The 230686-nt window shown below is 63.8% G+C and carries 197 protein-coding genes, 2 tRNA genes and 5 pseudogenes (1 of these 204 running past the window's edge); 85 read left to right on the top strand and 119 right to left on the bottom strand.

Features of this window, described 5'->3' with window-relative positions; all coding sequences use genetic code 11:
• The first annotated feature begins 192 nt into the window (after positions 1-192).
• Positions 193-2184: a glycoside hydrolase family 28 protein gene (locus LDZ24_RS15760; protein WP_248323144.1), complete on the top strand. Its 1992-nt coding sequence runs from the start codon at positions 193-195 to the stop codon at positions 2182-2184.
• A 33-nt stretch (positions 2185-2217) separates the two neighbouring features.
• Here LDZ24_RS15760 and LDZ24_RS15755 read toward each other — a convergent pair.
• The 6 genes and pseudogenes from LDZ24_RS15755 to LDZ24_RS15730 form a co-directional block, all read right to left on the bottom strand.
• A pseudogene (locus tag LDZ24_RS15755) lies at positions 2218-2544 on the bottom strand (succinylglutamate desuccinylase); the annotation flags it as partial.
• Between the two features lie 9 nt (positions 2545-2553).
• Positions 2554-3365 (bottom strand): IS5 family transposase gene (locus LDZ24_RS15750; protein ID WP_248323143.1). Its coding sequence is split into 2 segments (ribosomal slippage): positions 2554-3017 and positions 3017-3365, totalling 813 coding nucleotides; the frame shifts between segments, so codons are not numbered across the junction.
• Between the two features lie 66 nt (positions 3366-3431).
• Positions 3432-4247 (bottom strand): succinylglutamate desuccinylase/aspartoacylase family protein, encoded by an 816-nt coding sequence (locus tag LDZ24_RS15745; RefSeq protein WP_248323142.1) that lies wholly within the window; start codon positions 4245-4247, stop codon positions 3432-3434.
• Positions 4248-4427: 180 nt separating this feature from the next.
• The gene (locus tag LDZ24_RS15740) at positions 4428-4931 is read right to left on the bottom strand and encodes a DUF6496 domain-containing protein (RefSeq protein ID WP_175942015.1); all 504 of its coding nucleotides are present in this window, start codon (positions 4929-4931) and stop codon (positions 4428-4430) included.
• Between the two features lie 82 nt (positions 4932-5013).
• A complete protein-coding gene (locus LDZ24_RS15735) occupies positions 5014-6798 on the bottom strand; it encodes a VWA domain-containing protein (protein WP_248323141.1) in 1785 nt (594 codons plus the stop codon).
• Positions 6795-7352: a pilus assembly protein gene (locus LDZ24_RS15730; RefSeq protein WP_248323140.1), complete on the bottom strand. Its 558-nt coding sequence runs from the start codon at positions 7350-7352 to the stop codon at positions 6795-6797. Before LDZ24_RS15730 ends, LDZ24_RS15735 begins: the two co-directional genes overlap by 4 nt.
• On the opposite strand from LDZ24_RS15730, the gene LDZ24_RS15725 reads away from it, so the two are divergent.
• A complete protein-coding gene (locus tag LDZ24_RS15725; protein WP_248323139.1) occupies positions 7342-7524 on the top strand; it encodes a hypothetical protein in 183 nt (60 codons plus the stop codon). The two genes, LDZ24_RS15730 and LDZ24_RS15725, sit on opposite strands and share 11 nt — an antisense overlap.
• Here LDZ24_RS15725 and LDZ24_RS15720 read toward each other — a convergent pair.
• From LDZ24_RS15720 to LDZ24_RS15665, 12 genes are all read right to left on the bottom strand, one after another.
• Positions 7484-7963, bottom strand: a complete 480-nt coding sequence (locus LDZ24_RS15720; protein WP_248323138.1) for a TadE/TadG family type IV pilus assembly protein — start codon at positions 7961-7963, stop codon at positions 7484-7486. The two genes, LDZ24_RS15725 and LDZ24_RS15720, sit on opposite strands and share 41 nt — an antisense overlap.
• Before the next feature lie 38 nt (positions 7964-8001).
• A complete protein-coding gene (locus LDZ24_RS15715) occupies positions 8002-8907 on the bottom strand; it encodes a lipopolysaccharide assembly protein LapB (RefSeq protein WP_248323137.1) in 906 nt (301 codons plus the stop codon).
• Positions 8904-9863, bottom strand: coding sequence for a type II secretion system F family protein (locus LDZ24_RS15710; protein ID WP_248323136.1), 960 nt, complete (start codon positions 9861-9863; stop codon positions 8904-8906). The genes LDZ24_RS15715 and LDZ24_RS15710 overlap by 4 nt, the downstream gene beginning before the upstream one ends.
• Positions 9860-10825, bottom strand: coding sequence for a type II secretion system F family protein (locus LDZ24_RS15705; RefSeq protein ID WP_248323135.1), 966 nt, complete (start codon positions 10823-10825; stop codon positions 9860-9862). Before LDZ24_RS15705 ends, LDZ24_RS15710 begins: the two co-directional genes overlap by 4 nt.
• Positions 10822-12234 carry a CpaF family protein gene (locus tag LDZ24_RS15700; RefSeq protein WP_248323134.1) on the bottom strand — a complete coding sequence of 471 codons (1413 nt, stop codon included), beginning with the start codon at positions 12232-12234 and terminating at the stop codon, positions 10822-10824. The genes LDZ24_RS15705 and LDZ24_RS15700 overlap by 4 nt, the downstream gene beginning before the upstream one ends.
• Entirely contained in the window at positions 12234-13460 is a 1227-nt protein-coding gene (locus LDZ24_RS15695; protein WP_248323133.1) for a CpaE family protein, read from the bottom strand. The genes LDZ24_RS15700 and LDZ24_RS15695 overlap by 1 nt, the downstream gene beginning before the upstream one ends.
• A gap of 25 nt (positions 13461-13485) precedes the next feature.
• Positions 13486-13860 (bottom strand): CpaD family pilus assembly lipoprotein, encoded by a 375-nt coding sequence (locus LDZ24_RS15690; RefSeq protein WP_248323132.1) that lies wholly within the window; start codon positions 13858-13860, stop codon positions 13486-13488.
• A 10-nt stretch (positions 13861-13870) separates the two neighbouring features.
• On the bottom strand, positions 13871-15403 hold the full coding sequence (locus LDZ24_RS15685; RefSeq protein WP_248323131.1) for a type II and III secretion system protein family protein: 1533 nt from the start codon (positions 15401-15403) through the stop codon (positions 13871-13873).
• 43 nt (positions 15404-15446) lie between these two features.
• A complete protein-coding gene (cpaB, locus tag LDZ24_RS15680; protein WP_248323130.1) occupies positions 15447-16424 on the bottom strand; it encodes a Flp pilus assembly protein CpaB in 978 nt (325 codons plus the stop codon).
• A 12-nt stretch (positions 16425-16436) separates the two neighbouring features.
• Complete coding sequence (locus tag LDZ24_RS15675) at positions 16437-16913, bottom strand: prepilin peptidase (protein ID WP_256465409.1); 477 nt, start codon at positions 16911-16913, stop codon at positions 16437-16439.
• A 109-nt stretch (positions 16914-17022) separates the two neighbouring features.
• On the bottom strand, positions 17023-17148 hold the full coding sequence (locus LDZ24_RS15670; protein ID WP_371747449.1) for a hypothetical protein: 126 nt from the start codon (positions 17146-17148) through the stop codon (positions 17023-17025).
• A gap of 488 nt (positions 17149-17636) precedes the next feature.
• A complete protein-coding gene (locus tag LDZ24_RS15665) occupies positions 17637-18083 on the bottom strand; it encodes a low affinity iron permease family protein (protein ID WP_248323128.1) in 447 nt (148 codons plus the stop codon).
• A gap of 34 nt (positions 18084-18117) precedes the next feature.
• Here LDZ24_RS15665 and LDZ24_RS15660 point away from each other — a divergent pair, with 34 nt between their 5' ends.
• Positions 18118-18702 carry a DNA-3-methyladenine glycosylase gene (locus tag LDZ24_RS15660; RefSeq protein ID WP_248323316.1) on the top strand — a complete coding sequence of 195 codons (585 nt, stop codon included), beginning with the start codon at positions 18118-18120 and terminating at the stop codon, positions 18700-18702.
• On the opposite strand, the gene LDZ24_RS15655 is transcribed toward LDZ24_RS15660, so the two are convergent.
• The 5 genes from LDZ24_RS15655 to LDZ24_RS15635 form a co-directional block, all read right to left on the bottom strand.
• Positions 18703-19908 carry an ABC transporter substrate-binding protein gene (locus tag LDZ24_RS15655; RefSeq protein WP_248323127.1) on the bottom strand — a complete coding sequence of 402 codons (1206 nt, stop codon included), beginning with the start codon at positions 19906-19908 and terminating at the stop codon, positions 18703-18705.
• A gap of 32 nt (positions 19909-19940) precedes the next feature.
• Positions 19941-20648 carry an ABC transporter ATP-binding protein gene (locus tag LDZ24_RS15650; protein WP_248323126.1) on the bottom strand — a complete coding sequence of 236 codons (708 nt, stop codon included), beginning with the start codon at positions 20646-20648 and terminating at the stop codon, positions 19941-19943.
• Positions 20645-21430 carry an ABC transporter ATP-binding protein gene (locus LDZ24_RS15645; protein ID WP_248323125.1) on the bottom strand — a complete coding sequence of 262 codons (786 nt, stop codon included), beginning with the start codon at positions 21428-21430 and terminating at the stop codon, positions 20645-20647. Before LDZ24_RS15645 ends, LDZ24_RS15650 begins: the two co-directional genes overlap by 4 nt.
• Positions 21427-23304, bottom strand: a complete 1878-nt coding sequence (locus LDZ24_RS15640) for an ABC transporter permease (RefSeq protein ID WP_248323124.1) — start codon at positions 23302-23304, stop codon at positions 21427-21429. The genes LDZ24_RS15645 and LDZ24_RS15640 overlap by 4 nt, the downstream gene beginning before the upstream one ends.
• A 139-nt stretch (positions 23305-23443) precedes the next feature.
• Complete coding sequence (locus tag LDZ24_RS15635; protein ID WP_248323123.1) at positions 23444-24079, bottom strand: TetR/AcrR family transcriptional regulator; 636 nt, start codon at positions 24077-24079, stop codon at positions 23444-23446.
• A gap of 114 nt (positions 24080-24193) precedes the next feature.
• On the opposite strand from LDZ24_RS15635, the gene LDZ24_RS15630 reads away from it, so the two are divergent.
• The 3 genes from LDZ24_RS15630 to folE all read left to right on the top strand — a co-directional run bounded on the left by LDZ24_RS15630 (position 24194) and on the right by folE (position 25856).
• Positions 24194-24616, top strand: coding sequence for a nuclear transport factor 2 family protein (locus LDZ24_RS15630; RefSeq protein WP_248323122.1), 423 nt, complete (start codon positions 24194-24196; stop codon positions 24614-24616).
• A gap of 23 nt (positions 24617-24639) precedes the next feature.
• Positions 24640-25092: a VOC family protein gene (locus LDZ24_RS15625; RefSeq protein ID WP_248323121.1), complete on the top strand. Its 453-nt coding sequence runs from the start codon at positions 24640-24642 to the stop codon at positions 25090-25092.
• A 113-nt stretch (positions 25093-25205) separates the two neighbouring features.
• Positions 25206-25856, top strand: a complete 651-nt coding sequence (gene folE / locus LDZ24_RS15620; RefSeq protein ID WP_248323120.1) for a GTP cyclohydrolase I FolE — start codon at positions 25206-25208, stop codon at positions 25854-25856.
• Between the two features lie 48 nt (positions 25857-25904).
• Here the strand turns inward: folE and epsC are convergent, their stop codons facing one another.
• Positions 25905-26900 (bottom strand): serine O-acetyltransferase EpsC, encoded by a 996-nt coding sequence (gene epsC / locus LDZ24_RS15615; RefSeq protein WP_248323119.1) that lies wholly within the window; start codon positions 26898-26900, stop codon positions 25905-25907.
• A gap of 165 nt (positions 26901-27065) precedes the next feature.
• Positions 27066-27299 (bottom strand): hypothetical protein, encoded by a 234-nt coding sequence (locus LDZ24_RS15610; RefSeq protein WP_175942044.1) that lies wholly within the window; start codon positions 27297-27299, stop codon positions 27066-27068.
• A 282-nt stretch (positions 27300-27581) separates the two neighbouring features.
• On the opposite strand from LDZ24_RS15610, the gene LDZ24_RS15605 reads away from it, so the two are divergent.
• Positions 27582-28184 carry a DUF3005 domain-containing protein gene (locus LDZ24_RS15605; RefSeq protein ID WP_248323118.1) on the top strand — a complete coding sequence of 201 codons (603 nt, stop codon included), beginning with the start codon at positions 27582-27584 and terminating at the stop codon, positions 28182-28184.
• 52 nt (positions 28185-28236) lie between these two features.
• Here the strand turns inward: LDZ24_RS15605 and LDZ24_RS15600 are convergent, their stop codons facing one another.
• Complete coding sequence (locus LDZ24_RS15600; RefSeq protein WP_248323117.1) at positions 28237-28389, bottom strand: hypothetical protein; 153 nt, start codon at positions 28387-28389, stop codon at positions 28237-28239.
• A gap of 160 nt (positions 28390-28549) precedes the next feature.
• On the opposite strand from LDZ24_RS15600, the gene LDZ24_RS15595 reads away from it, so the two are divergent.
• From LDZ24_RS15595 to LDZ24_RS15585, 3 genes are all read left to right on the top strand, one after another.
• A complete protein-coding gene (locus LDZ24_RS15595; protein WP_248323116.1) occupies positions 28550-29017 on the top strand; it encodes a hypothetical protein in 468 nt (155 codons plus the stop codon).
• 88 nt (positions 29018-29105) lie between these two features.
• A complete protein-coding gene (locus LDZ24_RS15590; RefSeq protein ID WP_248323115.1) occupies positions 29106-29705 on the top strand; it encodes a short chain dehydrogenase in 600 nt (199 codons plus the stop codon).
• A 48-nt stretch (positions 29706-29753) separates the two neighbouring features.
• Complete coding sequence (locus LDZ24_RS15585) at positions 29754-30179, top strand: GNAT family N-acetyltransferase (protein ID WP_248323114.1); 426 nt, start codon at positions 29754-29756, stop codon at positions 30177-30179.
• Here LDZ24_RS15585 and LDZ24_RS15580 read toward each other — a convergent pair.
• The 3 genes from LDZ24_RS15580 to LDZ24_RS15570 all read right to left on the bottom strand — a co-directional run bounded on the left by LDZ24_RS15580 (position 30176) and on the right by LDZ24_RS15570 (position 34347).
• A complete protein-coding gene (locus LDZ24_RS15580; RefSeq protein WP_248323113.1) occupies positions 30176-31114 on the bottom strand; it encodes an SMP-30/gluconolactonase/LRE family protein in 939 nt (312 codons plus the stop codon). The genes LDZ24_RS15585 and LDZ24_RS15580 overlap by 4 nt on opposite strands.
• A gap of 55 nt (positions 31115-31169) precedes the next feature.
• Entirely contained in the window at positions 31170-32747 is a 1578-nt protein-coding gene (locus LDZ24_RS15575; RefSeq protein WP_248323112.1) for an aldehyde dehydrogenase (NADP(+)), read from the bottom strand.
• A gap of 82 nt (positions 32748-32829) precedes the next feature.
• Positions 32830-34347 (bottom strand): MFS transporter, encoded by a 1518-nt coding sequence (locus tag LDZ24_RS15570; RefSeq protein ID WP_248323315.1) that lies wholly within the window; start codon positions 34345-34347, stop codon positions 32830-32832.
• A 259-nt stretch (positions 34348-34606) separates the two neighbouring features.
• On the opposite strand from LDZ24_RS15570, the gene LDZ24_RS15565 reads away from it, so the two are divergent.
• From LDZ24_RS15565 to LDZ24_RS15545, 5 genes are all read left to right on the top strand, one after another.
• Complete coding sequence (locus tag LDZ24_RS15565) at positions 34607-35089, top strand: universal stress protein (protein ID WP_248323111.1); 483 nt, start codon at positions 34607-34609, stop codon at positions 35087-35089.
• A 104-nt stretch (positions 35090-35193) separates the two neighbouring features.
• Positions 35194-35916: a helix-turn-helix domain-containing protein gene (locus tag LDZ24_RS15560; protein WP_248323110.1), complete on the top strand. Its 723-nt coding sequence runs from the start codon at positions 35194-35196 to the stop codon at positions 35914-35916.
• Between the two features lie 171 nt (positions 35917-36087).
• Entirely contained in the window at positions 36088-37407 is a 1320-nt protein-coding gene (locus LDZ24_RS15555; protein WP_248323109.1) for an SUMF1/EgtB/PvdO family nonheme iron enzyme, read from the top strand.
• A gap of 202 nt (positions 37408-37609) precedes the next feature.
• A complete protein-coding gene (locus LDZ24_RS15550) occupies positions 37610-38887 on the top strand; it encodes a glycosyltransferase (RefSeq protein WP_248323108.1) in 1278 nt (425 codons plus the stop codon).
• A gap of 141 nt (positions 38888-39028) precedes the next feature.
• Positions 39029-39889: an ATP-grasp fold amidoligase family protein gene (locus tag LDZ24_RS15545; protein WP_248323107.1), complete on the top strand. Its 861-nt coding sequence runs from the start codon at positions 39029-39031 to the stop codon at positions 39887-39889.
• 15 nt (positions 39890-39904) lie between these two features.
• Here LDZ24_RS15545 and LDZ24_RS15540 read toward each other — a convergent pair whose 3' ends face one another.
• From LDZ24_RS15540 to LDZ24_RS15530, 3 genes are read right to left on the bottom strand one after another with little or no spacing between them, the layout of a single operon-like run.
• Positions 39905-42172, bottom strand: coding sequence for a xanthine dehydrogenase family protein molybdopterin-binding subunit (locus LDZ24_RS15540; RefSeq protein WP_248323106.1), 2268 nt, complete (start codon positions 42170-42172; stop codon positions 39905-39907).
• Complete coding sequence (locus tag LDZ24_RS15535) at positions 42169-43200, bottom strand: xanthine dehydrogenase family protein subunit M (protein WP_248323105.1); 1032 nt, start codon at positions 43198-43200, stop codon at positions 42169-42171. Before LDZ24_RS15535 ends, LDZ24_RS15540 begins: the two co-directional genes overlap by 4 nt.
• The gene (locus LDZ24_RS15530; protein ID WP_248323104.1) at positions 43200-43670 is read right to left on the bottom strand and encodes a (2Fe-2S)-binding protein; all 471 of its coding nucleotides are present in this window, start codon (positions 43668-43670) and stop codon (positions 43200-43202) included. The genes LDZ24_RS15535 and LDZ24_RS15530 overlap by 1 nt, the downstream gene beginning before the upstream one ends.
• Before the next feature lie 489 nt (positions 43671-44159).
• Between LDZ24_RS15530 and bcsD the strand changes: the two genes are divergently transcribed.
• The 7 genes from bcsD to LDZ24_RS15495 all read left to right on the top strand — a co-directional run bounded on the left by bcsD (position 44160) and on the right by LDZ24_RS15495 (position 57054).
• Positions 44160-44615, top strand: a complete 456-nt coding sequence (bcsD, locus tag LDZ24_RS15525; protein ID WP_248323103.1) for a cellulose biosynthesis protein BcsD — start codon at positions 44160-44162, stop codon at positions 44613-44615.
• A 124-nt stretch (positions 44616-44739) separates the two neighbouring features.
• The gene (bcsP, locus tag LDZ24_RS15520) at positions 44740-45408 is read left to right on the top strand and encodes a cellulose biosynthesis protein BcsP (RefSeq protein ID WP_248323102.1); all 669 of its coding nucleotides are present in this window, start codon (positions 44740-44742) and stop codon (positions 45406-45408) included.
• Positions 45405-46193 carry a cellulose biosynthesis protein BcsQ gene (gene bcsQ, locus LDZ24_RS15515; protein WP_248323101.1) on the top strand — a complete coding sequence of 263 codons (789 nt, stop codon included), beginning with the start codon at positions 45405-45407 and terminating at the stop codon, positions 46191-46193. Before bcsP ends, bcsQ begins: the two co-directional genes overlap by 4 nt.
• Entirely contained in the window at positions 46190-48406 is a 2217-nt protein-coding gene (bcsA, locus tag LDZ24_RS15510) for a UDP-forming cellulose synthase catalytic subunit (protein ID WP_248323100.1), read from the top strand. Before bcsQ ends, bcsA begins: the two co-directional genes overlap by 4 nt.
• Positions 48406-50895: a cellulose biosynthesis cyclic di-GMP-binding regulatory protein BcsB gene (gene bcsB / locus LDZ24_RS15505; RefSeq protein ID WP_248323099.1), complete on the top strand. Its 2490-nt coding sequence runs from the start codon at positions 48406-48408 to the stop codon at positions 50893-50895. Before bcsA ends, bcsB begins: the two co-directional genes overlap by 1 nt.
• Before the next feature lies 1 nt (position 50896).
• Entirely contained in the window at positions 50897-52048 is a 1152-nt protein-coding gene (gene bcsZ / locus LDZ24_RS15500; protein ID WP_248323098.1) for a cellulose synthase complex periplasmic endoglucanase BcsZ, read from the top strand.
• The gene (locus LDZ24_RS15495) at positions 52042-57054 is read left to right on the top strand and encodes a cellulose synthase subunit BcsC-related outer membrane protein (protein WP_248323097.1); all 5013 of its coding nucleotides are present in this window, start codon (positions 52042-52044) and stop codon (positions 57052-57054) included. Before bcsZ ends, LDZ24_RS15495 begins: the two co-directional genes overlap by 7 nt.
• 52 nt (positions 57055-57106) lie before the next feature.
• Here LDZ24_RS15495 and arsH read toward each other — a convergent pair whose 3' ends face one another.
• The 4 genes from arsH to LDZ24_RS15475 form a co-directional block, all read right to left on the bottom strand.
• Positions 57107-57871 carry an arsenical resistance protein ArsH gene (gene arsH, locus LDZ24_RS15490; RefSeq protein WP_248323314.1) on the bottom strand — a complete coding sequence of 255 codons (765 nt, stop codon included), beginning with the start codon at positions 57869-57871 and terminating at the stop codon, positions 57107-57109.
• 222 nt (positions 57872-58093) lie between these two features.
• Entirely contained in the window at positions 58094-59365 is a 1272-nt protein-coding gene (locus tag LDZ24_RS15485) for a TRAP transporter large permease (protein ID WP_248323096.1), read from the bottom strand.
• Between the two features lie 10 nt (positions 59366-59375).
• Positions 59376-59909 (bottom strand): TRAP transporter small permease, encoded by a 534-nt coding sequence (locus LDZ24_RS15480; RefSeq protein ID WP_248323095.1) that lies wholly within the window; start codon positions 59907-59909, stop codon positions 59376-59378.
• Positions 59910-59959: 50 nt separating this feature from the next.
• A complete protein-coding gene (locus LDZ24_RS15475) occupies positions 59960-60994 on the bottom strand; it encodes a TRAP transporter substrate-binding protein (protein ID WP_248323094.1) in 1035 nt (344 codons plus the stop codon).
• Positions 60995-61319: 325 nt separating this feature from the next.
• On the opposite strand from LDZ24_RS15475, the gene LDZ24_RS15470 reads away from it, so the two are divergent.
• The 7 genes from LDZ24_RS15470 (at position 61320) to LDZ24_RS15440 (ending at position 67785) form a co-directional block, all read left to right on the top strand.
• The gene (locus tag LDZ24_RS15470; protein ID WP_248323093.1) at positions 61320-61745 is read left to right on the top strand and encodes a MaoC family dehydratase; all 426 of its coding nucleotides are present in this window, start codon (positions 61320-61322) and stop codon (positions 61743-61745) included.
• 4 nt (positions 61746-61749) lie between these two features.
• Positions 61750-62562 carry an enoyl-CoA hydratase/isomerase family protein gene (locus LDZ24_RS15465; protein ID WP_248323092.1) on the top strand — a complete coding sequence of 271 codons (813 nt, stop codon included), beginning with the start codon at positions 61750-61752 and terminating at the stop codon, positions 62560-62562.
• Positions 62559-63722, top strand: coding sequence for an acyl-CoA dehydrogenase family protein (locus LDZ24_RS15460; RefSeq protein WP_248323091.1), 1164 nt, complete (start codon positions 62559-62561; stop codon positions 63720-63722). The genes LDZ24_RS15465 and LDZ24_RS15460 overlap by 4 nt, the downstream gene beginning before the upstream one ends.
• Before the next feature lie 27 nt (positions 63723-63749).
• Complete coding sequence (locus LDZ24_RS15455; protein WP_248323090.1) at positions 63750-64943, top strand: CaiB/BaiF CoA-transferase family protein; 1194 nt, start codon at positions 63750-63752, stop codon at positions 64941-64943.
• Positions 64940-65413, top strand: a complete 474-nt coding sequence (locus LDZ24_RS15450) for a MaoC family dehydratase (protein ID WP_248323089.1) — start codon at positions 64940-64942, stop codon at positions 65411-65413. The genes LDZ24_RS15455 and LDZ24_RS15450 overlap by 4 nt, the downstream gene beginning before the upstream one ends.
• A gap of 138 nt (positions 65414-65551) precedes the next feature.
• The gene (locus tag LDZ24_RS15445; protein WP_248323088.1) at positions 65552-66448 is read left to right on the top strand and encodes a helix-turn-helix domain-containing protein; all 897 of its coding nucleotides are present in this window, start codon (positions 65552-65554) and stop codon (positions 66446-66448) included.
• A gap of 116 nt (positions 66449-66564) precedes the next feature.
• The gene (locus LDZ24_RS15440) at positions 66565-67785 is read left to right on the top strand and encodes a glycoside hydrolase family 88 protein (protein ID WP_248323087.1); all 1221 of its coding nucleotides are present in this window, start codon (positions 66565-66567) and stop codon (positions 67783-67785) included.
• Between the two features lie 168 nt (positions 67786-67953).
• On the opposite strand, the gene LDZ24_RS15435 is transcribed toward LDZ24_RS15440, so the two are convergent.
• Positions 67954-68457, bottom strand: coding sequence for a ribonuclease (locus LDZ24_RS15435; protein WP_248323313.1), 504 nt, complete (start codon positions 68455-68457; stop codon positions 67954-67956).
• Positions 68458-68609: 152 nt separating this feature from the next.
• Between LDZ24_RS15435 and LDZ24_RS15430 the strand changes: the two genes are divergently transcribed.
• Positions 68610-70232, top strand: coding sequence for an acyl-CoA synthetase (locus tag LDZ24_RS15430; protein ID WP_248323086.1), 1623 nt, complete (start codon positions 68610-68612; stop codon positions 70230-70232).
• Between the two features lie 47 nt (positions 70233-70279).
• Here the strand turns inward: LDZ24_RS15430 and LDZ24_RS15425 are convergent, their stop codons facing one another.
• Positions 70280-71230: a LysR family transcriptional regulator gene (locus LDZ24_RS15425; RefSeq protein WP_248323085.1), complete on the bottom strand. Its 951-nt coding sequence runs from the start codon at positions 71228-71230 to the stop codon at positions 70280-70282.
• 102 nt (positions 71231-71332) lie between these two features.
• Between LDZ24_RS15425 and LDZ24_RS15420 the strand changes: the two genes are divergently transcribed.
• A complete protein-coding gene (locus LDZ24_RS15420; protein WP_248323084.1) occupies positions 71333-72085 on the top strand; it encodes an SDR family NAD(P)-dependent oxidoreductase in 753 nt (250 codons plus the stop codon).
• A gap of 60 nt (positions 72086-72145) precedes the next feature.
• Here LDZ24_RS15420 and LDZ24_RS15415 read toward each other — a convergent pair whose 3' ends face one another.
• Positions 72146-72910, bottom strand: coding sequence for a hypothetical protein (locus tag LDZ24_RS15415; RefSeq protein WP_248323083.1), 765 nt, complete (start codon positions 72908-72910; stop codon positions 72146-72148).
• Positions 72911-73621: 711 nt separating this feature from the next.
• Between LDZ24_RS15415 and LDZ24_RS15410 the strand changes: the two genes are divergently transcribed.
• Complete coding sequence (locus tag LDZ24_RS15410) at positions 73622-74386, top strand: ParA family protein (RefSeq protein ID WP_248323082.1); 765 nt, start codon at positions 73622-73624, stop codon at positions 74384-74386.
• A gap of 34 nt (positions 74387-74420) precedes the next feature.
• Here LDZ24_RS15410 and LDZ24_RS15405 read toward each other — a convergent pair whose 3' ends face one another.
• Positions 74421-76814 (bottom strand): bifunctional diguanylate cyclase/phosphodiesterase, encoded by a 2394-nt coding sequence (locus LDZ24_RS15405; RefSeq protein WP_248323081.1) that lies wholly within the window; start codon positions 76812-76814, stop codon positions 74421-74423.
• A 191-nt stretch (positions 76815-77005) separates the two neighbouring features.
• On the opposite strand from LDZ24_RS15405, the gene LDZ24_RS15400 reads away from it, so the two are divergent.
• A tRNA-Val gene (locus LDZ24_RS15400) sits at positions 77006-77082 on the top strand.
• Positions 77083-77170: 88 nt separating this feature from the next.
• On the opposite strand, the gene LDZ24_RS15395 is transcribed toward LDZ24_RS15400, so the two are convergent.
• Both LDZ24_RS15395 and LDZ24_RS15390 read right to left on the bottom strand, forming a co-directional pair.
• Positions 77171-77329, bottom strand: coding sequence for a hypothetical protein (locus tag LDZ24_RS15395; protein ID WP_347879160.1), 159 nt, complete (start codon positions 77327-77329; stop codon positions 77171-77173).
• A 188-nt stretch (positions 77330-77517) separates the two neighbouring features.
• The gene (locus LDZ24_RS15390) at positions 77518-78738 is read right to left on the bottom strand and encodes a PepSY domain-containing protein (RefSeq protein WP_248323080.1); all 1221 of its coding nucleotides are present in this window, start codon (positions 78736-78738) and stop codon (positions 77518-77520) included.
• Between the two features lie 216 nt (positions 78739-78954).
• Between LDZ24_RS15390 and LDZ24_RS15385 the strand changes: the two genes are divergently transcribed.
• On the top strand, positions 78955-79866 hold the full coding sequence (locus tag LDZ24_RS15385; protein WP_248323079.1) for a sterol desaturase family protein: 912 nt from the start codon (positions 78955-78957) through the stop codon (positions 79864-79866).
• Between the two features lie 60 nt (positions 79867-79926).
• On the opposite strand, the gene LDZ24_RS15380 is transcribed toward LDZ24_RS15385, so the two are convergent.
• On the bottom strand, positions 79927-80127 hold the full coding sequence (locus tag LDZ24_RS15380) for a hypothetical protein (RefSeq protein ID WP_248323078.1): 201 nt from the start codon (positions 80125-80127) through the stop codon (positions 79927-79929).
• A gap of 256 nt (positions 80128-80383) precedes the next feature.
• On the opposite strand from LDZ24_RS15380, the gene LDZ24_RS15375 reads away from it, so the two are divergent.
• The gene (locus LDZ24_RS15375) at positions 80384-80698 is read left to right on the top strand and encodes a DUF4148 domain-containing protein (protein ID WP_248323077.1); all 315 of its coding nucleotides are present in this window, start codon (positions 80384-80386) and stop codon (positions 80696-80698) included.
• Between the two features lie 44 nt (positions 80699-80742).
• Here the strand turns inward: LDZ24_RS15375 and LDZ24_RS15370 are convergent, their stop codons facing one another.
• On the bottom strand, positions 80743-81765 hold the full coding sequence (locus LDZ24_RS15370) for a chemotaxis protein CheB (RefSeq protein WP_248323076.1): 1023 nt from the start codon (positions 81763-81765) through the stop codon (positions 80743-80745).
• A 216-nt stretch (positions 81766-81981) separates the two neighbouring features.
• Here LDZ24_RS15370 and LDZ24_RS15365 point away from each other — a divergent pair, with 216 nt between their 5' ends.
• Entirely contained in the window at positions 81982-82668 is a 687-nt protein-coding gene (locus LDZ24_RS15365; protein ID WP_370650736.1) for an NADPH-dependent FMN reductase, read from the top strand.
• A 14-nt stretch (positions 82669-82682) separates the two neighbouring features.
• On the opposite strand, the gene LDZ24_RS15360 is transcribed toward LDZ24_RS15365, so the two are convergent.
• Genes LDZ24_RS15360 through LDZ24_RS15345 form a run of 4 tightly spaced genes read right to left on the bottom strand, consistent with a single transcriptional unit; the run spans position 82683 to position 86460 of the window.
• Positions 82683-83489: an ATP-binding cassette domain-containing protein gene (locus tag LDZ24_RS15360; RefSeq protein WP_371747448.1), complete on the bottom strand. Its 807-nt coding sequence runs from the start codon at positions 83487-83489 to the stop codon at positions 82683-82685.
• A complete protein-coding gene (ssuC, locus tag LDZ24_RS15355; RefSeq protein WP_248323075.1) occupies positions 83486-84280 on the bottom strand; it encodes an aliphatic sulfonate ABC transporter permease SsuC in 795 nt (264 codons plus the stop codon). The genes LDZ24_RS15360 and ssuC overlap by 4 nt, the downstream gene beginning before the upstream one ends.
• An 8-nt stretch (positions 84281-84288) precedes the next feature.
• Complete coding sequence (gene ssuD, locus LDZ24_RS15350) at positions 84289-85437, bottom strand: FMNH2-dependent alkanesulfonate monooxygenase (protein ID WP_248323074.1); 1149 nt, start codon at positions 85435-85437, stop codon at positions 84289-84291.
• Between the two features lie 48 nt (positions 85438-85485).
• Positions 85486-86460 carry a sulfonate ABC transporter substrate-binding protein gene (locus LDZ24_RS15345; protein WP_248323073.1) on the bottom strand — a complete coding sequence of 325 codons (975 nt, stop codon included), beginning with the start codon at positions 86458-86460 and terminating at the stop codon, positions 85486-85488.
• Between the two features lie 203 nt (positions 86461-86663).
• Here LDZ24_RS15345 and LDZ24_RS15340 point away from each other — a divergent pair, with 203 nt between their 5' ends.
• The 3 genes from LDZ24_RS15340 to LDZ24_RS15330 all read left to right on the top strand — a co-directional run bounded on the left by LDZ24_RS15340 (position 86664) and on the right by LDZ24_RS15330 (position 92443).
• Entirely contained in the window at positions 86664-87491 is an 828-nt protein-coding gene (locus LDZ24_RS15340; protein WP_248323072.1) for a MetQ/NlpA family lipoprotein, read from the top strand.
• Positions 87492-87608: 117 nt separating this feature from the next.
• Entirely contained in the window at positions 87609-90008 is a 2400-nt protein-coding gene (locus LDZ24_RS15335) for an ATP-binding protein (protein WP_248323071.1), read from the top strand.
• A 134-nt stretch (positions 90009-90142) separates the two neighbouring features.
• A complete protein-coding gene (locus LDZ24_RS15330; protein WP_248323070.1) occupies positions 90143-92443 on the top strand; it encodes a PAS domain S-box protein in 2301 nt (766 codons plus the stop codon).
• A 14-nt stretch (positions 92444-92457) separates the two neighbouring features.
• Here LDZ24_RS15330 and LDZ24_RS15325 read toward each other — a convergent pair whose 3' ends face one another.
• The 3 genes from LDZ24_RS15325 to LDZ24_RS15315 all read right to left on the bottom strand — a co-directional run bounded on the left by LDZ24_RS15325 (position 92458) and on the right by LDZ24_RS15315 (position 96169).
• Entirely contained in the window at positions 92458-93633 is a 1176-nt protein-coding gene (locus tag LDZ24_RS15325) for a hypothetical protein (protein ID WP_248323069.1), read from the bottom strand.
• A gap of 266 nt (positions 93634-93899) precedes the next feature.
• Positions 93900-95123, bottom strand: coding sequence for a UDP-galactopyranose mutase (gene glf / locus LDZ24_RS15320; protein WP_256465408.1), 1224 nt, complete (start codon positions 95121-95123; stop codon positions 93900-93902).
• Positions 95111-96169, bottom strand: a complete 1059-nt coding sequence (locus LDZ24_RS15315) for a glycosyltransferase family 1 protein (RefSeq protein ID WP_248323068.1) — start codon at positions 96167-96169, stop codon at positions 95111-95113. The genes glf and LDZ24_RS15315 overlap by 13 nt, the downstream gene beginning before the upstream one ends.
• Positions 96170-96651: 482 nt before the next feature.
• Here LDZ24_RS15315 and LDZ24_RS15310 point away from each other — a divergent pair, with 482 nt between their 5' ends.
• Positions 96652-98865 (top strand): family 1 glycosylhydrolase, encoded by a 2214-nt coding sequence (locus LDZ24_RS15310; RefSeq protein WP_248323067.1) that lies wholly within the window; start codon positions 96652-96654, stop codon positions 98863-98865.
• Between the two features lie 9 nt (positions 98866-98874).
• On the opposite strand, the gene LDZ24_RS15305 is transcribed toward LDZ24_RS15310, so the two are convergent.
• Positions 98875-99825 carry a LysR family transcriptional regulator gene (locus LDZ24_RS15305; RefSeq protein ID WP_206468679.1) on the bottom strand — a complete coding sequence of 317 codons (951 nt, stop codon included), beginning with the start codon at positions 99823-99825 and terminating at the stop codon, positions 98875-98877.
• A 135-nt stretch (positions 99826-99960) separates the two neighbouring features.
• On the opposite strand from LDZ24_RS15305, the gene LDZ24_RS15300 reads away from it, so the two are divergent.
• Positions 99961-101025 (top strand): Ldh family oxidoreductase, encoded by a 1065-nt coding sequence (locus LDZ24_RS15300; RefSeq protein WP_248323066.1) that lies wholly within the window; start codon positions 99961-99963, stop codon positions 101023-101025.
• Positions 101026-101070: 45 nt separating this feature from the next.
• On the opposite strand, the gene LDZ24_RS15295 is transcribed toward LDZ24_RS15300, so the two are convergent.
• Positions 101071-102423, bottom strand: a complete 1353-nt coding sequence (locus LDZ24_RS15295; protein WP_248323065.1) for an MFS transporter — start codon at positions 102421-102423, stop codon at positions 101071-101073.
• Between the two features lie 300 nt (positions 102424-102723).
• Here LDZ24_RS15295 and LDZ24_RS15290 point away from each other — a divergent pair, with 300 nt between their 5' ends.
• Positions 102724-103404 carry an MEDS domain-containing protein gene (locus LDZ24_RS15290; RefSeq protein WP_248323064.1) on the top strand — a complete coding sequence of 227 codons (681 nt, stop codon included), beginning with the start codon at positions 102724-102726 and terminating at the stop codon, positions 103402-103404.
• The gene (locus LDZ24_RS15285; protein WP_248323063.1) at positions 103394-105001 is read left to right on the top strand and encodes a hybrid sensor histidine kinase/response regulator; all 1608 of its coding nucleotides are present in this window, start codon (positions 103394-103396) and stop codon (positions 104999-105001) included. The genes LDZ24_RS15290 and LDZ24_RS15285 overlap by 11 nt, the downstream gene beginning before the upstream one ends.
• A 15-nt stretch (positions 105002-105016) precedes the next feature.
• On the opposite strand, the gene LDZ24_RS15280 is transcribed toward LDZ24_RS15285, so the two are convergent.
• Positions 105017-105871: an oxidoreductase gene (locus tag LDZ24_RS15280; RefSeq protein ID WP_248323062.1), complete on the bottom strand. Its 855-nt coding sequence runs from the start codon at positions 105869-105871 to the stop codon at positions 105017-105019.
• A 402-nt stretch (positions 105872-106273) separates the two neighbouring features.
• Between LDZ24_RS15280 and LDZ24_RS15275 the strand changes: the two genes are divergently transcribed.
• Positions 106274-107401 carry an aminotransferase class V-fold PLP-dependent enzyme gene (locus LDZ24_RS15275; RefSeq protein ID WP_248323061.1) on the top strand — a complete coding sequence of 376 codons (1128 nt, stop codon included), beginning with the start codon at positions 106274-106276 and terminating at the stop codon, positions 107399-107401.
• Positions 107402-107485: 84 nt separating this feature from the next.
• Here the strand turns inward: LDZ24_RS15275 and ctaD are convergent, their stop codons facing one another.
• Entirely contained in the window at positions 107486-109093 is a 1608-nt protein-coding gene (gene ctaD, locus LDZ24_RS15270; RefSeq protein ID WP_248323060.1) for a cytochrome c oxidase subunit I, read from the bottom strand.
• 122 nt (positions 109094-109215) lie between these two features.
• On the opposite strand from ctaD, the gene LDZ24_RS15265 reads away from it, so the two are divergent.
• Complete coding sequence (locus LDZ24_RS15265; protein WP_248323059.1) at positions 109216-109689, top strand: DUF2244 domain-containing protein; 474 nt, start codon at positions 109216-109218, stop codon at positions 109687-109689.
• Positions 109690-109762: 73 nt separating this feature from the next.
• Here LDZ24_RS15265 and LDZ24_RS15260 read toward each other — a convergent pair whose 3' ends face one another.
• Positions 109763-109957 carry a hypothetical protein gene (locus LDZ24_RS15260; RefSeq protein ID WP_248323058.1) on the bottom strand — a complete coding sequence of 65 codons (195 nt, stop codon included), beginning with the start codon at positions 109955-109957 and terminating at the stop codon, positions 109763-109765.
• A 181-nt stretch (positions 109958-110138) separates the two neighbouring features.
• Between LDZ24_RS15260 and LDZ24_RS15255 the strand changes: the two genes are divergently transcribed.
• Positions 110139-110303, top strand: a complete 165-nt coding sequence (locus LDZ24_RS15255) for a hypothetical protein (RefSeq protein ID WP_248323057.1) — start codon at positions 110139-110141, stop codon at positions 110301-110303.
• Between the two features lie 57 nt (positions 110304-110360).
• Here the strand turns inward: LDZ24_RS15255 and LDZ24_RS15250 are convergent, their stop codons facing one another.
• Positions 110361-110594, bottom strand: a complete 234-nt coding sequence (locus tag LDZ24_RS15250) for a hypothetical protein (protein WP_371747461.1) — start codon at positions 110592-110594, stop codon at positions 110361-110363.
• 210 nt (positions 110595-110804) lie between these two features.
• Between LDZ24_RS15250 and LDZ24_RS15245 the strand changes: the two genes are divergently transcribed.
• Together LDZ24_RS15245 and LDZ24_RS15240 are read left to right on the top strand one after the other, a co-directional pair.
• The gene (locus tag LDZ24_RS15245) at positions 110805-113510 is read left to right on the top strand and encodes an ATP-dependent Clp protease ATP-binding subunit (protein ID WP_248323055.1); all 2706 of its coding nucleotides are present in this window, start codon (positions 110805-110807) and stop codon (positions 113508-113510) included.
• A 58-nt stretch (positions 113511-113568) separates the two neighbouring features.
• Entirely contained in the window at positions 113569-114240 is a 672-nt protein-coding gene (locus LDZ24_RS15240; RefSeq protein ID WP_248323054.1) for a CPBP family intramembrane glutamic endopeptidase, read from the top strand.
• 28 nt (positions 114241-114268) lie between these two features.
• Here LDZ24_RS15240 and LDZ24_RS15235 read toward each other — a convergent pair whose 3' ends face one another.
• Positions 114269-115210, bottom strand: a complete 942-nt coding sequence (locus tag LDZ24_RS15235; protein WP_248323053.1) for a glycosyl hydrolase — start codon at positions 115208-115210, stop codon at positions 114269-114271.
• Here LDZ24_RS15235 and LDZ24_RS15230 point away from each other — a divergent pair.
• Positions 115200-115475: a hypothetical protein gene (locus LDZ24_RS15230; protein WP_248323052.1), complete on the top strand. Its 276-nt coding sequence runs from the start codon at positions 115200-115202 to the stop codon at positions 115473-115475. The two genes, LDZ24_RS15235 and LDZ24_RS15230, sit on opposite strands and share 11 nt — an antisense overlap.
• Before the next feature lie 114 nt (positions 115476-115589).
• On the opposite strand, the gene LDZ24_RS15225 is transcribed toward LDZ24_RS15230, so the two are convergent.
• From LDZ24_RS15225 to LDZ24_RS15215, 3 genes are read right to left on the bottom strand one after another with little or no spacing between them, the layout of a single operon-like run.
• On the bottom strand, positions 115590-117002 hold the full coding sequence (locus tag LDZ24_RS15225) for an efflux transporter outer membrane subunit (protein WP_371747447.1): 1413 nt from the start codon (positions 117000-117002) through the stop codon (positions 115590-115592).
• A gap of 34 nt (positions 117003-117036) precedes the next feature.
• Complete coding sequence (locus tag LDZ24_RS15220) at positions 117037-118611, bottom strand: DHA2 family efflux MFS transporter permease subunit (RefSeq protein WP_248323050.1); 1575 nt, start codon at positions 118609-118611, stop codon at positions 117037-117039.
• A gap of 10 nt (positions 118612-118621) precedes the next feature.
• Positions 118622-119713, bottom strand: a complete 1092-nt coding sequence (locus LDZ24_RS15215) for an HlyD family secretion protein (protein ID WP_248323049.1) — start codon at positions 119711-119713, stop codon at positions 118622-118624.
• Positions 119714-120086: 373 nt separating this feature from the next.
• On the opposite strand from LDZ24_RS15215, the gene LDZ24_RS15210 reads away from it, so the two are divergent.
• The 5 genes from LDZ24_RS15210 to LDZ24_RS15190 all read left to right on the top strand — a co-directional run bounded on the left by LDZ24_RS15210 (position 120087) and on the right by LDZ24_RS15190 (position 124694).
• The gene (locus LDZ24_RS15210; protein ID WP_248323048.1) at positions 120087-121286 is read left to right on the top strand and encodes a diguanylate cyclase; all 1200 of its coding nucleotides are present in this window, start codon (positions 120087-120089) and stop codon (positions 121284-121286) included.
• Positions 121287-121438: 152 nt separating this feature from the next.
• A complete protein-coding gene (locus LDZ24_RS15205; RefSeq protein WP_248323047.1) occupies positions 121439-122011 on the top strand; it encodes a DUF4142 domain-containing protein in 573 nt (190 codons plus the stop codon).
• Between the two features lie 28 nt (positions 122012-122039).
• A complete protein-coding gene (locus LDZ24_RS15200; RefSeq protein ID WP_248323046.1) occupies positions 122040-122375 on the top strand; it encodes a DUF4148 domain-containing protein in 336 nt (111 codons plus the stop codon).
• A 115-nt stretch (positions 122376-122490) separates the two neighbouring features.
• Complete coding sequence (locus LDZ24_RS15195) at positions 122491-123300, top strand: class II aldolase/adducin family protein (protein WP_248323045.1); 810 nt, start codon at positions 122491-122493, stop codon at positions 123298-123300.
• Between the two features lie 89 nt (positions 123301-123389).
• A complete protein-coding gene (locus LDZ24_RS15190) occupies positions 123390-124694 on the top strand; it encodes an MFS transporter (RefSeq protein WP_248323044.1) in 1305 nt (434 codons plus the stop codon).
• A gap of 7 nt (positions 124695-124701) precedes the next feature.
• On the opposite strand, the gene LDZ24_RS15185 is transcribed toward LDZ24_RS15190, so the two are convergent.
• From LDZ24_RS15185 to LDZ24_RS15165, 5 genes are all read right to left on the bottom strand, one after another.
• On the bottom strand, positions 124702-125613 hold the full coding sequence (locus LDZ24_RS15185; protein WP_248323043.1) for a LysR family transcriptional regulator: 912 nt from the start codon (positions 125611-125613) through the stop codon (positions 124702-124704).
• 121 nt (positions 125614-125734) lie between these two features.
• Entirely contained in the window at positions 125735-126826 is a 1092-nt protein-coding gene (locus LDZ24_RS15180) for a lipopolysaccharide biosynthesis protein (RefSeq protein WP_248323042.1), read from the bottom strand.
• Between the two features lie 538 nt (positions 126827-127364).
• Positions 127365-128060, bottom strand: a complete 696-nt coding sequence (locus tag LDZ24_RS15175) for a phosphatase PAP2 family protein (RefSeq protein ID WP_248323041.1) — start codon at positions 128058-128060, stop codon at positions 127365-127367.
• Between the two features lie 164 nt (positions 128061-128224).
• Complete coding sequence (locus tag LDZ24_RS15170) at positions 128225-130393, bottom strand: hybrid sensor histidine kinase/response regulator (RefSeq protein WP_248323040.1); 2169 nt, start codon at positions 130391-130393, stop codon at positions 128225-128227.
• Positions 130394-130648: 255 nt separating this feature from the next.
• Complete coding sequence (locus LDZ24_RS15165; protein WP_248323039.1) at positions 130649-131683, bottom strand: acetylserotonin O-methyltransferase; 1035 nt, start codon at positions 131681-131683, stop codon at positions 130649-130651.
• Between the two features lie 241 nt (positions 131684-131924).
• Here LDZ24_RS15165 and LDZ24_RS15160 point away from each other — a divergent pair, with 241 nt between their 5' ends.
• Positions 131925-132563 carry a LysE family translocator gene (locus LDZ24_RS15160; protein ID WP_248323038.1) on the top strand — a complete coding sequence of 213 codons (639 nt, stop codon included), beginning with the start codon at positions 131925-131927 and terminating at the stop codon, positions 132561-132563.
• Positions 132564-132575: 12 nt separating this feature from the next.
• Here LDZ24_RS15160 and LDZ24_RS15155 read toward each other — a convergent pair whose 3' ends face one another.
• Positions 132576-133685, bottom strand: coding sequence for a GAF domain-containing protein (locus LDZ24_RS15155; protein WP_248323037.1), 1110 nt, complete (start codon positions 133683-133685; stop codon positions 132576-132578).
• A 318-nt stretch (positions 133686-134003) separates the two neighbouring features.
• On the opposite strand from LDZ24_RS15155, the pseudogene LDZ24_RS15150 reads away from it, so the two are divergent.
• The 3 genes and pseudogenes from LDZ24_RS15150 to hmpA all read left to right on the top strand — a co-directional run.
• Positions 134004-135581 (top strand): annotated as a pseudogene (locus LDZ24_RS15150) (methyl-accepting chemotaxis protein); the annotation flags it as partial.
• A 55-nt stretch (positions 135582-135636) separates the two neighbouring features.
• Positions 135637-137523, top strand: a complete 1887-nt coding sequence (locus LDZ24_RS15145) for a bifunctional diguanylate cyclase/phosphodiesterase (RefSeq protein WP_248323036.1) — start codon at positions 135637-135639, stop codon at positions 137521-137523.
• A 117-nt stretch (positions 137524-137640) separates the two neighbouring features.
• Complete coding sequence (hmpA, locus tag LDZ24_RS15140; RefSeq protein ID WP_248323035.1) at positions 137641-138855, top strand: NO-inducible flavohemoprotein; 1215 nt, start codon at positions 137641-137643, stop codon at positions 138853-138855.
• A gap of 50 nt (positions 138856-138905) precedes the next feature.
• Here hmpA and gudD read toward each other — a convergent pair whose 3' ends face one another.
• The gene (gene gudD, locus LDZ24_RS15135) at positions 138906-140249 is read right to left on the bottom strand and encodes a glucarate dehydratase (protein WP_371747446.1); all 1344 of its coding nucleotides are present in this window, start codon (positions 140247-140249) and stop codon (positions 138906-138908) included.
• A 103-nt stretch (positions 140250-140352) separates the two neighbouring features.
• Positions 140353-141753: an MFS transporter gene (locus LDZ24_RS15130; RefSeq protein ID WP_248323033.1), complete on the bottom strand. Its 1401-nt coding sequence runs from the start codon at positions 141751-141753 to the stop codon at positions 140353-140355.
• Positions 141754-141956: 203 nt separating this feature from the next.
• Here LDZ24_RS15130 and LDZ24_RS15125 point away from each other — a divergent pair, with 203 nt between their 5' ends.
• A complete protein-coding gene (locus LDZ24_RS15125) occupies positions 141957-142994 on the top strand; it encodes a LacI family DNA-binding transcriptional regulator (protein ID WP_248323032.1) in 1038 nt (345 codons plus the stop codon).
• Positions 142995-143033: 39 nt separating this feature from the next.
• Here LDZ24_RS15125 and catA read toward each other — a convergent pair whose 3' ends face one another.
• From catA to andAc, 7 genes are read right to left on the bottom strand one after another with little or no spacing between them, the layout of a single operon-like run.
• The gene (catA, locus tag LDZ24_RS15120) at positions 143034-143969 is read right to left on the bottom strand and encodes a catechol 1,2-dioxygenase (RefSeq protein ID WP_248323031.1); all 936 of its coding nucleotides are present in this window, start codon (positions 143967-143969) and stop codon (positions 143034-143036) included.
• A gap of 40 nt (positions 143970-144009) precedes the next feature.
• Positions 144010-144300 carry a muconolactone Delta-isomerase gene (gene catC, locus LDZ24_RS15115; protein ID WP_175942180.1) on the bottom strand — a complete coding sequence of 97 codons (291 nt, stop codon included), beginning with the start codon at positions 144298-144300 and terminating at the stop codon, positions 144010-144012.
• Positions 144301-144313: 13 nt separating this feature from the next.
• Positions 144314-145444 carry a muconate/chloromuconate family cycloisomerase gene (locus LDZ24_RS15110; RefSeq protein ID WP_248323030.1) on the bottom strand — a complete coding sequence of 377 codons (1131 nt, stop codon included), beginning with the start codon at positions 145442-145444 and terminating at the stop codon, positions 144314-144316.
• A gap of 23 nt (positions 145445-145467) precedes the next feature.
• Positions 145468-146691: an anthranilate 1,2-dioxygenase system ferredoxin--NAD(+) reductase gene (gene andAa / locus LDZ24_RS15105; RefSeq protein WP_248323029.1), complete on the bottom strand. Its 1224-nt coding sequence runs from the start codon at positions 146689-146691 to the stop codon at positions 145468-145470.
• Positions 146681-147004, bottom strand: coding sequence for an anthranilate 1,2-dioxygenase ferredoxin subunit AndAb (andAb, locus tag LDZ24_RS15100; protein WP_248323028.1), 324 nt, complete (start codon positions 147002-147004; stop codon positions 146681-146683). The genes andAa and andAb overlap by 11 nt, the downstream gene beginning before the upstream one ends.
• A gap of 10 nt (positions 147005-147014) precedes the next feature.
• On the bottom strand, positions 147015-147488 hold the full coding sequence (gene andAd, locus LDZ24_RS15095; RefSeq protein WP_248323027.1) for an anthranilate 1,2-dioxygenase small subunit AndAd: 474 nt from the start codon (positions 147486-147488) through the stop codon (positions 147015-147017).
• Positions 147489-147503: 15 nt separating this feature from the next.
• Positions 147504-148775: an anthranilate 1,2-dioxygenase large subunit AndAc gene (gene andAc, locus LDZ24_RS15090; RefSeq protein WP_248323026.1), complete on the bottom strand. Its 1272-nt coding sequence runs from the start codon at positions 148773-148775 to the stop codon at positions 147504-147506.
• A gap of 190 nt (positions 148776-148965) precedes the next feature.
• Between andAc and andR the strand changes: the two genes are divergently transcribed.
• Entirely contained in the window at positions 148966-149943 is a 978-nt protein-coding gene (gene andR / locus LDZ24_RS15085; protein ID WP_248323025.1) for an anthranilate 1,2-dioxygenase regulatory protein AndR, read from the top strand.
• A 76-nt stretch (positions 149944-150019) separates the two neighbouring features.
• Here andR and yjfF read toward each other — a convergent pair whose 3' ends face one another.
• From yjfF to LDZ24_RS15045, 8 genes and pseudogenes are all read right to left on the bottom strand, one after another.
• Positions 150020-151108, bottom strand: a complete 1089-nt coding sequence (yjfF, locus tag LDZ24_RS15080; protein WP_248323024.1) for a galactofuranose ABC transporter, permease protein YjfF — start codon at positions 151106-151108, stop codon at positions 150020-150022.
• Entirely contained in the window at positions 151105-152142 is a 1038-nt protein-coding gene (locus LDZ24_RS15075) for an ABC transporter permease (RefSeq protein ID WP_248323023.1), read from the bottom strand. The genes yjfF and LDZ24_RS15075 overlap by 4 nt, the downstream gene beginning before the upstream one ends.
• Entirely contained in the window at positions 152139-153653 is a 1515-nt protein-coding gene (locus LDZ24_RS15070) for a sugar ABC transporter ATP-binding protein (protein ID WP_248323022.1), read from the bottom strand. Before LDZ24_RS15070 ends, LDZ24_RS15075 begins: the two co-directional genes overlap by 4 nt.
• Positions 153654-153724: 71 nt before the next feature.
• Positions 153725-154660 carry an ABC transporter substrate-binding protein gene (locus LDZ24_RS15065; RefSeq protein ID WP_248323310.1) on the bottom strand — a complete coding sequence of 312 codons (936 nt, stop codon included), beginning with the start codon at positions 154658-154660 and terminating at the stop codon, positions 153725-153727.
• Positions 154661-155558: 898 nt separating this feature from the next.
• The gene (locus LDZ24_RS15060) at positions 155559-155927 is read right to left on the bottom strand and encodes an RHS repeat domain-containing protein (protein ID WP_248323021.1); all 369 of its coding nucleotides are present in this window, start codon (positions 155925-155927) and stop codon (positions 155559-155561) included.
• A gap of 69 nt (positions 155928-155996) precedes the next feature.
• Positions 155997-156224: a hypothetical protein gene (locus LDZ24_RS15055; protein WP_248323020.1), complete on the bottom strand. Its 228-nt coding sequence runs from the start codon at positions 156222-156224 to the stop codon at positions 155997-155999.
• A gap of 241 nt (positions 156225-156465) precedes the next feature.
• Entirely contained in the window at positions 156466-157359 is an 894-nt protein-coding gene (locus LDZ24_RS28135) for an RHS repeat domain-containing protein (RefSeq protein WP_371747460.1), read from the bottom strand.
• A 171-nt stretch (positions 157360-157530) separates the two neighbouring features.
• A pseudogene (locus LDZ24_RS15045) lies at positions 157531-157701 on the bottom strand (DUF6531 domain-containing protein); the annotation flags it as partial.
• 115 nt (positions 157702-157816) lie between these two features.
• Here LDZ24_RS15045 and LDZ24_RS15040 point away from each other — a divergent pair.
• A protein-coding gene (locus LDZ24_RS15040; RefSeq protein WP_248323019.1) for an IS5 family transposase occupies positions 157817-158628 on the top strand; the annotation gives its coding sequence in 2 pieces (ribosomal slippage) (positions 157817-158168 and positions 158168-158628; 813 coding nt in all).
• Here the strand turns inward: LDZ24_RS15040 and LDZ24_RS15035 are convergent.
• The 6 genes and pseudogenes from LDZ24_RS15035 to LDZ24_RS27980 all read right to left on the bottom strand — a co-directional run bounded on the left by LDZ24_RS15035 (position 158625) and on the right by LDZ24_RS27980 (position 164142).
• A complete protein-coding gene (locus LDZ24_RS15035; protein ID WP_248323018.1) occupies positions 158625-159581 on the bottom strand; it encodes a hypothetical protein in 957 nt (318 codons plus the stop codon). The two genes, LDZ24_RS15040 and LDZ24_RS15035, sit on opposite strands and share 4 nt — an antisense overlap.
• An 11-nt stretch (positions 159582-159592) precedes the next feature.
• On the bottom strand, positions 159593-160036 hold the full coding sequence (locus tag LDZ24_RS15030) for a DcrB-related protein (RefSeq protein WP_248323017.1): 444 nt from the start codon (positions 160034-160036) through the stop codon (positions 159593-159595).
• A pseudogene (locus LDZ24_RS15025) lies at positions 159918-160907 on the bottom strand (type VI secretion system Vgr family protein); the annotation flags it as partial. The gene LDZ24_RS15030 and the pseudogene LDZ24_RS15025, both read right to left, overlap by 119 nt.
• Positions 160820-161398 (bottom strand): contractile injection system protein, VgrG/Pvc8 family, encoded by a 579-nt coding sequence (locus LDZ24_RS15020; protein WP_248323016.1) that lies wholly within the window; start codon positions 161396-161398, stop codon positions 160820-160822. The pseudogene LDZ24_RS15025 and the gene LDZ24_RS15020, both read right to left, overlap by 88 nt.
• Positions 161399-161475: 77 nt before the next feature.
• Entirely contained in the window at positions 161476-163389 is a 1914-nt protein-coding gene (tssF, locus tag LDZ24_RS15015; RefSeq protein ID WP_248323015.1) for a type VI secretion system baseplate subunit TssF, read from the bottom strand.
• Positions 163390-164016: 627 nt separating this feature from the next.
• Positions 164017-164142: a hypothetical protein gene (locus LDZ24_RS27980; protein ID WP_256465407.1), complete on the bottom strand. Its 126-nt coding sequence runs from the start codon at positions 164140-164142 to the stop codon at positions 164017-164019.
• Between the two features lie 150 nt (positions 164143-164292).
• Between LDZ24_RS27980 and LDZ24_RS15010 the strand changes: the two are divergent.
• Together LDZ24_RS15010 and LDZ24_RS15005 are read left to right on the top strand one after the other, a co-directional pair.
• Positions 164293-164601, top strand: a pseudogene (locus LDZ24_RS15010) (transposase); the annotation flags it as partial.
• 544 nt (positions 164602-165145) lie between these two features.
• A complete protein-coding gene (locus tag LDZ24_RS15005; protein WP_248323014.1) occupies positions 165146-166114 on the top strand; it encodes a hypothetical protein in 969 nt (322 codons plus the stop codon).
• A 381-nt stretch (positions 166115-166495) separates the two neighbouring features.
• Here LDZ24_RS15005 and LDZ24_RS15000 read toward each other — a convergent pair whose 3' ends face one another.
• The 6 genes from LDZ24_RS15000 to LDZ24_RS14975 all read right to left on the bottom strand — a co-directional run bounded on the left by LDZ24_RS15000 (position 166496) and on the right by LDZ24_RS14975 (position 174669).
• On the bottom strand, positions 166496-167431 hold the full coding sequence (locus tag LDZ24_RS15000; RefSeq protein ID WP_248323013.1) for a hypothetical protein: 936 nt from the start codon (positions 167429-167431) through the stop codon (positions 166496-166498).
• Positions 167432-168168: 737 nt separating this feature from the next.
• Positions 168169-168245 (bottom strand) — tRNA-Ile (locus LDZ24_RS14995).
• A 132-nt stretch (positions 168246-168377) separates the two neighbouring features.
• On the bottom strand, positions 168378-170432 hold the full coding sequence (gene rpoD / locus LDZ24_RS14990) for an RNA polymerase sigma factor RpoD (RefSeq protein WP_248323012.1): 2055 nt from the start codon (positions 170430-170432) through the stop codon (positions 168378-168380).
• Between the two features lie 405 nt (positions 170433-170837).
• Positions 170838-172721, bottom strand: a complete 1884-nt coding sequence (dnaG, locus tag LDZ24_RS14985) for a DNA primase (RefSeq protein ID WP_248323011.1) — start codon at positions 172719-172721, stop codon at positions 170838-170840.
• A 21-nt stretch (positions 172722-172742) separates the two neighbouring features.
• Positions 172743-173189, bottom strand: coding sequence for a GatB/YqeY domain-containing protein (locus tag LDZ24_RS14980; protein WP_248323010.1), 447 nt, complete (start codon positions 173187-173189; stop codon positions 172743-172745).
• A 253-nt stretch (positions 173190-173442) separates the two neighbouring features.
• Positions 173443-174669 carry an NAD(P)/FAD-dependent oxidoreductase gene (locus LDZ24_RS14975; protein WP_248323009.1) on the bottom strand — a complete coding sequence of 409 codons (1227 nt, stop codon included), beginning with the start codon at positions 174667-174669 and terminating at the stop codon, positions 173443-173445.
• Between the two features lie 93 nt (positions 174670-174762).
• On the opposite strand from LDZ24_RS14975, the gene tsaD reads away from it, so the two are divergent.
• Positions 174763-175800, top strand: coding sequence for a tRNA (adenosine(37)-N6)-threonylcarbamoyltransferase complex transferase subunit TsaD (gene tsaD / locus LDZ24_RS14970; RefSeq protein WP_248323308.1), 1038 nt, complete (start codon positions 174763-174765; stop codon positions 175798-175800).
• Between the two features lie 4 nt (positions 175801-175804).
• On the opposite strand, the gene LDZ24_RS14965 is transcribed toward tsaD, so the two are convergent.
• From LDZ24_RS14965 to LDZ24_RS14925, 9 genes are all read right to left on the bottom strand, one after another.
• A complete protein-coding gene (locus LDZ24_RS14965; RefSeq protein WP_256465414.1) occupies positions 175805-176335 on the bottom strand; it encodes a glutathione S-transferase family protein in 531 nt (176 codons plus the stop codon).
• Between the two features lie 41 nt (positions 176336-176376).
• A complete protein-coding gene (locus tag LDZ24_RS14960; RefSeq protein WP_248322013.1) occupies positions 176377-177957 on the bottom strand; it encodes an IS66 family transposase in 1581 nt (526 codons plus the stop codon).
• A gap of 31 nt (positions 177958-177988) precedes the next feature.
• On the bottom strand, positions 177989-178342 hold the full coding sequence (tnpB, locus tag LDZ24_RS14955; protein WP_045463971.1) for an IS66 family insertion sequence element accessory protein TnpB: 354 nt from the start codon (positions 178340-178342) through the stop codon (positions 177989-177991).
• A complete protein-coding gene (locus LDZ24_RS14950) occupies positions 178318-178842 on the bottom strand; it encodes a transposase (RefSeq protein ID WP_248322012.1) in 525 nt (174 codons plus the stop codon). The genes tnpB and LDZ24_RS14950 overlap by 25 nt, the downstream gene beginning before the upstream one ends.
• A 50-nt stretch (positions 178843-178892) precedes the next feature.
• Positions 178893-179057, bottom strand: coding sequence for a glutathione S-transferase N-terminal domain-containing protein (locus LDZ24_RS14945; RefSeq protein ID WP_371747445.1), 165 nt, complete (start codon positions 179055-179057; stop codon positions 178893-178895).
• Between the two features lie 158 nt (positions 179058-179215).
• A complete protein-coding gene (folE2, locus tag LDZ24_RS14940; protein ID WP_175940970.1) occupies positions 179216-180013 on the bottom strand; it encodes a GTP cyclohydrolase FolE2 in 798 nt (265 codons plus the stop codon).
• A gap of 151 nt (positions 180014-180164) precedes the next feature.
• Complete coding sequence (gene dxs / locus LDZ24_RS14935) at positions 180165-182075, bottom strand: 1-deoxy-D-xylulose-5-phosphate synthase (RefSeq protein ID WP_248323007.1); 1911 nt, start codon at positions 182073-182075, stop codon at positions 180165-180167.
• Between the two features lie 90 nt (positions 182076-182165).
• Positions 182166-183053: a polyprenyl synthetase family protein gene (locus LDZ24_RS14930; RefSeq protein ID WP_248323006.1), complete on the bottom strand. Its 888-nt coding sequence runs from the start codon at positions 183051-183053 to the stop codon at positions 182166-182168.
• Positions 183050-183367 carry an exodeoxyribonuclease VII small subunit gene (locus LDZ24_RS14925; RefSeq protein WP_248323004.1) on the bottom strand — a complete coding sequence of 106 codons (318 nt, stop codon included), beginning with the start codon at positions 183365-183367 and terminating at the stop codon, positions 183050-183052. Before LDZ24_RS14925 ends, LDZ24_RS14930 begins: the two co-directional genes overlap by 4 nt.
• A gap of 331 nt (positions 183368-183698) precedes the next feature.
• Here LDZ24_RS14925 and LDZ24_RS14920 point away from each other — a divergent pair, with 331 nt between their 5' ends.
• Together LDZ24_RS14920 and LDZ24_RS14915 are read left to right on the top strand one after the other, a co-directional pair.
• A complete protein-coding gene (locus tag LDZ24_RS14920; protein WP_248323002.1) occupies positions 183699-184805 on the top strand; it encodes an aromatic ring-hydroxylating dioxygenase subunit alpha in 1107 nt (368 codons plus the stop codon).
• Between the two features lie 103 nt (positions 184806-184908).
• Positions 184909-185778 carry a sulfurtransferase gene (locus LDZ24_RS14915; protein WP_248323001.1) on the top strand — a complete coding sequence of 290 codons (870 nt, stop codon included), beginning with the start codon at positions 184909-184911 and terminating at the stop codon, positions 185776-185778.
• Positions 185779-185785: 7 nt separating this feature from the next.
• Here LDZ24_RS14915 and LDZ24_RS14910 read toward each other — a convergent pair whose 3' ends face one another.
• From LDZ24_RS14910 to polA, 3 genes are all read right to left on the bottom strand, one after another.
• Positions 185786-186661 carry a dienelactone hydrolase family protein gene (locus LDZ24_RS14910; protein WP_248323000.1) on the bottom strand — a complete coding sequence of 292 codons (876 nt, stop codon included), beginning with the start codon at positions 186659-186661 and terminating at the stop codon, positions 185786-185788.
• A gap of 238 nt (positions 186662-186899) precedes the next feature.
• On the bottom strand, positions 186900-188279 hold the full coding sequence (locus LDZ24_RS14905; RefSeq protein WP_248322999.1) for an NAD(P)/FAD-dependent oxidoreductase: 1380 nt from the start codon (positions 188277-188279) through the stop codon (positions 186900-186902).
• Between the two features lie 142 nt (positions 188280-188421).
• Positions 188422-191160, bottom strand: coding sequence for a DNA polymerase I (gene polA / locus LDZ24_RS14900; protein ID WP_248323307.1), 2739 nt, complete (start codon positions 191158-191160; stop codon positions 188422-188424).
• 1 nt (position 191161) lies between these two features.
• Between polA and LDZ24_RS14895 the strand changes: the two genes are divergently transcribed.
• Positions 191162-191911, top strand: a complete 750-nt coding sequence (locus LDZ24_RS14895) for a TIGR00730 family Rossman fold protein (RefSeq protein ID WP_175940962.1) — start codon at positions 191162-191164, stop codon at positions 191909-191911.
• A gap of 269 nt (positions 191912-192180) precedes the next feature.
• Positions 192181-193026 (top strand): hypothetical protein, encoded by an 846-nt coding sequence (locus LDZ24_RS14890; protein WP_248322998.1) that lies wholly within the window; start codon positions 192181-192183, stop codon positions 193024-193026.
• Between the two features lie 50 nt (positions 193027-193076).
• Here the strand turns inward: LDZ24_RS14890 and LDZ24_RS14885 are convergent, their stop codons facing one another.
• A complete protein-coding gene (locus LDZ24_RS14885) occupies positions 193077-194603 on the bottom strand; it encodes an AMP nucleosidase (RefSeq protein WP_248322997.1) in 1527 nt (508 codons plus the stop codon).
• Positions 194604-194780: 177 nt separating this feature from the next.
• On the opposite strand from LDZ24_RS14885, the gene LDZ24_RS14880 reads away from it, so the two are divergent.
• The 3 genes from LDZ24_RS14880 to LDZ24_RS14870 all read left to right on the top strand — a co-directional run bounded on the left by LDZ24_RS14880 (position 194781) and on the right by LDZ24_RS14870 (position 197090).
• A complete protein-coding gene (locus LDZ24_RS14880; RefSeq protein WP_248322996.1) occupies positions 194781-195191 on the top strand; it encodes a hypothetical protein in 411 nt (136 codons plus the stop codon).
• A 91-nt stretch (positions 195192-195282) separates the two neighbouring features.
• Positions 195283-196254: a homoserine kinase gene (locus LDZ24_RS14875; RefSeq protein ID WP_248322995.1), complete on the top strand. Its 972-nt coding sequence runs from the start codon at positions 195283-195285 to the stop codon at positions 196252-196254.
• 14 nt (positions 196255-196268) lie between these two features.
• The gene (locus tag LDZ24_RS14870; protein WP_206469188.1) at positions 196269-197090 is read left to right on the top strand and encodes a BPSS1780 family membrane protein; all 822 of its coding nucleotides are present in this window, start codon (positions 196269-196271) and stop codon (positions 197088-197090) included.
• 91 nt (positions 197091-197181) lie between these two features.
• On the opposite strand, the gene LDZ24_RS14865 is transcribed toward LDZ24_RS14870, so the two are convergent.
• Both LDZ24_RS14865 and LDZ24_RS14860 read right to left on the bottom strand, forming a co-directional pair.
• Positions 197182-197355, bottom strand: a complete 174-nt coding sequence (locus LDZ24_RS14865) for a DUF3563 family protein (protein ID WP_175940956.1) — start codon at positions 197353-197355, stop codon at positions 197182-197184.
• Between the two features lie 136 nt (positions 197356-197491).
• Entirely contained in the window at positions 197492-198652 is a 1161-nt protein-coding gene (locus tag LDZ24_RS14860) for a PHB depolymerase family esterase (protein ID WP_248322994.1), read from the bottom strand.
• 287 nt (positions 198653-198939) lie between these two features.
• On the opposite strand from LDZ24_RS14860, the gene LDZ24_RS14855 reads away from it, so the two are divergent.
• Entirely contained in the window at positions 198940-199629 is a 690-nt protein-coding gene (locus LDZ24_RS14855) for a phosphatase PAP2 family protein (RefSeq protein WP_248322992.1), read from the top strand.
• A gap of 16 nt (positions 199630-199645) precedes the next feature.
• On the opposite strand, the gene LDZ24_RS14850 is transcribed toward LDZ24_RS14855, so the two are convergent.
• On the bottom strand, positions 199646-200470 hold the full coding sequence (locus LDZ24_RS14850; RefSeq protein ID WP_248323306.1) for a TOBE domain-containing protein: 825 nt from the start codon (positions 200468-200470) through the stop codon (positions 199646-199648).
• A gap of 226 nt (positions 200471-200696) precedes the next feature.
• Here LDZ24_RS14850 and LDZ24_RS14845 point away from each other — a divergent pair, with 226 nt between their 5' ends.
• Both LDZ24_RS14845 and LDZ24_RS14840 read left to right on the top strand, forming a co-directional pair.
• Entirely contained in the window at positions 200697-202280 is a 1584-nt protein-coding gene (locus tag LDZ24_RS14845) for an inorganic phosphate transporter (RefSeq protein ID WP_248322991.1), read from the top strand.
• A 282-nt stretch (positions 202281-202562) separates the two neighbouring features.
• Complete coding sequence (locus tag LDZ24_RS14840; RefSeq protein ID WP_040050372.1) at positions 202563-202721, top strand: DUF3309 family protein; 159 nt, start codon at positions 202563-202565, stop codon at positions 202719-202721.
• Positions 202722-202811: 90 nt separating this feature from the next.
• Here the strand turns inward: LDZ24_RS14840 and LDZ24_RS14835 are convergent, their stop codons facing one another.
• Both LDZ24_RS14835 and LDZ24_RS14830 read right to left on the bottom strand, forming a co-directional pair.
• A complete protein-coding gene (locus LDZ24_RS14835) occupies positions 202812-203126 on the bottom strand; it encodes a hypothetical protein (RefSeq protein ID WP_248322990.1) in 315 nt (104 codons plus the stop codon).
• A 37-nt stretch (positions 203127-203163) separates the two neighbouring features.
• Entirely contained in the window at positions 203164-203394 is a 231-nt protein-coding gene (locus LDZ24_RS14830) for a hypothetical protein (protein ID WP_248322989.1), read from the bottom strand.
• Positions 203395-203658: 264 nt separating this feature from the next.
• Between LDZ24_RS14830 and LDZ24_RS14825 the strand changes: the two genes are divergently transcribed.
• From LDZ24_RS14825 to LDZ24_RS14815, 3 genes are all read left to right on the top strand, one after another.
• Entirely contained in the window at positions 203659-203928 is a 270-nt protein-coding gene (locus LDZ24_RS14825) for a DUF2866 domain-containing protein (RefSeq protein WP_248322988.1), read from the top strand.
• Positions 203929-204020: 92 nt separating this feature from the next.
• A complete protein-coding gene (locus LDZ24_RS14820) occupies positions 204021-204458 on the top strand; it encodes an MbcA/ParS/Xre antitoxin family protein (RefSeq protein WP_206469176.1) in 438 nt (145 codons plus the stop codon).
• Entirely contained in the window at positions 204455-205180 is a 726-nt protein-coding gene (locus LDZ24_RS14815) for an RES family NAD+ phosphorylase (protein ID WP_248322987.1), read from the top strand. Before LDZ24_RS14820 ends, LDZ24_RS14815 begins: the two co-directional genes overlap by 4 nt.
• A gap of 7 nt (positions 205181-205187) precedes the next feature.
• Here the strand turns inward: LDZ24_RS14815 and LDZ24_RS14810 are convergent, their stop codons facing one another.
• The 5 genes from LDZ24_RS14810 to LDZ24_RS14790 all read right to left on the bottom strand — a co-directional run bounded on the left by LDZ24_RS14810 (position 205188) and on the right by LDZ24_RS14790 (position 211605).
• On the bottom strand, positions 205188-206528 hold the full coding sequence (locus LDZ24_RS14810; RefSeq protein WP_371747459.1) for a DNA topoisomerase IB: 1341 nt from the start codon (positions 206526-206528) through the stop codon (positions 205188-205190).
• A gap of 92 nt (positions 206529-206620) precedes the next feature.
• On the bottom strand, positions 206621-207358 hold the full coding sequence (locus LDZ24_RS14805) for a metallophosphoesterase (RefSeq protein WP_248322985.1): 738 nt from the start codon (positions 207356-207358) through the stop codon (positions 206621-206623).
• A 157-nt stretch (positions 207359-207515) separates the two neighbouring features.
• Positions 207516-209462: a c-type cytochrome gene (locus tag LDZ24_RS14800; RefSeq protein ID WP_248322984.1), complete on the bottom strand. Its 1947-nt coding sequence runs from the start codon at positions 209460-209462 to the stop codon at positions 207516-207518.
• The gene (locus LDZ24_RS14795; RefSeq protein ID WP_248322982.1) at positions 209459-211054 is read right to left on the bottom strand and encodes a GMC family oxidoreductase; all 1596 of its coding nucleotides are present in this window, start codon (positions 211052-211054) and stop codon (positions 209459-209461) included. The genes LDZ24_RS14800 and LDZ24_RS14795 overlap by 4 nt, the downstream gene beginning before the upstream one ends.
• A gap of 53 nt (positions 211055-211107) precedes the next feature.
• The gene (locus LDZ24_RS14790) at positions 211108-211605 is read right to left on the bottom strand and encodes a sorbitol dehydrogenase family protein (RefSeq protein WP_248322981.1); all 498 of its coding nucleotides are present in this window, start codon (positions 211603-211605) and stop codon (positions 211108-211110) included.
• Between the two features lie 75 nt (positions 211606-211680).
• Between LDZ24_RS14790 and LDZ24_RS14785 the strand changes: the two genes are divergently transcribed.
• From LDZ24_RS14785 to malQ, 8 genes are all read left to right on the top strand, one after another.
• Positions 211681-212334 carry a DUF1345 domain-containing protein gene (locus LDZ24_RS14785; RefSeq protein WP_248322980.1) on the top strand — a complete coding sequence of 218 codons (654 nt, stop codon included), beginning with the start codon at positions 211681-211683 and terminating at the stop codon, positions 212332-212334.
• Positions 212335-212750: 416 nt separating this feature from the next.
• A complete protein-coding gene (gene glgA, locus LDZ24_RS14780) occupies positions 212751-214400 on the top strand; it encodes a glycogen synthase GlgA (RefSeq protein ID WP_248322979.1) in 1650 nt (549 codons plus the stop codon).
• A 383-nt stretch (positions 214401-214783) separates the two neighbouring features.
• Complete coding sequence (locus LDZ24_RS14775) at positions 214784-218182, top strand: maltotransferase domain-containing protein (RefSeq protein ID WP_248322978.1); 3399 nt, start codon at positions 214784-214786, stop codon at positions 218180-218182.
• A gap of 105 nt (positions 218183-218287) precedes the next feature.
• Positions 218288-221668, top strand: coding sequence for a maltose alpha-D-glucosyltransferase (treS, locus tag LDZ24_RS14770; RefSeq protein ID WP_371747458.1), 3381 nt, complete (start codon positions 218288-218290; stop codon positions 221666-221668).
• Positions 221661-223889 carry a 1,4-alpha-glucan branching protein GlgB gene (gene glgB, locus LDZ24_RS14765; protein WP_248322976.1) on the top strand — a complete coding sequence of 743 codons (2229 nt, stop codon included), beginning with the start codon at positions 221661-221663 and terminating at the stop codon, positions 223887-223889. The genes treS and glgB overlap by 8 nt, the downstream gene beginning before the upstream one ends.
• Positions 223890-224755: 866 nt before the next feature.
• Positions 224756-226981: a glycogen debranching protein GlgX gene (gene glgX / locus LDZ24_RS14760; protein ID WP_248322975.1), complete on the top strand. Its 2226-nt coding sequence runs from the start codon at positions 224756-224758 to the stop codon at positions 226979-226981.
• An 82-nt stretch (positions 226982-227063) separates the two neighbouring features.
• Positions 227064-228971 carry a malto-oligosyltrehalose trehalohydrolase gene (gene treZ / locus LDZ24_RS14755; RefSeq protein ID WP_248322974.1) on the top strand — a complete coding sequence of 636 codons (1908 nt, stop codon included), beginning with the start codon at positions 227064-227066 and terminating at the stop codon, positions 228969-228971.
• On the top strand, positions 228968-230686 hold the 5' portion of the coding sequence (gene malQ, locus LDZ24_RS14750) for a 4-alpha-glucanotransferase (protein ID WP_248322972.1). 489 nt of this gene lie beyond the right edge of the window; only the first 1719 of its 2208 coding nucleotides appear in the window; its start codon is at positions 228968-228970; its stop codon lies beyond the right edge, outside the window. Before treZ ends, malQ begins: the two co-directional genes overlap by 4 nt.

The raw sequence follows: 230686 nt of genomic DNA, 5'->3' as shown, positions 1-230686 counted from the left end.
GCGGGTAATCGCTTCCCTACGGGAAAGTCCTGAGCGTGACGCTGGTATGCATTCCTTGACGCGTGGTTCCCAGCGTCGTTATCGTCACGACAGGAAAACGGTTTCTTACATGGGCGCTTACGCTTGCGAATGTCATACGACGTCGTTCGAAGCGCCACATCAAAACCGGTCGATACCGGAATGGAGACAAGCATGAAACAGCGCCCCACCGCCCCCGCTTCTGCCCGCCGCCGCTCGCTGCTGAAATTCGCCGGCGCGTCGGCGAGCGCGCCGCTCATGGGCGGCCTCGGCAGTCTGAGCGTGCTCGCCGGCTGCGGAGGCGGCCATCACGATTCGAGCTCCCCGACGACGCCCGAGGACCCGATCTGGGGCCCGTCCGGTGCCGCGACGCAGATCATCAACGCGCTGAAGAACGTGTCGACGTCGATGGTGCCGAGCCGCCAGTTCCTCGTCACCGACTACGGCGCGAAGCCGTGCGCCGTGATCGCCGCGACGAGCCCGTACACCGATCCGTCGAAGTCGCCGCTCAGCACCGGCGCGGACCAGACGCAGGCGCCCGGCTCCTTCGACTCGCGCCCCGCGTTCCTCGCGGCCATCGCGGCGTGCAGCGCGGCGGGCGGCGGACGCGTGGTCGTGCCGGCCGGCAACTGGTATTGCGCGGGGCCGATCATCCTGCAATCCAACGTCGACTTTCACCTGAGCGCGAATTGCGAGATCTTCTTCAGCCCGAATCCGGCGGACTACGCGAAGGACGGCCCGATCGACTGCGGCGCGAACGGCAAGCTCTACTACAGCCGATGGCAGGCCAACGACTGCCTGAACTACGGCCCGCCCGTCTACGCGCGCAACCAGACGAACATCGCGATTACCGGCGAAGGCGATACATCGGTGCTCAACGGTCAGGCCATGACGCCGTTCGCCGGCAGCGGCAATACGTCGACGTGCTGGTGGACGTGGAAAGGCAATAGCGGCGCCTACGGCTACGCGGGCTCGTCGACGCCCTCGCAGGCGTTCGCCAATCCGAACAACGTCGATCTGAAGACCGCCGTGCCCGGCATTTCCGATGCGCTCTACGCCAAGCTCACCGACCCCGCCACGCCGTGGCAACAGGACCAGAACTATCTGCCCGCGCTGTCGGAAGCGGGCGTGGCGATCGAGAAGCGCATCTTCGGCATCGGACATTATCTCCGGCCGAGCATGGTGGAATTCATCGGGTGTACTAACGTTCTGATGCAAGGCTACCGCACCATCAATACGCCGTTCTGGCAGCATCATCCGACCGATTGCAAGAATGTGGTCATCACCGGCGTGACGGTGGACAGCATCGGGCCGAACAACGACGGCTTCGATCCCGACGCCTGCGACATGGTGCTGTGCGACAGCGTCACGTTCAACACCGGCGACGACTGCATCGCGATCAAGTCGGGCAAGGACCTCGATACGCAATACGGTCCTGCGCAGAACCACGTCATCCAGAACTGCACGATGAACAGCGGCCACGGCGGCATCACGCTCGGCAGCGAAATGGGCGGCGGCGTGCAGAACATCTATGCGCGCAACCTTCAGATGCTGAACAAGTTCTGGGCGACGAACTCGCTCAACATCGCGATTCGCGTGAAGACCAACATGAATCGCGGCGGCTTCGTGAAGAACTTCTACGTCGATAACGTGACGCTGCCTAACGGCGTGAGTCTGACGCCTTCGGGCTACGGCAGCAGCCTGCTCGCGGGCAGCCCGATCAACGCGACGGTCCCGCTCGGCGTGGTCACGGCGAGCGCGGCGAATCCGTCGGCGGCGCAAGGCGGCATCATCACGTTCGATTGCGACTACCAGCCGTCGAAGGACGCGATCCGCACGCGCCCGGCGCTGGTGCAGAACGTCAACATCTCGAACGTGAAGGCCAGCAACGTCATGCTGAACGGCGTCACCGGCTCATGCTTTCAGGCGATCGTCGCGCAAGGACCCGTTGCGTTCGACTACAACGGCCCCGCGCCGACGCCCGCGATTCCCGCCATTGCCGGCGTCACGATCACCAATTGCGATTTCGGCACGCCTGTCGCAGCGGGACCGGCCACGGCGACGACGCCCGGACCGATCTACGCGTACAACGTGCATGACATCGTGCTCAACAATACGGTGATCGCGGGGAAGACGTTGAATCAGACCATCACCGACGCGCGGTAAGAACCAGGCACGTGCCGCGGCGTTCGCGCCGCGTCACGCGCCGATCAGCACGCCGGTTCTGAACGCCGTTGCACCGGTGAGCCGCCCGATCGGCGCGCCTGCGTAGACGAAGCGAATAGCGCGTCGCATGTAGAAGACGCCATCGTTCTTCGTGGTGACGGTGGTCACGGCATCCGTCAGCGGATCGATGATGTCGAGCACCGCATCGCCCGCCTTCAGCATCGCGCCGATTGCCGCGCGATACACGACGATGCCGCTCACCGGCGCCGTCAGCTGCTCGCTGCCTGCAAGCGGCGTCGCGGCTTGCGCGAGCGGCGGCAGTTCGCGCGCTTTGCCTTCGATCACGCCGCGCGCGATCAGTAAGAGGCGTTAACAGAATGACTTTTGCAGCTGCCGCCAGCATATGATGCAGCAAGCGATTTTGAGGAAAGCCTCGTGCATGAAAGCGAGCCGTTCGAAGCGGATGCGCAGTCGGCGGAAGTTGTGAAGCCACGAAATGGTCCGCTCCACGACCCAGCGTGTTTTGCCCAGCCCGCTTCCATGAGGCTGACCGCGTCGAGCGATTTCGGTTGCAATGCCGGCGGCATGCAGTGGACGTCGGTATTTGTCGTGGTCGTAGCCTCTGTCGCCCTGAACGACCCGAGGCTTCGATAGCGGTCTGCCACGCTTGCCGCTGATGGGCGGAATAGCCTCGACCAGCGATTGAAGTTGAGTGACGTCGTTTCGGTTGGCGCCGGTCAGTATCACCGCAAGCGGGATACCCTGGGCCTCGGTGATGAGATGGTGCTTTGAACCGGGTCGCGCGCGGTCTGTGGGATTCGGTCCTGTTTTTGACCTGAGCCCACAGCGCGGATTGAGGAGGAATCGACGATGACGCGAGACCAGTCGATTTGGTCGGCTGCGCGCAATCGCGCAAGCAGCACCTTGTGCAACTGCTCCCAGACGCCGGCGGCCTGCCAGTCACGCAAACGACGCCAGCAACTCATGCCACTGCCGCAGCCCATCTCGCGAGGCAATAGGTCCCAACGCAGGCCCGTCTGTAAGACGAAGAGGATGCCCGTGAGCACCGCACGATTATGGAGCGGCCTGCGCCCTGGGTAACGGGTTCGTCGTGGTTTGGGCGGGGGCAGCAGCGGTTCAATGAGTGCCCACAGTTCGTCGTCGAGTATCGGCTTGGCCATGTCCTTTTCGTCGTCGAAACAATGAAAAGGTTAACAGCATTCATCGAGGGTTAACAGCCCCTTCGCTCATTTTGTTAAGGCTTCTAAGTCGACGATGGCTTCTGCATCGTGCTCTGCGTGTTCATAGTTCACGTCCCGCTGGCCGCGATGCTCCAGCGTCGCCGCGACGTTCGGCGCACCGAGCGGCGTGCCTTCGCCCAGCAACGCACGCACTTCGTTCCACAGCAACGCGTGAATCTCGTCGAACGACTGGCCGCCCGAATCGGTCGCGAGCAGCACGCCGTTCGCGCCGAGATAGCGGGCAAGCGGCTCGATGGCGGGCCAGCTCGCGGGACTGGTGTAGAGATGCATCGTCGCTTCCCGCGAGCAATGCAGATCGAGCACGATGTCCGCGTCCGATGCGTGCCTGAGCAACGCGAGCCGCAACGATTCGAACTCGTTGGCGGCGGTCATTTCGCCGAGCATCTCGCGCACGGCCGCGCGCAGAAGCCGTGTGTTGTGCGTGGCATCCGTGGCCGACAAGCGTGGACGAATGCGTTCGACCAATGCGCTCGCAGGCGGCATCGGAAAGTTGCGGTTGAAGTTATGCCCGCTGTTGCTCTCGAAGCGCCCGAGGAATTGACCGAACACATGCTGCGATAAGCCGATGGGATTGGCCACCGGCACGAGCACCACTTCGCCGCGCACGTGCCCGCTCGCTTCGAGTTGCTTGAGGCGCTGCTTCAGCCGCCACGCCGCGAGCATGGCGGGCGTCTCGTCTGCGTGAAGCGATGCTTGCACGTAGACCTTTTCGTGGGCATGCGGTACGCCGAAGTGAAAGCTGACCAGTTCGCGCGTGGTGCCGAGCGTCGTCGTGACGAGCGGCGTGCGTTCAATGCGCATAGTGAGCGGTTCGTATCGATTGCATTCGCTCGGAGTCGGCGTTTGATTACCGCGACGACCGAGGCCGTGTTCGGCGCGATGCACTGCATCGCGCGCACGGATTATCTCGCGCTCGAACCACTGAGGCTAGCGCTGCATGCCTGATTCCGCGGGCACGCTAGCACCCGCGCAAACGCCGCTTCAACGCGATGCGTGACGCGAAGCCGAGTGCGACTTCTTGCCTGCCGCGTTCGCGCGTCGCGTGGCCCAGCCCTTCTTGGCGGCGGCGGAACGGTCGGCGGCCGAGCGGCGGCTTGCACTCGCGTGCGCCTGCTTCGAGAGCGACTTGTGCGACGCGGCCTTCGAGCTTTCGCGCTTGAGCACGCGCGTGGAGGTGGCGGATCGCTTCGCCTTGGACTCGGTGCTCGGGCTCTTCGTCTTGCGATGCGCGGCCTTGGTATCCTGCGCGGCTTTCTTGCGCGTGCCTTCGGAGGCTTCGCCCTTCTTCGGCGTCTTGAGCTTGACGCCCGCGCGCCGCGCCTCGGACAAGCCGATCGCAATGGCCTGCTTGGCCGACTTCGCGCCGTGCTTGCCTTCGCGTACGTGGTCGATCTGCTCCTTCACGAACGCGCCCGCCTGCGTGCTCGGCGACTTCCCTGCGCGCTTGGCTTTCTCGGCGCGTTCGAGGGTTTTCTTCTCGGGCATGTCGGTGCTCCTTGTGGCGTGGAGATACCGATCGAGCGAGCAACGGATGTGCCCGCTTCATTCGCTCGCGTCTTCGCAGACGTCATTGTGTAAGTCGAAGGATGCCCAGCCCGGTCGCAATTTCCTGGAAGATCGTGTCGAGGTCCGCGTTCGACGGAGCATGATAGTAATTGCCCGGCGACGCGCACGACTGCATCGTCTTCACCGCCGCGCTGCTGGTCGCGCCCGTGCCGAACGTGATCCCGTAAATGATGATGCCTTGCGCCTTCATCGCGCTGCATACGCCCAGCTGAAACGCGTTGATGTCCGTGACCGAGCTCATCTTTCCGTCCGTGAGCGCCGTTCCGTTCGAACGCGTGACGGTCGGCGCCCGGAGCGTGCCGTTCGCCACGCCCGACAAGCCGTTGAACGCGGTCAGCGGCATGAGCCCGTCGGTGCTTCCCGGATCGTTTTCGCCGTCAGTCAGCAGAATCGCCACACGCAGCAGGCCCTCGTTCGTCTCCGGACGCGGCAGCGAACTGTCCGTCGAGATCCAGCCGTTGCCTTTCGAGACATCGTTGGACCAGTCCGACGACAGCATCCGCCAGCCCCACAGCAAGCCGGTCGGGATGATCGTGGAGCCGTTCGCCTTCATCGCGTTGATCGAATTCGTGAGCGCAGTCTGATCCTTCGTCAAGAAGATGGCCGGCTGAATGCCGCACGGGCCGTTGCTCGCGCCCGAGGCGTTCGTGTTGCCGTTCTGATAGATCGTCGTGGTGCCGCTCGTCGTGTTCGGCTGAAACCACTGGCTCCAGATGCCGGTGGCCGATCCGCTGCCGCACTGCGTCGAAGTGCCGTTGGTCTGGCGCGTCAGCGGCACGCCCAACACCGTCTTCGTCGATACGACGCTGGTGCAATCGCTCTGGTTATATGTCGTGATCTTGAAGCCGGTCGGCGGCACGTTGTAGTAGAACGGCGTGAATCCCGGCGAATCTTTCGGGGCATACGCCTTCGGATAGAGATTGCCGCTCGCGTCCCGCGGCTCGACGGCGCAGCCCTGCCAACCCGATTGCGTGATGCCCGGATTCGGCGCCATCGACATGTTCGTCGGGTTGTAAGCGAACCTCGGCGTCATCCAGTTGGAACTGCCCGAAAGCGCGCCCGTCAGATTGACGACCGTCGTGAACGGCACCAGACCAATATAGGAATCGCCGTTGGGCTGATTGAAGATGCTCGTCACGAGATGCTGCGACGCGGCCCTCAAGCCCTGGATCTTGCTGCCTTGCGACGAGTCGGTGCTCGCGGGGTCGGCCATCGAACCGGTGTTGTCCAGCACCATCACGAGTTCGAGCGTGGTTTTGGGCGAGTAGATCGCCGCATTGTTCGCGGAAATGGTCATCGTGTCCTGCGGACCCGCGCCGGCCGCATTCGTGCCCGAAATCAGCGCGCCGAAGATATTCGACGCCAGCAACGGCAGTGTGCCCGAGGCGGACAGCTTGACCGTGAAACCGGCGCTCGCGTCGCCGGAAATGTTGGCCGTGAAGCCCGTATCCGGCATCACGAGACCTTCGTAGCCGGTCGGCATGTTGGCGTCGTAATAGGCGCGCGCGTCTCTCTGCCATTGCGCGACGTTCTGCATGTTCGGCTGCGCGTAATGGCGAATGTTCGCCGCGGCCGAAAGCGTGGCGACGTCGAGCGCCATCTGCATGTGCGCCTGCATCAATTCGTACTGGATCATGCCGAGCGACATGCACATCGCGCCGGCCATCACGCTGGAGCACATCGCGAAGAACACGCCGATCGCGCCACGGTCGCCGCTGAAAAGCGCAGCGGCGCGCGCACGCAGAGCGTCGGCCGGTCCGGCGCGGAACATTCTGCTAGTCATCATGATGCCGCCAGTGTCAAAGGCTGCGGCAAGCGCGGACGGACGTAGACGCGCCGCGAGATGATCTGCGTGCCGGGCGCATCGGACCAGAAGTTGGCCGTCATCGTGAACGGGTTGTACGCCAGATAGACCTCGACCACGATCGCGGAATCGCCGTTGCGGAACGGCCAGCCCGACGGCAGCGCGTTGGTCTGCGTGACCGCCGGGTTCTGCGAGGCCATCGTGCTGCCCGACCACGGCGCCTTCGCCTGCCACAGAAGTTTCGGCGTCCCGGCCGCCATCGTCGGCGCGGAGACGGGCGTGCAACCGCTGCTGTTGTCGCAGATCGAGCTGACCACCACCATGCCTTTGCCTTTCAGATCGTACGGCTGCGCGAGCAGAGTTGCCGCGTTGAAGATCGAGCCGAGATTATTGGAGTTCGAGGTGCTCGCATTGTTGATGACGGTCTGCATCTGACCGATCGAATCCGCCAGCGTGAACGCCGTATGCTCGACCACGCTCACGGCGCGAATGTACATATAGACCTCGGCGAACCCGAGCATCATCATGATCATCATGGGCGCGACAATGACGAATTCGATCGACGCCGCCCCGCGCTGCGACCGCAACACGCGGCTGAAGAACCGGCCCATCGCGCGGCGAGGCCACCGCCCGGCCCGGTTCCGCGAAGAAAAACTCGACGCGCTCTTCATTTTTCGTTCTGCACGAGGTAATTGCGTGAATACGTGAACGTGCCCGTCTGCCCGAGCAGTCTGGGGATACCGGTGAAGCTGTTCATCGTCAAGGTGATGTTGTAGGACACGACATCGCCGTAACCGCCCATGTTCGCCTGCGAACTGCTCGTCCCCACGTTGTTGTAAGTACCGTAGTTCAGCGTAGTGACCGTCACTTTGCCGCCCATGTTGGTCCAGGGCTTGAGCACGCCGAGGATCTGCGCCTGCGCCTGCTGCGCGCGCGTGTTGCCGTTGGTCGGCGCGCTCGTCGTCAGGCCGACGCGCGATGCCTGCTGCGCGGCGATCTGCACGGTAGCGTCCACGATCATGTCGAGCGCCAGTTCGATCGTGCCGAGCACGATGAAAATGGCGAACATCATCAGGAACGCCATTTCGATGGCGGCCACACCGCTGTCGTCACGCAGCAACCGCGCGCCGAAACGAGCGGCGGCCATGTCGCCCCGCTCGCGCGATGGCGCAACGCGCGGCGCGGTCATCGCAAGCTCGCGGACTGCACGGTCGCGTCCTGCACGATGCCGACGGTCGCAGCCGCTGCGGCCTGCCGCTCCGACGGCTGCGCGAGACGCGCGCGCTGGATCTCGTAGTAGCGAAGGTTGTCCTGCACCGACGCCTTCGGCAGATCGCGCGAGAGAATCTCGGACGCCGCTTCCGTATTGCCAAGCAGGCCATACGCGAGCGCGAGATCCTGACGAGCCTGCGACGGCGCTTGCGGGTAGCGCGCCACGTCGAGCAGCACGTTCGCGCCCGCGCGCGGGTCGCCGCCGAGAATCAGCGACATGCCGAGATTCACGGAAAGCATCGGGTCGCCGGGATTGGCCTTCAGGGCTTCGCGCAGCACGGCTTGCGCGCCCGCGTGGTCGCCCTTCAGGTCGAGCGCGGCGCCCAGCCCGGCGGACGCGAGCGCATCGCCCGCTTTCATCGCGAGCACGCGGCGGTAAGTGGCGATTGCGTCGTCGAAACGGCGTTGGTGAATCGCCACGCGCGCGGAGCCGATCAGCGGCATTCCCGCGGTCGGATCGATGGCGCTCGCCTTGTCGTAGTACACGCCCGCGCGCGTGTAGTCGCCCACGGCGTAGAGCGTGTTTCCGAGTCCGGTGAGGCCGGGCACCGAACGCGGATCGGCCTTCACGATGCGGTCGTAGAGCGTCGTCGCGAGTTCGACGTTGCCGGATTCGATGGCCGTATCGGCGATGCGCAGTTCGCTCATCGCGCTGGGCGACGTGTTCTGCGTGACGGGCCGCGCCTCCGCCGTCTGATGTACCTTGGAAGTCGTCGTGCAGGCGGACAACCCGCCGGCCAGCGCGATCGCGCAAATGGTGATCACCGCGCGGGTGAGTTCGTGGGCGCGCGCCACGGGGAGAATTTGAGCTGCTTTCATTGCTTGGCCAACGCGTCCATGAGCTGAATGATTGACGGCCCGGCTGAAATCACCATGACCGCGGGAAGAATGAAGATCATCATCGGCACGACCATCTTCGGGGCGAGCTTGGCCGCTTTCTCTTCGAGTGAAACCATGTGCGCGAGGCGTTCGGTGCGCGAGAGCGTGCGCAATGCCTGCGTGATCGGCGTGCCGTATTTCATCGACTGATTGAGCGTGGAGATGAGCGCGCGCACCGACGGCAGATCGATCCGTTCGCCGAGCGCCTGCAACGAGCGCATGTTGTCGCCGGAGAGCGTCAGTTCGTCCGCCGTCAGCGAAAGTTCGTCGGAGAGCGGCGGGCAGATCAGCTTCATCTCGTCCGCCACGCGGCGGATGCTCACGCCCAGGCTGTTACCCGCGTTCGTGCAGATCACGAGCAGATCGAGCGCATCGGGCAGGCAACTCTCGATGGCCTTGCGGCGGCGCATCGAGAGAAAGGCCAGAATGTATTCAGGAACGATCATGCCTGCGACGAACACGCCGAACATCAGCATGCCGCGCACGGCAGGATAGCCGCCGACAACCGGGATGTTCGAACCGAGCATGACCATGGCCGTCGCGCACACCAGACCGGTGAGGAACTTCGCGGCGAGCAGGATCGACACCGCCATCTTGCTGCGATAGCCGCCGCGGATCATTTCCTTTTGCAGCTTCATGCGGTACTTCGCGTCGAACAGCGGAAGGCGGTCGCCGATGCGCGCGAACAGCGCGACCGCGCGGCTGCGGATGCTGGTGTCGAGCACTTCCGTGACGTCGGCGCCACTGACCGGCTGCGTGATCGCCACGTTGCGCACGCGCTCCGCGATGCGGCCGCGCAGGCCGCCGAATTTCGTCGCATACCAGATCGCGATGCCCGCGACGAGCGCGAGCAACATCGACAGGTTGACGATGGCATCGAAGTTTTCCTGGCTCATCGCGAGGTATCCATCTTGGACATCTTGTTGACGATCGAGATTCCGATCACGAGCGAAATCGCCGCGAACGTCAGGCATTTCTGGCCTGCCTGCGTGTCGAACAGCACCATCAGGTATTCCCTGTTCAACAGATAAGTGCTGAGCAGAATGATGACCGGAATGGCCGCGAGAATTTTCGTCGTGATGCGCGCCTCGCCGGTGAGCGCTTTGGTCTTCTGACGAATTTCGCGGCGCGTGCGCACGATGCCCGACAGGTTCTCAAGCGTTTCGCCGAGTTGACCGCCGGTCTCGCGCTGCAACAGCAAACACACGCAGAAAAAGGAGAAGTCCGCAATGCCGATGCGCGCGACCGCGACCGAAAGCACTTCCTCGAGATCGAGGCCGACTTGCAGCGAATCGCCCATGATCTTGAACTCGCTGCGCAGCGGTTCCGGCACTTCGCTCGCCGCCGAATGGATTACATGCGTCACCGGCACGCCCGCGCGCACCGCGCGCACGATCAGGTCGATGAGGTCTGGAAAGCCATCGAGGAAACGCTGGCGGAACCGGTTGACCAGAAAGTTGTAGGTGCGCACGACCAGAAACGCCGGCAGGCCGACGATCAAAAGCGGCGGCACGAACGACGGCAGCGGCGCATAGTCGGACATCAACACCGCGACGATCTCTCCGAAGACGGCGACGGCCACGACGATGCGAATGCCGTTCGCGCCCGCGACCGTGCGCAAGCGCGCGATCTTCGGACTGAGCCAGCGCATCAGCGCGTTCTGTTCGCGCTCGACCTTGAACAGGTCGGTGTCCAGCTTGAGCGTCTTGCGTCCCTCGACGAAGAACGCCTCGGCCATGCGCGACTTGATGCGGGCATCGGGCCGCTGTTTGCGCATGTCCTGCACCACCAGCGCCATAACGCCGAGCAGCAAGGTGACGATAAACGCGCACCCGGTGAAGAGATCGGCGGTGTTCATATGCGCATCGCCTCCAGCAGCGCGTCTTCTAGGCCGTAGTACGCCGCGCGCGCCGAAAACGCCGGGCGCACCGCGGACGACTCGTACACGCCCTTCACTTCCTCGCTATAAGCGCTGGCGTCATAGCGGAACGTGAACAAATCCTGCGTGATGATGACGTCGCCTTCCATGCCCACCAGTTCGGTGATGCGCGTCACGCGCCGCATGCCGTCGCGCATCCGCTCGATCTGCACGATCATGTGCACGGCGCTCGCGATCTGGCGCCGGATGGACATGAGCGGCAGATTGCCGTTCGCCATCATGACCATGCTTTCCAGACGCGTGATGCCGTCGCGCGGCGTGTTCGCGTGGATGGTGGTCATCGAGCCGTCGTGGCCGGTGTTCATGGCCTGCAACACGTCGAAAGCTTCGGGGCCGCGCGTTTCACCGAGGATGATGCGGTCCGGACGCATCCGCAGCGCGTTTCGCACGAGATCGCGCTGCGTGACCGCGCCGAGTCCTTCGGCGTTCTCGGGGCGCGTTTCGAGGCTCACCACGTGCGGCTGCACGAGCTGCAATTCCGCCGCGTCTTCGATGGTGATGGTGCGCTCGCCGAGCCCGATGAAATGCGACAGCGCGTTGAGCAGCGTCGTCTTGCCCGAGCCCGTGCCGCCGGACACGATGATATTCAGCCGGCATGTGCTCGCGAGCTTCAGCACCGTCGCCATTTCAGCGGACATGTTGCCCTGCTGCGCCATGCGATGCAGCGTGATGTTGCGCTTGGAAAACTTACGGATCGAGATCGACGTGCCGTGGATCGCGAGCGGCGGCAATACGACGTTGACCCGGCTGCCATCGGCGAGACGGGCATCGACCATCGGACTGCTTTCGTCGACGCGCCGCCCCACGCCCGCCGCGATCCGCTGCGCGACGTTGACCACGTGCGCGTTGTCGCGAAACTTGTAGGGCGTGAGTTCGAGACGGCCGTGCCGTTCCACGAATACCTGATCGGGACCGTTCACCAGCACGTCGGTAATGGTCTCGTCGGCGAGCAGCGGTTCGATCGGGCCGAGGCCGAACATGTCGTTCAGCAGTTCGCCGACGATCTGCGCCTGCTCCGCGATCGTGATGTTGAGCCGTTCGCGCTCCGCGATTTCGAGCACGAGCGCTTCGACGCCCGGCTTCATCTGCTCGCGCGTCTTGCCGACCGCTGCCGATGCGTTCATCGCGCCGAAGACGCCGGTCCGGATCACCTTGAAGAGATCGGAGCGCACCAGCACTTCGTTGCCTTCGGGCATGCCGGGACGCGCGCGCGTCGGCGCGGGCGCCGGCGTGGGGACCGCAGCCGGCGCGTGTTCGGCGACCGCCACGCCCGCGGCGTTGTCGACCGGATTGACGCTCGGCTTCGCAATCTGCTTCTGCCCGAACATCAGCCTCTCCTCAGCTTGAACTTCTGCAGGAACGAACGCTCCACCATCGTGTGCTGACCGGTCAGATCAGCGGCGATGCGCACCACGCTCTGAGTGAAGCCGTTCTGCGATTTGTCCTTGGGCTTCTCGCCGAGATTTTCCGCGACCGCCACGGCCTTGGACTCGAACGGGATCTCGTGCAGCACGGCGCGGCCGATGGCGCCGACGAAATCCGCCGGCTGCACCTTTCCGGCCGTCGCGGCATTCGGGTTGTTGAGCAGCAACGAAGTCGGCGGATTGTTGTCGCGATCCTCGATATGGCGCAGCAGTTTGATCGTTTCGCGCGCCGAATGCACCGAGCGGTCCGCGACGATATAGCAACGCGACGCGTGATCGAACGCTTCCTGCGCGAGCGCATCGGAGGGGCCCGGAATGTCGATGATGACGTAGTGGAAGCTATCGCACAGCACTTGCAGCACGCGCGCGAGCGATCCGGGTTCGAAGGTCGGCGCCGCGCGGAACGGACGCTCCGCCGTCAGCATGAACAGACGCGTGCCCTTGGCGACGAGCGTGCGGTCCACGTATTGCGGGTCCAGCCGGTGCTGGTTCTCTAGCACGTCGGAGAGACCGTTGTTGCTTTGCAGGCCGAGCATCACGTTGGCGGCGCTGCCGTGCAGATTCAAGTCGACGTAGGCCACCCGGCGATGCGTCTCGTCGGAGAGATAGCGCGCGACGTTCAGCGCCAGCGTGGTCACGCCCACGCCGCCGCGCGAGCCGACGAACGCAATGGTCTTGCCGGCGCGCGACATGACGACATCGCTCACCTTGCCGCCGGCCACGTTGACCGTGCGCTTGAGCAGTTCGACCGTCAGCGGTTTGACCAGATAATCGCGCACGCCGAGCTTCAGCAGGCTGCGGAACAGGCCGACGTCGTTACGCTCGCCGAGCGCCACGACCTGCACCGACGGCTCGCAGACTTCGGCCAGACGTCCCAGATCGGACAGCGGCATCACCGAGTCCTGCAGGTCGATCATCAGAAAGAGCGGCGAGCGCTCGATCCTCTCCAGATACGCAATGGCGTCGTCGACGGTGCCGACTGCGATATGGACGTGCGGCATCGCCTGTTCCAGCACGAAGCTCTTGAGCACCTGCTCAGTCGTGCGGTCCGAGACGAACGCGATGAAGTCCGCGGCGCGCGCGGCCGTCTTGTTCTTGCTCTTCAGGAAAGGAAGGTCTGTCGTGCTCATGGTCGTGCTCGTGAGATGGCATGCATCACTTGGCGTCGCGCGACGTGCTCTTGTCGAGCGGAATCACGTGGTCGGTCTGGTAACGATGCGCGGCGCTCGCGGCAACGGCTGCATCGGCGGGGCCGAGCGTGCGCGGATGAACGATGTCTTCCGGATGCGCGAGCTGGGCCGCGAGATTCGTGTACGTCGCGCAGCCCCACTGCATGCTCGGGCGGCGAATGCCGGCATCGGTCAGCAGCGAGGGGCGGGACAGGCTGTCGCAATCGGGCGGCGTCGCCGAGCGGCCGTCGTAACCGATGACCGTTTCGTTGGGCATGTTGCGCGGCGGCTTGAAGCAGCCCGCTGCGCCGAGCGCGATCGCGCAGGAAAGAGAAAGCGTGAGAATGCGTGCGTGTTTCATGGCAATGCGCTCAATAGACATATCCGGCCGCGCCGACGAGACGCGGTTCGCCGGCCGAAGGCGCGTCGGTGCCGGTGCGGCGCTGGAAGCCGTACTCCACGTCCGAACTCGGCGAGATCAGCGAATCGAGCGGCGAGCGCAGCTTCGCGGGATCGGTCGGCTCGACGATATAAGGCGTCACCATGATCACGAGTTCGGTCTTGTTGTTCTGGTAGTTCGTCGACGAGAACAGCTTGCCCAGCACCGGCAGCGAACCGATACCCGGAACCTGGGAAACGATATCCTGCGTATTGCTTTGCAACAGGCCGCCGATCGCGAAGCTTTGGCCGCTGCCCAGTTCCACGGTGGTATCGGCGCGGCGCACGGAGAGGCCCGGCACCGTGATGCCGTTGGTCGTCACGCTCACCGAGGTATCGATCTGGCTGACTTCCGGCCGCACTTTCAGGCTGATGCGATGCTCGTCGAGCACGGTCGGCGTGAAATCCAGCTTCACGCCGAACTGCTTGAACTCGACCGAGATCGCGCCGTTGACTTGCGAGACCGGAATCGGAAATTCGCCGCCCGCGAGGAAGCTCGCCGTCTGACCGGACAGCGCAACGAGATTCGGCTCCGCGAGCACGGTCAGCAAGCCTTCCTGATTCAGCGCATCGATCATCGCGCGGATGTCGATGTTGTTCGTGCGGAACGCGCCGAACAGCGAATAGGCGTTGTTGCTCGGCAGGTTGACGGGATAGGTCGTCTGACCGGCCGCGTTGGTGAGCGGCTGCGTCAGGTTGTAGATCGAGCGGCCGCTGTAGATGCCGCCGAAGAAATTGCCCGCCGCATTGCCGATCGACTGCCAGTTGATGCCGAGTTGCTGCGTGATGTTGCGGTCTACTTCGGTGATCCGCACGCGCAACTGAACCTGCTGCGGACGATCCACCGTCATGCGGTTGACCAGCACTTCCTTGTCCGCGAGGAACGGCGTGACGGCTTGCACGACGGCATCCGCTTCGAGCGAGGTATGAACCTGCCCGGTCAGGACGAGCGAACCGAGCGTCGTGCCGATCTGGACGTTGAGGTCCGGGAAGCGGCTGGCGATGGTGCTGCGCAGGAGCACCATGTCGCGCGCGACGACGATCGTGCGTTGCAGGATCGGCTTGTTGTTCGCGCCGAGCGCGTAGAGCGTCGTCGTGCCGGACTTCTTGCCGAGCACGAACACCGCTTTCGGCGACGGGACGTGCACATCGGCGACCGTCGGATCGGCGACGAATACGGACGACGCTTCTTCGTTCAGGCGCAGCAACGTGCCCTTGCCTGCATCGATGTTGAGGGGAGCGTAACTATCGGCTGCCGCCGTCGCGTCGGCCGCGACCGGCAGAGCCTGCCGGTTCGCGACGCGCGCCTGTGCCTGATAGGCCTGCTGCGCGGTGGGCGGCGGTTCGGCGGCGTTCGACGTCGCGGGCAGCGTCGCGGCAAGTGCTGCGGACAGCGCGCCCGCGCACGCCACGGCTTTCGCCGCAACGTTTGCATCGACAAGAACCGAACTCGACTGCTTATTCATGACTGTATACCTGGCGATTCACTCTGTACCCGTGCTTACGGCATCAACGCGCGGGGACTATAGGGAGCGGAGGCGCGCCAGAGACGGAATTTGCCGCAACCGACGTGGCTGCGCTCCCCGCCGCACCTGCCGCGTTGTCCGTCTTCTCCGAACCGCGATAGACCGTCACCGTATGCGGAAGCGGCGGCGCGTACGAACCGCCCGTGCTCGCCTCGGCGACGCGGGCATGCGGCAGCGCGCGCACCGCGCGGGAAATGTCGCCGGCCCAGATCGGCGCGCGTTCCGCCGACGAAACCGGGATAGCCGCGGATGCCGCCGGGTCGCGCGTGACCGTCGCGAAACTGCGCAGCGCGAGCGACAAACTGCCCAGACGCGCGGCGACCGCGACGACTTCGCCCATGCGCGGCGTGACTTCCAGCGTGACCGTGCGGGCGGGCGTCACCGTTTCGGGCGCCACGCCGTTGTTCTTCGGACGCTTGATTTCGGAACCGACCGCGAGCACGCGGACGTGCTCCACCACCGTTTCGCTCGATACCGCGAGGTCCGGCGAATCCGTGCGCCGGTCCATTTGCTGTGTCAGCAAGAGATCGACGTAATCGCCCGGCTGAATCAGGCCGGCGTTGCCGGAGACATCGTCCACGGCGACCGACACGGCGCGCATTTCCGGCTTCAGCGTGGCCGCGAGAAAACCCGGCGCGCTCGGCAGAATGACGTCGTCGCCGGTGAGAATCGTGCCGCTCGTCACCGGATGGCGCAGCAGCGCGCCCTTCAGGTCGGCCGAGCCCGGCGCGCCCTGCACGATGGCGTTGGCCGGCACCTCGGTGGCGGGGATCGCTTTCCAGCCGATGTCTTCGTCGCGCAGCAGAAGTCCCTGCGGCAGGTCCGCCGCGCTCACCTGCACCTTGGCGGTGGTGATCTTGACTTCGCTCGGTTTAGACGAGCTGGCGACAACGACGCGCACGATCAGCGCGATGAGAAGTGCGCCGACGAGCAGTACGGCGAATTTGATGATGTTGGACATAGCGACGCCGTCCTATCGCGTCAAGATCAAGGGAAGCACAACCGGCAGCACGATGACAGCGATGCCGCCACAGGCGAGCGCGACGCCGTAAGGCACGCCGCGCGCTCCGGAGAACAACGCCAGCGCGCGCATGGGCATCGCGTGGCGATCGGGATTCATGTTTCGCGTGGCAAGGCTGATCAGCGACACGAACATGCCTGTCACCGAAATGAGGCTGAGTGCCGGCAGCGAAAGACCGACGCCCGCCCAGAGAAAGATCACCGCCGCGAGCTTGGCGTCGCCGCCGCCCAGCATCCGCGCCGCGAACAGCAGCGCGCAGACCAGGAACACGCCGATGGCGACCACGAGGTGGGCGATCATCGTGTCGAGGGGCATCTGGCGCAAAACCGCGTCCACGAAGAACAGTCCTCCGATGACGAGGACGATGTTCGTCGGCAGTCGCCGTGAACGAATGTCGATGACCGCGAGCAAAACGAGCGCGCAGAACACGACGAGACGAATGGCGATGGACAAGGTCAGCACGATGAAGCCGCGAGGTGAGTTAAGAATGGAGCGGAGAACCGGACGAGAAACATCCGGGCCTCCGGAGGTACGGCTATTACTGGCCTGCGTTGTTGACTTTGGTCGTGATCGTCGTCCACAGACCCGTGAACGCGGTCTTGAACGACGTCATCGACGCGGTCAGCGCCACGACGATGATGCCGGCGAGGATTGCGTATTCCATGGCGCTGACGCCACGCTCATCACGCGTAAAAGCTTTCGCAAACTTGAGCATTTTTATTCCCTTGATACGAGTTGAAGTTACGTGTGGTTTTCCGGTGAGAGAGGCGCCGGACACGACACATCCTAGCTACACCTCGATGCTTCGACTTCGTCGTTCAGAGGCCTGAACAACCCTCAATTCGAGGCTTTAGCGGACGTGTGTTCCTTCGCTAACGGCCCGGAGGCGGGAAACTTTAGATTCGTCGTGGAATTCCGTGGAGGGCAACCGGCGGTTTCGTATTTCGACGTTCGGAAACGCGTTTGTACGGCGCCGTGCGACGCGAGCCGCATTGCGCGGCGCGTAGAAAGGTTTAACGTTTGCGCTAATTCAGCGCGTCGAAAGGAAAGAGAGCAAAGCACTGCACATATTCATTCCAAGTACTGGCGAGTCGGAAATTAATACGTAGTGCCGCCGATTCAATGTGCAAAGGCTGCCACCGGCGAGTTGTGCTATGTCAGCGTATGCTTTTTGTCGTCTTCCCGATCGAAGTCCGACAAGTCGATGTCTTGTCCACCGTCTGTCGAGCGCAATTCGCCGCGCGCTCTTTCCGCCAGTTTTTCATAACGCTTGCGGAAACGCGTGAGGTCCTTCTCATCCAACTCCTCCAGATCCAGCAACGCATTATGCGCACGCTCCGTCGCGCGTATGAGTTCATCGAGCTTGATTTGCATGGCCGCCGTGTCGCGGTTCTGCGTGTTCTGAATCAGAAAAACCATCAGAAACGTGACGATGGTCGTCGAGGTATTGATGACGAGTTGCCACGTATCGCTGAAGTGAAAGAGCGGCCCGGAGACCGCCCACGCGATGACCAGCACCACCGCGATGACGAACGTCGACGCCCGGCCCGTGATTTGCGATAGCGCACTGGAGAATCTGAGGAACCAAGACCTTTTCATCGCGCGTCTCCTGTGAGCGTCGTTGATTAGAATGATGCCTGTGAGCCCCAAAATCAAACATCCCTCCATCGACTTCTCCGCCGCATCGGAAGAAGTCGCGCGCCGCCTGATCGGCGCCATCTTCACCGTGGACGGCGTCGGCGGGCGCATCGTCGAAACCGAAGCCTATGACCGCGAAGATCCCGCCTCGCACACGTTCTCCGGCCCCACGCCGCGCAACGCGTCCATGTTCGGGCCGCCCGCGCATGCTTACGTCTATCGGTCGTACGGCATCCACTGGTGCCTGAACTTCGTGTGCCGCGAAGCAGGCCACGGCGCCGGCGTGCTGATCCGCGCCATCGAGCCGCTGACCGGCATCGACGTCATGCGTCAGCGGCGCGGCGTCGAACCGCTCAAGCTGCTCTGTTCGGGGCCGGGGCGGCTCGCGCAGGCGCTGGGCATCACGCATAAGGATAACGGCGCGTCGCTGCTCGAAGCGCCCTTCGACATCCAGCCGCCCGACGAGGCATGCGATGTCGTCACGGGTCCGCGCATCGGCATCAGCAAGGCGATGGATGTGCCTTGGCGCTTCGGGCTTGCCGGATCGAAGTTCGTCAGCAAGCCCTTTCCCAAGGCGTGATCAGTCAGCCGGGCGCAGCTTTCGCACTTCTTCGTCCGAGGGCTGGACGCTCGCGCCGTCGATATAGCGGAACGACGTCATCACGCCCTTGCCGTCCTTCTGCGCCGTGACGCCGACATAAGCGCCCATCGTCGATTGGTTGTCCTGCTTGCGATAGACGATCGGACCGAACGGCGTATTCACCGGCAAGCCCTTGAATGCGGCGGCGAGCTTGTCCGCGTCCGTGCTGCCCGCTTTCCTGAGGCCATTGGCGAGCGACATCATCGCCGCATATCCGACAACCGAGCCCAGGCGCGGATAGTCGTGATACTTCGCTTGATAAGCGGCGACGAACTGCTTGTTAGCCGGGGTGTCGATGGCATACCACGGGTAGCCCGTGACGATCCAGCCGACCGGCGCTTCCGCCCCGAGCGGATCGAGATAGTCGGGCTCGCCGGTCAGCAGCGACACCACCGCGCGATCCTTGAAGAGCCCGCGCGTATTGCCCTCGCGAACGAACTTGCCGAGGTCCGCGCTGAAGAGCACATTGAAGATGGCGTCGGGCTTCGCATCGGCGAGCGCCTGCGTGACGGCGCCTGCATCGACATTGCCGAGCGGCGTCGCCTGTTCCGCGACGAACTCGACATCGGGCTGCGCGGCCTTCAGCAAGCGCTTGAATGTCGCCACGGCCGACTGACCGTACTCGTAGTTCGGATAGACGAGCGCCCAACGTTTCTTTTTGAGCTTGGCCGCTTCGGGGACGAGCATCGCGACCTGCATATACGTCGATGGCCGCAGGCGATACGTGTACTTGTTGCCGTCCTGCCAGACGATCTTGTCGGTGAGCGGCTCGGCGGCGAGGAAGAAAATGCGGCGCTGCTTCGCGTAGTCCGCAAGCGCGAGGCCCGTGTTCGACAGATAGCCGCCGAACAGGAGCTTTACCTGTTCCCGCGAGACGAGTTCCTGCGCGACACGCACGGTATCGCCGGGATTGCCGTTGTCGTCGCGTGAAACGACTTCGAGCTTGTTGCCGTTTATGCCGCCTGCCGCGTTGATCTGTTCGAGCGCGAGATTCCAGCCGTTCCTGTAGGGCATGAGAAACGCGGGTTGCGCCTTATAGCTGTTGATCTCGCCGATCTTGATGCTGTCCGCGTGCGCGGCGCACGCCGCGACGGCCGCAAGCGCTGCCACGCTCGCGCGCAGCACTCTTCCTGCTTGATGAATCATCGATGCTTCTCCTCTAACGATATGCTTCGGGCTCAAACGCCCAGATAAGCGCGGCGAGCGGCATCGTCGCGAACGAACGCCTGCATCGCTCCGGCATGGCGAACCTGGCCTTTTTCCAGCACGACCACGCGGTCGCTGACGAGTTCGGCGAAGTGCAGGTTCTGCTCCGATAACAGAACAGCGAGCCCTTCGCGCTTCAGTCGCAGAATCATATCGGCCATCTGCTCGACGATGACCGGCGCCACGCCTTCCGATGGCTCGTCCAGCAACACGACACGCGGATTGCCCATCAGCGTGCGCGCCACGGTCAGCATCTGTTGCTCGCCGCCGCTCATGCGGCTCGCGCGACGCTCGCGCATCTCGCCGAGATTCGGAAACACGCGAAAGAGCGTGTCCGGCGTCCATCGCGGCGCGCCTTCGCGCGGCGGCTGGCGGCCCGTATCCAGATTCTCCATGACGGTCAGGTCGCCGAAGATGCGGCGATCTTCCGGCACGTAACCGAGCCCGCGACGCGCAATGCGATACGGCGCCATTCCCGATATGTCCTCGCCCATGAACATGACCGTGCCGGTCACGCGCGGCAGCAGGCCCATGATGGCTTTCATGGTCGTGGATTTGCCCGCGCCGTTGCGGCCCATCAACGCGACGACCTCGCCCTGTCCGACTTCGAACGCGACGTCGAACAGAATCTGCGCGCGGCCATAGAACGCATTCAGCGCATCGACACGCAAGAGCGTCATCGCGCGGCTCCGTCGATCGAAACAGCGCGCGGCGCATACGATGCCCCCGTGCCCAGATAGACCTCGCGCACGCGGGCGTCGTTGCGGATCGCATCTGCGTCGCCTTCCGCGATCAACTGGCCTCGCGCCAGCACGACGAGCGTATCGGCATGTTCGAACACCACGTCCATGCTGTGCTCGGTGAAAAGCACGCCCATGTTGCGCTCTTTGGCAAGACGCGCGGTGAGCGCCATCAGCGCGTTGCGTTCCTCGGGCGCCATGCCCGCCGTGGGCTCGTCCATCAGCAGCAGCTTCGGGCGGTTCGATAATGCCATCGCCAGTTCCACGCGCTTGACGTCGCCGTAAGCGAGCACCGCGCAACTGCGCCGCGCGTGCGCCGCCATGCCGACGAGATCGAGCAAGCCCATGGCTTCGTCTTCATTCGACGACGCCACGCGCGAGAAGAAGCCGAACGCGCGCCGCTCGTGCGAGAGCAACGCCATCTGCATGTTTTCGAGCACCGTCATCGAATTGAACGTAGCGGCCACCTGAAACGTCCTGCCGACGCCCAGCCGCCAGATATCGCGCGGGCGTCTTCCCGTGATGTCGTGGCCGTCCAGATGGATGGCGCCCGACGTGGGCTTGAGTTGCCCGTTGATCATGTTGAAACACGTCGACTTTCCGGCTCCGTTAGGGCCGATCAACGCGAGGAGTTGCCCTGCTTCGACGGAGAACGACACGTCGTTGACAGCCTTCACGCCGTCGAAGGACTTGGACAGTTTGTCGATGCGCAGGAGCGTCATTGCGCCTCCGTGAACCGGTCACGCACGAAGCCTGCGATGCCTTGCGGAAACGCCACGACGAGCACGAGAATGGCGGCCCCGAGCAACGCTTGCCAATAGTCGGTCTGCCGGGCCACGGTGTCTTGCAACCACGTGAACACGGCCGCGCCGACGATGGGGCCCGCAAGCGTCTGAATGCCGCCGAGCAGCACCATCACGAGACCGTCCACGGAGCGACCGACGCTAATGGCTTCCGGCGAGATGTTGCCTTTGGAGAACGCGTACAGCGAGCCGGCGAGCCCGCATACGAGCGCAGCCGCGACGAAGGCGATCCATTGCACGCGGGCGACGTCGATGCCGATGGCTTCCGCGCGCAACGGCGAATCGCGGCCCGCGCGCATCGCGAATCCGAGCGGCGCGAAGAGCAGTCGTCGCAAGAGCCATACGCCTGCTATCGCGGCAACGAGCGTGAGGTAGTAGAACGCAACGGGCGATGACAGCCAAGGCGACGGCCACATGCCGAGCAGCCCGTTGCTGCCGCCTGTTACCGCGTCCCATTGATAGACGATCGACCACAAGATCTGCGCGAACGCGAGCGTCAGCATCGCAAGATAAACGCCGGATAACCGCACGCAGAACCATCCGAACACGATTGCACCGATGCCCGCGACGAGCGGCCCGAGCGCGAGCGCCGCTTCCATCGGCAAGGCCAGCGCCTTGAGAAAAAGTGCCGCGCCATAAGCGCCCAATCCGAAATAAGCCGCATGTCCGAACGAATGCATGCCGCCCGGTCCCATGATGAAATGCAGGCTCGCGGCGAACAGAACGGCGATCAGGATTTCGACGAGCAATACGGGCAGATACGGGAACACGCCGGCTGCCAGAGGCGCGAGCGCGAGCACCAAGACCACGATGGCCCAGCCGAGTTTGACGCGGCGCGTTGCGGGAGAAAGCGGCCTGTCGGCGGGCGCGGCGGTTCGCGCGACGGTCTGCGCGCGCCCGAACAAGCCCCACGGACGAAACACCAATACGACGGCCATCAACACGAATTCGGCGACGAGCGTGAACTTCGACAGCGAGAACGCGATACCGAAGACCGATACTTGCCCGATGCCGATGCACAGCGCCTTGATCTCCGCGATCAACAATGCCGCGACGAATGCGCCCGGAATCGAGCCCATGCCGCCGACCACGACGACCACGAACGCATTGCCGATGGTGTCGATATCGAGCGAAAGATTTGCCGGCATCCTCGGTATCTGCAGCGCGCCGCCGAGGCCCGCGAGGCATGCGCCCGCGAAGAAGACACTGGTGAAGAGCCACGCCTGATTCACGCCTAACGCGCCGAGCATTTCGCGATCGGCACTCGCAGCCCGCACCAGCGTGCCCCAGCGCGTCCGAGTGAGCGCGTACCAGAGCACGCCCAGCACGAGCGGACCGGCGACGATCAACACCAGGTCATAGACCGGCAACGCATGCCCGAGCAATGGCACGGCGCCCGCGAGATGCGGCGCGCGCGGCCCGAACAGATCGTCCGGTCCCCATACGTAAAGCGCGGCGTCGCGCAATATCAGCACGAGCGCGAACGTCGCGAGTAGATGGAAAAGCTCGGGCGCGCGATAGATGCGTCTCAGCACGCTGACTTCGATGATCGCGCCCAGCGCGCCGACGATCAGCGCCGCGCCGGCAATCGACGCCCAGAATCCCATGACGCTCGCCCCGAACCGGCTCGTCAGGCTGTAGGCGACATAGACGCCCACCATGTACAGCGAGCCGTGCGCGAAGTTGACGATGCGCGTGACGCCGAAGATCAGCGACAGTCCCGAGGCGACGAGAAAGAGCGCGCAGGCATCGGCCAGGCCATTGACGAGTTGAACGAGCAGGTTGGCGAACATCGGGCGCGTGACGAGCTTGATTGCTGAATGGTTGACGGCTAAGGGGAGCAAGCGGCGACGAGGCGACATTATCGGCGAATTGCGCGCCCTCTTCCTTGTACGACAAAAAGCTGGCGCCGTGATGACTCGCGCAGTCCCGTCACAAGCCGTTCTCCACCATCGACAAGAGCCGCGCGGCAAGCGGCTCGACCGACTCCGCGCCCAGCCCTTGCAGCGGCCCTTCGATCAGCAGCAGCGCAAAGCCGTGCACCGCGCTCCACGCGAGATATTCCGCGTCCGGCCGACGCCGCGCATCGAGCGCGCCTGCTTCCACCATCTCGTCGAGCGCGCGGCTCAAGAGCTGGAACGGGTCCAGACCGCTCGGTCCCGTTCCGTACGGTTCATCGTGCTCTCTCCACTCCGCCTGCGCCGCAGCGAACGCCGTGCGGAACAAGCCCGTTTCCGCCTGAGCGAAGCGCAAATAGCCCGCGCCGATCGCGCGCAGTCCGGCACGGGCGGCATCGGCGCGACGGCGTTTCTTCGGGCGAGCGGCCAGTTCTTCTTCCATCGCCTCGGCCACTGACGACAGCGCCGCCGAGCGCACCGCGGACAACAGCGCGTCCCTGTTCTCGAAGTGCCGGTACGCCGCGTTCGGCACGACGCCCGCACGGCGCGTTGCTTCGCGCAGGACGATCGCATGGGGACCGCCTTCGCGGGCGAGCTGGATGCCCGCGTCGATGAGCGCGCGCCGAAGGTCGCCGTGTCTGTAAGTGTTTCGCGGCTTGGTTTTTGTCATGGGATTGCTTGTTATTTCGACGGTGACGGTCGTATGTGGACACTGTCCATTATCTCTGCTATTTTTTTGTGGACGCTGTACACAAGTCGAATTCTTCCGTCGAAGGGAGCGAACATGAACGACGAGAACGATCGTGCGCGTGACGAAGCGCGTATTCGCGAACTGACGGAAGCCTGGCGGCAAGCCGTGCTGGCAAAAGACGCAGCCGCGCTCGTCGCGCACTACGCGCCCGATGTCGTCGTGTTCGATGTCGTGCCGCCCGCTTGGATGACCGGCGTCGCGCGTTATCGCGATAACTGGCAACGCTGGTTCGACAGCATCAGCGGCCCGCTCGCGTTCGACATCGTGGACATGCGTATCGCGGTCAGCGGCGAGCTGGCGTATGTGCACTCGCTCAACCGCGTGGCGGCGGGCGGGCGCGACGACATCGTGCGCGCGACCGTGTGTTTCCGGAAGATCGACGGCGACTGGCGCGTGGTGCACGAACACGCGTCCGTGCCGCTCATGATGGACATGGACCCCGACGAAGCATCCTGACCGTCCTCATTCAAGGAGCAGACATGACAGTGCAACCGTATCTGTTTTTCGAAGGCCGCTGCGAAGAAGCCGTGTCGTTTTATCGCGAGCATCTGGGCGCGCAGGTGCTGATGACCATGCGTTACCGGGACAATCCCGACGCCGGCAAGCAAGGCGGCAGCGAAGCGGCGAGTGGCTGCAGCTTGCCGCCCGGCTCAGAAGACAAGATCATGCATACCGCGTTCACCTTCGGCGATTCCACGGTGATGGCGTCCGACGGCATGTGCAGCGGCAAGCCGAATTTTCAGGGCGTTTCACTCTCGCTCACGGCAAACGACGAGCAACAGGCCGAGAAGTACTTCAATGCGCTCGCCAACGGCGGACAGGTTCAGATGCCGATGACGCAGACCTTTTTCGCGAAACGCTTCGGCATGGTCCAGGACATGTTCGGCGTGTCGTGGATGGTCTTGGGCGGCGTGGAGCACCAGCCCGCGTGAAGGCTGGCGGGAATGCGGGGCGTAACAGCCTGAAACACCTGACGCGCATAAGGGCATTCGAAAACGTGGAACAATGTCGGCTGATATCCGAACATAGACCGACAGGAGCTTTCATGAGCGCCCCGCACACCCATCATCTCACCGGCTCGGACATGCCCGCTGAATCAGCCGATCGTCCGACGCGCGAGGAAGCCGAAGCCGCCGTGCGCGTGCTCCTGCGCTGGGCCGGCGACGACCCGCGCCGCGAAGGTCTTCTCGACACGCCGGCGCGCGTCGTCCGCTCCTACGAGGAGTTCTTCGCAGGCTACGCCGAGAATCCGCACGAGATTCTCGCGCGCACGTTCTCCGAGGTGCAGGGCTACGACGAGATGATCGTGCTCAAGGACATTCGCTTCGAGAGCTATTGCGAGCATCACATGGTGCCGATCATCGGCCGGGCGCACGTCGCCTATCTGCCGAACAAGCGCGTCGTCGGCATTTCCAAGCTCGCGCGTCTCGTCGACGCTTTCGCCAAGCGCCTGCAGATTCAGGAGAAGATGACCGCGCAGATCGCCGATACGCTCGAAGAAGTGCTGCAACCACTCGGCGTCGGCGTGATTCTCGAAGCCGCGCATCAGTGCATGTCCACGCGCGGCGTGCATAAGGCGGGCGTCTCGATGGTCACCTCGCGCATGCTCGGCTCGTTCCGCGACGACCCTTCCACGCGCCGCGAGTTTCTCGCCATCGTCGGGCAACCGTCCAGCTTCAGCGTGTCGAATACCTGAAGAGGCTAGAGAAAACGTGGAAGGGCCGCGTCGCGGCCCTTTTGCGTTTCATGCGCCGAAGCCGTTGCGCGGCGCATCGGCGCCCGTGCCTTCGCGCACCTTGCCTTGCGACACGTTGCTGCCCGGCGGAACGCTATGCGTCAGCCAGACGTTGCCGCCGATCACCGAACCTTTGCCGATAGTGACGCGCCCGAGAATGGTCGCGCCCGCGTAGATGACGACGTCGTCCTCGACGATAGGATGGCGCGCATTGCCCTTCACCAGCATGCCGTCGCCACCGGCGGGAAAGCTCTTCGCGCCGAGCGTCACGGCCTGATAGACGCGCACGCGCTCGCCGATGATCGCCGTCTCGCCGATCACCACGCCCGTGCCGTGATCGATGAAGAAGCTCGGGCCGATGGTCGCGCCCGGGTGAATGTCGATGCCCGTCAGCGAATGCGCGATCTCGTTGATGAAGCGCGCGAGCAGCGGCACGCCCAGACGATGCAGCGCATGCGCGAGCCGATGATGCATCATGGCCCACACGCCGGGATAGCACAGCAGAATCTCGGTGATGTGCTGCGCGGCCGGATCGCCCGAAAACGCGGCCAGAATGTCCGACACCAGCAGCGCCCGGATTGCGGGCAGTTGCGCGCCGAATTCGCGCGCGGTTTCGAACGCCTTCGCGCTCAGGTCGGCGTCGCTCGTCTCGCGATGTTCCGGCAGAAAGCGCAGGGCGCGGCGAATCTGCTCGTGCAGCAGGCGCAACGTGGTTTCGAGCGTCTGGCCGACGTAGTAATCCACGCTTTCGTCGGTGAGATCGGGCGTGCCGTAATGCGTCGGAAAGAGCGCGGAGCGCAGCCCGTTGACGATCTTCACGATGGCGTCGCGCGACGGCAGCTCGCGGATGCCGAGCGGATGCCGCGTGCGATGCAGTTGCTCGCGCGACTCGCGCAACTCCGCCACGATGCGCGACAAGCCCCATTCGCGCGGTGCGGGAGCGGTGACGGCACCGGATGATTCGGGCGAAGTGCCGGGCGGCACGGATCTGCTGGGCGAAGCCATGTTCTGCGTATCAATCTCTGAGCGATGGTGACAACCGCCGTGGCCGGCGCGGCGGACGAACGCCAAGAGTACCCGGTTTCGACCGACCGTGCCGCAACGCGCGCGCCGCACATCCAGCATACGTTGCGCGCAATCGTTTGCAAGCCATGTGCGCTGCTCCGGGCGCTAGACCGTGACGTGACTCGCGTCGATCCAGCGCACGGCCCAGTCGCGCGCGTGCGCGATGGCCTCGTCCTCGCTGCGAAAGCGCAGGTCCGCGGGAAAGAAGCGGTTCGCGACCAGTTCGCCGTCACTCGATCGCGAGATCACCACGTAAGGTTGGTACGTGCCTTCTGCCGTCCGTGCGGGCGCGCAGTTCAGCAGATAGCCTCTATGCGAAAAGGCGGCATCGTGTTGCATGAGTCACCCGTCTTAAAGTGCCCTGCTCGTTCGAATGGCATTGCTGTCACGCCGGCAGGTGTCCTGAACGCGCCCTCCTGAATTGCTCGCGTTGCGCCTATTGCGCTTTGCCGGCGACAAGCTACAAATAATACTGGTAGTGAAAGCCCTTAGTCTCGAAAATCGCCCGCGAAATTTTGGGCGGCCGGGACCATGTCCATCGGATGAGGGCGGCCGTTCCGTCGCTAAATAACCGGAACGACTCTTGCCGAGGCCCTTCTTTGTTTGCAGGAGGAACGCGCGATGAACAACGCCGAATCCAACGAGCCGCAACACAGGCAAACCGGCCGCGCGGCCGACAGTCCCATCAAGACGCCGTCGACCGAGACGGCGCATATCCGCATGAGCGATGCCCAAGCGGCGGAGTCCGGCCGCGACGCGCGCCCGCAAAGTCCGCAAAGTCCGCAAGCAGAGCCGCCAGCGGCGGCGGTGACGGATGCCGCGCAGCGCCGCCCGCGTGGCGTCGATGTGCTCAACGACGACACGCTCGACGACACCGTCGATACCGACGCGAAGAACATTCACGCGAAACGCGAAGCGGAAATGCTCGCGCGCGAACCCGACGCCGTGATCTTCTCGAATGCCACGCTATCCAATCATGTGCCGGAGGCGAGCGGCGTCCTGGCCGGTTTCGATAGCCGCCCGGGGCAAAAGGGGTTCGCGCTCGCGGTGGCGAACGGCTATCGCGTCATCGATCGGGGAATGGTCGCGCCCGCGGTGCCGGACGTCGAGGAACATCTGCGCTTTGTCGCGCGTGATGCGCACGGCCATACGCTGGAGGGGCGCACGCACTATGCGCTGAACCACTTGCGGCCGTCGCGGCTGATCGTGATCGAACGGTCCTGAACGGCCTCAAAAGTAGTCGGGCGGCCGGGCGCGCGGCCGCCCCTCGCCGCGATTACTTCTTTTCGTCCTTCTCGTCGTCCGTCTCGATGCGGGTCACGCCGCCCGTTGCGGGCGGATCGCTGGCCGGAAACGTGTCTTCCACGGCCTTGTCGACCGTGTCTTCATCGCGCTCGGAAGTCGGGTTCTGCTCTTTCGTGTTGCTCATCGTCGGCTCCTGTTGTCGTGACGTCGATAGCACCGCAGCAAAGATCATTCCGAAGCCGGCGCGAGGCAGGCACAACGATTGCGCTATGCCTTCTGCTCTTTTACGAGCGAACCAAAGACAAGAATCCGGGACCGCATACATTCGAATAAAGGGGAAGGCGATGACCACGAGTCAGACCTACGACGGCCTGAACGCCACGGATGAGACCGGCAACGACGACGCACTGCGCGAAGCGCGTCCGGCCGCACCCGAGCGCAGCGCGGCGCAACAACGCTCCAAGTCGGCGCTTGCGTGCCTCGGGGCGGCATACGCGCTCTCCTGGGCGGAACTCGGACTCGCGCTCGCTATGGGATTCCCGGGCGATGCGGCAAGCCATCCGGTCGCGGCATCGATCGTGTCGCGCGTGCTCGTCGGCTTGCTGTATCTGTGCGTCGCCTCCCGCCTGCAATGGGCGCGCTGGCTGACAGTCGCGCTCGGCTTCGTCACGGTCGTGCTGGTCGCGCCGACGCTCGCGCTGCAATGGCACGTGTTCCCCGCAGCGGCCGTCGTCTCGGGGCTGACGCTCGCGTGCCGTCTCGCCGCGTCGCTGTTCCTGCTCTCGCCGATGCCCGCGCGCCGGGCGGCCTGACGCCACTTCTCGCCGCGGCTTTTCATCGCGCCTTCGCGCGCGCACAATGCGTTGCCGTTCTTCCACTGCAACGCTTGCGAGGCTGCTCATGAAAATCGCTGTCATCGGCGCGACCGGCACGGTCGGCCGGGCCGTCTGCGCCGAATTCCAACCGCGTCACGAAGTCATCGAGATCGGCGCGACGCGTGGCGCGCATCGCGTCGATCTGCTCGATCTGGACAGCATCAAGCGTCTTTTCGATGCCATCGGTCGGGTCGATGCCATCGTCGCCACGGCCGGTCATGTCCACTTCGGCGAGCTCGTCAAGATGACGCCTGCGCAGTTTAGACTCGGCCTCGACGACAAGCTCATGGGCCAGGTGAATCTCGTGCTCACGGCGCGCGACTATCTCAACGATGGCGGCTCGTTCACGCTCACGAGCGGCATCGTCGGCGCTGAGCCGATCCGGCAAGGCGCGAGCGCGGCAGCGGTGAACGGCGCGATCGAAGGCTTCGTGCGCGGCGCCGCGATCGAACTGCCGCGCGGCCTGCGCATCAACGCCGTGAGTCCGACCATGCTGGAAGAAGCGCGCGAGAGCTTCGGGCCGTATTTTCGCGGCTTCGAAGCGGCGAGCGGCGCGCGCGTGGCATTGGCCTATAGCCGCAGCGTGGAAGGCGCGGAAACCGGCCGCGTGTATGCCGTGCATTGAGCGCGTCGTTCGCTTAAGCTCGGCGCTTGCGTAAAGAGGAGCAGCGCGATGGAATGGACTCGTGGCGAATGGCGCGTGACGACGGACATCGCTTCGTTCGACTTCGACATGATTCACCGCTATCTGAGCGAAGTGGCGTACTGGTCGCCGGGCGTCGCGCGGGAAACGGTCGAGCGCGCGGCGCGTCGTTCGCTCGCGTTCGGCCTCTTCGAAGGCGCGCGGCAGATCGGCTATGCACGCATGATTACCGATACCGCGACCTTCGCCTATCTGGCGGACGTATTCGTGCTGCCCGAGCGTCAGGGCGCGGGCCTCGGCAAGTGGATGATCGAATGCGTGATGGCGCATCCCGACTTGCAGGGCTTGCGCCGCATGATGCTCGTCACGTCCGACGCACATGGCCTCTATGCGCGCTTCGGCTTTCGCGCGAGCGCGCATCCGGAGCGGATCATGGAGAAGATCGCGAAGGCTTAACCGCCCTTCGCCCCTTGCGTGTTCACATAAAGCGAATAGAGCCCGTGGCTCGCCGCCATGAAGAGCCGATTGCGATGCCGCCCGCCGAAGCACACGTTCGCGCATCGCTCCGGCAGGTCGATGTGGCCGATCGCCTCGCCTTGCGGCGTGAAGACGCGCACGCCGTCCAGCTCGGCGTCGCCCATGCCCCAGCCGCACCACAGATTGCCGTGAATATCGACGCGAAAGCCATCGGGCGTGCCGGGGCCCGCGTTGATGACTTCGCGCCGCTTGCCGAGCGCGCGGCCGCCGTCGAGCACGTCGAACGCGATGATCTTGCGCGGCGTCGAGCGTGACTCGACCACGTACAGCACCGATTCGTCGGGGGAAAACGCGAGGCCGTTCGGCCCGATGAAGTCGTCGATCATCACGGTGATCTCGCCGCTCTGGCCGTCGACGCGATACACGCACGGCTTCAGTTCCGAGGGCTGCTTCTCGCCTTCGTAGAAGCCGTCGATGCCGAAGGTCGGATCGCTGAACCAGATGGAGCCGTCCGACTTCACGACGACATCGTTCGGCGAATTGAGCGGCTTGCCGTCATAGCCATCCGCGAGCACGGTGATGGAGCCGTCGTACTCGGTGCGCGTCACGCGCCGCGTGAGATGCTCGCAGGTCACGAGCCGGCCTTCGCGGTCGCGCGTGTTGCCGTTCGCGTTGTTCGACGGCTTGCGGAACACGCCGACCTGCCCGCTTTCCTCGTCCCAGCGCAGGATGCGGTTGTTCGGTATGTCGCTCCACAAGAGATACCGCCCGTCGCCGAACCACACGGGCCCTTCCGACCAGCGCGCGCCCTGATAGAGACACTCGACCGACGCCGATGCAATGCGCAGCGCGTTGAAACGCGGATCGAGCACGCGGATGGCGGGGTCGGGATAGCGGCGGTCGGAAAGCGTCATCGGTTTGAGTTTTCGTTGAAGGTTGGACGAAATTCAGCAATAGGATACGGCGGTGTCAGTTCGGCCCCAGTTCGCCATCGCGCAGGCGCCAGAGATTCAGCGGGTTTTCGTCGGCGAGCGCCTCGGGCAAGAGCGCCGCCGGCAAGTCCTGATAGCAGACCGGCCGCAGAAAACGCTCGATCGCCATCGCGCCGACCGATGTCGAGCGGCCATCGGATGTCGCCGGATACGGGCCGCCGTGAACCATCGCGTACGACACCTCGACGCCCGTCGGAAAGCCGTTCGCCAGAATCCGCCCGGCCTTCCGTTCGAGCACCGGCAACAAACGCCGCGCGAAGTCGATATCGTCGTTATCCATCAGCAGCGTCGCCGTCAGCTGGCCTTCGAGCTGATGCGCCACGGCGATCATCTGGTCCTCGTCCTCGCACGCGACGATCACGGACGTCGGCCCGAAAATCTCGTCGGCGAGATGCGGCGTCGCGAGAAACTGCTCCGCGCTCACGCGATACAGCGCCGGCAGCGCGCCGCTCGCCGCCTCTGTCTCCTTTCCCGTCGCGATGCGCTGCGCGCCCGAATCGTCGCGATGCCGGATGCCGTCCTCGTACGCCGCCGCGATGCCCGCGGTGAGCATGGTCTGCGCATCCTTCTTTTCGAGCGCGGCTGTCGCGTGATCCACGAAAGCGTCGAGCTTGGCGTCCGCGAGCGCGAACACGAGGCCCGGGTTCGTGCAGAACTGTCCGACGCCGAGCGTCACCGAGTCGATGTAACCCGCCGCAAGCGACTCGCCGCGCGTGGCGAGCGCGCCCGGCAGCACGAACATCGGGTTGACGCTGCTCATTTCGGCGAAGACCGGGATCGGCTCCGGGCGCTTCGCTGCGATCTCCATGAGCGCCAGCCCGCCGCGCCGCGACCCCGTGAAACCGACCGCCTTGATCGCCGGATGCGCGACGAGCGCCTCGCCGATGGCATTGCCCGCGCCGACGACGAGCGAGAACACGCCTTCATGCAGGCCCGTCTCGGCGACGGCCTTCTGCACCGCGCGCCCGACCATCTCGGAGGTGCCGAGATGCGCCGGATGCGACTTCACGACGACCGGACAGCCCGCCGCCAGCGCCGCCGCCGTGTCGCCGCCCGCCACCGAGAACGCCAGCGGGAAATTGCTCGCACCGAACACGGCGACCGGTCCGACCGGAATCTTCTGCAAGCGCAAGTCCGGGCGCGGCGCGGGCTTGCGCTCCGGCTGCGCGGAATCGAGCGTCGCGGCGAGCCAGCGCCCTTCGCGCACGAGCGACGCAAAGAGCCGCAACTGCGCGACGGTGCGCGCGCGTTCGCCTTCGAGCCGCGCCTTCGCCAGAGCCGACTCGGCCTGCGCGCGCTCGATGAGCGCATCGCCCATTCCGAGGATGTTGTCCGCGATCGCTTCCAGCAGTTGCGCGCGCGTCTCCAGCGGCGCCTGGCGATACGGATCGAACGCGGCGTCGGCCAGTTCGCACGCGCGCGCGACTTCCGCCGCCCCGCCGCCGCCGAACACGGGTTCGAGATCGACGTTGCGCGCCGGGTCGAAGGCGCGCAGCGTGGCGTCCGTGCCCCGCACGGCCGTCGCGCCGATGAGCATTTCTCCGGTGATCATCATGGTGATTTCTCCGTGCTGGTGCTGCCGCCCGTCACGGGCGCCAACGAGTGTGAACGTGCCGCGCACGCATTACGCGTGCCGCTCAGCCCTTGCCCGCCCGCCGGAACGTGATATGCCCGATGCGCCGCACGAGCAGCGCGGCGACGAGCGCGGCCACGCCCGTCAGCATGACGCCGTTGTGCACCGACTGCACGAGCGCATCGCGGGCGGCGTCGAAGAGCGCGGGCGCGTCCAGCCCCGCCGCCGTCAGCTCGCGCAGCACGGTGTCGCGCAACGCTTCGTCGACGAGAATACGCGGGTCCGCGAAACGCGGCTGCCACTGCGCTGCCGCGCCCGCGCCGAGCACGCTGATCGTGCGCGTCACGACGTTCGCGTAATGATGCGCGACGATCGTCCCCACGATGCTCGTGCCGAGCATGCCGCCCACCATGCGCGTGGATTGCAGCAGCGCCGTCGTGATGCCGAAGCGCTCGCGGCCCGCGATCTCCTGGCCGAACACGTTCATGTTGTTGAGCACGAAGCCGAGGCCGATGCCGACCGCGGCCATCGGCAACTCGATCCACACGTGCGGCGTCGTGGCGCGCGCGAACGCCAGCGCAATCGACGCCACCAGCAAGAGCGAAAAGCCGATGGTCAGAATCTTCGTCGGCTTGCGCAGATGGATCACGATGCGCGTGTTCACGAAGCTGCCGATGGCGATGCACGCGGCAATCGGCGTCGCCAGCAGACCTGCCTCCTGCGGCGAAAGCCCGAAGCCGCCCTGCAACAGCAGCGGCGCGAAGAAGATCAGCGAGAACATCACGAAGCCCGCGAGAAACGACAGCGTGAACAGCGTGACCAGATGCGGATCGCGGAAGATGTCGAGCGGCAGGATCGGATGCGTCGCGCGCCGTTCGCAGAACAAGAGCGCCGCCGCGCCCGCCACGACCACGCAGCCGAGCGCGATGTTGCCGCCCGAGAGGCCGCTTTTCGGCACGGACTCGATCAGCGACTGAAACCCGCCGAGCACGAGCGCGACGAGCGCCGCGCCGAGCCAGTCGATCTTCACGGCGCCTTCGCGCGGCCGGTGCAGATTCGGCAGATGCGCCCAGATGAAGTACAGCGCCGCCGCGCCGACCGGCAAATTGACGAGGAAGGTCGAACGCCAGCCCCAGTGCTGGCTCATCCAGCCGCCGAGCGACGGCCCCGCCGCCGTGCCGATGCCGTAGGCCGCCGCGAGCACCACTTGCCAGCGCACGCGCGTGCGCGGATCGGGGAACAGATCAGGAATCGCGGCGAACGCGGTGCCGACCATCATGCCGCCGCCGACGCCTTGCAGCCCGCGAGCCAGCGCGAGAAACAGCATGTTCGGCGCGAGCCCGCACAGCACGGACGCCACGGTGAACGTGATCACCGCCGCGATGACGAAGCGCTTGCGCCCGAAGTAGTCGCCGAGCCGCCCGAACACGGGCACCGTGACGACGGAAGCAAGCAGATAGGCACTCGCGATCCACGCGTAATACTCGAAGCCGTGCAGTTCCGCGACGATGGACGGCAGCGCCGTGCTGACCACGGTCTGATCCAGCGCGACCAGCATGTTGACGAGGCCGATGCCGAGCATCGCGTAAAGAGCCGTGCGGAACGCAAGTGCGTGAGAAGGGGCGTCGGTCGTGCGGGCGTCGGTCATGCGGTCGGGTGTTAAGCGGGCGCTTAGTCGGTGGAAAGACGAATTGTACGGCGTTGCATGCGGCGGATCGACTCATCTTAGAAATGCGCGAGCCGCATGCGGAATGCGCACGCTATCCTGCCGGTGCGTCTAGCCGCGCGCACGCGCCGGGCCAAGCGAGACGCCTTCGACATCGATCCACGGAGCACACGCCATGTTCAAACGCATCCTCGTCGCCATCGACGGCAGCCGCACCTCGCAACGCGCCTTCCAGACGGCGCTCGATCTCGCGGTCAAGCACGAGGCCGTCATGCAGCCGTTCTACGTCATCGAAAGCGGGCCGCTCTACATGGACGTGCCCGGCTACGATCCGTCGCCGCTGCAGGCGGGGCTCGCCGAGCAAGGCGCGACGCTCGCCCGCGAGGCCGGCTACGCGATGAAAGCGCGCGGCATTGCCGGCAACGTCGTGACCGCGGACGCCACCGCGAGCGACGACGTCGCCTCGCTGATTCTCTCGGCTGCCAGCACGTTCAGTGCCGACCTGCTCGTGATGGGCACGCACGGACGCAAGGGCATGCAACGGCTGATTCTCGGCAGCGTGGCCGAGCGTTGTCTGCGGCAGGCCACGCTGCCGGTGCTGTTGATTCCGTCGGCGGCAGGCGTTTCAAACGTTCCGGACGCCGCGGATAACCCATGATGTAAGCATCCGGCAAGGCGCCGGGGCGCGGCATTTTTTCGCGGTGTCGGCAACGTCTGCTATGGGACAATCGTTTTGTCATTTATCAAGAAACGAAGTCCGCCATGTCCGATTCGACTTCCCTGCGGCGCCGGGCCGCGCATTGTTCGAGCTGCGCCATGCGCCATCTGTGCATGCCCGAAGGGCTGTGCGCGAACGATGTCTCGCGGCTGGAGAACATCATCTCGGTCACGCGCAAGATACGGCGCGGCGAGGCGCTGTTCCGCACGGGCGACCCGTTCGATTCGCTCTACGCCGTGCGCTCGGGCTCGCTCAAGACGCTCGTCACGCATGACGGCAGCCGCGACGGCGGGCGGGAGCGCGTCACCGGGCTGCTACTCGCAGGCGACGCCCTGGGCCTCGACGGCATCGGCGACGGGCGGCACACGTGCGACGCGGTGGCGCTGGAAGACAGCACGGTCTGCGTCGTGCCGTACGCGCTTTTCGAGCGCATGTGCCGCGAAACGGACGCGCTTCAGCGGCGCATGCACCGCATGATGAGCCAGGCGATCAACCGCGAATCGGACCATGTCGTGCGACTCGGCATGCTGCGCGCCGACGAACGCGTCGCGCGCCTTTTGCTCGACATGTCGGCGCGGCTCGCGCGGCGCGGGTATGCCGCGACCGAGTTCACCATGCGCATGACGCGCGACGACATCGGCAGTTATCTCGGCATGACACTCGAAACCGTGAGCCGCACGCTGTCGCGCTTCGACAAACTCGGGCTCATCGAGGCGCACGGCAAATCCATCCGCATCCGCGATTTCGAACGCCTGCGCAGTATCTGACCGCTGTATCTGACAATCTGCCTGCCGCCCCGCCCGGCGTGGCTTCACGCCGGATTCTTCGCCACGCCCGAACAAACGCCGGCCATTATCGGCTTGGCACGCGGCTCGCTTCGCATTAGTCTTTTGTGATTTCCAGGGCACAGCCTTGGCCTGCCACGGAGACCGAGCGACATGAATCGCGAACCATCCCTGCGTCATCCGCTGCTCGACCGCCTCGCCGAAGCGCGCCGCGTCACCGACGAACTCTTCGATATCGTCAAGCGCGAGCATTTGTACGACCGGCCGATTGCCGAGCGGCACCGTATCGTGTTCTACATCGGCCATCTCGAGGCGTTCGACCGCAATCTGTTCGACCAGCGCCTCTTCCATCTGCCGAACGCCCAGCCTGCCTACGACCAGCTCTTCGCGTTCGGCATCGACCCGGTGGATGGGGGCCTGCCGACCGATGAGCCCGGCGACTGGCCCTCGCTCGACGAAGTGCACGCGTACCGTGCGCAAGTGCGCGCGGACATCGACGCACGCTTCGATCCCATCACGCTCGTCGCGCAACCCGTTTCCACCGACGACTCGCCCGCGAAGCTGCTCGAAGTCGCGATCGAGCATCGGCTCATGCACGCGGAAACGCTCGCGTACATGTTGCATCAATTACCGGTCGACAGGAAAAAAGCACCGGCCGATGCCGCGTCCGAGCGCACGTCGGACCGCGTCCTTTCGCATGAGACCGTGCACGTGCCGGCCGGCAGCGTGACGCTCGGTCTGTCGCGCGAAAGCCAGCGCTTCGGCTGGGACAACGAATTCGGCGAAATGCGCGTGGACGTGCCTGCATTCGAGATCGACCGCTACATGGTGACGAACGGCGACTATCTGCGCTTCATCGACGCGGGCGGTTACTGGAACCGCGAACTGTGGAACGACGCCGACTGGGCGTGGAAAGAAACGCAGCGCATCGCGCATCCGGCGTTCTGGGTGCGCGGCGACGAAGGCGCCGACAGCCACCATCGGACGGACTCGGGCTGGAAGCTGCGCACGATGTTCGAGGAGATCGCGCTGCCGCTCGACTGGCCAGTCTACGTGAGTTATGCCGAAGCGAACGCCTATGCCCGCTGGGCCGGCAAGCGCCTGCCGACAGAAGCGGAGTGGCAGCGCGCGGCCATCGGCGCGCCGCACGTCGCAGAAGGCAACTTCGACTTCCGCCGCTGGGACCCGACGCCGGTGCAGGCGCATCCGGACAACCGCAGCGACTTCGGCGTGGAAGGGCAATACGGCAACGGCTGGGAGTGGACCTCGACGACCTTCGGCCCGCTCGAAGGCTTCAAGCCGTTTCCGTTCTACCTCGGCTATTCCGCCAACTTCTTCGACGGCAAGCACTTCGTCATCAAGGGCGGCTCTCCGCGCACGGCTGCATGCATGCTGCGCCCGAGCTTTCGCAACTGGTTTCAGGGGCACTATCAGTATGTCTATGCAGGCTTTCGCTGCGTGAACGCGCGCTGAGCCTCAACCGCCAAGCGGTAGAACATTCGTTCGGTGAACGAATCGTTCTACCGCTTCGCCGCATACTGCTCCGGGAATGACGACGCTTCGCGTCGATTCGTGCGACGAATGAATCGATCGCGGCGGCCACGCGGCGAGTGCATTTCCATTTTCGATGGTCTACCATCGGCCCTTGACGCGACCATTTCACCGAGGGTAGCCGATGCGAATTGCATTCATCGTCGACAAGTTGCCGGTTCCTTCCGAAACATTCGTTCTCCGTCAGATGAAAGGCTTCGCAGAGCGCGGTCACGAGGTATTTGCCCTGGCCGCGAAGTACGACGACTCTGCGGTGGATCCCACGCGGGGGCGCGTGCAGTTGCGCGTCTTTCGACAGGACGTCAGCATGCTGCGCCACTCGATGTCGTGCGCGAAACTCGGCGCGCTCGCCTGCATCGACGACAAGCGGCGCAAGCGCCTGTCCGTCGCCCTTCGCGCGGCGGCGACCGGTTGCCGTTCTGCATTCATCGACATCGTGTCGGGCGGCGACACGGAAGGCATCGACTTCGACGTGGTGATCGCGCACTTCGGCCCCATCGGCGTGCGCGCCATGTATCTGAAGGAAGCCGGACTGCTGAGCGGGCCCATCGTCACGGTCTTTCATGGTGCCGACATGAGCGATCAGGCGGTCGTCGAACGGTGGCTGCCGCATTATCGACGCCTCTTTCGCCTGAGCCCGCTGCTCCTTCCGATCAGCAATCTCTGGCGCAACCGGCTTATCGAATGGGGCGCGCCCGAATCGCGAACGAAGGTTCACCATGTGGGCGTCGAGACGCACCGGCTGACTCCGCAGGCGAGCAACCGCCCGCTGCATCGCCCGCTCAAGGTGCTGAGCGTGGCCCGATTCACCGAGAAAAAGGGACTGGCGTACGCGATCGAAGGCGTGCGCAGTTGCCGGCATCCGGTGCAACTCAACCTCATCGGTTTCGGACCGCTCGAAGACGCGCTGCGCCGCGCTGCGTCGTCCAGCACGAACGAGATCAACTTTCTCGGCAAGTGCGCGCACGAGCGCGTATTCGAAGAACTGAAGAGCGCGGACGTGTTCCTGCTGCCCTCCGTCGTGGCCAGCAACGGCGACATGGAAGGCATTCCGGTCTCGATCATGGAGGCCATGGCGACCGGCGTGCTGGTCGTTGCGACCCGGCATAGCGGAATACCGGAACTCGTGACGCACGGCGTGACCGGCCTGCTCGTCGAGGAGCGATCGGCGAGCGGCATTGCCGATGCGCTGTCCGCAATCGTGGAGGGCAAGGTCGACGTCGAGGCGATCCGCAAGAACGCCCGTCGCAAGGTGGAGAACGAGTTCAACGGCCAGACGCTCGATGCGGACCTGGAAAGACTGCTCGTTCGAACGTTCGGATACGCGGCTCCCGCTGGCGCGGAAGACCACGCATATCATGGCGACGAGGTAGCAGTCGGTTGCAACCGTCCACCCAGCTAGCGCCTGCACGCTCGTTTGACCATTCCGGCGTCGGGCTCCCCGTCGAGCCGCGTCGCGTCCAGCATCCGAATCTCGTCACTGTGCGTTCCGATCCTAACTGAGCGAGCGTTTGAATCGACCGCTGACGATGGAGGCAAACGAATGACCGCCAGACAAATGCTCATTCACGGCATCAAGTATTGCTTGCCCGACAAAGTGTTATTGAGCCTCTATCATCGTCGCAGGATCGGGCGCTTTCCGAATCTGCGTAATCCCGCCACGTTCAACGAGAAAGTCTTGCAGCGGTGCCTTGCGCCCGACCCGCGTTACTCCGATCTCTCCGACAAGCTAAAGGTCCGCGCCTATGTCGCGGACAAGATCGGCGAAAAGTATCTGATTCCGTTGTTTGCCGCGCCGTCCTCTTTCAGCCAGCGCGACTTCGACGCGCTTCCTTCTACCTTCGTGATGAAGGCGAATCACGGCTGCGGGTTCGTGAAGCTCGTCAGAGACAAGCGCGAGACCTCGTTCGAGGCGCTAAATACGCTGGCGCAGCGCTGGTTGTCGACGAACTTCTTCACAGTGGCGAGGGAACGGCATTATCAGGCGATCGAGCGCCGCATCCTGTTCGAGAAGCTGCTTCTTGGGCCGGATAACAAGGTGCCGCCCGATATCAAGATCCATGTCTTCAACCGGAACGCCGACGATCCGCAGATCTTCATTCTCGTGATTTCAGATCGCTTCGGCGGGCATCCACGCGGGGATATCTACGACGCGCATTGGAACCGGCTCGACATCAAGATGGGGCATTACACGCGCAGCGACAAGCCCGCTCCCCGTCCACGTAACCTCGATGAAATTTTATGGGTAGCGCGCACCCTGGCAAGCGATTTCGACTTCGTGCGCGTCGACCTGTATAACGTGGACGATCATATTTATTTCGGTGAACTGACTTTCACGCCCGGCGCAGGCCTTTTCCCGTTGACGCCTGACAGCGTCGATTATGAATGGGGTCGCCTGATGTGATCGCGACATCGCGGCTCACAACAGGTCCTCTATACGGATGGGCAATTCGCGCACGCGCCGGCCGGTCGCGTGCCATACCGCGTTGGCAATGGCCGCATTCACGCCCACGATACCGATTTCCCCCAGCCCCTTCACGCCGAGCGGGTTCACTTGCGTATCCGTTTCCGGCAGCATGATGACGTCGATCTCGCCGACATCGGCATTCGCCGCGATCAGATATTCGCTGATGTTGTCGTTCATGTACCGCGCATGCCGGGCGTCGATCTCGGTGGCTTCGAGCAAGGCCGCGCCGATGCCCCAGATCATGCCGCCCATGTACTGACTATGCGCCGTGAGCGGATTGACGATCGTGCCCGACGCGAACGCGCCGACCATGCGCGAGACGCGAATCTCGCGCGTCAGGCGATGCACGCGCACTTCCACGAAGTGCGCGCCGAACGCATACGCGGTGGCGTCGTCGCGCTGATGCCCGCGCATGATCGGCAATTTGCCCGCGCGCAGCGTGTCCATGGCTTCGGCCTTGAGTCCGCGCGGAATATGCTCGCTTTCAGCAATGACGATCTCGCCGCCCGTGCGCAGGACGGCATCGCGCAACGGCTCGGAGGCATCGCCGGCACTCAGGCGGCCGGACGCGAAATGCATCGCCTGCGGATCGCGGCCCATCAGCGGCCCCGCCAGCGACGCGGCCCGCGCGAGCTTGTCGCGCAGCGCCTCGCAGGCGGAGGCGACCGCGTGCGTGACAGTCGCGGTATGGCTCGATCCCGCCGCCAGCGCGGCGGGCGGATAGTCCGTGTCGCCGATGTGCACCTCGACCTGTTCCAGATCGATGCCGAGACAATGCGCCGCCGTCAGCGCGATGACGGTGTACGCGCCGGTGCCGATGTCGTGCGCTGCCATATCGACGCGCGCCCGGCCATTGGCATACAGGCTCACGCGTGCGGCCGTCGCGGCAATGTTCGACGGATACGCCGCGCTCGCGCAGCCCCAGCCGATGAGCCAGTCGCCGTCGGACATCGAGCCGGGCTGCGCGTTGCGTTCGTGCCAGCCGAAGCGTTCGGCGCCCGCATCGAGGCACGCGACGAGCCGGCGGCTCGTGAACGGCTTGCCCGTGACCGGGTCCTGCGCCGTGTCGTTGCGGCGGCGCAGTTCGACCGGGTCCATCGACAACTGCACGGCCAGTTCATCCATCGCCGTTTCCAGCGCGAACATGTACGGCGTTTCCGGCGGCGCGCGCATGAACCCGGGCGTATTGCGGTCGGCGTGCACGACGTTCACCACGGTTTCGATATTCGGACACGCGTAGACGCGCGCCGTTGTTTCGGTTCCCGAAACGTTGTACATGCTGGGTCGGCTCGTGAGTTCCCAGCCTTCGTGCCGCAACGCAACGAGCTTGCCGTCGCGCGTCGCGCCCAACTGGACATGATGGCGCGTCTCCGCGCGATACGTCGCGATGGTGTAGCTCTGGTCCCGTGTCGCCACGAGCTTCACCGGCCGTCCCACGCGCCGCGCGGCGATGGCGATCCATGCGGTGCGCGCCGTCGCGTTGCCCTTGCCGCCGAACGCGCCGCCGACGAAGCGCGAGATCACATGCACCTGTTCGCGCGAGATGCCGAGTTGCTGCGCGACGTTGCCGCGCAGACCGTAGACGAACTGGCTCGGCTCCCAGATGGTCAGCCTGTCGCCTTGCCATGCGCAGGTGGTGGTGTAGAGCTCGATCGGGTTGTGGTGCTGCGTCGGCGTGGCGTAGATGGCTTCGACACGGCATTCCGCGCCCGCGAACGCCCGCTCGAAATCGCCGATGCGGTAGTCCTCGTGCTCGCCCGGCTCGCGCCGTTCACCCGCGACGCCCGCGCTGCCGAACGTGGCCGATGCCGGCGCTTCGTCGTAGTCGATGCGCGTGCGCTGTGCCGCTTCCCGCGCGAACTCATAGCTCGTGGCCACCACGACGCCGATGATCTGCCCGTCATGCCACACGCGATCGCTCTCCAGCGTGCTGGTCGTCGCGCCGCCCGCCTGCTGCTCCGGCGGCTTCGCCTCGCTGCCGACGTTCTCGTGCGTCAGCACGTCGAGCACGCCGTCGAGGGACAAGGCATCGTCGGCATGAATGCGCCGCACGCGGCCATTGGCGATCGTGCTCGTCAACAGGAACGCGTACGCCGCGTTCTCCACCGGCTCGTCGGACGCATAACACGCCCGGCCCGTGACTTTCGCTTCGCCGTCCATGCGGACATGCGGCACGCCGAACGCCGGCTGATGAGAGGCGAGTGAATCGTCGTGGCTCATGACACCTCCGGCAAAGCGGCAACTTCCAGTAGCGCGCGCACCAGCGTGCGGCGCCCGAGTTCGGGCTTGAACGCATTTTCCCCGCTGACGACAGCACTCGCGAAAGCCGCCTCCGCCGCTTCGCGCGCGCTATGCTCGTCGATCGTCTTGCCCACGAGCGCGGCCTCCGCCTCGTGCGCGCGCCACGGCTTCGCAACGCTTCCGCCGATACCGATGCGCGCCTCTCGCACGACGCCCTGCGCATCGAGATCGAGCGCCACGGCCGCGGACGCGAGCGCGAAGTCGTACGACGCGCGATCGCGAATCTTGAGATACAGCGAGCGGCGCGTCCAGGCGCCCGCGGGCACGTGAAACGCGACGATGAGATCGCCCGGGCGCAGATGGGTCTCGACATGCGGCGTGTCGCCCGGCAGGCGATGCAGTTCCTCGAACGGCAAGCGACGCGTCTGCCCGCCCGTTCCGAGGATCTCGACTTGCGCGCCGAGCGCGACGAGCGCGATGGCGAAATCGCCCGGATAGTTCGCGATGCAGTGCTCGCTCACGCCGAGCACCGCGAGCCGCCGGTTCACGCCCTCCTTCGCCGCGCAGCCGCTGCCCGGCGCGCGCTTGTTGCACGCGTGCCAGCTCGTGTCCCTGAAATAAAGGCAGCGCGTGCGTTGCAGGACGTTGCCGCCGAGCGTCGCCATGTTGCGAAGTTGCGGGCTCGCCGCTTTCCACAACGATTGCGCGATGACGGGATAGTCGCGCCGCAGCACCGGATGATCGGCGGCATCGGCCATGCGCGCGAACGCGCCGAGCTTCAGGCTGTCTTCGGTCGCTTCGATAGCCGAATGCGCCGCAGCGAGCGGATTGATGTCGACGAGGCGCTCGGGCGTCATGACGCCGAGCTTCATCAGGTCGAGTAGGTTCGTGCCGCCGGCGAGAAACTGCACGGGCGACTTCACCGTGAGTTCGCTGTTGTGGTCGAACGGCGCGCACTGGGCCACGTCAGCCGCGTGCTCGACGCTCAGTAGCTGGAAGGGCCGCATTATCCGCGCTCCGCGTGCGTGGCGTCGCGCACCTGTTCGATGGCGTCGACGATTTTCGGATACGCGGCGCAGCGGCACAGATTGCCGCTCATGTACTCGCGGATTTCATCGCGCGTATTCGCATGGCCTTCCTCGATGCACGCGATGGCGCTCATGATCTGCCCCGGCGTGCAGTAGCCGCACTGCAAGGCGTCGCACGCGACGAAAGCCTCTTGCATCGGATGCAGCGCGTGGCCGTCGGCGAGACCTTCGATGGTCGTGATCCTGCCGCGCGCGGTGGCGGCGAGCGTGAGACACGAGAGCACGCGGCGTCCGTCGATCAGCACGGTGCACGCGCCGCATTGCCCCTGATCGCAGCCCTTCTTCGCGCCGGTCAGTCCGGCATGTTCGCGCAGCGCATCCAGAAGCGTCACGCGTGCGTCGAGATCGAGCACGAGCACTGCCCCGTTGACGTGCAAATCCACTTTCATCGCGGCTCCTTTGCATGAGGCCGATAAACGGCGTCGATGCGAGCGCAATCGGTGTGCCGTCGCGGGGCACGTGCAAGCGCATGAAGCATCCAACGCAGACGCTGAAGTAATTAGTTCCGCCTAGCGTCGACCGGGATGAAATAAGACCCGACACGCATGTTCCGGCGCATTAACGAGGTGGTACACTGCCGCCGCCGCGAAGGCCGGTGTGCGCTATCGGAGCCCGCAAGCGGGCTTGTCCAGCTTACGTTCAGCGCACGCCCGCGAGATCCCAAAGTCAGCAAGCCGCGAAGCCCAATTCGCCGAATTGACAGAAACAACAGCTAGTCTTTCCACTGGCGAAAATAAGCGCATTGAAGTAAGTTCTGGCGGGTAATAGCGCCTCGACAAACGTCCGGATCGGTGCTCGCACGCTAAAGAAATCTCCCGCGAAGACGAGAACCAGATCGAGCAACCACGCATCGTGCGTCACGCCTGCCTAACAAAAACATGGCCGCTATCTTCGATTATCTGTTGGACAGTCAAATATCCAGGCAATGGCGCGGCATGCTGGCCGCGCTCGCGGATGAGTTCGAGGCGCAGATCGGACATGGCGAGCTGCGCGAGCTGATGCATCGCGTGGGCAGCCGTTTTGCGAAGGCGCATGCGCTGCCGCCCTGCGAGTCGACGTCCGCGCTCGCGGACGCGCTCAACGCGCTGTGGCGAGACACCGACTGGGGCTTCGTCGAACTGTCCGACGAGCGCGACCACCTGAGCATCGTGCATTACTGCGCGCCGTTGCCGGCCTTCGGCGAAAGCGCCCTCGCGTGGACGCCTGCGTTTCTCGAAGGCGCGTATCAGCAGTGGCTCGCCGGCCTGGGCGCGCAAGGGCTCGCTGTCCGGCAGGCAAGCGAATTCGGCGGCGACGCCGCCATCGAGTTCAGGCTCGCGCGCGCCGCAGCCTGAATTCGGCATACTGAATACGGGTGACCGCCGCCTCGACGCGGCGGCATCGACCGCCGGGTTCGGCGGACCACAACGAGCAGTACCGGCCACGCATCAACGTAAGGCACGACGAGGAAGCGGCATCATGAGTACTTCGCGCGATATCCAGAAGCTGTTCGACCATTTCGGCGGCAATGCAGGCGATTACCAGGAAATCGGCCGGGAGAACGAGGCGCAATCGGCGCGCACTCGCTGGCCGCTGCTCGCGACGCTCGACTTCGCGCAGCCCGCCATCCCCGACATCGCGCCGCGCCGCGAAGCGCCGATGCAATCGAGCGAGCCGTCCGACGCGCAGCCCACGGGCATGCCGATCAACCGCGGCAAGCGCCAGCTCTTTATGCGCGCGCATCGCCGCGCGATTCCGCCGGTCACTCCGCCCGCCGCGGAATCGCTAAGCGCATTGCGCTTTTCGGCGATGGGCGAATCGGCGTCGCACGAGACCGGAACGATTCCGGATTCGGCCGTTGCCGCCGTTGCCTCGGCTGCATCGCTTCCGCCCGTGACGAACGTAGCCGCGACGCTGAAGCCGGAACCCGCGCGCCGCGCCCCGGCGCAACAGCCTGAAAGCGTGCCGAGCGCGCCCGAACCTTCCGCGCCCCAGTCCATCCTCGGCAAGCTCTTCAAGCCGCAAGCGCAGCCGGCGACGAACGCACCCGCGGATTCACTCAACGTCCTGTTCGAACGTCTGCGGCACGCCGGCCGCCCGGAGAGCGAACCCACGAACACGCGCGCCGGCCGCCTTCCCCGCTTATGAGAGTCATCACGGTAGTTTCCGCGAAGGGCGGCGTCGGCAAGACGACGCTCGCCGCCAATCTCGCCTCGGTGCTGGCCGCGCGCAACCGCCGCGTGATCGTGCTCGATCTCGATCCGCAGAACGCGCTGCGCCTGCATTTCGGCATTCCGCTCGACAGCATCGACGGCATCTCGCGCGCGACGCTGAGCCGCGAGCCGTGGCAGTCGGTGATGTTCGACGGCGTCGATGGCGTCACCGTGCTGCCCTACGGCGCCGTGACCGAGGACGACCGCCGCCGCTTCGAGGCGCTCGTCGACAGCGATCCGTCGTGGCTTGCGCGCTCGCTCGAAGCGCTCGCGCTGGATGCGAACGACATCGTGATCGTCGACACGCCGCCGGGCTCGTCGGTCTACACGCGCACCGCGCTGACGGCCGCGAACTTCGCGCTGGACGTGGTCCTGGCCGACGCCGCCTCTTACGCCGCGATTCCCGGCATGGAGCGCATGGTCGATGCCTACGCCGCGCCGCGACAGGACTTCGCGGGCCAGGGCTACGTCGTCAATCAGGTGGATCAGTCGCGCCAGTTGAGCAAGGACGTGCTCAAGGTGCTGCGCAACATGCTCGGCGCGAAGCTGTTTCCGGGCGTGATCCATCAGGACGAAGGCGTCTCCGAATCGCTCGCGTGCGACACCACGCTCATTCACTACGATCCGCTCTCGCAAGCCGCCGCCGATCTGCGCGCGTGCGGCGACTGGCTGCTCGCCGCCATCGATGCGATGGCCGCTTCGTCGAGGAAGCTCGCATGAGTTCGGCCAAGATCCCGTCGCCCGAGACGGAGGTCAGCGTCGCGACCTCGCGCCTCGAACGTTTTGTCGATGCCGGCATCTGGGGCAGCCGCATCGTCGTCGTTCTCCTCACGATGTTCGCCGCGTTCGCGCTGTACTTCGTCGTCACGGTGCCGCTCGCGTTCGGCCAGCAGCTTGCGTTCGCGAGCATCTGCTTCGTCTGCGCGCTCGGCTTCCGGCGTCTGCAGGGACAATACGCGACGCTCGTGATGATCATGCTGTCCATCGTCGCGTCGGGCCGCTACATGTTCTGGCGGCTGACTGAGACGACGTACTGGGAACGCCCGCTCGACGCCGCGTGGGGCCTGCTGCTGGTCACGGCGGAAGTCTATGCATCGCTCGTGCTGCTGCTCGGCTACTTCCAGACCGCGTGGCCGCTCAAGCGCAAGCCGTTGCCGCTGCCCGCGGACCGCAGCCAGTGGCCGACCGTTGATGTCTTCATTCCGACCTACAACGAGCCGCTTTCGGTCGTGAAGCCGACGATCTACGCCGCGCTCGCGCTCGACTATCCGACTGACAAGCTCGCCATTCACGTGCTCGACGACGGCCGCCGTCCCGAGTTCAAGGCGTTCTGCGAGGAAGTCGGCGTCAACTGGACGATCCGCACGCACAACCGCCACGCGAAGGCGGGCAACGTCAACGAGGCGCTGAAGGTCACGACGGGCGAATACCTCGCGATCTTCGACTGCGATCACATCCCGACGCGCTCGTTCCTGCAGGTCTGCCTCGGCTGGTTTCTGCGCGACAAGCTGCTTTCGATGCTGCAAACGCCGCACCATTTCTTTTCCCCCGATCCGTTCGAGCGCAATCTCGGCACGTTCCGCAAGGTGCCGAACGAAGGCGAACTGTTCTACGGCCTCGTGCAGGACGGCAACGATCTCTGGAACGCGACGTTCTTCTGCGGCTCGTGCGCGGTGCTGCGCCGGTCGATGGTCGAAGAGATCGGCGGCATCGCGGTCGAAACCGTCACGGAAGACGCGCATACGGCGCTCAAGCTGCATCGGCTCGGCTATACGACCGCGTATCTCGCGATTCCGCAGGCGGCCGGTCTCGCCACCGAAAGCCTGTCGAGCCATATCGGGCAGCGCATCCGCTGGGCGCGCGGCATGACGCAGATTTTCCGCATCGACAATCCGCTCACCGGCAAGGGGCTGAAGATCGGCCAGCGGCTGTGCTATCTCAACGGCATGCTGCACTTCTTCTATGGCGTGCCGCGTCTCGTGTTTCTCACCGCGCCGCTCTCGTTTCTCTTCTTCGGCGCGCACGTGATCGAAGCGGCGGCGAGCACCATCGCGATCTTCGCGCTGCCGCACATGATGCACGCGAGCATCACCAATTCGCGCATGCAGCGCAGCTTCCGCCATTCGTTCTGGGCCGAAGTGTACGAGTCGGTGCTCGCGTCGTACATCACTGCGCCGACGCTGCTCGCGGTCATCAACCCGAAGCTCGGCAAGTTCAACGTGACGGCCAAAGGCGGCCAGATCGCGAAGGACTACTTCGACTGGACCATCTCGCGGCCGTATCTGTTCCTGCTGCTTCTGAACCTGCTCGGCTTCGTCGCGGGCATCGTGCATATCGGCATGTACTGGCACGTGCGCAGCGAAGTGAACACGACGCTGCTCAACCTGTGCTGGACGGTCTACAACATGCTGATTCTCGGCGCGTCGGTGGCGGCGGCGAGCGAGCGCAAGCAGGTGCGCGCGACGCATCGCGTGTCGATGAAGATGCCCGTCATGCTCAAGTTCTCGACCGGGCGCACGCTCGCCTGCGAGACCATCGACTATTCGGAAGGCGGCGTGGGCGTCGCGCTGCCGGGCAAGATCGCCGTGCCGATGCACGAGCGCGTCACCGTCTCGCTCTTTCGCGGCGACGAGGAATACGCGTTCCCCGCGACCGTCGGCTATACCGAGCCGGGCCGCGTCGGCCTGCGCTTCTCCGAGCTCACGCGCGAGCAGGAATACGACTTCGTGAAGACGACGTTCGCGCGCGCCGATGCCTGGACCGGCTGGTCCGAGGGACGCCGCCCGGATACGCCGCTGCGCGGCCTGTCGCATGTGCTGCTGGTGGGCACGCGCGGCATCGCGGGATTGTTCGAGCATTTGTACAGTGACCTTCGTACCTGGATGAACAAGCGCGCGGTCGATGTGAACAAGCTGAAAACCAAAGACCACTAATGGGCATGGGTATGTCGAAGTTGCGCGTTGAACAACAAACGGGCGAGCGCGCGCCGCGTTTTGGCGAACGACCTTTGGCGCGCGCATTGGCCGTCTTCGTGGCCTTGCAGACTGCGTTCGCCGCGCCGTTCGCGTCCATCGCGGCGGCGGCAGAGAGCACGCCAGCGGCAAATGGCACACAGCAGGCGACCGGCGTGGGCGCCGTGCCCGCGCCGGGTCCGGCCGTCGTCTACAACCCCGCCGCGATCCAGCAGCCGGCGCTCGCGATGCCCGTTCCCGCCTTCTCCGGCAAGCCGGACAGGCCGCTCACCTCGCGCATTCCGACGACCGCCGATCCCGGCACGCTGGTGCCCGGCGGCCGCCGCCAGACGCTGACCTTCGCCGATTACGGCGCGCTGGATCCGCTGCAGCTGCGCGGCACCGACGGCCAGAACGGCATCGCGTTCTCGGTGCGCGGCGACGAAGTCGTGACCGGCGCGGTGCTGCATCTGATCTACAGCTATTCGCCGTCGCTGTTGCCGTCCATCTCGCAACTGAAGGTGCTCATCAACGGCGAAGTCGCCGCGACGCTGCCCGTGCCGCGCGATCAGGCGGGCACGCTCGTCGCACGCGACGTGGCGATCGATCCGCGCTTCATCACCGAGTTCAACCACCTCAACGTGCAGTTGATCGGCCATTACACGCAGCAGTGCGAGGACCCGTCCAATTCGACGCTGTGGGCGACCGTCAGCAACGCGAGTTCGCTCGACCTCACGTATGCGTCGATTGCGAGCAAATCCGACCTCGCCGCGTTGCCGCTGCCCTTCTTCGACCGCCGCGACGTGCGCCGCCTCGAACTGCCGTTCGTGTTCGCCGGCAAGCCGAGCCTCGCCGCGCTGGAAGCGGCCGGCACCGTCGCGTCGTATTTCGGCTCGCTCGCGGGCTATCGCGGCGCGATCTTCCCGGCGCAGACCGACAACGTGCCGCTGTCGGGCAATGCCGTGGTGTTCGCCGTCGGCGATGCGAAAGTCGCGGGCGTCGCTATCCCGCCGGTGTCCGGTCCGACGATCGCGCTCGTCGAACGCGATGCGAACGCGCGCGGGCGTCTGTTGCTCGTGCTCGGCCGCGACGACAACGAACTGAAGACCGCCGCGAAGGCGCTGGGCGTCGGCCGCAACGCGCTGTCGGGAACGAGCGCGACCATCACGCAGTTCAACGACCTGCAACCGCGCCGCCCCTACGACGCGCCGAACTGGCTGCCGGCCGACCGCCCCGTGCGCTTCGGCGAGCTGGCCGAAGCGCAGGACCTGACCGCGCACGGCTACGACGCCGACGCGGTGCGCGTGAACCTGCGCGTGCCGCCCGATCTCTTCATGTGGCAGACGAAGGGCGTGCCGGTGGACCTGCGCTATCGCTATACGGTGCGCCCCGCGCCCGACCGGTCGTCGCTCAATATCAGCGTGAACAACGGCTTCGTGCAGTCGCTGCGCATTCCGGCCGTGTCCACCTCGACGTTCGATCTCGGCACGTACTTCAGCCGCGTGCTGCCGGACAAGACGGTCGCCGCGCGCCGCGAGATCTATCTGCCGCCGCTGCTCATCACGCCGCGCGCGCAACTGCGCCTGCACTTCTACTACGACATTCCGAAGACCGGCGAATGTCAGGGCCGCGTGCTGGATAACGTCGTCGGCGCGGTGGATCCGAATTCGACCATCGACCTCTCCGGCTTCCCGCACTACATGGCGCTGCCCGATCTGGCCGCGTTCGCGAACGGCGGCTTTCCGTTCACGCGCATGGCGGACCTTTCGCAGACGGCGGTCGTGCTGCCGAACGAGCCGAATTCGGCCGACTACAGCCTGTATCTGCTGGAAATGGGCCGCATGGGCGCATCGACGGGTTATCCGGTGACGGGCGTGACCGTGACGAGCGCGAACGACGTGGACCGCTTCGCCGACAAGGACCTGCTGATTCTCGGCTCGCCGGGACGCCAGCCCTTGCTGCAACGCTGGGCGAAGCAGATGCCTTTTTCCGGCGATGGCGACGCCCGCACCTTCCAGCTTTCCGATGTGGCGTTCAAGCTCGTCGACTGGTGGCATGGCGAGCAAGGTCCGGAACGCTCGCCTGCGCGCGCGGACCTTTCGCTCGTGAGTTCGAGCGGCGATGCGCTCCTGACCGGCTTCGAGTCGCCGCTCAAGAGCGGACGCAGCGCGGTGGCGCTCATCAGCGCGGCGGGGCAGTCGGACGCCGATCTGTCCGCCGCCCTGCTCGACAACGATCTGCTGCCGTCGATTCAAGGCGCGATGGCCGTGATCCACGGCCGCACGGTGACGGTCACGTCGAACGGCGAAGCGTATTACGTCGGCCATCTCTCGCCGATGCACTACATGCGCTGGGCGCTGTCGTCGCACCCGTTCCTGCTGGTGATCGCGGGCGTGCTCGCCTCGCTCATCATCGCTGCCCTGTTCTATCGCGCGCTGCGTTCCATCGCCGCGCGGCGTCTGAGGGACTGACATGCGGCTATCGACCGCCACACTCTTCGCCGGCGCGATGCTCGCGGCGGCCGCCCCCGGCGCGCACGCCGCGCAGCAATGCGACTGGCCCGCGTATCGCCTTTTCGTCGAGCGTGTCGTGCAGGCCGACGGCCGCGTGATCGACCGCTCGACCGAGACGCAGCAAACCACGTCCGAAGGCCAGTCGTATGCGATGTTCTTCGCGCTCGTCGCGAACGACCGCGCGACCTTCGACCGCGTGCTCAACTGGACGCGCACGAATCTCTCGGCCAACCAGTTCGACGCGGCGAGCCTGCGCCTGCCCGCGTGGCTATGGGGCAAGCGGCAGGACGGATCGTTCGGCGTGATGGACGCGAACTCGGCTTCGGACTCCGATGTGTGGATCGCCTACGACTTGTTTCAGGCCGGGCGTCTCTGGAAAGAGCCGGCGTACACGAAGCTCGCCTACGCGCTCGCGACGCAGATCGTGAAGCAGGAAGTCGCCGATCTGCCGGGACTCGGACCCATGTTGCTGCCCGGTCCGCAAGGCTTTCGCACCGGCCAGGTCACGCGTCTGAATCCGAGCTATCTGCCGTTGCCGGTCTTGCGCGGCCTCGCGCAGGAGATGCCGGACGGGCCGTGGACGAAGCTCGCGCAGAACGCCGCGAAGATGATCCGGATCACGTCGCCGCGCGGCTACGCGCCGGACTGGGCCGCCTACCAGGCAAGCGCCAACGGTCAGTTCGTCGTCGATCCGAAGAACGGCGATGTCGGCAGCTACGACGCGATCCGCGTCTATCTCTGGGCCGGCATGGCGTCGCCGGGCGACCCGCTCGCGCGTCCGTGGCTCGACGCGCTCGGCGGCATGCGCGCGAGCGTCGCGCAAACGGGCTTTCCGCCCGAGAAGGTCTCGACCATGAGCGGCGCGGCGAGCGGCGAAGGCCCGCTCTCGTACTGGGGCGCGCTCGCGCCGTACTTCAAGGCGCTGAACGACGAACGCGGCCTCGGGCTCGCGCGCGCGCGTCTCGAAGCGCTGGCCGCGCCGCCGGTCGCGGGCCGCGAGCCGGTCTACTACGACCGCGTGCTCGGGCTCTTCGGCGGCGGTTTCATCGACGGGCGGTTTCGCTTCGATGACTCGGGCCGCCTCGTGCCGACGTGGAGAAGCGCATGCTGATCCCGACTCGCAAACGCGTGATCGCGGCGCTCCTGTGCGCCGCGCCGGCGATGGCCTGGGCGCAGGCCGCGACGACCGATCCGCTCACGGTGCTCATCGATCAGGGCAAGTACTGGCAGTCGCACCGGCGCGGCGACCTCGCGGAACAGGCGTGGCAGAAAGTGCTGCGCGTGAATCCCAAGCAGCCGGACGCGCTTTTCGGCATGGGCATGGTGCTCGCGGATCGCAAGGACGGCAGCGGCGCGCAGCAGTATCTCGCGCAGTTGCGTCAGGTCGCGCCGAACTATCCGAATATCGACGAACTCGGCCGGCGTCTCGGCGAAACCAGTTCGCGCGATCAGACCGTGAACGACGCGCGGCGTCTCGCGCAAAGCGGACAGAGCGCGTCGGCGGTGCAGGAATACAAGCGCGCGATCGACGGCAAGCCCGCGACGCCCGCGCTGCAACTCGAGTATTACCAGGCGCTCGCCGCCACGCCGCAAGGCTGGGACGAAGCGCGCCGCGGCCTCGAACAACTGGCCCGCCAGAATCCGGACGATCCGCGCTATCAGCTCGCGTATGCGCAGCATCTGACGTATCGCGATGCCACGCGGCGCGACGGCATCGCGCGGCTCGCGAAGCTGTCGGGCGACAGCGCGGTCGGCGCGGACGCGAGGAAAAGCTGGCGGCAGGCGCTCCTGTGGCTCGGCGCGCGGGCATCGGATGCGCCGCTTTATCAGGCGTATCTGCAAGCCTCGCCGGACGACGCCGCCGTGAAGGCCCGCTTCGATTCGATGGTGCAGCAGGACAAGGCCGCGCGCGAACGCTCGCAGGCCGACGCCGCCGTCGATGCGCGCGGCCGCACCGTCGCGGAAGGTTTCGCCGCGCTGGATCACGGCGATCTCGCGGCGGCGCGCGCGCGCTTTTCGTCGGTGCTCGCGAGCAATCCTAACGACGCCGACGCGCTCGGCGGCATGGGCGTCGCGGCGCTGAAGCAGGAGCGTTTCGCGGAGGCCCGCACGTATCTCGAACGCGCGTCGCGGGCCGGCAACCCGGCGCGCTGGAAAGACGCGCTCACGAGCGCGACGTACTGGACTTATACGAGCGATGCCATCGGCGCGCGCAGCAACGGCCAGATCGCGCAGGCCAAGGCGCTGTTCGAACGCGCCATCGCGATCGATCCGTCCGATGTCACGGCGCAAGTGCTGCTCGGCGAAATGCTGCTTGCGAACGGCGATCCGCGCGGCGCGGAAGCCGCGTATCGCATGGCGCTGCGCCGACAGGCCGACAATCCCGATGCGATCCGCGGGCTCGTCGGCGCGCTGGCCGCGCAAGGCCGCGGCGACGAGGCGCTCGCGTTCGCCAACAAGCTCAACACGGAGCAGCAGGCGAAAGCCGGCGGCATCAACACGCTGCGCGGCCAGGCGCAGGCCGCTCAGGCGCGCGCCGCCGAAGCGCGGGGCGATCTCGGCGCGGCGCGCAGTCTCTTCGAAGACGCGCTGCTCAACATGCCGGACGATCCGTGGCTGCGGCTGGACCTCGCGCGCATCTACGTCCGTCAGGGCGCGGTCGGCAATGCGCGCAGCATGATGGACGGACTGCTCGCCACGCACCCCGACATGACCGACGCGCTCTACGCGAGCGCGCTCCTTTCCGCCGAGACGCAGGACTGGTCGGCCGGTCTCGCGCAACTGGACCGCGTTGCCCAGGCGAAACGCACGTCCGCGATGACGGCGTTGCAGCATCGCTTGTGGGTGCATCAGCAGGCGGAACTCGCGACGCGCGCCGCCGCTGCCGGCCAGAACCCGCAGGCGTTCGCGATCCTGCGCCGCGCCGAGCCGGTCGCGGCGGGCAACGCGGAACTCATGGGCGCGATCGCCTCGGCGTATGTGAATGCGGGCGATCCGGCGCGCGCGCTGTCGCTGATTCGTGGCGCGATTGCCAATGCGCCGAACGATGTCGGCTTGCAACTGCAATACGCGGGCATTCTCTCCGCGACGCATCAGGATGCCGAACTCGGCTCCGTCATGCGGCGTCTTTCCTCGACGCAGCTCACCACGCAGCAGCGTCGCGACTTCGACAATCTGAACGTGGGAATCGTGATCGCGCAGGCGGATGCGGTGCGCAAGCAGGGCGACCTCGCCGCCGCTTACGACGTGATCTCGCCGTGGCTCGCCGCGATGCCCGACAACGCCGACCTGCAGGCGGCGCTCGGCCGCATGTACACCTCGGCGGGCGATGACCGCAACGCGTTGTCGTGTTACCGCGCGGCGCTCTCGCGCCGTCCCGACGACGTGGGCTTGCAGACGGCGGCGATGTCGGCGGCAAGCGGCGTGCGCGATTTCAAGCTGGCCGAATCGCTCGCGAAGCAGGCCTACGAGGCCGCGCCGAATGATCCGGGCGTGCTCGCGGGCATCGGCCGGATGTATCGCGCAGAAGGCAAGCTGGACCTCGCCGCGCAGTTCCTGCAACGCTCGCTCGTCGCCGCGAACACGCCTGCGATGGCGAACGCGTCCGGGCAAAGCAACCGCGTGCCGCGCGACTGGCAGACCGCGATGCAACGCATCGCTTCGATGCCGCTGCCGGGCACCAATCCGTTCGAAGGCAAGACCGCGGTCGATACGGCCGCGGCGTCGCCTTTATCGTCGAGCGCGAATAACGCGGGCGCGTATCGGCCCGTCACCCTACCGAACAATCAGCAAGCCGTGCCGTCCTATCCGCCACCTAGTCTGCCTGGTGCAGCGCCTTATTCTGTGCCTTATTCCGCTCCCTCGATGACACCGCGCGCGGCCGCAAGCGGCGGCTATGGCGGTGCAGCGGATGGGACGGCGCAAGCGGGCGGTCGCGCGGTGCGCGGCGGCTTTGGTCCCGATGCTTATGAATCGGTGCAGACGGGCGGCCACGGCGGCGCTTCGGATGGCACGGGGCAACCAGGCAGTCGACGCGAACTTGGCGGCTATAGTGGCGATGCTTTTGGGTCGGCGCAGTCCGGCGGTTATGGCGGCGCTGCCGATGCAACCGGGGAAGCGGGTGGTCGGCGCGAGTTCGGCGATTATGGCGGCGATGGTTATGGGTCGGCGCAAGCGGGCGCTTATGGCGAGCTGCCGGCACGAGCCGATGGCGCAGCGCCATCCGCCGCTTACTCCGCGCCGGCTCGTGCCTATAGCTACGGATCGGACAGCTACCGTCCGGCGCAACGCGGCGCTTATGCCCCGTCGCTGGCACCGGCTTACGCCAGCGGCTACGGTCCGGACACTTACGGCGCGGCGCAATCGGGCGCGCCGCTTCAGCCGTATCCCGGACAGGATGCGAACGGTTATCCCGCGCAGGGATATCAGCCGTATCCGCAACAGCAGCCGTATGCGCAGCAGGCTCCGGCTTACCCGCCGGCATCCGATGGGTACGACAGCTCGCCCTGGCCAATGTCGCCCGCCGCCCGCGATGCTCAAGTCAACGCCTACGCACCGCAACCCGCGGCGAGCGTGCCGGCCGGGAAACGTACGGCAACGCGCAAGAGCACCGCGCAGAGGACGCGTCCGGCTGATTCGTATGCGTACGGGCAGCAGGCTTATCAGCAGCCCTACCAGCAGCAGCCGTATCAGCAGCAAGCGTACGCGCCGCAGCCGTATTCGCAGCAGCCGTATCCGCAACAACAATACGCGCCGCAGCCCTACGCCCAGCAGCCCTACGCCCAGCAGCCGTACATCCCGCAGCCGCCCGCCGGCTATGCGCAGCCGTACTACCCGGCGCAGCCGCGAGGCGCGCAGCGCGCGGAGACGGCGGCATCGATGAGCGCAACGGGCCTGCCGGCGCCGGCCGCAAATCCTCAAATCGTTGGCGTCGCGGAAGAACTGGCGGCGATCAACCGCGAGCAGGCCAGCACCATCACGGGTGGCGTGCTGTTCCGCAATCGCGATGGCGAGAACGGCCTGTCCAACCTGACCGACATCGAAGCGCCGATCGAAGGCCGCATCAAGGCGGGCAACGGCCATATCGTGCTGCGCGCCACGCCCGTCACGCTCGATGCCGGCACCGCGAGCGGCAGCAACAACACGCTCGCGCGATTCGGCGCGGGCGCGAGCAACAATCCGACAAGCCTGACCAACGACTTCGGTTCGCAGACGGCGACGGGCGTCGGCCTGTCCGTCGGCTATGAAAACCGCAACATCCAGGCCGATGTCGGCACGACGCCGCTCGGCTTCCGCGAAACGAACGTCGTCGGCGGACTGCAATATCAGAACGCCATCACGGACAAGGTGTCGTACTCGCTCGCCGTCGCACGGCGCGCCGTCACCGACAGCCTGCTGTCCTACGCCGGCGCGCGCGATGCAGGCGCGGGCCTCGAATGGGGCGGCGTCACTTCGAGCGGCGCGCGCGCCGCGCTCGGCTGGGACGACAGCACGAACGGCGTCTACGTGAACGCGGCATACCAGTTCCTCGACGGCAAGCACGTCGCGACGAACAGCGCGGTGAAGGGCGGCGGCGGCATCTATACGCGTCTCATCAAGGATGCGGACCAGACGCTCACCGTGGGGGCGAACACCACGCTGATGCACTACGACAAGAACCTCTCGTACTTCACGTACGGCCAGGGCGGTTACTTCAGTCCGCAGCAGTACGTGATCCTGAATTTTCCGGTCGAATACATGGGGCGGCTCGGGATGTTCAGCTACGACGTGAAGGGATCGATCGGCGTGCAGCATTACCGGCAGGATGCGTCGAACTACTTCCCGACCGACAGCACGCGTCAGTCCGCAGCCGCGAGTTCCCCGCTCAGTCCGGACGCGGGCGCGGTCTACCCGGGGTCGAGCAAGACGGGCGTTTCATACTCGCTCAACGCGACCGGCGAATACCAACTCGCGCCGCAGCTCGCGTTCGGCGCGACGGCATCGTTCGGCAACGCGTATCAGTATCGCGAATGGCTCGCCGCCGTGTATGTGCGTTATAGCTTCACGCGTCAGGGCAGCGTGCAGGCTGTGTTTCCGCCGCAGGCGTTCAGTTCGCCGTATTTGTCGCTGGCGAATTGAGGGGCTGCAGCGACGTGCGGGAGAGCGGTTGACGCGCGTGCTGCCCGCCCCGCTATTCCACTTCCCCGTCGTCGCTGTCCGCGGTCTTCGCATCGCGCTCGTGGCTCATCGCAGCGTTCGCGAGCGTCGCCGCTACGGCCGGCGCTTTTTCCTTCCGCTCGCTATAGCGGTCCGTCAGGTAATCGGAGCGGTCGCGCACGAGCAGCGTGAACTTGTACAACTCCTCCATGACATCCACGACGCGGTCATAGTACGACGACGGCTTCATGCGCCCGTTCGCATCGAATTCCTGATACGCCTTCGCCACCGACGACTGGTTCGGGATCGTCACCATGCGCATCCAGCGGCCGAGCACGCGCAGCGCGTTGACCGCATTGAAGGACTGCGATCCGCCGCAGACCTGCATCACGGCGAGCGTGCGGCCCTGCGTCGGACGAACGCCGCCGAGTTCGAGCGGCAGCCAGTCGATCTGATTCTTGAACACGGCGGTCAGCGTGCCGTGGCGCTCGGGACTGCACCAGACTTGTCCCTCCGACCACTCCGACAGCTTGCGAAGCTCGACGACCTTCGGATGATCGGCCGGAACGCTGTCGGCGATCGGCAGGTCATGCGGATCGAAGACCTTCGTTTCGGCGCCGAAGTGCCGGAGAATGCGTTCGGCTTCGAGCGTCAACAAGCGGCTGTACGACGTGGGACGCAGCGAGCCATAGAGCAGCAGGATGCGCGGCGCGTGCGTCGAGACGGCGCGCGGCGCGAGCTTGTCGAGGTCCGGCGTGTCGAGTAAGGGCAGTGTGACGTTGGGCAAGTCGGAAGGCATCAGCGGGGGCTCTGGCCGTTGGTTAGCGTCGCTCATCGATTGTTGTCCTCAGCCTGAGCGCGCATCATAACAGCGCTGCCTCGGCTGACGACGCCTACGACGAACACCACGACCGGCACTTCGCCAGCGCAGCGCCGGACTCAGAGCCGAAGAGGCTTACCCCCGCCGAGGTAAGCCGCGCTCAGGCCTTATTGCTGCGAAGCGGACGCCATGCCCATACGTTCACTTCGCGCCCAGCAGATGCGGAAGGAACTGCGGGATATGCGGAAAGAAGATGATCAGCAGAAGGTCGACGACCAGCGCGAAGATAAACGGGAGAATCGCGCGCGTCGCCTTCTCCACCGACACGCCGCCTATGGACGCCGCCGTAAACAGGCAGAAACCGATCGGCGGCAGATTGATGCCGATGGCCGAGTTGATGAGCACGATCACGCCGAACACGATCGGATCGATATGCATCTGCACGACGAGCGGCAAGAATACCGGAATCACGACCGCGATGCTCGAAATGGTTTCAAGCACGGTATGCGCCGCGATGAGGAACAGGTTGATCAGGATCAGCAGCACGATGGCGCTCGTGGTGATCGCGAGGAAACTGTTCGCCACGTGCAGCGGAATCTGCGCTTCGATCAGATATCGCCCGAGCACGAACGCAAGTCCGAGGAGAAAAGATACGCGCGTGGTGTTCACCGACGTGCGCACCAGTATGTCCTTGAAATGCGAGAGCTTGAGCGTACGGAAAATGAACGCGCTCACCAACGTCACATAGACCGCTGCGACGACGCCCGCCTCGACCGGCGTGAAAATGCCACCGAGGATGCCGCCCAGAATGATGACCGGCGTGAGCAGCGCCCAGAATGCCTCGCGGAACGTCGTCCAGAGCTTCCGCGCATCGAACGGCTCGACCGCGCTGTAGTCGTTCTTAACGGCCGTCACGTAATTGACGATCATGAACGACGCGACCACGAGCAGCATCGGCAAGATGCCCGCGATGAACATGGTGCCCACCGAAACGTTCGCCGTGTACGCATAGACCAGCATGCTCATCGACACGGGCGACAGCAGCCCGAGCGATCCCGCCGCCGATTGCAGCGCCACCGCGAATGCACGGTTATAGCCCTTCTTGACCATGCCGGGAATCATCACGGAGCCGATCGCGGCAGTGTCCGCCGTCGCCGAGCCGGACAAGTCCGCGAAGAACATGCTCGCGACGATCGTCACCTGACCGATGCCGCCGCGCATGAAGCCCACGAGCGCTTGCGAGAACTCGATGATGCGCTTCGACACGCCACCCGCGTCCATGATCGCACCCGTCAACATGAAGAACGGTATGGCGAGCAGGCCCACGTTGTTGAGGTTCGAGAACAGTTGCTGCGGAATGACGAGCAGCGGCGTGCCGTTGATCGACAGCGCAATGGTCGCCGCTATGCCGATGCAGATGGCCACCGGCACGCCCAACCCCAGTAGCCCTGCTCCAAAAGCGATTGCCCACATGATGTTTATCCTAGAGATGTTCGGACACGCCTTCGATCAGCGCGGCATCGGTCTGCGCCTGTGGCGCGAGATGCGAGACGACGATGCGCACGAGCGAGTGAAACGCGAGCAGCGCGCCGCACACGGGGATCGAAAGATACGGATACACCATCGAAATCGGAATGGACGCGGCGGTTTCGGTGCCCATCAGCGCGAGCATGTCGGTGCCGTACAGCACGAACACCGCGCCGAGCGCGAGAATCGCGCAGTCCGTGAAGTCCTTGAGCAGCGGCGCGATGGCAGCAGGCATGCGGTCCGCCAGCACGCGCACTTCCGGATGCGCGCGCAACTTCACGCCGGCTGCGGCGCCCAGACACGTCAGCCACACGAACAGATAAGCCGACACTTCGTCCGACCACGACAGTGAATCGTGCAGCACGAAGCGAAAGAACACCCCGAGTCCGGCCACGATCACCGCCGCGAGCAGCAGGCAGCTACAGACAAACAGATTGATCTTGAGCACGATGTCGTCGACGAACATCAAGCCGCGAGCGAGCTTTTCCATGCGTGTCACCTCCGATGCCGGGTTGGAACCACGGCCGTCGTTCGCATCGTTCATTTCGACGCGACCGCCGACGCTTGCTTGGCCGTATTGATTTCCTGATACAGCGCCGGGCCGTCCGGAATCTTCGCGATCAGTTCTTCGCGCGCAGACTTCGTCGCTTGTGCCCACGGTGCCGTATCGACGGTCGTGACCTGAATGCCCTTCGACTTCATCGCGGCGATAGCGGCGTCATATTCGCGCTTGTATTCCTTCAAGTCGTAGTCGGCCGCGATCTTCGCAGACTCCTGAAACGCCTTTTGGTCCGCGGGCGAGAGCTTGTCCCATGACGCCTTGCTCATCGCCAGCACAACGGGCAGATAGTTCACGTGCGTCACATAGAAATGCTTGGCGACATCCGAGAACTTGTCTTGTACGAACTGTTCGGGCGAAGTGTCGGCGCCATCGACGAGACCCTGCGAAAGTGCGAGGAACAACTGGTTGTAGGCGAGCGGTGTCGGATTGGCGCCGAGCGCCTTGTAGCCCGCGATATAGCCGGGGCTCTGCATCACGCGCACCTTGAGGTCCTTCATGTCCGCAAGCGAATTGACGGGGCGCTTGGTGGTGAACAGATTGCGTTCGCCCACCGCGAGCCACGTGAGGCCGATCATGTTCACGGGCTTCATCATGTCGAGATACTTGCGGCCGACCGGACCTTGCAGCACGGCGTTCGCTTCGTCCATGCTGGAGAAGAGGTACGGCATGTCGAATATCTGCCACTGCTTGATCGTGTTGTCGATGGGCGCCTGCGCGGAAATCATCAGGTCTTGCGTACCGGTGCGCAACGCCTGCGTCATCTGTACTTCGCCGCCCAACTGCGATTGCGGGAACAGCTGTATTTCGACATGCCCATGCGTGCGCGCCGCGACTTCCTTGGCGAACACCTGCGCCGTGAGTTGATAGTGATTGTCGGGCGCAAGCGTGTGGCCCAGTTTCATCACGACCTTGTCTTGCGCGATAGCGCCCGTCGATGCAGATACGCACACTGCGGCAAGCACCGCGCTCATCGCCACGCGCAGCATGCTCTGCGCTCTGGAAAGCGAACTCATGTTGTCTCCTTGCTCGATATGGACACCGCCTTGCCCCATGCCTCGCATCGGCAGATTGCCGTCTTGCGACGTGCTTGTAGGCCAGCGGGTTGACGCAAGTATTTGTGATCGCAGCGATGGTGCGTTAGGACCAGTTTTCGAATTTCTTGGACTTTTTTACGGTGCTGTCCTGCGTGATCCCGCGCGCTGCAAAAAAGTCCAAAAGATTGCGCGAACCGTCCTACCGGTCGCAGGCGGGCTCTCATTAAAGTGGGTTCCACGCTAAAGGCACGGTGTCAGAACGCATCGCACCGTATTCACGCAACCGACCACGACCCATCACGACATGGCCAAACGTCCTCATATGGATTGCTATGCAATCGGCGACACAGCCGATTTTGCGAAAACCGTTTCGGAATACGACATCTACGGCTTTGCCGGCATCGTCGGCGACTTTTACGCCGTGCATCTGAACGAGGAATATGCGAAAGGCACGCGCTTCGAGCGGCGCATCGCGCAAGGCTGCTTGTCGGTCGGGTTTCTCTCGACCGTCATGGGCCATATGGCGCAAAAGGCGCCTAGCCCCGGCGCGGTGTCGTATCGCTATGACATCACGTTCAATGCACCCGTATTCATTGGCGATACCGTGACTGCTCGTCTGACGCTCGAAGAGAAGGACGAGGAACGCAACGTCTGCGTGTTCGCTGCCGATGTGACGCGCCAGGACGGCGTCGTCGTGGCCTCCGGCAAGACCTATCTCAAAGTGCTGTGAAACCATGCAGAAAAGCCCGCTTCCCGTCCTTTCCACGCAGCACGGCAGCCTGCGTCTTTTGACACTCAACCGCGCCGACAAGCTCAACGCATTCACGCCCGAGATGCTGGAGTCGCTTTCTGCCAGCATCCAAGAAGCCCTCGCCGACGAAGCGACGCGCGTTATCGCGATCACAGGCAGCGGCGGCAAAGCCTTCGCCGCGGGCAACGATATCGAGCGCCTCGTCTCTCTCGATGGCGTCGCCGCCTATCGCGACATGGTGGCCGGCCAGCGCACCCTTCTGCGCCTGCACGATTGCGCGAAGCCGACCATCGCGATGGTCAACGGCTATGCGCTCGGCGGCGGCTTCGAACTGGCGCTTGCGTGCGACTTCATCGTAGCCTCGACGAACGCGAGCTTCGCGTTCCCGGAAATCACGCTCAACACGATGCCCGGCTGGGGCGGCACGCAACTCGCGGTTGCCAAGATGGGGCTCGCGTGCGCCAAACGCTTCGTCATGAGCGGCAGGCGCTTCTCCGCGCAGGAATGCGAGGCGTTCGGCTTCATTCACGGGCTCGCGGCTCCTGACGATCTCTTCGATGCCGTGCAGTCCTTGGCCGCGACGCTCGCATCCTACGATCCGTTCGCAATCGAAATGTCCAAACGGGCCCTGAACCGCGCGAACGAGTTGCCCTTGTCGGCGGGGCTCGATTTCGAAGCCGCGCAATACGCGGTGAACTTTTCGAGCGAAGGCGCGCGGGCTGGGCTGCGGCAATTCCTGGAACGCCAGTCCGCGCGACGCACGGCCCGAACCCACCTTGCACCGGTCACGCCATGACGACAACGCTCAATCAACCTCACTGGCTCGGCGAACAGCACACGATGATTCGCGAAGCCGTGCGACGCTTCGCGGAAAACGAAGTCGCACCGCAATCGGAATCGCTATGGGAGCACGAGGCGTTTCCGTATGCGCTCTGGCGACATGCATGCGAACTCGGCTTCACCGGTTTGCCGTATCCGGACGCGTTCGGCGGCGGCGGTGGCGACTGGCTCTCCTTCGTGATCGTGCTCGAAGAACTCGCCCGCGTGGATTGCGCCGTCGCCAATGCGCTGATGGCGAATTCGACGGTCGCGAGCCTGCTGAACAACTACGGCACGACCGAACAGAAAGCCCGCTATTTGCGGCCCATTCTCGACGGCACGCAGATCGGTTCCATCGGTCTTTCCGAGCCGGACGCAGGTTCCGATGCGGCGAACATCGGCACGCGGGCGGTCTTCGACGGCGAGCAGTGGATCATCGACGGGGCGAAGACCTTCATCAGCAATTCGGGCACGGAGATAGGCGGGCCGACGGTGATCGCGGCCGCGACGGGCACGCGACCCGACGGCCGCAAGGAGATTTCCAATTTCATCGTGCCTCAGGGGACGCCGGGCTTCAGCAAGGGACGTAAGCTGCGCAAGATCGGCTGGCGCGCATCCATCACGCATGAACTGTTCTTCGACCGCTGCGCCATTCCGGCGAATCAGCTTCTAGGCGAACGCGGCGCGGGGCTGCGTCAGACATTGGCGCAGATTAGCACCGGGCGCATTCTCATCGGCGCGCTTGCACTCGGCATCTTGCAAGGGTCGCTGGAACGTTCGATGGTGTACATGAAAGAGCGGCGCGCGTTCGGGCGCGCCATCGCCGAGTTTCAGGGCCTTCAATTCAAGGTTGCCGACATGGCCACCGATGCCCATGCCGCACGTCTCATGCTCTACGACGCCGCCACGCTCAAGGATGCGGGCTTACCGTTCGACGCGCAGGCTTCGCAGGCCAAGCTCTTTGCCACCGAACACGCAATGAAGGCCGCGCATCAGGCGGTGCAGATTCATGGCGGATACGGCGTGATGGCCGAGTTCGCGGTGGCCCGCGCATTCGGCGATGCCAAGGTGCTAGAGATCGTGGAAGGCACATCGGAAATACAACGCATGATCATCGCGCGCACGCTGCTCGCGTGAACGCGCTTCCGAACCGAGGGGAACGTTATGCTGGAAGGCATCAAGGTACTGAGCTTCACGCACTTCTTGCAAGGGCCCGCCGCCGTGCAGATGCTGGCCGACGTGGGTGCAGATGTCATCAAGATCGAGCCGCCGGGCGGCGCGTTCGAACGCGGCTGGACCGGCGCGGATGCCTTCGTCGAAGGCGTGAGCGTGTTCTTTCTGCTCGGCAACCGCAATCAACGGAGCATCTCGCTCGATCTACGGGAGGAATCCGCACGCGAGATCGTATGGCGTCTGATCCGCGAAGCGGATGTGCTCATCGAAAACTATCGGCCCGGCGTGCTGGACAAGATGGGCTTCGGCTACGCACAGGTGCATGAGGTCAATCCTCGCCTCGTCTACTGCTCATGCACGGGATATGGTTCGTCCGGCCCGTATCTGAAGCGTCCGGGGCAGGACTTGCTGCTTCAGGCGATGAGCGGCATGACCATGCTCTCCGGCGATGCCGAGTCGCCACCGACGCCGGTCGGCTCGGCGATCGTCGATCAGCATGCCGCCGCGCTGGCCGCATTCGGCGTGGTGGCCGCGTTGCAGGCGCGCGAGCGTACCGGCGTGGGCACGCGAGTGGAGAGTAATCTGCTCAACGCCGCGCTTGATCTGCAGATCGAGCCCTTCACGTACTACATGAACAAGGGGCCGCTCTGGGCGCGCACGCATCCGCCGACCGGCAGCCGGTTTCATCCGGCGCCCTATGGCGTGTACCAGACGCGCGACGGCTACATCGCGATGTCGCTCACGCCTGTACAGAAACTCGCGGGCGCGTTGGCGTGTCCCGCCCTTGCGGAGTTCACGCATCCGAAGGATAACGTCCGGCGCCGCGAGGAAATCAATGGCCTTGTCTACGACACGCTCAAGACGCGCACTACGGCAGAGTGGATGCATACCTTCGAGGAACACGACATCTGGTTCGCGCCCGTCAACGACTACGAACAGGTCGAGCACGACCCGCAGGTTCTGCATAATCAGATGATCGTATCGTTCGAGCATGAGCAGGCGGGGCCCGTGCGCGTGCTCGCGCATCCTGTCCGCTATGACGGCGAGACGCCGCCCTTGCGCCGTCATCCGCCGAAACAGGGACAACATACCCGCGAAGTGCTCGCGGAACTGGGTTACACACCGCAAGAGATCGACGCCTATGTCGAGGGCGGTATTGCGTTGACATCGAGGAGAGAAGCATGAGCGCACAACCGAACAACTGGCCGGCGCTCCTGCGCTTCGAGGATGTCGACATCGGCCGCACGCAGGTGATCGTGCATACGGTGACAGAAGCTGAAGTGAACGCATTCGGACGTCTGTCCGGCGACCTGAACCCGCTGCACATGGAAGATGCGTTCGCCGAGTGCTCGCCCTTCGGACGGCGCGTGGTGCATGGGCTTCTGACGGCGGCGCTCGTGTCCGCGGCTCATACGGAACTCACGGGCCCAGGCTTCGCTTATGTCGGGCAGGAACTGCGCTTTCTCGGACCGGTTTATATCGGCGACACGGTGACGATCAACGTGTGCGTCGTCGAGAAGAAGCCGGCAAAGCGTATCCTCGTTATGGATACGACCGTTCGAAACCAGCAAGGACGTGTCGTGCTGAGCGGGCTATCCGCGCTGAAAGAACTGCGCTTCGACCAGGCGTTGATGGCCCGCAATCTCGCCGCATGACCTCCGCACCGCGCCTTGCATGGTGTGCATGCCAGTAACGTCGACGGTCACTGCACCGCTACACTTCGTGCAGTGGCCCGCGATTCTCGGGCAGGCTGGCAGGCGCGAGACATAGCGCCGCCAACAGGGAGGAGACAGTTGGATACCGCTTGTTGTTGTCACGTTCCGGTCATCAGGATCGAGGACTACGAATACGGCGCGCACGTCAAGACGCCGGACTTTCACCTCGCGCCAATCGAGGCGCTGAAATCGACGCTCGTCTATCCGCATCGCCACGACTTCTATCACGTGATGTGGGTAATCGCCGGCAGTGGCTCGCACGTGATCGATTCCGTGCGCTACGAAGTCCGTCCCAATACGCTGTACTTCATGACGCCGGGGCAGATTCACGATCTGGATCTCTCCGCGGATACGCTCGGTTATTCGATCAGCTTCTCGTCCGAGTTCTTCGCGTTTCGCGTACAGAACCGCCACACCGAAACCGAGGTACCTGTCTACAACTTCGAACAGCTCGGGGCGTGCCTGCATCTGAATGATGCGCAGGTCCGCGAACTCTCGCGCGTGATGGACGGAATCCGCGAAGAGTACCGCGATGAGCAAGTCGGCTACACCGACGCGATATGGGCCTGGCTGCATGTGTTCCTGATCAAGGTGGCGCGCATGTGCGACGCCGCCGCCATGCGCGACGCCGCCGCCTCGCGCAGCGTGTTGCTCTCGCGCCGCTTCAAGAGTTTGCTAGAGAAGCATTTTCGTTCGGTGAACGAAGCGTCCGACTATGCGCGCCTTCTGAACGTGACCGAACGGGCTCTCAACGAGGCAACGCGGCAAGCACTAGGGAGCACCGCGCCCAAACTCATTCGGGAACGCGTGATGCTCGAGGCCAAGCGTTTGCTGCTTCATTCCGAAGTGAATGTGGCAGAGATCGCCTCCATGCTGTCTTTCGACGATCCTGCCTATTTCAGCCGCTGTTTTCGCAAGCACACAGGCCGCTCACCGATAGACTACCGGCGCAGCCTCGACAAGCTGCATATCTGATTCGTCATGCGCCGCCTGAGTGCGGAAATGTCCAACAGTTCACGCGTTTCATCCTAACGTCATCGCGCAGGCTCTTTTTAGAATCATCCTGCGCATGACGAACTCAAGGAGACACCGTGTCGAACGCAAAGAATCCGATGGCGCTATCCGAAGAACAGATCAGGCTGTTTCGCGAAACGCTAGATAAGACTGCAAAGAAAGTGGCCGCCGACGAACTCACGTTCGGCGTCGAATTTCCGCAAGTCACCGGTCCCGACGGCCAATGGGTGCGTCTGCCCGCCTCGCTTTCCGCCGGCTATGACGGTGACGCGTGGAGCCACGGCAACTGGTTCTGCGGCTTCTGGGTCGGGCTTCTGCTGACGTCGTATCTGCATACCGGCGAGGCGCGGTTCCTTGAATGGGCGCGTGCCCGGATGCTGCTGGTCGGGCAGCGAGCGCAAGACCCGAATACGCACGACATCGGCTTCATTTTCGATAGCAGCGCCGTGCCGGGGCATCACATCACCGGTGACGAATGGTTCGCGGACTTGGCGCTCGAAGCCGCCGACAAGCTGCGCGCGCGCCTCGTGACGACTCGCGACGGCGCTTATCTCGCGTCATGGGGACCGCTGTCGGATCCGCGTGGCCGAAGCGCATCCGCAATCGACACAATGGCGAATTTGTCGCTGCTCTACTGGGCCGCGAATCATGCCGACGACGGCAGCTACCGGCAAGCGGCCGATGCGCACGCCGAGATGACTGCGCGCGCCTTCGTGCGCGATGACGACTCGACATACCACGCCGTCGAATACGACGTGGAAAGCGGCACCCGCAAACGCGGCTATACGTTTCAGGGCGCGTTCGACGAATCCGCGTGGAGCCGTGGTCAGGCATGGGCGATTTACGGTTACGTCAACTCTGCGCGCGAAACCGGCAAGCGCAAGTACCTGGATCTCGCAGAACGTCTCGCCGACTACTATCTGCGTCGCCTGGAAGGGCGTCAGGTGCCGCCGTGGGACTTCGACGCCAAAGGCCGCGATGCCGAAATCAAGGATACGGCGGCCGCTGCGGTGGTCGCATCGGCGTTGCTGGAAATGGCGCGTCTGCATCCGGATACGCAGGTCGGCGCAAAGTGGCATCGCCACGGCACCGCGATGCTCGAAGCATTATGTCGCGAAGAATTCACGAAGGACGGCCAACACGGCTTGCTACACAACTCGTGCTATTCGAAGCCTCATAACATCGGCGTGGATGGCGCGACCATGTTTGGCGATTTCTTCTTCGTGGAGGCGCTCTGCCGTGCCGTGCATCCGGGTAAGCTGCGGTCGCTCGGTGACGCGCGCATTCCGCTCGCTTGAGCTTCACGCGCTTCGCTTCAGAAGGCCGGCATGAAGCTGAGCGCGTACGCATCGAAGACGATCAGTCGAGCATGCATCATCACACGGCCTTGTTCCCACGACGTGTACACGGCTTTGCATACGCTGAACCAGTGTTAGTAACAACAAGGCTCTTGCAACTTGCTTGCGTCACTCCGCAATACGCCTAAAGCTCGCGTAATAATCGTCGGTGTAATAACACTCGCTGGTCTGTCTGCGCGCGCCGCCGCATACGATGCGGCGCTGCCCGCGATCCGTCGAACCCGGCGTGCGGACAGTGTAAGTGTGGTAATACCCGCGAGGCTGCTGGGGCAGCAATGCGGCGCTATTGCGAAACACCACGCCGTCGTCGCGATACGGGAACGGGCCGCCCGCCTTGATCAGACGCAGCGTGTCGGCAGCTTCGCCCGGCAGTTGCGCCCGGCCGACAGATGGCAACGCACCGCGCTCTTGCGCGCCCGATGCGGCCGCTATGCCGCTCGCCGCGCTGGCCTGTGCCGGCGCCTGACTCGCGGCCGCGCCCGGCTCCTGACTGGCGTTCTGGGAGCCGCTCTTGTTGCATCCGCCCAGCACCGCGCTCAAGGCGAACAAGCAGGGGTAGATCCATGCGCACTTGACCAAGCCGTTGTCTCCGGTTGACTTGCATTCGACCATCGCGAACGGTTCAAGCATATCGCTAGTGGCGAGGGGCATCAATGCGAGGCGCGGATTTGTTTCGACGCTCATCGTCCTGCGGAATCGTCGCGGCATACGAAGAAATTCGCGATACGCTGGCACAATCGACGAGACTACAAAGGAGCGAGACGATGCTGTCGAAACAAACCACTTACGAAGCCGCGGTCGATAGCTTTCGCTGGGCCATTCCCGAGCATTACAACATCGGCGTGGACGTCTGCGACAAGTGGGCAGCCTCCCGTCCCGACGACGCCGCGTTGATCCACGAACATCGCGACGGTAGCATCGAACGGATGACCTTCGCGGAGTTGCGAAGCCAGAGCAATCGGGCCGCGAACTGCTTTCGGGCGCATGGCATCGTGCAAGGCAGTAGGGTCGCGATCCTGATCGCGCAATCGCCGCAGACGGCCATCGCGCATATCGCCGCGTTCAAACTCGGCGCGATCTCGGTGCCGCTCTTTGCGCTCTTCGGCGAGGAAGCGCTCGAGTTCCGCCTGCGCGACAGCGGAGCCAGCGTGCTCGTGACCGATGCCGCGGGCGCGCGAAAGATCGCAGGCATCCGTGACCGGTTGCCCGCGCTGCGCACGGTCTTCGTGACAGGCGCGCAGCCCGAAGCGGGCGGCGCAGTCGAGAACTTCGACACCGCGCTCGCCGCGCAGATCGACACGTTCGAGCCTGTGGCGACAAGAGCCGATGACCCCGCCGTCATCATTTATACGTCCGGCACCACCGGCAAGCCGAAGGGCGCGTTGCATGCGCAGCGCGTGCTGCTCGGCCATTTGCCGGGCGTGGAGATGTCGCATGGCGGGTCGATCAGCCAGACCGACACGTTCTGGACGCCCGCGGACTGGGCATGGATCGGCGGCCTGCTCGATGTTCTGCTGCCCGCGCTGCACCACGGCGCGACCGTTGTCTCTCATCGCTTCGACAAGTTCAGTGCAAGCGCGGCGTTCGATTTGATGAGCCGTCACAACGTGACGCACGTGTTCCTGCCGCCGACGGCGCTCAAGATGCTGCGCACCGAAAAGTCGCCGCGCGAGCGATGGAATCTGCGGCTGCGCTCCGTCGCAAGCGGGGGCGAATCCTTAGGCACCGAGCTTCTGACCTGGGGCCGCGAAGCACTCGGCATCACCATCAACGAGTTCTACGGTCAGACCGAATGCAACATGGTCGTGTCCTCATGCGGCAACTGGTTTCCGGCCCGGCCCGGCGCAATCGGACGCGCGGCGCCGGGGCACGACGTGCGCGTGGTGAACGACCAAGGCGTCGTGCAGCCGGTCGATGACATCGGCAACATCGCGATCAGGGCGCCGGACCCCGTCATGTTTCTGGGCTACTGGAACAATCCTGCGGCGACAGCCGAGAAGTTCGCGGGCGATTACCTGCTCACGGGCGATCTGGGCCGCATGGACAGCGACGGCTTCATCCACTACGTGGGCCGCAACGACGACGTCATCACGAGCGCGGGGTATCGCATCGGGCCGGGACCGATCGAAGATTGCCTGCTGGGGCATCCCGCCGTTCGGCTCGTGGCGGTCGTCGGCGTGCCGGATGCCGACCGGACCGAGATCGTCAAAGCGTGCGTCGTCCTCAGCGACGGCTTCTCACCCAGCGACGAACTGACTCGCGAACTGCAGGACCATGTGCGCACGCGTCTCGCGGCGCACGAATATCCGCGCTTGATCGAATATCGTGAATCGCTCCCGATGACGTCGACCGGAAAGCTCATCCGGCGTGAGTTGAGAAGCAGCTAGCGGTTGACGCGACGAGGACGGCACGATGCATCGGCGTCGGCGCTCCGCTAAGCGCGCCGCTTGCCGCGCGCAGCCGCCTTGGCTTGCGGCGAAAGCCAGGCCGGTTCCGCGAGATGCGCAGCCAGAAAATCGGCCAGCGCCGTCACTCGCGCCGGACGCGCCCGCGCCGATGGCGTGACGAAGTACAGCCCGCCTCGGGTCAGGTGCCAGTCGGTCAGAATCGCTTCCAGCCGCCCGTCGGCGAGGTATTCTCCCGCGATGAACTCGGGCAGTTCCGCAATGGCGAGTCCATCGAGCAAAGTGGGCAGTAGCGCATCTGAATTCGTGACGCGCAACGGGCCGACGGGCGTCACCGGTTCCTCGTCGCCCGCGTCATTCACGAAGCGCCAGACTTCGGTGCCCGCGCGGTAGGCATACGAGAGGCACGGCCGGCCGATCAGCTCGCGCGGATGCGTCGGCCGGCCGAATCGTTCGAGATATTCCGGCGAAGCGACGAGCAACTGCGAGACCGCGCACAGCCGCCTCGCCACGAGCGAGGAATCGGGCAACGCGGCGATTCTGAGCGCCGCATCGAAGCCCTGCGCGACGATATCGACCGTCGCATCCGACAAATGCAGGTCCAGCGATATGTCCGGAAAGGCGCGCAGAAACGTGGGCAGCAACGGCGCGATCCAGCGCACGCCGAACGACATGGGCACGGCCACGCGAATGAGCCCGCGCGGCTGCACCGACATCTCTCTCGCGGCGTTCTCGGCCTCCTCGGCTTGCCGATAAATGTCGCCGGCCTTCTCCGCGATGGTGCCGCCGAATTCCGTCAGCGCGAGCTGGCGCGACGTTCGATTGAAAAGTCGCGCGCCGAGCCGCTCCTCCAGCCTCGCCACGCCGCGCGAGACCGTCGCGACGGACACGCCCATCGTCCGCGCCGCCGCCGCGAACGAGCCCTCCTCGGCCACCTTCGCGAACATCGCCAGCCCTTCGAAATCGGGGAGCTTCGTCATTTCATTCCTGCAATGATGGTTTGCAGGCCAGTCTATTTCGAAACGACGCGGGCGTCGATATTCTCCTCACATCGTTCAACGTAAATGGATAGGGAAAAAATCATGGCACGCAAGCTCGAAGGCAAGATCGCTCTCGTTACCGGTGCAACCAGCGGCATCGGCCTCGCCACCGCCAAACGCTTCGCCGCCGAAGGCGCTCACGTCTATATCACCGGCCGCCGTCAGGCCGAGCTCGACGCGGCAGTGGCTTCGATCGACAACGCCACGGGCGTTCGCGTCGATTCGTCGAAGCTGGACCAACTCGACGCGCTGTATGAGCAGATTCGCGGCGAAAAAGGCCGGCTCGACGTCCTGTTCGCCAACGCAGGCGGCGGCTCGATGGTGCCGCTCCGCGAGATCACCGAGGAGCACTATCAGGACACGTTCGACCGCAATGTGAAGGGCACGCTCTTCACGGTGCAAAAGGCGCTGCCGTTGTTGTCGAAAGGCGCATCGGTGATTCTGACCGGCTCGACCGCAGGCAGCGAAGGCACGGCGGCATTCAGCGTGTATTCGGCGTCGAAGGCGGCGATCCGCAACTTCGCCCGCAGCTGGATTCTCGACCTGAAGGACCGCGGCATCCGCGTGAACACCATCAGCCCCGGCGCGACGAAGACGCCCGGCCTCGTCGAGCTCGCGGGCCCGGATGCCACGCAGCAGCAAGGCTTGCTGGACTATCTGGCGTCGCGCATCCCGATGGGCCGCGTCGGCGATCCGAACGAAATCGCTGCGGCTGCGCTCTTCCTCGCGTCGGACGATTCGAGCTTCGTCAACGGCGCCGAACTCTTCGTCGATGGCGGACAGGCGCAAGTGTGAGTGTGAGTGTGAGCGGGCGCGACGGCGCCGCCGTCGCGCTTCGCTCTCCACGATCCGCTATCACTTCTCCAGCGCGTGAAGCAGCCGCGTCAGGTTTTGCGGCTGAATGCGTATGATCCCGCCACGAGGACTGTCGATGTCGGCAATCAACGTGAGGGACAAGGAAATGGTCACGGGAAGAATCGTCATGAGCAGCACCGTGCGGCGCTTGCCTTTCGCGCCGTAGCCCTGAACGGCGCATCCGAGGAGCGCGATCAGGATCATCAGGACCCATACGCCTAGCGGAATATGATTGATTCTGGCGGCTTCCGAATAGTCTTGCGAGTTGAGCGCGTCGTTCATGCCCGCCACCACGAGCGACCCGATAGGCGTCGGCTGAGCCTTCGCCACCTGCGCTGCCAATTGCCACAACTCGGACTGAACCGCCGCCGTTTCGGCATCGAGGCGGCTTCGCGCGTCCCGGTCACGCGTCTGGAATTCGGTCAGGCGCAAGCGTGCATAACGGATTAATGCAGCCTTCATCATGGCGCCGATATGCGGATCGGCCAAATCGGCCCGCACGTATTCAGTGCCGATCGCATTCGCCTCGGCTTCTTCGAGCGTCTTTCGCTGGTCATAGCGGCTGACCGCCATCGACATGCTAAAACCGATCAGCAAGGCCAATAGAGTGAGCGTCGCTCCCTGTACGACATTGAAATCATCGCGTTCATCATCGCGCAGCGGCGCAATGCGGCGAAGAACGAATACACCTAACGCGATCGAGACGATAAATACGGCCAGCAAAACGACAAAGAGTATTGCGGGGTGATCGACGAGCGACGCCATGCAATCTCTCCGTTCGGTCTTTATCCTGTCACTCGACATCGCGTGAAGACCGCGATGCGCCGGCTCATAGGCTCGCTTGCCTCATTTCGCTTGAAAGCTAGTTATAGGCGTGAATTCGCGTGCATGCCAGAAGACGCTCGCGGAGAACGGCGCCCTTTTTATGGTTTGGAATTTGCGTATCGCGAACAGCGCGCGATGCTTGCGGCGCTGCCGAAACGGCGGCGTTGATCAGCGTCTAAAGACGAACGACCGCATCGCCTGATGAACGGACAAACGCCGGCATCGCCTCGGGCAATCTGGCGACACCGGCGCATGGACGCTAATGCCACTTCGCGTTCTTATGACGCCTGCGGCCGACCGCGTCCCATAGCTTCCTGGCTTGTTTCTGCACGGAGCCTGAATGATCCTCGTGATGAGGCTCCGCGTCTCCGGCGTGGCCGACCGTGACGCCCCGCCTGGCGCGCCTGAACAGTTCGACGAATTTCATCGCGACCTCCTTTTGCGGTAAAGACACCGCAAATAAAGTGTACTCGGCTGCGAATGGCTTTGAAATGCGTGAACACGCGGTATCGGCCGACCGTGACTTTAAGTCAAAAAGAGCGATGCGCTACTATCACGCGTGGCGCATGACGTTGCGCCTCACGCTCGCGCATGCAGCGCCCGATGCTGTCCTTTCACGAACGCCCGTACACATTCAGGGGAAGCCAGTCGATGCGACGTGTCGTCTTCAATCAAAAGGGTGGCGTAGGCAAGTCCACTATCGTCTGTAATCTGGCGGCCATCAGCGCGTCGCGCGGTTTGCGCACGCTCGTCGTCGATCTGGATCCGCAAGGCAACGCGAGTCAGTATCTGCTCGGCGCCGCGGCGCACGACGCGCATCCGAACCTCGCGAGCTTCTTCGAATCGGCGCTGAGTTACAGCTTTCGCGAGCCCGCGTTCGACTCGTTCATCCATGCCACGCCATTCGCGAATCTGGATATCGTGCCGTCGCATCCCAGCCTCGACACGCTGCAAAGCAAGCTGGAATCGCGCTACAAAATCTACAAGCTGCGTGACGCGCTAAAGGGTCTCTCGAATTACGACGCCGTTTATATCGACACGCCGCCCGCGCTCAATTTCTTCACGCGCTCGGCGCTGATTGCAGTCGAACGCTGTCTCGTTCCGTTCGATTGCGACGACTTCTCGCGTCGCGCGCTGTATTCGGTGCTGGAGAACGTGCAGGAAATCCGCCACGACCACAATCCCGATCTGAAGGTCGAAGGCATCGTCATCAACCAGTTTCAGCCGCGCGCCAGTCTGCCGCAAAAGCTCGTCGATGAACTGCGCGCCGAAGATCTGCCCGTGCTCGCGTCGCACATTTCGTCGTCGGTGAAGATTCGCGAGAGCCATCAGCACGCGCGTCCGATGATCTATCTCGAACCGCGCCACAAGCTCGCGCAGGAATACGTCGCGCTGCACGACGAACTGAACGGCTGACGCAAGACGCCAGCACCCGCCGGCAGCCGGCCGCTCACGCCGTATGCGGCACCGCGCCGGCGGCTTGCGCGGCGACCGATCCTGCATTCCCTTCCGCACCGCTTCCCACGATAGAGAGCCCGAAAACCTGCTCGGGCGCGACGGGCTTGCTCAACAGATAGCCCTGCACGAAGTCGCATTGCGCGTCGCGCAGCAGCCGCAACTGCGGCGGATACTCCACGCCCTCGGCCGTCGCGGTCAGGCCGAGCGCATGCGAAAGCTGAATGATGCCGCGCACGATCTTGTGAATCGCGAAGTCGCTCTCCAGCCGCGCGATGAACGAGCGGTCGATCTTGAGCGTATCGGGCGAGAAATCCGCGAGGTAACGCAAGCTCGAATAGCCGGTTCCGAAATCGTCGATGGCGATGCGCACGCCCAGTTCCTTCAGCGCCCGCAGCGTGCGTTGCGCGAGCTCGGGATTCTCCATCAAAGCGCTCTCGGTCAGTTCGAGTTGAAGACTCGACGCCGGCAGCCCATGCCGTCGCAGCGCGGTATTGACGACATCCACGATCGCCGCGTCGCGCAACTGACGCGCGGACACGTTGACCGACACGCCGAGCCCCTGCGCGCCGCTCTGGCGCCACTGCGCAAGCTGCCGCAACGCCTCGTCCATCACCCACGCGCCGACCTCGTTGATAAAGCCGCTTTCTTCGAGGATCGGAATGAACACGTCGGGCGGCACGAGCCCGTGCGCGGGATGCCGCCAGCGGATCAGCGCCTCGACGCTGCACATTTCGAGCGAATGCGGCTGATAAATCGGCTGGTAATGCAGCACGAACTGCTTGGCGGCGAGCGCAGCGGGCACGTCGCGCTCCAGCCTGAAATCGACGATCCGCCCCGTCGCGACCTGATCGGCAAAGCGGAAACCGTTGCGCCCGGCTTTCTTGGCCGCATACATCGCAATGTCGGCGCTCGTCAGCAGCGTTTCGTGGTCCGCGCCGTTCTCCGGGAACACCGAAATGCCGATGGATGCCGTGACGAAGGTGCCCGCGGGCGTCGGCTCGCCCGTTTGACGCAACGCGCCGAGAATGCTTTTCGCGATGCCGGCGAGATGATCCTTGTCCTGCGCGTCGTCGATCAGCACGGCGAACTCATCGCCGCCCAGCCGCGCGAGGAAAGCGCCCGCTGGCAACGACGCCTGAATGTCCTCGCTCAGCGATTTGAGCAGCCGGTCGGCCGCCGTATGACCGAGCGTATCGTTGAGCACCTTGAAGCGGTCGAGATCCACGAACATCAACGCGAACGTCGTGTCCTGCCGGCAGCGTTCCTCGATGCCGCGCACCAGCGCGCCGCGGTTGGCGAACCCGGTGAGCGAATCGGTGTAGGCGAGCCGGTCCAGTTCGACGAGCCGTTCCTGCTCCGCGGTCACGTCCTCCGTCACGCCGATCACGCGCGCGACGTTTCCGGCGGCGTCGAGAATCGGGTAGGCGGTGCTCTGCACCCAGCGGATCTCGCCCCCGTTCGCGCGAATGCGGTACTGCGTGCGTCCACCGACCGACGTCTCGGCGATCCGCTGCATCGCCGCCTGAACGATCGGCCGGTCCTCGGGCAGCACGACGTCCATCCAGGCTTCCGGGCGCTCGCGCAACGTCGACGCCGAGAGGCCGAACACGGACGCGCAGCCCGCGCTGATGTGATGGAAATAGCTGAAGTCCGCGCTGTACGAGTAGAAACAGAGCCCGATATGCGCTTCCATTTCGGACATGAGAGCTTCTTTCGCCCGCAGGTCAGCGGCGAGTTCGGCTTCCTTCGTCACGTCGAGCGACGCGCACAGCACGCCGTAGATGCCGCCGCCGCTCTTTTCGACCGGTATGAGCCGCGATTGCCAGACCTTCGGCTCGCCGGCGGTCGTCGGGCACGTTCCCGTGAACGATGTCCGCGATCCTTGCAGCGCGCCGTCGAAGGCGTCGCGCGCGGCGATTGCCTCGCTGCCGCTCCAGAAGTCGAGCCAATCGGCGCCCGCGAGTTGATCGGGGCCGGCCGCGCGCATGAGTTCGGCGCCGTACTCGGAGATGCGAAGCAGTCGGCCATTCGTGTCGAGCAGCTTCAGACATTCGCGATTGGCATCGAGCAGCGCCTTGACGAGCGCCACAGTCGCGTCATGGCGCGCGGTCGTACCGAGCGCGCGGCGCAACGCAAGCGTGCCGACGACGACGGCGGCCACCGCGCCGACGCACATCGCGGCGAGCGGCGAAACGGACGCAAGCGCCATATGCACGAGCGCATACGCGCCCACGGCCGCAAGGAGAGGCGCGACGGCGTCACGCCAGGAGACGCCCGCGTGCTTCGCGCAGGCATGCAGGAAGAACGACAGGAAACCCTGGTTCTGCGCGGAACCTTGGTTCGTTCGCGGCGCGCCGGTGGAGCCAGGGGCAGTTTGATGAGACATTGGCGTCACGAAGCGAGGGCGTGAATGTACGAGCGGCTGACGAGGCCGCGATAGAGAGGACTTAGCTCTTGTTTACGTCTGGCCGCGAAAATGCTTTAGCGCGGTGCGCCGCGCTCGTTCACGGCGCGAGAAGAATTCGAAGCGCCGGGCTTGTGCATCGCGGCGAGGGTCTCTATAATGCGCGGCTTCACAGGCTCGTAGCTCAGCTGGTTAGAGCACCACCTTGACATGGTGGGGGTCGTTGGTTCGAGTCCAATCGAGCCTACCAACGCATCTGCATCAAACGAAAACGCCGCGTTCATCGCGGCGTTTTTGTTTTCTCGCTTCGTTCGGCCATTCTGCCGTCGGTCGGAACGCTAGTCCCACATGTTCCGGAACGCCACCGCGGCGATCACGGGCACCGTGAGCACGAGCGGAATCGCGAAGTACGGCACTTCCAGATCCACCGTCCAGCTATAAACCAGCCAGCCGACGCCGAGCACGAGCGTGGCAATCCCGACCAATGCAGACAGCACATTGAGCGATCGCTTTGACAGGCGCCTGCGAGGCGCTTCCTTACTCGAAGTCGGTTCCATGATTCACAGGCTGCTATGCGCGCGAGGCGGGTACTTCTGATTTTATACCGTCCACAGACGCGCGGCGGTGGCATGGAACGGCCTCGAAGCGATCGAGCCGGGACGAAGCTTGTCCGCCGCAACGGACATCAAGAAGCGACCGACTGACCGCGCCCTGCCCGCGCGTTGGCTGCGGCCGAATGCCGGCGCGCCGCGCGCTTGCGCATCCAGATGATGAGGCCCGTGGCGCTCAACACCGCCACCGCGATCCCGACCGCGCTGATCGCGATGCGTCCCGCGACGCCGATGATGCGCCCCGAATGCAGCGGAAACTGCGCCTGCATGAAGATGTCGCCTGCAGAGCCGCGCCCCGGTATCGACGAGCCCGCGAGCGTGCCCGTGTGGCCGTTGTAGTAGAGCCAGGCATTGCCGAGCCCGCCGTCGCCGTGGTCCTGTCCCGGCGCGAAGAAGCCGACGCCGTACGCTTCGAGCGTCGGCACGTAGTACAGCGCGCCCATCGGCGCGGCGATGCGCTCGCGCTTCGCATCGCTCGCGGCGGCGGCCAGAATCTGCTCGCGCGTCGCGGGGGCACGTCCCGCCGGACCCGCGCGCACGAGCGCGGCGTTCTCGGTGAACGACGGCGAGAGCGTCGAGAACAGCGAGACCACCGGACGAACGACCGGATCGCTCAGATTCATCGAAACGGACGTCAGCGCCACCATCACTAGCAGTGCCCAGATCCACACGCCGCCGGAGCGATGCAGGTCGAACGTGAGCGCGTATCCGCCGCGCCTGAAACGAAACGCGAGCGACTTGCGCCACGCCTTCACGCTCGGAAACGACAGCACGAGCGCAATGCCGCTATCGAAGAACCACACGATGCCGACGATGCCGAGCAGCCACGTTCCGATATCGAAGCCGCCCACGACCGGCAAATGCAGCGTGTAGTGCAGCTTGTAGAGGAACGGCATCAGGTCGATGCGCGCCAGCGACACCGCGCCCCACATCCGGCGCCCTTGCACCGCGCCCGTCGCGGGATCGACGGCGATCTGATTGAAGTCGGTCGCAAACGGCGCAGCGGTCGACGGATTCGTGCGCGGCACGACCATCAGTTGCGCCGTGCGGCCCGGCTCGACGCCGAGCGGCAGATACGTCACCTGGATGCGCGGATCGGCGGCCTCGACGCGCCGCGCCAGTTCGAGCGGCGCAAGCGGCGCGGCCCGGCTCTGCGCATGGAAGAAGGCGGGGTTGAGCCAAGCGTCGATTTCGTGATCCCACGCGATGATGGCGCCGGTTAACCCCGAGACGAACAGAAACAGCGCGGTCGCGACGCCGAACCAGCGATGCAGCCGCACGAGCACGCGCCTCATGCGGACGGCGCCTCGATAACGGATGAGCGTGCGGCTTCGGGCATGGATCGCGCGTGCGTAAATAGGAATTGTTCGCAATTGTAGCGGCGATGCGATGGCCGGGCAAGCCTTCAACGTCACGACAGCGCATGACATTCCGCGACACAAGTTGCGCGTGGTTTTTAACGAGGCCGATCGCTACAGTGCGCACATGCCTAACCACCCACGGCGGAAACCATGGAAGCGATCGGAAAGTTATCGGTGTATGTGCTCGTCATCGTTCTTGCGGCGTCGATGATCGAAGCAGTCTGGCTCAGCCGCAAACATAAGGGCACCGACAAGGCGTTCGCCTGGCACGAGGTGTGGATCTCGCTCGCGGATCTGGTCGGCCGCAAGCTGCTCGCCTTCGTGCCGCTGTCGCTCGCCACGCCGTTCTTCGCGTTCGCGTGGCAGCACCGCATTCACACGGTCACGAGCAATACGCCGCTGACCGTCTTCCTGCTCTTTATCGGCATGGAGTTCTGTTACTACTGGTATCACCGCGCGTCGCACACGGTGCGCTTTTTCTGGGCGACGCATGCGGTCCATCATTCGCCGAACCAGTTGACGCTTTCATCGGCGTATCGGCTCGGCTGGACGTCGAAGATCACCGGCGCGGCGCTGTTTTTCACGCCGCTCGTGTGGTTCGGACTCAAGCCGGAAGTGGTCCTCGCCGCGCTGTCGATCAACCTGCTTTACCAGTTCTGGCTGCACGCCACCTGGATCCCGAAGCTCGGCTGGCTGGAATACGTGTTCAACACGCCGTCTGCGCACCGCGTGCACCATGCATCGAACGCGGCGTATCTCGATGCGAACTTCGGAGGCGTGCTGGTCATCTTCGACCGGCTGTTCGGCACGTATGTCGAAGAACGCGCCGATGAGCCGTGCCGCTACGGTCTCACGACGCCCACCACGTCGCGCAATCCGGTCGTCGTTCAGATGGAGCACTGGGTGAGCCTCGCGAAAGACGTGTTTCACGCGAAGAGCGTGTCTCACGCGATCGGCTTTCTGCTTCGCCCGCCCGGCTGGCGTCCCGACGGCGAAGGGGAAACGACCGAAGCATTGCAGAAGCGCGCGAGAAACGCCGGCAAAGCGATGGAGGCATCCTGATTCCGCGACGCTGTAGAAGCACGAAGGCGAACCCACGGTGCGCCTTCATGCTTCGTGCAATCAGAACGTGACGGTCTGATTGATGACTTGCTGGCCGTTCACCGTGATGACGGACGTGGCCGTGCCGGTCTGCGTGCTGGTGCCGCCGGACGGCAGCGTCGAGCCGCCGGCCGGGCAGGTTGCGCCGCTGCCGCCGGTGGTTTTTGCGGCGCCGCCGGCAAGCTGTGCGCGAGCGAGTGCGTCGCGGTCGATTGTGTACATGTTGGCTATCCTCTTTCGATTGAGATGCACCGGTCACCGTGCGCAGGACGCGAGAGATTTCGCGTATGCCGATTGCGCGGAGCCGGTGCTTGTCATCATATGTCGGTCGAGGTCTTGCGCGCTTCGTCAAAGGTCCTAATTATATTTTCCGAAAGGCATCCATTGGTCGAGCAAACACTCGTATGGCCGCAATGGCTGACTTGAGGCATCTGCCTTGCTCCTGCCTGTCAGCGCACTCAACCAAGGAACTATCGCCATGAAACTCTTGCCGCCAAAATGGCCGATGCTCCCGGCACTCGCCTGCCTGCTCGCGGGCTGCGCCGCCAGCGGGCCGCCGACTAACGCCACGCACTTAAGTCCGACGCAATGCCGCGACCTCGCCGCGCTCCGGAGCAATGCGCCTCCGACCCGCCAGCGCAACGCAAGCGAACTGACGGCGTTGAGGCAAGCGGGCTACGACCCGTCGAGATGGTACGACCCGTACTATCCGGAGGATCTGCAAGCGGCGCAGCGTCAGGTGGATATCTGGTTCCGGGCGGACTGCCTTAGGAACCCGCAGCAAGCCGAGTGACCTGCATCCCGCGATGGCCGAACGCAAGCGCACAGCCGCCGCGATCACCCGGCTGGCGCATGCCCGAGCGAATCGGGGTCCAGCACGAGTTGACGCAGCGGCGCGAGGCGCTTCTCGGCTTCGTCGGCCTGCTCGCGATACGCGGCGGCGTCGAGCGCGGAGCCGGCCCGTTCAGCGAGATCGGCCATCTGGCGCAGCAGCATGATTCTCTCTTCGATGGCGCGCAGCGTGGTCCATAAGCCGCCGTCGATGGCCTCGTCGATTTCCGCGATCAGCGTCTGGATCGAGAACGCGTGGCCCGTGTGGCATCTGAACCGGACAATCGGCCCTTCTTCTATCTGCATGAGCACGCCGTTGCAGTCCGGACATGTGTATCGCGAAATGTTGCCGAGCTTCATGAAACTCGCCTCCCCGCCATCTCCGGTCTCCGAAATTTTGTTCTCGATGGCAGCGTACGCGCGCGCGGACACGCGATGCGTCGGGCTGCCAGCGGGCGTGACCGCCGTACTCAGGATCTTGTCCGCCAGTGCGTCGAGGTCGCCGACGAAATCCACCTCGACGTGCGCGATCGCGCTCTCCGGCATCGACGGATGGTCGGCTGTCAGCGGGTCCTGCACGAACGCCAGTCCGCCGTGGTCCTTGACCGCCCAGAGCCCGGCGGTGCCGTCGTCGAGCGCGCCGGTCAGTATCACGCCGATCACGCGCTCGCCGTATGTCACCGCCGCCGAGCGGAACAGCACGTCCACGGCCGGGCGCGCGCGACATTCCTTCGGGCCGCGCGTGATTCGCACGCCCTCTTTCGAGAGCATGAGATGCCGGTCCGTGGTCGCGACGAAGACGGTGCCGTGCGCGAGAGGCGCGTTGTCGGTCGCCGCGACAACCCGTAGGTTCGTCGTGCGCGCCAGAATGGTGTGCAGCGCGCTCGGTCCGTAGGGCAACAGATGCATGACGATGAGGAGCGTCGCCGGCAACTGTGCCGGCAGACGGGCGAGCAGTCCGCCGAGCGCGGGCACGCCGCCCGCGGACGCCCCGATGACCACGATGTCCCGCTGAATTCGCGCGTCCATTGTTGTCCCCTGTGACAGGATCGGCGGCCGTCGCGGTTGCGACAAGACGTCGACCATTACGTCCATTGGGTACAGTCTACGCGCTTACGCCGCGCGGCCCGCATCCCGCGCGGCAGCCGCTCGCCCAGCGCTCGAGAACAGCGCACCGAGCCTCGCACAACCGCGCATATCCTTAGCGAAAATGATGCGTTCCAGAGCGCCCGACCGCTGGCTATGATGATCGGTCCGACGGTTCGCACCGTTCACATTGAAGGAGCATCGAACTTGACCCGAACCGAAACATCGCGCCGTCCGCTCGTGGTCGGAATCGGCGGCACGACGCGGCCTGCGTCATCGACAGAACGCGCGCTCGCTTTCGCGCTCAAGGGCGCGCAAGAATCCGGCGCGAGCGTGCAGTTGTTCGGCGGCGCGTTCCTGCATAGCTTGCCGCACTATGCGCCCGAATCGCGCGTGCTCACCGACGAGCAGCACGAACTCATCGAAGCCGTGCGCGCCGCCGATGCGCTCGTCATCGCCACGCCCGGCTATCACGGCGGCATTTCGGGTCTCGTGAAAAACGCGCTCGATACGCTCGAAGAACTGCGCTCCGACGAGCGTCCGTATCTCGACGGCCGCGCGGTCGGCAGCATCGTCACCGCGTATGGCTGGCAGGCGGCGGGCACCGTGCTGACGTCGTTGCGCTCGATCGTGCATGCGCTGCGCGGATGGCCGACGCCGTTCGGCGCGGCGGTCAACACGCTGGAGACGCGCTTCGAATCGGCCGATACCTGCTCGGACCCGAAGGTCGTCGCGCAGCTTCGCACGGTCGGTCAGCAGGCCGCGAGTTTCGCGCACGCGTTCGGCGCGCATCGGCCGGACGCATGGCATGTCGTGGAGAACAAGGTGGCGGTGGCGCAGAGCTAGCGCCACGCTGCGACTCAAGCCGGACGCAGCACGCGCGACAGCACGCGTTCTTCGAGTTCGGCGAACTCTTTCGCGGTCCGCGAACGCGGCCGCGGCAACGACACCGGCGTATCCAGCGTGATACGCCCCTGCTCGATCAGCACGATGCGATCGCCGAGCGAGACGGCTTCCTGCACGTCATGCGTGACGAGCAGCGCGGTGAACCCGTGCTCGCGCCGCAACCGCTCGATCAAGCCCTGCATCTCGATGCGCGTCAACGCGTCGAGCGCGCCGAGCGGTTCATCGAGCAACAGCACATCCGGGCGATGCACCAGCGCGCGCGCCAGCGCCACGCGTTGCCGCTGACCACCCGAGAGTCGCGTCGGCCACTCCTTCTCGCGTTCGGACAAACCCACTTCGGCGAGCGTCGCGCGAGCTTCTTCGCGCCGATTGCGTCTGTCACGCGGCAGGCCGATCATCACGTTGTCGAGCACGCTTTTCCACGGCAAGAGCCGCGCATCCTGAAACATGATGCGAACCTGCAACTCGCCGCCGGGCGTCGCGGCATGGCGCGCGACCACGCCGCCCGAGGCTTCGTCGAGCCCTGCAATGAGCCGCAGCAAGGTGGACTTGCCGCAGCCGCTGCGACCGACGATCGACACGAAACTGCCGCGCTCGATCGCGAAGTCGAGGTCAGCCAGCACGCGACGCTCGCCGAAGCGCTTCTCGATGCCGCGCAGCGACACGGCGACATCGCGGCTCGCAGGCGTTCGGGCGAGCGGCTCCGCGGCGCGCGATGCCGGCCTTTGAAGATCCAGGGTATCGAGAGAAATCAGGGTCACGACTGCGCCTCGTGTTGATAAGCGGGATGCCAGCGCAGGCTGGCGCGTTCGATGGCGCGGGCGGCCATGTCCGCGAGCTTGCCGAGCGCTGCGTACAGCAGGATGCCGAGCACGACCACGTCCGTTTGCATGAACTCGCGCGCGTTCATCGTCATGTAGCCGATGCCCGATTGCGCCGAGATGGTCTCCGCGACGATCAGCATCACCCACATCAGGCCGAGCGCGAAGCGCACGCCGACGAGAATGGACGGCAGCGCGCCGGGCAAAATCACATGTCGATACAGCGCGAAGCCCGAGAGGCCATAGCTGCGAGACATCTCGATCAGATCGCGGTCCACGGAACGAATGCCGTGATACGTGTTCACGTACACCGGGAAAAACACGCCGAGCGCGACGAGCACGAGCTTCGCCTCTTCACCGATGCCGAACCAGAGAATCAGAAGCGGAATCATCGCGAGCGCGGGGATGTTGCGGATCATTTGCACGGTCGAATCGAGCAGAATCTCGGCGGGTCGAAAGAGCCCCGTCGCGAGCCCGAGCACGAAGCCGATGCCGCCGCCGACCGCGAAGCCGGCGAACGCGCGCCACGCGCTGATTCTCACGTCGGCCCACAATTCGCCCGACTGCCACACGGACCACGCGGCCTTCGCGACCGCGAGCGGTTCGGGCAACACGCGCGCCGACAGGCCGCCCGAGCGCGCGGCGGCCTCCCACGCGAGCAGAATCAGCAACGGGACGATCCAGGGCAAGACGCGCGCGCCGGCACGTCGCAGCGTTTCGTTTCGCTTCATGGCGGACCTCACCCCTGCGCGGCCTTCGGCAACTCCGACGTGCCGATCACTTCGCCGAACGGCCCCGACAGCGGCCCTGATGCGGACGCCTTCTGCGTGCGCGGCAGCAGCGGGAAGACGAGCTCCGCGAAGCGATACGACTCCTCCAGATGCGGGTAACCGGACAGAATGAACGTCTCGATCCCGAGTTCGGCGTATTGCTTCATCAGCCCGGCGACCTGCTGCGGATTGCCGACGAGCGCGGTGCCCGCGCCGCCGCGCACGAGCCCGACGCCCGCCCACAGATGCGGATAGACCTCCAGCTTGTCGCGCTTGCCGCCATGCAGCGCGGCCATGCGCCGCTGCCCTTCGGAGTCCATCTTCGAGAACTGCGCCTGCGCGCGCTGGATGGTCTCGTCGTCGAGCTTGCTGATGAGCTTGTCCGCATCGGCCCACGCTTCGGCTTCCGTTTCGCGCACGATCACATGCAGGCGAATGCCGAAGCGGATGCTGCGCCCTTGCGCCTCGGCGCGGCGGCGAATGTCGGCGAGCTTCTTCTCGACTTCTGCGGGCGGCTCGCCCCACGTGAGATACGTGTCGATATGCTTCGCCGCGATCTCGTGCGCCGCCGCCGACGATCCGCCGAACCACAACGGCGGATGCGGCCGCTGCACAGGCGGATACAGCACCTTGCCGCCTTCCGTGCGCAAATGCTTGCCCGCGAAGTCGTAACTACCGTTCTCGTGCGAGCTTTCCAGCAGGCCGCGCCAGATGCTCAGAAACTCATCGGTGATTTCATAGCGCGTGTCGTGGCTTTCGAAGACGCCGTCGCCGGCGAGTTCGTTCGGATCGCCGCCTGTGACGACGTTGATGAGCAGGCGCCCGTTCGAAAGCCGGTCGAACGTGGACGCCATGCGCGCGGAGAGTCCCGGCGAACTGAGGCCCGGCCGGATCGCGACCAGGAACTTGAGGCGGCGCGTCGCGGGAATGAGGCTCGATGCGACCACCCACGCGTCCTCGCACGAGCGGCCGGTCGGCAATAGCACGCCTTCGTAGCCGAGCGTGTCGGCGGCGACGGCGATCTGGCGGAAGTAATCGTAGTCGGCGGCACGCGCGCCTTGCGACGTGCCCAGATAGCGGCTGTCGCCGTGAGTCGGAATGAACCAGAAGACATTCATGCTAGGGCGTTTCTCGTATTGGGAGGTTCGTTAGTACGGCGAATCGTATTACGCGACGTTCCAGCGCGCCTCGGTCACGTCGAGCTTCTTCGGGATCAGCCGAAGATTGGTGAACGTATCGGCAATCTGCTGCTGATACGCGAGCGTCGCGGGCGATATGGCTTCGATGCCGTACGCGGTGCGCTGCAACGCGTGCTCGATCGTCGCTGCGTCCAGCCCGACGAGCGGCGATAGTTGCGCCGCGACGGCCGGTACGTTGTCGCGCGCCCAGCGATCGACATGATCGAGTTCTTCCAGCACTGCGCGCACGATCTGCGGCTGGCCGGCCGCGAACTTGCGCGTCGCGACGTAGTACTGGATGTTGCGCACGAGCCCGGTGCCGTCTGCGAGTTGACGGGCGTTCGCCTGGCGCTCGATAGCGGCGAGATACGGATCCCAGATCACCCACGCATCGACGCTGCCCTGCACGAAGGCCGCGCGCGCATCGGCGGGCGCGAGATAGACCGGCTGAACGTCCGCGTACGAAAGCCCCGCTTTCTTGAGCGCCTCGACGAAGAGGTAATGCACATTCGAGCCCTTGTTCAGCGCGATTTTCTTGCCGCGCAGCTGCGCGACCGCGCGGATGTTCGAATCTTTCGGCACGACGATGGCTTCGGCGCGCGGCGCGGGCGGCTCGCTGCCGACATAGACGAAATCGACGCCTGCGGCCTGCGCGAAGATGGGCGGCGTCTCGCCGACCGTGCCGATATCGACGGCGCCGGCATTGAGTCCTTCCAGCAGTTGCGGCCCGGCCGGAAACTCGAGCCATTGCACCGTGACGCCTTGCGGCGCGAGGCGCTTCTCTAGCGTGCCGCGCGCTCTAAGCACGACGAAGTTGCCGTATTTCTGATAGCCGATTCGCAGGGTCTTGCTGGCATCGTCGGCACGGGCGGCATTCGATGCAAGCGCGCTCGCGCCCAGCGCGGCAAGCGTTAGGAGCGCACGTCTGCGAGTCGATGACGGCGGCGCGTTTTCATATGACATTCGTGGTTCCTCGGGCGATGAGCGATGGCATCGTCGATGCCGCATTCCCGGTCATCGTAACAACGCTCGCCGCGCGGCCTAAGCGAGAAATCGTGATAAGCATTGCAGCGTGCGCGCGCAATATGCATAGCGTTCGATATTGTTTGCGGCGACGTATGCGCGCCCCTAGCATCACGTCTCTTTCCACTGACGACGTCGCTTATATGAAGACTTTCACGCCATTCAAATCCGCTCTCTTCTCGGTTCTGCTCGCATGGGGCGTGGCAGGGTTGCAACCGGTTCAGGCTGCTGGCCAGACGGTCCGCGTCGGCATCATGTCGGGCGAGGACGAGGATGTCTGGCGCACGGTCGCGGCCAACGCAGCGAAGCACGGCATCACGGTGAAGGTCACGACCTTCTCCGACTACACGCAGCCCAACGAGGCGCTCGCGCAACACGATCTCGACGCCAACTCATTCCAGCACAAGCCGTATCTCGACGCGCAGATTCAGGCGCGTCACTATGCGATCGTGCCTGTCGGCTTCACGTATGTGCAGCCCATCGGTCTCTATTCGCGCAAGGTGAAGTCAGTCGCGGATCTGCCGCAGAACGCGGCGATCGCCGTGCCCAACGATCCGAGCAACGAAGGCCGCGCGCTTCTGCTGTTGCAGGCGAACGGCGTCATCAAGCTGCGCGATAACGTCGGTCTCTTGCCGACCGCTCGCGACATTGCGGACAACCCGAAGCACGTGCAGATCAAGGAACTCGATGCGGGCATCGTCGGGCGCGCCATCGGCGATCTGGATGCCGCGGTCGTCAACACCGACTGGGCGATCAAGGCGGGCATTCAGATTCCGAAGGAGCGCATTGCGCAGGAGAAAGTGCCGGGCAATCCGTATCGCAACTTCATCGCGGTGAATGCGAAGGACGCGCAGGCGCCGTGGGCGAAGACGCTCGTCGAGAGCTATCAGCAGGCAAATGTCGCGTCGACCATTCTCGCCGTGTATCACGGGGCGACACTGCCGGCATGGGAGGGCGCGCCGCAGCATTGATCGCATGCGCGGCCGCTCCGCCCGCGGCCGCGCATATTAGGGGCCGGCACGGACGTTGCGAGGACTAAGGTTCGTCCAAGCAAAAAGCGACGCAGCTTATCGTGCGTCACCCTGCCTATGGCTTCGCCATCATTATTCGAAGAAATATTTAACACGGCCCCTGTCGGCAGCTACCTGCTCTCTCCCACGCCCGAGGCTATCGTTCTCGCGGTCAACGATGCCTTCCTGAAGGTCTCGACGCTGCGTCGCGAGGACATGGTGGGCAAGAGTCTCTTCGACATCTTTCCTCATAACGAATCCGATCCGAACGATACGGGTGTCGAAGCGTTGCGCCAATCCATCGCGCGTGCAAGAGAAAGCGGCCACGCCGATCACATGCCGCTACAGCGCTTTCCGCTGTGGGTCAGCACCGAAGACGGCAGCATGCGCTATGAGGAACGATTCTGGAGCGCGGTCAACACGCCGATCTTCAACGCGGAAGGCACGCTGATCTGCGTCTCGCACACGACCACGGATGTCACGGCCGCGCATCTGACACAAAGAGCGCTGGCCGCAAGCGAACAGCGGTTCCGCACTCTGTTCGACGCGATCAATCAGGGCTTCTGCGTCGTGGAGATGGCATTCGATGATCGAGGCGAACCCGTCGACTACCGGTTCCTCGCGACGAACCCCGCATTCGAAGCGCAGACCAGCGTGGTGAACGCCGTGGGAAGGAACATGTCGGAACTCGTGCCGGGACACGACCGGCATTTTTTCGAAATCTATGGCTCGGTGGCGAAGAACGGCGTGCCGATTCACGTTCAGGTGAGGGCGTCGAAGCTGGACCGCTGGTTCGACATCTATGCGTTCCGCCCCGACGCGTCGATGCCGAATCAGGTCGGCGTGCTCTTCTCCAATATCACCGAGCAGCGCAAGAGCGAGGAGCGTCTTCTCGCGAGCGAGCAAAGCGCGCGCGCCGCGGCGCGCGAGGCACTGGACGCCACGCGCCGCCTCGACGCCGTGCTGGAAGCGGCGCCTATCGGCATCGTCGTCTGCGATCAGCATGGCGGCATCGAGCGCGTGAATCGCTCTTTCGTGCAGCTATGGGGCGAAGCGCATCCGCGTCCGGCGACCATCGACGATTTCGCGCAATGGAAAGGACGCTGGGCCGATCATTCCGACAAGCACGGGCAGATGCTGAACGCGCATGACTGGACGATTGCGCGCGTGCTCAAGGGCATCGGACCGACGACGGACATCGTGTCGATCGAGAGCTTCGACGATCCACCGAATCGGCGCACGCTACTGAGCACCGGCGCGCCGATCCGGGACGAGCATGGCGCCGTGGTCGGCGCGGTCGTCGCTCAACTCGACATCACGGACCGTATCAACGCGGAAGAGGAACTGCGCCTTGCAGACAAGCGCAAGGATGAGTTTCTCGCGATGCTGTCGCATGAACTGCGCAATCCGCTTTCTCCGATTGCGAGCGCCGCGCAACTGATGCGCGCCGCGCCCAGCGATGCGCGGCGCGTCAGTAAATCGTGCGAGATCATCTCGCGGCAAGTGAAGCACATGACCGGCCTGATCGACGATCTGCTCGACGTGTCGCGCGTGACGCAGGGGCTCATCAAGCTCGACATGGAAGTGCTCGATGCCAACCGCATAGCGGCCGACGCCATCGAACAGGTGAGGCCGATCATCGATCGGAAAAGGCATCGGCTGTCGCTGCTCACGCTGTCTTCCGCTGCGCTGGTTCGCGCCGACGAGAAGCGGCTGACGCAGATCTTCGTCAACCTGCTCAACAACGCCGCGAAATATACGCCCGAGAAAGGGGATATCCAGTTCTCCGTCGCGGCCGAAGGCAAGTTCATCAAGGTAACGGTCACGGACAACGGCATCGGCATGACGCCCGACGTCGCCGCGCACGCGTTCGATCTCTTCACGCAAGCCGAGCGCAGTTCCGACCGCACGCAGGGAGGACTCGGCATAGGGCTCGCGCTCGTCCGAAGCCTCGTCGCGCTGCATGGCGGCACGGTCAGGGCGTATAGCGCCGGACCCGGCGAGGGCAGCACCTTCGTCGTGTGTATTCCTCATGCCGAAATGATGAAGACGCTCAGAAAGATCGAACCCGACGACACGCGCGAAGCGCCCTTCCTGACGCGGCTGCGAGTGCTGATCGTCGACGACAATGTCGACGCCTCGGAGACGCTCGCCATGTTGATGGAGACGCTCGGCAACGAGGTGCGGGTGGCCGCGAACGGCATCACCGCCTTGCAGGAAACCGAGCAGTGGATACCGCACGTGTGTCTTCTCGATATCGGCTTGCCGGACATGGACGGCTATCAGTTGGCATCGCTGTTGAGGAATCAGCCGCGCACGGAAGATGCCGTTCTCGTGGCCGTGACCGGATACGGCTTGCAGCAAGACAGAGAAAAGGCGCTGTCGGCCGGGTTCGATCACCACTTCGTCAAACCGCTCGACGTCGGCAAGCTGTTCTCGCTCCTTGGCGAAATCGCGTCGCGGCAGCGGCAGGAGTGAAGGTTCACGTTGGCCCGGGCAGCCTATGCTGTCCTTGGGCTGTCCTTGGGCTGTCCTTGGGCCGGACAGCGCGCCCCGCGGCACCCGTTAGAATGAACCGTACTGTACGCGTTCATGCTTCAAAAGCGCCCTTCATGCAAGTAGCTCCCCTGCCCGACGACGAAACCGAACGCCTGCGCGTATTACGCGGCCTGCACATTCTGGACACGCCCGCCGAAGAAGCATTCGATCGCGTGACGCGCGTGCTGGCGCGCGTGCTCGGCGTGCCGATCGCGCTCGTGTCGCTCGTCGACGCGCATCGGCAATGGTTCAAGTCGCGGCTCGGCATCGAAGCGTGCGAGACATCGCGCGATGTGTCCTTCTGCTCGCACGCGCTGCACGAAGTGGATATGTTAGTCATAGAGGATGCGCGCAACGATCCGCGTTTCGCCGATAACCCGTTCGTCGCGGGTTCGCCGTCCGTGCGTTTTTACGCGGGCGTGCCGCTGCGTTCGAGCGACGGCCATGCCATCGGCACGCTTTGCGCAATCGATACGGCGCCGCGCGCGCTGTCGCCCGAAGATGCCGCGGTCATGCGCGACCTTGCTGCCATCGTCGAGCGCGAACTGCTGTCGCGCGAAAGCACGTATTCGGCGCGCGTGCTGCATCACGCGGACACGCAGGCCATACGCCTCTCGGAAACGCGATTCCGCACGATCTTCGAACAGACGCCGACGGGCGCCGCGATCGTCGCGCCGGATGGGCGCTTCGTCGAAGTGAACGCGCGCCTCTGCGAGATGCTCGGCTACAGCGCCGACGAACTCGTGACGCTGACGTTCCAGCAGATCACGTTCGTCGAAGATCTCGAAAGCGATCTGCAGAATCTGCGTGAGCTGCTCGCAGGACACATCCCGACCTACGCGATGGAAAAGCGGTATCTGCGCAGCGACGGCTCGCACCTGTGGGTTCAGCTTCACGTTGCGCTCGTGCGGCAGGCCAATGGCGAGCCGCTTCATTTCATCGCAATCGTCGAGGACATCGCGGCGCGCAAGGAAAACGAGCGGCTACAGCGCGAGCATCGCGCGGCACTGGAAGAGCAAGTGAACGAGCGCACGGCCGAACTGCGCGCGACCAACATGCGGCTGCGCGGCGAAGTGGCGCGGCGCGAGACGATCGAAGCGACGCTGCGCACGCAGAACGAGCATCTTCAGGCGGTGATCGACAACGCGCAGGACGCGTATGTCGCGATAGACCGCGAAGGCCGGATCACCGAATGGAACGACGCGGCCGAACACATGTTCGGCTGGGGCCGCCACGAGGTCATGGGCCTGCCGATGGCCGAGACCATCGTTCCGCCCGCGTGGCGCACCGCGCACGACGCGGGCATGCGCCGCTTCATTCGCACCGGCGTGGCCACGATCCTTTCGAAAGCGACGGAAGTCACCGCACAGCGCCGCTCGGGAGAGTTCTTCCCGGCCGAGTTGCGCATTTCGACCGCCGCGACGCCGGACGGCGAGACGCTCTTCGCTTTCATCACGGACGTCAGCGAGCGCAAGCGCGTGGAGGCGGAAATCATCGAAAGCCGGGAAGCGATCCAGAAGGTCACGGACAGCTTGCCCGTGCTGATCGCATACGTCGACCGGGACCTGCGCTATCAGTTCAACAACGACGGCTACCGGCGGCTGCTCGGGCGCGACACCGCGTCCATGCGCGGCATGCCGGTCGAATCGGCGATGCCCGCTGCGATGTATCGAACGCTCGCGCCTTCGTTTCAGCGCGCGCTCGCGGGCGAGCGGCTGCACCACGACGTGGAGGATCAGGAAGCCGATCCTCGCACGTGGAGCGTGTCGCTCGTGCCCGACATGCGCGGGCGCGAAGTGATCGGTTTCTACATGATGGCGCAGGACGTGACGTCGCGCAGGCAGGCCGAGCGAACGCTACGCGCGCAGGCCATGCGCGACGCACTTACCGGCCTGCCGAACCGGCGCGCGCTGCTGCTGCATCTCTCGCAGAACATCGCGTCCGACAGCGCCACGCGGCAGGCGCTCGCGGTGTTCTTCCTCGACCTTGACGAATTCAAGCCGGTGAACGACGCATACGGTCACGAAGCGGGCGACGAGCTGTTGCGGCTGGTCGGCGCCCGGCTCACGGAGACGGTACGGCATAGCGATTTCACGAGCCGTCTGGCGGGCGACGAGTTCGTGATCGTGAGTCACGGCGTGGCGGATGAAGCCACCGCGGCGCGCATCGCCGATGCCATTTGCGGCGCCATGAACCGCCCGTTCACGCTGGCAGGGATCGAGGTGAGGATCGCGACGAGCGTGGGCGTCGTCGTCTGCAACGCGCGGGCGCGAACGACGCCGGATGCGCTGCTCGCAGCCGCCGACAGCGCCATGTACGAAGCAAAGCGCGGAGGCAGGAACCGCTACCGGCTGGCGGCGCGCATCGTGGAATAGCGCGTAAAGGCGCGTTAATTGAGCGAGCCGTCCAGCGCCCCGGCGGTCCGGCCGCGCGTGGCGGCGCCGAACCACGTTTGTCCGACGCGGTATTCGGCGATCGCGCCGAGCGCGAGCACGGCCGAGCCGAGTTCGAGCAGATGCGCCGGAGACATCGCGCTCGACAGCCACCAGAACGCGAGCAGCGAGCCCATGCGCATGACGAGCATCACGAGGTCTCGCGCGACGATGCGGTCCACGAGTTCGCCGCGTATGTCGAGCGCGCGCTGATTGAGCACATGCTCGCTCGCGTTGAGGAACGGCCCCGCCGCCGCGCGAAGGATCGAATGCGCGACGAACAGCGCCGGAAGCCACGCGCTGAACCCGAGCAGGACGAACGAAATGGCGACGGCGAGGCACGACCAGCCGAGCCAGCCCGCGCGGTTATGCACGCCGCGGCTCTTGCGCGTCATGTACAGCGCGACCGCGCCCGCCAGTCCCGCGACGGTGGACACCCAGCCGAGGTCGCTGGCCGAACCGAGCGACATGGCCGCGCCGACCGACCCGACCGCGCCGCCGACGCCGAGCAGTCCCGACTCGACGAAAAAGAGCGGCAAACACGCGCGGAATTCCGGTTGCGCGATGACGCCGAGCGGATTCGTCGCGGGGACCATCGGCGCTTCGGACACGTGACGGCCGAGTGCAAGACCGGCGATCACGCACACGACGCCATACGCCACGTACAGCACGTGACTGCTGTTGTCCGTCTTTGCAAGGCAAAGCGTGGCGATGAGCGTCGCGATGATGCCGCCCGCGACGGCGAGCGCGCCGGAGCGCGAGGCATAGCTATCGCGTTCGGTGTCGGTCAGCACGCTCATTTCGAGCCAGTAGCGCGCGCTCCACGTGAGTCCGAGAAAGAAGCCGTAGACGGCTGCCATCACCGGAATCGAGTCGCCGCCACAGAGCAGAAGTGCGCCGGGCACGAGAAAACTGAGGCGCATCAGGCGCCGCCCGGTGAGTCCCAGGCGCGGGCCGAGCAGATAGACGAAGAGCGCTGCGCCGCTCGCGTCGCACAGCATGTAGGCGGTAAAGCGAAACATTGCGTCGGTATCATCGACACCGACGACGAAATAGCCGATAAAACCGGCCAGCGTCCCGATTGCTCCTTGCAGGGAGACAAAGAGGAGCATTTCCTGCTCGTGCTTCGACATGGTCTTGCGTTGAATGATCGATGCCCGGCACCGCGCATTGCAGTGTCGGACTGGCACCGGGCCAGACAGTGATGCTCGGTGCATCGTCGCTGTTCGAGGCGACGATTCGATCGTCCTCGGTAAGGAATGCCGATTTCACTTCCATCGCGATGGCTATACCCGGAAATTCCATCGCGGCGAAAGTGTAGTGTTAATCGACGCTTACCTGCAAGACAAAACCACCCTAATAACCACGGTAAAACATACCTTCCTGATGCGTGAAAGAATCAGACGGTAGCGACCTCGGCGCGAGTCCGGAATCCTTCCGCCGTGGCGATGCGCTCGACGAGGCTCAACGCCTGAGCCACCACCTGATCCATGTTGTAGTAGCGGTAGCTTCCGAGCCGGCCCGCGAAGATGACTTCCGGATGCGCCTCCGCGAGCGCTTCGTAGCGTTTGAACAACTCCGCGTTCGCGGGCCGTGGAATCGGATAATAAGGGTCGCCTTCGTCGCTCGGGTACTCGTACGTGATGCTCGTTTTCGCGTGCTGTTGGCCCGTCAGATACTTGTACTCCGTGATGCGCGTGAAAGGCACTTTCTCGGCCGGATAGTTCACCACGGCGAGCGACTGAAAGTGCTCCTGATTGAGCGTCTCGTGCCGGAATGCGAGCGAACGATAAGGCAGTTTCCCGAGACAGTGATCGAAGTACTCGTCAATAGGCCCCGTATAAACGAGCTTGCGATAAGTCACCTCGTCGCGAACCTCGCGATAGTCCGTATTGAGCATGACCTTGATGTTCGGATGCGCCAGCATCTTCTGGAACATCCGTGTATATCCTTCGAGCGGCATGCACTGATACTCGTCGTTGAAGTAGCCGTCATCGGCCGTCGTGCGCACCGGCACGCGAGACGTCACCGAGCGATCCAGTTCCGACGGGTCCATGCCCCATTGCTTGCGGGTGTATCCACGAAAGAACTTCTCGTACAGTTCGCGGCCGATCTTGCTCACTACCACATCTTCAGACGTCCTTATTTCTGCCAGCGGCTCCGCGCGCGCCGCGAGAAACGCCTCGGCCTGCTGCGGCGAAAGGTCGAGCGAATAGAGGCGATTGAGCGTGGTCAGATTGATCGGCACCGGCACGAGCATGCCGTCGACCGACGCGAGCACGCGATGCCGGTACGGGCGCCATGACGTGAATCGCGATAAATAATCCAGTACGCGCCGCGCGTTCGTGTGAAAGATATGCGGCCCATAACGATGAATCAGAATGCCGTCCGCGTTGTACTCGTCATAGGCATTGCCTGCGATATGCGGGCGCCGGTCGATGAGCAGCACGCGCTGGCCGTACTCGCTCGCGAGCCGCTCGGCCATCACGCTGCCCGCGAACCCCGCGCCGACGATCAGATAATCGAAGCCTTTGCGTTGCTGTGGGCGCGCATCGGTCTGTGACGGATGACCGCTCGATCCGGAATTGGACGATCCGTTTGCTGTCGTTTCTACGATGCGCATTTTTTCACCTCGGCGACCATTGCGGCGCACGTGTTGTCCCACGAAGTTCCGGCCAGCACCGCTTCGACGCGGCCGATGAATGCTGCACGGTCCTGTCCGTCCTCGAGCGCGCTTTCGATCGCGCGTTCGAACGAGACCGCGTCATCGGCGATGCGAACCACGCCGCTCTCGCCGTAGCGCGACACCACGTCCGCAATGGGCGTCGATACCACGGGGCGGCCTGCCGCGAGATATTCCGGCGTCTTCGTCGGGCTGATGAAGCGCGTGGCCTCGTTGATCGCGAAAGGCATCAGCGCGACGTCCCAGCCGGCGAGATAGCGCGGCAGGTCGTCGTAGGACTTCTGGCCGAGATAATGAATGTTCGGTGCATGCGGCAGATCAGCGTGCTGGATCTTCGCCACGGGGCCGAGCGTGACGAACTGCCAGTCCGGTCTCGCAGCGGCGAGCGCGCCGATCAGCGCAGCGTCGAAGCGCTCGTCGAGCACGCCATAGAAGCCGAGACGCGGGCGCGGTATCGAGATCTGGTCATCAGGCTCGGACAGCGGCGCGCGCGCCTTCTCGAAGTGCGCGACATCGACACTGCTCGGAAACGCATGCACGTTATGGTGAAAACGCCGCTTCGACTCATAGAGGCTCTGGCCGCCCGTGAAGACGACATCGGCCTTGCGCATGAGCCGCGTTTCGCGCTCTGTGAGTTGCGGCGGCGCGTTCTTGAACGCCGAGAGCTCGTCCATGCAGTCATACACGATGAGCCTCGCGTCGAGGTGATCGGTAAAAGCGAGCGTCATCGGCGAGTAGTACCAGAGACCGAGGTCCCATGTGCCCGTGTCCGCCAGATACGCGTCGAGCAGCGCGCGTTGCGCGCGCTCGTCCTCTTCCTGCGCGAAGCCGGACGGCAGGCACGGCGTCAGCACGCGAATGCCGTCATCAGTAGTCCGAACGTCGAGGAATGGCGTGGCGGTATCTGTTCGTCGAGGCTCTTCGAAGAAGAGCACTTCCGCCTGCTTCGCGATGCGCGACAGCAAGTGCTGCGGTCGCTGGTACACGAAGTTCCAGCGAAGGTGCGAGAGGCATAGGAACGTCCGTGGCAGGCCCGATCGCGCGATGGACATGCTCGGGCGAGCGTGCGTCGACGGACTGTCTGCGGACCCGGCCGCGCTGGCGGCTGCGGGTTCTGATCGGGCTTGGGTCTCGCGCAAGGGAGTGCCTCCGGAAGTCACTGCCGGGCGGACATCCGCCCGGAATTCATCCATTGCGTCGGTGAGATCCGAAGCTCGGCTGTTTTCGCCTCGCGTTGAAGCCGGGTGACGCTACGCATCGCGCACGCGGCGGCCCGCACGCAGAGTCCGGCAAGGCACTCATGCGCGTGTCGTCGCGCTTGCTGACAAATCTGCGACATGAGCGGCAATCGTTGTTCCAGCGCGAGCGTGCTCGGGGCAAACACTGATCGCGCAGGGCGACGGCATACCGAGTGCTTGAATGCGTCGTGGAACGCTGTCACGTCGTACTAATTTTCAGGATGCTGGACATGGATGATCGGCTGGTGCTGTGGGGAGGACTGGAATGCACGGTCAACCGGGTGCGGGATACGTTCTTCAGCCAGTTAGACCGTAACGGACATGCGACGCGGGAGAACGATCTTCAGCGCTTCGCGTCGCTCGGCATACGGGCGCTGCGCTATCCGGTGCTGTGGGAAAGAACGGCGCCGTCGAGTATCGACGAAGCCGACTGGTCATGGCTCGATGCGCGCTTGCCGACGCTTCGCGCATTGGGCGTGGAGCCGATAGCGGGCCTCCTGCATCATGGAAGCGGGCCGCTCCCCGGCGGACTGCTCGACCCGCACTTTGCGAGCAGGCTCGCGGAATTCGCACGAGCGGTCGCTGAGCGCTATCCGTGGCTTTCGTACTACACGCCGGTCAACGAGCCGAACACCACCGCGCGATTCAGCGGGCTGTACGGCGTGTGGCATCCGCACGGCACGAGTGACCGGACCTATCTCGAAGCGCTGATCAATCAGTGCAAGGCGACGGTGCATGCGATGCGCGAAGTGCGGAAGGTCAACCCGCAGGCGAAGCTCGTGCAAACCGACGATCTCGGCAAGACGCAAGGCACGCCGGCGATGGCCGGGCTCGTCAACTTTTACAACGAACGGCGCTGGCTTTCGTGGGACCTGCTGTGCGGCAAGGTGACGCCGCAACATGCGCTGTGGCAATACTTCATGGATGCGGGCGTCGCGGAAGAAGACGTGCTGTGGTTCGTCGACAATCCGTGTCCGCCGGATATCGTCGGCATCAACTACTACATCACGAGCGAGCGCTGGCTCGATCACCGGACGCATCAGTATCCGCAGGCGTACCGGTGCGAATGGTACGGCCAGCGCCTCGCCGACATCGAAGCGGCGCGCGCGCTCGCGCATCCGCCGCAGGGCATACGGACCGTGATCGACGAAGCGTGGCAGCGGTATCGCTTGCCGCTCGCGGTCACGGAAGCACATATCGACTCGACGCGTCAGGACCAGTTGCGCTGGCTGCACGAGATATGGACCGCCGCGAGCGAAGCACGCGAAGAAGGCGCTGACGTGCGCGCCGTGACGGTGTGGGCGCTGCTCGGCTCGTACGACTGGAACTGCCTCGTCACGGAAGAACGCGGCTACTACGAATCGGGCGCATTCGACGTGCGCGGACACGAGCCGCGCGAAACGGCCGTTGCCGCGCTGATGCGCGATCTCGCCGCAGGCCGTCCGCACGATCATCCTGTCCTGCATGGCACAGGATGGTGGCGCCGTCCGGGCCGCTTTCTCTGCGAGCCGGTCGTGCTCGACGCATCCGGCACGCTGGCCGCACCGGCGCGTCAAAATCATCTGACGCACTCGCCTGCGCCGATTCTCGTCGTCGGCGACGGCGCGCTGGCGCAACTTTTCGCCACCACGTGCGCACAGCGCGATTTGCGATACGCCGCCGTGTCGCCGGACGATGTGCTTGGCAATGATGCGATCGGCACGTTCGAGCCTTGGGCCGTCGTCAATGCAATCGATCCTCCCGATGCCGATGATGCCGGACGCAGTCCGGGCGATCGCCCTCGCGCGATGACGACGACAGCCGCCGCGCTGGCCGACGCTTGCGCCGCAGCCGGAATCGAATATCTCGCCTTCTCGTCCGATGCCGTGTTCGACGGCCGCGCGACGCACCCGTACGTCGAAACGGACGACGTGAGCCCGCTCGATCGTCTCGGCCGTTGCATGGTCGAGACCGAACGAGAGGTGTTGAGGCGTTTTCCGGAGGCGCTGGTCGTACGCACGGGCCCGATCTTCGGTCTATGGGACAGCGAAGACTTTCTCGACCGGGCTTTGCGCGCACTCGCTGAAGACCGCGCGTTCGTCGCCGCAAAGGACGTGACGATGTCGCCAACTTATGCGCCCGACCTCGTGCACGCGTGCCTCGATCTGTTGATCGACCGCGAGTCGGGCATCGTGCATCTGAGCAGTCGCGGCGCCCTTACGTGCTTCGAATTTGCGGTTCAGGCAGCGAGCCTGGCCGGTCTCGATACGAGCCTCATCGAGGCGCGCAACGCCGAGTCGATGCATCCGCCCGCGCCGCAGCCTCTTTATCGCGCGCTTGCAAGCCGAAGGGCCGCCGTGCTGCCGACGCTCCAGGATGCGCTTCGACGCTGGGTCGAACACTGGCGCGCGCAGGTGCGCGAGCGCGAGCCGGGGCTCGCCATGCAGACGAGAAGCGACGCATGACGCGACATATCAACGCGAGTGCTGCGCCGCGATCGCCAACAAGATGCCGACGAACTCGTCCATCGCTTGCGAAGTCGTCTCGTCTTTTCGCGTGATGACGCTGTAGTTCGACATCGTCCGGCGTATCGGCACATTGAGGTAACCGAGCAGGCCGTGCTTCACGTACTTGTCCATCGCGGCCTGCGGCTGAAGCGAGATCATGTCGGTGGCTTGCAGCAACTCCAGCGTCGAAAAAATGGAAGGCGTTTCCACGATGCCCACCGGGGCGACCATGCCGGCCGCCGCGAACGTCTCCTCGAATAGCTGCCGCATCGCGGTGCCTTGCGGATACAGAATCCACGGCCATTGGCCGAGGCTCGTCATCTCCACGCGCCGATCTTTCAACAACGGATGATGCTGCCCGACGACCGCGCGCACCGGTTCCGCCAATAGATCGACCACATGGAACAGCGCTTCGTGCCGCGCCTCGGTCGGGCGTCCGACCATGACATCGATGCGCCTTTCTTCGAGCCAAGCCGCGAGCTGATCGCTGCTCTGCTCCACCAGCTTGATGATGAGCCGCGGGCGTCGGCGCTGTATCTCCTTGATCGCCGCGGTGACGAGTTGCGCGGCCGAAGCGGGAATGAACCCGACCGTGAGATGGCCATAGCCGCCGTTCTTCAGCGTCGCGAATTCGCCCGAAAACTTGCCGAGGTTCGAAAGCGTCGTGCTGGCATAGCGCACGGAGAGCGTGCCGAGATCGGTCGGCCGCATTTCGCGCGGCAGTCGTTCGAAGAGCGGCGCATCGAACATCGCTTCAAGGTCGCTCAGGATCTTCGTCGCGGCCGGTTGCGTGATGTGCATCTGTTCGGCCGCGATGCGCAGGTTGCGCGTGCGTCCCAGCAGTTCGAGCAACTGGAGATGCCGAAAGCGTAGCTTCGTGAGCACCTGGGCAGCGGAGAGCGTGGAATCTTGCGACATAGGGTAAACGTGCGCCGACTCATAACCGAATGGAATTGATTCTACTCAATTCGCGATTGGACGCTTATCGAAAGCGCATCGGAAAATTTGAGGCTCTCCGCATACACGAACTCTTACCTGACCGAACCCATCACGATGAACACACCAGTCCGATACTCCGCCGATGAACTGCAAGCCTTCGCCCGGCGTCTCCTCACGAAAGCCGGCATGGAAGACGTGAAAGCGCAGGCCGTGGCCCGCACGCTCGTCGACGGCGACTTGATGGGACACGACACGCATGGCCTCGCGTTGCTGCCCGGCTATATCCGCGAGATCGAAAACGGCGCGATGACCTGCGCCGGGGAACCGGAGGTCGTGTCGGACCGCGGCGCCAGCGTGTTGTGGGATGGCCGGCGTCTTCCCGGGCCGTGGCTCGTGCTGAGCGGCATCGACACGCTCGCGCCGAGAGCGAAGGAATATGGCAGCGCGACGCTCGTGATCCGGCGCAGCCACCACATCGCCTGTCTTGCGAGCTATCTGGAGAAAGCCACGGCGGACGGATTCATGATCGTGCTCGCGAGTTCCGATCCGGCGGTGCAGAGCGTCGCGCCTCACGGCGGCACGCGCTCGGTGTTCACGCCGAACCCGATCGCAGCGGGCATCCCCACGTCGGGCACGCCGTTTCTGATCGACATCTCGGCATCCACCGTGACGAACGGCATGACCGCGCGCCGCCATAAAGCAGGCGAACTGTTCGACGAAGCCTGCTTTCTCGATGCGGAAGGACACCCGAGCCGCGATCCCGCCGTGCTCTCAGCCGAGCCGCCGGGGTCCATCCTGCCGGTCGGCGGCATGACATGGGGACATAAGGGCTTCGGGCTGGCGCTCATGATCGAGGCGCTGACGGGCGGTCTCGCCGGTCATGGCCGGGCCGATCCGCCGGATGGCTGGGGCGCGACCGTGTTTCTTTCGCTGTACGATCCCGCGGCTTTCGGCAGTCCGGCCGCGTTCGAGCGGCAAATGGACTGGATCGGCCACGCCTGCCGGGAAAATCCGCCGCGCCCGGGAACGTCGAGCGTGCGGATGCCGGGCGATCGCGGATTGAGTTTGAAGCGCGACCAGTTGCGCGACGGCGTGGTGCTGCATCCGACCATCGCGCCGGCGCTGGAAGCCTGCGCCGAGCGCTATGAGATTGCGTTTCCCGCCGCGCTCGCCGGCTAACGAATCAACGAGAGCGGGCGTCGCGGCGGTGTGCTGGGTGTGCCGTTACGCGTGCTCGTCGAGCGCGGCCGGCGGAATCGGGCCGCGCACCAGCACCCAGTAGCCGATCACCGCGACGGCCGCCACGCCGGCTCCAACGAAAAGCGCGGGCTGGAACGAGTGCGACTGCTGCACGATGAAGCCCGTCACCACCGGCGCCAGCGCGCCGCCGAAGTAGCCGCCGAAGTTCTGCATCGCGCCGATCGACGCCGTGCAGTTCGCCGGCGCGGCCACCGAAGCCGTCGCCCAGGCCGCGCTGCTCGACACGTAGAGCAGCAGCATCGAGATGGAGATGAACACGACCGCGAGCGTCGCGCTGTGCGTGAGGCCGGTCAGCACCGTGAACACGGCGACGCCGAAGAGCGAAGCCGCCATCGGATATTTGCGGCTATTGACCGCCGATACGCCGCGCCGGGCGAGCACGTCGCAGATCTTGCCGCCGGAGAGCGAGCCGATCACGCCGAAGAGATACGGCACCGCAGCCACCCATCCGGACTTCGAGATGGTCAGATGGAACTCCATCTGCAGATACGTCGGCAACCACGCGTTGTAGAGCCACAAGACGTAGATCGTGCCGAAGAAGCCGAGCAGCATGCCCCACGTCGTGCCGAATTCGAAGAGGCGCCGCCATTCGCGCCACGTCGGACGGCTCTGCACTTCGCCATCGACATCCGTGAGGTAGGCGCGCTCGCGTTGCGTCAGCTCGACCTGACGCGGGTCGCGATGCACGAGGAAGAAGCACAGCGCCACGACGAGCCCGGCAATGCCCATGATGCCGAACATCCAGCGCCATCCCACGGCCAACATCACCACCGTCAGCAAAGGCGCGGAAATCGCGGTGCCGAGCGTGGACGAACTGTTCCAGATGCCGGTTGCGGCGCCCCGCTCTTTCTTGCCGAACCAGTCGCGCACGACCTTCGCGCTCGTCGGAAACTGCGGCGCCTCGCCGATGCCGAGCACCATGCGCGCGGCGAAGAACTGGCCGAAGCTCGTCACCACGCCGCCGAACGCTTGCGCCACCGACCACGTCGCGAGACTGACGGCCAGCATGATGCGCGCGCCGAAGCGGTCGACGAGCGCGCCGGCCGGCAGTTGCGCGAACGCATACGCCCACAGGAACGCCGAAAGCAGCAGGCCCATTTCGGCGACCGACAGCCCGAGGTCGTGGCGGATCAACGGATTCGCGATGGAGAGCGTGGCGCGGTCGATATAGTTGATGACGCCGCTCAAAAGGAGCAAACCCAGCGCGGTACGCTGGATTCGCCGGACTCGCGGCGAAGCGCGGTCGTCGGACGCGACGTACTGGGCGGCGCTCGCGTCCGTTTCCGGCACGCGCGGCGCGGTGGAGGATTGCTCCATGGGTATGTCTCCTGGATATTTGTTTTGTCGGCGAAGCCGTGTGTCGATTCCGACGCGCGCAAGGCGGCATTGGACTGAGGCACGATAAGTCGGCCTCCGTCAGAAATCCAATCACAATTCCTCGGGAACCGATTCCATTTGTTTATCGCGCGCTAGGGGCAAACCCGCGCATGGCAAGCGTCATTGCCTGCGTTTGCGCCGTTACAACGGTCGCAAGCGCGCGACGAATTACCGGACTGGTGCCGCTTGTCTAGCGTATCATTGCCGCGCCCCCCTCCTATTCCCCACCAGAAGGACTTCATGCATCCGCCAACTTTGGCCGGTACGCCGCTCGACGCGTATCACGTCTGCGCGTTCTTCGACAGCCGCGACGAAGAGTACGCAACGCTCAATCCCTTCTTCAAGGAGGCGGTCGAAAATGGCGAGAAGGTCATGCATATCATCGATCCCGCCTTGTTCGCCGACCATCGCGCGCGGCTCACTGCATCGGGCATCGATGTGGCGCACTGCGAGGCATGCGGCCAGCTGGAACTCGTGCCCTGGGGCGACGCGTATCTGAATGACGAAGGCGTGTTCGACAAAGACCAGATGTTGGCCGCCGTCGAGCATCTGACGGGGACGGGCCGCGACGCGGGCTTCTCGCGTCTGCGCATCATGGGGAACATGGACTGGATATTCTCGGGTATCGAGACTGCGCCCAAGTTGATCGAATACGAAGCCGAGGTCAACGAGGTGCTCGCTCGCAACCGCCAGCCCGCCATCTGCGTCTACGACATGGCGAAGCTCTCGGGCGCGATGCTGATGGACCTGCTGCGCACGCACCCGATGACGCTTATCAACGGCGTGGTGCAGGAGAATCCCTTCTTCACGCCGCCTTCGCAGATGATTCGCGAACTCAAGCAGCGCCGGTCCGCCGAATCCGCGCCGCGCAACGAGCCGGCCGGCCGCTCCCGCGCCTCTCTGGAACAGCATGACCGCTGACGCGGCTATCGAGGCGCTGTCGCGGGAAGCCGCCGAGCGCAGCCTGCGCGATCTCATGGGCCTGCTGGCGCTGCCCGCGCTATGGGCCGGGCGCGACGGCCGCACGGTCATCGAACTGATGACGGAGGCCGTCGAGCGAATCGTGCGTCTGGACATTTGCTACGCGCACGTGCCGTTGCTGCCCGACGCTCCTGCTTTCGACAGCCTGCGTCTGTCCGAAGCCGACGCGACCGCCGATACGCGTCTTGCGTGGGAGCCCGCGATCGAAGCGTGGCGGCGCATGCCCATCAGCCCGCGCGCCGTGCTTCAGGCGACGCCGGCGGGCGCGCAACGGCTCGTGCGCATGAGCATGGGCTACACGGCCGCGCAGGGCAGCGTCTGGTTCGGCTCGGCCGATCCGTCGTTTCCCTCCGTGACGGACCTCGCGTTTCTCCGCGCGGCGACCTCGCTCGCGGCCACGGGTTTGCAGGCGGCGCGCGCCGCTCATGAACGCGAGACGGCAAGCCGCGCAAAAGACGAATTCCTCGCCATGCTCGGCCACGAGCTGCGCAATCCGCTCGCGCCGATCACGACCGCGCTCGGCCTCATCCGCAAACATCGCGGCGGCACGCCGGACAAGTACCACGACATCATCGAGCGGCAGGTATCGCATCTGTCGCGGCTCGTCGAGGATCTGCTGGACGTAAGCCGCATCACGCGCGGGTCCATCGAACTGCATCTGGAACCCGTGCGAATCGGGTCGGTGCTGACGCGGGCGATCGAGGCCGCGAGTCCGCTGATTGAGCAGCGCGGCCAAACGTTGTCGCTCTCCGTGACGGACGACGGCGCATTGATCTCCGCGGACCTCACGCGGCTCACGCAGGTCTTCGGCAATCTGCTCAACAACGCGGCGAAATACACGGATGCGGGCGGCGCCATCCGTGTCGAAGCCGTGACGCGCGCGACGGAGATCGTCGTGTCGGTTTCCGATAACGGCGCCGGCATCAGCGACGAACTGATGCCTCGCCTTTTCACTATCTTCGAGCAGGGGCGAACCACCATCGACCGCGCGAAAGGCGGGTTGGGCATCGGCCTCGCGCTCGTGAAGAATCTCGTCGAGCTGCATGGCGGCACCGTGACCGCGACGAGCGAAGGGCCGGGCAAGGGTTCTATTTTCACCGTGACGCTGCCGACCGCACCGCATGCGCTCGCGCCGGTGGACGCGTTGCCGTATGGGCATTCGCTTCCCGACGGCAACGGCGTGCGCGTGCTGCTCGTCGACGACAACGAGGACGGTCTTCTCGCGATGGAAGCGTTTCTCACCGAACTCGGATTCGACGTGGCGACGGCGAGCCTGCCGGAGACCGGACTCCGAGTCGCGGCGGAATTTCGCCCGGCGTTCGCCGTGCTCGATATCGGCTTGCCGGGCATGGACGGCTACGAACTCGCCAGGGCGCTGCAACGTCAATATGGCGCTGACGCGCCCCGACTCTTCGCGTTGACCGGCTATGGCCAGCCAGAAGACCGCAAGCGCTCGGCGGACGCCGGCTTCGAGCGTCACTTCGTGAAGCCGGTGCCGCTCATGGATCTCGCGGAGGCGCTGCGCGTCATCGACTGACGCACTCGCGGCCCGTTACGCTTCGTTCTCGGGGAAATCCGCGCCCACCGTCGTCTTTTCCCACGTGTCGAAGTCGCGCTTGAGCATGTCGAGCTTCTTGCGCGCCAGTTCCAGCGCGGTCTTGCCGAGCAGCAGACGCAGCGGCGGCGTGTCGGCAGTCGCGGCTTCGATGATGGCGTGCGCCGCGCGCACCGGATCGCCCGCCTGATTGCCGCTGCGAGCCGCTGTCTGCTTGCGGCGCTCGCCCGCGGTCGCCGCATAGTCGGCGATTTCGGTCGCCGAAGACTTGATCGACGGCCCCGCCCAGTTGGTCCGGAACGGTCCCGGCTCGACGATCATCACGTCGATGCCGAGCGGCTTCAGTTCCGTCGCGAGCGATTCGGATATGCCTTCCACCGCGTACTTCGTGCCGTGGTAGTAGCCTGTCGCGGCAAAGCTGGCGAGCCCGCCGATGGACGATACGTTGATGACGATGCCGCTCTTCTGCGCCCGCATGACGGGGAGAACCGCTTTGGTCATATCGACGAGACCGAACACGTTGGTTTCGAACATGTCGCGCACCACGTCGTCTTCGCCTTCTTCGATGGCCGCAAGGTAGCCGTAACCCGCGTTATTCACGAGCGCGTCGATGCGGCCGAAGCGTTGCATCGTCTGCTCGACGGCGTTCTTGATCTGTTCGCGGTTCTGTACGTCGAGCGGCAGGACGATCGCGCGATCTTCGTGTCCCTTGACGATGTCCTGCACCTTCGACGGATCGCGAGCAGTCACGACCGCGCGCCAGCCGCCTTCGAGCACCGCGTTCGCCAATTCACGGCCGAAGCCCGTTGAACAGCCGGTAATCAGCCAGACGGGATTGTCCCGGTTCATCATGTCCAGACTCCTTTCAGATGGAAAGTTTCGATGGAAGCGTTCGTGGCGACAGCAGAAGAGTCGAGCATGCGACGGAAGTTCATCGCCGCGCATGTCGGGTAAGAGCCGAATTCATTCTAGCGGCGGTCGCGGTTTGTCGCAGGGATCGTGCCGGGCGGGAAACGTTGTCTGTCTTACGATAGTTGGTACATCTATCTATATCCGGTCGATCTATCGCTCGCATCGAACCTGAACAAAGTCTTCGATGGATGTATCCTCGACAGGTTGAACTTACGGCTTTGCGCAGAGGCATCCGTCTTGCGATCATGCCCGCCAGCAGCGCCATCAACCGCCGTGCATGCCGCACGCGGCTTTCGTTAGAATGAATTGAATCCCCTATTTCTGCCATTGCAGGAGGCAAGCGTGTCAGGTTTACTCCCCGATGTGGACCCCGAGGGGCTCCTCGAATACTCAGTCGTTTTCACCGACCGGTCACTCAATCATATGTCGCAGCGCTTTCAGGGCGTCATGCGCGACATCTCGGCCTTGCTCAAACAGGTCTATCACGCGCATTCGGCCGTCGTGGTTCCCGGTAGCGGGACCTTCGGCATGGAAGCCGTCGCGCGTCAGTTCGGGACGAATAGAAAGTGTCTCGTCATTCGCAACGGCTGGTTCAGTTACCGCTGGACGCAGATATTCGACATGGGCAGCATTCCGTCCGAGTCCGTCGTGCTGAAGGCGCGTCCCGTGCAGCAAGGCAGGCAGGTCCCGTATGCGCCGCCTCCCGTGGATGAAGTCGTCGCGGCGATCGCCGAGCACAAGCCGGATCTGGTCTTTGCCCCGCATGTCGAAACGGCATCGGGCGTGATGCTTCCCGACAGCTACTTGCGCGCCGTGTCGGATGCGGTGCATGCGGTCGGAGGCATGTTCGTGCTGGATTGCATCGCCTCCGGCACTGTGTGGGTCGATATGGAGACAAGCGGCATCGACGTCCTGCTTAGCGCGCCGCAGAAAGGGTGGAGCGCGTCGCCGTGCTGCGCGCTCGTGATGCTCAGTCCCCTCGCGCGCGAACGGATCGAAGCGACGACGAGCACCAGCTTCGCCTGCGATCTGCGCAAATGGCTGCAGATCATGGAAGCCTACGAAAAAGGTGGCTTTGCCTATCACGCCACGATGCCCACGGACAGTCTCGAAACGCTGCGCGACGCGATGAAGGAAGCGGAGTCGTACGGCTTCGACAAGGTACGGGCGGAGCAACTCGAACTGGGCCAGCGCGTGCGCGCGCTATTGGCCGAGAAGGGCTTCAAAAGCGTGGCACCGGAAGGTTTCGAGGCTACCGGGGTCGTCGTCAGCTACACGGACGACGACGGCATCCGCTCCGGCCAGAAGTTCGCCGATGCCGGCTTGCAAGTGGCGGCAGGCGTTCCGCTCATGTGCGACGAGCCCGACGATTTCAAGACCTTCCGCATCGGGCTATTCGGACTCGACAAACTGAACGGTATCGATGCTGCCGTGGCCCGAGTGGCCCGCGCGCTGGAACAGATCGTCTGACCTACCTCTAACGTCATTGCGGCGAACTCATGTTTCTTCATGAGTTCGCCGCTTTCGTTTACAACTGCGCCTGCGCGCCCCGCATCACACCACGGTGGGCGGCGTCTCGAACGTGTGATACGGCGCGGGACTCGGCACCGTCCATTCCAGGCCCTGCGCCCCATCCCAGGGCGACTCGGCGACGGGCTGCGTACTACTGCTTCGCATATAGGTCGGCAACGCGACGAAGAACAGGAAGTAGACCTGCGCCAGTCCGAACGTGAAGGCGCCGATGGTCGCGATCTGATTGAAGTCGGTGAATTGCGCCGGATAATCGGCATAGCGACGCGGCATGCCGGCCAGCCCGAGAAAATGCATCGGGAAGAACGTCACGTTGAACGAAATCATCGTGACCCAGAAGTGAATCTTTCCGCGTGTCTCGTTGTAAAGACGGCCGGTCCATTTGCTCGACCAGTAATACCAGCCGGCAAAGAGCGCGAATAGCGACCCCGCTACCAATACGTAATGGAAGTGCGCGACGACGTAATACGTGCCGTGCAGCGGGATATCGAGCGGTGCCATGGACAGGATCACACCGGTAAAGCCGCCGATCGTAAAGACGAAAATGAATCCGATGGCAAAGAGCATCGGCGTCTCGAACGTAAGCGAGCCGCGCCACATGGTGGCGGTCCAGTTGAACACCTTCACGCCTGTTGGAACCGCAATGATCATCGTCGCGTACATGAAGAACAGCTGACCGGACACCGGCATGCCTGTCGTGAACATGTGATGCGCCCAGACGAGAAACGACAGCACCGCGATGGACGACCCCGCATAGACCATCGAGCTATAGCCGAATAGCGGCTTGCGCGAGAACGCCGGCACGACTTGCGAGATGATGCCGAAGGCCGGCAAGATCATGATGTACACCTCCGGATGCCCGAAGAACCAGAACAGGTGGATGTACATGACAGGATCGCCGCCGCCTGCCGCATTGAAGAATGTGGTCCCGAAGTGCCGGTCGAACAGCACCATCGTGATGACGCCCGCGAGCACCGGCATCACCGCGATCAGCAAGTACGCAGTGATGAGCCACATCCATGCGAAGAGCGGCATCTTCATTATCGTCATGCCCGGCGCGCGCATGTTCAGGATAGTGACGATGATGTTGATCGCGCCCATGATCGACGACGCGCCCATGATGTGAATCGCGAAGATGGTCAGGTCCATGCCCGCGCTCTGTTGCACCGACAACGGCGCATACATGGTCCATCCCGCCTGCATCGCGCCGCCCGGCAAAAAGTACTGCCCGATCAGCAGCACCGCCGCCACCGGCAGGAGCCAGAACGAGAAGTTGTTCATGCGGGCGAACGCCATGTCGCTTGCGCCGATCTGAAGCGGAATCATCCAGTTCGCGAAGCCGACGAACGCGGGCATGATCGCGCCGAAGATCATCACGAGACCGTGCGAGCTGACCAGCTGATTGAAGAACTCGGGCCGGAAAAATTGCAAGCCAGGCTGAAAGAGCTCGGCGCGAATGGCGAGCGCCATGGTTCCGCCCACCAGAAACATAAAGAACGAGAACGCGAGGTAGAGCGTGCCGATGTCCTTGTGATTCGTGGTGAACAGCCATCGCCGCAGGCCATGAGGGACGTGGTGCGAGTCGGCATGCGGAACTGCGGGATCTGCGATCGAGTGATGAATGTCGGTCATGGCGCTCTCCAGTGGCACTCAGAACGAGCATTCGGCATGCCGTTACATCGCGTTTTATCGCACTGCATGGGACTGCCGATTGCTTTTCAATCGCCGACATGCCGACATCTCGTGGAGCGCGTATGGCCGACACCCAGTCCCCGCGGCAATGGCTTCTTTACCGCCGTTCGTCGTGCAGCCCGGCGTCGTTCGCTATCGCGTGCGCGGGCCTTTCTGTCATTCCGGTCGGCTTTGCTTCGACCATGCATGCATTGAACGGCTGCGTTTTCTTTTACGCTGCCGCGCTCGTGCACGCTTGCGCGATCTGGTGCTGCTTCTTCGTTTATGCGCGGCATGCCGTGGATGGCGAACTCGTGACCTTGCAGGACGATGTCCTCGTCGTCGAGTCGATATATGGCAGGCGCAAGCGCACGCATCAATTCAATACGCAGTGGGTCACGTTGCTTGTCGCGCAGAACCGCGCAGGCGTACGACTGTTCGTTCGCAGCGCGGGCGAAACGGTGGAACTGGGGCGATTCGCGACACAGGGGCATCGCTTGCAATTCGCTTCGGACTTTCAACACATCGCGCGATGCGAGCGCGGCGCGCATCCATAACCAGACGGCAACGCGTCGCACTCGCGTGCGTGTGACCACGTCAAAGAGCGGCCACACGCGCATCTAACACGCGTCATTCGCCTTTCACGGACGCCGCGCCGTCTTCGTTACTGCCGCCTTCCCGACGCTGCACGCCGGCACCTTCGGTCCCGCCTATCGTGTCTTCCTTGCTGGACAATTCGACGAGCCCTTCTTCCTCTTTGATATCCGACGTCTCGACGGCTCTCGGGTTGCCGGGTCCCGACGGGCTATTCGCGTGTCTGGCCATGACTGACTCCGTTTGGTTGATGGCAGGGCCGCCGCCTGGCAAAGCGCCCTCCTTCCTATTTCAAGTGGTATCGCACAGGCTACCGCAATGCTTGCAATGCCTATGCCCAGCTTCTGGCGATCTCGGCTTCGACGGGCATGACGCATGCGGCGCTATCACTCTCAATCAACGGAGCGTGACGATGAACCAGCAAACTTCTGGAGAGCAAAACAAGCAGCCAAGCGAGACGGAGCGCGAACGGGCTCGCGAAGAACGACAGCAGAGCGAAGTGGACGGGGCGTCGGATAGAAGCGGAAGCGGCAACACGCTCGGCGATGGCAGCAGCAACAAGCAGGGACAAGCATAGTCTGTCGCAGCGGCGCGAGACGCACGATATTCACTCGCACGTTCTCGCGTAAGTCTCTTAATGTGTCTTTGCAGCGTCACTACCCGCGCACGTGTCTACGCCTTCCAGCCCTTGCGCGCGCTTCTTCGCTGCAAGCCGGGCCTGCGCGAGTTGCAAGTTTCGCGGGTAGTAAAAGTCTTCCTGCCACGGCTGATAACCGACGCTCTCCAGTTCCCGAAGCTCGCACTGCGCACGCGCGCGAGTCATGGGTACTTGCTGAGTCGACGTTTGCGCGAAGACGGTCATGGACATTGCGATCGACAAGCCACCAACGAACCCTAGAAAACCAGCATTGAAACGCTTCATCGGACTACTCCCGCATGAATTGCTTCGTCGAGCAATCGGCGGACCGCGTTCGCGTTGCGCGTTATCACCACGCTGTCAGCGGGTACGAACGTTGCGCGCCCTCGGAGTCTGCGCGCATGCGCGTCCTTCACTTGTTCAGAGACAGGGAAACGAACCATGCCTCATATGTGCGATGTATGCGGCGCCCGACCGGCGACCGTTCGATTGGCGGTCCTGCGCGATGGTCGCCGGCACGTTCTGAATGTCTGCGACTTTCACTATGCACAGTTGACGCGACACCAACGCGCGCTATCTCCTTTCGAAGCGCTCTTCATGAGCGACACGCCCGGCCAACCGGAGGCGGCGCAGCGCCTGTCGCCCGAGCGCGAGACGAGCGCCGAAGGCGTCGGCCTGGAGCGCTATCTCAGCGACAGCGCGAAAGAGATGCTCATGCGGGCCGCCGAGCGCGCCGTGCAATTCGGACGTCCGGAAGTCGATACCGAACACCTTCTGTACGAGCTTGCCGATAACGGCGTCGTGCAATCGATGCTGAAAAACATCGGCATCGACGCGAACGAATTACGCCGGTTCATCGACGCCAACGTGCAACGCCGTGAAGGCGTGCCACCGCCCGCAGGCGGCGCTATTGGCGTGTCGCCTCGCCTGAAAAGCGCGCTGGACCGCGCGTTCGTGGCCTCGCGCCAGTTGCGGCACAGCTACATCGGGCCTGAGCACTTGTTGATCGGCCTGTCCGAAGTGCCGGATAGCTTCGCCGGGCAGTTGCTCGGCAAGATGAGCGTCGACGCGCAGGCGCTGCGGCGGCTGACCACGCAAACGGTCGGCGCGGGCGGCCCGCCGAACCGCGATGGCCCACCTTCGCGCACGCCGAACCTCGACAAGTTCAGCCGCGACCTGACCGCGCTCGCACGCGAAGGTCATCTGGATCCCGTGATCGGCAGAGCAAGCGAAATCGAAACCATGGTGGAAGTTCTCGCCCGTCGGCGCAAGAACAACCCGGTGCTCATCGGCGAGCCGGGCGTCGGAAAGACCGCGGTCGTGGAAGGTCTCGCGCAACGCATGATCGGCGGCGATGTGCCCGAGTCGGTGCGCGATAAGCGACTCATCGAGTTGAATGTGAATTCGATGGTCGCGGGCGCCAAGTATCGCGGCGAGTTCGAAGAGCGCGTGAAGCAGGTCATCGACGAAATCACGGCTAACCGCGAGACGCTGCTGCTGTTCGTGGACGAGGTGCATACAATCGTCGGCGCTGGACAAGGCGGCGGCGAAGGTGGACTCGATATCGCCAACGTATTCAAGCCCGCGATGGCGCGTGGCGAACTGAACCTGATCGGCGCGACGACTCTCGCCGAATATCAAAAGCACATCGAAAAAGACGCGGCGCTGGAACGACGCTTTCAACCCGTGCTGATTCCCGAGCCGAGCGTCGCGCAAACCATCAACATTCTTCGCGGCCTGCGCGACCGCCTCGAAGCGCATCACAAGGTGACGATTCAGGACGACGCCATTGTCGCCGCTGCCGAGTTGTCGGATCGCTATATCAGCGGGCGCTTTCTGCCGGACAAGGCGATCGATCTGGTCGATCAGGCGGCGGCGCGCGTCAATCTCTCGGCCACGTCTCGGCCCGCGGCCATTCTCGAACTCGAGTCCGAACTCGCGCAACTGCGCCGCGAACAGGACTACGCGGCGTCGCGCAAGCAGTACGATCGGGCGCATGCGCTCGATGCCGAGATCGCCGGCAAGCAGAAAGCCTTCAACGATGCGACGGACGAATGGAAGAAGCGCATCGGCACGAATACGTCGAATGTGACGGTGACGCAGATCGCCGAGATCGTCGCGACGCTCACGGGCATTCCGGTCACACAGTTGACCGAGCAGGAGCGCGAGCGGCTGCTGAACATGGAGGCGCGCCTGCACGAGCGCGTGATCGGCCAGGAGGAAGCGGTGCGAGCGGTAAGCGATGCGGTGCGCCGCGCGCGAACGGGCCTTCAGGGACGCAATCGGCCCATTGCCGTCTTCCTCTTTCTCGGCTCGACGGGCGTGGGCAAGACCGAACTCGCGAAGGCATTGGCCGAAGTCGTGTTCGGCGATGAAGACGCCATGCTGCGTGTCGACATGAGCGAGTACATGGAACGTCATGCCGTGTCGCGGCTGATCGGTTCGCCGCCGGGCTACGTCGGCTATGAAGAAGGCGGACAACTGACCGAGCGCGTGCGCCGGCGTCCGTATAGCGTGATTCTTCTCGACGAGATAGAGAAGGCGCACGCCGATGTGTACAACGTGCTGCTGCAAGTCTTCGACGACGGACGCCTCACCGACGGAAAAGGCCGGGTCGTCGATTTCAGCAACACGCTCATTATCGCGACCAGCAACCTCGCGTCGGACGTGATCGCGGGACAAAGGCGCGCGACCCTCGGCTTCACGAGTTCGGACAGCGATGCGGACAACTCCGTGAGAAGCGGCGTGATGAACGTACTGCGTCAGCACTTCCGGCCCGAGTTCCTGAATCGCATCGACGACATCATCTTGTTCAAGTCGCTCGGACGCGAGGAAATCCGGCAGATCGTGCAATTGCAACTGGAGCACGTCAAGCGCATGGCGCACAGTCAGGACATCGACCTGGAGTTCGACGAATCGGTCGTCGAATACCTTGGCGAAGCCGGATACCGGCCGGAATTCGGCGCGCGGGAATTGCGCCGGCAGATTCGTCAACTCATTGAAAACGAACTGGCGAAAGAGATGCTCAAGGGCGATATCGTCGAAGGCGCGCGCGTGCGCTGCGCGTACGATCGGGAAGCGCGGCGTATCGTCTTCGATGCGGAGCGCAAGACCGCCGCCGATCTCGGCACGCCGCCTACGCCGTGAGTCAGTTCAGTGTGGGTGAGCGCGGTAGTCGTCGCCTATAGCGGATCCTCGCTCGCCCATGCATCGCAACGCCGACGATACGAAACCCGCATCGGGGCCGCTCGCCTTATGGGCCGAATTCATCGCGCTTTATGCGGGCTTGCCCATCTTCATTCTGATCACCCGGCGAACCGCCGTGCTTATCGCCGTGATCTGGCTCGCGCCTCTTTTCATTCACTATTTCCAGCGACGTCGAAGACCGTCGGTCTATGAGAACGACTGGAACTGGCGCGGCTTTCGGGCCGGACTGAGGGCCGTGGGGCTGCGCTTCGCCGTCCTTGCCTCTCTCGTCGTCTTGGCCGTGTGGCACTTCACGCCACATGCATTGCTGTCTTTGCCGCGAGCGCATCCCGGTATGTGGCTGCTCGTGATACTGCTCTACCCCGTGTTGTCTGTATGGCCCCAGGAACTGATCTTCCGCAGCTTCCTGCTGCACCGCTATAAGCCGCTATTCGGCGTAAATCGAGGCTATATCGCCGCGTCCGCCTTGGCTTTCGGCTATGCGCATCTGATCTTCCTGAACTGGGTCGCGCCCGCGATGACGGCTGTCGGCGGCGCGTTATTCGCCGCCACGTATCGAGACCGCCGATCCCTCGCGCTCGCTTGCTTCGAACATGCGTTGTATGGCTGTCTGGTATTCACCGTCGGGTTGGGACAGTATTTCTATTCGGGTTCGGCCTGGCAGCACTAGTTAGTTGCCCGATGCAAAACCCGAAGCGTCACACGGGGTTGGCCGCGACAAAATCCTTGAAGACCGAGTAAGCCGGATTCCTCGTGACGCCGTCGTCCTGAATGAGACCGAAATCTGAATCGATCACTGCGTACATCATGATGGACTGAATGTTGTACTTGTCCTTGATCGAACGATATTGCGCCAGTGCACGGCCGGTATAGGCGGCGGCTTGCTGCGGCGTGTCCTTCGCACCGGCCCAGCCCCACTCCGTGAGCCAGATAGGCACATTGAACGAGTCTTTCAGGACTTGCAGCACGTCGACGCACGCGTGATAGCGGCCGCCGCATTGAATGTCGCCGGAGCTTTCGTACCAGTGATAGGTCGTGAAGTCCCATCGCAGCGAAGCCGCGCCGCTCACGCCTTGCGCCGAGCCATCGGGCGAGATGCCGTTCCACAGCATTTGCAGCGCGCGGTAAGCCATTGGAATGCCGACGTTCACGCCGCACTGAATGGCCGGGTCCACCGAGCGCACGCCGTCGACCATGCCGCGCAGCACGCCGCGAAACGAAGGCCAGCACGCCGGGTCCCAATCCGCCGAGGAGCTGCCGTCGCCGCCGATCTTCAACGGCACGTCGAGCTCGTTGCCGCATTCGATGTATTTGACGAGACCCTTCAGCGGTTTCGTGCAACGCACGGCCATGTCATAGCCGAGCGAATAGGCAGCCGCTTCCGTGCTGTGCGGGTCCCACTGCGCGGAGAGCGTGTTCAACACCGGAAGTATCGACACGCCGCTATTCGCGAACGGCCCCTGCAACGCTTCAGCGATGATGGTCGCCATGCCGCCGTCCGCCACGTCGCAGCGATAGTTCGTCACGCCGAGGTCTTGCAAAATGGCGAGTTGCGCAGCCGGCGACATCGTCCGATAGATGCCGCCGCCCCAGGCCATATGGCCGTTGATGCCGTAGAAAAGTCCGCTCGTGGTCGACATTGCGGACCGCGTCGCCGGAGTGCTGGTCGAATCTGCGGCAGACGCACTGCCGGTCGATGTCGACGTAGCCGGATTCGTCGCCGCGCTCGTGGTGCCGGCGACCGGGGCACTGCTGGCCGCGCCGCCTCCGCCTCCGCCGCCGCAGCCCGCGAGCACGGCGCCGCCGGCCGAAGCCAGCATCATCGCGAGAAACGAGCGGCGATCGAGAGTGGGAGTGGAAGCCTTCGAAAGCGCGAAGGGCGCGGAGCGGGTAGCGTCGTCGTGATCGGGCATGGCCGTAAAAGGTGGCGTTGATGCCCGCGTTTACGGCGATGCCCGGCGCCCTCTTTAGGCGTCTTTCGCGCTTTGTGCCCAAAAATTTCGACGACGCGTGACGGTTTTACCGACGCATCGCGGTCTCTATCAGACCATCGTCGTTCGTCACGCTCCACCCACCGCCCAGCGAGCGATACATCGCCACGGCCGCCAGCGCGTATTCGCGGCGCGACTGATTGAGCGCGTCGGCATCGCGCAAATACGCTTGCTGCGCGTCGAGGACGTCGAGAAAACTCGCGGCGCCGCCTTTATACAACTGCGTGGAAAGCGTGAGCGATTTGCCGGACGCGGCGAGCGCATCGCTTAGACGCGCCGTTTGATCCGTGCTGCTGACAAGATCGCTGCGCGTGTCTTCGACGTCCTTCAACGCCTGCAGCAGCGTCTGCCGCAGGTTCAGTTCCGACTCGCGCATCCGGCTTTCGTTTTGCTCGATTTCCGCGGTAATGCGGCCTGCGTTGAAAATCGGGCTGGTGGCGTTCAGCGCCGCCGAAAACAGATTATCGGTAAGCGTCGGCAAGCCGAGATAGGACGAAGCGAGCAAGCCGTCGGTCAGCCGCAGCGAGAACTTCGGATAACGCTCCGCGCGCGCGACGCCCACTTCGGCGGCACGCTGCTGAACCTGCGCATAAGCGATGAGCACATCCGGGCGATGCAACAGCGCGTCCGACGGCACCATCTGCGGCGCGCCTTGCGCAGGCACCGGTATGACGGGCGTCGTCCCCGCATCGGCGAGCAGCAACGTATCGACGGATTCCGGCGTGCGGCCCGCATACACCGCGATCAGGCTCAACTGATGTTGAATGGTCGCGTTCGTGCGCGGAATACGCGCTTGCAGGTCGCTCAACTGATTCTGCGCGCGCGCGACATCGAGTTGCGTCGAAAGACCGTATTGCAAGCGCCGCTGCGTGAGTTTCAACGCGCGTTCGCGGATGACCAGATTATCCTGAAGGATTTTGAGCTCCGCTTGCGCCCACCGAAGATCCACATACGCAGATGCCGTATCCGCCGCAAGCGCGAGCCTGATCTGATCGGCCGCATGCTCGCGCCCGACGAGTTGCGCCTGCGACGCAAGCAGTTCGAGCCGCTCGCCGCCGAATACATCAGGCGTCCAACTGAGTGTGAGACCGAACCCCGCCTGACGAACGTAGCCCAACGGCGGCGGCGTGTTCTGCCGCGTATACGAAGCGCCTGCGTTGGCATCGAGTTGCGGCAAGAGCGCGGCCCGGCGCTGCGTCGTCAACGCTTGCGCCTGCTTCACGCGCTCGACTGCGGCTTGCAGATCCAGATTGCTGTCGAGCACGGAAGCGACGAGTTCGTGCATGACGGGATCGTTGAATCGACTCCACCACGTCGCGGCATCCGTGTCGGCCTTCGGCACGTTCACGCTCCAGTCGGCCGGCGCGGTGGTTCGCACCGTGGCGGGCAAGTCCGCGTGGCTGGCGGGCCGCACCGCGCAGGCGGCGAGTGCAAATGTCATTAGTATCGCTAAGTAACTTGTTCTCATCATTGCCTCAATGCGCTTCCGACGACGGCGGCGCGCTGCCGATAGGCCGCGCAAACAATACGCTGACGATCCCCACGAGAAAGCACAGCGCCAGCACGTAAAAGCAGTCGGCGAAGGTCAGCACGAGCGCCTCGCGCAACACCATCGCGTTGAGCGATGCGAGACCGGCCTGGGTCGCGTCGAGGGCATCGCCTGCAACGGCCGCGAGATGCGCGGAACTGCGCGCGAGCACGTCTTCGATGGCGGGCCGTCCGATGGTCACGTTCTCGGCCAGTCGCAGGTAATGCAGATTCAAGCGGTCATTGAGCATGGTCGCGCTCACCGCAATACCGATCGCGCCGCCGAGATTGCGCATCAGATTGAACAACCCGCTAGCCGACTTCAGACGCGATGGCGGCAGCGAACCGAGCGCCATCGTCACGATGGGCGGCACCGCGAATTGCTGCCCGATGCCTCGCAACGCCTGAGGCAGGAGCAGTTGCTGCCAGCCCCATTCGTTCGTCAACGGCGTGTAGAAGTAGCAGCCAAGCCCGAAGCAAATCAGGCCGAATACGAGCAGCACACGCATGTCGACGAGCCGCGAAGCGTAGCCGTAGACGCCGATCGATGCGAGCTGAAAGCATCCGACGGACAACAAGGCAATGCCGATCTGCAACGAATCGAAGCCGCGCACTCGGCCGAGGAACACCGGTGTGAGAAAGACCGAGGTGAAGATGCCGATGCCGGTCACGAACGAAAGCAGACTGCCGATACCGAAGTTGCGCACGGACAACGCCCGCAAATCGACGATCGCATCCTTCGCCGTCAATGCATGCACGATGAACAGGAAACCGCAGATGCTCGAGATCCACGCGCACGCGATGATGGCGCTGTCGCCGAACCAGTTCTTGCGCGGGCCCTCTTCCAGCACGTATTCGAGACATCCGAGAAACCCTGACATGAGCAGGATGCCTAGATAGTCGCCTCTCTTGAGCAGTGAAAGATCGGGCTTGTCGATATGCACGTATTTCGGCACGAGCACGGCGACGACCAGACCGGGCACGAGATTCAGATAGAACAGCCAGTGCCACGACCATTGGTCGGTGATCCATCCGCCGATGACCGGGCCGATGGCTGGTGCCAAGGAAGCCAGCGCGCCGATGGTCGTCGAGGCAATGAGCCGCTGCTTGCCCGGGAACAACACGAACGCGGTAGTAAAGACGGTTGGAATCATCGCTGCGCCAAGCGCGCCCTGCATGCCGCGAAAGAGAATCATTGAGTTGATGTCCCATGCGAGACCGCACAGCATGCTCGTCACGGTGAAGCCGATGGCCGACGCCGCGAAGAGCCACCGCGTCGAGAAGACTTTGGACAGCCAGCCGGACATGGGAATAACGAGGATTTCCGCAATCAGATACGACGTCTGAACCCACGACAGTTCGTCCTGGCTAGCGGACAGTCCGCCGCCAATATCCTTGATCGATGACGCGACGATCTGGATATCCAGCGTCGCCATGAAAAAGCCGAGGCACATGAGCGCGAACGCAAAGACGCGCTCCCTCACGGGCGCTTCGGCCGGATTGTCGAGCACGGTTCGATTCATGATGCGCGCCTCAACCGTTGTGCTTGCGAAGGTGGACCTTCACCGTCGCGGACAAGCCGGGACGCAGCACCGACTCGGCGCCTTTCGGCACGTCGAGCCGAATGCGCACGGGCACGCGCTGGACGATCTTCGTGAAGTTGCCGGTCGCGTTCTCGGCGGGCAGCACGCTGAACGTGGCCCCGGTCGCGGGCGCGAGACTTTCGACGTGGCCTGTGAACGGAATGTTCGATGCATCCAGTTCCACATCGGCGGCGTCACCGGCACGCATCTTCTTCAGCTGGTCTTCCTTGAAGTTCGCATCGACCCAGAGGCCGGTCGCGGGCACGATGGTGAGCAGCGATGTGCCGACGTTCGCCAGCACGCCCACGCGCGCCGTGCGATTGCCGACATAGCCGTCCACAGGCGAGCGGATGGTCGTATATTCGACGTTCAGTTGCGCCACGCGCCGCGCGGCTTCGGCGGTCGCCACGCGAGCTTGCGCATCGGCGATCTGCGCGTCGATCACGGACAACTGACGCTTCGCCGCGACGAGCGATGCCCCGCTCCTGTCAACCGACGCCTGCGCCTTGCTGTAGTCGGCGTCCGCGCGTTCGACGAGCTGGTTCGACACCGCGTCGTCCTTCACGAGTTCGCGGTAACGCACGCGGTCCTGCCCGCTACGCGTGAGTTCGGCCGAGGACGCGCGCACTTCCGCCTGTGCCTGATTGATCAACGCGGCCTGCAAGGCGTCTTTTGCGCGCAGTTCCTCGACGGCTGCGCGAGCACTCGATACTTCCGCGTTCGCCTGAGCGAGACGTGCGTCGTAATCGCGCGCGTCGAGACGGATGAGCACCTGGCCCGCGGTCACGCGCTGGTTGTCCTGAACGAGCACGTCCGTCACGAAGCCGTTGACCTTCGTCGGCGCGAGCACGGTGACATCGCCGCCGACGTAGGCGTCGTCGGTCGTCTGCACGAACCGCAGAACGAGCGCCCAGTACGTGAGCGCCGCGATTACGACGGCCGCGACCAGGCCGAGCGCGAGCAGCATCCAGGGAATGCGACGCGCGGGCCGGCTGAGCGCCGGAGCGGTCGTCGATGGGAGTTGCGTGGAGGGCGTCGTCATTTCGTTTTTAGTGCATATGCACTTCTGATCGTATGAAAGGCAGCTGTGGCTGCTTCAATAGCCTGAGAGAGTATCTGTGCATATGCACGACGTCAAGCCGCGCCGGCGGCACGAGACAAATGTCATGACGACAATAATCCTGCGTCGGCAACTCTGTAGGTGTCGCTAAGAGTTTGCTAACTAAAGTTTCCCAATCCAGCGCCGATAACTGACGTTGACCGACGCATCAGTCATGCGCGCAAATAGTCCACCGCCCGTTGCAGTCCAGGACGGTTGCCTTGCCCACGCTTGTCTGCGCTTGCAAGCCGTAAGGCTTCAATGCGGCAGCACCACACTTAGAAAACTACGTTAATCGCGCACCGACAAGCCCATCATGCCCACGTTCGACTTGCGTACCGTCCTGCTGATGGCATCCGTGATGCCGGGGCTGATGGCTCTGGTCGTGTTCTCCATCGCCAGGACATTCCCGAGAACCATTCCAGGTGTCGCGCAATGGGCGCAGGGCTCGCTGCTCTTTTCTGCCGCCGCTTTCGTGATGGCGCTGCGCGGTGCGCTGCCCGACTGGTTGTCCGTCGTCGTCGGCAATGCGTGTATCGTCGGCAGCATCGGACTCTGGCTTATCGGTAGTCAACGCTATCTGGGTCGTCCACCATTCATTCGACTCGTTGCAGCGTTGGCTGTCGTGGACGCAGTCAGTCTCAGCTGGATGACGTGGGTGCATTTCACGCCTCACGGGCGCGCGCTGTGCACGAATGTCATTCTCACGCTGCTTTTCGCGCGTCTCGCGTATGAGTTGTTGCGATTCGGCCGGGACGATAGCGGGGCGAAGGTCGTCGGCACTCTGTTCGCGTTCGAGACAGTCATCGCATCGGCGAGAGTGCTGACGTCCATGCAACCGGGCGCGTTGCAAGAAGGCTTGTATGCGCACGACCGGATGCAAATGGTCTACTTGAGCAGTGGCGCATTCATGTCGTTGAGCATTACGGTCGGCTTCATGCTCACCGCAGTCAACCGGCTCAGAGTCCATCTCGAAGGACTGTCGCGCATCGATCCTCTCACTGGATTACTTAATCGCCGCGCTCTGCTGGGCGCTCACACGATGTCGCGAGAGGCACCTCGCAAGGCGAGGCGCTACCTGTCGTTATTGCTGATCGATCTGGATCACTTCAAGAAGATCAACGACACGTACGGTCACTCGATGGGCGACGACATTCTCGTGGATTTCGCGCGACGTGCGAGTCTCTCCCTTCCCGCGGAAGCGCAGTTCGCACGCTGGGGCGGAGAGGAGTTCGCCGTGCTGTTTCCGTGCGACAGTATCCACGAGCCATTGCGGCTCGGACGCGCATTGCAGACACGCATTGCAAGCATGAGCGATTCGTCCCTGCCTTCCTATACGTGCAGCATCGGTGTCGCTTACGTGGGCTCGGCCGATGCAAGCATCGAGCAGTTGCTGAAGCAAGCGGACGAGGCGCTGTATCGTGCCAAGGACAATGGCCGCAATCGCGTCGAGCTCGCGCAGGAAATACTGCCGGTTACCGGCTCACGCATGCCCGATGCGGCAGTGAAGCTCTAGCCTCGACGTCGCCGCAACGGACATGGCATAGGGCCGAAGCCGCGCCCGTGGACCGCGCTTTGCTCCGGACACTGTCACCAACGCTAACCCGAACGGAGAGCGCGATGTGTCAGGATTCCAAGGCGCCGGTGCACCCGGCTATTAAGCGCGATATGAATGCGAAGGCGGCGGGCTCGATCGTGTCGCTGCTACACAGTCGAGCGGTTCTCGCGTCCCTCGTTTGCGCGACTGCATTCTCCGCATCAGGTTGCCGTCTGATGCAGTCCGGCGCCCAGGTCAGCCCCTCCGATCAGCAATTCATGCTCACTGCGGCGAGCGTCGGCAAGGCCGAGATCGATCTCGGCAAGCTCGCGTCCGAGCGCGGCGGTTCACCGGCGGTCCGCGAATTCGGGCAGAAGATGGTAGCCGAGCATACGCGCATCAACGGCGAGTTGTCCCAGATCGCCGATGAGAAGCACGTCCGCTTGTTACAGGCAATGGACCCGGCGAACCGCACGCTATACGACGAGCTCGGAGCCATGACGGGGGCCGCGTTCGACCACGAATATGCGATCGCGCAAGTGCATATCCATCAGATGGGCAATGCGCTCTATGCCAGCGAGGCGCAACACGGCGAAGACCCTCAGGTGAAAGCGTTCGCGGCACGAGGAGTGCCGATCGGACAGAATCATCTACAGCATGCTTCTCAGCTTCTGCAAGACTTGCCGATCTCATCGGCGCAATAGTCGGTGCGCGACGGCGCGGAGAACTCGAATGGCTCGCAATGAAACGGCTCCATGCCGGGCGCTTTTGCTACGCGACTGGCACTGCAATGGCAAACGCACGACGGCTGGCCTCGCTGTCGTCTTCGCTTTGTCGCTCGGACTGATACTGCCCTTAGAGGCACACGCCGATCCCAACGATTCCACCCGCGAGCAAGTCCGCTCCGATCTCGCCCGTTATCGATGCGCCGGATACAACCCGGTCGCCGACGAGATCACCTACCCCAACGATGTCGATGCGGCCCGAGCGCGATTGCAGGACCCCGGCTGCTCGAAGCCCGACGCCGCCTCGAAACCCGCGCCGCGCCCGGGCAAGCCATCGAAGTAGCCGGCGGCGCGCATTTGACCTCGCACATGCATAAAACCTATTCCTGACGGCCCCTGAATCGTCGAAGAATCCGCTTCTATACTGGCGCCTCGAACATCAACGAGGAGACGCTTGCATGTTAATGGACGCCAAGGAATCGATTTATAGCCCGACGCAGGAAGGCCTCATTTTTCCGCAAGAGCCGACGTTTTCGAGTTCCGCCGAGGAGCGAAGGTATCGCAAGGAGCATCTCGCGGCAGCGTGCCGAATCTTCGCGCGCCACGGTTTCAGCTTCGGTTTCGGCGGACATTTGACGGTGCGCGACCCAGAGCATCCGGAGCTCTTCTGGACCAATCCGATGTGCGTGCCGTGGTCGCGCACCAAGACTTCGCAACTAGTGCTGGTCGATCATTCGGGCACGGTGATCGAAGGAAAATACGCAGTCAATCGCGCGGGCTATGTGCTGCATTCGGCGATTCATGCCGAGAATCCCGACATCATCGGCTCATGTCACGCGCATACCGTGCACGGCGACGCGTGGGCCGCCATGGGCAAGCCGCTCGATTACGTGACGCAGGACGCGTGCATGTTCTACGGCAGCCATACCGTCGTGCGCGACGGCGCCGGCAAAGTGCCGGTGGCGAACGAGTCGGGCAATCCGATTGCGCGCGCCTTCAACGAGCACAAGGCGATCATTCATCAGAATCACGGTCTGCTCACGGCGAGCCGGCACAGCATCGACGACGCGGTGTGGACCTTCATCGCTCTCGACCACTGCTGCAGGATGCAATTGCTGATGGATGCAACCGAGTCGCGCCCCATTCCTATCGATCCCAAGTTCGCCGAATACTCGCACGAGCATCTCGGTAACTCTTTCATCAGCTGGCTGCACTTCCAGACCATGCTCTACGAGATCGCGGAACAGGAGCCCGATTACCTCGACTGATGCAACGAGGCGTCCCCGCAGGGCCGGCATGCGCGAACGTTCGAATGCGCATGCCGCAAGCAGCGCAAAAAACTATACCGGAGACAAGCATGGAAGCGCTATATGGCGAAGAAGCCGTCACGCCGGCCGACACGAGCCGCACCTATTACCGGGCTTACTGGCGGCTGTTGCCGCTCTTGTTGATCTGCTATCTGGTCGCGTATCTGGATCGCGTGAATGTTGGCTTCGCCAAGTTGCAGATGCTCGATGCATTGCATTTCGACGACGCCATCTACGGCCTCGGCTCGGGCATCTTCTTCGCGGGCTATTTCTTCTTCGAAGTGCCCAGCAATCTCGTCATGCGAAAGGTCGGCGCGCGCAAGTGGATCGCGCGGATCATGCTGACGTGGGGCGTGATTTCGGCGGCAATGATCTTCGTGAAGACGCCGACCATGTTCTACATCGCGCGCTTTCTGCTCGGTGCCGCCGAAGCCGGTTTCGCGCCGGCCATCATGTATCTGCTCACGCTGTGGTTCCCGGCACGTTATCGCGGCCGCGCCATGTCCATCTACGTGATGGGCGCGCCGCTGGCCTTCGTCGTCGGCGGCCCGATTTCCGGCTATATCCTGCATGCGTTCTCCGGCAATGCGCATCTGGCCGCGTGGCAATGGCTCTTTCTGATCGAAGCGATTCCCGCTGTCGTGCTCGCCTTTATCGTCCTCGCGTTTCTCGACGACGATCCTGCCCGCTCGCGCTGGATCAGCGAAGACGAGCGCAAAGACGTGCTCGCGGAAATCCGCGCGGAAAACGCAGGCAAGATCGATCATTCGAGCGCCGGTGCGTTCCTCGCGAACCGGAAGTTGTGGCAGTTCTGCGCGATCTTCTTCTGCCTCATCATGGGCCTCTATGCACTCGGCTTCTGGATGCCATCGCTCATCAAGCGAAGCGGCGTTATCGATCCGTTTGCCATCGGCCTCTATTCCGCGATTCCGAATATCGTCGCGGCGATCGCGCTTTACGTCTCCAATCGCAGCGCCGATCGCACCGGCGGCCGCCGCGCGCACTTCGCGCTCTTCATGTTGATCGGCGCGGTGGGGCTCGCCACCAGCATGTGGTTGTCGGCCGGGCCTGTCGTGACCACTGTCTGTCTTTCCATCGCTGCGGCCGGCGTGTACTCGTGTGTCGCGCTCTTCTGGGCGTTGCCGACGAGTCTGTTCGTCGGCGCATCGGTGGCTGCGGCGCTCGCGTTCATCAACTCGGTCGGCAATATTGCCGGGTTCGTGTCGCCTTACCTCGTCGGCATGCTGAACGTGACCGTCGGCAAGTCGGACGTCGGCATGTATGTGATCTCCGCATTCCTCGTGCTTGGCGCAGCCATGACGATGCGACTGCCGAAGACGCTGGACGACAAATAACGATTGCTCACGCGGCCCACGGCGGCCGCTCGAGCTTCTCGCCGATGTAGTCGATGAACGCCCGGACTCGCGGATGAAGCGACGAATCACGCGGATAGAGTGCGTAGATCGCGGTTTCGTCGCTCGGCTGAAAGTCCGTGAGAAGCGGCACGAGCATGTTGCTGCGAATGGACGGAAGCACCATATGTTCCGCCATACGGGTGATGCCGACGCCCGCGAGACACATGTACACCGAACTCACGCCGCTGCTCGTCTGGAAGTTTCCGTTGATGAGCATGGAGGTGCGCTCGCCGTCGATCACGAAGGGCCAATGATTCAGATGGTCCATCGGCGGCTCCCACATCAGGCAGTTGTGGTGCGCGAGATCTGCCGGCGTCAACGGTACGCCGTGACGCGCGATATAAGAAGGCGACGCCGTCACCACGCGTTGCAGATGACACAGCTTGCGGCTCACCAGATTCGAATCCTGAAGACTGCCCATGCGGATCGCGACATCGAACCCTTCGCCGATGACATCTGCGAGCGTATCCGAGAGCGATAGCCGAACACGCAGGCCCGGATAGCGTTCGAGAAAACCGGGAATGAGCGGCACGATCTGGTCCATGCCGAACGATGTCGCCACGGTCACGCGGATACCACCCGTCATGTGCTGTCCGGCGCGCGACAACTGCGCTTCGGCGACATCGATCTCATCGAGAATGCGCTTGCAGAGCGCAAGATACTGATGCCCTTCCTGCGTGACTTGCAGACGGCGTGTCGAGCGCCTGAGCAACGCGACGCCGAGGCGCTTTTCCAGCGTGGACACGGCGCGACTGACATACGGCTGTTGCAGGTCCAGCATGAGCGCCGCTGCTGTGAAGCCGCCGGTCTCCGCGACGGCCTTGAATATCCTCATTTCGACGAGGCGTTCGTCCTTCATGTTGCGATGCCAGTCTGAGCGGGATGGGAAGCCAGCATCATAACCAGCGGCAAGGACTTGAGATACCGGGACTTGCACGAAACAACGTGAAAAAAGGGCCCGGAGGCCCTTTTTCGACTGCTTACTTCGGGTGAGTTGCAATGAAGTTCTTGACCGCCGTGAAAGCCGGCTTCTGCGTCTTGCCGTCGCTCTGCATCAAGCCGTACGCGCCTTCGCTGTCGTCATACATCTCGAAAGCCTGAATCGATTGAATGTTGTACTTGGCTGCGTTGTTGTAGAACTGCTGCATCATCAGGTTGCCGGTCATGTACGACGCAATCGACGAATAGGTGCCGTAGGTGGGACGAACGCCGTATTCGTTGATCCAGATCGGCTTGCCCATCGACTGAAGTACGCCGAGCACGTCGTGACAGCCCGTATTGCCGCAGGCGCGAGTCATGTCGCCCTGGTCCGAGTACCAGTGCCACGCCGTGATGTCCCAGCTGACGGTCGGGTGACCATGCGTGCCGTCCGGCTGCGAGCCGTCTGCCAGCATCTGGAAGAACGCGGTGTGCTTCCACGTACCGTCGACGATGATCTTCGCCGAACTGTTGACCGACTTCACGCCGGCGATCATGCCGCGGATCGCGCCGCGAGCGATGGTGAACGGCTGATTGCTGTAGTGGTTCCAGACGTTGCCGTCATAGTTGCCGGCGAGCGTGCGGGCTTCCATCTCATTGCCCACTTCGTAGTACGTGTAGTTGTACGTTTGCGCCGTCTGCTGGCCGAGCGTGTAGCCGGCGTTGTAGGCCGCCTGCTCGCTGTTGTAGTTCAGGCCAAGCATGATCACCGGATAAACCTGCACGCCGCCTGCGGCGAACGTCTTCGCGACCGTAGCGACAACCTTCGCCGAAGCCTGGCTGTAGACGTCGTTGCGGTAGATCTTCACGCCGAGGTTCTGAAGCTGGGCGAGCTGCGTTGCGTACGCGGTGCTGTCATACGCGCCGCCGTTCGTGATGTGGCCGTTCACGCCATAGAAGATCGAGCCGGTGGTCGCTGCCTTATCGGTCGCCTCGGGCAGATCGGCGGACTTGTTGATTGCGGCATCGACAGCAGCTTCACCGCCGCCGCCGCAGGCCGCGAGCATCGCGCTCAGGACCACTGCGGCTGCGAACGTTGCAGCTTTGGATTTGGCGAGGAAGTTCAGGGATTGCGTAGCTTGATTGTTGTTCATGATCACTTGGCAGTACTAAGGAGCGAGCATTCGCTCGCAGAGTTTATGTAGGTTGCCGACATGTCATGCCGACGACCAAGAACGTATTTCGCTTAACTGGGGAACCGGTTCGGTCGCACTGCGTTGAACCGGCCGTCGAGCTGTGCCTGGTTCCTATCGCGCTGGCGTTAATGCCAGCAAACGATTGCCTGCCGAGGAAGGCCGATGACCGTGCTGCGGATGGTCACCGATGCAAAACTGGTTCAGGGTATTACTTACCGACTCATGCTGTGAACCGCTTCGTTTAAGGCATCCTTTTCCGAATCGGTCAGCACGGAAGCAAGGTTATCGTCTAATGAGATGGCTGTAAACATACATTTCAGAAAAAAATTCGTCTGAAATCATTCAGCAGGAAGAAACTTCCGAAACGGGTATTTTTGCCAGCGGGACACGGCTTGTCGCTTTGATGGTCTATGCAGCCGCGGCTATTAGGGTTATTGAGTATTCGTATGAATAGATGTCCGACGCTATAGCAGACCTAAGGACGTTCGCCGATGCCCTAAAGCATTCTGTGCAAAGCGATCGCAAGCAGTCGCGGCTCATCGAACATCGTGGCGAGTTCGAAGAAGAAAAGGAAAGCGAGCATAGCCGCCGTGCCCGGTCGTCGCTGCATCCAGTTCACGATACGCGGGGCGAATCGCGTCCTGATCGGATCGCGGGTCATCAGAATGACGGCAGCCGTACCGATCAGCGCGCCTGCAACGACATCGGAGGGATAGTGAAGGCCGACATAAACGCGAGGCAGGCAGATCAACAGGAGGCATTGCAGAACGGCCAGCACACCGATCCATTTCCACACGAGGAAGATGCCCACCGCAACTGACATCCACAGTGCTGCGTGGTCGCTAGGAAATGAACTCCATAGTCGCAGATGATTGCTCGCGTGGCTCGCATCCGGAAAGATGGAAACAAAGCTCGGGATATACATCGGCCGGAGCCGGAACGGCAGAATGAGTGCGAGAAGGCGTCCGACGGCGAAGGCAAGCAGCGCGGACAACACGATCGCGACCACCATCTCCCGACGGTAGCTCAACGTACTGCCCTCTTTGAACCAGATCGCCCACAGAATAGCGAGCGGAACGAGCCCCTTGAACAAATAGAATTCCGCCACCACGCCGGCCGCGTGAACGAACAGGCCCGACGAAGGAAGGATATGCAGCAGCCAGATTTGAATCGATGAGTCGAAAGCGTTCACGCAGTTCCGTCTCCGTACGTTCTAATAGTTATTCGACATGAGCGTCAACGCATGCTCCGACGCTGGAGCTTATGAAGCGCTTATCGCCGTCATGCGTGGACGGCAGAGACCCTGTGTCTTATGCGTTGATTTACCCCGCGTTCCTCCACGACGCATGGCTCAAATCAACTGCGCACGCAGTTCTTCACAACCGATCGCAATTCGTTGATGTCGAATGGTTTGGCAAGGATAACAACATCCGCTTCGGATGCGCGCCTCAATTCCTGCGCATAGCCGGTCATGAGCGCGATCATCTGATCCGGCCAACGGTCCCGCACGTACTCGGCGAGGTCGAGTCCGTCCAGCTTGCCGGGCATCTGAACATCGGAGAGCACGAGGTCAGCGTGATATCCGCTTTCCAGCAGTGCGATCGCACTGTCGGCCGTCAACTCATGGCGCACGTTGCAGCCGAACACATCGAGCACCGCGGCAATGCCATCGGCGACGCTCTGGTTGTCTTCCACTAGAAGCACGCTCACGCCCGAAGCCAGTACGTCAGCCGGCTCCTCTTGAACCGGCTCGGCAGCGGCCTCCGCGCAGCCTTCTTCGCCCTCGATACGCGGAAGGTAAATGCTGATCGTCGTCCCGCGATCCGGCGCGCTCTCTATGCGCGCGGTGCCGCCCGACTGCTCGCATGTCGCCATGACTTGCGCCAGTCCCAGCCCGGTGCCGGCTCCTTTCGCCTTCGTGGTGAAGAGCGGCTCGAATGCGCGGCGCAGCACGGCATCGGTCATGCCTTTGCCGGTATCGGTGAAGCGGAGGAGAACATAATCGCCGGGCGGCATGTCGAATGTCTGTTCCGATAGCGTGATGGATTCGCATCGCACAGTGAATTTGCCACCGTCGGGCATGGCGTCTTTCGCGTTGACGCAGAGATTGATGACGGCCGCTTCGAGCTCCACAGGATCGACCATCACGCCGTCTCTTCGACTCGTCAGTTGAAGGTCCAACTCGACCTGTTCGCCCAACGACGTCTCGATGAGATCACGCATGGACTCGAGCCATTCGCAAACATTCAGGCACTCGAGCTTTACCGGCTGCTTGCGCGCCACGCTCATCAGGCGACGCGCGAGTCCTTGCGCGCCTTTCGCCGCATGCTGCACCGCCAACACTTCCTTCTCGAGATTCGTGTAGTGCTTGCGTCGCGCGAGCTCCACGTTCGCGTTCACGACCATCAAGAGATTGTTGAAGTCATGCGCGACATTGGCGACGAGATTACCGAGCGCGCCCATGCGCCGCAGTTGCCGGTTCGATTCTTCGGCGGACACGCGCCGGCTGACTTCGGCATGCCACTTGTGCCACGCTATTTCTTCTTCGCCGAGCCTTCGTAACGACATCCAGAGCAGCACCCATACGACGACGCAAGGAACCAGCAATATGGTGGTGATGGCGAGCAGATTGGCGCGCCATTTCGCGGCAATGGAAGCGGTCTCGATGCCCGCCAGGACATACATCGGATAGCCGCCCACGCGCCGGTAAGCGAGCACTCGTTCGCGCCCATCGACCGGGGAAACCGAAAGCAGATGCCCGAACCGCGCGTTCTCTTTCATCGCATGCTTGATGCCGGAATCCGCCGCCGACGTCGCTTGAGGCCGCGAATTCGGGAAGCGGGCCAAGATTCCGCCATCAGCGCGATACAGGCCGATCAGGACGAAAGGCTCATCACCAGTCAGTTCGCGGTAGAAGTCGAGAAAGTACTGTTGTCGTAGCGCGATAGACAATACGCCGAGCGACCTGCCCTCTTTATCGACCCATGAAGTGCTTACCGTGAACACGTTGCTACCGGTGAGGAAGCCGGGTTGCGCCAGCGAGATATGAGGTTCCCCTCGCGCATGCGATGCCGCCTGTAGCGTTTCGCTTCCGCTGATCGACACATTGGGAACCGGGTAGAAGCGGCTACTCGCAAGCAACTGTCCGGTTGCGCTGTAGACCGCGGCGCTCGCAATCTGTGGAAAGCGGCCGACTATCGCGTTGAGCGATTCATGAACAGTCTTTTCCTCGCGGGCGATCCAGTCCGGTCTCTGGTCGTCCATGAGTTCGTCGATACGGTCGAGCACTTCCGCGTTGAGACCTTGCACGGTCGCGGCCTGCTCTTCGGCGACTCGCGTCAGGCGGTCCACTTGGTCGAATGCTTCGGATAGCCTGCGATGGTAATCGAACCAGGCGTAGCCGCTCACGCAAACAAGAGGGCCGAGTACCGACATGACCGCGAGAAGGACGATGATCGCACGCGTCGCCGCAAAGTTCCGATGCGGAGGCGGTAGCTCCAGAGAGACTTCGTCTTCTTCGTCCATTGTGCAATCCGTCCTTGCACAGACGCGCGTGAGTTCGGGTCACGCACGTCACAGGATACCGTCGAGAGAAAACGCCTCGATGTTCCGACTATATAGCGATTTCAGCAGTCGGACCTTATCTGCGAGCAAGAGCGATGCAGCGGCGGATGGCTGCCTGGCGAGCACTGAATTGCGCGGGAAGCGCGTGTAACGCGCTGAAGGCGCCGGATGGGAAGTCGCGGTGCGAGCGACCGCCCGCCCGACGGTGCGATGGCGTCATTTATAGCCGATAACCATGGAATCGGGCCCGACGAGATGCTCGACGCGTATGTTGCTAAAGCCGGTCTGCTCCATCCACTCGCGGCATTGCGCGCCGGTGTAATCGAAGCCGCCCGGCGTCTCGATCAGCATGTTGAGGCTCATCAGCAAGCCGAACGCATTCTCGCGGCGCTCGTCGTCGATGACCGCGTCGTAGACGATAAGCGCGCCGCCCGGCGGCAACGCCGCATGGCATTTGCCGAGGAGTTCGAGCTTTTGCGGCAGCGCCCAGTCGTGCAGGATGTGCCCCATGACGAGCACATCCGCCGACGGGCAATCGTCCTTGAAGAAGTCGCCCGGATAGAAGCGTAGCCGGTCGCTCAGGCCGTGCGCAGCGACGTACTCCTCGAATACCGGACCAACGGCCGGCAAGTCGAAGCCGCCACCCGTCAGATGCGGATGCGCCATCGCCACTTGCACGGGCAGCGCGCCCTGCGCCGCGCCGATATCGATGAACGTGCTGTAATCGCCCCAGGAAAACTTTTGGGCAATGGCGCGAGCGGTACCGAGGCTCACGCCGGTCATGCCCTGAAGGAAGCCGCGCAACGACGCCTGATCGTGATAGATCGCGTCGAACGGATTGCCGCCGCGCTTCGCTTCGTTCTGCGGCAGACCGGTCACGAGCGCTTCGGTCAGCGCGCCCCAGAACGGATAGAGCCGCGCGTTCGCCATCTCCAGCAATCCGCCGACATAACAAGGCTTGGACCTGTCGAGAAAGAGATCCGTGTCGGCCTTGTTGCTGTAGAGGGTGCCTTCGCGGTCGAGCAAGCCTAGCGCGACGAGAGCATCGAGGAAGTCGCTCGCTGCCCGTGGATGCAGTCCGAGGGCTTTCGCCAGTTGCGCCCCTTCTCGCGGACCGGACGCCAGTTGCGTGAAGACACCGAGTTCGACCGCGGACAGCAGCGTCTTCGACGCCCAGAAGCCCATGCCTATTTGTAGAAGCCTCTCGGGAGAAGGCTGATCGGTGGTGACGGGCGACGGCGCCTTGTTCATATCGCATCCTTCGTTCAATGAGGAATAACGTAAGGGGTGCTAAGGCCGGCTGAAAGCACAGCGTCCACTGTAGGCGCTGCGTCGTCCCGGATCAAGCGACGTATGTGGGCCGCCGCGCAGAGCGCGCAGGCATCGCAGCCCGACTGCCCCGAACTGGCCCGTGCCGGCCGCAACGGATTGTCTCTGTTCAGACAGGTACCGCCTGCGGAACACTCGGGCGGACCGACGAGAGACATTCGCCATGACCACACAGACCTTCATCGACGCCAACCTTTTGCTCGCCTGGTCGGCCTACTTCGTAGGAACGGCCAGCCCCGGGCCGAGCAATCTGGCGATCATGTCCATCGCGAGCACGTCCGGCAGGCGCGCAGCGCTGGCGTTCGCGGCGGGCGTCATGTCCGGCTCGTTGACGTGGGCGGTGCTCGCCGCGCTCGGGCTGTCGGCGGCGCTCGCCGCCTATTCCGGCTTCCTTATCGCACTGAAGATGTGCGGCGGGGCGTATCTGCTGTGGCTCGCGTCGAAGTCGGCTCGCGCGGCATGGCGTCCGCCCCTGCGCGCCGCTTCGCGACATGCTTCGGTATCCGACGCGCGACGGCTCTATGCGCGCGGCGCGCTGTTGCATCTCACGAACCCGAAAGCCATTCTCGTGTGGATGTCCGTCGCCGCGCTCGGCTCATCCACCGCAACGCCGCCGACGCACACGCTGACTGTGGTCGCGGGGTGCCTGTGCATCGGCATGAGCGTCTTCGGCGGCTATGCGGTCTTGTTCTCGATGCCAGCGCCGCGCCGCCTGTACGCGCGCATGCAGCGCTATCTCGATGCGTGCCTCGCGTTGGTCTTCGGCGCAGCGGGCATCCGCTTGCTGATGTCGCGCGTCTGAACTACCGCGAGCTCACGCGCCCCTGTTCCAGCGATCCAGCCGTTTGCGCGTGACGAGCGCAATGCGGTTCGATGCAAGCGCCGCCAGATTGACGAGGCGCCGCTTCTGCGTGGCGTCCATGACGCGCGGCTGCCGGTCGATGGCGCATAGCGCGCCGAGCGCGTTGCCCTCCGCGTCGCGCAACGGTGCTCCGGCGTAGAAGCGAATGCGCGGCTCGTCAGTGACGAGCGGATTCGCTTCGAAGCGCGGATCGGCCGTCGCGTCTTCCACCACGAACGCATCGTTCTGCATGACCGTGAAGTTGCAGAACGCCCACGAGCGCGGCGTCTCATGCGCGTTGAGCCCCCAGCGCGCCTTGAACCATTGGCGGTCCGGCGTCAGCAGCGTGATGAGGCTGATCGGCACGCGCAGGGTTTCCGCTGTGAGTTGCACGACCTCGTCGAACTCCGAGTCGTTCGCCGAATCGACGAGTCCCGTGCGCTCGACCGCCCGCAGGCGCGCGGCTTCGTTCGCCGCGACCGGATACGGCAACGCGTCCTGTTCGCGCGCAGGCGCGAGCGACAGACACGCGACGAGCGCAGCGGCAAAAGCGGGCTTGTCGGCGGGCGCCGGCAGCAACGCAATGCGCGACAGGCCGCCCAGGTCCGCTTCGAGTCGCGCGGCGGGCATGTCGGTGACGAGAAGCATGCGCATATGCGCCAAATCGCGCGAATGCAGCAGCCGCCGGCACATCGACAGGCGCTCCCAGTCCCCGCGCATCAGTTCGACCGCGATCACGCCGGGCATGGCGATGCCCGCGTCGAGCATCGCGTTGAGCGGGTCGCTCTGGCCGATGGCGCGCAGCCCCGCGGCCGCGGCCGCTTCCATGTACGACGGCAACGCGGCTTCCGACGCGACGACGAGCGCCACGGCGCTCTCCGTTTGATTCGATGCGGGCCGCCGGTTGCCGAGTTGCTCGCGCAACGCGTGGACCGCGCTCGCGCGCACGCGCCGATGTCCGCCCGGCGTTTTCCACGATTCGATTTGCCCCTGCTCGATCCACGTTTGCGCTGTCTTCACCGAAACGCCGAGCCGGGCCGCGACGTCGCGCGTGGTGAGAATGGGATCGTCTTCCTTTGTCATGCGGTCCTTACGGTAAAGCGCGAACGAGGCGCAAACGATAGCTACCTTCAGATGAAAGCACAATCGCCGAAATCGATAGAAATGGAAGTTTTCGCTTGCGCGATTTGTCCGTTAAATCTACGCTTAATACGCCATTTCGCTGTCTTTTTCGGTCTTCGGTCGCAATTACCACGCCTTTCTTCTTCACATGGTAATTATGGCTGGCATCGTTGGCTTTGACAAGACGTCGACAACTGGTAAAAACGGAAGTCTCTATAAATGACGTAGGCGCACAACGCCTGCGGCGCCGAAGACCACGGCGAACACACAAAACACGCTATGAACCTCAAAACCATGTCGGTCAAGGCAAAACTGGCCTTGTCATTCTCGCTGCTAACGGCTGTCGTCCTGATCGTATCAGCGGTGTCCATCACCGCGCTCGGCGACGCGAATCAACGCTTCTTCGGCTTTGTCGAAGGCATCAACACCCGCGCGGCGCTGGGCGAACAGGTGCGTCAGGCAGTGGACCGGCGCGCGATCGCCGCGCGCAACATGGCGCTGGTCACGACGCCTGCCGATTTCGAGCTGGAAAAGGCCGCCGAAGCGCAGGCGCAAGCCGATGTCTCCGCGCGCCTCGCCAAACTCGACGCGATGATCGCGTCGGCGACCGACACGACCGAGAAGGCGCGCTCGCTCGTCGCCGAGATCAATCGCATCGAAGCGCTGTATGCGCCGGTCGCCCAGGCGATCGTCAATCTCGCGACCGAGCACCGTCAAGAGGAAGCCGTGCGCAAGATCAACGAGGACTGCCGCCCGTTGCTGGCCGCGCTCGTGAACGCCACCAACGCCTATTCCGCTTACACGCACGAGCGCGCCGAGACGCTCGTGGCCGAGGCTCATGAACACTTCGCGACGCAGCGGGCCATCCTCATCGCCATTTGCCTCGCGGCGGTAGCGGCTGCGGTGGCAGCGGGCGTCATCATCACGCGCGGCCTGACGCGCGCGCTCGGCACCGAGCCGGCGACGCTCAAGGAAATCACACAGCGCGTGGCGTCGGGCGATCTGAGCCCCGTCGCGATGACTCGCGCGGTGCCGGCGGGCAGCGTGCTTTCGTCGATGGACGCGATGCAGAAGAGCCTCGTCACGTTGATTGCCGAAGTGCGGACCGCCGCCGACAGCATCGCGACCGGTTCCATGCAGATTGCCTCGGGCAATGCCGACTTGTCGGCGCGCACGGAAGAGCAGGCGTCGTCGCTGCAGGAGACGGCGGCCAGCATGGAAGAGCTGACTTCGACGGTCCGCCAGAACGCCGACAACGCACAGCAGGCGAGCACGCTGTCGAGCAACGCGTCGCATGTGGCGCAACAAGGCAATGCCGTGGTGACGCGCGTCGTCGAAACCATGACGGCGATCAGCGAGAGCTCGACGAAGATCGCGGACATCATCGGCATCATCGAAGGCATTGCGTTCCAGACCAACATTCTTGCGCTGAACGCGGCAGTCGAAGCCGCGCGCGCGGGCGAACAGGGGCGCGGCTTTGCAGTGGTGGCGTCGGAAGTGCGCTCGCTCGCGCAACGCTCGTCGCATGCGGCGAAGGAGATCAAGGAACTGATCGGCGCGTCGGTGGCGAAGGTGGAAGCGGGCTTCGCGCTGGCGCAGGACGCAGGCACGACGATGAGCGACGTGATGACCGCGGTGCGCCGCGTGTCGGACATCATGGACGAGATCGCGGCGGCGACGGGCGAACAGAGCCGCGGCATCGAGCAGGTCAATCAGGCGATCTCGCAGATGGACCGCGTGACGCAGCAGAACGCCGCGCTCGTCGAGCAAGCGGCTGCGGCGTCGCAGGCGCTGGATCATCAGGGGCGTCATCTTTCGCAGACGGTGTCGCAGTTCCGCATCGAACACGCTGCGGCATGACCAACGCGCGGCGCGCGAAGACAGCCACTGAGAGGAAGTCGTGCCCCATGAGATGAAGACTTTGCCCGGCGTCGCCACCGCGCAGTTCCGGTCGTTTGCAGCGAAGATTCCGCCGTTCTATGCATCGCTCGTCGTCACGATGCTGTCGGTGATGGTCGTGTTCGGTCAGCGCGCGCCGGCGTGGCTTGCGCTCGGCATGCCGTCGATCTTCGTCGTGCTGCTCGTCTGGCGCGGCTGGTGGTGGGTCGTGCATCGCCATGACGACGTGACCGACGCCGAAGCGAGCCGCCATCTCGCCCGCGCGACGACCGTGCTGATCGTGAGCGCCCTCTTCGCAATGGGCGTGGACGTGATGCTGTTCGAATACGCCGACGTTCACGCGAAGTACTTCATCCTGATGCAGATCGTGGCATCGACGATGGCGGGCTTCTTCTGCCTGATGCATCTGCGCGCGGCGGCGGCGCTCGTCGCCTTCGCGATGATGCTGCCGTTCCTCGGCTTCATGCTGAGCATGGACGATATCGGCGCGACGGCATCGGCGGTCGACATCGCGATCACCGTCGCGCTAATGAGCTATGTCATGTTCGGCTATCAGCGCGACTTCGCGAGCCTGATTCGTTCGGAGGCCGAAACAGCGGCATTGAGCAAGGAGAACGTGCGGCTCGCGAACCTCGACATGCTCACGGGTCTGCCGAACCGCCGGCAGTTCTTCGAGGAGCTGCAGTCGTCCATTGCGAATGCCGCCGCGACGAAGCGCACGGTGGCGGTGGGCGTCGTGGATCTCGACGGCTTCAAGCCCGTCAACGACACGCACGGACACCGCGTCGGCGACCACGTGCTCGCGCAAATCGCGAGGCGCATCGAACGCATGACGACCGACGCCGCGTTGCTAGCACGCGTGGGCGGCGACGAGTTCGCATTCATCGTCGTGGATGCGGACGAAGCCTCGCTGCAGGCAGCCGCCGATGCGATCATTCAGGCGGTGGGCAGGCCCATCGCGGTCGGCAGCCTCGTGACATCGGTCGGATGCTCGATCGGCTTCGCGATGTATCCGCGCGCCGCGGCGACGGCCGATCTGCTCTACGAACGCGCGGACTACGCGCTCTATCATGCGAAGCGTTCGGGCCGTTCGCGCTCGGTCATGTTCTCGCTGGAACACGAGCGACTGTTGAAAGAGCAAGGCGCGGTCGAGCAGGCGTTGCGCAGCGCGAACCTTGCCGACGAGTTCTATCCGGTGTTCCAGCCTATCGTGGATGCATCGACGAACCGCACGCTCGCGCTCGAAAGCCTCGCGCGCTGGCAGAGTCCCGTGCTGGGCGCGGTGCCGCCGGGCACGTTCATTTCGGTGGCGGAGCAGGCGGGCATCATCGCGGATCTCACGCCCATTCTGTTGCAAAAGTCGCTTGCCGCTGCCGAGCTTTGGCCGGAGGACGTGGACCTTTCCTTCAACGTCTCGCCGTACGATATCGCGAGCGAAGCGCGTACGCGCCGGCTCATCGAGATCATTCAGGCAAGCCGCGTGTCGCCGCAACGCATCGCGATCGAACTGACGGAGACCGCGCTGATGCATAGCTTCGCGCAGACGAACGCGAACATGGCGCTGCTTCAGGGCGTCGGCGTTCGCATCTCGCTCGACGACTTCGGCACCGGCTATTCGAGCCTCAGCTATGTGCACGCATTGCCCATCAACAAGCTGAAGATCGACAAGAGCTTTATCAGCGATATCGGGGCGAATCCGCGAAGCAGAAACATCGTGCGATCGCTCATCACGTTGTGTCACGACCTCGGCGTGACATGCATCATCGAAGGCGTCGAGACGACGGACCAGTTGCGGATCGTGCGCGAACTGGGCGGCGCGGCCATTCAGGGCTATTACTTCGCCAGGCCGATGCCGGCGGCCAGCGTGGATGCGTATTTGCGCGATTGCACCGCCGTTTAATGTGGTGGTGGCGCCGACGTCACTCCCACGCCAAACCTACCGGACGTCTTCCCTTCCCTCTTGCGGTACGACGGTTGCTCACGCTAAGTGGACGAACGATCGACAGGAGGTACCGCGATGCTCAGTCAAGAGACGAAGGACATCGTCAAGGCGACCGCGCCTGTGCTCGCCGAGCACGGATTGCCCATCATCAAACGCTTCTATATCCGGCTATTCGAAGCGCACCCGGAACTGAAGAACGTTTTCAACATGGCGCACCAGGAGCAAGGCGAGCAGCAGACGGCGCTGGCGCGCGCCGTCTATGCGTATGCGGAGAACATCGAGAATCCTGAAAGCCTCGCGGCCGTGCTTCGCAACATATCGAACAAGCATGCGAGCCTCGACGTGCGGCCCGAGCACTATCCGATCGTCGGCGAACATCTGCTCGGCGCGATCAAGGACGTGTTGGGCGATGCCGCGACCGACGAGATCATCGGCGCGTGGGCACAGGCTTATCAGAACCTTGCCGATGTGCTGATCGCCATGGAGAAGGCGCTGCGCGAAAAGTCGTCCGAGGCCGCGGGCGGCTGGACAGGCTGGCGGCCGTTCATCGTGAAAGAGAAGCGCCCCGACAGCAGCGTGATTACTTCATTCGTTCTCGAACCCGCCGACGGTCAGCCCGTCATGAATTTCGAGCCCGGGCAATATGTCAGCGTCGCGGTCGACGTGCCCGCGCTCAAGCTGCGTCAGATACGCCAGTACAGTCTCTCCGACATGCCGAACGGGCGGACGTATCGCATTTCCGTGAAGCGCGAAGACGGCGACGCCGCGCGGCCACCCGGCTATGTGTCGTCGCTGCTGCATCGTCATGTGGAAGTGGGCGACGAGATATTGATCGCCGCGCCATACGGCACGTTCCATATCGACGTCGATGCAACGACGCCGATCGTGCTGATCAGCGGCGGCGTAGGTCTCACGCCGATGGTCAGCATGCTCAAGCGTGCGATTCAGAACCCGCACAGGCAAGTGGTATTCGTGCACGGCGCGCGCAATAGCGCGGTGCATGCCATGCGCGACCGGCTGAAGCAAACGGCTGCGACCCAGCCGAACTTCAAGGCAGTGATCTATTACGACGACCCCTTGCCTACCGATGTCGAAGGCGAAGACTACGACCGGCGCGGTTTCATCGACCTAGATGGCCTGAAGGACGAGATCCTGCTTCCCGAAGCCGATTACTACATCTGCGGCCCGATCCCGTTCATGCGCTTGCAGCACGACGCGCTGCGCAGGCTAGGCATCGACGAGGCGCGAATCCACTATGAAGTCTTCGGCCCCGATCTCTTTGCGGAGTGACGCACGGCGCGCGCGCCGTGCGCTTCATTGGTACGCTTCGATGACTCGCTTCAACGCACGAGGCAGGGCCGCTTGTTGTCGAACTTCCAGTTCGGGATGAGATATTGCATGGCGATGCCGTCATCGCGCGCGCCGAGGCCGTGCTGCTGATACAGCGCGTGGGCCTTCTCGATCTCGTCTATATCCAGTTCGACGCCGAGGCCTGGCGTGCTCGGCACCTTCACCTTGCCGCCGACGATTTGCAGCGGATCGCGCGTCAGACGCTGGCCGTCCTGCCAGATCCAGTGCGTGTCGATCGCCGTGATCTTGCCCGGCGCGGCGGCCGCGACATGCGTGAACATCGCGAGCGAAACGTCGAAGTGATTATTCGAATGCGAGCCCCATGTGAGGCCCCAGTCGTTGCACATCTGCGCCACGCGCACGGAGCCTTGCATCGTCCAGAAGTGCGGATCGGCGAGCGGAATATCCACCGATTGCAGTTGAATGGCGTGGCCCATCTGACGCCAGTCCGTCGCGATCATGTTCGTCGCAGTCGGCAGGCCCGTCGCGCGGCGGAACTCGGCCATCACTTCGCGGCCCGAATAGCCGTTCTCCGCGCCGCACGGGTCTTCCGCGTAGGCCAGCACGTCGTGCTGATCGCGGCACAGGCGAATGGCTTCCGCGAGCGACCATGCGCCGTTGGGATCGAGCGTCACGCGCGCATCCGGGAAACGTTCGGCGAGCGCCGTCACGGCCTCGATCTCCGCATCGCCGGCGAGCACGCCGCCTTTCAGCTTGAAGTCGTTGAACCCGTAACGCGCCTGCGCCGCTTCCGCAAGACGCACCACCGCTTCCGGCGTCAGCGCGACTTCGGTGCGCAAGCGCTCCCAGTCGTCCTTGCCGTCCTCGCCGGATGCGTAAGGCAGATCAGTGCGATTGCGATCGCCGATATAGAACAGATAGCCGAGCATCTCCACTTCGTCGCGTTGCTGGCCTTCGCCGAGCAGCGCCGCGACCGGCACGCCGAGATGCTGTCCGAGCAGATCGAGCAATGCCGCTTCCAGCGCAGTGACAGCGTGGATGGTCGTGCGCAGATCGAAGGTTTGCAGGCCGCGACCGCCCGCATCGCGGTCGGCGAACTGCGTGCGCACGCGATTGAGCACTGCCTGCATGTTGCCGATGGACTGGCCCACGACAAGCGCACGCGCGTCGTCGATGGTCTTGCGGATGTTCTCGCCGCCCGGCACTTCGCCGACGCCCGTATTGCCCGCGCTGTCCGTGAGAATCACGATATTGCGCGTGAAAAACGGCGCATGCGCGCCCGACAGGTTCATCAGCATGCTGTCGCGCCCCGCAACGGGAATCACGCGCAATTCTGTAACGGTGGGCGTCGCGTTGACGCGAGTCGAAGTCATGGACATATGCAAAATTCCATCGGTTGATTTGAACACTGCGCGCGTCGTGTGAATCCGACGGCGGCTTGCTTCGGTTTCCTAACTTTATGCCTATTCCATGCGTTCATTCGGCGAGCTGGAAGCGTTCGATCTTGCCGACGACGAACACGTAGCAGACGATCGCAATCAACGCATTCGCGCTCACGAAGACGAGCGCCGCCGCGAACGAGCCGGTTCCCTGCACGAGATAGCCGATAACGATAGGTGTCGTGATGCCCGCCGTATTGCCGAAGGTGTTGAAGAGCGCCGCGCACAGGCCGCTCGCCTGCTTCGGCGCGGTGTCGGATACGACGGCCCAGCCGAGCGCGCCGATGCCCTTGCCGAAAAACGCCGCCGCCATGATGCCGATCACGAGCCACTGATTATCGACGTAGTTGCACGCGATCATGCAGGTCGAAAGCAGCAGGCCGACGACGATCGGCACCTTGCGCGCGGTGCTCGTCGAGAAGCCGTGCTTCATCAGCCGGTCCGACACCACGCCGCCCAGCAGACCGCCGAGAAAACCGGCGATGGCCGGAATGGATGCGACCACGCCCGCTTTCAGAATCGACATATGCCGTTCCTGCACGAGATAGATCGGGAACCAGGTCAGGAAGAAATACGTGAGCGTGGTGATGCAGTACTGCGCGATGAACACGCCGAGCATCATGCGGCTCTTCAGCAATTGCGCGAGCGCATGACGGCTATGCGTGCTGCCGTTCTGCGTATGCGTATGGCTTTGCGCGGCGCGGCGCTCCTTCGCCACTTGCCGGTCTTCGAGATCGACCATCGCGCCGTTGTCGGCGATATAGCGAATCTCGGCCTCGTTCGCGAGCGGATGCTGACGCGGCGCGTAGATGGTCTTCAACCACAGGCCGGCGACGAGCATGCCGAGCGCGCCCATCGCATAGAAGACATGCGGCCAGCCGTAAGCGTGCGTGATCCAGCCCATGATCGGCGAGAAGAGCACGGTCGCGAAGTACTGCGCCGAATTGAACATGGCCGATGCCGTGCCGCGCTCGGCCGTCGGGAACCACGTCGCCGTCAGGCGCGCGTTGCCCGGAAACGCGGGCGCTTCCGCCGCGCCGACGAGAAAGCGCATCAGGAAAAGCGTGGCGAACGCGACGCCGACCGGCAATGCGGCAACGAAGCCCTGAACTGCCGTGAGCAACGACCAGAAGAAAATGCTGAATGCGTAGACGCGCTTTGACCCGAAGCGGTCCAGCAGCCAGCCGCTCGGAATCTGCGCGATCACATAGGCCCACGCGAACGACGAGAAGATATAGCCCATCTCGACCGGCGAGATGTGCAGCGCTTTCTGGATGGACGAACCGGTGATGGAGATGGTCGCGCGGTCCGCGTAGTTGATCGTCGTGACGAGAAAGAGCATGAAGACGATCAGGAACCGCGCCTTGCTGCGCCCCGCGTAGCTCGAAGCCTGACTGTCCACGCTGGCCGCTCGTTCGCCCAGTTCGTCCGCGGCCATCGAAGTCGCAGTCCGTTGTATGCCTCGCTCCATCGTCGTCTCCGGCTAAGTTGTGCGATGACTCATCGTTATCGAAGCATATGTTAGCGCAAACATCGCCGAAATCCGGGTTTTCCCGTTGCGTGGAGATACGACGTCTTATTTCGACGATCGTTCGGACGTGTGCCTCTGAGGCTACAATCGAGCGAAACTAGGGGACTCGAATGGAAGAGAGCTACGCGCCGGCGACGCTCGGTTCGACAGAAGCCAACGACAGCGTGACGCTGGAAGACGTCGCGCGTCTGGCGGGCGTCACCGCAATGACCGTCTCGCGCGCGCTCAAGCGCCCCGAACTCGTTCGCGAGGAAACCCGCCAGCGCGTGATGGATGCCGTGCGCGCCACCGGCTACGTGCCGAACCTGCTGGCGGGCGCGCTCGCGACGAACAAGAGCCATCTGATCGCCCTGCTGTTGCCGACCATTGCCACGTCGATCTTCACGGACATGGTTCAGAGCCTGATGGCGACGCTCGCGCCTGCCGGCTATCAAACGTTGCTCGGCCTTACCGACTATCTTCCGGAGCGCGAGGAGCAGCTTGTCGAAACCCTGCTCGGGCGACGGCCCGACGCCATCGTTCTAACCGGCACCGAGCATTCGCCGCTCACGCGAGAACGGCTGCGCAGGACGAAGGTGCCGATCATCGAAATATGGGACCTGACCGACGACCCTATCGACATGCTGATCGGCTTCTCGCACGAGGCAGTCGGCGTCGAAGTCGCGCGCCATCTGCTGGCGAAGGGCTATCGGCGGTTCGCGGTGTTGTCTGCTGACGATCCGCGCGGCGTGCGGCGAAGCATGAGCCTAATCGATGAACTGAAGCGCCACGGAACCGACGACGTACCGATCGAGGTGCTGCCCGCTCCGGCCACGCTTCAGACCGGGCGCGAAGGGTTCGCTCGACTGCTGGACCGCGGCTTGCCCGAGGTCATCGTGTGCAGCACGGATACGCTCGCGCAGGGCATTCTCGCCGAGGCGGCGAAGCGCGGCATCGCCATTCCTCGCGACGTAGCCGTGATGGGCTTCGGCGATCTCAGCACCGCGGCGCATGTCCATCCTTCGCTGTCGACGGTGCGCATCGACGGCGCGTCGATCGGCAGACTGGCGGCCGACGCGCTCGTGAACAGGCTGGACGGAAGGCACCCCGCGCAACCGGCACTGAGGGTCGACACGGGGTTCACGATCATCGACCGCGAGAGCGCTTGACGTTCAGGCCGCAAGCACTCATTGGCGAACCGGCCAGCGTCAGGCCTCGACCGATGCGCGGCTTCGCTGCACGATCTGATTGTCCTTGCCGTGAACGAGCGGCGTCAGCCTGAAGTCGAACTCGATTTCCTTATAGTCGTCGGCCTTCAGGCCCAGCTCTTTGCCGCCCGTTTTTTCGACGACATGCGGAATCAGGTCTTCGCGCGTGGCATAGGCGAAGTCGTCCCATATCAACGGATCGCCTTCGATATTGATCTGCGTCGTCAGCTTGCGGCAGTTGTCCGCAGTCACGAAGAAGTGAACATGCGCGGGGCGATTGCCATGTCGGCCGAGCGCGTTGAGCAAATGCTGCGTGGAACCTTGCGGCGGGCAGCCGTATCCCACTGGCATCAGCGTGCGGAATTCGTACTTGCCCTCGCTATCCGTCTTTACCGCGCCGCGCAGATTGAAGTCGCTCTGTGCGCCAGTCGGATCGAAGTGCGAATAGAAGCCCTTCGAATTGGCATGCCAGCATTCGACCAGAGCGTTCGCGAGCGGCTTGCCATCCGGTCCCGTGACCGTGCCGCGAATGACGAGCGGACCCGCGTTCTCATCCGCGTCGAGGTCGATCTTCGCCACGCCATCGCGCACCGGCGCGCCGGCCACGTACAGCGGACCTTCGATGGTGCGCGGCGTGCCGCCGTTCAGGTCCGCCTCGCGGTCTTCGGCATCCATGCGAATGTCGAGGTACTTCTCGAGTCCGAGGCCCGCCGCCAGCAGCGCCGCCTCCCCGTCCTGACCGAGCTTGTTCAGATAATTGACGCCGGCCCAGATCTCATCGGGCGTCATGTCGAGATCGTCGATCGCCTTGAACAAATCACTCAGCAAGCGATGCGTGATTTGCTTCGCACGCGCATTGCCGCCCTCGCCCGCGAGATTCGCCGCCGCCTTCAGCAAGCCTTGCACTTCCTCGCTCTGAAATACCTTGACGCTCATGATTCATGTCTCCGTTCGTATGGGAATTTGGCTTTGATGCTCAAGCGTCGTCGTCTCTCACGGACGACGGATGGCGACACAACGGCGTCACCGAAATCTTCATGTAGGGGAAGAGCGGCAACGCAGTGAGAATGTCGTGCAGCTCGGCATTGCTTTCGACATCGAAGATGCTGAAATTGGCGTACTCTCCGGCAAGACGCCAGATGTGACGCCACTTGCCGCTGCGCTGAAGCCCCTGCGAATAGGCCTTTTCTCGCGCCTTGATCTCGTCGGCGACATGCGCGGGCATGTCAGCCGGAATATTCACATCCATTCGAACATGGAACAGCATCGCTCTCGTCCTCTCAACGGGTGACTTTCATGAGGCCATCGCGCGTGAAGCGCTCGACCACGGCTTCGTTCAGTTCAATGCCGAGGCCCGGGCCGTCGGGTACGGTCAGTTCGAAATCGCGGTATTCCAGCGGTTTCGTCAAGATTTCCTCGGTCATGAGCAAGGGGCCGAATAGCTCGGTGCCCCACTGCAAGTTTGCAAAGGTCGAGAACACATGCGCCGATGCGACCGTGCTGAACGCGCCTTCGAGCATCGTGCCGCCATACAGTTCGATGCCGGCGGCATCGGCAATAGCGGCCACGCGCTGCGCCGCGAAGAGGCCGCCGCTCTGCTCGATCTTGATGGCGAATACGTCAGCGCCATCGTTCTTCGCAATCTCGAACGCGGTGTCCGGGCCTTGAAGTATTTCATCCGCCATCAATGCAACCGGGAAACGGCGCGTGAGGCGTGCCATCGCTGCGGGCGATGCAACGGGTTGCTCGACGAGCTCGCAGCCTGCATCCGCGAGCGCGGGAATGGCGCGCGCCGCCTGCGTCTCGCTCCACGCCATGTTGACGTCGACGCGCACGGCCGCGGCATCGCCCAGTTCGCGCTTGATTGCCGCGACGTGCGCGATGTCGTCCTCGATCGCCTTGGCGCCGATCTTCAGCTTGAAGATATTGTGGCGTCGCGTTTCGAGCATCGTGTGGGCTTCCGCGATATCGCGCGCCGTATCGCCCGAAGCCAGCGTCCATGCGACCGGCAGACGATCACGGCGGCGGCCGCCGAGCAGTTCGCTCACCGGCACGCCGAGGCGCTTGCCGTGCGCATCGAGCAACGCCGTTTCCAGCGCGCTCTTGGCGAAGTGATTCAGCTTCACGAGCTTGCCGAGATGCGCCATCAACGCCTGTATGCGCGTCGCGTCGCGGCCGATAGCAGCCGGCGCGAGGTAAGCATCGACTGCCAGTTTCATGGACTCGGGACTTTCCGGCCCATAGGCCATGCCCGCGATGGTCGCGCCTTCGCCGATGCCGACGACGCCATCGCTGCAAAACACTTTGACGAGCATCAGCGTCTGCCCGTGCATCGTGGCGACGGAGAGCTTGTGCGGGCGTATCGTCGGTAAGTCGACCAGGCGCGTTTCTATGCGTTCGATGTTAGTCATACGAATCATTCTGTGATCTCTGTCTATGCATTGAGCAACGCACGCAGTGAAACAGCCGTGTCGCGCAGGGCAGCGATGTCGAGCCGCGTGCCTGCGGCAAGCAGCCGCTTGCACGCGCCCATGTCGCGGCCCGCGTTGACGGCGGCGACGGCGGCAAGGGCGCCCGCCTCATTCAGCGCAAGCACGCAGAACGAACCCGCCGACGGATCGCCGCGCAGAATCATCGTATGCGTCGCATCGAAGATGCCGAGCGTTTGCACGTTGCAGTCGTACTGATCCGACCACAGCCACGGCGTTTCCGCGTAGCACTCCTCTGCGCCCAGCATGTTGGCCGCCGCGATGGCGGGCTGATTCTCTGCGACCTGCCACGATTCGACGCGCACGTGCCGCTCCAAAAGCGGATTGAAGTGCATCGTGACCTCGCCCGCCGCGAAGATCGAAGGATCATCGGTCCGGCATTGCTCGTCCACGACGATACCGTTGTTCACCACGAGCCCCGCCGCTTGCGCGAGTTCCACGTTCGGCACCACGCCTATACCCACCACCACGATATCCGCATCAATATCGCCGCGACCGGTCTCGACGATTGCGTGCTCTGCGCCGCGTCTTACGGCGAGAGGCTTCGTGCGCAGTCGCATGTCCACGCCTTTCGCGCGATGCAGCGCATGCAGGAAGTCGGCCACTTCGCGCGGCATCGAGCGCATCAGCAAGCGCTCCGCAGGCTCGACGAGCGTGACCGCGCAACCGGCCTTGATCGCAGAAGCCGCGACTTCGAGTCCGATAAAGCCGCCGCCGAGCACCGCCACGCGTGTGCCCGGCTGCAGCGCCGCCCGCAACGCGCGCGCATCATCGACGGTGCGAACATAATGCAGCTTGACGCCCTCATCGACATGACCGGGAAACGGCCGCACGCGCGAGCCCGTCGCCAGCAGCAAGCGCTCGTATTCGATGCGCGCGCCATCGCTCAGAACGACGCATTGGGCCTCACGATCGATCGCCTCCACGCGCATGCCGAGCCGCATATCGACGCGTTGCGCGTCGTACGATGCGGCATCGCGAATGAAAATGCGGCGCTCGCCTTCTTCCGACAGCAGCGCGGCTTTCGAGAGTTCGGGGCGGTCATAGGGCAAGGCACGCTCATCGCCGATCATCACGATGTGCGCATCCGCATCGCGCGCTCGCAGCGTTTCGGCCGCACGGCGCGCGGCGTGTCCGCCGCCGACGATCACATAGGGCTTACTCGACATGGATCTCGACCTGTCCATCGACGATGCGAATCGGATAGCTGCGCACGGCTTCGGTGACCGGCGCGCAACGCGGCGCGCCGCTGCGGATATCGAATAGCCCCTGATGCAGCGGACATTCCACGCAACCATCTTCGACGAAGCCTTCCGACAGCCGCGCGTGACCATGCGTGCAGAGGTCGTGCAGCGCGAAGACCTCATCGCCGATACGAAAAACGGCCACCGGCTTGTCGTTCGCGACGACCGCCGCGGGCTCGCCCTCTATGAAGTCGTCGAGCGTGCCGATGGCGTGCCATGCATTCGTCAGTTGTTCCATGTTGCGCTCCTCAAATCGGCGTGGCGAGCAGCGTCTGCACGCGCGACGTGTCGTAGATCACGCGCTTGGCCCGATAGCGCAGGCCATCCGCCGTGCGCACGACCTTGTCGAAATACCGGCCCGCCTGATAGACGTTCGACTCGCCGTTGCTGCGGGTCTGGATCACCACGTAGTTGCTTTCCGTTTCGATCACGCCGTCTTCGTCGCGCGTGACGGTAAGCCCGGACGTCATGTGCCGGTAGCTATGCTCCTCGTAGATATTCGCGTGACGCAGCGACACCACGCGGTCGCGCAGCATCCTCTGATTCGTGCAGTGGATGATGCCCACGGGCAAGCCCATGTCCGCGTTCTCTTTCGGCACGATCTCGTAGAGACAGTCCTCCGTGAAGAGCATCGGCCACGCTTCGAGCCTGTCGTTATCGAGCGCGTTGATGTATTGGTCCTGCAACATGTGCAGTTCGAACCACAGCTTCATCTGTTCCATGCGTCGCCTCGCCGCTCAATAGCCCATGAGTTTCTGATAACCGACCCAGAACTTGCGGATCAGACTTTCGGTGATGACCGTGTCCTGCTGATCGGGATTGCCGCGCGACATCTCGATCACCGACGTCGCATCCGCATCGCGCACGGTGCCGCGCTGCACGAGCTCGGTCGCCTCGGTGTCTTCCATCGAGATATAGCCGGCAGGACCCACGAGGTTGGCCTGCTTGATACGCAGCGCGCGCAGCTCGGGCGTATCGTCCGCATAGCCGAAGAAGTGGAAGATCAGCTCGAAGCTGTTCGGCCCTTTCGGCAGCAACTGACGCGCGACCAGCGTGTTGTGAATCTGCTGGATGACGAGTTGCGGGAAGATCGGCTGAATGTGGTTCGTCGTGTCTTCTTCGTATTCGGAGACGAGGCCGAGAATGGAGTCGTCTTCGAGCGCGAAGCCCTCGTCGAACGAGCGGATGTTCTGCTGCTTGTATGCCGACGAGGTGTCCTCGCCGGTCTTCGTCACGGTGATGATGCTATGCAGGCCATGCGTCGCGTCCGGGATCGAACGCGCCTTCATGCCGACGCGAAAGATGTTGAACGTGGTATGAAAGAGATGCAGCATGCTCGCGTGATACGGGTCCTTCACGTTCTCGAAATACAGCTTCCAGTTCGACTTCGAATACTGACGCGTGCAGCCGAGATACTCGATCGGCTTGTGAAAGATGCGGTCGATCCACGGGCGCATCTCTGCGCCGAGATAGTCGGGTAGCGGCGCGACGTCGTCGCTGAACGAGGCGAACACAAGGCCCTTGTAGCTATCGACGCGCAGTTTGCGCAAGCTGTGGTTCTTCGGGTCGAAGTCGGCGGGCATGCCCGTCATGCCCTTCTGGCCGCGCCTGAACGGCACGCCGAGCAAGTTGCCGCTGTTGTCGAAGCTCCACTGGTGATAGACGCAGGTGTGCGATGTCGCGTTGCCGCGCGCTTTGCGGCACACAGATGCGCCGCGATGCGCGCAGCGGTTCACCCATGCGGCGAGCCCGCCGTCTTCGAGCCGCGTCACGACGACGGGCGTATCGCCCACGAACGTGCTCTTGTAATCGCCGGCATTTGGGATCTCGGCTTCCAGCGCCACGAAGTTCCAGGTCGGACCGCGAAAGATGCGTTCCTGCTCGCGGTCGTACACCGCTTGCGAACTGAAGACCTTGTAGGGCACGCGCGAGCCGTCGTCGCGCGGAAAGTGAACATGGTCCGATTCGGTCGGACCTTGAGGGCGAAAAACCAGTTCAGCCGTTTCCACGGATGTTCTCCTGTGCGGGGGCGCCGTAATCGATACGTCACGGTGTCAGCGCATTTTTGGAGAGACAAAATGGCGGGTCTATCCACCAAAAGCGTCGCTCTTTCACGTACTATCCAAAAACGGCGGCTTTATTCATCGGGTCTCGCAGGATGCGAACGGCCCGGTGCGGACCTGCGTTTACCCGTATCCCATGACCCCGACTGTGCTCACGCCCGACGCCCTACGCAGCTATCGGCTCTTCGAATCGAGCGATCTCGACGAGACGCGCGACCTCATCTCGCGCGTGATGCAGCCGCATGTGCTGGTGCCATCGGGGAAGGATTGCGGGCCCGCGTACATGGATTTCGTGAAGCTGGGGCGGCTCGGTCTCGGCGCTATTTCGTTCGGCGCGTCCATGCGCGTGGACGTCGAATCCGTCGACGGCTACTATCTTCTGATGTTCTGCCTGCGCGGGCGTGCGCAGGTGCGCACGCTGAACGCGACGCTCGACGTCGATCATCACAATGCGGTGCTGTGCGCGCCGGGTCAGCCGTTCGACGCGTGGTTATCGCCCGATTGCGAGCAGTTCGTGCTTCGCATGGATGCCGACGTGTTCGAGAAAGCGAGTCACGATGCCGGCGCGCTGTTGTCGCCGCGCCTGTCCATCGACAGTCCAGCCCTTCGCGGATGGATGCAGCAGTTGCGCGCGCTGACGGGGTCATCGGCGCTGCTCGAGAGCGCCCGCTCGAACGGGCAGATCGCCGGACATATGGAAGCGCTGCTCATCGATCTGCTGACGTGCTCGTTGCCGAGTGCGCCGGTTTCTCCGGTTGCTCCGGTTACGCACCCGGCCCTCGCGCCTGCGTTCGTGAAGCGCGCCGAAGAGTTCGTCCGCGCGCATGCAGGCGAGCCGTTGCAACTGGAAGACATCGCGCGCGCGGCCGGCGTATCGCCGCGTACGTTGCGCGAGCGGTTTCAGATTGCGCGCGGCATGAGCCCGATGCAGTTCGTGCGCAAGGTCCGCATGGAACAGGCGCGCGCTGCGCTGCTGGCGGCCGGCCCGCGCGCGCGTATCGCGGATATCGCGCTTGCGTGCGGGTTTCTGCATCTGGGCCGCTTCTCGATGGCGTATGCGGAGGCTTTCGGGGAATCGCCCTCCGAGACGCTGCGCAAGCGCGCTGCTCGCTGAAGGGCCTAAAGAGCGGCGCGAGACTCGCCGCGTAGTTAAGGACGACGAACGATCTGCCGCCGCGATCAACGCGGCCTCAACTCCGCGGCACCAATCCGAGCGGCTTCGCTTCGCCGTGCGCATCGGACGTCAACGGCTCCGGGGCCTTTTTCCGCTTCAGTCCTTCGCCGAGCGTCGTGCCGTTCGATTTGCGACGCGCCGCGTGCCGCTCGATCACGCGTTGCAGCAAGCAGAACGCGCACAGCAACGCGCCGATGACAATGCGCGTCCACCACGAACTGAGCGTGCCATCGAACGTAATCAGCGTCTGAATGGTGCCGAGAATGCCGACGCCGAACACTGAGCCGATCACATAACCCACGCCGCCCGTTAGCAGCGTTCCGCCGATCACTGTCGCGGCGATCGCGTCGAGTTCCATGCCCTGCCCTTGCAGTCCATAACCGGACAGCACATAGAGCGTGAAGACCACGCCGCCGAGCGCCGAACAGAAGCCGCTCAGCGCATACACGCCGACCTTGGTGCGCGCGACCGGCAAGCCCATCAGCAACGCCGAGCGTTCGTTGCCGCCGACCGCATACACGTTGCGGCCGAAGCGCGTGAAGTGCGCGACGAAGATCGCCACCAGCAGCGTCGCGACCGCGACGAGCGCGCCCGCCGTGACCGACGCCCCGCCGACATCCACATGAAAACCTGAGAGCGCGTGGAAAGTGGGATCGTTGATCGTGATGGATTGCGTCGTGATCAGGAAGCAGGCGCCGCGCGCGAGAAACATGCCCGCCAGTGTCACGATGAACGGCTGCAACTTGAAGAAGTGAATGAGCGCGCCCATGGCGGCGCCGTAGAGCGCGCCCGCCGCGAGCACCAGCGGCACGATCACCCACACGGGCCAATGCAGCTTCTCGGCGAAGACGGCGCAGAGAATGGTGGTCAGTGCGACGACCGAGCCGACCGACAGGTCGATGCCGCCCGACACGATGACGAACGTCATGCCGATGGCGACGATCAGCAGGAACGCGTTGTCGATCAAAAGGCCGAGCAAGACTTGCAGCGAGAAGAAGCCGGTGTACATCACCGAACCGAAGCCGAAAAGCGCGGCGAACAGCACGATGGTGATGACGATGGGCAATACGCGCGGGTCCGTCACGCGGTCGAACACATTTCTCATTTCGATGACTCCGCGAGCGGCTGTTTCGATGCGACCGGGAACACGCGCTTCAACTGACGCATGAGCACAGTGCGCGCAGTGGCCGATTGAATGACGCTTACCACCAGCACGACCGCCGCTTTCACGACGAGCGTCGCTTCGGGCGGCACGCCGATGGAATACGTTGTGTAAGTGAGCGTCTGGATGATGAGCGCGCCGAGCACGGTGCCGGCGAGACTGAAGCGCCCGCCGAGCAACGACGTGCCGCCGAGCGTAACGGCGAGGATCGCATCGAGTTCGAGCAGCAGACCGGCGTTGTTGCCGTCGGCGCTGCGCACGTTCGAACTGGCGAGCACGCCTGCCATCGCGGCCGCAAGCCCCGAGAACGCATACACGCCGAACACGATCATGCTCGACCGCAAGCCGACGAGCCTCGTCGCGACCGGATTGACGCCGATAGCCCGAATGAACAAGCCGAGCGCCGTGCGGTTGACCAGCAGCGCGGTCAGCACCAGCGCGCCGCATGCGACCCACACGGAACACGGCACGCTCGCGAGATAGCCGCCACCGACGAGCAGATAGCCCTTCGCGCCGATGGGGATGATCTGCCCGCCCGTCAGCAACTGCGCGACGCCGCGTCCTGCGACCATCAGAATGAGCGTCGCGATGATCGGCTGCATGCCGATGAACGCCACCAGCAAGCCGTTCCACATGCCGCCGAGCACGCCGACTCCGAGCGCCGCCGCGATGGCGAGCGGCACGCGCGACGGATCGTCGGCGAGAATCGTGGCGGCGGTCGCGCCCGCAATGGCGACGATCGCGCCTACGGAGATGTCGATGCCTCGCGTCGCGATCACGAGCGTCATGCCGAGCGACACGAGCACCAACGGCGCCGCGCGATTCAAGATGTCGATCGGCGCGCCGAACAGATGACCGTCGAGCATCGTGATGGAGAGGAAGTTCGCGTTGTGCGAAAGATCGAGCAAGCACAGCGCGATCAGCGTCAGGCACGGCCACACGAGCGGATGTTGAGACATTGCCTTGATCGTGTTCATTCCGAGCCTCCGGCGATGAGCCGGTACACGTCATCTTCGGACGCGGTATGGCCCGCGACTTCGGCGACCTTGCGTCGATCGCGCAGCACCGCGATCCGGTGACTCACGCGCACCACCTCGCTCACTTCAGACGAGATGAAGAGAATGGAAAGGCCCTTTGCGCAGAGCGCGAGCACGCGGTCCATGATTTCGAATTTGGCGGCCACGTCGATGCCGCGCGTCGGTTCGTCGAGAATCAGCATCTTCGGTTCGGTCGCGAGCCAGCGCGCAAGCAGCACCTTCTGCTGATTGCCGCCCGATAACAGGCCGATGGGCTGCTCCGCGTCGCGCGCCTTGATGCCGAACTGCTGGATATAGCGGTTGGCGATCTCGCGCTGCTTCGCCTTGCCGATGCAGCGCCACAGTCCGCGCCGCGCCTGCACCGCGAGGATGATGTTCTCGCGTATGGAAAGATCCGCGACGATGCCTTCCTTCTTGCGGTCTTCGGGACAGTAGCCCATGCCGTGACGCACCGCATCGCGCGGCGAATGCAGCTTCACGGTCTTGCCGCCGATACGCGTCGCGCCCGCATCCGACCGTTCGGCGCCGAACAGCAACCGCGCCGTTTCCGTGCGGCCCGAGCCCAGCAGACCGGCGAGCCCGAGTATCTGTCCGGGCTGAACGTCGATATCGACGGGATTCATCACGCCTCGCCGGGCCACGCCGCGCATCTCCAGAAACGGCGCCACGCTGCTCTGCTCAGCGGGCGCTTCCGTCGCCGCGCGTTCCAGCCGCTCGGTCATGCGCTCATGGCCGACCATCTTCGAGACGAGCAGTTCGACGGGCAGATCCTTGGCGAGATACTCCCCTTCGCGCTCGCCGTTGCGCATGACCGTGATGCGGTCGGATATCGCGTAGGTCTGTTCGAGAAAGTGCGTGACGAAAAGAATCGCGAGACCGGAATCGCGCAGTTTGCGCAGCACGTCGAAGAGCCGCGTGACTTCGCCATCGTCGAGACTGGATGTGGGTTCGTCGAGAATGAGCACGCGCGCATCGACCGACAGCGCCCGCGCGATCGCCACCATCTGCTGCACGGCGATGGGATACGTATCGAGCGACTTGGTGACGTCCACCGTGACGTTGAGTGCGGCGAGCGCTGCCTGCGCGCGCGCGTGGATCGTTCGCCAGTCGATTGCGCCGCGCCGCTTCGGTTGTCGGCCCGCGAACATGTTTTCGGCCACCGACAAGTTCGGGCACAGATTCACTTCCTGATACAGCGTCTGAATGCCGGCCGCTTCCGCTTCGAGCGGCGCGGTGAAGTGCACCGGTTCGCCGCCGAGCCGGATCTCGCCAGCGTCGGGCTCGTGCACGCCGGTGAGCACGTTGATGAGCGTCGATTTGCCGGCGCCGTTCTGCCCCATGAGCGTGTGAACCTCGCCGGGAAACAAACGGAAGCGCACGTCATGCAACGCCCGCACGCCGGGAAAAGACTTCGACAGGCCGATCGTTTCGAGCACGGGAGCGTCGGTCATGGAGAGCGCCGGCTAGAGGGAAGGATGGTCCATCGCGCGGCCGAACGCCTGCGCGATGGACGCGCACGCTTTTAGTACTTGCGCTGCGGGAGCGTCTGCGCGGCCACGCTCATCGGGAAGATGGTTTCTTCCGTCACGATGCGCTTGGGCAATTGCTTGCCCGCGACGATATCCTTCACGGCGGTCATCAACTGCGGCCCGAGAAGCGGACTGCATTCGACGTCCACATTGATTTTGCCGGCGATCATCGCCTCGAAGCCGCCCTTGGTGGCGTCGAACGAAACGACGGTCACGTCCTTGCCGGGCTTCATGCCGGCCTCTTCCATCGCCTGAATCGCGCCGAGCGCCATATCGTCGTTATGCGCGTAGACCACGTTGATTTGCTTGCCGTAGGTCTTCACGAACGCTTCCATGACCTGCTTGCCGCCCGCGAGCGTGAAGTCGCCGCTTTGCGAAGCGATGACCTTGAACTTCGGGTCGTTCTTGATGACTTCGAGCAGACCCGCGCGCCGGTCGTTGGCCGGGGCCGAGCCAACCGTGCCCTGCAATTCCACGATATTGATCGGCCCTTTCTCGTTCTTATAGTGATCTTCCAGCCACTTGCCGCCACGACGACCTTCTTCGAGGAAGTCCGAGCCGATCATCGTCACATAGAGCGACTTGTCTTTCACATCGATATTGCGGTCCGTGAGTATGACCGGGATCTTGGCGTTCTTGGCTTCGACGAGAATAGGCTCCCATCCGGATTCGACGACCGGAGAGAACGCGATGACATCCACTTTCTGGGCGATATACGAGCGGATCGCCTTGATCTGATTTTCCTGCTTCTGCTGGGCATCGGAGAATTTGAGGTTGATGCCCGCGTCCTTGGCGGCCGTTTTCACGGAGACGGTATTGGCGGTCCGCCATGCGCTTTCCGCGCCGACCTGCGCGAAGCCCAGCGTGATCTGCTTGCCCTCGGCGTGTGCGCTCATGCCCGCGGCAAACAACAGGACCGAACCAAGCATTGCGCTCAGCACCGTGCGTCGGGTCTGTTTCATTATCGTCTCCTGATGGATCATTTTTGCCGCGGCTCTAGGTCCGGGGTCCTGGACTCAGGATTGAGTCCTGCGCAAGATTAGTCTGACGACGCATGCGGGTCCAATCACTTATTCGGCGTCGAGGATACCAAGACTGATATCAGGGAAAACACGGTTATTAGTTAATAGGCTTCGTGTATTGCTTATTGATTGCGAAGCTTCTAAGTAAATGCTGGCTTCGTCGGCGAGTTTTATCCCACGTTTTGGAATTCGCTATTTGCCTGCGCCAGCGGAGGGAATGCACGTTAGCACGAGGACGCCGCCGCTCTTCTCGACGGCGCTTACCGACGCCTCGTGAGTCTCTCCGTTTCCGCATGACCATTTGGCGACGAAATCGGTTTTGCAATGTCGTCTAGCTCGGAGGGGTGCGGGCAGTGCGACAGGGTACTGGCATGATTCGGTCGAGTTGCAGTGAGATGCGAGGTCGGAGGTTGCGTCTAAAGCTCCACACGTTCCGTTATATGAGCCGGATTCGATTTGTATCGAGGCAGCCGACGAGCTTGTGCTTGCTGCGAGTAGGAGGCAGAGGGGAACGGATGTGCTTTTTGCTGGGGTCATGGGGGTTCGACTACGAGGTCGGTGTTTGGCTACGCCGGATCTCTACCCAATGACTGTAGGCTAGGAACGAGCATCGCAAAAGGCGGACAGGTTCCGATACTCGGACACATCATCGGGGCTGTCGCGGCGGACGAGTCGACCCCCTGCATCGCGCAGTAGCGATGCTCGATCTGCGCCGACGTGCCCGCCGTCCAGCGCGTGCCCGTCACACTGCCGCGTGCGTCGTAGTCCGTCTGCTGTCGCTGACAGTCCTGACTGATTTGCTCGATCAAGCGGTCGCCCGCATGTAGCCGAAGCGGTATCGATCGCCGTTCTCGTTGACCAGCGCCGTGAGCCGGCCGTAGGCGTCATATTCGAACGCGACTCTGCGGCCCGCCGCATCGAGTCGCTCCACCACGCGGCCGTGGGCATCGAGGATGTAGCGCGTGCTCTGGTTGAGCGCGTCGATGCGCGCGATGAGTTGCCCCGATGCGTCGAGTTTGAAGTGCTCTTGCGCGCCGTCCGGGCGAATCACACCCGTCAAACGCCCCAGCGCGTCATAGCGGTAGCGCGTGCTGTTGCCTTCGGCACCGGTCACGCATTCGAGCCGCCCGCGGGCGTCATAGTACGGCAGCGCGTCAACATCAATGTCGAACACGGACGGCTGACTGGCTCCGCCGAGTAGACGATCGAAGGGCTGCACCGTGAACTGCGGCCCTTTCATTGTCTACCTGTCTATCTTCCATTCGACGTTCCAATTGGACTCCGCGAAGAAGCGTTCTACCGCGTCTTTTGTTTCAACCCAGTTATCAAATCCGGCCGACAGATCAGGGTGACCGGAGGTCAGAATTAGAAATCCGCCTGTGCTCGCACTATCATCTTCGACCTTGACATAGGAACCAGCGTTATCTCCAGCAATAATTTTTCCAACTATCCCATATAGAATCTTTTCCATAGTACTACTCTTTCAATAAATGGTATGTGATTGTTTGCGGTTGGCTTCGTGGCCCCTGGGGAATATGTTTCCAAATGTCCATGAGGAACATTGGGTGCATGATTTCCATGAATCGAATTATTGTCTATTCTAAACTGCCGTGTTCCATCTGCGCTCCGAAAGACACCGCTACCCGGCTTACCGATTTCCGCATATCCTTCGCCTAAAAATTTGGCTCCGGCACTGAGAAGTTCGTCTGCAGTTAGACATGTTGACTGGTTATATTTCCCTTGCCGTTGACCTTTTCCGCAATGACTGAATCTACGGGAGAATTCTTCGAAGGCTTGGAATTTCCAGGGCACAACCCCCACGGGTCAATCCAGCTTATCGGATTGGGCGCATACCGATACAGATTAAGCCCGCCCGTCAACCCGATCGGATCCGGCGTAACAAACCGCCCCACCTCCGGATCGTAATACCGGAACAGGTTGTAGTGCAGCCCCGTTTCCCGATCCAGATACTGCCCTTGATATCGCAAGTTCTGCTGCGGTCGATACTCCTCGACCGCCGTCTCAACGACCGTGTTGCCCCACACCTGATAGTGCGTGCGCCACACGATTTCGCCGCTCGCATCCGTCAACTCTTCAGGCGCGCCGTTGATGTCCGTATGGTAGTACAGCGTACGGGATGCTTGCGCCCCACTCGGGGCATCCAATCGCGCCACCGGCTCGTAACTGCCCGCGCCCTTGTACAGGTACACGCTGTTGCCCTGCGCTTGCGTCTCACGCACCATGCGCAAGCCGTCCCACAAGAACTGCACGTGCGAATGCCGCTGACCATCGCTATCGATCTGATACTTCGCCGTGCGACGCCCCAGCGCGTCATAGTCATAACCATACCGGCGCTCCGGCATCCCGGGACGCTCGACGCGCGCTTCCACCAGCCGATGATGCGCATCGTACCGATACTGCACAAGCACTTCGCTCGCGTGCAGCGCTTCGCCATAGCGGCGCTCGATGCGGGACACACGGCTCGCATGGGAACGCTCGTCGTAATGCAGGAGCACGTGCAAGGTCTGAACACTATCCGTGATCCGGACAAGGCGTCCAGCATCGTCATAGTGCAACCGTAGCGCGTTGTCGTTGCGATCGCCCATCAGCGCCAGACGCTGGCGAGCGTCGTCGTGCGGGTCGGGCTCGAAGACGCGATACACGCCATCGTCGCTTTCCACCAGCCATTGCCCTGACTCGCTGCGACGCACGCCCAAACCTTCGCCTGGACTGCGAAAGCCCTCGCCCGGGCGCACCGACTGCATGTCCAACCGACGACCCGTCTCGTCAATGTACGTCCAGCTGTCGGCCCCCACAGCGCCCGGCGTGCGCTCCACCGAGACCTCCAGCGGCACGCTCCAGCCCGCACCAAACATACCCTGCGTGCGCGTGTCATGGCTGTTATATATGCGCTGCCAGACAAGCGGAAAACGGCCCGGCACAGTGAAATCCCGATCTTCATCGCCAGCGAGGTACTTAGAAGCCTTAACAAAATGAGCGAAGGGGCTGTTAACTCTCGATGAATGCTGTTAACCTTTTCATTGTTTCGACGACGAAAAGGACATGGCCAAGCCGATACTCGACGACGAACTGTGGGCACTCATTGAACCGCTGCTGCCCCCGCCCAACCCACGACGAACCCGTTACCCAGGGCGCAGGCCGCTCCATAATCGTGCGGTGCTCACGGGCATCCTCTTCGTCTTACAGACGGGCCTGCGTTGGGACCTATTGCCTCGCGAGATGGGCTGCGGCAGTGGCATGAGTTGCTGGCGTCGTTTGCGTGACTGGCAGGCCGCCGGCGTCTGGGAGCAGTTGCACGAGGTGCTGCTTGCGCGATTGCGCGCAGCCGACCAAATCGACTGGTCTCGCGTCATCGTCGATTCCTCCTCAATCCGCGCTGTGGGCTCAGGTCAACAACAGGACCGAATCCCACAGACCGCGCGCGACCCGGTTCAAAGCACCATCTCATCACCGAGGCCCAGGGTATCCCGCTTGCGGTGATACTGACCGGCGCCAACCGAAACGACGTCACTCAACTTCAATCGCTGGTCGAGGCTATTCCGCCCATCAGCGGCAAGCGTGGCAGACCGCTATCGAAGCCTCGGGTCGTTCAGGGCGACAGAGGCTACGACCACGACAAATACCGACGTCCACTGCATGCCGCCGGCATTGCAACCGAAATCGCTCGACGCGGTCAGCCTCATGGAAGCGGGCTGGGCAAAACACGCTGGGTCGTGGAGCGGACCATTTCGTGGCTTCACAACTTCCGCCGACTGCGCATCCGCTTCGAACGGCTCGCTTTCATACACGAGGCTTTCCTCAAAATCGCTTGCTGCATCATATGCTGGCGGCAGCTGCAAAAGTCATTCTGTTAACGCCTCTTAGCGCCACTTGCCGCGTTGACCGGCTGACTCACAGCATTTGACGCACGCTGCCAGGTCGATCGCAGGGCTTCCCCCGCTTTCTGCGTGAGCACGTTCATGCCCAGCCCAAACAGGAAGCAGCCTAGTTTGGAAGCCATGCTTCCCTTGCCCATGAACGCCATGACGATGCCGATTACCAATGCAACCGGCGCCTTGCCGCTGCGAATCTCGCGAACCACGGCAAGCGGCCCACCAATGCGAACGTCGGGCGAGACATCGGCGCCCTTGGCCGGTGCATCCGCGATCTTCGCCTCGCATGTGCTACGCGCGCCGCTTCTCCCAGCCGGCTGGCCGTTGATCGTCACGTGCTTCACGCCTTCGGCCAGAAACTCCTTGGGCTCGGGCGACGGATGCTTGTCGCAGCGGATCTTGTCCTCGTCGCAGGGAATCGCGGGCTCCGGGCTCGCCACCGTCGGCTGAACCATCTGCGAGAAGAATTGACCGGCCGCGTGCAGCCAGTTGCCCGCGATATCGAGGATCGACTCGTCCTTCTTCGGCGCATCTTTCGCGGCTTTTTCTAGCGCGGCCATCTGCTCCGCGGTGAGCAAAATGCCTGCGGCGCGCGCAGCGGGTTTGCCATTGATATGCGTATCCTTCGACCCGGTCGCGATGTGCGCTTGGATAGTCGGCGGAAACAGGGCATTGCCGATATCCTCGCAAGCCTTCGATAGCTTGTCGCTTAAGCCCGTAGCCACCATGACCGCGCCCACCACGAGGCCGATGGCCAAGACCGTGCCACAGCCGAGCGAGCCGACTTCTACGCCGACCGCAGCGGCAACCAGCGCCTCAGCCGCCATCTGAATGACCGCGTTGGCCGCGACCTCCAATACTCCACCAACCAGATCGGCCCAAGGCGAGGTGTGCAGCAGTGCATCGCCCTCGCGGGCGGCCCAGAAATCTCCCATGTTTGCCCCCGTTACGAACTTTGCCGGGGCATAAGCCCATTCTTAATGGCTTCCCAGTGTGCGGCGTCGGCCTGCGTGAGCTCGCTCGCGCGCGAATACGTAAGCACCATCAGAAGCCGCGTATCGGGCACGACGAACGCCAATTGATATTGGCGAACGGTTTCGTTGCCTCGGGTGAAACGGCTCTGCATCTCAAGTGCGCGCAGGCTTTGATTCCTGCCGGCTTTCACCGATTGACGCATGGTGTACTGAAGATCGCGCACCTGTGTGCCGAGCTTGTGAACCTGCTCGTCGATGATCGATTCGAGCGTCGCACCCTCAGGCATCAGGCCACGGCTAATGACGAGTCCGGCATCCAGCGACGGAAGGCGAATTGCATTGAACGTGCTGTCGACGAACTCCGATACCGGTAGCGTGAGCACGATTTCGTTGGTCTGGTATTGCGTAGTATTCATGAAACCAAGCTTCTTTCGCTATTTTTTTGGCGGGAAAGACGGCGTCGACGGCTGACTTGATCGCGGCTTTCTCGCCCGATCCGTGTGCGTCAACGCCCGACTCCTTGCCACCCATGTTCAAATCCAGCGTGCCGCTTTGCGAATTGATCTTGCCGCTCTGCGTCGCCGTGATATTGAAGTTCTTGCACGTCAGGTTGATATCGCCGTTGCTCTTGAGCTCGATGATGCTGTCGCCGCACGAAAGCGTGATGCTGTCGCCCACTGCGCACACCAAATTGTTCAGCACCTGGACCACCCGGTTAGCGCCGACGAGGGAAACGTCGTCCGACTTGATCGAGTGATTGCGCTGCTCGCCCACCGTTGCGACTTCGTTCTTGCCGATTGCTTTCACGCGGTTGTTACCGACGGTATGAAGCTCGCTGTCCTCCACCTCCGTGCGCATGTCCTTTTCGGCCTGCAACCAAAGCTCCTCCGCTCCCTGCTTATCCTCAAACCGAATCGCATTGGCATTGCCTTTACCACCCTTCATCGAGCGCGAGATCATCCCGGTCTGCGTCGCCGCGCCCGGCAAGTCCCACGGCGGCATCGATCCGGCGTTATAAAGCCGGCCCACCACCATCGGCCGGTCCGGATCGCCGTTCTCGAAATCCACGATCACTTCCGTGCCGATGCGCGGTATGTTCACTCCGCCATACCCACCGCCTGCCCATGGGTAGGACACGCGCACCCAGCACGACGAGTTATCGTCCTTCACACCCGAGCGATCCCAGTGGAAACTCAACTTCACGCGCCCGTACTTGTCGGTCCAGATCTCCTGCCCTTTGGGTCCGGTGACGATCGCCGTTTGCGGCCCGCTCGTGCGCGGCTTAGGATATAGTTTCCGCTCTTCAGAACGCTCTCAGTTACGTCCAAGACGCTCATGTCCTGGAACACCCGGCTATCTCGATTTTGCGTGGCAAGCCACAGCCACGGCCTTACCGTGAACCGGTAGTACACACGCCGATCGTCGCTGCCGGTCTGCTGCACTTCGGTGATGATGCCGTTGATCGTGCGCACGCCCGCGCCGACGTTGCCCGCGCCCAGATCGCCGGGTAGCCCGGGAATGAACGTTCCCTTGCCCTCGAATTCGATTTGGATGGCGATCGTTTTACCAATCAGATCATCCGGTTTGAGCAGCTTGCGCGCGTCCCAGATACGGAACGTCGGACTATCGACGGACGCGAAGTCCACCTCATATCGAAAAAGCTCGCCGAGCGCTTCGACGCCCCGCACCCGCTGAGGGATGAGGATCTCGTTGCCGCCCCAAGTGGGCAGCGCGTCACACTCGATCTTCAGCGTGCGGCTTTGCAGCGGGTTGAACATCGGATACTTCTCCCTGGTTCTTTTGATTGAGTCACGGCTGAGCCGTGCGGGATTCGATTTGGGCCGTTACCTGCGGATCACGCGACGCTGCGGGTGCCCGGCCGAGGCGCCCACTCGGCGATAGGCCCGCGCTGCTTCGAAAACAGCAGCGTCTTGGTGTATGAGTGCCCCGAAGCATGCCGCGCGAGGTAGTGCTCCAGAACAAGCCCTAGCGCATAAGGACTCGTGCCATCGAAGCCGTCTTCGTCGAAGGTCACAGCGCATTCGAGCGCGCGCACCATCGGGGGAACCGCATGAGGCACGACGCAATTGACCGGCGCGAGCGTCGCGGACGACAGGCTGTCCACTTGCCGCCGCAACGCAGGCATATCGGCCGATAGATACAGTCGCAACAAACTGCGCAAGCCTTCGCCGGGATTCGGCTCGTCGTAGCGGTCATCGAAGACGGCATGTTCGATCGCGAGTTGCGCGACCAATTGCCATGCTTTCATTCCGATGCCCAGCGGCGGACGAGAGCGGCTCGGCGCGCGTACGAGCCCGATGCTAGCGAGCGGCGCTGAACCGGGCAGCTTCAGATCGCTGACGCCGTCGCAGTCGAGCAGACCTGGCAGGTCGCGGTTGGTGAGCCACACGTCGAAGGACAGATAGTTGACTTGCTCTTCGTCTTCGACCGGCGCGTAGGGCAGTCCGTTGCGCCCCACCAACGACAGGTAAGATTCAGTGCTGACGTACGGCGCGCGCGTGCCGTATGAGCGGCCCTTGGCTTTGGACAACCGCTGCTCGCGGCGCACCGTGAAGTAGCGTCCGGGGCCTTCTTCATCGTGCAGCAGCGCGGCATGCAGCGGATAGAACGGCAGTTCCTCGGACCCTTCTTCCTGGCTGACCTGACCGATGGCCATGTCGACGGAATGCACTTCGTGATCGAGCGTCGGCTTGTCGAACGGCGTCAGGTGCAGCACACGACCGACATCTTCGGTGCGCACAGCCGCCGTGCGCATCTTGAAGAGATTGACGACGGGCGTGCAAAAGAGGGCGAACATCGACGCGTTCACACGTTCGGCGAGCGCGTTGGTGGACCGGTCCAGCAGCACGACGATCTCGGCTTCACTACCCTGGATGCGCGCAAGCCCCGCTTGCAATCCTCTGAGTGTGAAGAAGTAGAACCGGCTCGGGCAGGAGAAATACTCGTGCACGAGGTTGTGGCCGAGCAGGCTTGGCGCGGCGAGCGGCAGCACCGTTTCCTCGGCTGTCAGCCCATCTTGGGTGACGGGCGCCGAGGCAACGACATGCGGCGCGTAGCCCGCGTCGCTGAAACGCCCCGGTTCGCCGACGACCGAGACGACCGCCCCCGTGTGAATCAACTCGTGCAAGTGAGACGCGACGCGTTCATCTCCACTGAGATAAATCTGCAAGCGGTCCAGTCCCTGCAGCGAAGAGAACGGCACGCCTTCTAGCGTGCGCAGGCGCAGGCGCAACGCGCCACGCACCCGCCGATGCGGCGGCACATAGCGGTCCAGCCCCTGGATGTCGGGCGGAACGTGCGTGAGTCTGGCGTCGACCAGATCGATGGGATAAAGCGAAACGTCCTGCGTCGTGCGGAAGGTGCAGGCAGTCTTCTCGCCCTCGGGCAAGCGCAGCGACGTGAGTTCCACGCCGCGCGGAATCGTGTGCCCCGACATAAAGCCCGCCGCTTTGCCGCCGGGATACAGTCGCGCAACGGCAATGGAAGGCGTGGGCGACAAGTAGTTGGGATAGACCGACGACAGTAGCGCCTGCGTGATCAGCGGAAACTCGTCGTCGAAGCGCATCTGCATACGCGCGTTCACGAACGCAGACGTTTCGAGCAGGCGATTGACGTAAGGATCGGCGATGCTTCCGGCGACCATGCCGAGTCGCGCCGCGATCTTGGGATGGTCGCTGGCGAACTCGTCCCCCAGTGCTTGCATGAAGCGCAGTTCGCTGAGATAGGTGTCGAGGAGGCGCGGGTCCATGCGACTCACTTCACGCAAAACGAGCGAGACGGCGCGCGCAATTGGGCCTCGTGCTTATGCACGCATACAGAAAGCGTAGGGGTCCGACGGATAACCGGCATTGCAAGCTCGCCATGAAAAGTGGCTGCGAAATTACCAGTCCGACCCCAATACAGATATACGACTTCTCTTAAATTGGTCAGCGTGGCATAGACGCACGGTCACAGCGCGATCCCTGCTGACGTTCGCCAACAAACGCCGCGATCGGCATTGGATTCGGGACGCGGCCTAACCTCTCATCGCCGGGGCACGAGCCGAGGCAAAGCATCCGATGATTCGGTGCGGGCTGGAAGTGTCACACCGCCACCGTGCCCGCCGACATCGCTCGCGGCGTTATGGTCGCCTTCGACGTAGACGAAGGTGCACGCGCCGAACACAGGCGATACGACCAGCGCGCCGAGCAGCCCCGTCTGAAGCAGGCGGGGTATTTGCGGGAGTCTTACGTCGAGCCCGGTGCCAAGTCGCGCCCAGGAACGCGGCCCGCCGCGCAGACGATTCATCTTGCTCACACACCCGCCAAATAGTGCGCCGTCACGCGGTCGGCACTGAGCGCATGATCGTAGAGCGCTACCTCGCCGATCACCTCGTTCATCGGGCCGACGATCCAGCCATCGTGCCGATCTGCAGCACGCCCTGGATCGTTGGCGCGCCGAGTCCTCCGCTCGATAACAGCACGCCGTCCTGGTAGAGCGCGCCGGTCTGAGCGCTCGTCACGATCACGACGAAATGATGCGCAGTCCCGATGACCGGCGCACTGTCCTGTGGCGCATTCATGCTTTGATAGTCGCGCAGCCACAGGTTCTGCCATCGGGTGTTCTTACCGGAATCGCTGTTGGAGATGCCCCATTCGAGTCCCGGCTGGCGTTCGCTGGTAAGGTGCTGGATACTTGGGCCTACGAAGCCGGTGTCACGCTGTCGTTCATTCGGCCTGGCAAGCCGGTGCAGAGTGCCTATATCGAGAGCTTCAACGGGCGCCTCCGCGATGAATGCCTGAACGAGCACTGGTTCGTCTCCATGCGTCATGCCAAGCAGCTGATTGAACAATGGCGTATCGAGTACAACGCCGACCGGCCTCATAGTTCCCTCGGCTATCTGACGCCAGCGCAGTTCGCCCGGGCCCACGATGCGAAGCAGCAGTTTTTAACCTCGGACTCTAACTGCAGCTCGGACTAAAACCGGGGGCAGGTCACGCGCGCTTTAGCTCGGCGTCGATCGCCGCAATCTTGTCGCTCTCGCTCTTGTCGTCATCACCGGTGCCATGCAGCCGGATCCACTTACGCGTCATCTCTATGGCGAGAATCTCGGCGGCGCGTCGATATTCGGCCGCTGCGTGAGTTCAGCCAGATACGGGCAGCCGAGAAATCCGAGCCCCTCGCTAAACGCACGGCAAACCGTGCTCAAAGCCCAGCGGAAGTTCGCATCGCACGCAGAGTCGCAGGGCGAGCTTGGCGTCCTGGGCGATGACGCCGGGCACGGCCTGCTGGAGTGCATCGACGCGCGGGATTGAGGCACCGAGTACGCCAAGCGCGCCGTCGTGAATGTGGAGGATCTCCGAACCATCGTGGGAAGGCGGCTCCGCGTGCTTGGGCGACTCATACAAGCGACGTCGCCAGAAGTTCAAACTTAGCATGCTTGTTCGACCTCTTAGCGGTAACCCTTATCGGGCTGATGCCGAAGGGTATGATGCGAAAATTCGCCGATGTTTCTGGAGATTTGAATGGATAAAGCTACGGACGAACGGTTTACTGTGTTTCTCCGAGAAAAGGCGGCAGAAGCAAAGCGCGAGTTGAAGTACGACCCTCGGCAATTTCTCGCGATGCTGGGTGCTGATGGCGGCTACGCGACTGTGTCAAAGTTGGTCGGCGGCAGAAATCCCTCCGACGGCTTCGTCAAACTCTGGGAGAGTGGCCGCTTGGACCTTTCCGTAGAAGCGCTTGTTCTTGAGACCGAATGGATCCGATTCTTTGACGAACAGTTGCTTAAAGAAGCTGAGCGAAAATTAAAAGCGGCCAACTATCCTTTCGTGCGTCATGCTGCAAACGCGGGCAGCGAGCGGCTTCCAGCGGACACGTTGAAGAAGGCGACGCCCGAGTACATTTGGAGGGCCGTCCAGCTGTTCCGAAGCGGCAACGTAAGCCACCCCTTCGGCTCTTCCACGAAGTACGACCTGATAGCCGAGAACGGTGATCGATTTCCACCGAAAGCCATCTTCGGCGTTGCCCTGTCAATGGCGCTGGACGGCGCGGTGATCGAGCCGAAGCATTTTTCGGGAGACGAAACGTCGCTTTGCTTTGCGCTTCTACGTGACGCTGGCTATCAAATCGTTCCAAAAGGCTTTAACGCTCCTTCGCTCGATCCGGCGTCATTGCCGGAACAGGGATGGGCGGAAGGTGATCGGAAACTCGTCTCGCATCTCAAGCGCGAGCGGGCTGCCGGACTGGCAAAAGCAAAGAAGGCGCAATATAAACGTCTGCACGGAAAACTCACTTGCGAGCGATGTAGACTGGATCCTGTGACGGCATTTGGCACTGAGCTTGCGGAAGCTTGTATCGAAGTCCACCATTCGACGACTCACGTCAGTCAGATGGGCGCTCAGCACATGACAACACTGGATGATCTGCAGTGTCTGTGTGCGAACTGTCACCGACTTGTACATCGACTTCTGCGAGAGGAAGCCGGCGCCTAGCCCCAACCGAATGGGCGAGAACACTTCCAGCTACTCTCCGCGGAGCAGCGCGTCAACCTGATTGTTGTGCGTGCCGAACGGCAAGCCACGCACTTCGGACACTCGATGCACGACAGCACGCCGATCAAGCAATACCGCAGCAACGACGGGCACACGGTCTGGATCGACCCGACGAACCGCGTGCACGCCGACTCGCTCGACTGGGCGCGCCGCTGCCGCGCCGAGGCCATCGCGACAAGGCGCTTGCAAGGTGGCGGCGAAGCGCGTGCACCGCGTCGAGCAAACTCGCCTGAAGGTCGGCGACGCGCTGTACGACGCGCAAGCCCGGCACGTCGAGGAAGTGCTGTAAGTCACCTACGGCCTGCATGCAGCACACTGACGTCACCGTCTACACGCGCGCTCGCCACGCAGGGCGGCTACTTGCTCGGCCTCTCCAACCGCAAGCCCGGATAAGCCGCTGCCGTTTCTCTCACCGCGCCGGACTCGTGCCGGCGCTTCTGTCTTCATCGGCAAGCAGCCGCAAGCGGTACGCTCGTTCCGAAGCTTGTGAAGCAGCGTCCGGACGTTATGCCGATAGCGAACGAATGGCCTGACAGCATCTATCAAGGCCATGAGAGTGTGTTTTCCGTTCGATTGGGAGAGCAGGGCACCAAAGCGGATTTTCGAGACCTTGGCCTCGAAGTGGTCGACCCGTCTGAGACCGATGAGATTAAGTTCGGAGTTGTGAGCGAGTCGATGGAAATCATCCTGCGTCTGGAAATCACGCAAGTTGCCGATGAATCCATTTTCATGTGTCGCTTCTTGCCAGAAGGAGAGACGGGAACAATAGGCCGCCGACAAAAGAGTTGGACCCTGTCCGACTTCTTCGAAGAAAACCCGCCACAGATCTTCTTCGCTGACGGTTCGTATTTTGAGGGCAACCTGTTCGTAACGTTGCCTGACACGTACGCACCTTTCGACGCCGCAAAGATCGGTGTTTGGGACTGGTCGACGGTAAACATCAAGAAGGAAGCGCAGGGCGCGACTCGTGAGCCCGACTCCATTCAATAAAAGGTCATTGAGGACCTGAAAGCTACTAACCAGTACGACATCATCTATGACGATGACGGTTTGGGCGAGTCCGCCGATGTCGTCGGTATCAAGGTAATCGAAGAGGACGTTCGCACAACCATCGCGGTTGACTTCTATCACCTCAAGTATTCGACGGAAGATGACGCGGGTAATCGGCTGGCTGACCTCTACGAGGTCTGTGGTCAAGCGCAGAAGAGCGTTAGCTGGCTGCAGCATCAGCTTCCGCATACCGAACTCTTCAATCACCTGTTGCGTCGCGACCCTAAGGAGTCGCTTTGTCTCGGTACCAAACGGGTTACAGGGAAATGCTCGCCGGCATAAGAAATCAGAGTCGAACGGCGGCATTAAAGCTCCGCGTAATCGTTGTGCAGCCTGGACTATCTCGTTCGAAAGTTAGCCCCGAACAACTTTCATTGCTGAGCGTGACCGAGAACTTCCTCCTCGAAGCCTATGGCGTGCCGTTCTGCGTCATCGGAAGCGCTTCACGATCGGGAACCTTGCTTCGATCCAGAGAAGGGCTATGCAGCGATACCTCGGTCGCCCATCTGCGCTTGGACTTGCGTTTGAATTAGCGCGGCTGGTCCACGCCCGAATTGTCGACGCATATGGCAAACGTCCACTGGTCCGGCGTTCAGAAGCGAGACCAGAGCTTTAGGTGCTTCGCGACAGGAGCGGTCGCTCGCGACTTATTCACCGAACGACTGCTCCGGGTCTTCAACGGTCTGTAACAGGCTACCGTTCGAGCGGTCTAACGCCCGCAATCGCGCGCTCGGGGTCAGACTAGCTGTTCACCGCTGACAAAGTACGCGACGCACCACCACGTGCATTCTCATCTGCAAGTTCGGTCCGACGAGGAGACGACGGTCAAAGGCCCAGTGGGCCACGTAACCCACCAGCGTCCCCGAATTGTCCCCAGAGTGTCCCTGAAGGCGCCCGTCAGGGACCAAACCCCCGCCAACCCTTTGATATCTTGAACGAACCACTGGTGGGCCGGGTGGGACTCGAACCCACTGTCGGTCGATTATGAGTCGACAGCTTATACCAGTTAAGCTTCCGGCCCCTCTCGAAAACGGAGGGCAAAAAGAAAGCGCCGTGCGGCGCTTTCTGATGCTTCAGAAGGATGCCAAAGGCGACTCTCGAAGGTCTGCGAGTTTGCCTGACAACGCCTCTCAATACAAGCCCGACACGCGCATCAATTGCCCTCGAGGAACGACTTCAACTTGTCGGACCGGCTCGGGTGACGCAGCTTGCGCAGCGCCTTCGCCTCGATCTGGCGAATGCGCTCACGCGTCACGTCGAACTGCTTGCCCACTTCCTCCAGCGTGTGATCCGTGCTCATCTCGATGCCGAAGCGCATCCGCAGCACCTTCGCCTCGCGCGGCGTCAGCGAGTCGAGCACGTCCTTCACCACGTCCCGCATGCTCGCATGCAGCGCGGCGTCGGAAGGCGCCACCGTATTCGTATCCTCGATGAAATCGCCAAGATGCGAGTCGTCGTCGTCGCCGATCGGCGTTTCCATGGAGATCGGCTCCTTCGCGATCTTCATGATCTTGCGGATCTTGTCCTCGGGCATTTCCATCTTCTCGGCAAGCGTCGCCGGATCCGGTTCCAGACCGGTTTCCTGCAAAATCTGCCGCGAGATACGGTTCATCTTGTTGATCGTCTCGATCATGTGAACCGGAATACGAATGGTGCGCGCCTGATCCGCAATCGACCGCGTAATGGCCTGGCGAATCCACCACGTCGCGTAAGTCGAAAACTTGTAGCCGCGACGATATTCGAACTTGTCCACCGCCTTCATCAGACCGATATTGCCTTCCTGAATGAGGTCGAGAAACTGCAATCCGCGGTTCGTGTATTTCTTCGCGATCGAAATCACGAGGCGCAGATTGGCCTCGGTCATTTCGCGCTTCGCCTGACGCGCCTTCAGTTCGCCCGCCGCCATCTGGCGATTGGTTTCCTTCAGGTCCTTCAGCGGCAACACCACGCGCGCCTGCAAGTCCAGCAGACGCTGCTGCTGTTCGCGAATCGCCGGAATGTTGCGCTCAAGCACCGCGCTGTACTCGTGCCCTTCCGCGACGACCTTGTCGGCCCAGTCGAGGTCCGTCTCATTGCCCGGAAAGCGGGCGATGAACTCGGCGCGCGGCATGCCGCACTTGTCGACCACCGTATGCAGGATCTGACGCTCGACCTGGCGCACTTCATCGACTTGCGCGCGCAGCGTGTCGCACAGGCGCTCGACGGTGCGCGCCGTGAAGCGGATCGACATGAGTTCGGTCTGAATGGCTTCCTGCGCCTTCAGGTATGCCTTCGACTTGTAGCCTTCCTTCTCGTAGGCGCGGCGCATCTTGTCGAACCACTCGCTGATCAGCGAGAACTTTTCGAGCGACTGGCGCTTCAGCGCTTCCAGTTGGGCGGCGTTGGCGCTCGCCTGCGCGGCGCCGTCGTCGTCGTCCTCTTCTTCGTCGCTTTCCTCGTCGGCTTCCTCGTCCTCCGATTCGATCGCCTCGGCTTCCTGTTCGGAGAAGCCGTCGGTGTCTTCCGCGTTCGGATCGATCAGGCCATCGACGAGTTCATCGACGCGCGTTTCCTCGTTCTGCACGCGCTCGGCCATCGCGAGAATGTCGGCGATGGTCGTCGGGCAGGCGGAAATCGCCATGACCATGTGCTTGAGGCCGTCCTCGATGCGCTTCGCGATCTCGATTTCGCCTTCGCGCGTCAGCAGCTCGACCGTGCCCATTTCGCGCATGTACATGCGCACGGGGTCCGTCGTGCGGCCGAACTCGGAATCGACCGTGGACAGCGCGACTTCGGCTTCTTCCTCGACTTCGTCGTCGGCCGAGGCGTTCGGCGCGTTGTCGTTCAGGAGCAGCGTCTCGGCATCGGGCGCCTGCTCGTACACCGCCACGCCCATGTCGTTGAACGTGCTGATGATGCCTTCGATCGCCTCGGTTTCCGTGAAGTTGTCCGGAAGGTGATCGTTGATTTCGGCGTACGTGAGGAACCCGCGCTCCTTGCCGAGCTTGATGAGCGCGCGCAGTTTCGAACGGCGCTCTTCCAGCTCTTCGACCGTGCCGGGCGCGCTCGACGCGAACGCGTCTTTCAGAAGCGCCTTCTCCTTGGCGCGGCGGTCGCGTGCCTTGGCCTTTTCGACCTTCGCCGCGGGTGCGGCGGCCGGCTCTGCAGTTTGCGGTGCGTCGTCTTCGACGGGTACATCGTTCAGCTTTTTCGTCATGGAGTTCGCCATACAGGCTCTAGTCTCGACTCGCGGCTGCCGGACGGCAACCGATGGAACCGTGAATACCCAATGCGCACGTGCCTCGCCCTGCCTGGCTGCGTGCCCTGCCCGGGGCGCTACCGCGGTTCGAGCGATGCGCTCGAACGCGAATCGCTCCTACCCGCAATAGCAGCCGCTTCCCTTGCGCCCGTCTGTTCGTCGGCGTGCTTATCCGCCTGTTTTGTGTGTCGCGCCCCGCTCGAGGCAAACGCCGCTTTCGCGCGCCGCGACAGCCGATTCAGCCAGCGCCCTTGCAACTCTCGCAAATTTCCTCAAAGCTTCCGTACGTCTCGCCGCTCCAGACTGACTAAGCCAGCGAAATCGTACAAATCGTTGAAAAAAAGCAACGAATTTTCAACTTTTTATTATAGCAGTTCACTTTTCGCGATCCGGGCTTGCGGCCCGTCCCGCCTTGATCTGCGCCACTTTCGCCGACAGATCCGAGAACTCCGCCACCTCCTCTGCCGAGAGGCTCGCCTGCCGCGCCAGTTGATCGAGCCGCGCGCGATAGCTGTCGTGCCGCAGCTTGACGACTGTCGCGAGCAACTCTTCCGTCAACAAGCGCTTCTGCTCGTCGACGCGTTGCGCGGCGTCTTCGTCGGACGGGTCGCGTAGCAGCAAATCCCGAACGTTTTCATCATAGGCGAGAATTTCCTGGAAGATATCCTCGTAGGTCGGTGCATTTGCTGCATTTCTCAAAACGTCCGACAACATCTGAAATTCCGCCGCGCCGCCCAGTTCGCGGACGTGACCGAGTACTTCGCTGAACAACTCGCCGTGCTCGGTCATGGTCACGAGCGTGCGTTCGCTCTCTTCGTCGAGCGATGCCGCGATGCCCGGATACATCACCAGATTGCGCAGCGCCCGCTGCTCCTGGCCCGTCACGCGACGCCGCTCGCTCTTCGGCACCGACGCGCGGGCGACGGCCGCCGCCCGGGAATCGATATCGCAAAGCGCCGCAATTTCCGTGAACGGCGTCGCGAGCCGGTCTGCCAGCATATGCAGGATCTGCACCCGCAGCGCGTTGGCCGGAAGCGCCTGCAGGAGCGGCTTGGCGTCGAAGAGCGCCTTCGCGCGGCCTTCGGGCTGCTCCAGCTCCTTGTCGTTCAGCACTTCGTTCAGCAGGAACTGCGACAACGGCATGGCGCGGTCGACCTGCTCGCCGAAGCCGTCCGTGCCGAACTCGCGCACGTAGCTGTCCGGGTCATGCTCTTTCGGCAGAAAGAGAAACTTGATGGTCCGGTTGTCCGCCGCGTGCGGCAGCGCCGCCTCGAGCGCGCGACGCGCGGCGCGTCGGCCGGCCGAATCGCCGTCGAAGCTGAACACCACGGTGTCGGTCTGGCGGAAGAGCTTCTGCACATGGATGGGCGTGCAGGCCGTGCCCAACGTGGCGACCGCGTTCGCGAAGCCGAGCTGCGCGAGCGCGACGACATCCATATACCCTTCGACGACGAGCGCGTAGCCCAATTCCCGGATCGCGAGACGCGCTTCGAACAGGCCGTAAAGCTCGCTGCCCTTGCTAAATAGCGGCGTTTCGGGCGAATTCAAATACTTCGGCTCGCCGCCGTCCAGCACGCGCCCGCCGAAGCCGATGACATTGCCCTTCACGTTGCGGATGGGGAACATCACGCGCTCGCGAAAGCGGTCGTAGCGGCGCGGCTGGCCTTGCGCGTCGGTCTTCTCGCTGACGATCACGAGGCCCGCTTCGACGAGATTGTCGTTGCGGTAATCGGGAAACGCGGCTTCCAGATTCTGCCAGCCGTCCGGGGCGTAGCCGAGGCCGAAGCGCGCCGCGATCTCGCCGGTCAGTCCGCGCTTCTTGAGATACGCGATGGCGTTCGGCGCCGCGCGCAACTGCTTCCTGTAGAAATCGCAGGCGGTCTGCATGACTTCCGTGAGCGCGACGCTCACCGCCTTGCTCGGCGCGCTTTCGCTGCCATAACCGCCGCCACGGAACGCATTCGACGGCTCCTGCGGCACCGTCAATCCCGCGCCTTGCGCCAGATCCTTGACGGCTTCGGGAAACGTGAGCCCTGTGTGCTCCATCAGAAAGCCGATGGCCGTGCCGTGCGCGCCACAGCCGAAGCAGTGATAGAACTGCTTCGTCGGACTGACGGTGAACGACGGGCTCTTCTCGTTGTGAAACGGGCACAGGCCCATGAAGTTCGCGCCGCCCTTCTTCAACTGGACGTAGCGGCCCACCACGTCGACGATATCGACGCGGTTGAGCAAATCCTGCAGAAATGCGTGAGGAATCACCGGATGCGAGCGCGGGGTCGGTTACTTCGCGAGCGCCGTTTTCACCTGCGCGGAAACGGCGGTCATGTCCGCCTTGCCCGCGAGCTTCGGCTTGAGCACGCCCATCACCTTGCCCATGTCCTGCGGACCGGCCGCGCCCGTCGCGGCGACGGCGGCCTGCACTTCGGCGGCGATGGCATCGGCGGAAAGCTGCTCGGGCATGTACGCGGCGAGCACGGCGAGTTCGGCGTTTTCCTTCGCGACGAGATCGTCGCGGCCCGCGGCCTGGAACTGGCTCACCGAGTCCTTGCGCTGCTTGATCATCTTGTCGATGACGGCGGTCACGCCCGCGTCGTCGAGGGTCACGCGATCATCGACTTCGCGCTGCTTGATGGCTGCGAGCAGCAGGCGAATGGTGCCGAGACGCTCGGTTTCGCGCGCGCGCATGGCCGTCTTCATGTCGTCGTTGATCTGGTCCTTGAGGCTCATCTTTCACCCGGTGCAATTGCAAAAAGAATTTCGGCTGACTTCCTGCGCTGCGAAAGCAAAAGCCCGCTTGGGGACGTTCCTCAAGCGGGACTGTAAGCGGGCCTTCTGGAGCTTGCAGCGATGCGCGCCGCGGGTCGCGTCAGCCAGAGCGAAGAAGCGCGGCAAAAGGCGCGCGAACTCCTTCGATGACCGTCCGAGTATAGCAAACGGGTTTGCGATCCGAGACCGGTGAAACACCTGCCGCGAGGACGGCTCAGGCGACCTTCGCGGCGCCGTGCGCGTACTCCGACGCCGCCTTTCCCGCCGCCACGCCGGATGCCCACGCCCACTGGAAGTTGTAGCCGCCGAGCCAGCCGGTGACGTCCACCGCCTCGCCGACGAAGAAGAGGCCAGGCACGCGTTCGCTCATCATCGTGGCCGACGAAAGCTCGCGCGTATCGACGCCGCCGCGCGTGACTTCCGCCTTGCGGTAGCCCTCGGTGCCGCTCGGCGTCAGCGTCCAGCCGGACAGCGACGCGCCGATGCCTTTAAGCGTGCGGTCGGGGAGATCGGCGAGGCGCGCATCGACGGGCACGCGCTGCGCGTCGAGCCACGCGTGCGCGAGGCGCGCCGGCACGTGTTCGGCGAGAAAGTTGCCGATCTGTTTGCGCGATCCGGCTTTCGCTTCCAGAAGCAGTTCGGTGGCGTCGAGTTCGGGCAGCAGATCGACGCGAATCGGCTCGGATGGATTCCAATAGCTCGAAATCTGCAGCACGCCCGGACCCGAGAGCCCGCGATGCGTGAGCAGCAGGTCTTCGTCGAACTCGCCGCGCGTCTTGCCGCTTCCCGTGCTGATGCGCACCGGCAGCGAAAGCCCCGACAGCGCGGCGAATGGCGCCCAGTCGGCGGAGGTGAACGTGAGCGGCACAAGCGCGGGCCGCGTATCGACGAGCTTGTGGCCGAACTGCTTCGCGATGCGGTAGCCGAAGTCCGTCGCGCCGATCTTCGGGATCGACAGCCCGCCCGTCGCGATCACGAGCGCGGCCGCGCCGATCGCGCCGGCGGTCGTATCGAGCGCAAAGCGCGCGCCGTCGTGACGGATCGCGTGCACGCTCACCGGACGCCGCCACGCGACGCCGCCCGCGTCGCACTCGCTGCGCAAGACGCCGATGATCGTCTCGCTGGAGTCGTCGCAAAAGAGCTGGCCCTTGTGCTTCTCGTGCCACTTCACGCGATACTGCTTCAGGAGCGCGAGGAAATCGCGCGGCGTGTAGCGGGCGAGCGCAGAACGGCAAAAATGCGGATTCGCGGACAGAAAATTGGCCGGCTGCGCGTTCACGTTCGTGAAGTTGCAGCGCCCACCGCCGGAGATGCGGATTTTTTCGGCGAGACGCTCGGCGTGGTCGATGAGCACGACGCGCCGGCCGGTCTGAGCCGCGACGGCCGCGCACATCATGCCGGCCGCGCCCGCGCCGATGACGGCGATATCGAAGGATTCCATGCCGCGCATTGTAACTGCCGCCGGGAAACGCGCCGTGCGGGCCGCTGCTATACTTTTCGGTTCGCTTTGATGCACCCAATGGATGTCACCCACATGCTCGTTCTCGGCATCGAAAGTTCCTGCGACGAAACCGGCCTCGCGCTCTACGACACCGAGCGCGGCCTGCTTTCGCACGCCCTTCACTCGCAGATCGCCATGCATCGCGAGTACGGCGGCGTCGTGCCGGAACTCGCGTCGCGCGATCACATTCGCCGCGCGCTGCCGCTCCTCGAACAGGTGATGAGCGAGGCGCGCGTCGAGCGCGAGAGCATCGACGCTATCGCCTTCACGCAAGGGCCGGGGCTCGCGGGCGCGCTGCTGGTCGGCGCGAGCATCGCCAATGCGCTCGCGATGGCGTGGGACAAGCCGACGGTCGGCATTCACCATCTCGAAGGGCATCTGCTCTCGCCGCTTTTGGTCGATTCGCCGCCGCCGTTTCCGTTCGTCGCGCTTCTCGTGTCGGGCGGCCATACGCAACTGATGCGCGTCACGGACGTGGGCGTGTACGAGACGCTCGGCGAAACGCTGGACGATGCCGCTGGCGAAGCGTTCGACAAGACCGCGAAGCTGCTCGGGCTCGGCTATCCGGGCGGCCCGGAAGTCTCGCGCCTGGCCGAATTCGGCACGCCGGGCGCCGTCGCGCTGCCGCGCCCGATGCTGCATTCCGGCGATCTCGACTTCAGCTTCAGCGGCCTTAAAACCGCGGTGCTGACGCACAGCCGCAAGCTCGACGCATCCGGCGGCAATGTCTGCGAGCAGGCGAAGGCGGATCTGGCGCGCGGTTTCGTCGATGCCGCCGTCGATGTCCTTGTCGCGAAATCGCTCGCGGCGCTGAAGAAGACGGGCCTCAAGCGGCTCGTCGTGGCGGGCGGCGTCGGCGCCAACCGGCAGTTGCGCGAGGCGCTGTCGGCGGCGGCGAAGAAGCGGCGCTTCGACGTTCACTATCCGGACTTGTCGCTCTGCACCGACAACGGCGCGATGATCGCGCTGGCGGGCGCGCTGCGGCTCGCGCGATGGCCGGAGCAGGCCGTGCGCGACTACGCGTTCACGGTAAAGCCGCGCTGGGATCTCACCGCGCTCGCGCGAGCCTGACTGCCTATTTCGGCGGATTGAACGGCTGCACGATGGCTGCGAACACCGGCAGCGTCTCGCAACGATGCGCGTGACCGATCAGCGATGGCCAGCGCGCTTGCGCGAAAACCTGCGGATGCGCTTCGCGCGCAAAGCGCAGCGCGCACGCCACGGCGATGTCCGCATGACCGATCGAATCGCCGAACCAGTACGGCGTCGGGCGCGCGGCGCGGTCGGCTTCGAGCACGTCCAGCACGCGCTCGACCTGCCCCGTGCAGCGATCCACCCACGCCTGCGATTTCTCCCTGTGCAGCACACGCTCGTAGACGAGCGCGACGGCTTTGTCGGCGAGGCCCGTTGCGAGCGCGCAGACCTTCAGCGCCTCGCGCCGCGCTGCGCCCGCTGACGCGATCAACGCGCGTCCCGGGCCCGCCTGCTCGTCGAGATAATCGAGAATCATCGCGCTTTCGATCAGCACGTCGCCCGAATCGAGCACGAGCGTAGGCACCCGAATCAGCGGATTGAACGTAAGCGATCCACGAACGACGCCCCTCAGAGTAAGGTGGTAGAGCGCGTGATGTGTGATAGCGAAGTGGGTCAGCGGAGATCTGCGGGCATCTTCCAGGGAAGCAGCGCGTCGTAGTCGTCGACGGTCTTCGCCAGAGGTAGGCGCTGGAATAACCAGTGGAGATAACGATAAGGATCGATGCCGCCGGCTTTGCACGTTTCGATCAGGCTGTAGAGGTTTGCACTTGCGTTTGCCCCCGCAACCGTGTCGCTAAAAAGCCATGAACGGCGCCCAACGACGAAGGGGCGAATCGCGTTTTCACAAGAGTTGTTCGAGATAGGCCAACTGCCGTTCTCGACATAGCGGATCAGCTTCGGCCACTGCTCGCGTAGATAGGTCAGTGCCTTTCCAAGCAGACTTTTTGGCACGATGCCGGGCGACTGCGCGAGCGCCAAGGCGTAGATGGTGTCGAGGATGCGCGTGCTGTATCGCCGTCGCAATCGCTGTCGTCGCTCAGGCTTCCATTTCTTAGAGCGGGCCTCCGCAGCGAACAGCTTGCCGATCAGCGTGATGAAGCGTGTCGCGAGCAGGTCGGGGGAACGCGCGACTTTCGGCACGTTGTCCTCCGCTTTGATGAAGTACCGCCTCAGGTGCGCCCAACATCCGAGGTGCACGAGGTCGTAGCGTTGAGCGATGTCGTTGTAGGGCTCGTAGCCGTCAGTTACGAGAACCGCGCCTTTGCGGACGCCCGTGAACAGCTTGTCGGCCAGCTTGGCGCCGCGTCCAGGTGTATAGCTGAAGCAGCGGATAGGGACGCCCGAGCCGGTCATCTGCGCCCAGAGGTAGCTCTTCGTTTGTGGTTTTCTCCCTTTCTCTTTCAGTACCTGGAACGTTGTTTCGTCGCAGTAGATCAGCTCTGCCTCGAGCAACGCATCGCGCATCAAGTTAATCACGGGCTGGGTCGCGAGGCCAACGCGAACCATGCTGGCGGCGATCGTGTTCGACGAGATGTCGCCGCCGAAGCGACACAGCAAACCAGCCTGACGATACAGCGGCATGCCGAACTGATACTTGCCGGTCGTGATCCATGCAAGCGCCGATTCGCTCAACAGTCCGCGCGCGATGATGCGCGGCGGCGCCGGCGTGACCTTGATCCCGAGGTCACAGCAAGGGCACGCATATTTGACGCGCTGGTGTTGGATCACCCGAAGCTGCTCGGGGACCACATCGAGCTGCTCACTGATCTCCGCACCAATCTCGACGAGCGCGTGCCCATCGTTCGTGCAGAAGCGTTCGGCTTCGGGCAGTTCGTGTCGCACGACCTCGCGCGGCAGATTCGGATCTAGCGGCTTGCGATGACCGCGCTTCTTGCGCTTGTGCGCGGCGACCGTCGTCTCCGGCGTGTCTTCATGCGCGGGCGCGCTGTTCGCGCCGAGCGTCTCGGCTTCGTTGAACAGGCTAGGTTGATCAGAATCTCGTGCTTCACTCTTGGCGCCGAACAGTTCGCGACGATAGGCTCGGAGGCGCTCCTCGGCGAGATCGCGCTCGGCCGTCACGAGCCGCAAGGCGCCGCGTAATGCCTCCTGTTCTTCTCGCAATGCACGCGCAGCATCGCGCTCGGCAAGCAACGCCTTCAGTTCCTCGGCGGTGATCGTGACGTTGATCGGCATGGCGGGTTAGACCTGCACGCCGCCTCACTGTTCAGCTCACGCGATGATATTCCTGCTTCGGATGCCGTCGAATCGCGGTGATGTCATCGCCGTCGAGTAGCGCGTGCAGCACGTTGGTGGTCATCGTCACGATCTCAGCCTTGTTGTCGGGCCAGATGAAGTGGCTTCTCTCCAATCGCTTTATGAGAAGCCAGAAACCACTGCCATCCCAGCCAAGGATTTTTATGCGATCGCGACGCCGGTTTCCGAAGATGTATAGCGAAGTGTCCATCGGATTCAGGCGCATCGACTGCTCGACGAGAATCGACAGGCTATTCATGCCGTAGCGGAAATCAACGGGATCGCGGTGCAGATAGACCTTCAGATCGTCGTCGAACCGGAACACGGCATCCTCCCCAGAATCTGAACCATGGTCGTCAATTCGTCGATGGTCGCGATTGCCCCGCCGAGTTCAAGCTCGACGCCGTTCGACAGACGCACATGCAAGGCAAGTGTCATCGATGGTGGTGTGGACGGCTGTGGCGGCGCCGCTGAAACGACCGACACGAACGCAGACGGCTTTACCGCGACGGGGCCGCGTTGGTGCGACCCGGGCAGATCGACGGCCACCTCATTAATCGACTCGTCGGGCTGAGACGGGTTGTATTCGTCGTTGCCATTATGCTGCGACGCTGGCGAAATGGCTTTCTCGCGCTCCACCAGGTACTTCGCGATCCACTTGCGCAGCAGATTGGCGTTGATGCCGTGCTGCTGAGCCAGACCGGCGACTGATACTCCGGGACGAAGTGCTGCCTCAATCAAGGCGCGCTTACTTTTTTCGTCATAGCGGCGACGGCCATCGCTGCTGCGACGCACTACTGCCAACTCTGAGTCCATGCCAGTCATAGGTGTCCACCTCAAGATAGGTGGACACCTATGCTCCTCGCTACTGTCGCTCACTGCCAGACGTCGAAGATGGACCGCTTACGATTGAACGGCGCGATCTTGTCGGCGTCGCCGAACACGGACCACGGGCGATGCTCGAACGCCATGTCGTACAGCGTCAGCGCGATGGCGACGCGCCGCACGTACGGAGAATCGTATTGGCCGATCAGGATCAAGATGCCCTCCGTATGCTCGTGAAGGTCGGGAGAGCATTCTACGGGCGGGCGCGTTCCGGAGACAACGGCGGCGAGCCGGACGACAGCACGCGCCAGGTGCGCATGAAAAAAGCCGGTCGCTCGGACCGGCTTTCGCTCGACTAAACCACCTCACGCAATCAGCGTTTGTCGCGCTCGATCACCGCATACGCGCTGTGATTGTGGATCGACTCGAAGTTCTCCGCTTCGAGCACGTAGGCGACGATGCGCTCGTCCGCGTTCAGCCGCGTCGCGATGTCGCGCACGAGGTCTTCGACGAACTTGGGATTCTCATACGCGCGCTCGGTCACGAACTTCTCGTCGGGGCGCTTGAGCAGTCCCCACAGTTCGCACGACGCCTCTTCTTCCGCGATGCGCACCAGTTCTTCCACCGCGACCTCGCCCGCCAGTTCCGCGGTGATGGTCACGTGCGACCGCTGATTGTGTGCGCCGTACTGCGAGATCTTCTTCGAGCACGGGCACAGGCTCGTAACCGGTACGAGCACTTTCAGCGTCAGCCGCGTTTGGCCGTCGCGCTTCTCGGCGATGAATGTCGCCTCGTAATCGAGCAGGCTCTGCACGCCGGACACCGGCGCGGTTTTCATCACGAAGTACGGCAGCGTCACTTCGATACGGCCCGAATGCGCTTCGAGTTTCGCGAGCATCGACGCGAGCATGGCGCAGAGCGCAGCCTGATCAAGCGGCTCGCGATGTTCTTCCAGCAGCGCGACAAAGCGCGACATGTGCGTGCCCTTCTGTTCGGCCGGCAAGTGCACGTCGAGATTCCATACGCCGACGCTCGGCTGAACGCCGCTTTCCGTGCGCACCGACAACGGATGCCGCACGCCTTTCACGCCCACGCGCTGAATCGCGATCTGGCGCGTGTCGGGCGTGCTTTGGACGTCCGGCATCACGAAGGCGGGATTCATCTGATTCATGTTTTTATGTCCTATCTGCGCCGACGCTTCACGCGCGTGGCGCTAAACGGTGAAACGCATACGGCGCGGGACGAAGCCCGCGCCGTATGCAAACACACTGCGGCCATTGCCGATGAACGGCGCGCCCCGAGCGCCCGTGGCCGATTCCGCGTCAGGCGACGCGCTTGGTCAGCTTGCCCGCCGCTTCGACTGCGGACAGGAAACGCTCGCGGATGGAATGCGCAATGCCGGCCGCATCCAGCCCGACGCTCGCGAGCAGCTTGGCCGGATCGCCGTGGTCGATGAACACGTCCGGCAGGCCCAATTGCAGCACCGGCTTCACGACGCCGCTTGCCAGAAGCGCCTCGACGCACGCGGAACCCGCGCCGCCCATGATCGTGCCTTCCTCGACGGTCACGAGCGCGTCATGCGTTGCAGCCAGTTCGCGCAGCAGGTCGGCGTCAATCGGCTTCACGAAACGCATGTTCGCCACGGTCGCGTCGAGCTCCTCGGCGGCGGCCAGCGACGGCGCGACCATCGTGCCGAACGCGAGAATCGCGATGCGCTTGCCGGAACCCATCTTCTGCGACGACTGACGGCGGATTTCGCCCTTGCCGAGCGGAATCGCGGTCATCTGCTTGACGGTGGCGACGCCCGTGCCCGCGCCGCGCGGATAGCGCACGGCCGTCGGATTCGGCTGCTGAAGCGCCGTGTAGAGCATCTGGCGGCATTCGTTTTCGTCGGATGCGGCCATCACCGTCATGTTCGGGATGCAGCGCAGGAACGCGAGATCGTAATTGCCCGCGTGCGTCGCGCCGTCGGCACCGACCAGGCCCGCGCGGTCGATTGCAAAAACGACCGGCAGATTCTGCAACGCGACGTCGTGGATCAACTGGTCGTACGCGCGTTGCAGGAACGTCGAGTAAATGGCGACGACCGGCTTCATGCCGTCCGCGGCCAGACCGCCCGCGAACGTGACGGCGTGCTGCTCCGCGATGCCGACGTCGAAGTAACGGTCCGGGAAACGCTTTTCGAACTCGACCATGCCCGAGCCTTCGCGCATGGCCGGCGTGATGCCGACCACGCGCGAATCCTGCGCGGCGGCGTCGCAGAGCCATTCGCCGAAGACCTGCGTGTAGGTCTTCTTCGACGGCGCGGTCGAGGGCTTGATGCCTTCGGCCGGATTGAACTTGCCCGGGCCGTGATACAGCACGGGATCGGCTTCCGCGAGCTTGTAGCCCTGGCCCTTCTTCGTGACGACGTGCAGGAATTGCGGACCGCGCAGTTCCTTAATGTTTTGCAGCGTCGGGATCAGCGAGTCGAGATCGTGGCCGTCGATCGGGCCGATGTAGTTGAAGCCGAACTCTTCGAAGAGCGTGGCCGGCACGATCATGCCTTTCGCGTGCTCCTCGAGCTTGCGGGCGAGGTCGAGCACCGGAGGCGCGGCGCGCAGCACGCGCTCCACGCCCGCGCGGGCGGCGGCATAGAAGCGGCCCGACATCAGACGCGCGAGATGGCGGTTCAGCGCGCCGACAGGCGGCGAGATCGACATGTCGTTGTCGTTGAGGATGACGAGCAGCGGCAGGTCGTCGGCGACGCCCGCGTTGTTCATCGCCTCGAACGCCATGCCGGCGGTCATCGCGCCGTCGCCGATCACGGCGATGGAATAGCGATTGTCGCCCTGCAGCTTGTTCGCGATGGCCATGCCGAGCGCCGCCGAAATCGACGTGCTCGAATGCGCCGTGCCGAACGTGTCGTACTCGGATTCGCTACGGCGCGGAAAGCCCGAAATACCGTTGAGCTGACGCAGCGTCGACATCCGGTCGCGGCGTCCGGTCAGAATCTTGTGAGGATACGTCTGATGGCCGACGTCCCAGACGATACGATCGTTCGGCGTATCGAACACATAATGCAGCGCGATCGTCAGCTCGACCGTGCCGAGGTTGGACGACAGATGGCCACCCGTTTGCGACACGCTGTCGAGCACGTAGGCCCGCAGTTCGTCGGCAAGCGGCTGCAGTTGGCGTCGATCGAGGGCACGCAAATCGGCCGGATCGTCGATGGTTTTCAGCAAGTCGTACATCGTCGTCCCATTTTAGGAAAACTGGCGTGATTCGTTCAGCGCGAGTGACTTCTACGTTTCGCGCCGTGGGCTTCGTCACGCGTTCAACAATTAATGCGCCCGGTTCACGACCAGGTCGGCGAGTTCGGCGAGGCGCTGCGCGCGAGCGCCGAACGGCTGGATAGCGGCGTGCGCGTCGCGGCCGAGCTGCGCCGCGAGTTCGCGCGACGCGTCGAGTCCGATGATCGACACGTAAGTCGGCTTGTCATGTTGCGCGTCTTTGCCTGCGGTCTTGCCGAGCGTCGCGGAATCGGCCGTGACGTCGAGAATGTCGTCGACGACCTGGAACGCGAGCCCGACCGCGGCGGCGTATTGATCGAGCGCGGCAAGCACGTCCGCGCCCGGCTCGTCGCCTGCAAGCGCGCCCATGCGCACCGACGCGCGCAGCAACGCGCCCGTCTTCTTGCGATGCATGGTTTCGAGCTCCGGCCGCGACAGCTTGCGCCCGACGCTTTCGAGGTCGATGGCCTGCCCGCCCGCCATGCCGACGGAGCCGCTCGCGACCGCCAGTTCGCGCACGAGCGCGGCCTGCTGGCGGTCCGACAGACCATTGCCCTCAGCCGTCAGCGCGATGAACGCCTGCGACTGAAGCGCGTCGCCGACGAGCAGCGCCGTCGCTTCGTCATATTGAATGTGTACCGTGGGCTTGCCGCGACGCAGCGCGTCGTCGTCCATCGCGGGCATGTCGTCGTGCACGAGCGAATAGACGTGGATCATCTCCAGTGCGGCGCTCGCGGCTTCGACCGCCTGCGCGCTCGCGCCCGTCAGTTCGCCGGCCGCGTGAACCAGAAGCGGACGCACGCGCTTGCCGCCGCCGAGCACGGCATAGCGCATGGCCTCATGCAGACGCGCCGGCGCGACGTCCGTGCCGGGAAGATAGTGCTCGAGCGCGGTTTCGACGCGGTCGAGCGTGGCGCGCATCCAGTGTTCGAAGGTCATAGATCGTCGTCCCCGTTGTCGTTCGTCGCGCGTTCTGCGTCGCCGGGCAGCGGCTTGAGCGTCTCGCCGTCGAGCACGCGAACCTGCTGCTCGACTTTTTCGAGCTGTTGTTGGCAAAAGCCGACAAGCGCCGCGCCTCGGCGGTACGCGGCAAGCGATTCTTCGAGGCTCAACGCGCCCTCTTCCATGCGCGCGACGAGCGATTCGAGTTCGGCCAGCGCCGCTTCGTAATTCTGCGGAAGCGGCGAGCTGTCCGCGCCCGGCGCATCGGCGCGGCCTTCTTCGCTTGTTGCGTCTTCTGCGGTCTTCGCCATGAATCGTGGATGTGCGGTGAAAATTGGAACCAAGTCGCACATTCTACGGCAAAAGCCGATTTTTCGACCCGCATCCCGTGCGCGCGCGACGACGGCGACCCATGCGTCCGGCGACGCCACGTCGCGCGGCATGCGGAGAACATGCGCGCGGAACGACTCTTGCGCAAAATCAGCTAAATGCGCATTTGTAGGAACTCTCGCGACAATTTATACCCAAATCAAGACCTTATGCGCCCCGGCGAGGCGGATTTCGGTATAATCGCGGGCTCCCTAAATCGAATCTTCGATGGTTGGGTTGTTCACTGCTTTCACGTCTTCATCGGGAGTGGGAATGTCCAATCTGAGCAATGCATTGCAGTTGAAGGCTGTTCATAGTCAACTGCCAGTCACGGCTTACTTTGACGAAGCGCTTCTTACGCGCGAACTCGACGTACTTTTCAAGCAAGGTCCACGCTATATCGGGCACGAACTCATGGTCCCCGAAGCGGGGAACTATTTCGCGCTTCCCGGCGAAGGCGAAGGGCGCGTGCTCGTCCGCAATCAGCAGAACAACATCGAACTGCTGTCCAACGTGTGCCGTCACCGTCAGGCCATCATGCTGAACGGGCGCGGCAGCGCGGAGAACATCGTCTGTCCGCTGCATCGCTGGACCTATGATCTGAGCGGCCAGTTGCTGGGCGCGCCGCATTTCGCCGACAAACCGTGCCTGAATCTCGGCGCCACGCCGCTACAGAACTGGCAAGGCCTGCTCTTCGAGGCCGAGGGCCGCAACGTCGCGGCCGATCTCGCCAAACTCGGCACGGCGCGTCACTTCGACTTCTCGGGCTTCATGTTCGATCACGTCGAAGTGCACGAGTGCAACTACAACTGGAAGACCTTCATCGAGGTCTATCTGGAGGACTACCACGTCGCGCCTTTCCATCCGGGCCTCGGCAGTTTCGTGTCCTGCGACAACCTCGAATGGGAATTCGGCGACTGGTATAGCGTGCAGACGGTGGGCGTCCACAAGAAACTGGAAAAACCGGGCAGCCCGACGTATCGCAAGTGGCACGACCAGGTCCTGCGCTTCCGTAACGGCGCGCCGCCGGAGTTCGGCGCCATCTGGATGGTGTACTACCCCGGTCTCATGATCGAGTGGTATCCGCACGTGCTCGTCGTGTCATGGCTCATTCCGCGCGGCACGCAGAAGACGACGAACATCGTCGAGTTCTATTACCCCGAGGAAATCGCGCTGTTCGAGCGCGAGTTCATCGAGGCCGAGCGCGCCGCGTACATGGAAACGGCGCGCGAGGACGATGAAATCGGCGAGCGCATGGACGCGGGCCGTCGCGCGCTCATGTCGCGCGGCGAGAACCAGGTCGGGCCGTATCAAAGTCCGATGGAATCCGGCATGCAGCACTTCCACGAGTTCCTGCGGCATCAGCTCGGCAGCATCTGAGCGCAGCGCATCATCGCAAGAGACGGGCTTTCGGGCCCGTTTTCTTGTTTACACTAGGCGTTCATCCACTTCGAAGTCCGTGCCGAAGATATCAGGAGCCGCCATGCCGCACACTCACTACACCACGCTCATTTCAGCGGCCAATCTCGCCCAATGGCTCGCCGACGCGCCCGGCAGCGTGCTCGTCTTTGACTGCCGCTTCGATCTGGCCGCGCCGGAAGCAGGAGAAACGGCCTACGCCGCCGGCCACATTCCCGGCGCGCATTACCTGCATCTCGACCGCGACCTGTCCGGCGCGAAAACCGGCACGAACGGCCGGCATCCGTTGCCGGAGCGCGCGGCGCTCGTCGAGAAGCTGGCGAGTTTCGGCTTGAACGAAGGGCAGCAAGTCGTCGCTTACGACGCGCAAGGCGGCATGTACGCCGCGCGTCTGTGGTGGCTGCTGCGCTGGCTCGGGCACGATTCCGTCGCCTTGCTCGATGGCGGCCTGCAAGCGTGGGAGGCCGCGGGCAAGCCGCTCGACACCGCCGTGCCGCCGAAAACGCAGGGCACGTTCAAGGCTGGCCAGCCGCTGCAAGTGACCGTGGATGCGCGAGCGATCGAACGCAGTATCGGCACGCGCGATCATCTGCTGATCGATGCGCGCGCCGCCGACCGTTATCGCGGCGAGAACGAAACGATCGATCCGGTCGGCGGCCACATTCCCGGCGCGCTGAACCACTTCTTCAAGAACAATCTGACGCAGGAAGGCCGCTTCAAGACGGCACACGAACTGCGCGAAACGTTCGCCTCGCTCATCGGCGAGACGCCCGCGGATCGCGTGGTGCTGCAATGCGGATCCGGCGTGACGGCGTGCCATAACGCGCTCGCAATGGAAATCGCCGGGCTGCACGGCGCCGCGCTGTATCCCGGCTCGTGGAGCGAATGGAGCGCCGATCCGGCCCGCCCCGTCGCGACGGGCGCGAATCCCTGACGCCTTCTTACTTGACGCCGTGCTCGCGGAACCACGCGAGCGCGCGCTTCCAGCCGTCTTCCGCGTCGGCTTTGCGGTAGCTCGGACGATAATCCGCGAAAAACGCGTGCGGCGCGTCGTCGTAGACCACGAACTGCGAGCCGCGCGCGCTCGGCGGGCCGTTCGCGATGGCCTGTTTCATCTGCTCGATGGTGTCCTGCGGAATGCTCGGGTCCTGTCGTCCATAGAGGCCGAGTACGGGCACCTTGAGTTCACCAGCGTTGTCGATCGGATTGCTCGGCGAATTCGCCGTCTTGTTGCCGGCGAGGCGCCCGTACCACGCGACCGCCGCCTTCACGCGCGGATTGTGCTCCGCGTACAGCCACGTGATGCGCCCGCCCCAGCAGAACCCAGTGATGCCGAGCCGCTTCAGATCGCCGCCGTGCTCGCCCGCCCATTTGACCGTCTCGTCGATATCGGAGAGCACCTGCGCATCCGGCACCTTTGAGACGATCTGATCGTTGAGTTGCTGAATCGACGGATACACCGACGCATCGCCTTGCCGCGTATAAAGATCCGGCGCGATGGCCAGATAGCCGAGCTTGGCGAAGCGGCGGCAGACATCGGCGATATGCTCGTGCACCCCGAAAATCTCGTGAATCACGATGATGACCGGCAGATGCGTCTTGCCGAGCGGCTGCGCGCGATACGCCGGAATCAGCGTGCCGTCCGCGCCGCGCACGCCGATCGCGCCGGCTTCGAGGCCGTCGGCATCGGTATGAATGGTCTGCGCGGAAACCGGCAGCACGGCAGCCGCGAAGCCGGTGCCGAAAGCGGCTTTGATGAAAGTGCGTCGATCGAACGGAACGTGCGGGATGAGGCTGTCGACTTCGGGACTCAGCATACGAAGCTCCTGCGGCAAGCGCCGCCAACGCGCCGCCGATGCGGCTCGCTCGCGTCGTCGAGCCACAGCCGCACCGATGGCACTGAACTGGAAACCGCGCTAAGAACGTCGGAACATCGGAACGACGCAGCGCGGCGCTACACGACTGTTTCGGGCGGCAAGCCGCATCGCCCGGGCGCGCACGACACCGCGCGTGCCGCTCATTCTAAACAGCTTTGTTCCGCAAGCGCTTAAGCCGTCAGTGCAGCTTCACGCGGGGCGCGGTGGACCGGCGCAGCCAGTGCGCAAAGGTATCGAGCACCATGCGCGCGTAGCCATGCAGCGCGGCGACGTGCAGCCGGTACAGCGACATGTACATGAAGCGTGCGAAAAGCCCTTCGATCAGCATGTTTCCGCCGATCAGCCCGCCCATCAGATTGCCGACCGCGCTGTAATGTCCGAGCGAAACGAGCGATCCGAAATCGCGATAGGTGTATTCGGGCAGCGGCTTGCCGTCCATGCGCCGCGCGAACGCCTTGAACAGAAAGCTCGCCTGCTGATGCGCCGCCTGCGCGCGCGGCGGCACGTTGCGCTCGTTGCCGGGCCACGGACAGGCCGCGCAATCGCCGAGCGCGAATACGTTGTCGTCGATCTCGGTTTGCAGTGTGCGGCGCACGATCAACTGGCCGAGGCGATTGGTCGGCAGGCCGTCGAGTTGCGACAGGACCGCGGGCGCCTTGATGCCCGCCGCCCACACCGTCAGGTCCGCGCGAATGATCTTGCCGCTCGCCGTGCGGATCGAGTCGCGCGAGACCTGCGCGACGGTCTCGCCCGTCATCAGCTTCACGCCGAGCTTCGTGAGCAGTTCCGCCGTCGCGGTCGACACGCGCTCCTGCAACGCCGGCAGAATGCGCGGCCCCGCTTCGATCAGCACGATGCCGATGTCGTTCTTCGGATCGAGCTTGTGCAGGCCGTACGCCGACAGCACTTGCGCGGTGTTGCGCAGTTCCGCCGACAATTCGACGCCCGTCGCGCCCGCGCCGACAATCGCGATCTGAATGCGGGGCGCGGCTTCGACGACGACCGGCTCCTGCGCCGGCCCTTCGACGGCCAGTTCGGGCACGACGTGCTCGGCGCGCATGCACGCGGCGATCAGCCGTTTGCGAAAAAGCTCCGCCTGACCGACCGTATCGAGCGCAATCGAATACTGCTGCGCGCCCTCGACGCCGAAGAAATGCGTCGTGCTGCCGATCGCGATCACGAGCGTGTCGTATTCCAGTTCGCGCTGGGGCAACAGTTCGCCGGCTTCGTCGTCGCGCAGCGCGCCTATCGTGATGCGCCTTGCCGCGCGGTTCAGGCCGATCATCTCGCCCTGCTGGAACTCGAAGCCGTGCCACAGCGCCTGCGCCGCGTATTCGAGTTCCTGCGTGAACGGGTCCATGCTGCCCGCCGCGACTTCGTGCAAGAGCGGCTTCCAGATGTGCGTCGGATTGCGGTCCACGAGCGTGATCTGCGCGCGCGGCGCTTTGGCGTCCGTTTTCGCGTCGGCCTTGCCTGCGCCCGAACCGAAGCGGTCACCGAGACGCGTCGCGAGTTCGAGACCGCCCGCCCCGCCGCCGACGATAATGAAGCGATGCATGAAGAGCTCTCCCTTTGCCTGATGGATTGCACGGCGCTGTCCGCTCGCCTCGTTGCCTCATTGTGCGTGATGCGACGCGGCATTCACAAGCGCCGCCGTCGCATGGAGGGCATATGCTCGATGCTAACCGCTCAGTGCGCCCTCAGTGTGCTTCTTCCCAGTTGTTGCCGACGCCCACTTCCGCGACGAGTGGCACCTTGAGTTCGGCGACGCCGCACATCAGTTCGGGCAGGCGCTTGCGCACATCCGGCAGTTCTTCTTCGGGCACTTCGAGCACGAGTTCGTCGTGGACCTGCATGATCATCTTCGTGCGCATGCCCGCTTGTTCGATCCAGTCCTGCACCGCGATCATCGACATCTTGATGAGATCGGCGGCGGTGCCCTGCATCGGCGCGTTGATCGCGGCGCGCTCGGCGGCCTGACGGCGCGGGCCGCTGCCGCCATTGATCTCGGGCAGCCACAGGCGCCGCCCGAAGACGGTCTCGACGAAGCCGTTCATTTTCGCCGTGACGCGCGTGTTTTCCATGTACGCGGCCACGCCCGGATAGCGCGCGAAATAGCGGTCGATATAGAGCTTCGCCGCGTCGCGCGTGATGCCGAGATTCGACGCGAGACCGAACGAGCTCATGCCGTAAATCAGGCCGAAGTTGATGACCTTCGCGATGCGCCGCTGGTCGTTGTCCACTTCGAGCGGCGTCACGCTGAACACTTCGGATGCCGTCGCGCGGTGCACGTCCTCGCCTGCCGTGAACGCGCGCATGAGCGATGCATCGCCCGAAATGTGCGCCATGATGCGCAGTTCGATCTGCGAATAATCCGCCGACACGATCTTGCTGCCCGGCGGCGCGATGAACGCCTCGCGAATGCGCCGGCCTTCGCCCGTTCGCACCGGGATGTTTTGCAGATTCGGTTCGTTCGACGACAAGCGGCCCGTCACCGCGACGGCCTGCGCGTAGTTGGTATGCACGCGGCCCGTAGCCGGATTGACCATGCGCGGCAGCTTGTCCGTGTACGTCGACTTGAGCTTCGACAGCGCGCGATGTTCGAGCAGCACCTTCGGCAGCGGATAGTCTTCGGCGAGCTTTTGCAGCACTTCTTCGTCGGTGGAAGGCGCGCCGCTCGGCGTCTTTTTCACGACGGGCAATTGCAGCTTCTCGAAGAAAATCTGGCCGATCTGCTTCGGCGATCCGAGATTGAATTCGCCGCCCGCATGCTCGTAGGCTTCCGTCTGTAATTCGATCAGGCGCTTGGCGATCTCGTTGCTTTGCGCGTCGAGTTTCTCGCGGTCGATCAGCACGCCGTTGCGCTCCATCTTGCGCAACACGCGCGCGGTCGGCATTTCGATATCGCGATACACGCGCAGCAGTCCTTCTTCTTCCGCGACCTGCGGATAAAGCGTCTGATGTAGGCGCAAGGTCACGTCGGCGTCTTCGGCTGCGTATTCGGCGGCCTTCTCCAGCGCCACTTCGTCGAAGCCGATCTGCGCCGCGCCCTTGCCCGCCACGTCTTCGTACTTGATGGTCTTCACGCCCAGATGCCGCAGCGCGAGGTTATCCATGTCGTGCGGACGATGCGACTCCAGCACGTACGATTGCAGCAGCGTGTCGTGCTCGACGCCGTTCAGTTCGATGCCGTGATTGGCCAGCACTTGCTCGTCGTACTTCAGATGCTGGCCGACCTTCTTCTTCGATGCGTCTTCGAGCCAGGGCTTGAGCTTCGCGAGCACTTCGTCGCGCGGCAACTGCACGGGCGCGTCCGGCCCGCGATGCGCGACCGGAATGTACGCGGCATGTCCCGGCTCGACGGCCACGGACAGCCCGACGATCTGCGCGACCATCGGATCGAGCGAGGTGGTTTCCGTATCGAACGAGGTGATCTCGGCGGCTTCGATGCGCGCGAGCCATGCATCGAACTGCTCCCACGTCTGCACGGTCTCGTAGTGATGGACGATCTCGGTGACTTCGGCGGGCGGCGTATCGGTCGGCCCTTCGACGGCATCCGCGATTTCGATTTCGCGCAGCCACGTCTTGAAGCCATGACGCAGGAACACGTCGCGCAACTCGTCGCGCGATTCAGGGCGCGTTTGCAGCGTCTCTTCGATAGAGTCGATCTGCGAAGTGAGGTCGCATGCCGTGTGCACGGTGACGAGCTTTCTCGCCATCGGCAAGAAGTCCAGAGCCTTGCGCAGATTGTCTCCTACCGCACCTTTGATCTCGCTCGCGTGTGCGACGATGCCATCGAGCGTTTCGTATGCGGTAAGCCATTTGATCGCGGTTTTGGGTCCGCACTTTTCGACGCCCGGCACGTTGTCGACCGTATCGCCGATGAGCGACAGATAGTCGACGATGCGCTCCGGAGGCACGCCGAACTTGTTCACGACGCCTGCGCGATCGAGCGTTTCGTTGGTCATCGTATTGATGAGGGTGACATGATCCGTCACGAGCTGAGCCAGATCCTTGTCGCCCGTCGACACGATTACCTTCATGCCGCGCTTTTCGGCCTGCACGGCGAGCGTGCCGATGACGTCATCGGCCTCGACGCCTTCGATCATCACGAGCGGCCAGCCGAGCGCGCGCACCGCGACATGGATGGGCTCGATCTGCTTGCTCAGGTCTTCGGGCATCGAAGGACGGTTGGCTTTGTAGTCGGCGTACCAGTCGTCGCGGAAAGTCTTACCCTTGGCGTCGAAGATGCACGCGCTATACTCTGCATTGATTTCGCGGCGAAGGCGCCGCAGCATGTTCACCATCCCATACAGTGCGCCGGTGGGACCGCCGTCGGGACCACGCAGGTCAGGCATCGCATGGTAAGCCCGGTACAAGTAGCTAGAACCGTCGACCAATAGCAGGGTCTTACCTTCAAGACTGAGTTCTTCAGGCATTATGAACAAGAGAAAAGTGATTCCGAGTCTGCGATCACTCGCAGATCAAGAGCGCGCGACAGCCAAGAAGGCCCGCGCGTCGTGGCAGATGTTCACGATTATGGCAGAGTTTATCGAGGCGACCGAGTACCTCTCGGAGATCCGCCCTGCCATCAGCATCTATGGTTCGGCCCGTCTGAAACCGGAGTCGCCGTACTATCAGCGCACCATCGAAATCGCGCAAAAGTTCTCCGATGCAGGCTTCGCCGTCATTTCGGGCGGCGGTCCGGGCATCATGGAAGCGGCCAACAAGGGCGCGCACGCGGGCAAGTCGCCGTCGGTGGGATTGAACATCGAATTGCCGCATGAACAGTCGGGCAATCAGTGGCAGGACATCTCGCTGCGCTTCCGTCACTTCTTCACGCGCAAGGTCACGTTCGTGAAGAATTCGGATGCGGTCGTGGTGATGCCGGGCGGCTTCGGCACGCTCGACGAACTCGCGGAAGTGCTCACGCTCATTCAGACGAAGAAGTCGCGTCACGTGCCGATCGTGCTGGTCGGCGCGGAGTTCTGGGCGGGGCTGCTCGACTGGTTCAAGAAGACGCTGTTGACCAATGGCGTGATCAGCGAGAAGGACCTCGATCTGATGCAGGTCATCGACGAGCCGGATCAGGTGCTGGATGCCGTGCTGCGGTTCTATGAAGACCGCGAAGAGAAGGTCGAAGAACCGGCTGAGGGTAAGTCGGACGAGGATCGGATGTTTTATTTGTAAGGCTGTCGTTTCATCAAGGGAAGGGCCGCGCCTGGTCCTTCCTTTTCTTCTTCCCGGCAAGGCCTTGCCGCGGCTTCACACTTTTCCATAAACGACCGCGTTGTGAACGGTATGCTCGCGCCCGCGCCGCATTGGGAACGCGCATACAGGCCGCACGAGCGGTACTTCGCGTCGATTCCACGGCTTCCATTAATAGTCTCGGCTCCTCGGGATGGCGTCTGATCGAAGAGCCGCCGTCATTTGCCCCCAGTGGCAAGCCTGGAGCAAGCATGAAGCAAGCGCTGTATCGAACACTTCAACTGACCGTCGCGACGGCAATGGCCGTCTCGCTAATCGCTGGTTGCGATAAGGAGACGAATACGCCGGCCGTCACTGCGTCCGCGACCGCGCAGGACGCGAAACTCGCTCTCTTGAAGGACATATCTGGCGTCTGGAGTTCGTCGTCCGCAATCGGACTCACGACAATTCAATACGCCGACAACCGCTTGCAGATCCTCCAGGGCGACACACCGTTAGCGGTCACGCTGGGTGACGTCGATCCTGGCGAGGAAACGGTGAACGTCAACACTGTCGTCAATCGCAAGGAAGAGATCCTCACGCTCCGCAAGAAGTGGAACGCGGATCACACGGCTTACAACCTGACGATGACGGGCAGTGACGGACAACAGGACGTGCTCGGCTTCGTGCGCCGCATCAGCAACGACGATCTCAACAGAATCAGCCGGCTGAGCGTGGCGCGGGCGTCGTCCCCGGCGCCGAGTCAGCCGACCGAATCGGCACCCGCGCCGGTCGCTTCGAGCGACCGCGGCATCATCGACATGTGGCTTGGCGGCATCGACATGAACATGCGTTCGTGTCCCGGCTCGACGTGCGCAGCGCTGCTGATCGTTCCAAAGGACTCGAAGATTAGTGCCGATACATCCACGATCCGGAACGTCACCGAGTCGTCGGGAGCCAACACGCCGTGGGTTCGGGTGACGTATGAAGGCGCGTATTGCACGCCAGAAGAACTGGATCAGCAAACCGGCTGCACGCCCTCCCACGGCACGGACGCACCCGTCACCGGCTGGATGAACTACACGCGCTTGTTGAGCGCGCCGCGCCCGCAACAATAAACAACTGCATCGCGGGCGGCGACCCTGCACCGCCCGCGCGCATGCGTTCGTTACTGAAACGCCACCTCCGCAAAACTGCGCAACTTGCGCGAGTGCAGCCTCGACAAGCCGTTCATCCGCAACAGTTCCATCGCCTTCACGCCGATCTGCAAGTGCTGATCCACCTGCGCGCGATAGAACTGGTCCGCCATCCCGGGCAGCTTCAGTTCACCGTGCAGCGGCTTGTCCGATACACATAGCAAGGTCCCGTACGGCACGCGAAAACGGAATCCGTTCGCGGCGATGGTCGCGCTTTCCATGTCGAGCGCAATTGCGCGGCTTTGCGACAAGCGCTGCACCGGCTCGCGATGATCGCGCAGTTCCCAGTTGCGGTTATCGACACTCGCGACCGTCCCCGTTCGCATGACGCGCTTCAGCTCGACACCTTCGAGCTGCGTCACCTGTGCCACCGCTTTTTCGAGCGCGACCTGCACTTCGGCGAGCGCCGGCACGGGCACCCAGAGCGGCAGATCGGCATCGAGCACATGGTCTTCGCGCACATAACCATGCGCGAGCACATAGTCGCCGAGACGCTGCGTGTTGCGCAGGCCCGCGCAATGGCCGAGCATGACCCACGCATGCGGACGCAGCACCGCGATGTGATCCGTGATCGTCTTTGCGTTCGACGGCCCCACGCCGATATTGACCATCGTGATGCCGCTGCCGTCCGCGCGCTTCAGGTGATACGCGGGCATCTGCGGCAAACGCGCCAGCGCCGTGCCTTCGTCGGGCTGCTCGCCGAGATTCGCGTTGTACGTGATGACATCGCCCGGCTCGACGAACGACGAATATTCGCTGCGATACGCGCGCGTCTCTTCGTCGTCGGCGCGCGACATCAGCGTGCGGCCGAGCTTCACGAACTCGTCGATATAGAACTGATAGTTCGTGTAGAGCACGTAGTTCTGAAAATGCGTCGGCGACGTCGCCGTGTAATGGCGCAGCCGATGCAGCGAAAAATCGACGCGCGCCGCCGTGAACAGCGCAAGCGGATGCGGCTCGCCCGGTCCCGGCTCGTACGTGCCGTTGACGATGCGGTCGTCGAGCAGCGCGAGGTCCGGCGTATCGAACACGTTGCGCATCGCGAGCAGGCGGTCGCGGTCGAGATCGCCTTCGAGATGAATGCCTTCCGCAAACGCGAAGTGGATCGGAATGGGCTGCGCCGACACGCCCACTTCGATGCCCACGTGATGATTCTTCGTGAGCAGGCGCAACTGTTCACGATAGTAGTCGCCGAACAGATCAGGCCGCGTGAGCGTCGTCTCGAAGATGCCCGGCCCTGCGACGAAGCCGTACGAGCGGCGCGAGTCGATGTGCGTGTTCAGCTCCGTTCGCACTCGCACGAACGGATAGCACGCGCGCACCCGATGCGTGAACTGCTCGTTGCGCCGGTATCGCCCGAAGGCGTCGCGCAGAAATGCGGTGTTCGCCTCGTAGATGGCGGAAAGGCGCGTGACGGCGGCGACCGGGTCATCGAAGGATTCGGTCGGGAAATCGTTGGCCGGCGTGCCTTGCGTGGTTTGAGTGCGGTCGTTTGTCATGATTTTGTGTGCGTGTGCTTCAATGCCCTGTCGATGAATCGACATTAACACGGAAGAAAGTGCGGACCATGAAGCCCCTACCGCGCGCCTTCCGATAAGCCGGACACGCGCGAAGCAACGCGGGCCGTTACGCTTCGATAGGGTTTGTTAGAATCCGGCCATCCCTGGAGAATTATCATGAAGCCGCTTCTTTCTGTCGCCGCAGCGGCAGTCCTCGCCGCCGCAAGCGTTGGCGCCTTCGCGCAGCCGATATCCGACGCGAACCCGCCGGCGGCGCAACCGGCTCAGCACACCATGTCGGCGGAAGAAGCCGCGGGCCTTCCGGATCTCAAGGCCATCAACCGGCCGCCCGCCAATGTCAGCTCCAAGGTCGAGATTTCGCCGCCGCGCACGCCGAGCTTTCACGAACTGAGCCCGAACGGAACCGAGATCACCGAGTACCGCGACAAGGGCAAGCCTGTCGAGATCAACGTCCATTCGAATTTCGGCACGCATTATCAGATGAGCGCGCCTGCGGATACGTCGCCGCAAGTGCGCGACAACGGCCGCGCGAGCACGCGCCTGCCGTCCGTGAATCTGCGTTATTGAGTCAAGTAAGATAGCTTCGAGCCCGCTCTCCGTGAGCGGGCTTCGTCATTCGGCCCCGCGCGGGCCAATCAACCAGACCGACGTTTCCTGCATGGCCGTATTCACCCCCGTCTCTGACGCCGAGCTCGGCGACTGGCTGCAACACTACGATCTCGGCGATGTCGTCGAATTTCGCGGCATCCAGTCGGGCATCGAAAACAGCAACTTCTTCCTCACGACCACGCACGGCGAATACGTGCTGACGATCTTCGAGAATCTCACGGCCACGCAGCTTCCGTTTTATCTGGATCTGATGCGCCATCTCGCCTCGCATCGCGTGCCGGTTCCCGATCCGATGCCGCGCTCCGACGGCTCGCTCTTCGGCATGCTGCGCGGCAAACCGGCCGCCATCGTCACCAAGCTCGAAGGCGCGCCCGAACTGGCGCCGACGCCCGCGCACTGCATCGAGGTCGGCAACATGCTCGCGCGCATGCATCTCGCGGGACGCGACTTCGCGCGACATCAGCCGAATCTGCGCAGCCTGCCGTGGTGGCAGGAGAATGTGCCGGCCATCATCGATTTCCTGAGCGACAGCCAGCGCGAACTGATCGAATCGGAGCTCGCGCATCAGACCGCTTTTTTCGCCTCGGCCGATTACGCCGCGCTGCCCGCCGGCCCGTGCCATTGCGACCTCTTTCGCGACAACGTGCTGTTCGCGCATGGCCGCGAGCACGCGCGACTCGGCGGCTTCTTCGATTTCTATTTCGCGGGCGTCGACAAGTGGCTCTTCGACGTGGCCGTGACCGTGAACGACTGGTGCGTCGACCTGGCGACCGGCGCGCTCGATTCCGCCCGCGTCGATGCGCTGTTGCGCGCCTATCAAACCGTGCGTCCTTTCACGCCGGCCGAGGAACGCCACTGGAACGACATGCTGCGCGCGGGCGCCATGCGTTTCTGGGTGTCGCGGCTCTATGACTTTCATCGTCCGCGCGAAGCGCAGATGCTGAAGGCGCACGATCCCGGCCATTTCGAGCGCATTCTGCGCGAGCGCGTCCAAGCCGCGTCCTCTTCTGCCCAACGGTAATTCAGCGACTCCTCATGCGACTCATCGAAGTTCCCGCCAAAACCGGCTACGTGTGGTTTCGCCAGGGCATCTGGCTCTTCCGCCGCAACCCGTTTGCGTTCCTCACGGTGTTCTTCGCCTATTTGTTCGTGATGACGCTGATTTCGCGCGTGCCGCTCGTCGGTCCGTTGCTGCCGCTCTTGTTCATTCCTGGCGTCGCCGTGGGTTTCATGGCGGCGTGCCGGAACACCATCGCGGGCAAGCCCGTCTGGCCGACCATCCTCGTCGACGGATTTCGCTCGTACGGAAGCGTGGTCGCGCGCCGCTTGCTGGTGCTGGGCGCGCTGTATGTCGTCGCGATGGCGGGTATTTTCGGCATCTCCGCCCTGGTGGATGGCGGCGCGCTCCTCAACCTGATGATGGGCAACGCGCCGTCCGGCGACCCGGAGACCGTCGCGGCCGGCTTCAGCCCGCTGGCCGTGCTGGTGGCCATGGCGTGTTATCTGCCGGTCGCCATGCTTTTCTGGTTTTCGCCGATTCTGATCGCATGGCACGAGGTTCCGACCGCGAAGGCGCTGTTCTTCAGCCTCGTTTCCTGCTGGCGCAATCGCGGCGCGTTCATCCTGTACGGCGTCCTATGGATCGCGGTGGCGCTCGCTATTTCCTTCGGCCTGACCGCGCTGATGCAGGCGCTGGGCGTCGGACAGGAGATGGCGTTCGCGGTGCTGATGCCGGCGTCGATTCTCGTGACCACCGCGCTGTACTGCTCGTTCTACGCGACGTATCGCGGCTGCTTCGGCGTGCAGACGCCGGATGCGCCCGACCTGCCGAACACGTCCGGCGCCTCGGGACGCTGACGGCGCCGCGCGCATGCGGCGATCAGACAACAAAAAAGCCGGCTGACTGCCGGCTTTTTCACATCGACTCAAGCTCGCGCCGAGGGACGACTCAGTTCGCCATCCACGACGGATGACGTGCTGCGGCACGCTGGTCCAACTTCTTCATGCGATATTCGAGATCGTAGATGTCGGTGGCTTCAGCGAGGTACGCGTCGTCACGCTCGCGGTCACGCTCTTCAGCGGTCTTGGTCAGGAACAGGAAAATACGGGAAAGCAGGAACATGATTGGCCTCGCTGGATACTGGGGTAACTACCTATAAGCGTGATTATAGGGTAATCCCTGAGCCAGCGCCAGCATTTACCGCTAGAACGCTGATACTAAAGACGAAATTGCAACACCTGAAACAAAGCCGCCGCGTTTAAGCGACGAACGCCGCGCGCGCGGCCTCGCTGGAGCGGCGCTGATGCTTGAAGAACTCCCACAGCACCGCAGACGAATCCGGCCCTTTTGAAGAATGGAAGGCAACGGTGTCGTCGCCGCCCGCCCACGCATGCCCGAGCCCGCGCACGATCGACGTCTTCACGACGCGCCGCCCGTTCTTGAAAAAGTCGCGCACGACGCCGTCGGCATGCGTTTCCTCGCGCACTTCGCCGGCGCGTGGCTTGCCCGCTGCGTCGATAAAGCCGTTCAGCCGAAGGAACTGCTGCGTCAATTGCTCGGCGTTGTCGGCGGACACCACCGAATCGAGCTCGCCGTGGATGATGACTGCCGGCATGCCCGGATAGTCGCGCACGTCGAGCGCGGCGTCGATCAGCGTCACCGGGTCGGTGCGGCTTGCGCGGCGCATGACGTCCATCGCGCCGATCGCCGAGTTCGCCTCGCCGAAAACGACGCCTGAATGCAGCCCGACCGCCGCGAACAAATCCGGATAGCGGACGGCGAGCAGCGCCGCGAGTCCCGCGCCCGCCGACATGCCCGCGAGATAGACGCGTTCGGGATCGAAATGGTGCTCGGCGACCGTCGCGCGAATCAGCGATACGATCGACGCCGCCTCGCCGCCGCCGCCGCTGTCGGAATCGTCGTACCAGCGCCAGCAGCGATGCGGATGGTCATGCTTCGACTGCTCCGGGTACAGCACCGCGAAGCCGTATTTGTCCGCGAGGAGATTCATTCGCGTGCCTTGCGCGAAGTCGTCGGCGCTTTGCTTGCAGCCGTGGAGCATCACCACGACGGGCATGCGGCCGAGGCCGGTTCTCGGCGGCACGTACAACGCGTAGGAAAGGTGGTTGACGAACCGGCCGGCGGTCGGCGGGGCCGAGTGATACGAGCGATCCCACTTGCCGCGCGCCCATGCTGACGCACGCGGCCGCACGCGAGACTCGCGCGTTTCGGGGCGACGGGCAGCGGGGGCGAAAGCCGCGGCCTTCGAGGCGGCGCCCGACTTGAGTTTCGATCGTACGGTTTTCGAACGCGCAGGCTTCGCAGTCGGGCGCGACTTGGGCGGGCGAATACTTTCGACTTGGACAGCGACCAGGCGTCTCAAGCCACGCAACCAGAGTTTGGTAAGGCTCTTCGACATTCGGCTGGTTCTCCTAAAGCGTGTTTCAGATGACGCGCGTTTGCCGCGTCGTGTTGCAGTGCACAATACCATTAAATGGATGGACTCGCTGACTCGCGCGCCGCGACCCGTCCGAACGTTTGTGAGATTTAGCGTCAAAAGCCAGAGGATAGCGCTAGATAGACCGCGTTTAGGACGAAGTGTGCACCAAAATTTCGTCTTCTTCCCAACCGGTATACTGCTGCTCGCAACGGCTTTCTGTTCTCGTCCCTGCCGCAACGCAGCAACTGCTATTCCTATTGCTCCTGATGAACGTCGAAATCCCCGTTTCGCTCTGGTTGAGCATCACCGCCCTCGGCAGCGTCGGCGTCATGCTGCCCGTCGGGCTCGCCGCTGCGGCGTGGCTCGCGCTAGGTTATCGCTGGAAGTACACGCTGGAATGGCTCGCGCTGCTCGGCGCGGGCAGCGCATGCGTCGCGCTGAGCAAGATCGCGTTCATCGGCTGGGGAATCGGCGTGCGCAATATCGACTTCACGGGCATTAGCGGCCACGCTTACATGGCAACCGCGGTGCTTCCCGTGGCGCTTTTTGTCGCGCTGCTGCCGGCACGCGGCCCGTTGCGCGCGGGCGGCGTCGGCGTCGGTCTGCTGCTGGGCGCGCTGATCGGCGGGTCGCGCGTGGTGGTCAACGCGCATTCGGTATCGGAAGTCGTCGCGGGCTGCGCGCTCGGCGGCGCGGTGGCAATCGCGTTCGTGAGCATCGCGTGGAAAGCGGAAGCCGGCAAGCTATCGCCCACGCCCGTGGTGGCGAGCCTCGGCGCGGTCGTCGTGGCGCTGCATGGCGTGCCGGTGCCGACGCAGCACTGGATCACCGAGATTGCGCTCGGATTATCGGGCCACGAGCGCCCGTACGTTCGGGCGCGCTGGAAGGCGAAGATCTATCGCGTGCCGGACCGGCGCGCCGACTCGCACGCGCCACGCGAGTCCGCCGCCGCGTAAAGCAACGGAAAACGCGTCAGTCGTTCACGCCGATGATGACGCTCGACGCCTTGACGACGGCGACAGCCTTCTGGCCCTCGGCCAGCCCGAGCGCCTCCGCGCTCTGATTCGTGATGATCGCGGTGACGGTCGTCGACTCGTCGAGCGCGAGCGTCACTTCGGCGTTGACCGCGCCGCGCGTCACGCTGGCAATGGTCCCACGCAACTGGTTGCGCGCCGACAGCTTCGCGGGCCCGTCCTCCATCAGCATCACCCACGACGCCTTGATGAGCGCGAACGCGTCGCTGCCCTGCTGCAGGCCGAGCGCCTCCGTGCTCTCATGCGTCACGACCGCGACGATGGTCTGACCGCCCGGTAAGCCGAGTTCCACTTCGTCGTTTACCGCGCCGCGCGTGATTTTCGTGATCTTCCCGGCCAGGTGGTTCCGCGCACTCGTTCTCATCCCCAATCTCCCGATAAGTCGCCAGTCGCGGTCGAAACCTTCGATGGCCTCGCCCACGTGTTCAAGAAACTTGCGATGCTCGCGCTCGACCGCGTGATAGGTGTCGATGAGCCGCAGCGCCGACGCGGTCAGTCTCGTTCCGCCGCCGCCCCGCCCGCCGGTCGCGCTGGCCACGAGCGGCTCGCCCGCGAGGTTGTTCATCGTATCCACGGCGTCCCACGCCGCTTTGTAGCTCATGCCGACGCGTTTCGCGGCCGAGGTGATCGATCCGGTATCGCGAATGGCTGCCAGCAGCGCGATGCGCCCCGCGCCGCCGAGCGTCTCGCCACCGCTTTTCACCCAGACCGAGCCGCCGAACTCGAGCGGTTCGGGGACGGCGGGCGGTGTTTCCTTGGTCATCGGTCGCCTCTCGAGTGACGGAATACGCGAAACGTGCCGCCGAATTATATCGACGCCCTTCGCGGCCAAGCGGGTGCTCATAGACGTTCCCGAAGCGACACATCAGAGGAAATAGGAATTGTTCCGAGAGTCATGAAAACGACACACGCGCCATGAAACATGACCTTTTCCCTTCGCCGGCCTATTGCTTCGACATTGCCGGAGTTCCTCGCCTCAAGGACGCGCCATGAACCAGGTTGTCTTTCCGCAAGCGCAAGGCCGCACGCCAGGGCAACGCTTCGCGTTTCTGTTGTTCCTGCTCGCCATCGGAGCAGGCGTCGTGTATTGCATCCTGCACCTGTTCGAGGATCTCGCGCCGGTGCGCGAATCGTCGGTGTTTCCCTACCTTCTGCTCGGCGTCGCGCTCGTCATCGCGCTCGGCTTCGAGTTCGTGAACGGCTTCCACGATACGGCCAACGCCGTCGCGACCGTCATCTACACACATTCGTTGACGCCCAATCTGGCGGTCGTGTGGTCCGGCGCGTGGAACTTCATCGGCGTGCTGATTTCGAGCGGCGCAGTGGCGTTCGGCATCCTTCAGTTGCTGCCGGTGGAACTGATCATCGGCGTCGGCAGTTCGCAAGGCTTTGCGATGGTCTTCGCGCTGCTGATCGCGGCGATCATCTGGAATCTCGGCACGTGGGCGCTCGGGCTGCCGTCGTCGAGTTCGCATACGCTGATCGGCTCCGTCATCGGCGTCGGCCTCATGAATCAGATGCTGCACGGTAGCAACGGCACGTCGGGCGTCGACTGGAGCCAGGCGGTGTCGGTCGGCAAGTCGCTGCTGTTCTCGCCGCTCGTCGGTTTCGTGCTCGCGGGCTTTCTGCTGTACGTGCTGAAGCTCGTCGTGCGCGTGCCGGAGCTCTATCAGGAGCCGAAGAAGAACACGCCGCCGCCGTTCTGGATTCGCTGCCTGCTGATCCTGACGTGTACCGGCGTGTCGTTCGCCCACGGCTCCAACGACGGCCAGAAAGGCATGGGCCTCATCATGCTGATCCTGATCGGCACGGTGCCCACGGCCTACGCGCTCAACAAGGCAGTCACGCCTGCCGAGACGCAGACGTTCCTCGCGGTGAGCCACAGCGCGACCGAAACGCTCCAGCGATACAGCGGTGGCGCGTCGGCGGCGCCGGACGCGCGCGCGCAGGTCGAGAAGTTCGTGCAGACGAAGACGCTCGCGCCCGGCACCATCGCGTCGTTGCAGGCGCTGGTCGGCTCGATCGAATCGCAGATCCGCCCCAGCGAGACGATCGCCTCGGTGCCGCAAGGCAACGTCCGCAACGTGCGAAACGAGATGTACATCGCGTCCGAAGCCCTGCGCGTGATGGAGAAGCAGAAGTCGCCCGCGTTCGCGCCTGCCGACGTCGCCGTGCTCGACAACTACAAGCATCAGCTCGATCACGCGACGAAGTTCATTCCGACGTGGGTGAAAGTGGCGGTCGCCGTGGCGCTCGGGCTCGGGACGATGGTCGGCTGGAAGCGCATCGTCGTGACGGTGGGCGAACGCATCGGCAAGACGCACCTGACGTATGGGCAAGGCGCGTCGGCGGAACTGGTCGCGATGCTGACCATCGGCGCCGCCGACGTCTACGGCCTGCCCGTCAGCACGACGCATGTGCTGTCGTCCGGCGTCGCGGGCACGATGGCCGCCAACGGCTCCGGCCTGCAATGGCGAACGGTCCGCAGTCTGGCGCTCGCGTGGCTGCTCACGCTGCCCGTTTCGATCGCGCTGGCCGGCGCGCTCTTCTGGGCGTTCCGCGGACTGTTCTGACGCACAGTCGGGCGCGCGCGTTTCGCTTTGCAAATTTTGCGCGCGCCGATACCCCGTCTTTCATTTTGACAATCGGCACCGCTCGCACGCCGCCTCGCGCACGCGTGCGGCGCCTTGCTGCCGCGCCCGCGCCGACGTCGGCACGGGCTTTGCTTTTTGCTCCTTGTCGATCGCAACGCCGGACGGCCAGCGGCTTGAATGCCGCTGCGCTAAGACGTGTAGCGGGTTGGGAGGTGCACGTCGAGCCGGATGGTCGCGCGGTCTTTTATAAGGAGAAGTCAAATGACGATCGGAACCATCCTGCTCATCATCCTGATTCTGCTGTTGATCGGCGCCATTCCGTCCTGGCCGCACAGCCGAAGCTGGGGCTACGGACCCAGCGGAATTCTCGGCGTCGTGTTGATCGTGGTGATCGTTTTGTTGTTGATGGGCCGTATATGACATCGGGCGGGCGCCGCAAGCGTCCGCCGCCTCGCTGCAAAAAAGAAGGGCGCTCGACCGAGCGCCCTTCTTCGTTTAATGCAGTGTGGTTCAAACCTGCATGACCTGGCCGTTCGGCTCGATCTTGCGGGGAATGACAGGCTCCGTCTGTCGGGGCGACGCCGCCTTCGCGCGCGGCGCGACCGTCGGTGCCTCGATGGAAGCTTTGTCGGCGATCTGCTTGACCGCCGCCACGCTTCGGGCCTTCTTCTTCGCGACCGTCCGCGATGCCGCGTGCGTCTTGGCCTTGCTCTTAGCCGATTGCGACTTCGCTTCCGGCGGATTCCAGACCTCCGTGTACCGCTGCGCCGCCATGACCGGCGACGTTCCGAGCACGAAAGCCATCGTCAGGAATGCGAGTTTCAATTCGTTGCGCTCCATCGGTTGAGTATTGGGTTGCCACTCAGTGACCCTGACGCGCGCTGCGCGACAGGATTGCGTCGAGCGTGCGTTCGGAGGTTTCCAGTTCGCGTAGCGCGGCATCGAGGCGTGCGAGCGACCGCGCGACGGATTGCGTGCCCTGCTCGAACTGCGGCTCGCCTCGCGTGGCGTCGAAGGCGGCATTCACCGCGCGGCTTGCGCGCATGAAGCGTTCGAGCGCGGCAGCTTCGAGCGAATCGTTGCGAGAGATCATCGGCAAGCTCCTTGTTGCAGACAAGCTGTACGAATATACAGTAATGCGGCGGGCCGGCAAACAGCCGATGCGCCCCGTGGCAAAAATGCCGAAGGGACTATTGACCGGAGCCGCGGCGCATTGCAGAACGCGCGAGGCGCGGCGTTTTGCCGCATATCGCACGCAGCGGATACGGATTAAGCCGGGCTTAATTGTCAGCGCACACACTCGATCCGCGATCACGCCCGGCCGCCCACAGCCGGGCATCCACGTGAGGAATGTGCCATGTCCGCCAACCCCGCCGCGCGCCCTTTCGCCAACCTCGCCCGCGCCATGCGCCGTCACACGGCGCTCAAGTTGAACCGCTGCCGCCTGTCCGCGCCCATCGAGCCGCCTTGGGGTGAGCCGTATCGTACCGTCGAATGGACGCTCAAGAGCGATCCGCGCGTGCAGCGGCGCGTGTTGCGGGCCGATTGCACGCCGTCCGATATCGCGGATGCGCTTCAATCTCACACGCCGGGCCGTTGCTACGGTCCCGCCGATGACGATGACTGACCGCACGAACGGCGCGTGAAAGCTAGATTTAGCTTGTATAAATCCATATTTGGACTAACATGCGTTAAAGGTTCCTTTGGAGACTTAACGACATGCCCCATGCCGCACGCGCCGCATCGTCGGCGGCCGGCCATCCGGCGCCGCGTCCCGCGCCGGATCTCGGCGACCTGTCCGCTGCCGGCCTGCGCGCCTTTTTCAAGATCGCGGAAGCCTGGTCACTCTCGGCCGACGAGCAAATCGTGCTGCTGGGCAAACCCGGGCGGTCGACCTTCTTCAAGTGGAAGAATGCGCCGCAAGCCGCGCGCGTCGGGCGCGACACGCTCGAACGCCTTTCGCTGATTCTCGGCATCTACAAGGCGCTGCAAATCCTTCTGCCCGATCCTCAAGCCGCCGACACCTGGGTCAAGCGCCCGAACACGGCGCCCGCATTCGGCGGACGACCGGCGCTCGAACGCATGCTCGCGGGCAATGTCAGCGATCTCGTCGCCGTCCGGCAATATCTCGACGCAATGCGAGGCGGCTGGGCGTGACGGGCAAACAGGCTGTATCGAACTGGCGGAACCGCTGGCCGCACGCCGAGTTGGACTGGTCGCCGGCGTTTCGCGTGATTCCGACTCGCTTTCCCGCCGTGAATCTCTTCGACCGGGTGGCATCGCCGCAAGATTTCGACGCCCTGTACGCGCTCGAAGCCATGACCAACGACCGCCTGCGCACCGAAGTCGGCGAACTCGACCTCGTACCGCCGGAAGAACGTTGTTTTGGGCCCGGCTGCGGCCCGATCATGGCGGCCTTCACGCATCTGAACCCGAACGGCAGCCGTTTTTCGGACGGCAGCTACGGCGTGTTCTATTGCGCCCGCGACCGGCAGACCGCGATTGCCGAGACGCGCTATCACGCCGGCCTCTTTCTCGCCGCGACGAAGGAAGCGCCGCTGCGTCAGCAGATGCGGCTGTATCGCGTGACGGCGCGCGGCGAAGTCGTTGATGTGAGGGGCGATCGCCTGGCGCAGGCGGGGCTGAATCCGCAGATCCTCGCGCCTGACGACTACGCGCCCGGCATGGCGCTCGGCCGGGCGGTGCGGGCAGCGGGCGCGCCGGGCATCGTCTATCCGTCAGTGCGCGATCCGCAAGGCGAGTGTCTTGCCGCGTTGCGCACGACGCTCTTGCGCGACTGTCATCACGCCGCGTATCTCGAATACAACTGGAACGGTCACGCAATCGATTGCGTGTTCGAACTGAACCAGGTCGGCTAGCTTCGGGCTAGTTGATCGCGACGGCCGTCGAACTGCGCGTGCGCGACAGCTTCTTCGTCGCGGGCCGCGCGGCTTTCGGCGACGTCTTGCGCGCCACCGTCTGCAGCGCCTGCGCCGCCGCGCCCTTCGCGCTCCCCTTCAGCGCCCCTGCGCGCGCCTTCTTGCTCGATTCCGCGAGCAGGCCGGTGAGCCGCGCGTCGCTCGCCGCTGCGCCCTTGCGGTTCGCGCGGGCCGCCTCGCGGGCGCGGCGCTTCGCGTCCTTCTCCAGAAAGATGACGAGCGCGGCCTCATCCGTCTTGAGCCCGTGCCGCCGCGACGCCGGCAGCGCCTCGGCGAGTTCGCCTGCCTCGAACGCCTCGATCACGGCCGGATGCACGTAACACTTGCGGCACACCGCCGGCGTATTGCGCAGCAGTTGCGACACTTCCTTGATCGTGCCGACCACATGCTTGCGCGCTTCCGTCACCGTCTCCCATTGCAGCTTGCGCAGCGCCGCCAGCGCGAACACGCTGCCCGCCCACGTGCGGTAATCCTTCGCGGTGAAATCGGCGCCGGTGATCTCGCGCAGATAATCGTTGATGTCGGACGAACTGACCGAGTGCCGCTCGCCGTCGGCATCGAGATACTGAAAGAGGTCCTGTCCCGGCAAATCCATGCAGCGCTTGACGATCCGGGCAACGCGCGCATCGCTCACGGCCACGTCGTGCTCGATGCCGCTCTTGCCGCGAAACTTGAAGCGCAGCGTCCCCGACGACACCTTCAGATGGCGCTTTCTCAGCGTCGTCAGTCCGTACGAGCGGTTTTCCCGCGCATATTCCTCGCTGCCGATGCGAATGAGCGTCGTGTCGAGCAAGCGGACGACCGTGGCGAGCACCTTGTCGCGCGGCATGCCGTCGAGCGCGAGATCGCGCGACACCCGGGCGCGCAGTTTCGGCAGCACCGCGCCGAACGCGAGCATGCGTTCGTACTTGTTGGCGTCGCGCGTTTCGCGCCATTGCGGGTGATAGCGATACTGCTTGCGGCCGCGCGCGTCGCGGCCCGTCGCCTGCAAATGGCCGCGCGAGTCCGGGCAGATCCAGACATCGACGTAAGCGGGCGGAATGGCGAGCGCGTTGATGCGCCGGATTTCGGCTTCGTCTTCGATGCGCTTGCCTTGCGTGTTGAAGTAGACGAACGCGCCGTCGATCCATTCGCGCGTGTAGCCGCGGCGCGAATCGTCCACGTAACGCAGGCCGGGCGGAAGCTCTTCCGCGAGCGACTGCGCAAGAACGTTCTGCGCGCCGCGCGGTTCTTCCGCGGCCCCATTGCCGCCGCTGCGTGCGGCGTTTTGTCCAGCGTTGCGTCCGATTCTCGCCACTGCGTGCCTCGACTCGTTGCTTTTGGTTCGTGGCGAGACTGCGAGCAACGGCCGTGCCGCGCGCTACTTTCCGAGCGCGACGCTCAAGGCAACGCGAGTTCGCGCGCTCCTTCCGACGCCGCCCAGCGTTCCTTGACCGACCAGATCTGGTCGCTGCCGACTTCCACGATGGTCAGCCGTCCTTCCGCAGCGAACGCGCCGGTGTCGATATAGATCTGCGAGCCGATTTGCCGCACCGCGCGCATCGGCGTGTGGCCGCAATAGGTCGGCGACAGCCCGCGCTGGCGCGACGGGTCCGCGTTGCCGAGCGCGAGGCTGCGGCCCCAGAGCATCTGGCTGCGCGTGTCGTCGGAGAACTCGGCGGCATCCAGATCGGCGTCGCTGCCGAAGAATTCCGCGTGCAGCACGTTGAAGCGCCGCGCGCCTTCGCCCACGACGCGCACGAGCGGCAGCGTCGAGAGCTTGGTGGCGAGCGCGGCGAGTTGGTCGTCGGGAAGCGTCTCGGCCCACGCGCCGCCGATGGCGTACCACGATTGACGGCGCATCTGGCCCGCCGCCACCGCGACCAGCGAATCTTCGTGATTGCCGAGCACCGGATAGAACCACGGCTTGTCGATGAGCTCGACGGCCGCGAGCGAATCCGTGCCGCGGTCGACCAGATCGCCGACCGAAAAGAGGCGGTCGCGCGAGCCGTCGAAGCCGATCTCGCTCAAAAGATAGCGCAGCGCATCGACGCAGCCATGCAAGTCGCCCACGACGAAATCGCGGCCGATATCGTTGGCGGGATGCCTGCAGACGGCGGAATAGGTCGGATCATTCATGCGTCGATCTTAGCGCCGGGACAATGGAACGTGTGCGTGTTGGGTCGCTTTCGCTGCGGATTTCGTAGCGTCGGCGGGCGGCGTTTCGCAAGCCGGTCCGATGCCTGATTCCTTGCTGGTTCATCGTCTCGACAGGAAGCGAACTGAGCGAGCCCTATTATTGCGCGATCGAGCGCAGCCGCGCGACATCTTCGGGCTGCGTCGTCGCGCGAGGGTCGCCGAATTGGTGCGTCACATAGTTGGCGAGCGCGGCGACGTCCTCGTCCGATAAGGACGCGCCGAACGCCGGCATCAGCGCGGGGGCAGCGTGGGTCTCGCGGTTCACGCCGTGCAGGATCACGAGGACGAGGTTGCTCGTATCCATCGAGCCGAACGCGGCAGTCACAGCGTCGTGGACGAGCGACGGAAACGCACCGCCCGCGCCCTCGCCCGAGACGCCATGGCAACTTGCGCAGGCGGCGGCATAGAGCCGCGCGCCTTGGGGATGGGTGGCGTTGGCTGCGCCGGGGTCGGCTTGGGTCGCGTGTTGCGGGCTTTTTTGGGCGTCTGCGCTGGCGTGAGCGGAGTCCGTTGAGGCGGTCGGCGTCTTCGCGGTGCTTGCGCTGTCGTGGCCGACTTTCGTCTCGGTGGCTGGCGGTTTCGCGGTGCTCGCGCTGTCGCGGGAGATCTCAGTCGAGGTGGCTGGCGCTTCTCCGGTGCTCGCGCTGGCGCGTCCAAATTCCGTCGCGGTGGCTCGGGTTTTCGCAGTGCTCGCGCTGTCGCGGCCAGCTTCGCCCGCGGTGGCCGGCGTTTCTGCGGTGCTCGCGCTGTCGCGGATGGAACTGGTCTCGGTAGTCGGCGTCCGGGCAGTGCTCGCGGTGTCGCGAGCGATCTCGGTCGAGGTGGCCGGCGCTTTTGCAATGCTCGCGCTGGCGCGGCCAAGTTCCGTCGCGGTGCCCGGCGTTCCCGCAGTGCTCGCGCTGGCGCGGCCATTCTCGGCCGCGGCGGTCGGCGTCTTCGCGGTGCTCGCGCTGTCCCCGCCAGAATCCGTCGCGGTGCTCGCCGTTTTCCCGATGCTCGTGCTGTCGCTTTTCAATTGCGTCGCCGCAGCCCGCCCTCTCCCGCCGTTCCCGCCATCGCCCTCGAACGCGCCCACCGCATCCAGCGTCGTGATATCAGCCTGCCCCGCCGCGCCGAAGCTCCATCGCGAACGCGTGCCGCTCTGCCCAGCGACAACCGGCATCGAGCGAAGATAGGCAACCATCGCCCGACGATCCTCGTCAGTCAGAAACTGCGTGCCGTTCGCGACGACTTCCGCCATCGGTCCGATCGCGTACGCGCGCCCCGGCGCGGCGCCGCTCGCCAGATAGCGCAGCAAGTCGTCGTCGCGCCATGCGCCGATGCCCGCCGCCCGATCGGGCGTCAGATTGCCCGCCCGCCACCCCGCCACCGACGCGCCGCCGAGCCGCTCGCTCTCCTTCAACCCGCCCAGCACGTTGCGCGGCGTGTGGCACTGTCCGCAATGCGCGAGGGCTTCGACGAGATACGCGCCGCGATTCCACTGCGCGCGCTTGCCCGGGTCCGGCACGAACCGGCCCGGCGTGAAGTTGAACGCGTTCCATGCGGCCATCAGCCAGCGCCAGCCGAACGGAAACCGCAGCGCGTGCGGCGGCGGCGTGTAGCGCACCGGCGGCACCGTCGCGAGATAGGCGCGCATGGCGAGCACGTCGGCGTCGGAAAGCCGCGTGTAGGCCGTGTACGGGAACGCGGGATAAAGATGCTCGCCGTTCCTGCCGATGCCCTCGCGCGTCGCGCGGACGAACTGCGCGTCGGTCCATGCGCCGATGCCGGTCGCGCGGTCGCTCGTGATGTTCGGCGTATAGAAGGTGCCGAAGCGCGTCTGCATGGCGCGGCCGCCCGCGAACGGCCGCGCCGGGTCCGCCGTGTGGCACGCCATGCAGCCGCCCGCGCGCACCAGATATTCGCCGCGCGCAACGCTCTCGGCGCGCGCGGGCGCGGCGGTCTCGCCGTGCTGCGGTTGCGCCGACAGATGGCCGAACGCGACCGCGAGCGCAACCGCAAGCGCAAGCATCGCGGTCACGACGAGCGAACGCCGCCGCGTCATCGCAGCGACGCTTCGATGGTGCCCGCGAGCCGCAGCGCGAGCGCCGCGATCGTCAGCGTGCAGTTGACCGAGCCGCCCGCCGGCATCACGGCGCTTCCCGCGACGAAGAGATTCGGGTGATCGTGCGCGCGGCAGTCGGCGTCGACGACCGAATCGCTCGCGTCGCGGCCCATGATCGCCGTGCCCATGATGTGGCTGCTCGGTTCCAGACCGTCGTCGTGCTCGATCTGCTCGCCGCCGAACCATCCGGCAATGCGCTCGAAGACCGCCCGCGTATCAGCGGCGCTGCGGCGCACGTAATCGTCGATGGTGTAGCGAATTTCCGGGCGCGGCAAACCGAGCGCGTCTTTCTGCGCGGACAGCGTCACGCGGTTGTCCGGCGACGCCAGTTGTTCGTGGAAGCTGCCGAGCGTCAGCCGTCGCGCGGATTGCTCGCGGATTTGCCGGTCGAGCTCGCCGCCAGTCAGCCCGGCTTCGATCAGTTTCGACGTGACGACGAGCGTCGGCGACGCATTCGACAGATGCAGCTTCTTCGCCGCCTGCCGCGCGCGAAACGGGCCGTCGCGGAAATCGACGACCGAACTCATTTCCACCGGCCCGCGCCCCGGCCAGAGCGCCTCGTTCGCAAGAAAGCTCACGGCCACGCCCGGATGGTCCATCAGATTGCGTCCGACCTGATCCGACGCATTCGCGATGCCCTTCGGGAAACGCGCCGACGCCGACATCAGCAAGAGCTTCGGCGTTTCGATGCCGTTCGCCGCGATCACGAAGCGCCTGCCGGTGACGCGCGTGCTCGCGCCGTTCGGGTCTTTGTAGTGAATGGCGATGATCTCGCCTTTGTCGTTCGCTTCGATGCGATACGCGACCGCCTGCGCAATCAGCGTCGCGCCGGCGCGTTCGGCCTTGTCGGCGTGCGTGCCGCCGTGATAGAGCGCGCCGATCGGGCACACGGGCATGCAACTGTTCGCGCCGCAGCACGGCGGCCGGGCGTCGTACGCGCGGCTGTTGCGCGCCATCGGCTCCGGCACCGCGCGCATCGACTGCGCCGCGAGCACCTGCGCGAACCGCTGATCCAGATACGAGAGCGGCAACGGCGGCATCGGATACGGCGTCGAGCGCGGCGAGCCGAGATCGACGTCCGGCCCCGCGACGCCCAGCTCGCGTTCGGCCTGTCCGTACCACGGTTCCAGCGTTTCATAGGGAAACGGCCAGTCACGGCCGACGCCGTGCAGCGTGCGCAGCCGAAAGTCCGCCGGCAACAGACGCCACGCCGCGCCTGCCCAATGCCACGTCGTGCCGCCGACGAGTCGCAGAAATTGCGGCTCGTACGCCTTCTCCCCGCGATTCACGAGATAGCTGCCCGGATTCGCCGGATCGGAGCGCGGCGCGTGGCGAACGAGCGGATACGGCGCGCACAGATCGCGCTTCTCGGGCGCGCGGCGGAAGCTCTCGACAATCTGCCAGCGCGCGAGACGCGGCCCCGCTTCGAGCAGGATCACCGACGCGCCGGCCTTCGCCAGCCGGTACGCGACGAGACTGCCCGCCACCCCCGACCCGACGATGACCACGTCCGCCGCTGTCGATCCCGCCATGCGCTTCGCCTTTGTTCGTCGTTGTCGTTGTCGTCGGGGAGTCGGGATGTCCGCTACGGCTTGTTCGCCCAGTCGGCGGGCGCGCCGCGGCAGTACGAGGGAACCGTGAGCATGTCGCGGACGGGATCGAACATCAGTGCGCGTTCGAACGCAACGACCTCCGCCTGCTCGCCCTCGCCGACGACGCCCAGATACCACGCGCGGACCACGCTGCCGACGGCCTTCGCGAGATCGGGCTGCGTCGCCCGCAGCGCGGCGGTCACGACGTCGCTCGGCGTGCCGCCGTGCGTCGCGAGCCAGTGATCGAGCCGCTTCATGTTGTCGGCGAAATTCGCATCGGCGCGAAGGACGGCCGCGTGAACGCGCGCGGCGACGAGCGGATCGAAGGCGGCGCGGCCGGTCAGCTTCATTGACACCGCGATGAACGTGTCGAAGTCTTCGCCGACCGCGGGCGCCGCGCGCAAAGGCGCGAACGCCAAGGCAGCCGACGCCCCCGCGCCCGCCAGCATGCCTCGACGCATCGCGAAGGACACGCGCTTACGTTCAGCCATCGGTCGTCCTCATGTCTATGTAAGGCGCGTCAGTGATAATCGCTGGCGTCGAGCGAACCGAGCCGTTGCCACGCGATGAACCTTATCCCGTCCGTTTTGCGCAGTCGTCCGCGAGCCATGATCGGCCTGCTGGTTGGTTTCGTCATCGCGGCTTTGGTTCCGGCGCACGTTCGGCCGGCCGCCCGCGCGCTGATCGGCTGGGACTCGGCTGTCTGGCTCTATCTCGCGCTGATCTGGCTACAGATGGGCACCGCGCGCCAGAGCAACGTGCAGGCGCTCGCCGAACGCGAAGACGAAAACGCCGCCGCCGTGCTCGTGATCGTGAGCCTCGCGGCCATCGCGAGCCTCGTGGCGATCGTCGTCGAACTCGCTGCAGCGAAGAGCCTCGGCTTCCGCGCGTTTCCCAACTATCTGCTGACCGGCGCGACCATGCTCGGCGCCTGGTTCCTCATTCCCACGATGTTCACGCTGCACTACGCCCGGCACTACTATCGTTCGCCGCGAGGCGATGCGGCGCTGAGATTTCCCGACCGGCATCTGAAACCCGATTATTGGGATTTCCTCTACTTCTCGTTCACCATCGCGGTCGCTTCGCAGACTTCCGACGTCGTGCTCTGCTCGACGAGCGCGCGACGCACTGCGCTCGCGCAGTCCGTCCTCTCGTTCTTCTTCAATCTCGCGGTGCTCGGTCTGTCTGTGAACATCGCCGCGAGCCTCGTCGGCGGCTGACGCCGGGCATTCGTCTCCGCTCTTTCTCCGACGCGGCGCGCAACGCGCTTGTCACACGTCGTCCTTAATCTATCCTGCAAGCGCTCGACGAAACGCGTCATGTAAAAACGCGGCGCGCGCGGCTGTCAGTTTTACATGCGCGACGGCTTCGCGCGTTTCGGGTTTTCGCGTGCGCGCGAGCAGACCCTCGTCGAGCATCAGTCCGAAATGATCGTGGTCCAGCGCACATACCGCATCGACCAGTGGCACGTAGATTGCTGCACTGCGCCAGCACTACGAATTAACCCCGATCAGCACCAGGATCGCGCGGCCCGGCCTTTTCCTCGTCACCCGATTACGCACGTCGATGACGCACGTGGATGCACGTGAACGAGGCGCATGGTCATCGTCCGCGTCTGCCCGCACAGGAGCCCATTTTGCCTTTGAACGTACTGCTGGTCGCCTCCGAGGCCGTTCCGCTCGCCAAGACGGGCGGCCTCGGCGATATGGTCAGCGCCTACGCCGCCGCCCTGCGCGCAGCAGGCGTCGATGCCACCATCCTTCTTCCCGCCTACCCGAAAGCGCTCGCGCAGGCCGAAGGCGTGAGCAAGCTCTGCACCTTGCGCGGCCTGCCGGGCGGCGACGCCGCGCTCTTGCGCGCCCGCATGCCGGACACCGGCGTCCCGGTTCTTTTGCTGCGCTGCGATGCACTCTACGCGCGCACCGGGCTCTATCAGGATGCGCAGGGCCGCGACTATCCGGACAACGCCGTGCGTTTCGCGACGCTTTCGGCCGCCGCCGTGCGCATCGCGCAGGGCGTGCGCGGCGTGAAAAAGCCCGACCTCGTTCATGCGCACGACTGGCATACCGGCCTCACGCCGCTTCTGATGAAAGACGCGGGCGTGCAGGCGAAAAGCGTCTACACGATTCACAACCTCGCGTTCCAGGGCAACTACGCGCTGTCGCTGGGCGCATCGCTCGGCGTGCCGGCGAAGTGGCTGGTTCATGCGTTCAGCAATCCGGAAAGCATCGAATTCTATGGCGCGCTGAGCCTCATGAAAGCCGGCATCGTCCATAGCGACCGCGTGACGACCGTCAGTGAAACGTATGCGCGCGAGATCCTGACGCCGCGCTTCGGGCACCTGATGGAAGGCGTGCTGCAAAGCTGCGCGGACAAGCTCTCGGGCGTCGTGAACGGCATCGACGAAGACGCGTGGAATCCGGCGACGGACCCGCTGATCGAGCGCGCCTATTCCTTCGACGACATGCGCGGCAAGCACGCGTGCAAGCGCCGTCTTCAGCGCATGTTCGGGCTGCCGGCCGATCCGTTCGCGCCGCTCATGGCGATCGGCAGCCGCATGACCGGCCAGAAGCTCGCGGACGTCGTGATCGACGCCTTGCCGCGTCTCTTGGAGAAGCATCTGCGTCTGCAGCTGGCCGTGATCGGCCAGGGCGAGGCGTACATCGAGCGCGGTTTCCGGCAGCTCGCGCAGCAATGGCCGGATCGCGTTGGCGTTCATATAGGCTACGACGAGCGCCGCGCGCACGCGCTGCACGCGGGCGCCGACATTCTTCTGCACGGCAGCCGCTTCGAGCCGTGCGGCCTCACGCAGATGTACGCCATGCGCTACGGCACACTGCCCGTGGCCTCGCGCGTGGGCGGGCTCGCGGATACCATCGTCGATGCCGGACACCATGCCGAACTGGCCTCGCGCGAGACCCTCTATGTCCGCGACGGCACGCATGACGCGCCCATCGCGATGCATGACACGCACGACACGACGCCCGCGCCCACGGGCTTTCTCTTCGACGGCGAAGCGCCCGACGACGTGATCGCCGCCGCGAGCCGCGCCATCGACGCCTACATGCGCCCGCCGGTCTGGCGCGCGATGCAGCGCAACGCGATGTCCAGCGATTTCGGCTGGGGCGAAACCGTCGCGAAGATGGTCGCGCTCTACAGCGATCTCACCGGCCTGCGCCCGAGCCGCACCGCCGTCCGTCTGCGCCGCGCTGCCGACAGCGACGCGCACGCGCTCGGCCACCGCACGCACGAGAGCGGCAAGCCGTTCGTCGCGAAGACCGCCTGACCACCGCGTGAGCCCATGCCGCGCGCGCCCGCCCGCCTGAGCGCACAGCAGCGATGCAGCGAATGCGTCGCTGTTGCGCCGGGCGCGGCACGTAACGTGCTCCCAAGCCCGTGCAATGCCCGCAGGACATCCCTTTTGGGACCGTGGCGCCCACCGGCGAGCGCGACCAGGCGGCAGCTGCGCTCGATGCATGGTGCAAACGAGACGCGACCGGGACTTGCGCCGCTCGACGGCGCGGCGGTGTCCCACGGTTCGCGACGCGCGATGCGCGCCATGCGGCGTAACGTGCGGACCGGCTCTTCAGCCAGTTTGACCCGTGAGCGTGATCGCGATTGGTTGCCCGCATCCCCGCCACCGCAGGACGACTCTGGAAAAGACGAACGATGGAAAACCATCAAGCTCATCATGCGTACGCACCCCGTATTTATTTCATCGATCCCCTGCTCGTCGGCCCGCTGTCCAACTGGCCTGCCCAGTTCGAACACGCGGCGGCGCTCGGTTTCGACCATGTCCTGATCGGCTCTCCGTTCGTGCCCGGCAGCAACGGGCATCGCGAGGCCGTCGCCGATCATCATCGCCTGCACCCTGTCTTCGAATGCGACGCGAGCGCCGCAGACGGCCTGCGCCAGCTCGCCGACGCCGCGAAAACGCATGGCTTGACGCTGCTCGTCGATATCGTGATCAACCGCGTGAGCGCGGAAGGCGGTCTGTATCAGGACAACAAGCACTGGTTTCAGCCGTTCGAGAGCGCGGATGCGCGGCTCGATCCGCGCCGTCCGCCGCAACAGCGCGACGTGGCCTACGCCAATTTCGCCGATGGCGAAGCCGCGCATCAACTGACGCAGTGGTGGGCGCGCGAGTTGAGCGTGATCGCGGATGCGGGCATCGGCGGCTTTCGCTTCGACTCGCCGCACGCGGTGCCGGCGCATGTGTGGCGGCGGCTCGGGGCCGCGGTGCGGGAAAAGCATCCGCAGACGCGCTGGCTCGCGTGGACCGTCGGCGTATCGCGCGATGACTTGCGCGCGCTCGCCGATGCCGAGTTCGATGCCGTCTTCGCCTCGACGCGCTGGTGGGACTTCAGGGGCGCCTGGCTCGTGGACGAGCACGCGGCGCTCTCGCGCATCGCGCCGCCGATCTCGTTCCCCGAGGAGCCGTTCGGCAAGCGCCTGATCGCGGACCTGAGCGATACGAGCGATACCGCGCTCGTCGAACGCGCGTATTGCCGCGCGCTCTATACGGCCACCGCGCTCGGCACGGGCATCCTCGTGCCGATGGGCTTCGAATTCGGCGTCGGCTTGCCGATGTCGCAGCAGTACGGCGTCGCAGCCGAGTATCAGCGCGCAAAGAGCGAGGCGCGCATCGACCTGTGCGAGCAGATCAAGCGCGCGAACGGATTGCAGCGCGATACCGCGACGCTTTCCGATGTCGGCGAACTGCGCTCGCTGACAGGCGCGGGCACGCCCTACGCCGCGCTGATCCGCGCCGCCGGCGGCGACTTGCGCGACAGCGATTCTGCGGTGCTCGTGCTCGTCAATCCCGATCTCGTCGCGCCGGTGCAGGTGGACACGCGGCATCTGCTGGAAGGCGTGCCCGGCAACTACACGCGCTTCGCGCCGCTCGGCGACGCGAACGCCCCGGCGGAGCGCCTCGCGGCGTTGTCGCTGAAGGCCGGCGAAGTGCGCCTCTTCCGCGCGGAAGCCGAGCCGTTCATTCTGCTCGCGCAGCCGCAAGTGAAGCGCGGCGCGAAGACCGCCGACAAGAAGTCCGTGAACGAAGCGATCGCCGCGCCGCGCGTGTCGATCGAAAGCGTCACGCCTTCGGTGGATCACGGGCGCTTTCCGGCCAAGCGCATCGTCGGCGAGGCAGTCGAGATCCAGGCCGCGATCTTCGCGGAAGGCCACGACAAGATCGCCGCAGCGGTGCAATGGCGCGCCGCCGACGAAACCGAGTGGCACGAAACGCCGATGTCGCTCGTGCTTCCGCTCGGCAACGACTTGTGGACGGCGCGCATTCCGCTCGAACGCGTGGGGCGTCACGAATTCGTGGTGATGGCGTGGCGCGACGACTTCGCGTCGCTCGTCGATCACATGCAGAAGAAGCTGAAGGCCGGGCAAACGGTCGAGCTTGAACTCGAAGAAGCCAAGCACCTGTTCGCGCTGATCCTCGCGGAAGTGAAGACCGTCGAGGGCTCCGACAGCGCGCCGCTCGAAGCCATCGTCAAGGAGTTCACGAAGGCCGAGTCCGAGCGCAAGCTCGAACTCGTGCTGTCGGCCGCGACGGCGAAGGCGGTCGCGGCGGCGCGGCACCGGCCATTCCTGTCGCGCGATCCGGTCGTGTATCGCATCGACTCCGAACGCGCGGCGGCGCGCTTCGCGAGCTGGTACGAGATCTTCCCGCGCTCGATGAGCGACGACGAGAACCGTCACGGCACGTTCATCGACGTGATCGGCAAGATGCCGCGCATTCGCGAGATGGGCTTCGACGTGCTGTATTTCCCGCCGATCCATCCTATCGGCATGGCGAACCGCAAGGGCAAGAACAATTCGCTGACGGCCGAGCCGGGCGACGTGGGCAGCCCGTACGCGATCGGCGCGAAGGAAGGCGGCCATGATGCGGTGCATCCGGAGCTCGGCAACTTCGACGACTTCAAGCGCATGCTCGAAGCCGCGCATGAGCACGGGCTTGAGATTGCGCTCGACTTCGCGGTGCAGTGCTCGCCGGATCACCCGTGGCTGAAGGAGCATCCGACATGGTTCGCGTGGCGGCCCGACGGCACGCTGCGTTATGCCGAGAACCCGCCGAAGAAGTATCAGGACATCGTGAATCCGGACTTCTACGCGCAGGACGCGAAGCCCGATTTGTGGATCGCCTTGCGCGACGTGTTCCTGCACTGGATCGCGGCGGGCGTGCGTATCTTCCGCGTCGATAATCCGCATACGAAGCCGTTCCCGTTCTGGGAATGGGTCATCGGCGACGTGCGCGCGCGTCATCCCGATGTGATCTTCCTCGCCGAAGCGTTCACGCGGCCGCGCGTGATGAACCGGCTCGCGAAGCTGGGCTTTTCGCAGTCGTACACGTACTTCACGTGGCGCGAGACCAAGCGCGATTTCCTCGAATACATGCACGACCTGACGCAGACGGACGCGAAGGATTACTTCCGGCCGAACTTCTTCGTCAATACGCCGGACATCAACCCGCGCTTCCTGCAAAGCTCGGGGCGTCCCGGCTTCGTGATTCGCGCCGCGCTCGCCGCGACGCTTTCCGGGCTGTGGGGCGTGTACAGCGGCTTCGAATTGTGCGAGTCCGCCGCGCTGCCGAATAGCGAGGAGTATCTGGATTCCGAGAAGTATCAGTTGAAGGCGTGGGACTGGAACCGGCCCGGCAATATCGTCGGCGAAGTGACGGCGCTCAATCGCATTCGACGCGCGAATCCCGCGTTGCAGACGCATCTCGGCGTGAACTTCCTGCCCGCGCATAACGATCACATCCTGTTCTTTGAGAAAGCCAACGCATCGCGCGATAACGTGGTGCTCGTCGCGATCAATCTCGATCCGTTCAACGAGCAAGGCGCGGATATCGAACTGCCGTGGCAGACGCTGGAGCGCTGGGGCGTGAAGGAATGGGACGCCATCGCGGTCGAGGATCAGATGACGGGCGAGCGTTTCGAGTGGCGCGGCCGGCGTCAGCATGTGCGGCTCAACCCGCATTCGCTGCCCTTCGCGATCTGGCGCATCTCGCCGACGTGGGGCCTGCCGAAGCCTTCGCCCGACGGAGAACGTTAATTGCGACACGGTACGAACGAGCAGCCAACGTCAGCGACGACAGCGAACCGATAACAGGGCAGAGATTCGCCTACAAGAGCACTGGAGCAAACCGTGGATACAAGGGTGAAGCGCAGCAAGAAGTCGTCGACTCTCAGCGACGATCCGCTGTGGTACAAGGACGCGATCATCTATCAGGTGCACATCAAGTCGTTTTTCGATGCGAACAACGACGGCATCGGCGACTTCCCGGGCTTGCTCGCGAAGCTGGATTACATCGCGGAGCTGGGCGTCGACGCCATCTGGCTGCTGCCGTTCTATCCCTCGCCGCGCCGTGACGACGGTTACGACATCGCCGATTATCGCAACGTGCATCCGGATTACGGCACCATCGCCGATGTCAAACGCTTCATTCAGGAAGCGCACGCGCGCGGCATTCGCGTCATCACGGAACTGGTCATCAATCACACGTCGGACCAGCATCCGTGGTTTCAGCGCGCGCGCCGCGCGAAGCCGGGATCGAATCACCGGAACTACTACGTGTGGTCCGATACCGACAAGAAGTACGAAGAGACGCGCATCATCTTCATCGACAGCGAGCCTTCGAACTGGACGCATGATCCCGTCGCGGGTCAGTACTACTGGCACCGCTTCTATTCGCACCAGCCGGACCTCAACTTCGACAATCCGGCCGTGATGAAGGAAGTGCTGCAAATCATGCGCTTCTGGCTCGACATGGGCATCGACGGTCTGCGGCTGGACGCGGTGCCGTATCTCGTCGAGCGCGAAGGCACCAACAACGAGAATCTGCCCGAGACGCACGCTATCCTGAAGCAGATTCGCGCGACCATCGACGCCGAGTATCCGAACCGCATGCTGCTGGCCGAAGCGAACCAGTGGCCGGAAGACGTGAAGGAGTACTTCGGCGACGAAGACGAATGCCACATGGCGTTTCACTTCCCGCTGATGCCGCGCATCTACATGTCGATCGCGAGCGAAGACCGCTTCCCGATCACCGACATCATGCGGCAGACGCCGGACCTCGCCGAAACGAACCAGTGGGCGATCTTCCTGCGCAACCACGACGAACTCACGCTCGAAATGGTCACGGACTCCGAGCGCGACTACTTGTGGAACACGTACGCGAGCGACCGCCGCGCGCGCCTGAACCTCGGCATTCGCCGGCGTCTCGCGCCGCTGATGGAACGCGACCGCCGCCGCATCGAGCTCATCAATTCGCTGCTCTTTTCGATGCCGGGCACGCCCGTCATCTATTACGGCGACGAGCTCGGCATGGGCGACAACATTCACTTGGGCGACCGCGACGGCGTTCGCACGCCGATGCAATGGTCGTCCGATCGCAACGGCGGCTTCTCGCGCGCCGATCCCGAACAACTCGTGCTGCCGCCGGTGATGGGCTCGCTGTACGGCTACGACGCGATCAACGTCGAAGCGCAAAGCCGCGACCCGCATTCGCTCCTGAACTGGACGCGCAAGATGCTCGCGGTGCGCCGCTCGAAGCATGCGTTCGGACGCGGCACCATTCGCTTCCTGAAGCCGAGCAATCGCAAGATTCTCGCGTATCTGCGTGAACTGAAGGGCGAGCCGCCTATTCTCTGCGTCGCGAATCTTTCGCGCGCGCCGCAAGCGGTGGAACTCGATCTGTCGGAATTCGCGGGCTCCGTGCCGCTCGAAATGACGGCGGATCAGCCCTTCCCCGCCATCGGTCAGCTGACCTATCTGCTGACCTTCCCGCCTTACGGCTTCTTGTGGTTCCAGCTTTGCCCCGGCAACATGCGCCCCGCATGGTCGCAGGCACCGTCGGAGCAGTTACCGGAGTTCGTCACCATGGTGATTCGCGCAGGGCAAACAGGACCGACGCCCGAGAACGTGCGTCTGCTCGAATCGGAAGTGCTGCCGAGCTATCTCAGCAAGCGCCGCTGGTTTGCATCGAAAGATCAGAAGCTGCATGCGGTGCGCCTCGCCGCGCTTACGACAATCGAAGGCGCGGGCTTCGCGTTCACCGAGATCGAAGCCGACGTCGGCGATCACACCGAACGCTACGTGCTGCCGCTTTCCATCGCGTGGGGCACGGAAACCACGTCGCCGCTCTACATGCAGCTTGCGCTCGCGCGCGTGCGGCGCGGCCGCACGATCGGGCATATCACGGATGCGTTCGCGGTGCCGCAATTCACCTACGGCATCTTGCAGAAGCTCGCGCAGCGCGCCGTGGTGCCGACCGTGCAGAAGAGCGAGATCCGTTTCTTGCCGACTGAACGCTTCGCTACGCTCGACATGAATCCCGCGTCGCCGCCCGAAATTCGCTGGCTCGCGGCGGAACAGAGCAACAGTTCGCTCGTAATCGGCGACAAGATCGTGCTGAAACTCGTGCGGCGCGTGGTCGGCGGCATTCATCCGGAAGCGGAGATGAGCCGCTATCTGACAAAGCTCGGTTATGCGAACACCGGCCCGCTGTATGGCGAAGTGGTGCGTGTCGATCCGCAAGGCGTGCCGCATACGCTCGTGATTCTGCAAGGCTTCGTCGACAACCAGGGCGATGCGTGGAACTACGCGCTCGACTATCTGCGCCGCGTGGTGGATGAGCTTGCCGTCACGGTCGATACCGAGGAGAGCAAGCCGGATCACAGCGCCCAATTGAACGGCTTCGAAGGCTACGGCAACATCATCGGGATCATCGGCAAGCGGCTGGGTGAGTTGCACGTCGCGCTCGCCACGCCGACCGACGACGAAGCGTTCTCGCCGCGTCGCGCGACGGCCGAAGACGTGCAAGGCTGGATCGACGGCACGCTGCAACTGCTGACGAGCGCGCTGGACATCCTCGCGCAGAAGATTGGCGGCTTCAACGAGCACGACCGCTTCCTCGCGCAAAGCCTGCTCGACCGCCGCGAGAAGCTCATCGAAGCGGTGAAGCAGCTCGTGACGTCCGACGCCGATGCGCTGTGCATTCGCATCCACGGCGACTTCCACCTCGGTCAGGTGTTGATGGCGCAGGGCGACGCCTATCTGATCGACTTCGAAGGCGAGCCCGCGCGCACGCTCGAAGAGCGTCGCAAGAAGACGAGCCCGCTGCGCGACGTGGCCGGTCTCTTGCGTTCGCTGTCGTATGCGAGCGCCGCCGCGCAGCCGACCACCGAAGCCGCGCCGGCGCAAACGGCCGACCGCAAGCGCGCGCTGTTCGAGCGCATGCGCGCCGTCGCGGAAGAGAGCTTCATGCGGCAATACCGCGAAGCGATTGCGTCGTCGCCCGAACCGATTGCGGGCGAGAGCGTGTTGCCTGCGCTGCTCGATCTCTTCCTGATCGAGAAGGCCGCTTACGAAATCCGCTATGAAGCGGCGAACCGGCCGACGTGGATCGGTCTTCCGCTGCGGGGCCTCGCGTCGCTCGCGAGCCGCCTGCTCGGCGACACGGGCGAGCCGCCCGCGCCCGGCACGCGGCCCGTGTTCGATGTAACCAAGGACAATCCGGATGGAACTCACCATGAATAACCGTAGTGATCCGGGAGCGGATACGAGGAATCCGGCCCACGGCCTGAATCCGCTCGACATCGATGCGCTCGTCGAGGCGCGGCATCCCGATCCGTTCTCGATGCTCGGCCTGCATCAGACCGAGCACGGCTATGTCGTGCGCGTGTTTCTGCCGAACGCGGCCGGCGTGAGCGTGCTCGATGCGGGCAGCGGCGAGCCGCTCGGGACGCTCACGCGCATTCACGATGCAGGTCTCTTCGCGGGATTCATCGACAGGCCCACGGCTTACCGGCTTCTGATCGACTGGCACGGCACGCCGCAGGAGACACACGATCCGTATTCGTTCGGCCCCGTGCTCTCCGATGAATGGCTGCATCGCCTGTCGCAAGCCGATCCGTATGCGGTGCTCGAATGTCTCGGCTCGCGGCCGATCACGCATGGCGGCGTGGCGGGCGTGCGCTTCGCGGTGTGGGCGCCGAATGCCCGGCGCGTGTCGGTGGTCGGCGACTTCAATACGTGGGACGGACGACGCCATCCGATGCGTCTGCGTCATAACGCGGGCGTGTGGGAGCTGTTCATTCCGGGCATCGGCGCGGGCACGCGCTACAAGTACGAGATCGTCGCGCGCGAAGGCTACACGCTGCCGCTGAAGGCCGATCCGTGCGCGATGCAAAGCGAGAAGCCGCCTTCGACCGCATCGGTGGTGGCGGATGCGGACGCCATCGACCATTACGCATGGACCGACGCCGAATGGATGAACTCGCGCGCCGGCAAGCAGACGCCACAGGCGCCGATCGCGATTTACGAAGCGCATGCGGAATCGTGGCTGCGCGTGCCTGAAGAGGGCAATCGCGGCATGAACTGGCACGAGCTCGCCGAGCGCCTCATTCCGTACGCGAAGGGCATGGGCTTCACGCATATCGAGTTCATGCCGGTCGCGGAGCATCCGTTCGGCGGATCGTGGGGTTATCAGCCGCTCGGCCAGTTCGCGCCGTCCGCGCGCTTCGGCACGCCGGAGCAGTTCGCGGAGTTCGTGAATCGCGCGCATGAGGCAGGGCTCGGCGTGATCATCGACTGGGTGCCGGCGCATTTTCCGAACGATGCCCACGGCCTCGTGCACTTCGACGGCACGCCGCTTTACGAGCATGCCGATCCGCGCGAGGGGTATCACCAGGACTGGAACACGATGATCTACAACCTCGGCCGCAACGAGGTGAGCGCGTTCCTGATCGCGTCGGGGCTCGCGTGGCTGAAGCGTTATCACGTCGATGGACTGCGTGTCGATGCGGTTGCATCGATGCTGTATCGCGACTATTCGCGCAAGGCGGGCGAGTGGGTGCCGAACATTTATGGCGGCCGCGAGAATCTCGAATCGATTGCGTTTCTGAAGCGGTTGAATCAGGAAGTGCGGCACATTCCGGGCGCGATCACGATTGCGGAAGAATCGACGGCGTGGCCGGGCGTGACGGCGAGCGTCGATAGCGGCGGACTCGGTTTCGACTTCAAGTGGAACATGGGCTGGATGCACGACACGCTGCACTACATGCAGGAAGATCCGGTGTACCGGCAGTATCACCATCACCTGTTCACGTTCGGCATGGTGTACGCGTATTCCGAGCGCTTCGTGCTGCCGCTATCGCACGATGAAGTGGTGCATGGCAAGGGATCGCTCATCGGCAAGATGCCGGGCGACCGCTGGCAGAAGTTCGCGAATCTGCGCGCGTATTTGAGCTTCATGTGGACGCATCCGGGCAAGAAGCTGCTCTTCATGGGCGGCGAGTTCGGCCAGGTCGCGGAGTTCAATCATGATCAGTCGCCGCACTGGCATTTGCTCGATGACGCGATGCACGGCGGGCTACAGAAACTCGTGCGCGATCTGAACATGCTCTATGCGCATGAGCCTGCGCTGCACAAGCTGGATAGCGATCCGCGCGGCTTCGAGTGGATTGTCGGCGATGACAATGGCAATAGCGTCTTTGCGTTTCGGCGCACGGATGCCGAGGGGCGCGAACTCGTGGTCATCTGCAACATGACGCCGGTGCCGCGGCATGGGTATCGCGTGGGGTTGCCGCGCGGCGGGCGCTGGAGTGAGATCCTCAATTCTGATGCCGCCATTTATGGCGGGTCCAATATGGGGAATGGCGGCGTTATTCATGCCGATGACCATCCTAGTCATGGGAAGCAGCAGTCTGCTGCACTGACGTTGCCTCCTTTGGCTGCTATCGTTTTGCGGGCTGATTAGACGGTGTTTGTTTGCGGCGCCTTGTTTTCGGGGAACTTGTTTTCGCGTCGGTCTATTGGCGTTGCCCCTCCCCGGGGCGGGGGTCACTTTCTTGGCTGTCGACCAGAGTAGGCGCTTTAGCGCCGTACTCTGGTCCCATGCAAAGAAAGTAACCAAAGAAAGCAGCTTTTTTCTGGGCCCGCAGCACTGAAAAGGTAGTCACTTCGCAGAGAGACCGTGGCACTCAGTTGGAAAAAACCTTGAATCACCCCCCGCGCCCGCTGAGCACCACGTCCTCCGAGCCCCTTGGCTCGATAACACCGACGCGTGTTTGCGCGTGTCGCATGCAAGAACGGGAGTGCCTGTGTTGAACTACGTCGCGCGTTTCGATTGGCTCGGGCAACGTGGGAAGAATGACATGAGCGATGTTCCCGAAGGTTTTGACGATACAAGGGGCTCGGAGGACGTGGTGTTCAGCGAGCGTGAAACGTGATCCAACTTCAACCGCGCTACTGACAGGCATCATACGACCGATGTTCCCGAAGGTTTTGACGAGCCAAGGGGCTCGGAGGACGTGGTGGTCAGCGGGCGTGGAGGGTGATTCAGGGTTGATTCAAACTGAGGGCCAATGACTTGCTGCGGAGTGACCACACTGTTACTGCTTCGGGCTAAAAAAAGCTGCTTTCTTTGGTTACTTTCTTTGCAGCAGCAAAGAAAGTGACCCCCGCCCCGGGGAGGGGCAACGCAAATAGACCGACAAGAAAACAAGTTCCCCGAAACAAGGAGCCGACAAGCCCGGAAAAGGGCCAACGACGCTAGGCCGACAAAAGAACCGCAGAAACCCGCAAAAACCAAGCACCCCTGAGCGAAGCTCAAAAAAACCAATTATGCCGAACGCACTCCCCGAAAAGTTGCTCCCGGGCGCTCCGTACCCGCTCGGAGCCAACTGGGACGGTTTGGGCGTCAACTTCGCCGTGTTCTCGTCGAACGCGCACCGCATCGAGGTGTGTCTCTTCGACAGCACCGGCCGCAAGGAGCTGATGCGCTTCGACCTGCCCGAATGCACCGACGAGATCTGGCACGGCTATCTGCCGGGCGCGCATCCCGGCACCGTGTACGGCTTTCGCGCGCACGGGCCGTATCAGCCACAGCACGGGCATCGCTTCAATCCGCACAAGCTGCTGCTCGATCCGTACGCAAAGAAGCTCGTCGGCCCATGGCGATGGTCCGATGCGCTCTTCGGTTATCGCGTACATTCGAACCGGCTCGACATGTCGATGGACCGCCGCGATTCCGCGCCCGCGATGCCCAAGTGCATCGTCACCGACGACGCCTTCGACTGGTCCCGCGACGTCCGCCCCGATACGCCCTGGGGCGAAACCATTATCTACGAAACGCACGTGCGCGGCGCATCCATGCTGCGCAACGATATTCGTCAGCACGAACGCGGCACGTTCGCGGCGCTCTCCTCGCCGTGGTTCATCGAGCACTTGCAGAAGCTCGGCATCACCGCCGTCGAGTTCCTGCCGGTGCACGCGTTTCTCAACGACCGCTTCCTCATCGAGCGCGGCCTGCGCAATTACTGGGGCTATAACACCGCGGCGTTCTTCGCGCCCGAGCCCACGTATCTGTCCACGCATCGGCTCAATGAAATGCGCATCGCCGTGCGGCAACTGCATGCGGCAGGCATCGAAGTGATACTCGATGTCGTCTACAACCACACCTGCGAAGGCAGCGAACTCGGGCCGACGCTGTCGTGGCGCGGGCTCGACAACGCCAGCTACTATCGTCTGATTCCCGGCGACGAACGGCATTACATCAACGAGACCGGCTGCGGCAACACGGTGAATCTCTCGCATCCGCGCGTGCTGCAAATGGTGATGGATTCGCTGCGCTACTGGTGCACGGCGTTTAACATCGACGGCTTTCGTTTCGATCTCGGTGTCACGCTCGGGCGCGAAGGTCATGGCTTCGATCCGGGCTCGGGCTTCTTCGACGCCATCCGCCAAGACCCGATCCTCTCCACGCGCAAGCTCATCTCGGAGCCGTGGGATATCGGGCCCGACGGCTATCAGGTCGGCAATCATCCGCCGGGCTTCGCGGAATGGAACGACAAGTTCCGCGACGGCGTGCGGCGCTTCTGGCGCGGCGACGCCGGCATGCGGCCCGATCTCGCCGCGCGTCTCACGGGCTCGGCCGAACTCTTCAACCGGCGCTTTCGCAAGCCGTGGGCGTCGGTGAACTTCGTAGCGTCGCACGACGGCTTCACGCTCGCCGACGTCACCGCCTACACGCACAAGCACAACGAAGCGAATCAGGAAGGCAACAACGACGGCCACAACGAGAATTGCAGCGCGAACTGGGGTGTGGAAGGCCCGACCGACGACCCGAAGATCCTCGACATCCGCGCGCGTCTCGCGCGTTCGATGATCGCGACGACGCTGCTCTCGCTCGGCACGCCGATGATCCTCGGCGGCGACGAATTCCTGCGCACGCAGCGCGGCAACAACAACGCGTACTGTCAGGACAACGAGTTGTCGTGGATGGACTGGGACGCGGCGCAAAGCCCGCGCGGCGTGGAGATGACGGAGTTCGTCGCGCGCGTGATCGCGCTGCGCAAAAAATACCCGGTGCTGCGCGAAACGCGCTTTCTCTACGGCGACCGCGAAGTGCTGCCCGGCCTCTACGACGTCAGCTGGTTCGACGAACGCGGCAACGCGCTCGCCATCGAAGCGTGGCAGGACCCCGAAGGCCGCGCGTTGACTTTGCGTCGCGCGGGACCCGGCATCCACAGCGAAATCGACGTCATCCTCATCATGATCAACGGCTCCGCGAGCCCGCTCGCGGTCGCGCCGCCCGCCCCGCACTTGGAATGGAACGTGCTGCTAGACAGCGCGGAACCTGACGCCGTCGAACGGCCGCTCGTGGGCAGCGAACTGCAGCTGGAAGCGCATAGCATCGTCGTGCTGCTGGCGCAGCCGTCGGGCCAAGCGGACTGGCAGGCTGTCTGGATGGCGGGCGCGCATCAGGGCCCGCGACTTCTGACCGCGCTGCCGCCGGACCCCGGCACGTTGCCGTCGAACCGGCCACACGAGACCGATTCGACGCAGTAGCGCCACGTCGGACGCACGACGTCGAGGCTCGCGCGGCACGCTCCACCGTAGGCAATGCGACAAGCAAACCTGGCACTCAATCATGTCCGAACGTCCGATCGATCCTCATCAGCATCACCACGCGCATTGCCTTCCTTTCGGCGCGCATCTCACCGGCGCGGCGGGCGACAATCCGCGCACGCGCTTTCGCTTCTGGGCGCCTTCCCGCGACCACGTTCAAGTGGAGATTCAACGCCCCGGCAACACGACGCCCGACCTCGTCGACATGCAGCCGGCCGGCGACGGATGGTTCGAAGCCGAAGCCGATGGCGGCGCGGGCACGCTGTATCGCTATCGTCTTGATGCGGACCTCGCCGTACCCGATCCGGCATCGCGCTTTCAACCGCAAGACGTGCACGGTCCGAGCGAAGTGGTCGATCCGCGCGCCTATCGCTGGACGAATACGAACTGGCATGGCCGGCCGTGGGAAGAGACCGTGCTCTACGAGCTGCACGTCGGCGCGATGGGCGGCTACGCGGGCGTCACCGCGCGTCTGCCGGAACTCGCGCAACTCGGCGTCACGGCCATCGAACTGATGCCGCTCAACGACTTCTCCGGCACGCGGAACTGGGGCTATGACGGCGTGCTGCCGTATGCGCCCGATTCCGCGTATGGCCGTCCGGAAGAACTCAAGCAACTGATCGACACCGCGCACGGCTTGGGGCTAATGGTCTTTCTCGATGTCGTCTATAACCACTTCGGCCCGGACGGCAACTATCTGCACGCCTACGCGAAGACCTTCTTCCGCGAAGGCGTGAACACGCCGTGGGGCCCGGCCATCGACTTCGAACGTCCGCAAGTGCGCGACTTCTTCTTCGACAACGCACTGTACTGGCTCAACGAGTACCGTTTCGATGGACTGCGCCTCGACGCGGTGCATGCGATCAACGACGACGAATGGCTGCGCGAACTCGCGGACCGCGTGCGCAGTTCCGTGGAAGCGGGACGTCACGTGCATCTGGTGCTTGAGAACGAGCACAACACGGCGAGCCTGCTCGAAAACCACTTCAACGCGCAGTGGAGCGACGACGCGCACAACACGCTGCACGTGCTGCTCACGGGCGAAAACGAGAGCTACTACGGCGCGTATGCGGAAGAGCCCATTCAGAAGCTCGCCCGCGTGCTGTCCGAAGGCTTCGTGTATCAGGGCGATCCGTCGCCGATTCACGACGGCGCGCCGCGCGGCGAGCCGAGCGGTCACTTGCCGCCCACGGCCTTTGTCATGTTTCTGCAGAATCATGATCAGGTCGGCAACCGCGCGATGGGCGATCGCCTGCGCGCGCTGACCGACGACGAATCGCTCTATGCGGCCACCGGGCTTTTGCTGCTTTCGCCGCAGATTCCGATGCTTTTCATGGAAGAACAATACGGCTCGAAGCAGCCGTTCCTGTTCTTCACCGACTATCACGATGAACTGGCCGACGCCGTGCGCGAAGGGCGTCGCAAGGAATTCGCGAAGTTCTCCGCGTTCACGGATGAAAAGCGCCGCGCGCAGATTCCCGATCCGAACGACAAGCGCACCTTCGAGATGTCCTCGCCGAACATCGCGAACAAGGAAGACGAACTGGATCGCCTCGAATGGCTGCATTTCTATCGCTCGGGGCTGACGGTGCGCGCGAAGCTCATCACGCCGCGTCTGAAGGGCGCGAAGGCGCTCGGCGCGAACGTGCTCGGCGAGAAGGCGCTCGTCGCGCGCTGGAAGCTCGGCGACGGCGAGACGCTCACCATCGCGCTGAATCTGGCCGATGCGCCCGTCGCGCTTTCCGATGCACCTTCCGATGCACCCCAAGGCAAGGTGATCTTCGAGACGCCGCCGCGCGCGCAGGATCGCACGGCAGAAGGCGAACTGGGCGGCCGCACGTTCGTCGCGTGGCTGACCGGCGAAGTGAACGAATACGCGACCGCGCACGACGCGCGCCGCTTCGAACCGACTGAAGGACAACGCTCGTGAGCGCCGCGAATCAAGGCAAAAGTGAGCGCCCGCGCTCGTCGATCGAAACCCTCGCCGAGCGCGCGGGTTTCGAAGTCGAGTGGCAGGACGCGCACAAGAAGACGCAGCGCGTGCCGGAAAACACGCTGCGCATCCTGCTCGAAAAGCTCGGCCTGCCGTGCGGCAACGCCGCGCAGATCAAGCAAAGCATGGCCGCCGTCGATGCCGAAATGAGCGGCCGCAAGCTGCCGCCGCTCATCACGGCGGAAGTGGATCGCGGCATCGCGCTGCCGGCGGCGGCGGCGAAATCGGGCGCGCGCTATCGCGTCGAGCTGGAGAACGGCGAGATCATCGACGGGCGCTTCACGTCGCCCAAAGGCGAGACCGCGCTGCTCGCGCCGATTGCCGAGCCGGGCTATCACACGCTCGTCATTAACGACCATCGCACGACGCTCGCCGTCGCGCCGACGCGCTGCTATACGGTCGATGACGCATGGCGCGCGTTGCATGACGACGCCGGCGACGCTGAAGTCGCGCCGCCGCTCTGGGGCATCGCCGCGCAGGTGTATGGCTTGCGCCGCAACGGCGACGGCGGCGTGGGCGACTTCACCGCGCTCGCATCGCTCGCGACGCAGGCGGCGAAGCAAGGCAGCCACGCGCTCGCCATCAGCCCGATGCACGCCATGTTCACCGCCGAGCCGAACAAGTGCAGCCCGTACTCGCCGTCGTCGCGGCTCTTCGTCAACATCGCGCATATCGATCCGGCCGCCGTCCTGGGCGCGCCGGCTGCGCGCGCCGCGATCGAAAAGTCCGGCGTCGCCGATGAACTCACCGCGCTCGAAGGACTGCCGCTGATCGACTGGCCGCGTTTGATGAAGGCGCGCGTGGCCGTGCTGCGCGCCCTCTTCGACGGCTTCTCGCAAGACGACGGCTCGCCCTTCGCGAAGGACTTCGCATCGTTCGTCGAGAAAGGCGGCCGCGCGCTCTTGGACCATGCGCGCTTCGAGGCGCTGCAAGCCGAACAGATCGCGCAGAACGGCGAAGGCCACTGGCGCAACTGGCCCGAGGAACTGCGCGACCCGCGCAGCGAAGCGGTGACCGCGTTCGCCGAGGCGCATCGGCGCGAAGTGGACTTCTATCTTTTCACGCAATGGCTCGCGGCCAAGGGACTCGCGCACGCCCAGCACGCCGCGCGCGATGCCGGCATGGCGGTCGGTCTCGTGGCGGATCTCGCGGTCGGCTGCGATAGCGCGGGCAGTCACGCGTGGTCGTATCGCGACGACATGCTGACCGGCGTGTCCGTCGGCGCGCCGCCCGATCTCTTCAATCAGGCCGGGCAGTCGTGGGGACTCACGACGTTCTCGCCGCGCGCCATGCGCATGCAGGGCTTCGCCGCGTTCATCGACATGCTGCGCGCCGCGTTCGCGCACGCGGGCGGCATCCGCATCGACCATATTCTCGGGCTGCGCCGCCTTTGGCTCGTGCCCGAAGGCGAAAGCGCGAAAGACGGCGCGTATCTGCGTTATCCGTTCGAAGACCTGTTGCGGCTGATCGCGCTGGAATCGTGGCGGCATCGCGCGATCGTGGTCGGCGAAGACCTCGGCACCGTGCCGCCGGGCTTCAGCGAGCGCTTGCAGGAGCAGGGTTTGCTAGGCATACGGGTACTCTGGTTCGAACGTGCTCAGGATGGCGAAGGATTCAAGCCGCCGGGCGAGTGGAGCGATGGCGTGACGGCA

The organism is Caballeronia sp. Sq4a, from assembly GCF_023170545.1.
Taxonomy (GTDB): Bacteria; Pseudomonadota; Gammaproteobacteria; order Burkholderiales; family Burkholderiaceae; genus Caballeronia.
Note: the sequence above shows the minus strand (reverse complement) of the source record. Positions and strands in the feature narration are given on the sequence as shown.

Coding starts and splice junctions, on each gene's coding strand:
- LDZ24_RS15760 (WP_248323144.1), top strand. CDS start 193: ATGAAACAGCGCCCCACCGCCCCCGCTTCTGCCCGCCGCCGCTCGCTG.
- LDZ24_RS15745 (WP_248323142.1), bottom strand. CDS start 4,247: ATGCGCATTGAACGCACGCCGCTCGTCACGACGACGCTCGGCACCACG.
- LDZ24_RS15740 (WP_175942015.1), bottom strand. CDS start 4,931: ATGCCCGAGAAGAAAACCCTCGAACGCGCCGAGAAAGCCAAGCGCGCA.
- LDZ24_RS15735 (WP_248323141.1), bottom strand. CDS start 6,798: ATGATGACTAGCAGAATGTTCCGCGCCGGACCGGCCGACGCTCTGCGT.
- LDZ24_RS15725 (WP_248323139.1), top strand. CDS start 7,342: ATGATCATCATGGGCGCGACAATGACGAATTCGATCGACGCCGCCCCG.
- LDZ24_RS15730 (WP_248323140.1), bottom strand. CDS start 7,352: ATGATGATCATGATGATGCTCGGGTTCGCCGAGGTCTATATGTACATT.
- LDZ24_RS15720 (WP_248323138.1), bottom strand. CDS start 7,963: ATGGCCGCCGCTCGTTTCGGCGCGCGGTTGCTGCGTGACGACAGCGGT.
- LDZ24_RS15715 (WP_248323137.1), bottom strand. CDS start 8,907: ATGAAAGCAGCTCAAATTCTCCCCGTGGCGCGCGCCCACGAACTCACC.
- LDZ24_RS15710 (WP_248323136.1), bottom strand. CDS start 9,863: ATGAGCCAGGAAAACTTCGATGCCATCGTCAACCTGTCGATGTTGCTC.
- LDZ24_RS15705 (WP_248323135.1), bottom strand. CDS start 10,825: ATGAACACCGCCGATCTCTTCACCGGGTGCGCGTTTATCGTCACCTTG.
- LDZ24_RS15700 (WP_248323134.1), bottom strand. CDS start 12,234: ATGTTCGGGCAGAAGCAGATTGCGAAGCCGAGCGTCAATCCGGTCGAC.
- LDZ24_RS15695 (WP_248323133.1), bottom strand. CDS start 13,460: ATGAGCACGACAGACCTTCCTTTCCTGAAGAGCAAGAACAAGACGGCC.
- LDZ24_RS15690 (WP_248323132.1), bottom strand. CDS start 13,860: ATGAAACACGCACGCATTCTCACGCTTTCTCTTTCCTGCGCGATCGCG.
- LDZ24_RS15685 (WP_248323131.1), bottom strand. CDS start 15,403: ATGAATAAGCAGTCGAGTTCGGTTCTTGTCGATGCAAACGTTGCGGCG.
- cpaB (WP_248323130.1), bottom strand. CDS start 16,424: ATGTCCAACATCATCAAATTCGCCGTACTGCTCGTCGGCGCACTTCTC.
- LDZ24_RS15670 (WP_371747449.1), bottom strand. CDS start 17,148: ATGGAATACGCAATCCTCGCCGGCATCATCGTCGTGGCGCTGACCGCG.
- LDZ24_RS15665 (WP_248323128.1), bottom strand. CDS start 18,083: ATGAAAAGGTCTTGGTTCCTCAGATTCTCCAGTGCGCTATCGCAAATC.
- LDZ24_RS15660 (WP_248323316.1), top strand. CDS start 18,118: ATGCCTGTGAGCCCCAAAATCAAACATCCCTCCATCGACTTCTCCGCC.
- LDZ24_RS15655 (WP_248323127.1), bottom strand. CDS start 19,908: ATGATTCATCAAGCAGGAAGAGTGCTGCGCGCGAGCGTGGCAGCGCTT.
- LDZ24_RS15650 (WP_248323126.1), bottom strand. CDS start 20,648: ATGACGCTCTTGCGTGTCGATGCGCTGAATGCGTTCTATGGCCGCGCG.
- LDZ24_RS15645 (WP_248323125.1), bottom strand. CDS start 21,430: ATGACGCTCCTGCGCATCGACAAACTGTCCAAGTCCTTCGACGGCGTG.
- LDZ24_RS15640 (WP_248323124.1), bottom strand. CDS start 23,304: ATGTTCGCCAACCTGCTCGTTCAACTCGTCAATGGCCTGGCCGATGCC.
- LDZ24_RS15635 (WP_248323123.1), bottom strand. CDS start 24,079: ATGACAAAAACCAAGCCGCGAAACACTTACAGACACGGCGACCTTCGG.
- LDZ24_RS15630 (WP_248323122.1), top strand. CDS start 24,194: ATGAACGACGAGAACGATCGTGCGCGTGACGAAGCGCGTATTCGCGAA.
- LDZ24_RS15625 (WP_248323121.1), top strand. CDS start 24,640: ATGACAGTGCAACCGTATCTGTTTTTCGAAGGCCGCTGCGAAGAAGCC.
- folE (WP_248323120.1), top strand. CDS start 25,206: ATGAGCGCCCCGCACACCCATCATCTCACCGGCTCGGACATGCCCGCT.
- epsC (WP_248323119.1), bottom strand. CDS start 26,900: ATGGCTTCGCCCAGCAGATCCGTGCCGCCCGGCACTTCGCCCGAATCA.
- LDZ24_RS15610 (WP_175942044.1), bottom strand. CDS start 27,299: ATGCAACACGATGCCGCCTTTTCGCATAGAGGCTATCTGCTGAACTGC.
- LDZ24_RS15605 (WP_248323118.1), top strand. CDS start 27,582: ATGAACAACGCCGAATCCAACGAGCCGCAACACAGGCAAACCGGCCGC.
- LDZ24_RS15600 (WP_248323117.1), bottom strand. CDS start 28,389: ATGAGCAACACGAAAGAGCAGAACCCGACTTCCGAGCGCGATGAAGAC.
- LDZ24_RS15595 (WP_248323116.1), top strand. CDS start 28,550: ATGACCACGAGTCAGACCTACGACGGCCTGAACGCCACGGATGAGACC.
- LDZ24_RS15590 (WP_248323115.1), top strand. CDS start 29,106: ATGAAAATCGCTGTCATCGGCGCGACCGGCACGGTCGGCCGGGCCGTC.
- LDZ24_RS15585 (WP_248323114.1), top strand. CDS start 29,754: ATGGAATGGACTCGTGGCGAATGGCGCGTGACGACGGACATCGCTTCG.
- LDZ24_RS15580 (WP_248323113.1), bottom strand. CDS start 31,114: ATGACGCTTTCCGACCGCCGCTATCCCGACCCCGCCATCCGCGTGCTC.
- LDZ24_RS15575 (WP_248323112.1), bottom strand. CDS start 32,747: ATGATGATCACCGGAGAAATGCTCATCGGCGCGACGGCCGTGCGGGGC.
- LDZ24_RS15570 (WP_248323315.1), bottom strand. CDS start 34,347: ATGCTCGGCATCGGCCTCGTCAACATGCTGGTCGCGCTGGATCAGACC.
- LDZ24_RS15565 (WP_248323111.1), top strand. CDS start 34,607: ATGTTCAAACGCATCCTCGTCGCCATCGACGGCAGCCGCACCTCGCAA.
- LDZ24_RS15560 (WP_248323110.1), top strand. CDS start 35,194: ATGTCCGATTCGACTTCCCTGCGGCGCCGGGCCGCGCATTGTTCGAGC.
- LDZ24_RS15555 (WP_248323109.1), top strand. CDS start 36,088: ATGAATCGCGAACCATCCCTGCGTCATCCGCTGCTCGACCGCCTCGCC.
- LDZ24_RS15550 (WP_248323108.1), top strand. CDS start 37,610: ATGCGAATTGCATTCATCGTCGACAAGTTGCCGGTTCCTTCCGAAACA.
- LDZ24_RS15545 (WP_248323107.1), top strand. CDS start 39,029: ATGACCGCCAGACAAATGCTCATTCACGGCATCAAGTATTGCTTGCCC.
- LDZ24_RS15540 (WP_248323106.1), bottom strand. CDS start 42,172: ATGAGCCACGACGATTCACTCGCCTCTCATCAGCCGGCGTTCGGCGTG.
- LDZ24_RS15535 (WP_248323105.1), bottom strand. CDS start 43,200: ATGCGGCCCTTCCAGCTACTGAGCGTCGAGCACGCGGCTGACGTGGCC.
- LDZ24_RS15530 (WP_248323104.1), bottom strand. CDS start 43,670: ATGAAAGTGGATTTGCACGTCAACGGGGCAGTGCTCGTGCTCGATCTC.
- bcsD (WP_248323103.1), top strand. CDS start 44,160: ATGGCCGCTATCTTCGATTATCTGTTGGACAGTCAAATATCCAGGCAA.
- bcsP (WP_248323102.1), top strand. CDS start 44,740: ATGAGTACTTCGCGCGATATCCAGAAGCTGTTCGACCATTTCGGCGGC.
- bcsQ (WP_248323101.1), top strand. CDS start 45,405: ATGAGAGTCATCACGGTAGTTTCCGCGAAGGGCGGCGTCGGCAAGACG.
- bcsA (WP_248323100.1), top strand. CDS start 46,190: ATGAGTTCGGCCAAGATCCCGTCGCCCGAGACGGAGGTCAGCGTCGCG.
- bcsB (WP_248323099.1), top strand. CDS start 48,406: ATGGGCATGGGTATGTCGAAGTTGCGCGTTGAACAACAAACGGGCGAG.
- bcsZ (WP_248323098.1), top strand. CDS start 50,897: ATGCGGCTATCGACCGCCACACTCTTCGCCGGCGCGATGCTCGCGGCG.
- LDZ24_RS15495 (WP_248323097.1), top strand. CDS start 52,042: ATGCTGATCCCGACTCGCAAACGCGTGATCGCGGCGCTCCTGTGCGCC.
- arsH (WP_248323314.1), bottom strand. CDS start 57,871: ATGCCTTCCGACTTGCCCAACGTCACACTGCCCTTACTCGACACGCCG.
- LDZ24_RS15485 (WP_248323096.1), bottom strand. CDS start 59,365: ATGTGGGCAATCGCTTTTGGAGCAGGGCTACTGGGGTTGGGCGTGCCG.
- LDZ24_RS15480 (WP_248323095.1), bottom strand. CDS start 59,909: ATGGAAAAGCTCGCTCGCGGCTTGATGTTCGTCGACGACATCGTGCTC.
- LDZ24_RS15475 (WP_248323094.1), bottom strand. CDS start 60,994: ATGAGTTCGCTTTCCAGAGCGCAGAGCATGCTGCGCGTGGCGATGAGC.
- LDZ24_RS15470 (WP_248323093.1), top strand. CDS start 61,320: ATGGCCAAACGTCCTCATATGGATTGCTATGCAATCGGCGACACAGCC.
- LDZ24_RS15465 (WP_248323092.1), top strand. CDS start 61,750: ATGCAGAAAAGCCCGCTTCCCGTCCTTTCCACGCAGCACGGCAGCCTG.
- LDZ24_RS15460 (WP_248323091.1), top strand. CDS start 62,559: ATGACGACAACGCTCAATCAACCTCACTGGCTCGGCGAACAGCACACG.
- LDZ24_RS15455 (WP_248323090.1), top strand. CDS start 63,750: ATGCTGGAAGGCATCAAGGTACTGAGCTTCACGCACTTCTTGCAAGGG.
- LDZ24_RS15450 (WP_248323089.1), top strand. CDS start 64,940: ATGAGCGCACAACCGAACAACTGGCCGGCGCTCCTGCGCTTCGAGGAT.
- LDZ24_RS15435 (WP_248323313.1), bottom strand. CDS start 68,457: ATGGTCGAATGCAAGTCAACCGGAGACAACGGCTTGGTCAAGTGCGCA.
- LDZ24_RS15430 (WP_248323086.1), top strand. CDS start 68,610: ATGCTGTCGAAACAAACCACTTACGAAGCCGCGGTCGATAGCTTTCGC.
- LDZ24_RS15425 (WP_248323085.1), bottom strand. CDS start 71,230: ATGACGAAGCTCCCCGATTTCGAAGGGCTGGCGATGTTCGCGAAGGTG.
- LDZ24_RS15420 (WP_248323084.1), top strand. CDS start 71,333: ATGGCACGCAAGCTCGAAGGCAAGATCGCTCTCGTTACCGGTGCAACC.
- LDZ24_RS15415 (WP_248323083.1), bottom strand. CDS start 72,910: ATGGCGTCGCTCGTCGATCACCCCGCAATACTCTTTGTCGTTTTGCTG.
- LDZ24_RS15410 (WP_248323082.1), top strand. CDS start 73,622: ATGCGACGTGTCGTCTTCAATCAAAAGGGTGGCGTAGGCAAGTCCACT.
- LDZ24_RS15405 (WP_248323081.1), bottom strand. CDS start 76,814: ATGTCTCATCAAACTGCCCCTGGCTCCACCGGCGCGCCGCGAACGAAC.
- LDZ24_RS15390 (WP_248323080.1), bottom strand. CDS start 78,738: ATGAGGCGCGTGCTCGTGCGGCTGCATCGCTGGTTCGGCGTCGCGACC.
- LDZ24_RS15385 (WP_248323079.1), top strand. CDS start 78,955: ATGGAAGCGATCGGAAAGTTATCGGTGTATGTGCTCGTCATCGTTCTT.
- LDZ24_RS15380 (WP_248323078.1), bottom strand. CDS start 80,127: ATGTACACAATCGACCGCGACGCACTCGCTCGCGCACAGCTTGCCGGC.
- LDZ24_RS15375 (WP_248323077.1), top strand. CDS start 80,384: ATGAAACTCTTGCCGCCAAAATGGCCGATGCTCCCGGCACTCGCCTGC.
- LDZ24_RS15370 (WP_248323076.1), bottom strand. CDS start 81,765: ATGGACGCGCGAATTCAGCGGGACATCGTGGTCATCGGGGCGTCCGCG.
- LDZ24_RS15365 (WP_370650736.1), top strand. CDS start 81,982: ATGATCGGTCCGACGGTTCGCACCGTTCACATTGAAGGAGCATCGAAC.
- ssuC (WP_248323075.1), bottom strand. CDS start 84,280: ATGAAGCGAAACGAAACGCTGCGACGTGCCGGCGCGCGCGTCTTGCCC.
- ssuD (WP_248323074.1), bottom strand. CDS start 85,437: ATGAATGTCTTCTGGTTCATTCCGACTCACGGCGACAGCCGCTATCTG.
- LDZ24_RS15345 (WP_248323073.1), bottom strand. CDS start 86,460: ATGTCATATGAAAACGCGCCGCCGTCATCGACTCGCAGACGTGCGCTC.
- LDZ24_RS15340 (WP_248323072.1), top strand. CDS start 86,664: ATGAAGACTTTCACGCCATTCAAATCCGCTCTCTTCTCGGTTCTGCTC.
- LDZ24_RS15335 (WP_248323071.1), top strand. CDS start 87,609: ATGGCTTCGCCATCATTATTCGAAGAAATATTTAACACGGCCCCTGTC.
- LDZ24_RS15330 (WP_248323070.1), top strand. CDS start 90,143: ATGCAAGTAGCTCCCCTGCCCGACGACGAAACCGAACGCCTGCGCGTA.
- LDZ24_RS15325 (WP_248323069.1), bottom strand. CDS start 93,633: ATGTCGAAGCACGAGCAGGAAATGCTCCTCTTTGTCTCCCTGCAAGGA.
- glf (WP_256465408.1), bottom strand. CDS start 95,123: ATGCGCATCGTAGAAACGACAGCAAACGGATCGTCCAATTCCGGATCG.
- LDZ24_RS15310 (WP_248323067.1), top strand. CDS start 96,652: ATGGATGATCGGCTGGTGCTGTGGGGAGGACTGGAATGCACGGTCAAC.
- LDZ24_RS15305 (WP_206468679.1), bottom strand. CDS start 99,825: ATGTCGCAAGATTCCACGCTCTCCGCTGCCCAGGTGCTCACGAAGCTA.
- LDZ24_RS15300 (WP_248323066.1), top strand. CDS start 99,961: ATGAACACACCAGTCCGATACTCCGCCGATGAACTGCAAGCCTTCGCC.
- LDZ24_RS15295 (WP_248323065.1), bottom strand. CDS start 102,423: ATGGAGCAATCCTCCACCGCGCCGCGCGTGCCGGAAACGGACGCGAGC.
- LDZ24_RS15290 (WP_248323064.1), top strand. CDS start 102,724: ATGCATCCGCCAACTTTGGCCGGTACGCCGCTCGACGCGTATCACGTC.
- LDZ24_RS15285 (WP_248323063.1), top strand. CDS start 103,394: ATGACCGCTGACGCGGCTATCGAGGCGCTGTCGCGGGAAGCCGCCGAG.
- LDZ24_RS15280 (WP_248323062.1), bottom strand. CDS start 105,871: ATGATGAACCGGGACAATCCCGTCTGGCTGATTACCGGCTGTTCAACG.
- ctaD (WP_248323060.1), bottom strand. CDS start 109,093: ATGACCGACATTCATCACTCGATCGCAGATCCCGCAGTTCCGCATGCC.
- LDZ24_RS15265 (WP_248323059.1), top strand. CDS start 109,216: ATGGCCGACACCCAGTCCCCGCGGCAATGGCTTCTTTACCGCCGTTCG.
- LDZ24_RS15260 (WP_248323058.1), bottom strand. CDS start 109,957: ATGGCCAGACACGCGAATAGCCCGTCGGGACCCGGCAACCCGAGAGCC.
- LDZ24_RS15255 (WP_248323057.1), top strand. CDS start 110,139: ATGAACCAGCAAACTTCTGGAGAGCAAAACAAGCAGCCAAGCGAGACG.
- LDZ24_RS15250 (WP_371747461.1), bottom strand. CDS start 110,594: ATGTCCATGACCGTCTTCGCGCAAACGTCGACTCAGCAAGTACCCATG.
- LDZ24_RS15245 (WP_248323055.1), top strand. CDS start 110,805: ATGCCTCATATGTGCGATGTATGCGGCGCCCGACCGGCGACCGTTCGA.
- LDZ24_RS15240 (WP_248323054.1), top strand. CDS start 113,569: ATGCATCGCAACGCCGACGATACGAAACCCGCATCGGGGCCGCTCGCC.
- LDZ24_RS15235 (WP_248323053.1), bottom strand. CDS start 115,210: ATGTCGACCACGAGCGGACTTTTCTACGGCATCAACGGCCATATGGCC.
- LDZ24_RS15225 (WP_371747447.1), bottom strand. CDS start 117,002: ATGACATTTGCACTCGCCGCCTGCGCGGTGCGGCCCGCCAGCCACGCG.
- LDZ24_RS15220 (WP_248323050.1), bottom strand. CDS start 118,611: ATGAATCGAACCGTGCTCGACAATCCGGCCGAAGCGCCCGTGAGGGAG.
- LDZ24_RS15215 (WP_248323049.1), bottom strand. CDS start 119,713: ATGACGACGCCCTCCACGCAACTCCCATCGACGACCGCTCCGGCGCTC.
- LDZ24_RS15210 (WP_248323048.1), top strand. CDS start 120,087: ATGCCCACGTTCGACTTGCGTACCGTCCTGCTGATGGCATCCGTGATG.
- LDZ24_RS15205 (WP_248323047.1), top strand. CDS start 121,439: ATGAATGCGAAGGCGGCGGGCTCGATCGTGTCGCTGCTACACAGTCGA.
- LDZ24_RS15200 (WP_248323046.1), top strand. CDS start 122,040: ATGGCTCGCAATGAAACGGCTCCATGCCGGGCGCTTTTGCTACGCGAC.
- LDZ24_RS15195 (WP_248323045.1), top strand. CDS start 122,491: ATGTTAATGGACGCCAAGGAATCGATTTATAGCCCGACGCAGGAAGGC.
- LDZ24_RS15190 (WP_248323044.1), top strand. CDS start 123,390: ATGGAAGCGCTATATGGCGAAGAAGCCGTCACGCCGGCCGACACGAGC.
- LDZ24_RS15185 (WP_248323043.1), bottom strand. CDS start 125,613: ATGAAGGACGAACGCCTCGTCGAAATGAGGATATTCAAGGCCGTCGCG.
- LDZ24_RS15180 (WP_248323042.1), bottom strand. CDS start 126,826: ATGAACAACAATCAAGCTACGCAATCCCTGAACTTCCTCGCCAAATCC.
- LDZ24_RS15170 (WP_248323040.1), bottom strand. CDS start 130,393: ATGGACGAAGAAGACGAAGTCTCTCTGGAGCTACCGCCTCCGCATCGG.
- LDZ24_RS15165 (WP_248323039.1), bottom strand. CDS start 131,683: ATGAACAAGGCGCCGTCGCCCGTCACCACCGATCAGCCTTCTCCCGAG.
- LDZ24_RS15160 (WP_248323038.1), top strand. CDS start 131,925: ATGACCACACAGACCTTCATCGACGCCAACCTTTTGCTCGCCTGGTCG.
- LDZ24_RS15155 (WP_248323037.1), bottom strand. CDS start 133,685: ATGACAAAGGAAGACGATCCCATTCTCACCACGCGCGACGTCGCGGCC.
- LDZ24_RS15145 (WP_248323036.1), top strand. CDS start 135,637: ATGAAGACTTTGCCCGGCGTCGCCACCGCGCAGTTCCGGTCGTTTGCA.
- hmpA (WP_248323035.1), top strand. CDS start 137,641: ATGCTCAGTCAAGAGACGAAGGACATCGTCAAGGCGACCGCGCCTGTG.
- gudD (WP_371747446.1), bottom strand. CDS start 140,249: ATGACTTCGACTCGCGTCAACGCGACGCCCACCGTTACAGAATTGCGC.
- LDZ24_RS15130 (WP_248323033.1), bottom strand. CDS start 141,753: ATGGCCGCGGACGAACTGGGCGAACGAGCGGCCAGCGTGGACAGTCAG.
- LDZ24_RS15125 (WP_248323032.1), top strand. CDS start 141,957: ATGGAAGAGAGCTACGCGCCGGCGACGCTCGGTTCGACAGAAGCCAAC.
- catA (WP_248323031.1), bottom strand. CDS start 143,969: ATGAGCGTCAAGGTATTTCAGAGCGAGGAAGTGCAAGGCTTGCTGAAG.
- catC (WP_175942180.1), bottom strand. CDS start 144,300: ATGCTGTTCCATGTTCGAATGGATGTGAATATTCCGGCTGACATGCCC.
- LDZ24_RS15110 (WP_248323030.1), bottom strand. CDS start 145,444: ATGACTAACATCGAACGCATAGAAACGCGCCTGGTCGACTTACCGACG.
- andAa (WP_248323029.1), bottom strand. CDS start 146,691: ATGTCGAGTAAGCCCTATGTGATCGTCGGCGGCGGACACGCCGCGCGC.
- andAb (WP_248323028.1), bottom strand. CDS start 147,004: ATGGAACAACTGACGAATGCATGGCACGCCATCGGCACGCTCGACGAC.
- andAd (WP_248323027.1), bottom strand. CDS start 147,488: ATGGAACAGATGAAGCTGTGGTTCGAACTGCACATGTTGCAGGACCAA.
- andR (WP_248323025.1), top strand. CDS start 148,966: ATGACCCCGACTGTGCTCACGCCCGACGCCCTACGCAGCTATCGGCTC.
- yjfF (WP_248323024.1), bottom strand. CDS start 151,108: ATGAGAAATGTGTTCGACCGCGTGACGGACCCGCGCGTATTGCCCATC.
- LDZ24_RS15075 (WP_248323023.1), bottom strand. CDS start 152,142: ATGAACACGATCAAGGCAATGTCTCAACATCCGCTCGTGTGGCCGTGC.
- LDZ24_RS15070 (WP_248323022.1), bottom strand. CDS start 153,653: ATGACCGACGCTCCCGTGCTCGAAACGATCGGCCTGTCGAAGTCTTTT.
- LDZ24_RS15065 (WP_248323310.1), bottom strand. CDS start 154,660: ATGCTTGGTTCGGTCCTGTTGTTTGCCGCGGGCATGAGCGCACACGCC.
- LDZ24_RS15055 (WP_248323020.1), bottom strand. CDS start 156,224: ATGGAAAAGATTCTATATGGGATAGTTGGAAAAATTATTGCTGGAGAT.
- LDZ24_RS28135 (WP_371747460.1), bottom strand. CDS start 157,359: ATGGGCGATCGCAACGACAACGCGCTACGGTTGCACTATGACGATGCT.
- LDZ24_RS15035 (WP_248323018.1), bottom strand. CDS start 159,581: ATGGGAGATTTCTGGGCCGCCCGCGAGGGCGATGCACTGCTGCACACC.
- LDZ24_RS15030 (WP_248323017.1), bottom strand. CDS start 160,036: ATGAATACTACGCAATACCAGACCAACGAAATCGTGCTCACGCTACCG.
- LDZ24_RS15020 (WP_248323016.1), bottom strand. CDS start 161,398: ATGTTCAACCCGCTGCAAAGCCGCACGCTGAAGATCGAGTGTGACGCG.
- tssF (WP_248323015.1), bottom strand. CDS start 163,389: ATGGACCCGCGCCTCCTCGACACCTATCTCAGCGAACTGCGCTTCATG.
- LDZ24_RS15005 (WP_248323014.1), top strand. CDS start 165,146: ATGGATAAAGCTACGGACGAACGGTTTACTGTGTTTCTCCGAGAAAAG.
- rpoD (WP_248323012.1), bottom strand. CDS start 170,432: ATGGCGAACTCCATGACGAAAAAGCTGAACGATGTACCCGTCGAAGAC.
- LDZ24_RS14980 (WP_248323010.1), bottom strand. CDS start 173,189: ATGAGCCTCAAGGACCAGATCAACGACGACATGAAGACGGCCATGCGC.
- LDZ24_RS14975 (WP_248323009.1), bottom strand. CDS start 174,669: ATGGAATCCTTCGATATCGCCGTCATCGGCGCGGGCGCGGCCGGCATG.
- tsaD (WP_248323308.1), top strand. CDS start 174,763: ATGCTCGTTCTCGGCATCGAAAGTTCCTGCGACGAAACCGGCCTCGCG.
- LDZ24_RS14960 (WP_248322013.1), bottom strand. CDS start 177,957: ATGCCGATCAACGTCACGATCACCGCCGAGGAACTGAAGGCGTTGCTT.
- LDZ24_RS14950 (WP_248322012.1), bottom strand. CDS start 178,842: ATGACTGGCATGGACTCAGAGTTGGCAGTAGTGCGTCGCAGCAGCGAT.
- folE2 (WP_175940970.1), bottom strand. CDS start 180,013: ATGAATCAGATGAATCCCGCCTTCGTGATGCCGGACGTCCAAAGCACG.
- dxs (WP_248323007.1), bottom strand. CDS start 182,075: ATGTACGACTTGCTGAAAACCATCGACGATCCGGCCGATTTGCGTGCC.
- LDZ24_RS14930 (WP_248323006.1), bottom strand. CDS start 183,053: ATGACCTTCGAACACTGGATGCGCGCCACGCTCGACCGCGTCGAAACC.
- LDZ24_RS14925 (WP_248323004.1), bottom strand. CDS start 183,367: ATGGCGAAGACCGCAGAAGACGCAACAAGCGAAGAAGGCCGCGCCGAT.
- LDZ24_RS14920 (WP_248323002.1), top strand. CDS start 183,699: ATGTCCAATCTGAGCAATGCATTGCAGTTGAAGGCTGTTCATAGTCAA.
- LDZ24_RS14915 (WP_248323001.1), top strand. CDS start 184,909: ATGCCGCACACTCACTACACCACGCTCATTTCAGCGGCCAATCTCGCC.
- LDZ24_RS14910 (WP_248323000.1), bottom strand. CDS start 186,661: ATGCTGAGTCCCGAAGTCGACAGCCTCATCCCGCACGTTCCGTTCGAT.
- LDZ24_RS14905 (WP_248322999.1), bottom strand. CDS start 188,279: ATGCATCGCTTCATTATCGTCGGCGGCGGGGCGGGCGGTCTCGAACTC.
- polA (WP_248323307.1), bottom strand. CDS start 191,160: ATGCCTGAAGAACTCAGTCTTGAAGGTAAGACCCTGCTATTGGTCGAC.
- LDZ24_RS14895 (WP_175940962.1), top strand. CDS start 191,162: ATGAACAAGAGAAAAGTGATTCCGAGTCTGCGATCACTCGCAGATCAA.
- LDZ24_RS14890 (WP_248322998.1), top strand. CDS start 192,181: ATGAAGCAAGCGCTGTATCGAACACTTCAACTGACCGTCGCGACGGCA.
- LDZ24_RS14885 (WP_248322997.1), bottom strand. CDS start 194,603: ATGACAAACGACCGCACTCAAACCACGCAAGGCACGCCGGCCAACGAT.
- LDZ24_RS14880 (WP_248322996.1), top strand. CDS start 194,781: ATGAAGCCGCTTCTTTCTGTCGCCGCAGCGGCAGTCCTCGCCGCCGCA.
- LDZ24_RS14875 (WP_248322995.1), top strand. CDS start 195,283: ATGGCCGTATTCACCCCCGTCTCTGACGCCGAGCTCGGCGACTGGCTG.
- LDZ24_RS14870 (WP_206469188.1), top strand. CDS start 196,269: ATGCGACTCATCGAAGTTCCCGCCAAAACCGGCTACGTGTGGTTTCGC.
- LDZ24_RS14865 (WP_175940956.1), bottom strand. CDS start 197,355: ATGTTCCTGCTTTCCCGTATTTTCCTGTTCCTGACCAAGACCGCTGAA.
- LDZ24_RS14860 (WP_248322994.1), bottom strand. CDS start 198,652: ATGTCGAAGAGCCTTACCAAACTCTGGTTGCGTGGCTTGAGACGCCTG.
- LDZ24_RS14855 (WP_248322992.1), top strand. CDS start 198,940: ATGAACGTCGAAATCCCCGTTTCGCTCTGGTTGAGCATCACCGCCCTC.
- LDZ24_RS14850 (WP_248323306.1), bottom strand. CDS start 200,470: ATGACCAAGGAAACACCGCCCGCCGTCCCCGAACCGCTCGAGTTCGGC.
- LDZ24_RS14845 (WP_248322991.1), top strand. CDS start 200,697: ATGAACCAGGTTGTCTTTCCGCAAGCGCAAGGCCGCACGCCAGGGCAA.
- LDZ24_RS14840 (WP_040050372.1), top strand. CDS start 202,563: ATGACGATCGGAACCATCCTGCTCATCATCCTGATTCTGCTGTTGATC.
- LDZ24_RS14830 (WP_248322989.1), bottom strand. CDS start 203,394: ATGATCTCTCGCAACGATTCGCTCGAAGCTGCCGCGCTCGAACGCTTC.
- LDZ24_RS14825 (WP_248322988.1), top strand. CDS start 203,659: ATGTCCGCCAACCCCGCCGCGCGCCCTTTCGCCAACCTCGCCCGCGCC.
- LDZ24_RS14820 (WP_206469176.1), top strand. CDS start 204,021: ATGCCCCATGCCGCACGCGCCGCATCGTCGGCGGCCGGCCATCCGGCG.
- LDZ24_RS14805 (WP_248322985.1), bottom strand. CDS start 207,358: ATGAATGATCCGACCTATTCCGCCGTCTGCAGGCATCCCGCCAACGAT.
- LDZ24_RS14800 (WP_248322984.1), bottom strand. CDS start 209,462: ATGACGCGGCGGCGTTCGCTCGTCGTGACCGCGATGCTTGCGCTTGCG.
- LDZ24_RS14795 (WP_248322982.1), bottom strand. CDS start 211,054: ATGGCGGGATCGACAGCGGCGGACGTGGTCATCGTCGGGTCGGGGGTG.
- LDZ24_RS14790 (WP_248322981.1), bottom strand. CDS start 211,605: ATGGCTGAACGTAAGCGCGTGTCCTTCGCGATGCGTCGAGGCATGCTG.
- LDZ24_RS14785 (WP_248322980.1), top strand. CDS start 211,681: ATGAACCTTATCCCGTCCGTTTTGCGCAGTCGTCCGCGAGCCATGATC.
- LDZ24_RS14775 (WP_248322978.1), top strand. CDS start 214,784: ATGGAAAACCATCAAGCTCATCATGCGTACGCACCCCGTATTTATTTC.
- glgB (WP_248322976.1), top strand. CDS start 221,661: ATGAATAACCGTAGTGATCCGGGAGCGGATACGAGGAATCCGGCCCAC.
- glgX (WP_248322975.1), top strand. CDS start 224,756: ATGCCGAACGCACTCCCCGAAAAGTTGCTCCCGGGCGCTCCGTACCCG.
- treZ (WP_248322974.1), top strand. CDS start 227,064: ATGTCCGAACGTCCGATCGATCCTCATCAGCATCACCACGCGCATTGC.